This window comes from Streptomyces sp. NBC_01197 (genome assembly GCF_036010505.1).
GTDB lineage: Bacteria > Actinomycetota > Actinomycetes > Streptomycetales > Streptomycetaceae > Streptomyces.
Genome location: NZ_CP108569.1, coordinates 7,451,375 through 7,627,830, shown reverse-complemented (window position 1 = coordinate 7,627,830; position 176,456 = coordinate 7,451,375). Strand labels below are relative to the sequence as shown.

Below are 176,456 nucleotides of genomic sequence, written 5' to 3'. Positions count from 1 at the left end.
ACTCGTAACAGGACATGAACAATATCTGCTCGCCTGAAATGTTGCTAGTCACCTGTCGAGGCCGGTGACACGGCCGGCCCGGCCTTCCGTCGCCCCGCTGCCCACTCCGATGAGCGGACGCGTCAGGCCGGGCAGGGGTCCTTCACGGGGCGTCGGTCTCGCTACCTGACAGGAAATCAGCCTAAAAATGCGGCGTGAGAGCCCCGACGTAGGCATGAGGTCATGCCGATGGCGGCCGAGCCCTCACGGGCGAGCAGCTGCGCCCTGGGACAACACGTCAGGCCGCAGACAGAGCGGAAAAGCCGCATGGACCGACGCACGCCCGCCGCTCACCGGGGATGCCGACCCCGCCGCCCCACCCGCGCCCTGCTGCCTGCCGACGCCGACCGCAACACTAACGCGCCGAAGTACCGTCCAGGAACGAGTCGAGGAGGTGGCCGCCCGCCATCGCGGTCCCAAGACGAGGCACGTCGCCCAGCAGCGTCGATGAACACCGGGAGCCCTCGCCCCCACAACAACTCGGCAGCACGGCAAAGGCGACGACCGAACGGGAATGGTGCCCACGTTCCCGGGACATGAACGGCCTACTGAGCGATTGAGGCCGACTACGCTGGCGTCCACGTCACCCCGCCGCGGAACGTCGGAAGAACCGTCACGTCTGCTCTACTGCGCTGAAACTCGGTTGCTGCCAGTGACTGTCCATTTAAACGAGGCAGACACACCTAGGGCGATGCAAAACGTCATTTGTTATCTCAGAGTACGAAATCAATGGAGCCCTGTCAGGCCATGGGGAAAGCAAAGGCAACTGGGAACGATTTGAATGGGATGCACATACTGTCGGGGCCAACGTGTCTGAAAGCAGCAGAAAGACTGGGGCTTGAGCACGGATACCAACTGATTAGGTCCCACAGGCTGAGGTAACGGGCACCGGGTGCCTGGAGGTGTCGCACCGTCCCAAGGGTCAAAGGAAGAACACCACACGGCTGCAGGTACCCATGCCTGAGCCACTGACGGAGGCGCAGCAGCAGAAGACGAAAACAAGGCATCAGCGGTTCAGGCATCTGCAAGAGCCTGTCCATCGCCCCAGAGAGCAAGATTGCTCGCCTGTAATAAATTCACCCGCCTGCGCTGCTCCGCACGAAGTTTTGAGAAGCACGGGCCCCGACCCCAATTGCTTACTGTCAACCTGGCCTATCAGGAACGCCGCCGCCTCGTCTGCCGAGCGGCTTCGTGGCCGCAGGGCCTCGCCTGTGGATTGCCGACCGAACGTTGCGCTACGCCCAACGACATGACTTTTTTCCGTACGGACATTCCGACGACCGACACCTCGACTTCACCGGCAAGAAGGCGGCATGTCGGCCCCATCGGGTCGGCGCATCGGCGGATCGGCTTGCTCCACCAGTGACCACGCCATACACGGTGTCCTGGAAACAAGGCTCTTCTCTGCGTTCCGGGCACAACGGCAGTTCCCTGCTGTTCCGCCCGCCGCAGGGCGCACCATCACGGCGATTCAGAGTGGTCTATCTCTGGGTCGCCAGATTTCAGCGGTCTAATTTTAATACCATGCGGTTTCTGATAGGCTCTCAGCTCGATTAACCGGTCAAAGAGGATCATTTATTTAAATAACGCGCGGAGCGGATTTTCATACAATCGCGGATTGCGAAAAGCCGCAGCCAACGAAGTTGGCTGCTGGTGGCGAAGCGCGCGGAGCGCGGGGTCACCGCCGCGGCGGCGGCGCGTCGTGTCTGTGGAGTAGAGCGCGCGCGCGCGTGCGCGTGTGTGTGCGCGCGCGCGTGCGCGCGCGCGCGCGCGCGCGCGCGCGCCCACCTTCCGCAGACATGACGCGCCGCCGCTACGCGGCGGTGACCCTGCCGCGCTCCGCGTGGCTAGCCGCATGGCTTCGCCACCGGTACAGCCAACTTCGTTGGCTGCGGCACGAATTGCTCCGCAATTTCGGCCTTCCGGAAATCGCTCCGCGATTTCCGGTATGAAATCCGCTCCGCGCATTTCATGGCTGGCTACAAGATAGAGAGGTGTCCTCTTTTGACCGGTTGTCAACCCTTGCTCTCCAAAGGAGATTTGAGAGCCTATCAGAATTTTCACATGGCAACAAATTAGACCGCTGGGAGTCTATCTCTGCTAGGACGACCTAGCAGAGATAGACCACTCCTGAATCACTGCGTATTAAGCCCAGGAAGGCGGAGATTAGCGCCCACTACATCTCCATAAGGGTTCTGGGCGGGCAGACGCTTCAGCAGCCCGTAAGTGCCGTTGATTTGAACGGAACACATGGTCAGAGAGGGCCTTGCGGTTGGCCGTTGGTTCGCCTTCCAGGACACCGTGTATGGCGTGTCCTTCGTGGAGCAGATAGTCGGCCGATCAAAAATCGATACTAGTCGTTTCCGGATTCATGCGCCGATTCCAATGGAACCGACGTATGCGTATGCCGCATAGTCAGAGTCGAGGTCGGTAATGATGTCATCCCAGATTTCGTCCAGGGTGTCCGTGTCGTTCTGGGCCCAGGCATCGATCATGTCGTCCCAGACGTACCGTGCCTGCACCGAGCGCTCACTGACGTTCGGTCGGCGATACCGCTCATCCACAGCCGTCTGGTCGACGGGGTAGATCTCGATCCTGCGGCCGCGGCTTCCGTTGTCCAGTAGGCGCTTCAGTGCGCCCGAACGGACGAGGTTGTCACGGCGGCGTTCCTGATAGGCCAGGTTGATGGCTTCCAACTTGGGTCGGCTGGGGCGTGTCCCGCGCTCCCAGGAGCGCAGCAGGCGGGTCGAGATTCCGTGCTCTCGCAAGACTTCGCGGCCGGGGCGGGTGTTGAGGTAGCGCAGGCGGGCGGAGAGCCCTCGGTGGGTTGTTACGGGCGAAGCAATGCTGCTCTCCCGGGCGATGCGGTCGAGCTCGCCCGCGAGTGCCTGGGCGCCGCTGATGCCTTGGGCGCCGTGTTTCTGCCACTCGCCCCATAGGTCGGTAGCTCCGCCGGCCATGGTCTACTCCCCCAGCGTGTAGGTGGTCTTCGCCTTGACCTGGGACAGATCACGGCCCTCCAGGAACACCGATTGCCAGTCCCCTGTGACGTGCAGTTCGTCGGTTCCCGACATCTGCACGACTGTCAAACCTGAGGTGTGTGCTTTATGCGCTTTCAGCCACAGGTTGGCGAAAGCTTGCGAGCGAATAGTGTGCATCCAGTCAGGGCGTCGGATTTCCCGGTTCGCGCTGCTTTCCCCGATAGTTGACACGAACTTAGAATACATTGATTTCACGTACTCTAGGGTCACTTCGTCATTTTTTGAAATGGCGTTTTTGCGTACTTCGGCGAGAGTGCGGCGCATTTTTTCCAGTAGCCCTTCGGAGGCTCCGGATGTCCATGATTCGTGGATGACGGGTGCCTGGCAGTAGCCGAGTTTCGCGCAGCGCAGTAGAAGGCGGAGCGTGGGTTCGGTGACCCACAAGTCTCCCGGTTCTTTCCGTGCGCCGAGCGGCGAGGGGAGGTCTGGTTCCTCCCAGATGGCCGGGGTGACACGGTGGACGCCGGAGCGCTTGGCGTCGTGGTAGTCGCCCTCGGAGTGGACCAATTTCCCGATCGGGAGCCATGTCTTCAGTGCGCTGAGGTAGGCCGCGTTCATGTCCAGGGCGGTTACGTTGAGGGTGACGTGTCCGGCGCGGGCGGCGCGGTGCAATTCTTCGGAGCGCCATTTCGGGCGGCCTTCCCAGATCTGGTCGGCGCCTTTCTGTGATGCTTTCTTGAGGATGGCAGCTGTGGGCGGGAACTCCGAGTGTTCGTATCGGCCGCCGACCCTGGAGGCGGCGAACAGTGCCATCACGTCTGGGACCGCGGTCTTGATGAGCGCGGCCCGCGCGGTCGCCAAGTCCCCTTTGTGCGCTGCTAGTTCCTCCTCGACTCGTTCCTGGACCAGGTCTGCGAGCGGGCCCGTGGGCGCGGCCGCCTGCTTCGAGGCTGGCGGCGCGGCGTTCTCCGGCTCCGAGGGGGCCGGGGTGGGTGTTGCGGCCGGTTTGGGGAGGTCGAGGGGGGCGGGGGTTCGTTGCCCGGCGTTCGCGATGCGGTCGGCGGGCAGCTTCGCCAGGGCGTGGGTGGGACCGGCGAGGAGGTCCAGTACGGGCATCCCCCAGTGAGCGGCGAGGCGGTCGCAGTCCGTGAGAGTCCATGCGGCTTTTCCGCTCTGTCTGCGGCTGACCTGACTTTGTGTCAGTCCCAGGGCGGCTGCCAGTGCGGACTGCTGCTCGCCGGTGCGGTGCGCGAGTGCGGTCACCGTCACCCTGAGGGTTTCCTCGGTACTCATCAGCATGACCTCATACTACGTCAGGAATGCGCTTTCCGCATACACAATCCAGTATTTACATTTTTTAGGCTGGTTTCCTGTCAGACGCCCTAGCGGGACAAGGCTCGGCCTGTTGCCCGGGCCACCGTGAGGACCCCCCTGCCCGGCCTGACGTCCGCTCATCGGGTGGGCAGCGGGGCGACGGAAGGCCGGACCGGCCGTGTCGGTCCGAGCGGTCATCGGTGGCCCTGACTGGGCGATGATCGGTGCGAAGCGACGGGCAGAGCGAGATGTGATTCGCGCCGCCATGATCGCACCACCAGCAGGCCCACTGAGGCCGCGAAGCCTGGCGGGCCGGCTACCCCGTCGAGGTACGTATCAAATCCCGGAGCCGCGCACACGAGGCCGCCCCCACCACGCCCTTCGCCCGCTCAACCCGGACAAGTCCGGTGGCGTCTCTTGGTCGCCAAGCGAGGGCACGCCCCGCCTGCCGGGCTCGGCGGCCTGCGAGACCGCAGAGTTCGACGAGGGCATCACCGCCGGGGGGGGGCCACGCCCCCCGGCTTGGCATCCCGGGCCCCGTCCGACCGCACTCATTTGACCGGATGCACCCTCCGCTTTACTCTCGAATGAGTACGGAGGCAGCATCCGTTTTGATGCGGCCGCAAGATCACCTGACCGGGGAGGGCGCATGAGCGCCAGTGAACAGCGGGGCCGCAAGCCCCGTGCGGACGTCCAGCGCAACCGCGCCGCCCTCCTGGAGACCGCGCAGCGTCACTTCCTGCAGCACGGGGTCGGCACCTCGCTCGAGGCGGTGGCCAAAGATGCGGGGGTTGGGCCCGGCACTCTGTACCGGCACTTCCCCACGCGGGAGGCGCTGCTTGCGGCCGTGCTGCAGACGCGCTCCGAGGAGTTGGTGGCCCGCCAGGCGGACATCGAGCAACTCGGCGACCCGACCGAGGCATTGGAGCAGTGGCTGCGGGCGATGGAAGACTATTTCAGCGCCTTCAGCGGGCTGCCGGAACCGCTCATGGCTGCGGCCCGGGCACAGGAGCCGGACAATCCGCTCACGATTCCCTGCGGCATTCTCATCACCGCCACCGACGAGCACGTGAAAGCCGCGCAGAGCGCAGGGTACGTGCGCGCGGGCGTGAGGGGCTACGACCTGTTCCTCGCAGCCTGTTCCACTGCCTGGATCAAGGGAAACGGCATCGACGAGGAATCACTCGACCGCCTCCGCACACTCATCGCGAGCGGCTACCGCCGGAGGAACAATCAGCCGTAGACCGCCGCAAGCCCCGCTCCCACCACCCAACCATCACACCCCGCTGCCCTGGGGCAGCACAACCTCCCAAGGGACAAATTATGAAAATTACTGTTATAGGCGCTGGCGCCATCGGCGGAAACCTCGCTGCCAAGCTCAGCACGGTCGGTCACGACGTCCAGATCGCCGATGCTCGCGGCCCCGAGGCCGTCCGGGCCGAGGTCCTGGAGTCCGGGGCCCGCGCAGCGGACCTCGCCGACGCCGTCCAGGGCCGCGACGTCATCATCCTGGCCATCCCCTTCGGGGTGGCGGGGAAGCTGGCCGACCTGTTCGCCACGGTCCAGGACGAGACGGTCGTCATCGACACCTCGAACTACTACCCGGGCACACTCAGTGAGCCGATCGAGGCTGTCGACAACGGCCAGGTCGAGAGCGTGTGGAACGCCGAGCAGCTGGGCCGCCCCGTGGTCAAGGCGTGGAACGCCGCCCTGGCCGGGACCCAGCAGGCCAAGGGTGTCCCGGCAGGCACCCCGGGCCGCATCGCCATCCCCGTCGCCGGCGACTCCGAGGAGGCGCGGCGTGTGGCCATGCAGCTCGTGGACGACACCGGCTTCGACCCCTACGACGCCGGCACGCTGGCCGATTCCTGGCGCCAGCAGCCGAACAGCCCCGCCTACTGCACCGAACTGACCCTCGACACCCTGCCGGCAGCCCTGGCCGCGGCCGACCGCGCCAAGGACGTCCGCGTCCGCAACAGCCTGCCGGAGCGCTTCGCCGCCCTCCCCGCCAACCCCACCGTCGATGATGTCGTCGAGATGAACCGCGCCGCCCACCGCTGACCCGCCCGGCGCCGCCGCCTACGTATTCGGGCCAATACGCAGGCGGCGGCGTCACGGACGCAAAGAACACACACCCCCTGTTGCGGCGTACAGCTCCGGCACGACCCGCTTGCCAAGCGCCCCGATTGGAGAGGGCGGTGGCACGTCCTGTGCCGTCTTCATGCCGACCGCCTCGTTCCACGCCACACCCCTGTCGCCACCCCGCTCGGCAGACCCGAACCGCTACGGCGGGGAGTAAGTACCGCAGAGAGGAATACCGCGCTCGGACCGGCAGGGCAGGAAGGCCGCAGCCCGCGAGAACCTGGTATTCCGCTCCCCACATCGCCCTCCTGTTCATGCCGACATTCGGCGACGGGGTACGGCCGGCCGGTGACATCGGGATGTACGCGCAGAACTTCCTGCTCGCGCTGGCGACCCGGGGGTTGGACGGCATCCCCCAGACCGCGCTCGGGTTCTACGCCGACACCATCCGCGAGCACCTGGGTGTTTCGAAGGAGCTCAAGCTGCTGTTCGGCATCTCCTTCGGCACAGCCGACGTGACCGCACCGGCAAACAGCTTCCGCATGGGGCGCGTCCCGCTCGAGCAGAGCGTGGTCGTGCACGGCACCCCTGGCGTCCTGGCCGGGCAGTAGCTCTTCCTCTCGCACTGAACTGACGTCACGGCCACATCACCACGCAGTTCCCCCACCCGGGCAGCCCTTGCTTTCCGCCGCGCCTCGCGCAGTGGGGGAGCTGCGTGGTTCCTGGTGTTTCCGCCGCGGGTTCGCGCCCGCCGTCTCAGGCGCCCGCGCCCCCTCCCCTCCCTCCGGACCCGACCCATTTGCAATACGGAGGTAGCCTCCGTATTGTCGAGAGAGTAAACGGATGTACTCTCCGTTTTTTTCGCCTCGTCTGGAGAGACGGCTATGACAACCCCTCAGATGCTGCTGGCCATGCAGTTCACCAGCGGCTACGGATCCGAGCCCGGGGCATGGCGGCTGCCCGGGGCCAACCTGTCCAGCTACACGGACATGGACCAGTTCGTGCGTTACGCGCAGGCCGCCGAGCGCGGCAAGGTCCAGCTGCTCTTCATCGCGGACACCCCGGTCCTGGACGTGGACCTGGAGAACGAGCACCCACACCACCCCATCGACCCCCTCCTCGTCCTCACCGTCATCGCCCGTGAGACCGAGCGGATCGGCCTGGTGGCCACCGGCTCCACCACTTTCAGCGAGCCCTTCAATCTCGCCCGCCAGTTCAAGGCCCTGGATGTGATCAGCCACGGCCGGGCCGGATGGAACGCGGTCACCACCTCCCACCCGGCGGCTGCGGCGAACTTCGGCTCTCCGGTCCCGCCCCGTGCGGAGAAGTACGAGCGGGCCCACGAGTTCGTTCAGATCGTGCAGGCACTGTGGGGCAGCTGGGAGAAGGACGCCTGGGTCCTCGACGTCGAGGGCAAGCGGTTCGCCGACATGGGCAAGATCCAGCCGGTCAACCTGCAGGGCCGCCACGTCGCCTCCCGCGGTCCGCTGCCCATCCCACCGTCCGAGCAGGGCCAGCCGGTCATCTTCCAGGCGGGCGGCGGCAGTTACGGCCTGGAGCTCGCGGGCCGGTACGCCGGCGGCGTGTACGCCAACCCGATGACGATCGACGACGCCATCGCCCAGCGGGGGGCCCTGCGGGACGCAGCCAAGCGGGCCGGGCGCGACCCGGACGAGGTGAAGATGTTCGCCGGCTTCATGCCGACCATCGCCTCCTCCCGCGCCGCCGCCCTGGACCGGCGGCGCTTCCTGGACGAGTCCGTCGACCTGCGCCAGCGCGTGCGTTATCTCGGCGCCATGATCGGCCTGCCGCTGAGCCACGAGCAGCTCGGCGAGCCGCTGACCGCAAGCCAGTTGGCCGACGCCGTACCCAGTCCGCAGGACGCACGCTCCGCCCGCGCCCTCGAAGTGGCACGGGAGGGCTGGAGTCTGCGGGACGTCCTGGCGCACGGCGTCATCGACTACCACCCGGTCGTCGCCGGCACCGCCGCCGACGTGGCCGACCACATGCAGGAATGGTTCGAGGCGGGCGCCTGCGACGGCTTCTCGCTGGCTATCGACGGCTACCACGACGGCGTCGACGCCTTCGTCGACCAGGTCGTGCCGCTCCTGCAGGAACGCGGCCTGTTCCACCACGACTACGAGGGCGGCACCCTGCGCGAGAACCTCGGGGCCCGCGCCCAGTACGGCCTCGATCCCCGCGTCGCGGAAACACCCCGGTCATGACCGCCATCCACGTCCCCGACAGCGTCACCTTCCAGGCGTTCCGTGACGCCATGGCCACCGTCGCCTCCCCCGTCGCCGTGGTCACCGCCATGGACGGCCACCGCCCGCACGGCACCACGGTCGGCGCCTTCGCCTCACTGTCCCTGACGCCCCCGATGATGCTGACGTCCCTGGACAACCGCTCCCAGCTGCTAACGATCATCCGCCGCACCGGCCGCTTCGGCCTCAACGTCCTGGGCGCCCACCAGGCCGACCTCGCCGGCGTCTTTGCCCGCTCAGGACCGGACAAGTTCGACGGCGTGACCTGGTCACCGAGCCAGGAACTGCCCCGCCTGCTGGGCTCGGCGGCATGGATCGCCGCCGAGGTCGACGACTACGTCGGTGCCGGAGACCACACCGTCCTGCTCGCCCACGTCCACGCCGCCGAACAGGGTGAGGGCGACCTGGGAATTCTCAGGCCTCTCACCTACCACCAACGCTCCTTCGGCACCCACACACCGCTCGCTTCCTGACGCTGCGGCCACTTCCCCTCGGGCCACTCCCCCGGCCCCGTTCCCCAACCCACCGGCGGGCCACCGCAGTCACCAGCCCCTGCCTGCTTGCCTGCCACAGCGCGAAAGAGATCACGCACGTGTCCCTCAACGAAACGTCTACGCACGCCGCTCCGGACGCCGTCAGCCCACCGCCCTCCCACCGCGCCGGTGACAAGCTGCCAGCTCGGGACTCCCTCATCATCTGGGTACTGACCCTCTCCACGTTCATCGCCCTGCTGAACGAACTGCTGGTGGGCGTGGCGCTGCCCACGCTGATCGACGAGCTCGACATCACGCCGAGCACGGGACAGTGGCTCACGACGGGCTATCTCCTGACACTGGCCGTCCTCATCCCCGCCACCGGCTTCGTCATGCGTCGGTTCAACCTCCGCACGATCTTCATCACCTCGATGTCGCTGTTCACCGCCGGTACCGTGATCGCCGCCGTCGCTCCGGGGTTCGGCGTGCTGTTCACCGGTCGCATTATCCAGGCAGTGGGCACGGCCTCCCTGATGCCGCTCCTCATGGCCACAGTGATGCGCCTGGTTCCCCAAGGCCGCCGGGGCCGGATGATGGCGCTGGTCACCGCCGTGGGCGCGGTGGCGCCCGCGGTCGGACCCGCGCTCTCCGGAATCATCGTCTCCCAGCTCAGCTGGCGGTGGCTGTTCATCCTCGTCCTGCCCGTCGCCCTGGCCGGACTGGTACTGGGAGCCGCCAAGCTGCGCAACATCACCACGCCCGAACCGACCACGCTGGATGTGCTGTCGCTCATCCTGTCCGCCGTCGGGTTCGGCGCGCTCATCTACGGTCTGGCCACGATCGGTGAGTCGGCCTCCGGCCACGCGCCCATCCCGCCTTACCTCCCCATGGTGGCCGGGGTCCTCTTCATCGCGGCGTTCGTCCGCCGGCAGATCGTCCTGCAGCGCACCGATGCCGCGTTCCTCGACATGAGGATCTTCCGAACCAGCTCGTTCACCGTGCCGCAGCTGGTCATGGTCGTCGTCCCGCTGATCGGGTTCGGCGTGCCGATGGTCCTGCCGCTGATCCTCGCCCACGTGTCCGGACTGAGCACCATGGAGATCGGCTTCTTCATGCTCCCCGGCGGAGTGGTGGTCTCCGTGGTCTCAGCCCTCGGCGGGCGGCTCTACGACCGCGTCGGGCCGCGTCCCCTGGCGATTCCCGGAGCAATCATCTGGACGGCCGCCCTGTGGTTCCTAAGCCGAGTCGACGCGGGCACCAGTACCACGACACTCCTGATCGCCTACCTCATCATGATCGTCGGCCAGGCCCTCATGTGGGCGCCGATGACGACGTCCGCACTGGCCTCGCTGCGTACCGAGCTCTACCCGCACGGCAGCGCGGCGTTCAACACCGTCCAGCAGTTGGCAGGCGCCGCGGGCGGCGCGATCCTGGTCTCGGCCTACACCATCGGGTCGCACGCACAGGACGCCGGAACGCTGAACCTGGCCCAGTCCGTCTCGGCAGCGCAGGCCGCCTTCACGACGGCGGCGGTCGTCGCCTGCCTCGCCATCATCGGAACCGTCTTTGTCGGCAAGGCCAAGCAGCCCGCTCGACGGGACTGAGCCGGGGATGCCCACCGGACCACCGGCGCCCAGGTATCGCTCGATCCTGGCGCCGGTGTTCCGGTGGTCCGCAATCAGCAGCGTCCGGTCGAGCACCGCCACCGGTGCGCCGCGCTGCCCGAACCCCTCACGCACCCTTCAACCTTCCCCGAACACGTCTCCCGCCGGCCCTCCAGCAGAGCCGGCAGCAGGGATCGAAAGACCATGAAACTCTCTCTCGTCGAGCTCTCCACCGTCACTCCCGGCAGCGACAAGACCCAAGCCCTCAAGGACTCGGTCAAGGCCGCGCAGCAGGCGGAGGACCTCGGTTACCACCGCATCTGGTACGCCGAGCACCACGACTCAGCCAGCACCGCCTCCACCGCGCCCGAGATCCTCATCGCCCTTGCGGGCAGCGCGACTTCACGCATCCGGGTCGGCTCCGGCGCGGTCCTGCTCAACCACTACAGCCCCTACAAGGTCACCGAGACCTTCCTCCAGCTCGAAGCCGTCGCCCCGGGCCGCATCGACCTCGGCCTCGGCCGCGCCACCGCGGGACCCGTCGTCGACCTCGCCCTGTGCCGCGACCGCGACGCACCGCCCGCCGACGACTTCGCCGAACAGGTCCAGGAGGTCCTCGCCCACCTGCACGGCGGCTTCCCCGCCGACCACCCCTTCGCGCGCCTGAACCCAGCCGCAGGCACAGTCACCCGGCCGGAGGTGTGGATCCTCGGCTCCTCGGGCAGCAGCGCCCGCATGGCCGGTGAACTCGGACTCGGCTACGCCTTCGCGGGCTTCATCAACCCTGCCGGCGCCGAACGCGCTCTGCTCCGCCACGGCGCGTTCACCGCGCCTGCGGCCCACGGGCCGACCAGCGGGCACGGAATCCTGTCGGTCAGCGCCGTGGTGGCCGACACCGACGCCGAGGCGCGGCGGCTCAACTGGACCAGGACCGCCCTCATGGCACGCCTGGGCCGCCAGGGCGCCGCCGCCCAGGTCCCCACCGTTAAGGAGGCCGAACGGGAACTCACCCAGACGCAGAAGGACGCCCCCACCGTCATCACGGACGGCCGCTGGCCCCTGCAGCTCGCCGGCAGCCCGGGGACCGTGCGGGACCAGCTGGAGCAGATGGCCAAGGCCACCGGCGTCGACGAAGTCATGGTCCAGGACATCATCGCGGACCCCGCAGCCCGGACACACGCTCGGACCCTGCTCGCCGAGGCCCTCGATCTCACCCCCGCCCGCAACTGACGGGCCATCGTTCCGCATCCCAGTAGTCCCGTACGTTTCTGGCGGCACTGAACCATGATCACCTTCGTGGTCCGCGTCGAAATTCACGTCGCCGCGGGTAACGGGGGCCACGGCTGTGCCTCCGTTCACCGGGAGAAGTTCAAGCCGCTCAGCGGCCAGGACGGTGGCAACGGCGGCTCGGCTACCTCGCCAATCGGCTCAGCCGTCTCGGTGTCGAGGACGAGCTGATGAAGACGGGTGCCAGGCACGGTGACGGCGTCGCGATCGGTCCCGAGGACAACGCGGTCGTCTTCGACTGGGAGCCGACGATGATGGCGGGGGCCGAGATGCTCGGTCGGCGTGGCGAGGACCACCGTATGGAGGCGCCGCGACCGGCGGCGCAGCGGCGCCGGGACCGGCAGGCGGAGCGGGACGAGTCGCAGCAGGAGTACGACGACTTCGAGCCGTTCTAGCGTCTGGCCTCCGGCGATCGGGACATCTGGGACACCACGGCGAGGCTTCATTCCTGCGGACCACATGCCGGCAGACGTCGCCCTCACAGAGCCGGAGGTCCGGCTCGCTCTCGCGCAGCCAGCAGGACATGCACAGCCCGCTCTGACCGGTAGTCGTCTCACGCGTCAGTGCGGGGGACGGCCAGGCGGATGGTGATGCCAGTCAAACCATGATCTTGGACAGCAGAGGACCCCGGCCATGTGACGGCCGGGGTCTCTCTGTCTCGTGCAGGTGTCGACTCAGCCGCAGCAGTCGCAGCCGAGCGGGCAGCCGCCGACGCCCGTCTCCCCGCTGCAGGCCCGAACCACCGCGGCGGGTCGGTGTCCTGACCTGGTCAGAATTCCGGTTCCACCTCTTCTTCCGCGATGCTCTGCACTCAGACCCAGGCGTCGACCGAGAAGCTGCCGCCCGCGGGACCCCGAACAACCGTGGCGGTCAGTTCCCTCACGCGGTCGGCAGGCATCGGAACGCCCGGGGTCCGAAAGATCCATCCCATCGCCTTGTCCCCGCTCATACCCTTGGGCACTTCCCCGTAGTAGGGCTTGCAGTAGACGAGCGTGCCAGGTTCGCTGCGCCAGCTGTCGGCGAGCGCGCCGATGTCCACCGCGTCGTAGCCGAGGATGTCGAGCAACTCCACAACCTCCGCCTTGGCGGCGGCATCATCGCCGGCGATCGGCATGGCACTGCCTCCGGCGCACCCGAGGAGCGGGCAAGGCTGAACAGCTGACTGTAGACGATGTTGCTGGCCGCCTTGACGACACGGGAGTCGACCAGGTGGCGCTGCACCAGCTCGCTGCTCGTCAGCTCGTTCGCGTCCAGCTCGGCGATGCGGCCGTCGCGCTCCGGGTAGTAGTTCAGCGTATCGATCACGATCTTGCCCGCCAGCGGCCCTGCCGGGATCTTCTCGTAGGCGCTCAGCGGGATGGACACCACCAGGTCCCCGGCCTCGGCGGCCTCGGCGGGAGTGGCAGCCCGGGCGCGGGGGCCGAGTTCGGCGACGAGATCCGCGAGGGACTCGGGGCCGCGGGAGTTGCTTACTGAGATTGAACGCGTGGTGTCGTAGGGGGTGACGGCTGGCCGGTGGCTGCGGTATCACCGAAGGCATGCGGTATCCACAAGGGGGCGGGCTGACCGCCGAACGGCAGCATTTTCGCGAAGAGTTACGGCTTCAGGCGGCTGAGCGGTTCGCCCGGGGCGAGGGCAGTACGGCGATCGCCAGAGATCTGCGGGTCAGTGTCCGCTCGGTCCAGCGATGGCGTCACGCGTGGGCCGAGGGCGGCCCGCGATCCCTGCGGTCTCAGGGGCCTGCGTCGCTGCCAAGACTGAGTGATCAGCAGTTCGCTCAGCTGGAGGCGGAGCTGGCCAAAGGGCCGGCCGCGCATGGCTGGGAGGACCAGCGTTGGACGCTGAGCCGCGTGAAGACGTTGATCGGCCGGCGCTTCCACCTGACGTACACGATCCAGGGCATACGCAAGCTGCTGGTGCGTAACGGCTGGTCCTGCCAGGTCCCGGCCCGCAGAGCGATGGAGCGGGACGATGATGCGGTCGCGGGGTGGGTCAAGGAGGTGTGGCCCCGCGCGGAAGGTTAGCGGCGGCCCGTGGAGCCTGGCTGGTCTTCGAGGACGAAGCCGGCTTCTCCATGACGCCGCCGCACGCCAAGACGTGGTCACCACGAGGCCGCACCCCGGTGGTCCGGGTCCGCGGCCGTTCCCGCAGAAGGCTCTCCATTGCCGCGCTGACCTGCTACAAGCCCGGCCACCGGTCGAGGCTGATCTACCGACCCCGCCGCGATGACGGCAACCGTGACGGGCGCAAAAGCTTCTCCTGGCGCGACTACCGGGACCTGCTGATCGCCGCCCACCAACAGCTCGACGGCCCCATCGTCCTCGTCTGGGACAACCTCAACGTCCACAAAGCCGCAGGTCTGCGGGAGTTCGCCGAATCCCGCGACTGGCTGACCATCCACTACCTGCCGCCCTATGCCCCCGACCTCAATCCCGTCGAAGGCATCTGGTCACTTCTACGGCGTGGATGGCTCTCGAACGTCGCCTTCAGCACCCCGAACACCTCGTCCAGACCGTCCGGCGCGGCCTGCGACACATCCAGTACCACAGCCACCTCATCGACGGCTGCCTCACCGAGACCGGCCTGACCATCCGACCCGCCTGACCAGCAGCACGACATCCCGAGTTCAACCTCAGTAGGACGACGTCCAGGCCCTGCGGCGACAGCAAGGCGGGCCAAGGTGCCGCCGATATTGCCACTGCCGATGATGCCGAGTGTCTTGCTCATGGTGCTCTGTTCTCCAATGGGATGAGGAAATGCCGGACCGACCACAGCCACGAACCGTAACCGGACCGACTGGTCACTTTAAATACCGTACCACCTAACCGGACCGCTCGGTCATGTTGCGTAGAATGGGCCCATGAGCACTGAAGAAGAAGCTGTTGCAGTGCCGCCTGCGCGACGGATGAGGGCCGACGCGGTGCGGACGCGTAAGGCGCTGTTGAAGGCTGCCGCGGAGGTGTTCGCCGAGCACGGCGCGGAAGGGTCCATCGCGCAGATCGCGGCACGGGCGGGTATCGGGAAGGGAACCGTCTTCCGGCATTTCCCCACAAAGGAGGACCTGTTCGCCGCGATCATCAGCGAGGAAATCGACGGGCTGGTGACAGTGGGCCGCCAGCAGGCCGAGCAGGCCGACGCCGACACCGCCCTGCTGCAGTTCATGAGCGCGGGCGTCGATCTCTACGCAAACAACCGGGCACTCGCGGAGGCCCTACGTATGGTGTCGGATGTCCGGCACCCGGAGATACAGGCCGGACAGGAGCAACTGATCGCAACAGCCGAGTCACTGGCGCGGCGGGCGCAACGCGACGGCTCACTCCGCGCGGACCTGAACGGGCAGGACGTGATGCTACTGATCTGCGGCGTGTACTACACCGCCGCACCCTTGCTGGCTGCCGATCCGGCGGCCTGGCGGCGCTACCTGCGGCTCACCTTCGACGGCATGTGCGCCACCGGCACCGGCACCGGCCCCCTACCCTCGGCACTCGCCCACAACCCCTTGCTGCCGACGATCCGGTAGGGGCGACGCGACCCGAACCGCGGCGCGGCCCCGTCGGCGTGCCGCATCACCTTCAGGGCCCCGTACTTGGGCCGTTCCGAGGCGGCGGCCCGGCGCGAGTTCCCGCATGGAGAACGGCTTGGTCATGTAGTCGTCGGCGCCGACGCCCCCGCCAGCGCATCCTGCTCAACTGACAATCCAGCGGACCCTGCGATCACCGGCTACGAAGATCTTGGGAGACCCGGCGAGCGCCAGAGCCATCGGAGAGTGTCGGGGAGGATCGCGGCGCCATGCATGGGTGTGTGCCCTCCCTGGCCGACTTCCAGCTTGTAGTCATAGCCGCGATACTGGAGGGCTTCGGCCATGTCACGGTTGGCGAGCTCCCAGTCGCCAAACACGATGTTGAGGTCTTTGTGTCCGGTCTGAAGGAACACCCGCAACGGCTTCTTTTCGCCTCGCCGGATCAGGGACGGGTAGGCGTTACCGCCTCGGATGTTCGTGAAACTGCCGCAGTGGCTGATGACATTGCCGAACGCGTCGGGGCGCTCCCATGCCACAGTGAATGCGCAGATCCCGCCCGAGCTGATCCCGCAGATCCCGCGGCGCGTGGGCTCGGCGGTGACGCGGTAGCTCTGCTCGATGCCGGGGAGCAGGGAGGAAGCTCGCGTAATCGCCACCGAGCGAGTCGTACTCCATGCTCCTGTTGTCGGATCCGCCGTACACCGGCATGCCGGGCCCGTTGGGGCCCGGATCGACGAAGACGGCGATCGTGACGGGTACGTCGCCGGCTGCGATGAGGTTGTCCAGCACGGCTGGTGTGTTGACTGTCGGGCTGAGGTAGATCTGACCACCGTCCAGGAAGACCAGCAGCGAGGCGTCGGCGGTGCCGTCGTACTGGCCGGGAACGTAGACCCAGTAGCGGTGTGGGACTCCGGCGTAGACGGTGGAATCGCGGAGCCGGTGCTCGTGAATCTTCCCTCGAGGGATTCCCGGCTGATGCTGGGAATCCTCGCCTAGTTCATAGGGTTCATCACCTGAGCAGCTATGGGCGAAGGCAAGACGGTCCCGCTCCGATATCCCGGTCCAATCTGCGGGGGGAAACTGCGGGTCGGTCGATTCGGTGGGCTCCAAGGCGGTGCAACTCCTTGCTGGACGAGCGCGTGGTGGACACAAGCGGCGAGCTGGGCGCTGCTGACATCGCCTCGAGATGGTCTCGCTTCGACGTGGCCACGAAGCGGGGGTGATCGGCAGGGTTGTCCGCCACGGATGCGTGCCGTCGCGGAAACCTGGCCGAATGGTCATCAGTGCCAGCGCGCCACTGTCTTTGCCCACCTTCGCCACGGCTCAGGTTACGAGCCGTCCGCATCGGACCGGCACAGCATTCGAGGCCAACAAGGCCGGAAAGAGCGTCGAACGCCTCCCACTGCCTCTGCCTTGTCGGTCACCGCTGACGCCTGCGGCGACGGTGTCTTCCGACCCGCCGGCGGACGGACTCTAGGTAGCCCCGGACGCGGAAGCTTCCCGTTCGCTTCCCTGTCCGGGCCGGCCGTACCACCACCCGGGCAGGGAATTCAGCAGCGCGACGGCACCCGCTTCGACGCTGATCGGAGATGGGCTTCGGAGCCAGGCCGAAATGGCGCCGACCGCACCGCGGGACACGAAAGCGACATGGATCTCGGCGGCGAGAGCCAGCGCATCGGGGTCGTCGGCGAGGTCCTCGTACTCGGGCATGAGCTCCGGGTGCCGGGTGATGTACACGTGCATCCCCTTGGCGCACTGCTGCCCCAGAAGATCACTCATGACCGGAGCCGTCGCGCCGGCGAAGGCCTGTTCGTAGATCGTCGCGTACTGGGCGACATGGCGCAGTAGAGCCTCGATGTCCGAGTAGAGGGCTGCGCGAACGTCCACTGCGGAAGTGCTCTCGACCTTGTCGAGGAAGACGTTCGAGAGATCGTCGATCTCTTTGCCCAGGAACTGGCAGAGCAGTGCCGTGGGGGTGGGGGCATGGTTGTAGACGGTGTTGCGCGTCACCCCGGCGCGGCGTGCCACGTCGGCCACGGTGATCTCTCCGATGGCGCGCTCGGCGGCGAGGCCCGTCACCGCCTCGCGCAACTTGTCACGCGTTCTACGTGCTCGTGGATCCACTCGCGCCTCCATGCCCTTGTGCTGCCCGGAAGCCTATCCGAGCACTATTACGCACGTGCTCAATAGTGGGAGTACCGTGGCGTCAGATCGGTTGGCACACAGGAGTCCGACCGCGCCAGGGGTCTTGAGCCCCGCACGAAGGAGTGAGCAGCCATGGGACGTCTGACGGGCAAGGTCGCCATCGTCACTGGTGGGGCACGCGGCATGGGTGCCGCGCATGCCCGGCGTTTCATACGGGAAGGCGCGTCCGTGGTGATCACGGACCTGCTTGAGGACGAGGGCGCGGTCCTCGCCACCGAGCTGGGCGACAAGGCGCGCTTCCTGGCCCACGACGTCACCGACGCCGCCACCTGGGACCGCGTCGTCGCGGCCGCAGAGGAGGCCTTCGGGCCGGTCGACATCCTCGTCAACAACGCCGGCATAGGCCATGTCACCCCGCTGGTGGAGATGTCAGAGGCGGAGTACCGCAAGGTCATCGACATCAACCAGGTCAGCGTGTTCCTGGGGATGAAGGCAGTCGTTCCCTCCATGCGGCGGGCGGGTGGCGGCTCGATCGTCAACATCTCGTCGCTGGCCGGAATCATCGCGGCTTCCGGCGGACTCGCGTACAGCGCTTCGAAGTTCGCCGTGCGAGGCATGACCAAGGCCGGAGCCATCGAGCTGGCTCCCGACAGAATCCGCGTCAACTCCGTCCACCCGGGCGTTATCGCGACCCCGATGACCCAAGGCTTCGGCTTCGAGGACGACCACCCGATGATCCTGGGCACCCCGATGCACCGCGCGGCACAGCCCGAGGAGGTCACGTCGATGGTGCTCTACCTGGCCTCGGACGAATCCAGCTTCTCGACCGGTGCCGAGTTCATCGTGGACGGTGGCTTCACCGCCGCGTGACAGCGCGGGTCGATGCCCGTGGGCCGGATGGCCCCCAGAAATGGCGATGGTCCGGCAGACCTGTGCGCCGCATCCGGCCCGGCTCACGGGCTGACGCACCCGCACCCACGCCTGGGCGCTCCGCCGCTTCTCAGCGGACGTGCAGGCCATGACACCGAGATGTTCTCCAGCCACGGGAATCTTGCCGCGGCCACTCAGAAACGAGTACGCGAGCAGGTGGCGCAATTTCCGGCTCTGATGGCGCTTTTGACCGTGACTGGGTGCCCATGGACTGCGCCTACCGTCGTGCCAAGAAGGGCCAGGCGTGGCCGTCAGTCCCGCCTTTCCTGCCAGGACACCACGACGGAGTGGAGAGAAGGATGACTGCTATCGATCCCTGGGGACGAAGCACACCGTCCAGCGTGACATGCGCCCCATCCTGAGGGAAGCCGCCCTGTGTGCAGGCGCCCACCTCGCGTGCCAGGCAAAGGCGACGGAGAGCGCGCCGTACGCCGGCAGCGGATCTGCGTGAAGGACGACGCCCGCAACCGGATCAGGACATCTGCAAGCAGAGCAACGGCCCGGCCGGACAGGTCCGTACACATCCACCAGGGCCCCTGCCTGCCCCCGCTGGGCGGCGCCCCGAGGTGATCGCAGAAGTCCTGCAGACACTCTGCGACACCGTCCCCCTGATGCGAGGGACCGGCCTGCACGCCTGACACCTCCCCTTGGCTCGGCGCCGAGACACCACGCCCGGCCCATCCCTTCCCCGTCCTTCAACAGAGGAGCGCAGAGACATGAGCACGTTCCCCGACCCCAAGAAGTTCCGCCTGGTCGTCGCCGGCCAGAACGAGGCCGGCGAGGCGGACTTCCTCGACCCGGGCCCCGCCACCGAGTTCGACTTCCCCGGTGTGTCCTCCGGGGCCTTCTACTGGGCCATCGAGGGCGGACACAGCAAGACCTCCTTCGGCGCACCTCCTACAAAGGTCGCCCTGGCCGGGCCGAACGGGTCCACGTTCGGCATCAGCAGCTTCCCCGCACACTCGTCGGGCGAGGTCGACGCCTCGACCCTCGACGAGAGCATGTCCGCGACCGGCGACGACAGCGACGCCGGCATGCATGCCAGTGACACCATCGACTACGAGGTCGTCATCTCCGGCAAGGTCGACCTGGTGCTCCCCGGCGGCAAGAAGCGCACCCTCGTGCCCGGCGACCTCCTCGTCATGGCCGGCGTGCCCCATGCCTGGAAGAACCCCTACGACGAGGACTGTGTCTACGTCGTCGTCACCGTCGGCTTCAACACCGCCGAGGGGGCCGCAGCATGAGCCTGACCTCTCCCGGCAAGGCGCTGCGCGCGGTCTTCGAGTGCGAGAAGACCGAGCTGCTGCCGCTCGGTTCGGTCCCGATCCACGCACAGATGGCGCAGCACGCGGGCTTCGGAGCGTTCCAGCTCTCCGGCGGTGCGTCGGCCTGGTGGCAGGGTGTCTCGGACGTCGGCTGGCTCACCATGACCGAGGTCGTCGACCTCGCACGCCGCACTGCGCGGGCTGCCGACATCCCCATCTACTGCGACGGCGACACCGGCTACGGCGCGCCCCTCAACGTGCAGCGCACAGTGCGGGAGTTCATCGACGCCGGTGTCGCGGGCATCCACATCGAGGACCAGCGCGAACCGAAGAAGTCCGGCGGTGTCGCCGGCGTCGAACTCGTCTCCGACGTCGAGGCGATCGGTCGGCTGAACGCGGCGTGCGACGCGCGTGACAAGTCCGACGAGGACTTCGTCGTCGTCGCGCGCACCGACGCCTACGGTGCGGCCGGCGGTGGCCTCGATGAGGCAATCCGCCGCGCACAGCTCTACAAGGCCGAGACGGGTGCCGACGTCATCTTCTACGAGGGCTTCCACACGTGGGAGCAGGCCGAGATCGCCCTCAAGGAGACACCCGGCCCCGCGTACGTCGTCGGTGTCCCGCTCATCGGGACCCGGACGGTCGCCGAGATGACGGCGATGGGGCAGGCGGTGCAGTCGCTGCCCGTCTTCCTGCCCGGGGTCCGCGAGGTCTACCACTTCATGGTCGACGCCATCGAGAGCGGCGAGGCCACGGGCTTCCCCGAGTACCTCCAGAAGGTGACCGGTGACGCCGGGACGAAGTACGACATCGGCTGGGGAGCCATGTTCGGCCGTCCCTCCTCCGACGAGGTGCGACGCATCGAGGAGAAGTACCTCCCGCAGGACGCGCAGCGCGACTACGAGAGAAGCCCGCACGCAGGAGAAACGTACTGACCATCCCCCCGGCGTCGCACCCGCGTCGCCGCAGCCCATCCGAAAAGGAAATCTGAGTCATGACGAGTTCGATGAGTGGCAAGGCCGGCCTGGTGACCGGCGCGGGGTCCGGAATCGGACAGGCGGCCGCGGTCGCCCTGGCCCGGGCCGGGGCCTCCGTAATGGTCTCGGACATCGACGAGAAGGCCGGTGCCGAGACGGTCGCGATGATCGAGAAGGAGGGTGGCACCGCGGCGTTCCTGCGCTGCGACGTCAGCGACGAGGCGCAGGTCGAGGCGCTCGTCGGCGCGACGGTGTCCACCTTCGAGAAGCTGGACTTCGCGTTCAACAACGCGGGTACCAATGGTGTCTTCGCACCGATCGGTGACATAGACAGTGCCGTCTGGGACCGCGTGATGAAGGTCAGCCTCTACAGCCTCTTCTACTGTCTGAAGCACGAGGTGCGCGCGATGGAGGAGAACGGGGGCGGGGCGATCGTGAACACCGCCTCCGGTGCCGGACTGATCGGCATCGCCTACAACGCGCCGTACACCGCGGCCAAGTTCGGCGTCGTCGGCATCACTCGGAACGTCGCCATGGACTACGGCTCCAAGGGCATCCGGGTCAACGCACTCGCCCCCGGCTCCACGGCCACCCCGATGATGATGAACGCCTTCGAGCAGAACCCCGGCGACGAATTCAGGAACAGCATCCTGGCGGGCATCCCGATGGGAGTGCTGGCCGAGCCGGAGGACCAGGCCAACGCCGTCGTGTGGCTCTGCTCCGACCATGCGCGGATGGTCACGGGCGTGACGCTGCCGGTCGACGGCGGATACCTCGCGGGCAAGTAGACGACCCGCCCCGGGGCCGCGGGAGCGGCCCCGCACAGACAACGGCTGAACTCCACAGGAGGAGTAGGGACATGCCTGCACAGAACCTCGACTTCGGCGGCCGCATCGCGATCGTCACCGGCGCGGGCCAGGGCATGGGGCGCGCTCACGCCAAGATGCTCGCCTCGCGCGGTGCGCGCGTCGTCGTGAACGACCTCAATGCGGACAACGCCGCCTCGGTCGTTGCCGAGATCATCGACCACGGCGGTACCGCCGTGGTCGACGTCAACAACGTCGTCACCGGCGCGGAGTCCATCGTGCGCACCGCGATCGACGCGTACGGCGGGCTCGATGTCGTCGTGAACAACGCGGGCATCAACGCGTTCGGCACGTTCTGGGAGATGGACCGCGACACGTGGTGGCGCGTCTTCGACGTCGCGATCAAGGGCGTCGTCGAGGTGTCGCGCGCCGCGATGCCGCACCTCATCGCCTCGGGCACGGGGCGTCTGATCAACATCTCCTCGAACGGCCTCATGGGTGTGCCGCTCGACTCGGCCTACTCCGCGGCCAAGGCCGCGGTGTGGGGCCTGAGCATCGGTCTCGCGGCCGAGGCGCGCGAGGTCGGTGTGCAGGTGACGACGCTCATGCCCGTGGCGTGGACGCCGATGACGCACGACGCGTTCCCGAACCCCGTGGTGCAGGAGGCCATGAAGAAGAACGTCCCGCCGGAGGCGGTGTCGGCCTTCGTGACCTACCTCGCCCACCAGGACACCACGACGTACGCCGACACGTTCGAGATCGCGGGTGTCGCGGCGGGCCGTGTCGCCATCGCGGGCATGAAGCGCGTCGATGCCGCGGCGGCCACGCCCGAGGCGTGGGTCGAGCAGGCCCAGGCCCTGACAAAGGACGGCGAGCTGCGCGTGTTCCACAACGCGAGCGAGTCGTTCCGCGACCAGATGGTGCACCTCGCTCCCGAGCTGGACTCGGTGCTGCCGGAGGACGCCGCGAACGTGGAGAGGGTGTGAGCCCGGTGGCCGGCATCCTGGACGGCAAGGTTGCCATCATCACCGGCGGGGCGAAGGGAATGGGCGAGGCACACGTCCGGAAGTTCGTCGAGGAGGGGGCGAAGGTTGTCGTCGCCGACCTGGACGTCGAGAGCGGCAAGAAACTCGCGGACGAACTGGGCGGTGACGCCCTCTTCCTCGAACTCGACGTCACCGACCCGGGCAGTTGGGAGGAGGCGGTCCAGGAGACGAAAGCGGTGTTCGGCACCGTCGACGTCCTGGTCAACAACGCCGGGATCGCCGGCCCGATCACCGGTCTCCTCGAGGTCAGTGAGTACCTCTACCGCAGCATCATGGACATCAACCTGGCCGGGACCTTCTTCGGCATGCAAGCGGTGCTGCCCACCATGGTCGAGAACGGCAGGGGCTCCATCGTCAACATCTCGTCCCTGGCCGGCATGCGCTACGACACGACGGTGAACCCTGCGTACTCGGCATCCAAGTTCGCCATCCGAGGCTTCACCAAGCAGGCGGCCTTCGAGTTCGGCAAGCACGCGATCCGAGTCAACGCTGTGCTGCCGGGCGCCATCATGACACCGATGGCCCGGGACGCGCTGTCCGACGAGGCGATCGCATCCGTGACGAAGCACATCCCGGCGAGGCGCTTCGCGGACGCGAGCGAGGTGTCCGAGGCCGTCGTCTTCCTCGCCTCCGACAAGGCCGGCTACGTCAACGGCGTCGACCTCGTGGTCGACGGTGGCAAGGGCGCAATCAACCAGGACGTCCTCGGGTCCGAGTAGGGCGGCCCGAGTGCCGCCCGGCCACGGGCGTGTCCGCGCGTGCGGGCTGCTCAACATCCGTAACTCCCAGCAGGGAGACGTTCTTGGTCTCCCTGATCTGCAGCACGGCGACCAGGGAGATGACGGCGATGATCGTCATGTAGAGCGCGACCGCGATCCCGCTTCCGGTCTGCGATACGAGCAAGGTCGCCACGAAGGGCGCGGTCCCCCCGAAGAGCATGTACGCAAGGTTGTAGCTCACCGCGGCCGACGTATAGCGCACCCGTGTCGGGAACATCTCCACGAGCAGCAGGCTGTTCACCGCAGAGGTGCCTGCCTCCGCGGTGGCAAGCATCGCCTGGGCCCCCAGGAGTGCCCCGACCGACCCCTGCTGTGCCAGAAGGAAGGCCGGGATGGTGAGCAGGACGAACGCGAGGCAGGAGCCGAGCATGATCGGCTTGCGTCCCACGCGATCCGCCATGACCGCGAAGACTCCGATCAGCACCACGTGCAGAAGCAGAGCGGCCATGTTCGTGAAAAGCGCGGTGTCGCTGCCGAGCTTGATCCGTTCCTGGAAGTACGAGGGCAGGTACGTGGCAAGCATGTAGAACCCGACGCTGTTCGTCATCAGGAAGCCGAGCAGCAACAGGATCGGCTTGCCCTGAGTCCGGAGGCTCTCCTTCAGCGGTGCCGTGGCCACCCTTCCTTCCTTTTGCACTTTGCGGAACGCGGGGGTGTCCTCCACGCTGCGCCGGATGTAGAGGCCGATCAGCCCGAGCGGTCCGGCGATCAGGAAGGGAAGACGCCAGCCCCAGGAGCTGAAGTCCGACGCGGAGAGCGAGGCCGAGAGAAGAGCCGTGAGGCCCGCGGCAGCGACGAACGCGAGCGAGCTGCTCATCGGCAGCACACTCGCGTAGGTGGCGCGCTTGCCGGCGGGAGCGTGTTCGACCGTGAACGAGGCAGCTCCCGCAACCTCGCCACCTGCTGAGAAGCCCTGGATGCAACGCACCAGAACGAGGAGTGCCGGCGCGAGGACGCCGGTCTGATGGTGAGTGGGCAGCAGGCCGATCACGAATGTCGACGCGGACATCATGACGATGATCGTGGCCAGTGTGCGCTGTCGGCCGACCCTGTCGCCGAGCTTGCCGAATATCAATCCGCCCAGCGGTCTCAGCAGGAACGAGATACCGAAAGCCGCGAACGTCGCCAGCAGGGACAGATCCCGGTTGTGCGACGGGAAGAACACCGTCGCGATGGTGGTGGCGAGGTACCCGTAGAGCGCGTAGTCGAACCATTCGACGAAGTTGCCGATTCCACCTGCAGCGGCAACTCGCCTCAGCATGGAGCGGTCCGGCTGGGAGGTCACCTCAGGAACAATGTTCATACCTGCGCCGTCCTTCACTCTGGTTGCTTCGCCAACTCAGTTGCGTGGCCGGTCACTTCCTCGCTCGCGCGGTCGCACTCGGCATGGAGTCTCGACTGCTCGCGCGAGCTTGCGTTGAGCGTGGATGTCCCGCTCTGACGGCGATGCACACGTCACCGGGCGAAGAGCACCCTCGGTGCCCACCTCTTGCAGAAGCCGGATCCAGGGCCGGAGTCGAGGAAGGTGTCGTCGACGGGAGGCTGCGTCACTTCTTGGTGGCCGAGGTGCCTCGAGGACCTCGCCTCTCCGCGATCGACACGGCGCACCTGTGAAAGTACGCCGTCGTGACCGTCGTTGGTGCGAGCTCCCCGTCAAGGCAACTCGCACATGGTGAAGGTAGTGGCCGCAATGCGAAATGAAAAGAGGCTTGCAGCGATGTCTCAGAAGGCCAACCTCACGCCCCCACCAGTAGCGCCGTCAACTACCGCACCCTGGAGGAGCTCGCCCTGTCCGACGACGCCCCGCGGGCGCCGCCACCGCGGCATGAACGACAGCTCCGAGTTATTTGGCGTGCAATCTTCGTGGGATGTCGTGTCTTCCCAGCACGCCCCCCGGCCGGCTCCTCCTACGTTTTTCCTGGCGAGGGTCAGCGACGACGCGGCCCTCGACTTCACAGGAGGGCGAGGTTCTCAATGTCTTTGACCGATGCTCAGCTGGTGGAACTGTGGGACAAGCAGGCTCTCCACGACAACCTGATGATGTACGTCCGCGGGGCCGACCGCCACGACCGCGACCTCATTTTGTCGGCCTACTGGCCCGACTCCTGGGACAACCACGGAGCGTACGTCGGTGACGGGCCGGGCTGGGCGGATGCCGCACTCGCCTGGGAGGACCAGATCCTCAGCTGCAGCCACCACGTCACCAACGTCCTGTCCGAGATCGACGGCAACCGCGCCAAGCGCGAGTCGATGTTCCTCTGCGTCGTGCCCTTCAAGGAGACCGGCATGACGATGTATCAGGCGGGCCGCTACCGCGACCTGTGCGAGAAGCGCGACGGAGAGTGGAAGATCCTCCATCGCACCTGCGTCTGGGACTGGATCGACGTGAGGGAGACCAACACCGACTGGGGCATCGTGGGTGTCCCCCGGGTCTCGCACTGGGGCGCCTGGCGCGAGGACGATCCGATCTACAAGGACTGGATCAAGAGCGCCCCCACCGAATTCGCCCAATGAGCAGGTTCAGCCCATCGACGCGTCCAGCTCCCGCACCTTGCGCAGGGCCTTGACGTACAGCTCGCGGTGCTCAGGGTCCTCGTAGCGATGCAGGGGCGTCGTGATGGACAGGGCCGTCTGCGGCCACCGCGCGCCCTCGAAGATCGGGACCGCGAGCCCGCACGCACCGGTCACGTACTCCTGCTCGTCGATCGCGTACCCGCGCTCGCGCGTCCTCTCGAGTTCGGCGACGAGTGCCTCGCGGGATGTCACCGTGTTCTCGGTGCGTGCCGACAGCTTCCCGTCGGCGTCCCCCAGCCTGTCGACTGCTGCGGGCATGCCGTACGCGAGGAGTGCCTTGCCCGACGCGCGCGCATGGATGTCTCCCGACACCCCCACGCGCAGGTCGGCCACGCGCACCGAATGCGACCCCTCCTGGATCGCCACGATGGTCACGTCTCCGTCGTGCCACGCCGACAGGTAGGCCGTCTCTCCGGTCGTGCTGACGACGGTTTCCAGCATGTCGTAGGCCTGCCGGCTGGGCCGCCAGTCCGCCTCGACGCGTGAGCTCAGGGAGAGGATCTTGCCGCCCCCCAGGCTGTACTCGCGCTCATGACGCTGCAGATAGCCGGTGTACACGAGGGTGGACAAAAGGTGCGACAGCGTGGCCAGGTGCAGGCCCGCGCGCTGCGCGATGACCTGCGCACGCAGCGGCGTGTCGCTCTCGGCGACGATGTCGACGATGTCGAGGGCCCGGACGACCGACTGGACCAGGTCGCGAGGTGCCGCAGGGTCAGATTCAGAGTTCCTGGCCGTCACCCCACCAGGATATCACTCGCATGGTGAAAGTTTGGGCGACATCGATTCGCAATGCGGTTGTCTCATCCATTGACGTCACGCCCTGCCGCCCACTAGAAATACCTCATCGCGAAAGCCTCTATCGCATGACGATAGTTTTCCACGGCGGAACTGGAGACACCATGACGGCTACGCCGCCGCTGGCAGTCCCTCCCATCGCATCGACGCCGATCGGTGACGTCGGGCAGATCGGGATCCTCGTCAACGACTTCGACGCCGCGCTCGACCTCTACGGCCGCATGTTCGGGATCGAGGAGTGGACCTGCTACCACTACACACCTGAGTTCTTGCGCTGGTCCCGCTACGGCGATGCCGAGGGCAGGTTCGAGATGCTGCTCGCCATGGGCGGCTCCAGCCCGCAGGTCGAGCTCATCCAGCCGCTCACCGGCCCGAGCATCTACCAGGACTTCCTCGATGAGGGCCACGTCGGCCTGCACCACCTCGGCGTCTTCGTGGACGACCTGGACGGAGCGGTCGCCCGCATGGCCGAGTCGGGGTACCGCGTGACGCAGACGGCCCGGGGCTACGGCCTGAACGGAGACGGCGGGTTCGCCTACTTCGACACCGAGAAGGACCTCGGTGCCGTGATCGAGGCGATCGAGGTTCCCGACGTGCGCCGCCCCGGCGAGGTCCGCCGGACCGCCGGGGCCACGGAGCCCGACCCGGCCAGCCCGCAGACACCCCGGATCGACAACCCCCTTCGGGCCGAGAGTGTGGCCGTCGTCGGCCCCTCCCGCGACCCGTGGAAGACGTCGGGCCGCACGCTCGACTACCTGTCCCGGCTCCGGTTCGACGGGCGGTACTACGCGGTCAGCCCCCTCCACGACGAGGTGCTCGGGGTACCCACGTACCAATCGCTTTCCGCCCTGCCCGAGGTCCCGGACGTCGCCGTGCTCGTCGGCCCCGCAGACCGCGTGATCGAGGACCTGCGCGAGGCCGTGGCCATGGGCGTCCCCTTCGCCGTCGCCTTCGCCAGCGGGTTCGGCGAGACCGGCCGGCACGACCGCGACGAGAAGATTCGCGCGGTGCTCGCCGGGAGCAGCACACGCCTGATCGGCCCCAACTGCATCGGCTTCATGCACGTCGGCCGGTCCCTGACCGCGACGTTCTCGTCAGTCCTGCAGCGCACCCCTCTTCCGGTCGGGCACGTGGCGCTGTTCAGCCAGAGCGGCGGGCTGGGCAACGCGCTCATGCAGTCCCTGGTCGCGCGCGGCGTCAGCGGGCTGAGCGCCTGGAGCAGCTCCGGCAACGAGATCTCGCTGGGTTTCACCGACTGGGTCGGCTGGCTCACCGCCGAGGAGGACACGCGTGTCCTGGCCTCCATCGTCGAGAGCTTCCGCCCGGGCGACGACCTCGAGGCCGCGGCTGCGGCAGCCGGCGAGCGCGGGGTCCCCGTAGCGGTGCTCAAGCTCGGGCGCTCCGCCCGCGGTGCGCTCGGCGCGCGGTCGCACACCGGGAAGCTCGCGGGCAGCGGCCGGGTCGCCCAGAGCGTCCTGCGCCATCGCTTCGGGACGGTGTGCACCTCGCCCGAGCAGCTCCTCGATCTGACGGAGACGTTCGATGTCTTCGCCGGCAGGCTCGCCGGTGACGACCACGAGCTCACAGTCGTCACCACCTCCGGCGCACAGGCTGTCCTCTGGAACGACCTGGCGGAGGACCGCGACCTCACCTTCCGCGACCTCGGTACCGAGGCAGCCGCCAGGATCGCCGCGGCCGTGGGCAGCGACCACGTGGGCAACCCCGTCGACGTCGGCGTGCAGCTGACCACCGCCGACTACGTACGCATCGTCGACAGCGTGGTCACGACCTCGACGGGCGGGTGGGTCATCGTCACCGCGACGCGCCTGGCACACGACTTCGACGAACTCGCCGCCGGTATCGCGGCGATGGACGCCCCGGAGGGTGTACGGGTCGTCGTCGTCCCGCTGTCCGAGGACGACCGCGTCACGACCGAGCAGGCTCAGGTGTTGCGCGCCGCAGGAGCGATCGCACTGCCGACCGCCACCCGCGCCCTCGACGCGATCGCGTCCGCTGCCTCTTGGTCGAAGGTCCAGCGCACGCGCGCCGCGCGCGGTCAGCTCGTCGGCACGTCCCTGCGCTCAGCGGCCGCTGCCGGCGGAACCGAGTACCTCACGTTCCGGGAGATCGCCGAGGAGCTCGCCGCAGCTGGCGTCCCCGTACCCGCCAGCCGTGCCGAACGCGACGTCGAGTCCGTCGTCCGCGCCGCCGAGGAGATCGGCTTCCCCGTCGCCATCAAGATCGACGACCCCGACATCCTCCACAAGGCCGATGCAGGGGGCGTTTTCATCGGCGTCGACAACCCCGAGGCCGCGCGCCATGCGGCGGTCCGCCTTACCGCCATCCAGTCCGAGAACGCCACGATCTCCGTACAGACCATGGCCCCCGGCAAGACCGAGGTGCTCGTGGGCCTGCGCCGCGACCCCGAGTTCGGCCCCGTGTTGGTCCTGGGCGCCGGCGGCAGCATGACGGAGGCGATCGACGACATCAGCATCCTGCCGCTGCCCACCTCACGCCCCGAGGTACGCGACGCGATCGCCGCAGTGCGCGTCGTCACCGCCGGGCTGCGCAAAGACCCCGGCGCGCAGACCCTCGACGCCCTGACCGACGCGGTGATGGACCTCATCGCGTGGGCGGAGCAGCGCGGGGAGGTCCACGAGTTCGAGTTCAACCCGATCCTGGCAGACCCCGAGACGGCGACCGTCACGGTCGTCGACGCCGTCGTGTCTGTCCACCTCACTCTGGAAGGACCCAACTGATGACCACCACCACCGCCCCCACCGGCAAGGCCGTCCCCAGCAAGCAGATCAGCGACGAGGACGTCGCCTACATGAAGAGCTTCATCGGCCAGTCGGCCGTGGTCGTCCAGTGGAACGAGGAGGCGAGCGCCGACACGATCCGCCACTACGCGTGGGGTATCGGTGACGAGAACCCCCTGTGGCTCGACGAGACGTACGCGAGGAACACTCGCTTCGCCACCCGCGTCGCCCCGCCGACCTTCCTGTACTCGGTCTGCGACGCCGAGCTCGCGATGGGTATGTCCGAGGGTCTGCAGGCGCTCCACCTCGGCGCCGACGTCGAGTTCCACCGCCCGATCCGCCTGGGCGAGCGCATCAGGGCCCGCTCCTTCGTCGAGGATGTGCGCGAGCGTGAGGGCCGCCGCTCCGGCCGCCTGGTCGAACAGGTCGGCCGCACCGACTACTTCGTCGGCGAGGAGCTCGTCGGCACCGTGCGCAACACGATCGTCTGCGTCGCTCGCAGCACCGAGAGCACGCGCATGCACGAGCCCCGCGACCCGCACCTGTACACCGACGAGGAGATGGCCAAGATCCGTACCGAGATCCTCGCCGAAGAGGTCCGCGGACCGCGTGCCCGCTTCGCCGGCACCGTGCACGTCGGTGACGTGATCCCCAAGGTCGTCAAGGGTCCCCTGGACCTGATCACCATGACCGCCTACTACGCGGGTGCCATCGGCACCGCCGGCTACCGCGGCGTCGAGACGCGCGTGCGCCAGCAGGAGCGTGTGCGCAACGGCGACCCGATGGCGCCGACCAACCTCGGTCCCGAGCACTTCCTGTCCGAGCCGTTCCCGAGCCTGGGTCACCAGGACGCCGCGATGGCCCGCGCCATCGGAATGCCTGGCGCCTACGACAACGGCAACCAGCGCGTGTCCTGGATGACGCACTGCGTGACCAACTGGATGGGCGACGACGCCGGCCTCCTGAAGATCTCGGTGCGCATCAAGCAGCCCGGCGTCTTCGGCGACACCCAGTGGATCGGCGGTGAGGTCACCCGCGTATTCGAGGACGAGACGCACGGCGCCTGCGCCGAGCTCACGCTCAAGGCCGTCAACCAACTGGGCGTCGAGACCACGACCGCCGTCGCGACCGTCTCTCTGCCCGAGGCCTGAGCGGCCGGTACCCCCAGTGCCCGAGGACGTGCACTGAAGAAGGAGTGTCCAGTGAACGGTCAGGTTGAAGAGTATTCGGTCGTCGTGGTCGGCGCGGGGATGGGCGGCATCTACGCCCTGCACCGCTTCGCCGAGCTGGGGCACTCCGTGCACGGCTTCGAGGGGGCGCCCGGTGTGGGCGGCGTCTGGTACCACAACGCCTACCCGGGCGCCCGCGTCGACCTCGAGAGCGACAGCTACTCGTACATGTTCGACGAGGAGCTCTACGCCGGCTGGGACTGGAGCGAGCGGTACGCCGCCCAGCCCGAGATCCTGCGCTACCTGAACTATGTCGCCGACCGGCTCGACGTGCGCCGCAACCTCTCGCTCAGCACCCGGGTGACGTCGGCGGAGTGGAATCCGGAGGAGAACAGGTACCTGATCACGACCGACACCGGCCGCACGGTGCGGGCGCGCTACCTGGTCATGGCGACGGGCAATCTGTCCCGTCCCAAAGACCCCGAGTTCAAGGGCCTGGGCGACTTCGAGGGCGAGTGGTACCAGACGTCCCACTGGCCGCAGACGCCCGTCGACTACGCGGGCAAGCGGGTCGCCGTCGTCGGCACGGGTTCCTCGGGCGTCCAAGCGGCGACCGAGATCGCCAAGACCGCCGGGCACCTCTACGTCATGCAGCGCACTCCGCACTACGTCGTCCCGGCGCACAACCGCCCGGCCGATCCGGTCAAGAAGGAGCGTCTGTCGCACAAGGTCCTGGAGTTCCGCGACGAGAGCTACGCGACGCCGGTCGGGTATGTGCTGCCGCCACCCGCGGGCCGCGGCGTCGACTACTCGCCCGAGCAGCGCCTGCAGATCCTGGAGACCCGGTGGGCGTTCGGCGGGCAGTGCCTGCTCAGCACGTTCACCGACCAGGGAACGAACATCGAGATCAACGACGTGGTCTCGCAGTTCGTGCGCAGCAAGGTCGCCCAGCAGGTTGATGACCCGCAGACCGTGGCAAAGCTGATGCCGACGTCGTACCCCCTCGGCACCCGACGACTGGTCATCGACACCGGCTACTACCCGATCTTCAAGCAGGACAACGTCTCACTCGTCGACGTGCGCGACGACCCGATCGAGCGCATTACGGCGACCGGCATCAAGACCGGGGAGGCCGAGTACGAGGTCGACGTCATCGTGTTCGCCCTCGGGTTCGAGGCGTTCACCGGCGCCCTGGACCAAGCCAACGTCCGCAACGAGCACGGGCAGCAGCCCAGCGCCCGGTGGACGTACAAGCCGCAGACCTACCTGGGGCTCATGTCGAACGCCTTCCCCAACCTGTTCACCCTCACGGGGATCCAGAGCCCCAGCGTGCTGGCGAACTTCTTCACGCTGAACAACTACCACGTCGACCTCGTCGGCAAGATCATCGGCCACGCCCAGGAGGCGAGGGCCGAGCGCGTCGAGCCGACCCTCGAGGCCGAGAAGAAGTGGGGCGACCACTGCAACGAGATCGCCGAGCCGATGCTCCGCCGGGCCGTGGACAACTACATGGTGCAGGTCAACCGGTACGACGGATCGCGCTTCTTTTTGCCGTACGCGGGCGGGTTCGACCGCTACGTCGCTGACGTCGATGAGTACCTCGGCGAGAAGTACGAGGGGTTCGAGTTCACCAGCTGACCCGGACCTGCCGGTCGGCAGGCCGGCCTGCTGGTCCGCCGACCCGCATCAGAGGCACCACGAGGAGGTGGTCATGAGTCTCGTCGTCGACAAGCACGTTCCCGTCACCATGCGCGACGGCACGGTCCTCGCGGCCGATATCTACCGGCCCGAGGGGGCGGAGCCCCGCTCCACCGTGCTGATCCGCACCCCCTACAGCAAGGACGACCCCGCACACGCCAACACCTGGATCAACGTGCTGCGCGCCGCCGAGAGCGGGTGGACCGTCGTCGTCCAGGACGTGCGCGGCCGGTTCCGCAGCGGCGGAACCTTCGTCCCCTTCGCGCACGAGGCCGACGACGGAGCCGACACGATCGCGTGGGTCCGCGAACAGCCGTGGTCCGACGGGCACGTCGGCATGGTCGGCGGCTCGTACGTGGGCATCACTCAGTGGCTGGCCGCCACCCGGGCGCCCGAGGGGCTCCTGGGCATCGTGCCGGGAAGCACCGCGGACGACGTCACCACCGGCTGGACACACGAGGAGCAGAACCTGACATTCGGGTTCCTGGCGCACTGGGTGTCCGTGCTGGCGGCCAGCAGTAAAGACCTCTCCCCCGAGGACCGCGCCCGTGCCGCCGCCCTCATCCAGGGCGTAACGGACGGCTGTTACCGCACATTCGATGACCTCATCAAGGCCGCGGGCGACCTCGCCCCGTACCTACCGGACTGGCGGGACCGGAGCGGGGAGATCGTGGGCCCAGAGGCGGCCGGGCGCGTCCGCGTGCCCGCGCTCGTGATCGCCGGGTGGTTCGACATCTTCGGCCCGGGATCCGTCGCCAGTTACACCCGCCGCGATGCCGCCGGCACCCGGCAGCCGCACGACCGGCTGCTCGTCGGTCCCTGGGCGCACGGCGTGATGGGTGGCTGGTTCCCCGGGCACACCTACGGCCCGGCGGCGTCGTTCGACGCGCTGGACCCAACCGGGCTCCAGCTCCGTTGGTTCGAGACGCTGCGTGACGGCGGCCCGCCGCCCGCCGACCCCGTCACCGCGTTCGTCATGGGTGCCAATGAGTGGCGGTCCTTCTCGACCTGGCCTCCGCAGGAGGCCCAGCCGGTCGAGGTCCCGCTGCGCGTGGTCGGTTCCCCGCACGCTCTCGTGTCGGCCGAGCCCGTCCCGACGATCGGCGGGCGCACGTTCCTCCCCGGGTACAAAGTCGCCGCGAACGCCGGCCCCCGCCCCCAAGGACGCCTGAGCGAGCGCGACGACGTCGTCGCGCTCCTCTGCGACCCGTTGCCCGAGGACACAGACGTCCTCGGGAGCATCACCTGCACGCTCGCCGTGGCGAGCGATGCACCCACGGCGGTCGTCGTCAAGCTGTCGACGACCGACCAGGACGGCGAGTCGGTGCTGCTGGCCGAGGGCTCCAGCCGCACCACCGCGAGCGCCAGGCAGGGCGAGACGATCGGCGTGGATCTCGGGCCGACCGCCGTGCGACTCGACCGGGGAACGCGCCTGTCGCTGACCGTCGCCGCATCGGACTTCCCACGTCTCGAGGACGGGCCCCGCGCGGGCTTCTCCGTGCTCGAGCGGACCCCAGCCCTGCACCTCGACGTCGTCTGGCCTCCCCCAGAGCAGGACCCCACCTTCAAGGAGAAGACACCATGGCTGTGACTCGCTTCGCCGACTACAAGGACAAGTACAAGCACCTCAAGCTGGATCGTGACGAGGACGGCATCCTCCTCGTCACAGTCCACACCGACGGTGCCGAGGTCTACTGGGGCACGGACGTCCACGACAACCTGTCGTCGGTCTGGGGCGACATCGGCAAGGACCCGGAGAACAAGGCCGTCATCCTCACCGGCGGCGGCGAGACCTTCATCGACCGGGAGGTCCCGATCCCGGACAAGGGCTGGGTCACCCCGGAGATCTGGATCAAGCTCCATGCCGACGCGAAGCGTCTCGTGCTCGACCACCTCGAGATCGAGGTGCCCATGATCGCGGCGATCAACGGCCCCGCACGCGTCCACAGTGAGCAGGCGCTGCTGTGTGACATCTCGATCGCGTCGGAGGACACCGTGTTCGGCGACCACCCGCACTTCTCGGTGGGCGTCGTCCCCGGTGACGGCATGCAGGTCATCTGGCCGGCCGTGATCGGCCTCAACCGCGCGCGCTACATGCTTCTCACCGGCACGGAGATCGACGCGCAGAAGGCCCTCGAGTGGGGTGCTGTCAACGAGATCGTCCCCAAGGACCAGGTGGTGACGCGCGCCTACGAGCTGGCCCGCCAGATCGTCAAGCAACCCCAGCTGACCCTGCGCAGCACGCGCATGCTCATGCTCGCCGAGCTCAAGAAGGTCATGCTCCAGGGCGTCAGCCACGGCATGATGACCGAGGGCCTCGTCGCCATCGGCACGGGCTGGCAGCCCACGAAGGTGGAGGAGTCGGCCTGAGCCGCCCCTGCCAGGACACCACAGCGTCCTCCCGTTGTCCCTGAAGGTGCCGATGGCCTGCCTTCCCAATGCAGCCCCGTTCCCGTCCGGCGTGTGTATGTCGCGCGGAGAAGTGCTCGTGCGAGGCCGGCCCGCGACCGCACCCGGAGAGCGCACGCCCCTGATTGCCCGGCCGGGGACCGGACCTGGCTCCGGGCCGCCCCGAAAGCACACACGCAAGGAGGCATCGAAGATGGCCGACACACCATCGACGAGCGCCACAGGCCCTCTGACGGGCACCGAGCGGGAGCAACTGCGCACCCTGCTCGCCAAGCAGGAGCTCTCGGAGAACATGGCGCGCTACTGCCGCGGCATGGACCGCAAGGAGCTCGGCCTCATGAAGTCGACCTACTGGCCCGAGTCGACCGAGAACCACGGCATGTTCGTGGGCACCTCACACGACTTCTGCGACTGGACGATGGAGCTCCAGGAGCAGCTCGGCCACCGGTCGAGCCACTACGTGACGAACATGCTGGTCGACCTGGACGGCGACCGCGCACGCCGGGAGACGGCGTTCATTTACCTGCGGGTGCGCCCGGACGGCGGCCCCTCGGACGTGCTCTGCGGGCGCTACCGGGACCTCTGCGATCACCGCCAGGGCGTGTGGAAGGTGCTGTCGCGCACCTGCGTGTGGGACTGGGCGCAGCGCCTGGGACCGGAGGCGGACTACACCGAGCTGTTCAAGATCCCGTCCACCTCGGCCTTCGGCGGCCTGTACCCGGACGACCCGATCTACGCCGCCGACTGGTGAACCCGTCGGACGGCTCAACTTCCCCAATGTGACGGCGAATTCGCGTGAGGACACCTTTATGACCCGCATCGATGTTGCGGTGGTAGGCGCCGGGCCCGTCGGGCTGAGCGCGACGATCGACCTGGCTCACCGGGGCATCAGCGTCATGCTGATCGACAAGCATGCCGAGCCCGCGCTCCACCCGAAGTCCCGCGCCGTGAACGTCCGCACCATGGAGATCTTCCGTTCGTGGGGCATCGAGGAGCGGGTGCGCGCTGCCGGGCTCGCAACTCCTCCCATCCGTTATCTCGGCAAGGACGTTGTCTCCCCCTGGAGCGACGTCGTCGAGTCCTCGGTGGTCGCCGGCGGTGGCGACAACGACCTCTCCCCGCTCCCTCTCGAGGTGTTCTTGTGCTCGCAGGACATCCTGGAGCCGGTCCTGCGCGAGGCCGCGCTGCGGCCTCCCATCGACGTCCGGCTGTCGACGGAGGTCCTGTCGGTGACCGAGATCGAGGACGGTGTGCGGCTCGAGCTGCGCTCCCGACTGGACGGCAGCACCGAGACGGTCGAGGCGGCCTATGTGATCGGCGCCGACGGTGCGCAGAGCGGAATCCGGGAGCAGCTCGGCATCGGGCGTGACGGCGAGCCCTCCCTGCAGCAGTCCGTGAGTGTGCTGTTCCGCTCCGATCTCATCAGGTCGCGCACGGACAGCGAGTCCGCCTTCATCTACATCGACAACCCCGACACCGTCGGCACGGTGGTGTTCGCACCGGTCGACACCGAAGGACGCGTGGCGATGCTCGGCCGGCCTCCGGTCCTCGACCGTCTGCCGGTCGACCAGGTCGACTGGCGGGAGCAACTCCGCCTGGCCACCGGGGACCCCGACCTGGACGTCGACATCATCGACTGTCGCGCGTGGGAGGTCGGCGCCTGGGTGGCGAGCGACTATCAGAAGGGCCGGGTCTTCCTCGCGGGCGACGCGGCACATGTCATGCCTCCTTACGGCGGGTTCAACCAGAACGCCGGCATCCAGGACGTCCACAACCTCGCCTGGAAGCTCGCCGCCGTCCTGCGGGGCTGGGCCGCCCCCGCGCTGCTCGACACCTACGGCCCTGAGCGCCGCCCGGTCGCGCTGTTCGACCGCGAGGAGGCGGTCCTGAACTTCCGCTCGCATGTGGGGGCGGAGCACGACGGCCCGCGCACCTTCCGCAGCGAGAACTTCCACCACCTGGGCCTGGACATCGGCTACCGCTACGACCAGGGGGCGGTCGTCCCGGAGCCGGGCCGGTCCCGCGGCCCGTGGCCGGTCAGCACGTACACCCCGAGCGCCGACCCCGGCGAGCGGGCCCCGCACGTGTGGCTCGACGAGGCCCGCACCACTTCGACCCTCGACGTGCTCGGCGCCGGGGTGACGGTCTTCGCCGCCACCGGGGCACGCGCCGCGGACGAGGCGATCCGTGCGGCCGCCGACCACGGCGTGCCCGCCACGTCCGTCGCCCTGACCCCAGGGGCTCTGGCCACCTACGGGATCGATACCGACGGCGCCGTACTCGTCCGCCCGGACGGCCACGTCCTGGCCCGGGTCACCGACAACACCCCCGCCACAGTCGCAAAAGCGCTGGCCGCGATCACCGGTACGCCGGTGGTCCAGCCCGCCTGAGAGAGGAGAACAGTCATGCTCTTCCTGGTGGACATCCAAGTCCGCAAGCCCGAGACGCTCGACGCCGAAGCGTGGGAGGCACTGACGCAGGCCGAGAGCAACTACGGAATGAAGGCCCGGCGCGCCGGCAAGCAGCTGCACGTCTGGCGCAAGGCCGGGGCATACGCCACGCTCGCGGTCTGGGACGTCGAGGACAACGACGAGCTGCACACACTGATCAGCGGCCTGCCGCTCTTCCCGTACCTCGACATCACGGTGACGCCGCTGGTCGTCCACCCGTCCACCGTCCGTTGGGAGCAGATCCAGGCGGGGGGCGAGTGATGGGCGCGCCCACCCGCGGCCTCTTGGAGGCACTGCACTCGCCCCTGGACGTCCGGTCGCTCCACCTGCGCAACCGGTTCGCGCTCGCCCCGATGACCCGCGAAATGTCGCCAAGCGGGATACCCGCGGCCGAGAACGCCGAGCACTACCGGGCCCGTGCTGCGGGCGGAGTGGCGCTGATCATCACCGAGGGCACGTACGTCGGCGGGGAGGCGTCGGGGCACAAAGTGACGGTGCCGCACCTCAGCGAACCCGCGGCCGACGGCTGGCGGAAGGTCGTCGACGCCGTGCACGCCGAGGGCTCGGCGATCGTCCCGCAGCTGTGGCACGTGGGTGCGCTGCGTGGCACCGCCTCCCCGCTCAACCCGGGCGTGCCACCGCAGTCGCCGTCCGGCCTCGACCTCGACGGGAGACCGCTCGGCGAGCCCCTGACGACCACCGAAATCGACGCGGTCGTCGCGAGCTTCGCAGAGGCGGCCGCGCTCTCCCGCAGGATCGGGTTCGACGGGGTCGAACTGCACGGTGCGCACGGCTACCTGCTCGACGAGTTCCTCTGGCACCGCACGAACCAGCGCGAGGACCGCTACGGCAACAGCACCGTCCTGCCGACGGAGGTCGTGAAGGCCGTGCGGGGCGCCGTGGGCGACGACCTCGCGATCGTCTTCCGCTTCTCGCAATGGAAGGCCGACCACTACACGGAACGCATCGCCGAGACTCCCCGCGACCTCGAGAGACTCCTCGTGCCGCTGGTCGATGCCGGGTTGGACGTCCTCCACGCCTCCACCCGGCGCCACTGGCTGCCCGAGTTCCCCGAGGACGACCCGACGCTCAGCCTGGCCGGGTGGGCGAAGCGCCTCACGGGGGCGCACGTCATCACCGTCGGGTCCGTCGGGGTCGACACCGAGTTCCGCGGCGCCGGGGCCGCTGCCGAGAAGGTACCCGTCGTGATCCGCGAGTCGCTCGAGGAACGCCTGGAGCTGCTCGCCGAGCAGTTCGACGCCGGCGAGTTCGACGTGGTCGCCCTCGGCCGTGCCCTGATCGCAGACCCTGCGTGGGTTGAGAAGGTCCGCGACGGCGGGCTCGAGCGGGTCGTCCCGTTCGACCGGACCCGGCACACGCTCAGCGGCGCCTGAGCCCGCCTTGCCGCCCCGCGGTCCCAGTACGCGAAGAAAGGCACCCCGATGCACCCTCGACACCACCAGAAGCTGCACTTCGGCCCTGTCCGCTCCGAGCTCCACGTCGGCGTGGACGTCGACCGGATGCGCCGCGAGCGCGCAGACCGGATGCGCGCGCTCATGCGCGCGCAGGGTGTGCCGGCGCTTCTGCTGGCCGGCGCCGACAACGTCCGCTACCTCACGGGATTCCACTGGGGGGAATTCCAGCTGCAGACCGGATACGCCCTGTTCTTCGCCGAGGGCGACCCGGTCGTGTTCTCCCCCGCGGGCTCCCTGCAGCAGATGCCCGACCAGGCGCCGTGGGTGCCCGGGTGGCGTCCGGCCATCTCCTGGCTGGGCGGGGTGGCCCCTGCTTCGGCGATCGCGGAACTGTCCATCGCTTTCGCCGCGCAGATCCGTGACGAGCTCGCCGAGCGGTCCCTCACGGGCGAGCAGCTCGCCGTGAGCGAGATCGACGAGGCGGGGATGCGTGCTCTCCACGCCGCAGGCATCGACACGGTCCCCGGCCTGCCACTGCTGCTCGAGTGCGGGACCGTCAAAACGGCCGACGAGATCGCCTGCATCTCCATGGCCGCCAGCCTGGCGGCCGCCGGCTACGAGACGGTCCGTGCGAACCTGCGCCCCGGCGTCCGCCAGGCACAGCTCTCGACCGCAGCCCGGCGCGCCATCGAGGACGCGGGCGCCGAGGCCGGCGCGGCCCGTCTGCTGTCGGGCCCGCTGTCCTTCCCGCGGGGGATCAGCGGCGGCGACCGCATCGTCGAGTACGGCGACCTCGCCTACCTGTTGACCTGCGGGACGTCCTACATGGGCTACACCGCGTGCCTGTACCGCCAGTTCATTGTCGGCCGCGCGCCGACCGCGACGGAGAGTTCGTCGTACACGAAGCTCACCGACCGCCTCGACCACGCGATCTCCCTGATGCGCCCCGGCGCGAGCACCGCGGACGTCGCGGCCGTGCTCGCCCCCGCCGAGGAGCTGGGCTTCGGGTCGGAGACCGAGTGCTTCAGCCTTGAGCTCGGACACGGGGTCGGCCTGGTCAACGCCGGTTCGCGCGCCATCCACTACAACCCGCCGGTGATCACCCGCGAGTGGTCCTTCGACCACCCCGAGGAGATCAAGGAAGGCATGGTCATCGCGATCGAGGGCATCGAAGGGCAGCACCGCGTGGGCGGCGTCCGGCTCGAGAACCTCGTCGTGATCACCGCCAACGGCGCCGAGCTGCTCGACCACTACAAGCGCGACGAGATGATCCAGACCGCCGCCTGACACCGGTGGGGCACCTTCTTCCATCCCGCGCCCCACACCACTTCCACGAGGACGACGCGCACGCCGGCGTGTGCTGAAGGGACGACCATGCCGAAGCATCGGCGACTGGACACGCAGACCCCGTGGGTCGAGCTGAGTACCACCCCCGCGGACTGGAAGCGTGCCGACCCCGCGCTCCTCGCGGGCATGCTGGCCCAGCTGCACCTGATCCGCTCCTTCGAGGAGACCGTGCTCGAACTCGCCGGCGAGGGGCTCGTCCACGGGCCTGCCCACTCGAGCATCGGCCAGGAGGGCGGCGCGGTCGGCTCGATCATCGGCCTGCGCTCGACGGACGCCGTCAACGGGTCCCACCGCGGGCACCACCAGTTCCTCGCGAAGGCGCTGACCCACGTGGGCGGTGTCCGCTCCGACCTCACCGCCCTCGTCACGCCCGAGATCCGTGACGTCCTGCAGAAGGCCCTCGCCGAGATCCTCGGTCTCGCGCAGGGGTACTGCCGTGGCCGCGGTGGGTCGATGCACCTGCAGTGGTTCGAGGCAGGGGCGCTCGGCACCAACGCGATCGTAGGCGGCGGCGCCCCGATGGCCACCGGCAACGCGTGGGCGCAGAAGCATGCGGGCACCACCGACCTGACGATCAACTACTTCGGCGACGGAGCAGCCCAGATCGGCTCCGTGCTCGAGAGCATGAACCTCGCGGCCGTGTGGAAGCTCCCCAGCGGGTTCTTCATCGAGAACAACCTCTACGGCGTCTCCACGCACGTCTCCGAGATCACCGCCGACACCCGCCTGTCGGTGCGCGGACAAGGGTTCGGCGTGCCGGGCTGGCGCGTCGACGGCATGGATCCCCTCGCCGTGCACCTCGCGACGACCGAGGCCGGCGAGCGGATGCGTGCGGGCGAGGGCCCGGCTGTCATCGAGGCCGAGGTGTACCGCTTCTTCCACCAGAACGGGCCTTATCCCGGCAGTGCCTTCGGCTACCGTACGAAGAAAGAGGAGGCGGCGTGGCGCGAGCGCGACCCGCTGCTGCGCGTCGCCACGGAGATGCAAGGGCTGGGCCTGGTGAGCCAGACCCAGGTCGACTCGGTGCGCGATCAGGCGCGGCAGGCGATGCGCGAAGTCACCGCACAGCTGCTCGAGACCGACCCCCATGCCGACGGCAAGCGGCGCATCCGCCCCGAGCTGTGGCCCCAGCCGGAGTTCGTCGACGTGGGCCTGCGCGGTGACACCAGCGAGCTGGACGGCGCGCGCACGCTCGACCCGGCGACCACTCCGGTCGTCGGCAAGCGCGGCAAGTTCATCGATGCCGTCTCGGCCGTGATGGGCCGCCGCATGGAGCAGGATGACCGGATCGTCGTCATTGGTGAGGACGTGCACCGCCTCGGTGGTGGCACCAACGGAGCCACCAAAGGCCTGGCCAAGCGCTTCCCCGGACGCGTCCTCCCCACCCCGATCAGCGAGAACGCCTTCGTCGGTCTCGGGGGCGGCCTTGCCCTCGACGGCCGCTTCCGCCCCGTGGTCGAGTTCATGTACCCCGACTTCATGTGGGTCGCCGCCGACCAGGTTTTCAACCAGATCGGCAAGGCCCGCCACATGTTCGGCGGCGTCAACCCCGTGCCGCTCGTGCTGCGCACCAAGGTCGCGATGGGCTCCGGGTACGGCTCCCAGCACCTCATGGACCCCGCAGGCGTCTTCGCGACCAGCCCCGGCTGGCGGATCGTCGCACCGTCGACGGCCGCCGACTACGTCGGCCTGATGAACGCCGCGCTCGCTCTGGAGGACCCGGTGCTCGTGATCGAACACGTCGACCTGTACGCCCGGGCCGACGAGATCCCCGAAGACCTCGACTACCAACTGCCGTTCGGCAAGGCCGCGCTGCGGCACGAGGGCTCCGACGTCACGATCATCAGCTACCTGTCGATGGTCCACCACGTCCTGGAGTCGGTCGAGGAGACCGGTCTCGACGCCGACGTCATCGACCTGCGCTGGCTCGACCGCGCCTCAGTCGACTGGGAGACCATCGAGACGTCGGTGAGGAAGACCAACGCCGTGCTGATCGTCGAGCAAGGTGCCAAGGGCACCTCGTACGGCGGGTGGCTCGCCGACGAACTCCACCGCCGCCTGTTCGACTGGCTCGACCAGCCCGTCCAGCGGGTCACCGGCTCGGAGGCCAGCCCCAGCATCTCCAAGGTGCTCGAGCGCGCCGCCATAGCCCGCACCGAAGAGGTCGTCGTGGGAATCGGGCAGGTCCGCGCCGGGATGGGGGGTGTCTGATGGCCACTATCGTGCGCATGCCCGAGGTACTCGCCGACACCACTGAGGCCGCGATCACCACCTGGCTGGTCGCACTCGGCCAGGAGATCGCCGTCGGCACCGCCCTCGCCGAGATCGAGACCGACAAAGCGGTCGTCGAGTACGCCTCCGAGGTTGAGGGCACCGTACTGCACCTCTTCGCCGACGAGGGCGCCACGGTCACGGTCGGAGACCCGATCGTCGCGGTCGGCGCGCCGGGCGAGGCCGTGGAGGGGGTGGAGGGGGTGGAGGGGGCGACCGGCGGGGCGACACCGGCCTCCTCCCCTGCAGCCACTGCGCCTGCGCCCGCCGCCTCCTCGGCGGGGGCCTCGAGCGCCGTGCCCCAGTCCTGCTCCGTCACACGTGGGCCGGCCGAGCCCTCTGGCCGACGCTTCACCAGCCCGCTCGTGCGCAGGCTGGCGAAGGAGCACGGCATCGACCTCGCCACGATCACGGGGACAGGACCGAGCGGCCGTGTCGTGCGCCGTGACATCGAGGGCGCGGTCCGTGAGGGACGCGATGTTCCCATGTCCCCGGCGGCGTCCGGCGCCGAGCCTGCAGCGACTGCATCGCCCGCCGCGGCATCGGCACCCGCCGCGCCTGCGGCGCCAGCCTCTGGCGCCTCCGCCCCGGACGGCGTGGAGGAGGTCCCGCTGACCTCCATGCGGCGCGCGATCGCCCGCCGTCTCACCGAGAGCAAGACCTCGGTGCCGCACTTCTACCTCGTCGCGGACGCACGGGTCGACGAGCTGCTTGCCCTGCGTAAGCAGGTCAACGCGGTCGCCGACGTCAAGGTGTCGGTCAACGACTTCGTACTCAAGGCCGTCGCGGGAGTCCTGCGTGCGATCCCGGAGGCGAACGCCACCTGGGGCGAGACCGTCCTGCACCGCCACCTCACTGTCGACGTCGCGGTGGCCGTCGCGATCGAGGGCGGGCTCGTCACGCCCGTCGTACGCAACGTGGACCGGCTGGCCGTCAGCGAGATAGCGCTCACCGTGCGGGACCTCGCCGAGCGCGCCCGGGCCGGGCGCCTCAGGCAGCACGAGCTCGAGGGCGGCTCCTTCTCCGTGTCGAACCTCGGCATGTACGGAAGCCAGGAGTTCTCAGCGATCATCAACCCGCCGCAGGCGGGGATCCTGGCGGTCGGCGCGGTTCGACAAGTGCCCGTCGTGGACGACGGAGAGCTGGCCGTGGGCACGGTGATGACGGTGACGCTCTCGGCCGACCACCGCGTGATCGACGGCGCGCTCGCCGCACAGTGGCTCACGGCGTTCGTCGAGCGGATCGAAAACCCGATGCTGCTGCTGGTCTGACACCGAGTTCGGTCGCACACGACACCCAGCTCAGACCAGCACAGCCCCTCAGACAAGGGAGTTTGAATCATGCCCAGTACGGGAGTCCTCCGGGGCAAGCATGTCCTGATAACCGGCGCAGGCCGCGGTCTCGGCGAGGCGTACGCACGCGCTGCCGTCACCGAGGGCGCGCGCGTCGTCATCTCGGACATCAACGCGGAGTCTGTCGAGGCAGTCGCCGCGTCGATCAACGGCGCGGGTGGCGAGGCGCTCGCGGTCGTTTCCGACGTCACCGACTGGGACAGCTGCGAGAAGCTCGTCGCGGCAGCCGTGGAACGCTTTGGCAAACTCGACGGCCTGGTGAACAACGCCGGTTACCTGAACCCCACCGTCGCGGGCACCGAGACCGAGGCCGATATCCGCCGGCACATCGACATCGGCGTCTACGGGACCTACTTCATGTCGGTTCACGGTCTCGCCGCGATGCAGGGCAGCGGGTCCATCGTCAACGTAACCTCGGGCGCGCAGGTCGGTCTGCGGATGATGAGCGCGTACGCGGCGGCCAAGGGTGCGGTCGCCTCGCTCACGTACGCCTGGGCAAACGAGTTCGGCGGCCAGGACGGGGACATCCGGGTCAATGCCATGGCCCCGCATGCCTCCACGCCCATGATGGACGCCGGCACGGCCGCTTATACGAAGTACTTCGGCGGGCAGGCGGTCGCGCCGCCACCCGCGACGAACGCACCCGTCGTTCTCTACTTGCTGTCCGACCTGAGCAAGGGCGTGAACGGCCAGGTCGTACGCCTCGCGAACGGGCGCGAACTGCACCTGATGACCCACCCCCAGGTCCTGGACCGGCCACTGACCCGCGACTCGTGGACCGTACAGGATGTCGAGCGGGCCTTCGACGACATGTTCCGGGACCGCCTTCAGCCTTACGGCACCCTGACCAACACCGACGCGCGGCTTGTCGAGCCCGGAGTCGTCGTGTTCGACCCTGCAACCACGTGATCGCACTGAACAGGCCAACGACAAGCTCAGTGCGGCAAGTTGGACCATACGGTTCGCCGACGATCCACGGGCGGTGGGCGATGTGCCGACCGTGCGTATCTCCCGCAGCAAAGGAGAAGTAGGACCGATCAAGCCATGGCGATTCCACGGAACCGGCCGGCCGCTGACTCTGGAAGAGGTACCGGCCCCGGAATGGAGGGCTGGAAGGTCGGCGACCGGGTCGGGCCGCAGCCGTGATGGCCGACGGCGACGCCATCGGCTACGGCGCCTGGGACGGCTACGGCCCCAAGATCCGGGCCGCCAGTGCGCGCGATGGCGACCGACGCGGGCATCACCTCGTACCACGCCATGGTCACCGTCGGCGGCCTGAAGAAGGGCATGCGGGTCGGCGTGATCGGCCTGGGTGGGCTCGGCTACATCGGCGCGCGTGTCGCCGTCCTCAAGGGAGCCGAGGTCTACGCCGCCGACATCTCCCCGTCCTCACGGGAGCTCGCCGCCGAGATCGGGCTGGCGGGCGTCGCCGAGTCAATCACCGAGTTCGCCGACAAGGATCTGCCGCTGATCGTGGACTACGCGGGCTTCGGAACCACCACCGCTCAAGCGGTTGAAACGCTGGGCAAGTCCGGGACGCTCGTGCAGGTCGGCCTCGGCCGCTTACAGGCCACGGTGAACACCCAGGCCCTCATCTTCAAGCAGCTGCGTACCTTCGGCTCCTCTCGGGCACACAACAGGACCTCGCCGAGCTCTACGAACTCAAGCGCAGCGGAGCTGCCCAACCCGCCGATCAACCGAATCGCACCGCACGAAATCCCGGAAGGCCTGGACCGCCTCCGCAAGGGCGGAGCCGTCGGCCGCATCGTTGCTGCCTACGATCACTGAGGCTCCGTCCCCCGGAAGAAGCTGCCGGGGGCCGAGCGAGCGGACACACCAACGGTCACGGTCACCGCTTCCGTCAGGAATTCTTGGCGCTGTACCGAGCAGCCTCCCTGAACGCCGTCGGAGGCATCCCCCTCCACCGTTTGAAGGCCATGGTGAAGCTGGCCGGATCCGTATAGCCCAGCTTGCGGGATATTTCCGATACGGAGTGATCTGTATTCGAGAGCAGATCGCAGGCCAGTTCACTCAAAGTCTCGTCCCGCACCCGGCCGAAGTCCTTGCCCGTGAGTTCAAGCTTGCGTTGCAGGGTACGTGGGGAGACTTGCAGCGCCGCGGCCGCATTTGCCAATGTGCGGTAGAGATTGGGCGCGGCCCTTATGGCTTTCGCGACGGTGTGGGGCCAGTCACCAGTCGCCCTGAACGAGTCGATGATCTGGGTATCCGCTCTGACCCACGCCTCGTGCTGGAAGGCGTTACCGAAGGGCAGTTCCATCTTCGATGTCGCAGGGCTCCACCGCAGCCGCAACGCCTCTGCGCCGCATTCGATTCCGCAGGAAACGTACGCCAAAGCCTCGGGCGATATTTCCGCGATAGGCACCTCGACCCGAGTGAAAGGGAAGGTGTCCCCGTACAGCCACGCGAGTGATCGGGTGCTGGCAAATAGATCACGGTACACGCTGAACGGGATCAACTCGTCCGGGGCGTCAGGGTAGGCGTATTCAATTCCCACCACTGTCCCATCCGGTGCTCGGAGAGGCATGATTTCGAGGAGCCCAGGGGCATTGTCGGTTGCGCTGGCAACTTCCACCCACGCCTCAACGGTCGGGGCGGTCGCCAGGGCCATTCCGCGAACGCCGTAGGTGCTTGTCGTGTAGGCGCGCATTGCCCGCACCCAAAGATCCACGCGATCTCTTGTGAGAGCAACGAACTGAAGCTGGAATGCCAGCTCCTTCTTTGCAGGAATGGTACTTCCCGGTCGATTCAGCGCGCCGGGGTCGATCTCTGCATTCGCGAGCGCGGTTCGCCAGTCGAGATCCGCTTCCTCGAGCAGCTGACACAACGTGTGCACACTAAAATTCGGCACGCGCAAGTTCTGGTACGAGTTCAGCTTCATCGCTTGGCACTTTCGCCGCGCTGGGGAACCGGCCGGCCAAGGGGGGCCGACGAAGCCGACACGGGTGTCGCTCCACTGCATGGCATGTTCGCTGGAATGCCGGGGGGAACGGTCGGAGAATCCATCTCTCTCTCCTCTTCGTTGAGGCGACGGGGTGCCGCTCCGGAAGCGCCGCGGCGACAGGAGAACCGCCTGGCGTCGGAAGTAACGCCAGAAGCCTTACATCTCACGCCACCAACCGGCAAGTGGTGACACCTTGGCGCGTTTTCCTGCGTTGATGGCGTCCCTTGCCATGGTGGTCCGGTGCCGGCGCTCCTAGCGTCATTCATCAGCGGGACAGAGAAGCCGACACAGCGACACCACAACAGATCGGTGAGTACTCCCACCGTTCGAAGTCACCCCTAGCGACAGGGTCGACATCGCCGCTCGTGATCGCAGCAGTCGCCTTCCTCTTCGCAGGAACCGATATGGGCCGGACGCCCTTCGGTATCCAGAGTCGCAACAGTACGGAGAAAACCCATGACGCAAAATATCGCACCACGCGACTTCGTAGCCGATCACACCGTCGCACGTTCTCAGCGCCCCATGATTGGCGGCCCGAACAAGTTCAAGGTCGCAGTTTTCGGCGCGAACGTAACGACCGGCCAGGGCGGTCTCAACCTCGCCGAGAACACGATCAAGCTCGGCAACTGGGACGAGATCCAGGGGCTCGCCCAGAAGGCCGATCGCTACGGTGTCGACGGGTTCATCCCCATCGCCCGCTGGCAGGGGCTCTCGGGCCCCGACCGCCCGTGGGGCCGACAGTACGAGACGTTCACCTGGGCAGCAGGCCTGGCAGCAGCGACGCAGAACATGCAGATCTTCGCCACTTGCCTCGTTCCTTTCATCCACCCGGTGATGGCGGCGAAGATGATGGCCACCGTCGACCACATCAGCGGCGGCCGCATGGGCCTGAACGCCACAGCTGGCTACTTCAAGCCCGAGTACCATATGTTCGGCGTCGAGGTGCCCGAGCACGACAAGCGCTATGAGCTGGCCGACGAGTGGATGACCATCGTCGAGCGACTCTGGGCGGTCGAGGACGACTACCAGTTCGACTTCGACGGGGACTTCTTCCACCTCCAGGGTGCCCAGTCGTGGCCCAAGCCCGTTCAGACGCCCGGGCCGATGGTGATGAGCGCGGGATCCAGCCCTGCCGGCCAGCAGTTCGCGTTCAAGCACGCCAACATCTTGTTCGCGGCGATCGGCAGCGTCGAGCACAGCCAGTCGGTGACACCCAAGCTGCGCGAGAACGCCGACGCGGCCGGGCGTGAGGACCTCGGCCTGTGGTCCGGTGTGCACATCATCTGCAAGGACACGGAGAAGGAAGCCAAGGAGTACCTCGAGTACATCGAGGAGAAGGGCGATTACGAGAGCGCCCTCCGCTACAAGCACATCATCCAGAACGGCGATGCCCGCGGGTGGAGCTGGGATCACTACAAGAAGTCCGAAGACCCGAAGCAGGACGAGACCATCAGGACGTTCTTCCGGGCCGGTCTCGTTCCGCTCGTCGGCACACCCGAGATGATCGTCGACGGGCTCCAGAAGCTGCACGACTCGGGCATCACGGGCATCTGCACCGGACTCGTCGATTACGACGAGGGTCTCGACCGGATGAACGAGCAGATCTTCCCGCTCATGCGCGACGCGGGTCTGCGCGCCTGACGTCCGACCATTCATGAAGGAATGAAGGCAGATGGCCTTCCCTGACCCTCAACAGCTCAGGCTCGCCGTCACGGGACCAACCGAATCCGGCGATACCGGCGGGATGTCGGCTTGGGGGCAGGCTGTTTCGGATGCGGGGTGGCTCACCCCGCCCGAGGTCGTCCATCACGCGAAGTGCCCGGCGCGCGCTGCAGACACCCCGATCCACTGCCGTGCCGACACCGGTCTTGGGGCGCCGATCAATGCACAAAGGCCGGGTGGTGTCACCGGCAGGCCCAGCGTGACTACGACAACAACGCCCTCGTCGCAGAGCACTACTGACGACACGGCTCGTGAACTGATGTGGCCCCCGACCGCAGCGAGGAGGATCCTAGTGCGGCAGATGACTCGGCAGAGCCGTGCCCAGTACCTGGCCGCGAGCCGGCCGTTCGCAATCGAAAGCGTTCAGTCCCGAGACCAGGTTGTCACCGGCGTCGTCCAACACGGCGATGCCCGCGGCCGATTGCTGGGTTTTCCCACCGCCAACCTGACCATGGAGACCAGCGCTCACCTGGACGGTGTCTGGTCCGCCGCAGTCGTCACGCAGGATGACGGCCGACACTGGCCCGCTGCGGTCTCCGTCGGCCGGAGGACCACCTTCTACGGCCGCCACGGCCAACGACTCCTCGAAGCCCATCTTCTCGACGTGGAGATCGATCTGTACGACCGGCAAATATCGGTTCATCTCGTGACCCGCCTCCGCCCCCAGCGACGGTTTCGTGACGTCGAGGACCTTGTGGAGCAGCTGGCGAAAGATGTTGAGGACGTCCGCAAGTGGGCGACATCAACTTCACCCGAAGCGGGCGCGCGATGACCGCGCGTCGGCCGCCGCCTCGGTGGGCGATTCTGCGCGTTGTGGACGCCGTTGAGGCACAGCGTCGCGCAGGGCGCGCACGGATCGACGTCGGCCTGCTCGCACGACGCGTCGGACTCAGCCGAAGCATGACGTCCGCTTGCCTCTTCGCGGCAGATTCACGGCTCTCCGCGCCGACGTCTCCGCATCGCGGGGTCGGCGTGACGAAGCCGAGCTGACGACGCCTTCGGCCCACTCGACTTCGACAGACGAGTTCCCGTCGGCACCGGAGCAGGACCAGGCATGGGCCGCGGCCACGCCACGACGCCGGCGTCCCGCGGCGCGGTACCGACGGGTCGGCAATACCCGTAATCACAACGGAAGTTTTTTCAGCTCTGGCTCACCCAGAGCGTTGCAGTGTTCCCATCGCGGTCACCTTGACGTGATCAGGCAAGCGACGGGGCGGACAGTGGGGTCCGTGCATGTGCCCCGCGAAAGGAGGAGGACTTATGACCCGGTCCAAAGTGCGCACGTCCAGCGACGACCCGATGATCGTCCGAAACGCGTTCGCGCAGTTCCCGTCCGGCGTGGCGGTGCTCGCGGTCGACATCGGCGGCGAGAAGCACGCGCTCGTCGCGTCGTCTTTCATGGTGGGCGCGTCGCTCGAACCGTGCCTCGTCGCGGTCGCGGTGCAGAAGTCTTCTGAGACATGGGGCCTGATCAAGGCTGCCGACTCGCTCGGCGTATCCATATTCGGCAAAGGCCAGGGCGATCTGCTGCGCAAGCTCGCAGGCAAGGACCGCGCTGCCCGCTTCGAGCAGGTTGCGGTCGAAGTCGGCGACGAAGGCGCCATCTTCATCGAAGACGCAGCGCTGTGGCTCGAGTGCTCGATCCATGAGGTTTCCGAGGCAGGTGACCACTGGATGGCCCTGCTCGAGGTGAAACAGCTCGGCGTCGGCCAGAACGAGCCGCTCGTTTGGCATGGCGCGAAGTTCCGGGAACTCATCGACGCGTAGGCGATCGACGCCAAGCACGCGATGAGGTTGCTCCTCCTGTGAAGACCGTTACCGCCGTACAACACCATGGTGTGGTCTCGCAGCCCACCACGACCAACCCTCCATCGTCTACCCGCAGCGCCGACCAAGCGCATGCTGGAGACGATCAATGGGCCGTCACGGCTTGCCCCGTCATCTCATCCGGTAGACCGGAGGTTCAGGGCGGCGCGACGAGTTTGACCGGAGGCTGCATCCGTTTTAGGCTCGACTCCATGCGGAGACAGGCTCCGTTTTGCTGTGGCCGCGGAAACACAAGCAACGGGAGGGTGCATGAGCGCCGAGGGACGACAGAGGCGCAAGCTCGTGCAGCCGTCCAGCGCAACCATGCAGTCCCCTGAAAGCGGCGCAGCGCCACTTCCCGAGGGAAGGGCTCGACACCTCCGTAGCAGCGGTGGCCAAGGAGGCCGGCGTCCGCCCCCATAGGGGCACCCCCCCGGGCGGACATCGCGCGGCTCGGGGACGCCTCCGAGGAACCGCTCGGCCGCCTGCGTGCACTCACTGAGAGCGGACGCCGCGAACAGGACAACGAGGGGTAGGCCACCGGCCGCCCTATTCACAGACATCGTTAGGCGCCCGCGGGGGTGCCGGGAATTCTCTCCGCGCAGCCGTCCATAACGAATCGCCCACCTCCCCAGGGGCTGGCGCAACCTTGAAAGGGATAATTCGTGAAAATTGGGGTTATTGGAACTGGGCCGATCGGGACGACACTGGCGCGCAGGTTCAGCGCCGGCGGACACGACGTCGCGGTCGCCAACTCTCGGGGACCCGAGACGATCGATGCCGAGACACTGGAATTCGGGGCGCATGCGGTGACCGCGGCCAACGCCGCTCAGGGCAAGGACGTCATCGTTCTGTCCATCCCGTTCGGGCGAATCCCGGCGGTGGCTCCGCTGTTCGCCTCCGTACCCGACCAGACCGTAGTCATCGACACCTCCAACTACTTTCCCCACCGGGATGGCGCCATCGAGGCGGTGGACAACGGCCAAGTGGAAAGCCTGTGGGTCACCGAGCAGCTGGGGCGGCCCGTGGTCAAGGCGTGGAACGCCGTACTGTCACAAACGCTCGAGGTCATGGACGCTCCCGCGGGCACCCCGGACCGCATCGCACTGCCGGTCGCGGCAGACTCCGAAGAGGCGCGGCGTGTGGGCATGCGCCTGGTGGACGAATCCGGATTCGACCCCTTCGACGCCGGTACTCTGGCCGACTCCTGGCGCCAGCAGCCGATGATGCCCGTCTACTGCACCGAACTGGACTTGAAGGACCTGGAGAAGGCCCTCAACGCGGCCGACCGGGACGCGGCCCCGCACGTCCGGGACCGCATGCTGGAGCGCGTCCTCGAGTTCACCTCCACGCCCACGCGGGAGCAGCTCCTCGAGCTGAACCGCTCCGTCCACCGTTGAGCACACGGGCCACGGCCCCACAACAGGGCCGCAGTTGAACTATCACAATCACCTTCTTCGTAGCCCCGAACGCCAGCGCAAGGCCCACTCCTCACGCCGCATTCGCGTCGAGCACGGCATTGGGCACCTCAAGAACTGGCGGGCCCTCGCCCGCCACCACGGCCGCCGCAAGCACATGAGTGACATCATCCAAGCCGTCGCCGGACTGCTCTCCCACCAGCAGACCGCCACCATCGCCAGCAGCGTGCGCATGTGAACACGACGGCCAAACCTCGGCCCTCGACGTGCCACCGCCAACCATGCACGACCTCGTTAGGGTGCAGAAGATGCGCTCGACCAAGAGCGGCGATGGTTCGACCCTGCGGCCTCATCGCATCGGAAACCTCACATACCGGCTCAACCATGCATACTGAACGTAATGGTCATTGGCTGGAGGTGCGCATGATGCGGTCCTCACCCTGGCGCGGAGACGCCTGGCCGTCCGTGTTCGGCGAGATCGCGACGGTCGTGATCGACGCTCAAGGCACTGTGCTGTGCTGGTCCCGCGCGGCCGAGGAACTGCTGGAACGGACGGCGGCGGAAGTCTGCGGGAAGCCGGCCGAGGACCTGCTCGCCGACACCTCCGAGTGGTGTTGCCGGGATGAGGCCGAGGAGACCGGGATTCCGCACGCGGGGCGGGCACTGCTGCGGCACCGCTCCGGTGACGTAGTCGAGGTCGCCTTCCAGGTATCGCCGCTGCCGGCCTCCTCGCTTCTCGTCCTGGCCGCCCCCGCCCGCCGCGTGATCGACTGGGAGCAGGGTGCAGCCTTGCTGCGTGCGCTATTCGCTCAGGACCAAATCGGGATCGGCATCCATGACTCGGACCTGACCGTCGTGCGGACCAACATCACACCCGACATGTTCGGCGGCATCGGTCTGTCCATCGGCGGCCGTCTGGCGGACGTGATGTCCCCGCAGGACGCCGAGGGCGCCGAGGCGGCACTGCGCCGGGTACTCGATACGGGTGTGCCGCTGGTCAGGCACGAGCAGTGGATGGGCTCGCCGCAGATTCCCGGGGGGCGGTGGTCCGCGCTGTCCGCATTCCGGCTGGATGATGCCCAGGGACGCGCTAGTGGGGTGGCCGCGCTCTGCACAGATGTCACCGGGCAGCAGCGGCCCCGCCGCGAGCTGGAGCTGCGATATCAGGCCTCGGTCCAGATCGGCGCTTCCCTCGACGTCAAGCACACGGCCCAGGACCTAGTGGATGTCCTCGTTCCGGCCTTCGGGGACTTGGCCTATGCGGCTCTGGCAGAGGCCGTGCTCGAAGGCGAGGAGCCCCCCAAGATCCGTGGCGGAGGAGAATTGCACCTGCGCATGGCCTCGGTGGCTTCGGCCTCCGGTCCCTGGCCGGCCGCGCTCATTCAGCCCGGTGAGGTATTTCCCCCATGGCCGGACCACCCTGTGGTGCGCGGCTACCAGCGCGGCGAGGCCGTCATCCTTGACCGGGCGAGCTATGTCGATGCATTCGGTACCCCGGAAATTCTCGGCAGGTTCGTCCCCGAGGGTGGGCACTCGGTTGTTTGCGCCGCTCTGTTCACGCGCGGCCTGCTGCTCGGCTCCATCGACGTCTGGCGCACCGAGCAGCGCGAACCCTTCGACCAGCAGGACGCGGAGCTGCTGGCCGAGATCGCCTCCCGGGCGGCGCTGAGCGTGGACAACGCCCGCCGCTACACCCGCGAACACCGAGCGGCCGTCGCCCTCCAGCAGCGCCTGCTCCCGCAGGCCACCACCGACTCCCTGGCGGCGGACACCGCGGGGGTGTACCTGCCCGCCGGGGGCGGCGCCGAGATCGGCGGCGACTGGTTCGACGTGATCTCGCTGCCCTCATTGAGATGCGCCTTCGTCGTCGGCGACGTTATCGGCCACGGCCTGCCCTCCACTGCCACCATGGGCCGGCTGCGTGCCGCTATTCAGACCCTGGCCGATCTGGAGCTCGATCCCACCGAACTACTCACCCACCTGGACGACCTTGTCAGCCGACTTGCCACCGAGGCCGGCCCCGAACAGCAGGACACGATCGGGGCTACGTGTCTGTATGCCCTATACGACCCCGTCACCGGCTGCTGCACCCTGGCCTCCGCCGGTCACCCGCCGCCCATTCTTCTCCGGCCGGACGGCACCGCCCGCGTCCTTGAGGAGCTCTCCCCGGGGCCACCGCTGGGAGTTGGTGGCATGCCCTTCGAAACCACCACGATCGACTTGGCCCCCGGCAGCATCCTCGCCCTGTACACAGACGGGCTGATCGCACGAGCCGATCACGACGTGGACGCCGGTCAGCGGTACCTGACCGAACGCCTGGCAGCGCACTACCGCCCAGACGGCCCCCTGCAGGAGACCGGCCGCGCTCTGCTCGCCGAAGCCGCCGACAGTCCGTCACGCGACGACATCGCCCTGCTCCTGGCCCGCACCCGCGTCCTGCCGCCGCAGGCCACCGCCGCCTGGGAGTTCCAGGCCGACCCCGCCGTCGTCACCGATGCCCGCGAGGCCACCCTCCAGCAGCTCGCCGCCTGGGGGATGGACGACCTGGCCTTCACCACCGAACTGGTGGTCAGTGAACTGGTCACCAACGCCATCCGTTACGCCGGCGGCCCCATCGGCCTGCGCCTGATCCACGACGTCACCACGCTCATCTGCGAGGTCACTGACCCCAGCAATACCCAGCCCCGCCTGCGCCGGGCCCGCTGGGCCGACGAGAGTGGCCGTGGCCTGTTCCTCATCGCCCAACTCACCTCGCGTTGGGGCAGCCGCTACGACCAATCCGGCAAGACCATCTGGGCGGAGCAGCTCTTGCCGCTCGCCACCGCGACGTAGCACGGCGGATCTCGCGCGCGCCGGGGGCCGTTGGAAACGGATTTGCTGAGCAGGCCCCTCGCCGACAGCTTGACATACAGCCGTACTTCTGTGTTTCTGCTGGTCAACTCCCTGGCGGTGGAGAGTCTAGTGCCGGATCAGGCAACGTTTGCCCTGTCGACGACGGCGCGTAGACGCTGGTCGTCGGCGTGGCGGTTTCGCCAGATGATGTAGCGGCGGATCATGCTGCCCTGTTCCTTGTGGTCGACGTGCTCCGTGCCGTCGAGGGTGAAGTAGCGCAGGGCCGTGAACTGGGCCTCGATGCGGTTGAGCCAGGAGCTGTTGGTCGGGGTGTAGGCCATCTCGACGTTGTTCGCCGCAGCCCAGGTGCCGACCCGCTGGCACTTCTTCGTGGTCAGGTGCGGGGAGAAGTTGTCTAATGATCGCGAGCCGCACCTCGGGCGGGTAGAGGCTGCGCAGGTAGCGGCAGAACTCCAGGAACTGCGTCCGCCTCTTGATCGGCTTGATGTGGCCATAGAGCTTGTCCTTGCCCAGGTCCAGGGCCGCGAACAGGTGGCACACCCCGCCGTAGCAGTTGTAGGTCGCCCGCCGCCTGCGGCGCGGTTCACGGTCGGGGTCCTTATGCTTGCCACCGCGTTCGGCCCACTGCCGACCCGGATGCGGCATCAGATTGAGGGGCCCGAACTCGTCTATGCAGAAGAAGGCTTCGGGCTCGCCGTCCTCTGGTATGACCTCCTTGTCGGCGACGGCGTAGAGGTGCTCGACGCGTGCCTTCTTGGCCGCGTAGTCGGGGTCGCGGGAGGTCTTCCAGGTCTTCAGGCGTTGAAAGGAGACGCCTTCCTCGCGGAGCAGGATGCGCAGGCCCTCGTGGCTGATGTCGTCGACCACCCCCTCGGCAACCAGGAAGTCCGCCAGCTTGGTCAGACTCCAGGTCGAGAACGGCAGGTCGTGCTCAGTCGGCTTGGACTTGGTGTCGGCGTACAGGTGATCGTGCACCATCTCGTACGGATGAGAGTGCACCAAAGTTGATGCGGTGGCGGGTGGGTCCCGCGAGTGTTCTGTCATCGGTCACGGGGTGGTAGAGGGGAGGCTGAGGTGGTCTTGGACCCGCATCGCTGGCTGGAGTTGAGGCGGTTTCGCGGTCTGTACGAGTCCGGTGCGATGAGCCTGCGGGAGATCGCGAAGGAGACCGGGCTGAACCGTCGCACGGTCACGAAATACTTGTCGGGCGAGGCTCCCGTCGCGCCGCCGAAGCGCACGGCCGAGGGCCGACAGCAGCGACGGGCGGTCGACGAGGTGGCGCCGCTGATCGACGCGATGCTCAGGTCAGAGATCCTTTTGAAGGCATCGGTGATCCACGAGCGTCTGGCGTCGGAGTACGGGGTCACCATCAATTACCAGCGGGTCAAGATCTATCTTCAGGAGGCCCGGCCCCGGATTGCCGAGGATCTCGGTATTAGTCCGGGTGAACTGGCGGGTCTGCATCGCCGGTTCGAGGTAGTCCCGGGCGCCCAGGCCCAGTGCGACTGGGGCGATGAGGGCAAGATCCTCGCCCACGTGGGGATCCCGAAGGTCTACTCGTTCCATATGACTCTGTCGTACTCGCGTGATCCGTTCTGCTGCTTCACCACCAGCCAGGATCTGGCGAGCTTCTTCGATTGCCATCGGCAGGCGTTCGCGCACTTCGGCGGGGTGCCGATGACGATCGTCTACGACCGCACCAAGACCGTCGTGCGCCGGCACGTCGCACCGGGCGAGGCGGTCCCGCTGCACCCGGAAGCGGTCGCGTTCGCCGGGCACTACGACTTCGATATCGATGTCCTGGCCGCCTATCGGCCGACAGGGAAGGGCCGGGTCGAACGGCAAGTGCTGATCGTCCGAGACCACGTGCTGTCCGGACGGGCCTTCTCCTCGATCCAGGAGATGAATGCCGCCTTCGCCGCCTGGGTGCCGCTGCGGAGGGCGAAGGTGCACGGCACCCACGGCGAGGTCATCGGGCACCGGGCCGTGCGCGATCATGTGGCCCTGCGGCCGCCGCCGCCGACTCCGTATGTGGTCGCCCAGCGGCATCTGCGGCACGTCGGCAAGGACTGCCTGGTCGCCTTCGACGCGAACCTCTACTCGGTGCCAGCCCGCAAGGTCCGCCCCCGTCAACTGGTCGAGGTCCGGGCCACGAAGTCGCAGATCAGCCTGCACTCCACCGTCCCCGACGCCAGCGGCGGGACCCTCTTGGCTGTCCATCCGCGGGCAGTCGGCCGCGGCGCGCGTGTCGTCGACGAGAAGCACTGGGACGGCCTGCCCAAGGGCGACAACCGGCGCGTCACCACCGGCGACGTGGTCCCCCGGCCTCGCCATGACCAGCCACTGGGCCTCGAAGCCGGCCCGCTGCAAGCCCTGTTGAACCGGGCCGCAGCCGCCAGCGTCGAAGTTGGCCGCCGCCCGCTGTCCGTCTATGACGAACTGACCGGCACCCGCCCCTTCTCCACCCACCGCGCGACGAAGGAACGCTCTTGAGCCAGCTGACCGGCAACCGCATCCGCACCACGGCCGGCAAGCTCGGCCTGCCCCATCTCGCGGAGACAATCAACGAGTTCACCCGCCGGGCCGACGAGGCGAAGATGGGTTACCTCGACTTCCTCGACCTGGTCCTCTCCGAGGAACTCGCGGTCCGCGACGACCGTCGCTTCCGCCAAGGGCTGCGGACCTCGAAGCTGCCGCACCACAAGACGCTCGATGAGTACGACTTCTCCTTCCAGCCCGACCTCGACCCCCGCAAGGTCAAAGACCTCGCCACCCTCTCGTTCGTCGAGGCCAAGGCCAACGCGGCCCTGCTGGGCCCGCCGGGAGTCGGCAAGACGCACATCGCCGTCGCCCTGGCCGTCGCGGCCTGCCGGGCCGGCTACTCGATCTACTTCACGACCCTCGACGACATGGTCCGTCACCTCAAGACCGCCGAGGCCGCCGGACGGCTGGTCAATAAGCTCGGCACCTACCTGCGGCCCAGCGTCCTCGTGGTCGACGAAGTCGGCTACCAACCCCTCGAACGCGCGGAAGCGAACCTGGTCTTCCAGGTGATCTCCAAGCGCTACGAGAAGGGCTCGGTCATCCTGACCTCGAACAAGACCTTCAGCGAGTGGGGTCAGGTCTTCGGCGACGAGGTCCTCGCCACCGCCATCCTCGACCGCCTCCTCCACCACTGCGAAGTCGTCTCTATCAACGGCAACAGCTACCGGCTCAAGAACCGGCTCCAGGCCATCGAGCGGGACACAGACGTGGCCTGAGCGACCAGGAGGCCAATCGCAGAAGGTGAGCGAACGTGCCGACCACATCACAAATAGGACCCAGCTTGTCCTAGATCCCTAATACCGTCCCGCCCATGAGCCATGAAGACACGTCAGCATCCACGTTCCGCTACTCGGCTGTCACCTTCGACTGCCCTGACCCCGCTGAGCTGGCCCACTTCTACGGAAAGGCCCTCGGCCTGCCTGTGGTCCTCTCCACCGAGGATTTCATCCTGCTCGGCCGAGAGGGAGCTGCAGGACTGGGATTCAACCGGCTCACCGACTACCGCCGCCCCACTTGGCCGGATCCCTCCCAGGAGAAGCAGGCCCATATAGAACTAGGCGTCGACGACTTGGACGCCGCTCAGGCTCGCCTGCTCGCTCTGGGAGCCGTCAAGCCCGAATTCCAGCCGGACCCCGACCGGTGGCGGGTCCTGCTGGATCCCGCAGGCCACCCGTTCTGCATCTCCACCCTGGTCTGAGCACGACCGTCCCTCTGAGACTGGTGCACATTTCTCCGTACTTGGTGGAGCACTCAGAACAGTACGGGGACACTTGGCAATCTTCTTGATCTCGCAGCGCTCGGGCAGCGTGAAGATCTTCGGCCGTCCGCCCTTGTACTTCGGGTAGAGCGAGTGGAAGCCGTCGGTGTTGAAGTTGTGGATCACATCGCGGACCCGGTCGTCGCTGGTGAACGACACCTCAGCGATCCTCGCCACTGGCATGCCCTGCGCGGACAGCAGCACCATCTGAGCCCGCCGCCAGGTCACCACCGACCCAGTGCCCCTGCGGATGATCCGCAGCAGACGCCGCCCCTCGTCATCATCGCTCTCACGGACCCGCACACGTTCAGCCACACGACCATTTTGGCCAACCGATACCGCTCGGCGCAGCAACCAGACGACACGTCACAACGAGGCGAACGTTGCCTGACGCGGCACTAAACACTACACCACACCGGAGGTCTTCGCCTTCGATCAAGACCCCCGTGTCAACAACGTCCGTGATCAATACATCTAGTCCGTGTCCGTGTTTCCCGCCGGGTGGTGGTCGATCCAGGACAGGCTGCCTCGTTCGAGGCGGTGGCGGGCGCGGGTGACTGCTACGTAGGCGAGGCGGGCTTCGGTGTCGTCGATGGGCCCTGGCAGCGGCCTGCCCTGGTCGTCCTTTTCCTCGCTGTCTTTGGGCGGGTGGAAGTCGTCGGCGATGCGTACGTTCGGCCATTCGCGCCCTTTGGCTTTGTGGGCGGTGGTCACGGTGACCTGGGCATGGTGTTCGTCGACGAGGTGGCCGATGGCGGTGAGGATCGCGTCTGCCCCGTGCTGGTCGATGAGATCGACCAGGGGTTTCAGGTCGCCGCCGGTGGGGTCGCGGTCGGCGTAGTCCTGGAGCTCTCCCCAGGAGCGGAAGAGGATGAGTTCGGGGTGGCGGGTAGGGCGGCCATCTTTGAGGGCGCGGGCGGCGTGGGCGAGGGCTTGCAGGGATTTTCCGCCGCCGGCGAGGGCGACGCGGTGGCCGGTGTCGAGGAGGTTCATGACGTGGGTGATGGTGCCCACGTTGGTCCGGCACAAGATGGCGTCAGGCTGGGGCACGTCGGTGAGTTCGGTGGGGACGGTGTCGGAGCCCTGAAGTCGGATGGGGGCGTCGGCGATGGTGAGCCACCGGTTGGCTTCGGCTGCCAGGCGGGGGCCGAAGCGGAAGGACCGGGAGAGAGTCAGGGGGGTGCCGTTGAAGCCGGTCATGACGTCCTTGGCGCCGCGCCAGCCGTAGATGGCCTGGGCGGAGTCGCCGACCATGACGAGCTGGGCGTGGGCACGCTGGGCGTTGAAGGCCTGCTCGACAACGGGGTTGGTGTCCTGGGCTTCGTCGAGGAGGAGGTAGTCCGCGTCGATCTTGGGTTCGGTGAGGGCCCAGATCTTGAGGTAGTGGTCGTGTCCGAAGCTCACGGCGCCGTGTTCAGGGTGCTGGAGATCGGCCCATGCCTTGTGTGCGAAGGGCAGGACAGCGTCCGCCAGTTGGGTATAGCCCTGTCCTTCGAGGCCGCGGAGTTGGGGGATGTGGCGGCGGGTGATGACGGGGTCGGCTGAGTGGCAGAAGCGGGTCACGGCGTGCAGGGCGGCGTAGGACAGGGCTGCGGGGGTGATGTCGTGGTCCCCGATGCGCAGGGGCTGGGTGATGCCCAGGGCCCGGCCGGCTCTCCAGCCGCTTTGGCGGGGGCCGTTGAGGCGGGGCAGGTAGCGGTGGCCGGTGGCGGCGAAGGCCAGCGCGTGGGTGGTCTTACACGTGACGGTACGCGGGAATCGGGAGGTTGCGGCGGTGGCGATGTCCTTGCTGAAGGCGAGGTAGCGGCCGCGGCGAGGGGTGGCGGCAGCGAGCAGGGCCAGGGTGGAGGTCTTTCCGGTACCGGCGCCTGCCTGAAGGGCAAGGTGCTGGCCGGCACGGAAGGCGTCAGCGGCTGCGACCTGTTCGTCGGTGGGCTTCAGCACGGGCACTCCATGAAACGGATCGGTTCAAGGACGCGAACCGCGGCCGCCGGAATCGGCCGTGGCTGACGGCCCGGCTCGCTCGGGCCCGGCGAAGCAGAACCGATCCTGTGCGGGGACATGTCCTGGTCGGGGCGAGCGGAAGCTCGTGGGGTGGTGCGGGTCATGAACCGTTCCTGGGCCGACGGGAGGTGGTGGGCAGGCGAGGGTGCATGTGCTGATGGTGCAGGAGCGGGTCGAAAATCTCCCAGTCCGCGAGGGCGAGGTCGGCCGCGCCGGGGGCCGTGGCGTGGCTGGGGCAACGCTGGGTGCGCCAGCGCAGGTGCTCTGGGTACGGGAGCGAAGTGAGGTCGTAGACGGCCATCAGCGTTTCGGGCAGAGCCAGTTGTCCATGGCCGACGGGTGCTGGCATCAGGGTCCAAACGCCGGCCGGGCCTTGGGGGTCGAGGACGGGGCGGGGGCAGCGGTGGCGTCGGCGGGTCTGGGCCACGCACCGGATGTCCTCGATGGGGTGGCGGGCAAGGTAGCGGCTTTGGAGGAGCTGCACGACGGGCCGTGCCGGCTGGCACGGGGCCCCTGGAGACGGCGTGGGTTGTTCGGGCGGTGGGGAGAGGAAGCCATGGTCGAGAAGACGGCGGGTGCGCAGGGCGAGGCCGCGGCGTAGCTCGGTGAGCTGGGGGGTGAGCTGGGCGGGCGGGTCTTCGGCAGGGCAGAGGTCGGTGTGCGGGATGGAGCACCAGGGTGTGCCGTCGGCGTGGGGGTGAGCGGTGCCGGCGTAGACGTGCCAGCGGCTGGTTGCGGGGCCGGTACGGGTGGGTAGTTCGTGGGGGTGCAGGGCGATGAGGTGGTGGCCCGTGCGCGGGTACCAGTGGATGCGGTTGCCGCAGTGGCGGCAGGTGCCGGGCTGGGCGGTGCGCAGCAGGCGGGTGGGGCTGGTCTCGGCGACGCGCAGGACCCGTGGGCGGTGGGGGCGGAGGGAGCTGCCGTCCCAGTGGTGACCGGACGCGGTGGTGGGGTGCATGGCGGTGAAGGTGGCAGGCGCCGCGCCGTGCGGGAGGTGTCCGGGCGGTGGATGTCCCGCGTTTGGCCCAATCCATGGGAACGGGCGTGCGGTTGTCCGGCCTGATGTTCGGCCTGGTGAATGGATCGGGTGATTCCGCTCGGGGCTGGGCGGTGTCAGTCGGTGGGCTCGGCGGGAGGCTCGTGGTCCTCGCAGAGGGCGCCGAGTAGCTGATCGACAGGAACGCCGAGGGCGTGGGCCAGGGCGTGCCAGGAGGGGAGGGATCCGGTGGTGCGGCCCTGCTCGATTTCGATGAGGGTACGCCGGGAGAGGCCGCTGCGGCGGGCCAGTTCGTCGTAGGTCCATCCGCGCGCGCCCCGGAGCCGGGCCAGCTGCAGGCGCAGGGCGGCGAGGTTGGGGTCGGGCGGGAAGATCGTCACTCCACCATCCGACGGTGCAGACACCTGCCCTGTCAGTGCAGACCTCTGCCCTATTTGTGCAGGTGAGGGCCGAGGTGCGCAGGGCAGAGGTCTGCACTAAGGTGCGGGCCCGTCCCCCACTCCCGCGCCGCACGGCGGGAGCACACGCGCAGCGATGCGGAACACAGAGAAAGGTCCCGCCCGATGAGGCCCCGCACCCCCGAACCCCTGCGGTGCCGCACCTGGACCGTGGAACTGCGTCCGCACCAGGGCGACTGCGTACTCGTCTGCCCCCAGTGCACACCGGACGGTGGATCGTTCACCCTGCCCTCGGCGCGCGCCGCAGTCCTGGCGCACCTCGCCCGTCACGCGCGGCGTGATGCGCTCGCGCCGTATCTGCGGACCTGTCAGTGCCACGAGCGGGGCTGCCGCTGGCACCCCCGCCACCGCGGCTGCTCCGGCCCCGTCATTCTGGTCCTCGCCCGCGAACACAGCGGCCGCACTTGGCGCCTGGCAGACACCTGCACCGCCTGTGCCGCCGCCACCCAGCACGCCGCCATCGTCCCCGAGACCGACCCGGGCCCGAAGGCCGAGCCGCCCGCACCGGCCAGGCCCGCCGGCCCGGGCGGCCAGCCAGGGCCCCATGAGCAGGCGTGGGCGCTGGTGGGAAACATGCTGTCCTACCTGGCCGCCGCTCTCCCTGAGACCGTCACGCCACAAGCGCGCCTGCTCGCTGTGCAGGGCGCGCTGAGATCCGGCCGTACCGGACTCGTCCGTCTCCCCGGCGGTCTTCTTCGCAGCATGCGGATGAGCCGCCCGCCCGCCCTGGCGGAGGAGCTGCGGGAGGTGGGCTGGCTGGAGCTCGAGGGGCCCTGGCGGGGTGCCGCGATCACCGCACAACTGCTGGACGTCACCCTGCTGTTCCCGGAGCCGGCGCGGTCCGAGCGGCTGCGGGCCTGCGACTGGGCGCTACGGGTCGCGACGGTACCCGCGGTGCGCACTTTGCCGGTCTCAGAACGACTGGTTGCTCTGGCTCTGGCGGCTCACCGCTCCCCCGCAGGGCGCGCCGGACGAATCGATTCTGGGCAGCTTCACCGCGGGTGCGGGCTCGATCCCGTCGCCATGGAGGCTGCGCTCCGTCGTCTGGTGGACGCGTCCGTGATCGCAGCGTGGTGGTGGGACCTTGACGCGGATGAACTGTGCTGGATCAGGGCTGAGGTCAGGAGCGGGGCTGCGGCCATCCCACGACGCCTGGTGTAGCCATGCGGTCTTCCGGTGATGCCCACCAGGTGTCGTCCGTGGGCTGGTCGGTCGAGGTGGGCGGGGGAGGCTGGAAGAGCGGGTCCGGCTGGATACCGAGGGCGGTCACGGCGGCGATCTGCGATGCGGTCAACCTGGCTGTCTGTGTGCGGCATTTCTTGATCCAGCGGCCCAGGAGCACTTCGTCTCCCTGGAGGTCCTCGCGGTGAGCGAGGGGGACGTGGAGCTCCCCTTCGCGCTGGTGGAATTGCCGGGCGGCTCGTAGGCCTCGGTGGAAGGCGTACATACGGGGGCCGGAAGGAGGATGGAGCAGCATCGCGTGCGGGTGAGCGTGGGGGTGTTGGGCGGTGAGCTGGGCCAGGAGGCTGACCTGCTGGGGGTGCAGCTCAGGTTGGCAGGTGATCTGGTGGTCCAGCCAGGTGTCACCCAGCACAGAGCGGTCACGAGGGACGCGGTCCCGCGTGCCGCCGGGTATGTGGTCTGCGTCATGGCAGGGAGACTGCCGACATTTCCTCATAGTGGGATAGGTTTTTCTGCTATGAAGAACAAACCCGCCTACGCCATCGAGTCGGTCGACCACGCTCTGCATCTGGCGTCCCTGCTCCAGCAGGAGGGGCCGCTGCGAGTGACGGACGCGGCCGAACGCCTGGGGGTCTCGGCGTCCACAGCGCACCGCCTGCTGGCGATGCTGGTCTACCGGGACTTCGCGGAGCAGGGACCGGACCGGCTCTACCGAGCGGGAAAGGCGCTGCACCCCAGCGCGGTGTCGGAGGCTCCAGTCGCCCTCCTGCGGCAGACGGCCCTGCCCCATATGCACCAACTGGTGGATCGGGTGCAGGAGTCGACAAACCTGATGGTGATGGCCGGACCCGAGGTCCGTTTCATCGCCACGGTCGAATGCGAACAAATCCTGAGAGTCGGGGACCGGGCCGGCCGCTCCCTGCCTGCTCACCTCGCATCGGGCGGCAAGGCGATCCTGGCGACGTTTCCCGCCGATGAGCTGACTGCGTTGTATGACAGTGTCGACGGCGTTGACCTGCCCAAGCTTCGCCGCGAGCTCGGCTTGGTCCGCAAGCGCGGATTCGCGATCAACGACCAGCTCACCGAGACCGGACTCACCGCGCTCGGAGTGGTCGTTCGCGATCCGTCGGGCACCCCGGCAGCACTTTCCCTCGCTCTGCCGACCGCGAGGTTCGACCGTGAGCAGTTGCCCACCTGGATCGGCGCCCTGTCGGTAGCCATGGCGGCGATCGAACGCGACCTCACCATGATCTGAACCCGCCCGGCGACCAGCGCTTTTCAGCCAAAGGGGCCGAAATATGATCAAGACGCGGCCGGCCCACGGGAAAAGCGGCTTCCGCCTGGCGGTCAGTCCCCGTCGGAGAAAGCAACGCCGCCAACACTCGTTGAAACTTGGGATTGAACTCCCTGATGTGCCCCCGGTTCTCAGTACCTCCGGCCCCGCCGTCTCCCCCCTCGTATCAGGCCGTCGCAACCTGAAGCCTCATACTGGTGTGGTGAGCGTTTCGCATATCAAGCCCCATCTGCGATGTCTGTCCACCAGTGGCGCCGATCTCGGCCACGCGGTGGCGGAGCGGGCGATAGAGCCCGCTGCAGGGGTCTCGGACGTCGCACCGTTGCCGGTGGGCCCGCCGGTGCACGTACTCGTGGTCTATACCGGCCGGTCGGCTAATCTGCGCTGGTCGGCAGACGGGGCGGCTCGCCGGGAGCGGTTCCATACCGGAGAGGCGCTGGTCAATCCGGCTGGGTGGGCGTCGCGGCCTCGATGGCAGGACGAGGTTGAGCTGCTGCTGCTAGGGATCGATCCGGTGTGGCTGGAGAAGCTGGCAGCCGAAGGCGGGGCCAGAGGTCCGGTCGAGCTCGTCCCGCGGTTCCATTTCACCGATCCGCTGCTGAAGATGCTGGTGGAGCGGCTGGTGGCGGAGTATGCAGGCCCCGGCCCGGTGGACGCGCTGTATGCACAGTCGCTGGTCCAGGCCGCCGCGGCAGTGGTGCTGCGCGTCGCAGGTGAAGGCGGTACAGCGCCGGTCCGTGCGGGTGGGCTGTCACCGCGCCGTCTGGCCGAGGTCGTGGACTTCATCCACGCCAACCTCTCCCAGAAGGTCACATTGGCGGAACTGGCAGCCGTGGCGGGTGTGAGCGAGTCCCACTTCGCGCGGGTCTTCAAGGTGTCGACCGGACAGTCCCCCCACCAGTACGTGATGCAGCGACGCCTGGAGCACGCGCGGCGTGAGCTGACACGGTCCAGCAGGCCGATCGCAGAAATCGCGGCGGAGGCGGGATTCGCCGATCAGAGCCACCTGACGCGGATGATGCGGCGCCATGAGGGCACCACCCCGCAGGTGCTGCGGGACGGCAACGACGGGCTCTGACGATCCCGCGGGAGGTCAAGGGGCGGTTTGTTCCACCGGTGATCGGATCGTTCAAGATGCGCCACCCCTTCCGGTGTGAGTCTGTGGGACATGGCATGCCTTCGGTGTCCGCCAGGGCGTGCCCCGTCCCCATTCGGAACGCCGCAGGAGGGCCGTCATGGTCAACACCCCGGACAAGACGCTCAACGGCAAGGTCGCCTTCGTCGGCGGCGCATCCCGCAACCTCGGCGGGCTGATCAGCACCACGCTGGGCGCGGAGGGCGCTCTGGTCGCGGTGCACTACAACAGCGACTCCTCTCGGGCCAAAGCCGAGGATGTCGTCGCGCAGATCAACAAGGGGCCGGGCGAGGCGTTCGCAGTCCAGGCCGACCTGACCCAGGTCTCCGAGGTCGAGCGGGTCTTCGATGAGGTCGTGAACCGGTTCGGCCGGCTCGACTACAGCATCAACACCGCCGGCATGGTCCTGAAGAAGCCGCTCACCGAGATCACGGAGGAGGAGTACGACCGCATGTTCGCGGTCAACTCCAAGGCCGCGTTCTTCGTGATGCGAGAGGCCGCCCGCCGGATCGAGGACGGCGGGAAAATCATCACGATCGTCACCTCACTGCTGGCCGCCTACACAGGCCTGTACTCGTCGTACGCGGGCAGCAAGGCCCCGGTCGAGCACTTCACCCGGGCCCTGTCGAAGGAGCTGTTCGGCCGGAACATCTCGGTCAACACCATCGCCCCGGGACCGATGGACACCCCCTTCTTCTACCCGGCGGAGGATGACGACTCCGTCGCTTACCACAAGTCGTCCGCGATGAACGGCGACCTCACCAAGATCGAGAACATCGTGCCGTGGATCCGGCACCTGCTAACCGACGGCTGGTGGGCCAATGGCCAGACCCTCTTCCTCAACGGCGGCTACACCACCCGCTGACCGACGCCGGCCCGACGGGCGACGCGATCATCCGCCGCCTGCCGGGCCGGTCGTCCTTCTCCCGCACCGACCCCCGGAGGGACCCATGACCGCCCAGCTCACCGATCCCGCCGTGGCCGCGTTCGTCGACGCCCTCAACACCGGCGACCGCGACGCCTTCTTCGCCGCCCTCACCCCGGACGCCACCATGTCCGACGACGGCACCGACCGCGAACTGTCCTTGTGGACGGAGAAGGAGATCTTCACCTCGAACGGCCGCATGGACGTCGAGAGCGCCTCCTCCGACGGACGCACCCTCACCGCCGTCTACACCAACTCCACCTGGGGCAGCATGCGCACGCGATGGACCTTCACCGTCACCGGCGGCAAGATCAGCCGCTTCGAGACCGGCCAAGCCTGAGCCGGGCCAGCCCCTTGGGCCGACCCGTGACATCGCCCCCCCCCGCACCGCAGGGGTCGTACAGCCATCAGCGCGTGGCACCGGCCGATGGCCGCCCGTCTCGCCGATGAGGAACACCGCACCGCAACCGCACTATGTCCTGCGCCAGAGATCCGTTGGCAGAAGCGGGCGAGCGAGTCGAGGATCTCTTCGGCTGTTTTGGTCCAGGTGAACGGGGTCGGGCTTTCGTTCCACTGCTTGACCCATGCACGGATGTCCGCCTCCAGCGAGCGCACGCTTTTGTGGGCGCCACGACGGATCTTCTGGTCTGCGAGGAAGCCGAACCACCGCTCCACCTGGTTGATCCAGGAGGAGCCGGTGGGCGTGAAGTGCAGGTGGAACCGGGGGTGTTTGGCCAGCCATGCCCTGATCGCCGGTGTCTTGTGGGTGCCGTAGTTGTCCACGATGAGGTGGACCTGGAGGTGCCCGGGGACCTCTTTCTCGATCTTGACGAGGAACTTCTTGAACTCCGCTGCCCGGTGCCGACGATGAAGGCTGGTGATGACTTCACCGGTGGCGACGTCGAAAGCCGCGAACAAGGTGGTCAGGCCGTTGCGAACATAGTCATGGGTGCGGCGCTCGGGCATGCCCGGCATCATCGGCAGCACCGGCTGAGAGCGGTCCAGGGCCTGAATCTGGGACTTCTCGTCCACCGAAAGCACCACCGCGCCCTCGGGCGGGTTGAAGTACAGCCCCACCACGTCGTAGACCTTCTCCACGAACAACGGATCCGTCGAGAGCTTGAAAGTGTCGCTCAGGTGCGGCTTGAGCTGGAACTTCCGCCAGATCCGGCCCACGGTCGACTTCGACAGCCCACTGCAGTCGGCCATCGAGGCACGCGACCAGTGAGTGGCATTCTTCGGGATCTCCTCCAACGTGCTGACCACGACTGCCTCTACCTGATCGACACTGATGCTCGGCGGCCGGCCCGGCCGCGGCTCGTCCACCAACCCGTCCAGCCGGCCGGCCAGAAACCGGCGACGCCACTTGCGGACCGTGTCCGCCGCGATCCGTAACTCCCGTGCCACCACGACAATCGGCGGAACATCGGCGCCGACACATGCCAGCACGATGCGGGCCCGCAGGGCCACCGCCTGGGCAGACGACGCCCGCCGGGCCCAACGCTCCAACACCACACGCTCATCGGCGGACAACAACAACGGTTCCAACTTCGGGCCACGACGTGGCACCGGCACAGCCCCAGAGGCACTCATACACAAACTAACGACGGATCTCAGGCGCAGGACACTAGCGCTCTGACCGCATAGGTCCACCCGGTTGGCGCTGGCGAGCCCTTGGCCGGTTGGATGTCCTGAGACGTAAAGCTCGGAGGGGTGCGATGGCAGAGCCGGTCAGGGTCCGTAGGCTCACAGACCAGGAGGGCCAGCAGTTACAGCGGATCGTGCGGCGGGGCAGTACGAACACCGTCCGCTACCGGCGGGCGATGATGCTACCGGCCTCGGCCGGTGGAAACCGGGTCCCGGTGATCGCCCAGGGTCCAGGCCGATGAGGGCACGGTGCGCGATGTCATCCACCGGTTCAACGAGATCGGCCTGGCCGCTCTGGACCCTCGGTGGGCGGGAGGCCGTCCCCGCCTACTCAGTCCTGACGACGAGGACTTCGTCGTTCAGACGGCCACCACCCGCCCGACCACGCTCGGGCAGCCCTTCACCCACTGGTCCATCCGCAAGCTCGCCGCCTACGTGCCCCAGCAGCTTCAGGCCTGCGCAACTGCCAGTTCTGAGCCGGGACTCCTGCGCCGGCGTCTACAGCGAGCCCGGCGCTCCCTTCGACACCACGGGCAGGTTCTGCGCAGGCCCGGCCAACGGCGAGAAGGCTGTCTGTAACGGCGACGCGGGCGGCCCCGCAGTCCTGGGCGGCGTCGTCGTCGGCATCACCTCCGGCGGCGGTCCCGGGTGCGACAAGCCTTCCCTCTTCAGCAGCGCCTCGTACTTCAAACGGTGGCTCGAGTCGCAGTGAACCACCGTCAGACCCGTACGCGACACGCCTCGGACAGGCTGTGCCAGTCCGAGGCGTGTCCCCGGGCCCCGATGACGAACCTGTCGGTCGGCAGCAGCAGAAGGAAGTGTCAGGACTACTTCACGCACACAGCGAACACCTTGCCAGAGCCGCTTGGGCCGCCTGAACTCACTGTTCCGAGGCGTTCTCCGGGCCACCGAACCGGCCCGCGCCAGCACTTCAGCCCTCCAGGTTGTGTTGGTGACTGTCCGCGGCCACGGCGACGGACAGCCACCACATGCGTGCTGTGCTACCACTTCCACCAGCCGGTCATCACCGGAAGCAACATGGTCACGCACCTCCCTCCGTACCTCTCAGGCAGCAAAGCTGCTGACTACTCTCTGCGATGGACACTTCCATCCACAGCAACGACCAGCGGGCATTGCGGACACGAAGCGGACGGCCGCCTTCTCATACGTCGACGGCGCTCCGACACGCATGGCGCGCGAGCTTCCGCCGCGAGGCCCTTTCGCGTGTGCACGCGAAACCATCAAGTTCTCCATGATCTGGGTAAACAACCACCGGTGGCCACTCACGGTGACTAACAGATTTCGAAACGTAATGACCTCGATGGGGACCGGTCCGGTGGTTCCGGCCCCGGCCGATCTGGCTCTGCTGGACCGGCTCATGAATGTCGGCGACCCGGACTCTTTAGTCGGTTCCGAACAGGGGCAACCGCCTGCCCGGTGAGGCGGCCTCGCACCCCGTGCAGGAGCAGAACGGTGAATACGGCCCCTTGACCGGCAGAGACACCGGCCCCTGGCACCCGCCCACGTCCGCGCAGGACCGGCAAAGCTCCGGAGCTTCCGCGCGGAGCCAGGTCAGCGCGTACTGGGCGGTGCTGCGGGTTACACCGAGCATGTCCACCACGGCGGTCGCGGTGACGGTGGGATCGGCGTCCGAGAGCGGGGCCGTGCGCGGGAGCGGCTCTCGCGCGGGACCTGGTACCCCGAGCCTGTCGGACGTCCGGGCGACGGCACAGCCCCACTCGCACCACCACCCGCTCCTTTCAGGGCCGGGTCCTGCTCTCGCTGCACGGATCAGAACTCACGAAACTGAGGCAGCGTCACCCCGCACGCGATAGCGCTCCACGACAGCGATGCCCCGTGGATCTCTCACCTCCAGGACAGATACCTCTCAGCCCTGACACAGCCCATGACCAGCATCAACACCCTCAAGCCCGCTGTCTCTCACTCCACTGTCACCAAACCGAGAGATCGCACCGGTGCGAGACTGAGTAGTCCATGATTCCCGCGGAGCCCCAGATCGCTCCGCCCGCGAGCATGCACCCAAGGCCACCGGTGCCGGCGCACATGCCGGCCATCGCCGCGCCCGCCGCCACAAGTTTGGGGGCCCGGAGGTCCTGCGGATGCTGGATCTGCCCGAACCTCAGGCAGGCCCTGGTGAGGTCCGTGTCCGGGTGCACGCGGCCGCGGTGAGCCCCACGGACATCATGCTGCGTACGGGCGGGCACGCGGTGCGAATGCCCGGCCGACGGCCTCCGTTCGTACCGGGCATGGACGCCGCCGGAGTGATCGACCAACTCGGGCCCGGGGCCGACGGTCGACTCGAAGTGGGCCAACGGGTGGTAGTGCTCGTGCTGTTCACCGGTCCGCACGGGGGCGCCTACGCGGAACAGGTCGTCGTACCGGCCACGTCAGCGGGGCCGGTGGGGCAGCCGCTGTCCAATTTCCTGGAGATTCGGCAGCAGCGCGTCCGCGAGGCGGTCAGCCTCCCGTGGAGAGCGCCGGAGAAACAGGTCCGGTTCGATGAGTTCGAGCTCCATCACCACAGGCTCACCGGCAATGCGAACCAGGTCGACGCGGGCCGCGTGCACGGGTGCCGGTGAGCAGGCCAACGCACTCTGGGCCACTTCCAGCTCACGTGGGGTGGCCTCGTATCCTTCCAGCCGGCCTCCGTGACTTTCCTGTACGAGGAAGCCATCGGCCGCCGGTATTTTCCGCACCGCGTGCGACCACGTGTCGCCGATTTTCACGAGTGATATCTCTCCCTCGGCGGCGATGCTTTCCACAACCGGTTGAATGAGCACATCCCCCTGGGAAAGGAGGTCCGTCAGGGTTCCGTCAAGGTCGTGTCCCGGGCCGAGGTATGCCCCCCGTCCGCCTGCCGCGACTGCCGGTTTCATCACCACGGGGTCCGGACCCAGCGGATCGTGCGGGCCACCGGCGGGAATGAGCGTAGTGGGCACAACCGGTACTCCGGCACGGGCAAGCTCGACCAGGTAGCGCTTGTGCGAATTCCACTCCATCACCGCGAGAGGGTTCTGCAGCACGGTCACAGTGTCCACATGTTTCGCCCAGGCCAGGAACTCGTCACGTCGCCAGGTGTAATCCCAGGTGGTCCGGACCGTCACAAGATCCGCTGTGCTCCAGCCGGCTACCTGCTCCGGGGCATCCCATGCTTCGACACGTGCTTTCACGCCCCGTTCGGTCAGCGCAGCCAAAAGCAATAGATTCTCAGATTCGGCGCTTTCGGACCGTTCTTGAGTACTTGCAATAATTACAGTCGGCTTGATCACCAGGGCAGCATCTCCCAGGGCTCCTCCGCAAAGCAAGCCTGAGCAGTGGCGTTTGACCTCCTGGTCAGCCGCCCCCCGCCCCGCCCGGCGCTGGACCGGAGCGGCGGGCATGCACGAGCACCTGCCCGCGACCCCGGCCGCCGACCTTGAGCACGGCGACCGGGAGCCTCAGTTCCTCGTGCTCCATCAGGTGGGCGCGTTCGGATTCGTCGAGCTGCATCGGGGCGAGGGAGTCCAGGACGGCCTCGGAGGCACCTGCGAGGTTGCCCCGTTCCATGCGGGCGTAGTACTCGGCGCTGACTCCGGCGAGCATCGCGACCTCTTCGCGACGCAGCCCTTTCGCCCGGCGCTGGCCTGCGGCGGACAGGCCAGCCTGCCGGGGTGGCCGCCGGGCACTCCTTGAGCGCGCTCTTGCCGCGGGTCGGCGCAGTCCGCAACCTGGGCCCCACCTCGTGGCAGCTCGCCGACACGGCCGCCGGATGCATCGACGCGTTCTGGCAGGCCGGCCACGACGACGAGGGTGGCCCTCATGGCGGCTTCCTGCCGGACGACGTTGCGGACGAAGCGCAGTCGAAGGATCACTCCAGTTCTCCATCCGGTGGAGCTCCTGCCTCGCCCCTCTTGGGGGCTCGATACCGGAAGGACAACACCGGAATGTCGGCGACATCCGTCGTGACCTGAGCCGCCAGCTTGTCACCGGTGCTCACCCAAGGGCTCGTAGCTTGTGTCAGCCAGCGCTGTCCCGAGAATGCAGAAACTGGCAGGCAGGGGCAGACGACCTGGGAGAACTGACACGACGGACTGCAGGTGCCCGGCCTTGCCGGCTGGCGGCTTCGAGAGGCGGACGTGGGACGGATCGAGCAGGGTTTGGAGCGCGCGTTGCGCACCCGGCCCGTTCCCTCAAGCACCGAGGCCCGCCTGCGGTTTTTGCTGGCAGTGCACCGTGGTTCCACTCGGAGGGTAGCCGCCGTGCTGGGGGTGTCGCAGCGCACCGTGCAGCGGTGGGTGACGAAGAAGCCAGGAGCGCGTCGTCCCCCGGGGTCGACGCAGGTGCGGGCGATCGAGGAAGCGGTCCTGGCTCGGTGGCAGCCCCGAGTACGGGCCCGTCGGCGTGCCCAGGCAAAGGCGGAGGGGCTCGTCTCCCATACCCGTGCGCGATTCGGATTCGCGGCTCCTGCAGGCTCATCGGACGATCCGCGGGTGCGGTGGATCACCCAGGATCTGCCGGGAGAGGTAGCCCGGGAGTTGTTCGCTGCTCGGGATGCCGGCGCGGGTGAGCAGCAGCAGACGGTGATCCTGGCCCGGGCGCTGGGACACTCCTACTTTCGCGAGTGGGGCCGCCGGGCCCACGGGCTGCACATCGCTTTCAGCGACGTCGAGTTCGCCGAATGCTCGATCGGCTGAGCCTGCCTCATCGAGCGCCCGCGTCAGGGGTCAGCGTCGCGATGGCCTTGCGCGCCTGGCCGGCATCAGCCGCTCAACGATCCCCACCATGACGACAGCCTACCGACCGTGCCAAATGAGATGACCTCTTAGCCTCGCCACCTGCCTCATCACACACCGCCACGTCCAACGCCTTTGTTACTGAGGTTGAACTCGGGATGTCGTGCTGATGGTCAGGCGGGGCGGATGGTCAGGCCGGTCTCGGTGAGACAGCCGTCGATGAGGTGGCTGCGGTACTGGATGTGCCGCAGGCCGCGCCGGACGGTCTGGACGAGGTGTTCGGGGGTGCTGAAGGCGACGTTCGAGAGCCATCCGCGCCGTAGGAGTGACCAGATGCCCTCGACGGGGTTGAGGTCGGGTGCGTAGGGCGGCAGGTAGTAGATGGTCAGCCAGTCGCGGGTTTCGGCGAACTCTCTCAGGCCGGCTGCTTTGTGGACGTTGAGGTTGTCCCAGATGAGCACGATGGGGCCGTCGAGCTGCTGGTGGGCGGAGATCAGCAGGTCGCGGTAGTCGCGCATCGAGTCGATGAGCGCGAGGGCCTGGCCGGTCTCCCCCAACGACACCTTGATGCCGACCGCCTGAGCGCTCGCGGTGACGGGGCCGTGCAGGGTGCCGTATGCCCCGCGCTCGCGGCCCATCCGGGCGCCGGTCGCATGGGACTGGGAGAGGTAGTCGCCGGCCCGGTCACTGTTGCCCATCCGGCTCGCCACCACTGCGGCGAAGTTGATGTGAGAGCCGTAGACGGTGAGTTCCGCGGGGGTCGCGGTCGAGAACCGGGGCTCGATGTCCACAGCGGCCTTCTCCGCGAGCGCGAGAGCATCGGCAAGGCGCGAGTCACGCAGGTAGACCCAGGCGCGGCCGGAGTCCACCAGCGCCGCACGCAGCGGGTCAACGGCTTTCTCGGCGGCGTGGCGAGCATGTCCGATCGCCGCGTACGCCAGATCCCGCGCACCGAGCAGGTTGGCGACGTAGGCGGACACCCGGTAAGCGTCGGACAGCACCGACCACGCCTCCGCCCGCTCGCCGTCCGCCTGGACGTGAAGGCGGGCGGCCGCATCCCGCAGGAACGGCGCGGCGATCGTGCCGACCTGGTCGTACTGGCCCTGCCAATACAGATCCCACGCCCGATCGGTCACCCGGCGCAGCTCGTCAAGAGCGGGCGACCCCTCCATCGCGGTCGGCAGGATTCCGGCTGCGGTGTCGTGCACGGCCGCCGACAAGGCGCGCATCATCACACGGTCGCCGTGGGTGGCCGACCTGCGGGGCGCGGCCTGCCCGACAATCACCGCAACATCGGCATGCAGCGCGGCACTGATGGACAGGAGGGTGGGCAGCGTCAGCGCGATGTCGCGTTCTGCGGCGCTGATCGTCTCGGCAGACAGCCGGCACGCCTCGGCGAGATCGTTCTGGGTCATGGCCCGGCCGCGCAGGATCTTGATTCGCTGGCCCGTGCTGTATTCACTCCACGCTGGCATGATGGACGTCAACTCCGTTCCCGCAATGTGGTGTTGCTAGGACGGTACCCCCGCAAGACCGGGGGTGATATGCAAAGCGGCCCGCCCCGGGTTTCCCCGGGACGGGCCGCTGGCCGTCCGCGTCCAACCCTCAACGCAGGCATGAGACCGGCACCTCGTTCACGGACCCGCGATCAGCCACAGGATCAGCACCGCGTCCAGGTCCTGGACGTACCGGTAGACCACCGAGACCCCCCCGGCCGCCGGTCACCTCCGGCAACACCTCGATGACGTACGACTCCGAGTGCGGGTCGGCGTCCGGCAGGCCGCGCGCGTGATCGGGATCCGGGACCCGCTCCAGAGCACGGCGCACAGACTCCACTGCGGCCCGCTCACCCCGGGCCAGCTCACCACGGATTTTCTCTACGGCATCGCTGTAGAACGCGGCGCTCACCGCTCAGCCGAAGCCATCTTGCGGCGGAGCTCCGCCGTGACATCCGCCGTGGACCGCGTGAGCGCCGCCGCGCCCTCGATGTCGAACCGCAGGAGCACACGGTGCCGGTAGGCCTGGACAACCTCCCGCACCCGGGACAGGTCATCGAGGTCTGTCGCGTCCAGCTCACGCTCGAACTCCGCCAGATCGCCAGGGAATTCCCACGTCGCCAACGCGGTCCGCAGCTCAGCCAACGTGCCCATGGCCGGGCGCGACGCGGCGCGATGGTCGTGGTGGTCAGGCTGTGCGGTCACGACATCCTCCTCCTGGACGCGGGCGGCCCGCCCCACCACCGTAGCCCCGGAAGTGTCCCTTCAAGGGACACTTTTGCGGACGGGGCTCCTACTTCGCGGAACCTTCTATCTCATCTATGGCTTGCTGTCCCGCAGCGATGATGAGGCGCATCAAGTCAGGGCGCTCACGTGCGAAGGCGCGTACCTCGTCGGCGTTGAACCGGTCGGCAGACAGTCGCTGGGTGGGCGGCTTCGGCCGCGAGACCTTGATCGCCTTCTCGGGGCCCGGTGGCTCGTCGTCCTCGGGGACTGTGCCGAATCCGAGCTTGTCACGGACGGCAGCAAGCGCCCTGGCATCGGGGGTATCGCCCGCGAGCTCGGTAGCGCTTGACCACACATCCTCAGTCGCCTTCGCACCGTGCTGTCGGAGCAGGGGAGCCAGGATCTCAATCTGAGATGAGTCAAGATGGCCCCGGTATGCCTTGCGGAGCGCGAGCGCCACGGGCTTCTCGTCCAGCATCCGGTAGGCGTGCGACCGCGAGACCCCCTGATCCGCACACCACTTCCGGAAGGACCGATAGGTCTGGCCCGGTGCGTCGGGATCCTCGATGTCCTTGAACGCCTTGCTTTGGTGCATGAGCTGAACGGCGGGTCCGGCCCACCTGAAATAGATCTCCCGCGCGGGGCCCTTCGTCTTCTCGTACACCCGCCGCGCCTCGAAGATGCGCCGTTGGCACGCTTCGATGATTTCGGCATGCGGGGCATCACTCTGGACGAGCCGAAGAGGATCAGAAAGCGCGCTTCGACTGCACCAGTGACCGCCGATCCCGGCTGGTGCTGTTGGCGGTCTGGGGACGGCGTTGCACTCGGAGCGGCCGGGTTCAGAGGGCGGCCGCGCGGCGGCGCACGACCACGGCCTGGATGCCGAGGGTGACGGCCAGGTAGAGATAGATCGTGGAGAATCCGAGCACACCGGCCTTGGCCGAGTGGTCGATCCACGCGTCCATGCCGAAGTGCACGGCCATCGAGACCAGCCACAGAACCACGGTGATCATCGTGCCCTTGCAGAAGGCCTCCCCGGCCGGGCCACGCCACACCTGCATGGTCAGCGCCCGCACGGCTCCGAAGGCGGCGGCGACCACGAAGCTCAGGCAGACGATGGTCAGGGTGCCGGCGGACAGCGGGTGATGGGTCGTCACCGACTTCACTCCGAACACCATGGCGGCCACGCCGAGCACCACGAGCACTCCGAGGAGGACAAGCGGCACGGACCTGCCCATCGGACGCGCGCGCAGTTGTCGGGTTATGAGCAGCGCCAGGATGACGAGACCGATCAGAGCGCTGGTGGTGTTGTTCACGCGCGGAACCTCCTAGGTTTTTTCTTCGCGTCCGGCCGCGGACCCGCTGTGCGCAAAGCCGCGACGGTGAGGAGCAGGTTATCCAATAAGGCAGCGATCTCGCCTGCCCTTCCTTGCCACACAGCGTTTTTTCCAACCCTGGTTCCAGATCTTCTCCACCCCGGGGTGGAGAAGATCTTCTCCACCCCGGGGTGGAGGCGCGCCCATGCCGCCCTCCCCTAACCTCGAAGGGCCGCGGTTCACGTGGTGAGGGGCCGAAAAGGAGCGTCCGAAAAGTAGCGCACCATCAGAGGACGAATGAGTGCGTCGGCCGCTTCCTGCCCTCGGAACCGGGTCGCCCGCCCCCCGTCGGGCGGCCCGGCTACGGGCCGGCAACCTCAGACAGCACTGCCGGAAGGTAAATCTGTCGACAAGCCTGTGGCAATGTCACGCAAAGCCAAGGCGGTCGACTGGCTAGGTGCAGGCCGCGACAAAAGTGGACCTGACCTGGAGAAGGCTCTTTCCTGTCACCCCACGTAATCGAACGACTACACTAATCTCCTTGCTTTGCGATCAAAGTGAGCCTTAGCGTGGGCCCTGGTCCGGTTCCGGCGTCGGGCGATCCCCGCGCCGCCAATGACTAACTGGGGGAAACAATGCGCGCGACCGGTTTTTTTGCGACCTTTTGCGGACGGCCTGGCCGCACTACCGAGCACTTGCTGCTCTTCTGATCGTCGGTCCTTCACGCAGACATAGGCGACAGGGCCGGAAATCGGAACCGCCCAGTCCTCGGCGGTTCACTGAATCCATGGCCCATACCGTGTAACGGACATCTACACCCCAAGCCGCCGAAATCACCCCGTCAGTTTGCCGTCGGGGGATGAATTTCCGCCGTACGGGACACATTGGTGGCGTCGCCTGCTCCTCCAGAAAGAAACGTTGTGTTGAACCGGGAAACCGCAAATTCCGGCTAGACCACGAAACGGGGAATAGCAGATGGAAATAAATAGACTCCATGTTGTCATCGCGACAGCCCGCAGAGCCGCAGGCTGGAGTCAAGAGGCACTGGCGGAGCGCTCCGGAGTCAGTGTCAGAACCATTCGCAACCTGGAGTTACTGAGGCTGAACTCGTGGTGTCGTAAGGGGTGACGACTGGTCGGTGGCTGCGGTATCACCGGAGTCATGCGGTATCCACAAGGGGGCGGGCTGACCGCCGAACGACAGCAGTTTCGCGAAGAGTTACGGCTCAAGGCGGCCGAGCGGTTCGCCCTGGGCGAGGGTAGTACAGCGATCGCCAGAGATCTGCGGGTCAGTGTCCGCTCGGTCCAGCGATGGCGTCACGCGTGGGCCGAGGGCGGCCCGCGATCCTTGCGGTCGCAGGGGCCAGCGTCGCTGCCGAAACTGAGCGATCAGCAGTTCACGCAGCTTGAAGCGGAGCTGGCCAAAGGCCCGGCCGCGCATGGCTGGCAGGACCAGCGCTGGACGCTTGCCCGGGTCACGACGGTGATCGGCCGACGCTTTCACCTGACATACACGATCCAGGGCGTGCGCAAGCTGCTGGTGCGCAACGGCTGGTCTTGCCAGGTACCGGCCCGCAGAGCGATGGAGCGGGACGACGACGCGGTCGCGGGGTGGGTCAAGGAGGTGTGGCCCTGCGCGGAAGGCTCGCGGCGGCCCATGGAGCCTGGCTCGTCTTCGAAGACGAAGCCGGCTTCTCCATGACGCCGCCGCACGCAAAGACATGGTCGCCACGCGGCCGCACCCCGGTGGTCCGCGTCCGCGGCCGTTCCCGCAGGCGCATATCCATCGCAGCGCTGACCTGCTACAAACCCGGCCACCGGTCGAGGCTGGTCTACCGGCCCCGCCGCGACGACGGCAACCGTGACGGGCGCAAGAGCTTCTCCTGGCGCGACTACCGCGACCTGCTGATCTCCGCCCACCAGCAGCTCGACGGCCCCATCGTGCTCATCTGGGACAACCTCAACGTCCACAAAGCAGCCGGCCTGAGAGAGTTCGCCGAAACCCGCGACTGGCTGACCATCTACTACCTGCCGCCCTACGCACCCGACCTCAACCCCGTCGAGGGCATCTGGTCACTCCTACGGCGCGGATGGCTCTCGAACGTCGCCTTCAGCACCCCCGAACACCTCGTCCAGACCGTCCGGCGCGGCCTGCGGCACATCCAGTACCGCAGCCACCTCATCGACGGCTGTCTCACCGAGACCGGCCTGACCATCCGCCCCGCCTGACCATCAGCACGACATCCCGAGTTCAACCTCAGTAGCTACCAACAGAAACCCGCGAAGAGCCACCGTCGAACTGATTCTCAAGGCCCTGCAGACAGCCCCCCGGCCGCTGTCGTCACTGCCTCTCCCTCTCCCTTCCGAGGCCGCCATGGCGGCGCACCATACCGTCCTCAACGGCGCCGACGTCCCTGCCGGAGAGTTAGACAGCCCCTCCAGTACCGTTCCGTGGCTGGGTATCCGCCCGCAAACTGACGTCCTGGTGGGCCGGCAGGACGATCTGCGGCACATGTGCGCCGCGGTGAAGAGCAGTCGCCTGCTCGTGCTGACCGGGTCCGGCGGTGTGGGCAAGACCCGCCTGGCCCTTGCCTCGGCAGCCCAGTTACAGCGGATGTACCGCGACGGCGTCGCCGTGGTCGAACTGGGCTCGCTGCTGCCGGAACGGGACCGGGAGCGCGAGGCGTTGACGGCGGTGACCGAGGCGGTGAAGACCCGTATGTCGTGCTCGCCGGCCTGGCAGACGACGGAGTTTCGCATGCTCCTCGTCATCGACAATGCCGAGCATGTCCTCAAGGCCGTGACCGAGGTGTCACAGCGACTGCTGCATGAGCATCCGGGCCTGGACATCATCGTGACCTCCCGCCGGCCGCTCGCATTGATGTCCGCGACCTCCTGGGAGGTGGCACCGCTCCCCGTGGACAGCCCGTCCGGCACAGGGCACTCGCCCGCGGTGGAACTCTTCCTGATCCGGGCGCACACCAGCGTCCCCACCCTCGACATCACCGACCGCCTCCCCGCCGTGACAACGTTGTGTACGCGGCTGGACGCGATGCCGCTGGCCATAGAGGTGGCCGCGCACCGCTTGAGGTCGGTGTCGCTGAACACGCTGCTCCAAGAGGCTCCCCTCCTGCCGATCCTCGACCAGATCAGCCTGGGCAGCCTCTCCCGTCATCGCCCCCTGTCGAGCGCCGCCAAGTGGAGCTACGACCTGCTGAACCTCTCCCAACGCACCCTGCTGCACCATCTGGCCGCCATCCAGAACCCGTTCACCATCGAGGACGTGACGGGTTTCGACTCCGGCGCCGACGACAGCCCGGCCGACAACATCAAGGTGCTGGCCGAACTCGTCGACAACTCCGTCGTCCAGGTGCGCCGCGGCCACGAGTACGTCTATCGCGTACCCACGTTGATCCGTGAGTATGTCAACGAGTACGTCAGCGATCTCGCCGCCAGGCCCGTCGCGGTACCGGTCTGAGCACAGCGCGCCGTCCCACGGACCTGCGGCACATGAACCTGCCGTTCAGTTGCCGCTCCGCTGCCTGGAGAGAGGGCCCTCGGCGGCCCGAGCATGAGGTTCCACTCCTACTGGACCGCCGAATGGAACACACGATGAGCCCACAGGACGACGTCCGTGCCGCCGTGCTCGAACACCCTGCGGTGAGGGGGGCTGCGGTCCGCGTCGACGACACGGGCCCCCGGCCCCGCACCGTCTGCTACGTGGTGCCCAGCGAGTCCGGACCCCGCTCCTTCGCCCTGGACCAGGTCCAGGGCGTCAACCAGCACGAAACCCAGTACCTGTACGACGAGATCTTCGTCCAACGCTCCTACATGCGGGGCGGGGTGACATTGCGCGAGGACGCCGTCGTGTTCGACGTCGGTGCCAACATCGGCATGTTCTCACTTTTCGTGCGCGAGAACTGCCCGAGCGCCACGCTCTACGCCTTCGAGCCGCTGGCCCCGGTGCACCGCCTGCTGGAGCGCAACGCCGCGCTGGCGGGCGACCGCGTCCACGTCTTCCGGCACGGTCTGGCCGACCGGGAGGCCGAGGTCAGCTTCGCGTTCTATCCCGGCAACTCCTGGATGTCGGGCCTGCAGGACTACTCCGACCCGCAGGCCGAGGCGGACGTCATGAAGACGTACCTGCTCAACGAGCGCAACCAGGGACTCGCCAAGGCCCGGGACGAACTCATCGACCACTTCGACGAGTACGCCCCCGCCCTCTTCCGGACCACCGAGGAGCCGGCCCGGCTCAGGCGGCTGTCCGAGGTCATCGACGAGCAGGGCGTCGAGCGGATCGACCTGCTGAAGGTCGACGTCCAGCGGGCCGAGCTGGACGTCCTGCACGGCCTGGACGAGCAGCACTGGCCGCTCGTGCGGCAGATCGCCATGGAGGTCCACGACAGCACGGGCTCGGAGACCGAGGGGCGTCTGACGGAAGTGGTCTCGCTCCTGGAGAAGCACGGGTTCACGACCTGGGCGGTGCAGGACGAACTCCTCACTGGAACGGACCGGCACACCCTGACGGCGATCCGGCCCGAGTACGCCGACGATCCGCGTCCGGTGGTCGCCGATCACCTGCGCAACGGGGGCACCGCGCACCAGGAGGCGGAGCTGCTCGACTGGCTGCGCGGGCGGCTGCCCGGGCACCCGCTGCCGGACGCGCTCGTGATGGTCGACAGCCTGCCGCTGTAGGACCGCGGGAGAGAGCGGCGACGGCCGGCCGGACGGGGCGACCTGGCCGGCCGGCCGTCGGCATGTGCGCGGCCGGCTCGGCACACGGGAGCTCGCGTCAGAACACCCCCGGTCGCGCACCGGGATACGCCAAGGCGCGGTGGTGCGGACGGCGGAGGCCACCGGCACCACCGCGCCGAGGTCTTCGGACCGGCCCTGGCACGGACCGGATCCGGCTAGATGTCCGAGGCGAGGTGCAGGTAGTCGGGCACCTGGGGAACCGTGTCGGAGCGGTACTCGAAGACGGTACGGTCCGCGGACTCGGAGACGACGTCGAAGCCCGCGAACCGGTAGGTGATCAGCATGGCCCGGTTGCGGCCGCTCGGGACGAACTCCCCCCGCAGTGTCACGCCCTTGTCCTTGGCGCGGGCGGCCAGCCGGCCCAGGAGCACCGCGCCGACTCCGCGGGACATCACGCGGCAGGAGATCAGCAGCAGCTTCAGGGTCCACACCTGTGCGGCCCGCTCGACCAGCATCACGCCGATGGTGCCGTAGTCACCGAAGCGGTCGGACAGCTCGGCCACCAGCAGGTCGTGATCGGGCGAGGTGCGAAACGCCTCCAGCTCGGAGGCGTCGTAGGTGTAACCCGTCGCATTGAGCTGGTTGGTGCGCACGGTCAGCTCCTCGGCCCGGCGCAGGTCGCCCGGCCCCGCGTGACGCAGCACCAGGCGCAGGTCGAGCGTGGCGAGGAAGCTCTCGGCGGGGCCGGCGAACGACTCCTCCGCCTGGGCCCGCCGCAACTGAGCCTGATACATCGAGCGCCGGCGCCCGGCCTCCGGGGTCAGGTCCCGCGGCGTCAGGTCGGCCCGCTCCGCGAGCGCCGCGGCCTCCACCGCGTCGACGGTGCGCACCTGGGGCAGCACATCACCGACCTCCGCGCGTTCGAACGCGTCGTCGTCGACGAACAGGAACGTGTCCAGGCCGATGTTGAGTTCCTCGGCGATCCGGGAGACCGACGCCGACTTGGCGTTCCAGCCGATCTGCGGCGCGAGGAAGTACTCGTCGAGGCCGGCCTCCTTCAGGCGGCCCATGGCCACCGTCTCGTCGTTGCGGCTGGCGATCGACTGGAGGATGCCGCGGGAGTCGAGCACTCTGATCACCTCCGCCACGTCCTCGCGCAGCACGACCTGGGGGTCCTCCAGGAGCACCCCCTTCCACAGTGTGTTGTCCAGGTCCCAGACCACGCACTTGACCATGGGGCGCTCTGCCACGTCCTCATCGGCGTTCCGCATTGCTCCGCCCTTTCCTCAGTACGTCTTCGGCGAGGCCGCGCCGTACGACTCGACATCCGCGTGTCCGAAACGGCCGATGAGGCCTTCGCACACCTCGGTGCTGCCTTCGATGATTTCCATGACCTTGGCATCCCGGTAATACCGGTTCACCGGGTGGTTGGGCGTGCATCCGGCGGCCCCGTGCACCTGCACCGCGTCGTGTGCCGCCTCCGCGGCGTTCGTCGCCGCGAGGTACTTGGCCTTGATCGCCGCCATGGACGCGTCCGCGTGGCGCTCCCAGATCAGCTCGCCGGCCTGGAACGTCAACAGCCGCCCGGCCTCGTAGTGCACGGTCATGCGCGTGAGCAGGCGCTGGACGAGCTGGTGCTCCATGAGTCCGCGTTCGGCGACGTGGTCCCGGCTTTCGGCCAGGCAGCCGCCCGCGATGCCGATGCTGCCGCTGGCCACGCTGTAGCGTCCCAGGGTCAGTGCCTCCGTGACGATGAACGGATGGGCGCGTCCGGGTCCGGCGAGCAGGTTCGCCCTCGGCACGCGGCATCCCGTGAGGCGCAGCTCGGCGAGCATCGCGCCGCGGGTGCCGAGCATGCCCGCCAGTGGTACGACCTCCAGGCCCGGGGTGTCCCGTTCGACGAGGAAAGCGGTGAGTCCCTCGTCGGCGCGGGCGAACACGAGGAAGACATCGGCGATGGCACCGAAGCTGATCCAGCACTTGGTGCCGTCGAGCCGGTATGCGTCGCCGTCGGCGGTGGCGCGCGTGGCGAGCGCGGCCACGTCGCTGCCGGCGTCGGGCTCGCTCAGGGCGAACGCGCCGATCGCCGTGCCCGCGGTCAGCCGGGGCAGCCAGGTGCGACGCTGGGTGTCGTCGCCCCACCGCTCCACGGTGTGCGCCACCATGTCATGCACCGTCAGCAGGCTGCGGGTGCTGGAGCACGCCCGGCCCATCTCCTCGTGCAGCAACCCGTAACCGAGGTGGTCCAGGCCGCGCCCGCCGTGGGCCGGGGAGATCAGCGAGGCCAGGAAACCAACTTCCGCGAGGCGGTCGATCAGGGCGCGCCCCACCCGCTCCTCGCAGTCGTGCCGGGCGGCCTCCGGTGCGACCTCCGACTTCGCGAACGCGTGGAACTCCGCACGCAGCGCGCGCTGTTCCGTGGTGAATGTCAGTCGCACTGCTGCCTCATCCGACCGCGGAGGCGGTCTTGCCGGCGACGTAGCCGGTGACGGCGTCGACGGAGCAGAAGTTGCGGAGGTCGAGCTCGTCCGTCTCGACCACGACGCCGAACTGCCGCTCCACATAGGTCACCAGCTGCACCGCGAACAGCGAGTTGACCAGCCCCACGGCGAAGATGTTCTCGTCGTCGGGCACCTGCCGGCCGAGGTGTCCGGCCAGGTACTGTCGGACCTCTTCACGGATGCCGTCCGGCTGCTCGGTAGTCACAATCGTCCGTCCTTAAGTCGATCTCGGTCGCTACTGCTCGTAGGTGTGGAAGCCACGCCCGGATTTGCGCCCCAGGTATCCGGCGTCGACCAGCTGCCGCAGCAGCGGGCACGGCCGGTACTTGCTGTCGCCGAACCTCTCGTGGAGGACCTCGACGCTGCGCAGGATGGTGTCCAGACCGATGAGGTCGGCCGTTTCGAGCATCCCCATCCGGTGGCCGAAGCAGGTGGTGAAGATCCGGTCCACCGAGGCCGCGTCGGCGACTCCCTCGTACACCAGGTACGCCGCCTCGTTGACGGCGAGCATCATGACCCGGTTGGAGACGAAGCCCGGGGAGTCGTTGACGACGATGCCCTCCTTGCCCATGCCGGACAGCAGGCGCAGCGCCGTCTCCACGGTGGCGTCGGAGGTGTGCACCGCCCGGATCACCTCGACCACGGGCTTGAGGGGAACCGGGTTCATGAAGTGCATGCCCAGGATGCGGTCGGGCCGACGGGTCTGGGCGCCGATCCGGGTGATGGGTACGCAGGAGGTGTTCGCCGCGAACACCGTCTCCTCGGGGCACACGGAGTCGAGGATCCGGTACACCTCGCTCTTGACGTCCCAGTCCTCGACCACGTTCTCCACCACGAACTCCGCCGCCTTCAGCTCGGCGTGGTCGGTCGTGGGGCGGAGCCGCTCCAGGACGGTGTCGACGGGTTCGTGCGCGCCGGCCGACTGCGCCCCGAGCATGCGGGCGAACCGCAGGTCGCGTCTGATCTGCGCCAGGGCGTCATCGAGGGCTTCCTCGGCGATGTCGACCAGGACGACCTCGTGCCCGGTCATGGCCAGACTCTGCGCGAGCCCGCGTCCGATGGTCCCCGCGCCGACCACACCGACGGTCCTCATGTCTCTTCACACTCCTCGTGGATCCCGGCCCCCGGAGAGGGAGGTGGGGAGGGCCGACCCGGCTTCGGGCGTCATACGCGGGGCGATCCGGACCACCGGTCGGTGGGCCGGTGTGGGGCCCCGGACAATCGGGGCCCCACGCTCCCGCGCCAGTGCCTCGCTGTCGGCCGCAGGGCCCCGAGGCACTCTCACGCCGGAATCCTGTCAGCGGGCCCCGTGTCGCTCCAGGCAACAATGCGGCAACTGGACCGGCGCCCGATCCCGTCGGTGATGCCGGTTCGTTGCCTGGCCCGCATGATCCGGGCCGGGCAGCATCGCCGGCATGGCACAGCTGGAGCACCGACCGTCCTCGGACAGCCCCCCGTCGCTGTGGCAGAACCGCGACTACATGGTCTGGTGGGCCGGAACCGGACTGTCGACGCTCGGCAGCAGCGTCTCCTCCATCGCCTTTCCGCTCTACGCCCTCTACGCCACCGGCTCCGCGGCCCAGGCGGGAAGCATCAGTGCCGCCAACCTGCTCGGCTCCGTCACGATGACGCTGGTCGGGGGCGCGCTCACCGACCGGATGTCGCGCCGGGCCATCATGATCTGCGGGCCACTGGTCCAGGCGGTCGCGCTGGCGGTGGCGGCGTGGCTGGTGCACCGCGGCGGCGCCCCGCTGCTCTCGTTGGTGGCCTGCGCCCTGTTCAGCGGCCTGGCCTCCGGCCTGACCATGGGAGCGGCGACTCCGGCCCTGCGCCGTATCGTCCCCAGGGAGCAGGTGGGAGCGGCCACCGCGCAGGGCATGGGACGGGACTTGGTCGCCCAGCTCATCGGGTCGCCGCTGGGCGGGCTGCTGTTCGCCACGGCCCGCTGGCTGCCGTTCCTCGCGGACGCGGTGTCGTACGTGTGCGCCGCGGTGGGCGTCGCCCTCATCCGCAGGCCGCTGGGTCCGGACCCCTCCGAAACCGGCCGCCAGGGCCTGTTCGGCGGTCTGGCCGCAGGCGGACGGATGGTGTGGCACCACCCCTACCTGCGCTTCACCGTCGTGTGGGGCGCCTTCCTCAACGCGGTCACGCAGGGCTTTCTGCTGCTGCTCATCGCTCTGGTCAAGTACCGCGGCGGCGGTCCGACCGCAGTGGGGTCGGTGAACGCGGCGGCACTCGTGGGCGGCGTCGTCGGCGCGGTCGTCACACCGCGGATCATGAGGAGGCTGCGGGCGAAGACCGTCGTCGTCATCGCCATGTGGCTCTTCGTCGAGTCCTTCGCCGCCGTCGCCGCGGTACCCCGCCCCTGGCAGATCGGCGCCGTCCTGCTGATCGCCATGGTGGCGACCGTCCCCCTCAACGTCGTGCTGGAGTCCTACGAAGCCCGGCTGGTACCGGACGAGTTCAGCGGGCGGGTGGCGGCCGTGACCCGCTTCGGGATGCAATGCCTGCAGTGGACGGGTCCGCTGGTCGCCGGCTTGTGCGCCGACCTGTTCGGCGTGCCCGGCGCCGTCCTGACGCTGATGATTGCGATGCTAGCCTTGGCGGTGGTCCTTCACAGGAGCCGGTCGCTCGGCGTGCTGGACATTCCGCTCGAGGACGTCGTGGAACTCACAGGGCCTGCCGATGGCGAGGCCCGCGGCGCCGGGACCGCGTCCAGCGGGACGCACGGGTAGGCATCCTGCCCCTCGAGAAGGACGGCATGACGGCGTCTGTCGTCGGCTGCCAGAGGGAAGGACGACGGAGAGATGCCGGACATGCCCGCGACGCGACGACATGTATGGACGGACTGGCCCGCGGCCGACGCGGTCCACCGGTCCGCCAGCGCCCATGTCCGGCGGGTCGGGGGCTGGGTGCGGGCGGTGCTGCTGGCGCTCGTCCTGGTGGTGGCCATCGTCAAGGTCCCTGGTGGGTCCGCTGCCCCCCTGCGCCGGGTGGCGTTGTCCGGGCTGATCGTGCTGATACTGGCCACGTCCGTGGCCGCCCGCCAAATGGCCCTGAAACGGCGGCTGTTGCCGGTCGCGAGCGCGCTGGCCGTACTGGCGGCGTGCGTGGCCGTAGCCCAGCTGCTGGGTTCGGAGTTGCTGGCGGTGGGGCTGCTGTGTGTGCCCATCGTGTCCATGACGCACCTGGCGCCCGTATGGCTGGCCGTCGCCTACACGGGTGCCGCCGATGCCGCGCTGGTGCTCGCCGAGGCAGGCCGGGGCTGGCATGTCTTCTCGCTGCTCGCCGGGGCGTGTCTGCTCGTCGGTTGCCTGAGCCGACAGGACCGAGAGGCGCGGGCTGCCGTGTGGCGTCTGCTCGCCCAGGAGCGGGCGGCGCGGGCGGCCGAGCAGATCGCGCGCGACGCGCAGGCGGAGTCCGCGGCGCTGAACGAACGCGCGCGGATCGCCCGCGAGATCCACGACGTGCTGGCGCACAGCCTGTCCGCTCAGTTGATGCATCTGGAGACGGCTCGGCTGCTGCTGGAGCGCGGGGCCGACGCCGGCGAGGTGACGGAGCTCGTGGTGAACGCGCGCCGGATGGCGCAGGAGGGGCTGGTCGAATCCCGGCAGGCGCTGTCCGCCCTGCGCGGCGAACAGCTGCCGATCGCCTCGACGCTGGCCGATATGGGCGGCGAACTCGGGGCCGAGGTCTGTGTGGAGGGCGAACCCCGTCCGCTCGGCGGGGAGGCGTCGCACGCCGTACGGCGGGTGGCCCAGGAGGCGCTCACCAACATCCGCAAGTACGCCCGGGGACACGGCGTGACGATCCGCCTGGAGTACGAGCGGGACACCGTTCGGCTGGAGGTCGTGGACCGCGCGCCCGGAGACGACCGGGCCCGCGACGCCGGGTCCGGCATCTCGACGCCGCCGGCCGAGGCCGCGGTGAGCGGCCCCGGTTACGGCCTCCGGGGCATGCGCGAGCGGGCCGAGATCCTCGGCGGCACGCTCGACGCCGGTCCCACCGGGGAGGGGTTCCGGGTCCTGCTGGAACTGCCCGTGTGACGGACGGGATCAGACGGAGGGGTCGCTCCCCACGCTGACGATCCCGTTCTCGCCGTTGACGAACACCACGCGCGGCTCCAGCTTGGCCGCTTCCTCGTCCTCGACGGACGCGTAGGCGATGATGATGACGATGTCCCCGGGCTGGATCAGCCGGGCGGCGGCCCCGTTGATGCAGACGACGCCCGAGCCGCGCTCGCCCTCGATGACGTAGGTCTCCAGCCGTGCGCCGTTGTTGACGTCCACGATGTGGACCAGTTCGCCGACGAGGAGGTCCGCCTCCTCCATGAGAACCGGGTCCAGCGTGAGCGAGCCCACGTAGTTGAGGTCGGCCTGGGTGACCGTGGCCCGGTGGATCTTGGACTTCATCATGGTCCGGCGCATCGTCTTCCTCGTTTTTCGGTAGGTCGGAACTCTTGCAAGGGGGAAGGGGAACAGGAAAGGCTGGGGACCGGGATCATGAGGCGGTGCGGAAGGCCAGGACGACGTTGTGCCCGCCGAATCCCGAGGAGTTGCTCACGGCGGCGACCTGTCCGGCGGGCAGTGCGCGGGGCACGTCCCGGACGACGTCCAGTTCCACGGCGTCGTCCGGATCCTCCACGTTGATCGTCGGAGGGGCGAGGCGGTGGTGCACTGTCAGGACGCTGGAGACCGCGGCCAGCGCGCCGGAGGCTCCGATCAGGTGGCCGGTCATGGACTTGATCGCGGACACCGGGGTGGCCCGCGGGCCGAACACCGACGAGATGGCCCGGCTCTCCACCAGGTCCCCGCCCGGCGTGGAGGTGGCGTGCGCGTTCACGTGCGCCACGTCCGGCGTGCCCAGGCCGGCGTCGTCGAGCGCGCTGCGCAGGGCGCGGGCCATCGACCGCCCGCTGGGCTCCTGGCGGGCGATGTGATGGGCGTCGGCGCTCACGCCCGCTCCGGCCAGCTCACCGTAGACACGGGCGCCGCGTGCTCGCGCGTGCGGCATCGACTCCAGGACCAGCATGGCCGCGCCCTCGGCGATCACGAAGCCGTCGCGCTTCTTGTCGAACGGCCTGGAGGCGCGGTGCGGCTCCTCGTTGTGGCACGACAGGGCGGTCATGCTGGCGAAGCCCGCGATGGTCAGCGGGTTGATGATCGCCTCGGCTCCTCCGACGACGACCACGTCGGCCCGTCCGAGGCGGATCAGGTCCAGACCGGCCGCCACCGCCTCCGCGCCGGCGGCACACGCGCTGGTCGGCGCGTGCACGGCGGCCTGCGCCCCGATCTCCATACTGACCTGCGCCGCCGGGCTGTTGGCCATCAGCATGGGCAGGGCGAACGGCGAGACGCCGCGCGCGCCACGGCTGTTGAGGACGTCGTAGTTGTGCAGCAGGGTGGACAACCCGCCCAGCCCGCTGCCCACGACGACGCCGACCCGGTCACCGGGAGGTGCCCCGTGGGTGCCGGCGGGGCCGGTGAACCCGGCGTCCGCCCATGCCTCGCGCAGGGCGATGAGCGCGAACTGGCTGGAGCGGTCGAGCCGCCTGGCGTCGACCCGGCTGAACATCCCGGCCGGCTCCACCGCGGCCCTGGCCGCGATGCGCACCGGCAGTGCGGCGGCCCAGTCGTCGTCCAGCGCCCGTACGGCGCTACGTCCGTCCAGCAGACCGGACCAGGTGGTGCCCACATCCCCGCCGAGTGGGCTGATGGCACCCAGACCGGTGATGGCGACACTCTCGGAGGGCGTGGGCATGAACGTGTCCCTTTCGCGTCAGGTGGCCCGAGCGGGGAAGAAGGCCGGCGTTCGTCGGATCGACGCATGGCGGCTGATGTCCGGCCGGTGCCGACTGCGGCCCGGTGGGGCGGACCTCGGTGGCGGCGCGGTCGCATCATGCCTGGGGCCGGTTGCCGCACTCCAGGCAAGTGCCCGGCAACTCGCACCGGTCCGCAGGAAGTGCCGGAGACGGCCCGCGCCCGGCACCGCTCACCCGGGTACGACGACGGCCGCCAGCAGGTAGCTCCCCTGTACCGTCCAGCGGCCGTCGCAGCGGGCGATCGGGTCGCCGCCCCGCACGGGAAGGGGATCGCCGAGGCCTGCGGTGAAGGTGCCGTCCGTGCGCAGCGTGATGTCGCTGTCGGTGAACCCGACCGAGTGCCCGGTCAGCACGTGGAGTGCCTTGAAGACGCTCTCCTTGGCACAGAACATCAGCCGGTCCCAGTGCACGTGGGGTGACTGGTCCCGCAGCAGCCGCGCCCGGTTCCGCTCCGTCGGCGAGGTGATCCGGTCCGCGACGAGCGGCGGCAGCGCCTCGTGCGGCTCGGCGTCGATGCCCAGCGCCGAGGCGTCCCGCAGCCGGGCCACCACGCCGGCCCGGTAACCGGCGCAGTGCGTCATGCTGCCGGTCACCCCGGTCGGCCAGCGCGGTGCTCCCCCGGGTCCGGGCAGCAGCGGGACGGCGGGAACACCGAGCTCTGCCAGCGCGCGGCGGGCGCAGACGCGTACGGTGCTGAACTCGCGGCGGCGTTCGTCCACCACTCCGGCCACCGCTTCCCTCTCCTCGGGAAAGAGCCCGGTGCCGTCGTCGAGGTCCTCGTACGTCTCCTGGACCGCCACCCGGGCGGGCACCAGGCCGCGCAGTCCCCCGGCCCGGCCCGCGGGCGCCCCGGTGTCAGGCACCGGTGAAGGAGGGGTCCGGGGTGAAGGACACCGGAAGGGTGGCGAATCCGCTGAGGAAGTTGGCGTAGATCCGTCGCGGCTCGCCGGTCAGCCACATGTCGGCGGCCATGGCGCGCAACCCGCCGAACACGGCGTTCAGTTCCGCCCGGGCCAGGTAGGCACCGATGCAGAAGTGAGGGCCGTAGGCGAACGTCAGATGCTTGTTCGGCGTCCTCGCCAGGTCGAACCGGTCGGGGTCGGGGAACTGCCGCTCGTCACGGTTGGCCGACGCGTTCCAGACGGTGACGATGTCGCCGGCCTCGATGAACTCGCCGCCCAGGAAGCAGTCCTCGGTCGAGGTGCGGCCCGAGTGCAGGCTGGGCGTGGTGTAGCGCAGTATCTCCTCGATGGCGGTCTCCAGGCTGACCTGCCCGCTCTTGAGCGCCTGCCACTGCTCGGGGTTGCGCATGAGTTCGAGCAGACCGCCGATCATGGCGAACCTGGTCGTCTCGTTGCCCCCCATGATGATGCTGTAGCAGTTGAAGATGATCTCCTCGTGGCTCAGTGGGCGCTCGCCAACCTCACTGGTGACCAGCAGGCTCACCACGTCGTCGTAGGGCTTGGCGCGGCGTGATGCGGCCAGTTCGGAGAAGTAGAGCAGCAGTTCGTTCTTCGCGCTCCAGGTGCCTTCCTCCGTGGGGGCGCCGTCGGAGGAGGCGAGGGCGGACGGAGTGAGCGACAGGATGTGGGCGCGGTCGGACTGCGGCACGCCCAGCAGGTCGCAGATGGCCGCCAGCGGGATGTTGGCGGCGACGTCGGCGGCGAAGTCGCCCTCGCCCTTGGCGACGGCGTCCTCAATGAGCTTCCAGGTGGCCGTGCGAAGGCTGTCGACGATGACCTCCAGCGCACGGGGGGTGAAGTGCTTGTTGAGTACGGAGCGCAGCGCCGTGTGATGGGCTCCGTCGGTGACGGCCAGCATCCGGCCGCCGGCGGAGTCACCGCCCGCCAGCAGGGTGTCGAGGACGTTGCCCCGCTCGGACGAGAACAGCCGGCCGTCCTTGTAGACGGTCGCCACGTCGTCGTAGCGGGTGATCACCCAGAAGCCGTCGCCGCGCCGGGTCGCGGGGTGGCGGTGGACGGGCGCGGTGTCGCGCAGGTGCCGCCACACCTCGGTGAGGTCGTATTCGGCGTGCAGTCGCGGATCGGCGAGATCGACGCCCTCCAGGGCGCCGGGGTCGAGCAGCGGACGGTTGATCATGTTCAGCTCCTGGTGTCGGGGAAGAAGGCCGTGGTCGCACCGGCCGTCTCGCCCCCGTCGATCACGAACTCCTGGCCGGTCACGAACGCCGCCGCGTCCGAGGCCAGGAAGAAGAAGGCCTCGGCGATCTCCTCGGGAGCGGCATGGCGGCGGGCCGGGATCCGCGCGTTCACCTCCGCCAGCATCTCGTCGGTGTACTCGGCCCGTTGCATGGGCGTGAGCACCGCTCCCGGCGTCACGCACGCGGTGCGCACCCGCGGGCTCAGTTCCATGGCGAACGTCTGGCACAGCGACACGACACCCGCCTTGGTCGCGTTGTAGTCGGCGTACAGCGGGTATCCCCGCGAGCCGTTGACCGACGCCGTGGCCAGCAGGACCCCGTGGCCCTGGCGGACCATGTACTCGGCGGCGTGGCGCCACAGGGCGAGCACCCCGAGGAGGTTCACGTCGACGATCCGCCGCACGTCCTCCTCGGCGAGGTCCAGCACCCCGCGCCGCTTGCTGATGCCGGCGTTGGCCACGACGACGTCCAGCCGTCCACGCTCGTCGTGCACCCGCGCCAGGGCGTCACGCACCGCGCCCCAGTCGGCCACGTCGGTCTCGATCCACCGCCGGTCCAGGCCGCCGGCCTCCTCCGGCGGGACCGCGTCCAGGTTCACGACGTAGTCGCCGGAGCCGAGGAACCGCTCGGCCGTCGCTTTCCCGATGCCGCTGGACGCACCGGAGACAACGATTGTTCGCATGTCGGGAACTCCCCCTCAGAGCAGGACGCGGTGGCTGTCGCTCTCACGGCTGACGAGCCCCCGGCGCAGATTGCGGGTGACCGTGAGGCGCTTCAGCCAGCGGTCCGTACCGTCGTACCGCGCGCGGAAGGCCCTGCGGCCGTGCACCGCCCGGTAGTTGTCGAGCACCAGCAGCGTGCCGGGGCCGACCACCACGTCCTGCTGCACGCTCTCCAGTGCGGCCATGAGCCGGTCCAGGGCGTGCTCGGCCGCGCGGTCCTCCCCGGCGATGCGCATGAACGGCCGGTCGATGCGCAGGTAGGGGTTGAGCCGGTCGCCGAACAGCACGGCGGTGGCCTCCGGTTGCTGCTGCATCCGGCGCATCTTCGCCAGCGCCCGGTGGTTCGGGTCGCGTGCCTCCAGCTGCCTCAGGTGTTCGTTGTCGGGCAGGATGTAGAACCGCGGCTCGGCCAGGATCCGCCGGTCCTCGTCGCTCAGCTCCAGATCACGCACCGACGCCATGATCGTGGGCACCCGGTCGTCGTTGCGCAGCCCGAACAGGAGCAGGTAGTCGCACCGGTCGGGGTGGAACCCGTCCTCGGTGTGGAACTCCAGCAGCGCCTCGCTGCCGTACCCGCTCTGGCACTCCTCGTCGCCCTGGATGGGCAGGAGGTTCTGGACGATCCGCCCCGACTGTAGGGTCGCCCAGGCGAACGGCTCGCCCAGCGCCATGCCGCACAGCGCCACGAAGATCTCCTGGTCCCGTGTCGACTTGGCGCCGATGGCGGCCTCCCAGTGCGACGGCGTGGGCCCGATGGCGGTCTCGTCGATCGGGAAGCCGTGCACCAGGGCGCACGCCGAGCGCTCGGAACGCCGGAAGCCGTCCAGGAACGAGCGCATGCCCGGCGGCAGTCGGTGGCCGGAGTCCCAGAACCGGTCGTAGAACTCCGGGCTGGCTGGGTCTCCACCGGAATCCCTCAGCCGCTCGACGCATTCCATCAGCGCGGCGACGTCGTCACCGTCGAGCGAGTACTCGACGGGTATGTCGAGTCTGGGCATCTTTCACACACCTCATAGCGATCGGAGGGGATACGGCGGCCCGTTCAGCGGGACGCGACCGCGTCCGCCTGCTCCTGTTCCATGGCCCGCACCAGGCTCTTGGGCCTCATGTCGGTCCAGTGATCGTTGACGTAGTCGAGGCAGGCCTGCCGGTCGGCCTCGGGGTGCACGACCTCCCAGCCGGCGGGCACCTCCACGAAGGCGGGCCACAGCGAGTGCTGGCCCTCGTCGTTGGCCAGGACCAGGTAGGTGCCGTCTGCGCGCTCGAAGGGGTTTTCCATGGCTGTGCTCTCCTGTCGGTGGGAACCGGTTCGTGTGCAAGGGAAAGGTGGTCGTGAGGGGGGTGGGGTCACCGCGGCGTCCGGTACGGCGCCGGTCCGCTCAGCGGGCGTCGGGTCCGGCGGACCGCGGCCCGGTGAGGGCCGTCAGGTGCCGGGCGAGCCGGCTTATGGCGCGGTGCTGGAAGATCGCCCGTACGGCGACCTCGACTCCGAACTCCGCGCGGATACGGCCCGCGAGACGCAGCGCGGTGAGCGAGTCGGCGCCGGCCGCGAAGAGGTCGTCGTCGGCTTCGAGGTGCTCCAGGCCGAGGACCTGGGCCGCGATCGAGCAGAGCCGCTCGACGGCAGGGAGCCGCGGTTCGAGGAAGCGCCCGGTCAGGGCCGTCCGATCGGCAGCCAGCTCCTTCAGCAGGGCGCTGAGCCGCCCCGCGATCCACTCGGCGGTGGCCACGTCCACTGCTTCCGGACGGTGGCTGATCTCCAGGTACAGCCGGTCCCCCGGAACCGCCATCAGCTTCAGCGGGTAGTGGTAGGCGTCCCTTCCGGTGAAGCCCGTCAGACGCAGTCGGGCACCCGGTACCGTGGGGAGCACGGCATCGGCCGGGTAGTTCTCGAAGACCAGGGACGTGTCGAACAGGGCGTCCACGCCGACCAGCCGGTGGATGTCGGCGAGTCCCAGGTGGTGGTGACCGCTCAGTTCCGTCTGCTCCTGCTGGATCCTGGCCAGCAGCGCGCCCACCGGCTCACGCGGGTCCAGCCGGACCCGGACGGGGACGGTGTTGATGAGCAGCCCGACCATGTCCTCGATGTCGGGTAGTTCGGGCGGCCGTACGGAGACGGTGGCGCCGAAGACCACGTCGTCCCGGCCGGTCAGGGTGCTCAGCAGCAGTGCCCAGGCGCCCTGGACCAGGGTGTTGAGGGTGACACCGTGGGCGCCGGCGGTGGCCGTGAGGAGCCCGGTCAGCTCTTCCGGCAGCTCCGTGACCACGCGGTGCGGCAGGTCGGGCACGGCCGCCGCCTCCGTGCCGGGCACGACGAGTGTGGGCTCCTTCAGGTCCGCGAGCGCCCCACGCCAGGCGGCCTCGGTCGCGTCGCGGTCCTGTTCCGCGAGCCACCGCAGGTAGCCGTGCACCTCGGGGACGGGGGCTAGTCGGCCGAGGTCGCCGTGGTGGGCGTAGAGCGTGAAGAGGTCACGCATGATCAGAGGGGTCGACCAGCCGTCGGTGAGGATGTGGTGGCTGGTGAAGACCAGCCGGTAGTGGGTGTCCTGGAGCCTGACCAGGGTGAAGCGCAGCAGGGGCGCGGTCGCCAGGTCGAAGCGCCGGGCCCGGTCCTCGGCCAGCAGCCGGTCCAGTCCGGCCTGGCTCTCCGCCGGGTTCGGTCCCCGCAGGTCCACCTCGGTGAAGGGGACGGTGACCGAGCGGGCGATCAGCTGGACCGGCTCCCCGCCGTCCCGCTGCACGAACGCGGCGCGCAGCACCGGGTGGCGCTCGACGAGTTGCTGGCAGACGGTGCGCAGCAGGTCGAGCTTGACCTCGCCCTCCAGCTCGAAGACCAGTTGGACGTTGTACACGTCGACGCCCTGGGTGTCGTAGCAGGCGTGGAAGAGCAGCCCTTCCTGCAGCGGGGTTAGCGGCAGCACGTCGGCCAGTCCCTGGTCGCCTTGGCGTGCGTGGAGACGGTCCAGCTCGGCCTGGTCGAGGTCGACCAGCGCCACGTCGGACGGGGCGAGCGCGCCCGCCACCGGGTGGGTGGAGTGCTCCACGAGCGCGCGCAGTGTGGCGAACCAGGCCTGCGCGAGCGCGTCGACCTCCTGGGGCGTGAGCAGTTTGGCCGCCCATGTCCAGGTGGCGACCAGGCAGGGACCACCGGGGCGGTCCTCGGTCGCCGCGTTGACCTCCACGGTGTGCGCGAGCGGCATGCTCTCCTCGGCGGCGGGCACCGACGCGTCGGGATCCATCACCACGGCCCAGTCGTCGTCGCCGGAGGCGGCGAAACGGCCCAGGTAGTTGAAGCCGATCTGCGGCCCGCGGAAGCCGGCCAGCTCGGCGGCGGTCCGCTCGTTGAGGTGGCGGAGCATGCCGTACCCGATGCCGTGGTCCGGGATGGCACGCAGGTGTTCCTTGACGCGGCGCAGCGCCCGGGCGAGCAGCGGTGCCGGATCGGCGGCCGCGGTCCAGTCGTCGGTTCCCGGGTCGAGGTACGCCGGGAACAGCGTGGTCAGCCAGCCGACGGTGCGGGACAGGTCCGGGCCGGGGCCGATCTCCTCGCGGCCGTGCCCCTCCAGGTCCACCAGGACTCCGGAGGCCGCGGACACGCCCCGGTCCCGGCGCCAGGAGGAGACGGCGAGGGCCAGCGCGGTCAGCAGCACCTCGTTGATGTCGGCTCGGTAGGCCGCCGGCACGCTCGTCAGCAGCTGCTCGGTGCACTCGGGCGGCAGGAACAGGGTGAGGCTGCGGCTGGTGCCGTGCTGGTCGTGTGACGGATCCAGCGGGCGCCGCGTCAGCAGCGGGTCCTCGCCGCCGAGTACCTGCCGCCACAGCGGCAGTTCCGCCGTGCGCTCCGGTCGGGCGGATTCCTCGGCCAGTCGTGCGCCCCAGGTGCGCAGCGGGGTGGGCACCTGGTCGAGGGCGGGCTTCTCGCCGCGTGCGAGGGCCGCCCAGGCGGCCTCCAGGTCCGGCAGGAGTATTCGCCAGGACACCCCGTCCACGGCGAGATGGTGGATGACGAGCAGCAGACGGCCCTGGCGTTCGGGTCCGGCGTCGAACCAGACCACGCGCATCATGTCGCCGGTTCGGGGGTTGAGGGCGTCGCGCGCGTCGGCCGAGTGCTGGCTGAGGCCCTCGCGCATCCGGGTGTCGTCGAGCGAGGAGACGTCGACGCGGTAGACGAAGTCGTCCGCCGAGGTCGTCGCCGTCGGTCCGACCTCCTGCCGCCAGCGGCCCGAGTCGTCGACCAGCAGGCGCGTGCGCAGTGCGCTGTGCCGGTCCAGCAGCGCCTGGACGGCCCCCTTCAACCGGTCGAGGCCGAGTCCGGCGGGCACCCGCAGCAGCACCGCCTGGTTGAACCGGTCGACGGGGCCGCCGAGTTCCCGCAGCCAGTGGGTGATCGGTGTGGGGAGCACCTCGTCGGCTCCGGAGTCCTCGGCCGGCGCAGGTGCCGCCAGCTGCTCGGCACCGGCCACCCGGGCCAGCGCGGAGACGGTCTTGTGCCGGAACACGTCCTTGGGCGTGAGCACGAGCCCCGCCTTGCGCGCCCGGGCCACCAGCTGGATGGACATGATGGAGTCGCCGCCGAGGTCGAAGAAGCCGTCGTCGACGCCGAGGTCCTCGGCACCGAGGACCTCGGCGAACAGTGCGTGCAGAACGCGTTCCCGTTCGTCGCGGGGTCCGCGCACGGCGGACCTGGCGACGGCCGTCCCCGGTGCCGGCAGGGCTCGGCGGTCCAGCTTGCCGTGGGGCGTCAGCGGCAGTTCCGACAGGACGACGAAGTCCGAGGGGACCATGTACGCGGGCAGTTCCGTGGCGGCGCGGGCCCGCAGTTCCGCCACGTCGACGCTGCCCGCGGCGACGGGCAGCACGTAGGCGACGAGCCGCCGGGCCCCGGGGACGTCCTCGCGAACCACCACGGCGGCGTGCGCGACCGAGGGATGGGCGCCGAGGACGGCCTCGATCTCGCCCGGCTCGATGCGGTGGCCGCGGACCTTCGCCTGGTCGTCGGTCCGCCCCCCGTAGACCAGGTCACCGCTCAGCGTCCACCAGGCGATGTCACCGGTGCGGTACATACGGGTGCCGGGCGCGCCGAACGGGTCGGCCACGAAACGCTGCGCCGACAGTCCCGGGCGGCTCAGATAGCCGCGCGCCAGTTGCGGTCCGGCCAGGTACAGCTCGCCGGGGACCCCGCAGGGCACGGGGCGCAGCCAGGCGTCCAGCACGTAGGCGCGCGCGTTGGGCACCGGACGGCCGATGGGCACCGCCCCCGGTGCGAGGACGTCACCGGGGCGCACCCGGAACTCCACGCATCCCACGGTGGCCTCGGTCGGGCCGTACTCGTTGACCACGGTGGTCCCGGGATGGCGGGCACGCCACTCGGTGAGCATCTCCGCCGTCAACTGCTCACCGCCGACGACGAGTTCACCGGTGGGCGAGTACCAGTCGGCGACGCTGGTGAGCACGGACAGATGACTCGGCGTGGCCTTGACGAAGGTGGGCCGTCCGGTGCTCAGCAGACCGTCCGGCGCCGGGGAGCCGTCGAGGTCGGCCAGGCGCAGCCGGCCTCCCCGGGTGAGCGGCCCGAACAGAGCGGTGACGGTCAGGTCGAAGGAGGCCGGCGAGTGCAGCAGCGCCCGCCCGCCGAGGCTCGGGTAGGCCTCGTGCGCGAAGGCCAGGTAGGCGAGGACCGAGCGGTGCTCCACCATGACGCCCTTCGGCCGCCCGGTGGAGCCGGAGGTGTAGATGACATAGGCCGGGTGGGACGGGCTCAGGGGTGCCGTACGTTCCGTGTCGTCCAGGTCGTGACCGGGAAGCTCGGATAGGGTGGCACGGACCTCCGGGTCGTCCAGCACGACGGCTCCGGGCGGCGGGGCGACGTCCGAACGGCTCACCACCGCCACGGGGGCGCTGTCCTCGACCATGAAGGCGATCCGGTCTGCGGGATAGGTCGGATCGACGGGCACGTAGGAGGCCCCGGTCTTCACCACGGCGAGCAGGGCCACCAGCAGGTCGGCCGAACGCGGCAGCACTACGGCCACCGTCCGCTCGGGCCCGGCACCGCTGCGGCGCAGATGGCGGGCCAGCCTGTTCGCCTGTTCGTTGAGTTCGGCGTAGCCGAGTTCCCGGGCGTCCCACTCGACCGCGACGGCGTCGGGGGTGCGGCGCACCTGGGCCTCGAACAGCTCGGGCAGGGTGGCGGCGGACACCTCAAGCGCGGTGTCGTTCCACTTCTCGACGATGCGGGCGCGCTCCTCACCGGAGAGCAGCTCGATGCGTCCCACCGGCGTGGCGGGCGCCTCGACCACCGTCCGCAGCAGCGTCCGCAACTGCTCGCCGAAGTCCCGCACCGTGTCCCGGTCGAACACGTCCGCGCGGTAGTTGAGCTCCAGCCGCAGCCGCTCACCCGGGACGGCGACCAGGCTCAGCGGGTAGTGGGTCGATCCGGTGGTGTCGCCGCCGCCGCTCTCGTCGAGGACGGTGATCTGCAGGCCGGGCACCGGCCGCTGCACGGACCCGCGGTCGAGCGGGGCGTTCTCGAAGCCGGTGGAGGTGTCGAAGAGTTCACCCAGGCCGGCCAGCCGCTGGATCTCGGCGAGCCCAAGGTAGTGGTGGTCACCCAGCGCCGACTGCTCGTCCTGGATGCGGGCCAGCAGCGTCTCCAGCGATTCCGCGGGGTCGAGCCGGATGCGCACGGGGACGGCGTTCATCAGCAGCCCGACCATGCCCTCGATGCCGGGCAGCTGGGGCGGACGTCCGGAGACCGTCGTACCGAACACCACATCGTCACGGCGAGTGATCACGTTCAGCAGCAGCGCCCAGGCGCCCTGCACGACCGTGTTGAGGGTCAGTCCCCGGCTGCGGGCCGCCGTGTGCAGGGCCGCGGTGAGTTCCTCGGTCAGCTCCAGGGTCACCAGCGCCGGCATCGCGGCGGTGCCGGCGGAGTCGGCTCCCGGTGCGACGAGGGTGGGCTCGCCGAGGCCGGCGAGCGCGGTGCTCCAGGCCAGCTCGGCCTGTTCGCGGTCCTGCCGGGCGAGCCAGGCGAGGTAGCCGCGGTAGGGCACTACGACGGGAAGCGCCGATCCGTCGCCGTCGTTGGCATACAGCTGGAACAGGTCGCGCAGCACGAGGGGCAACGACCATCCGTCCAACAGGATGTGATGGTACGTCAGCACCAGGACGTGCTGGTCGGTCTCCTGCTTGACCAGGGTGACGCGCAGCAGCGGGGGCCTGATCATGTCGAAGCGGTCGGCGCGGTCCTCGGCCAGCAAACGGTTCAGTTCGGCGCGCCGCTGCGCGGGCTCCAGCGGGCTGAGGTCGGTCTCGGTCCACGGCAGTTCGACGCCGCGGTGGACCAGTTGCACCGACTCGCCGGACGCGCGGCGCTGCTGGAAGCCGACCCGAAGCACGGCGTAGCGGTCCAGCAGGGCCTGGAAGGCGGTGCGCAGCCGGTCGGCGGAGAGTTCTCCCGTCAGTCCGAACGCGGTCTGGACGTTGTAGACGTCGACGCCCTGGTGGTCGTAGACGGCGTGGAAGAGCATGCCCTCCTGCAGCGGTGACAGCGGCAGAACGGCTTCGATCGGCGATTCCTTCACTTGCTGGTCCCCCATTGCCTCTCGAATTCGTTCAGTTCGTCCTGATCCACGTGGACCAGTTCCTCGTCCGGCGCGTCCCCGAGCCAGGGGGCGGCCTCGGCTTCCACCGCGGTGGCCAGTTCGGCGAGTGCGGCGACGGTCTTGTGGCGGAACACGTCACGCGGTGAGATCACCACTCCCGCGGCACGGGCGCGGGAGACGAGCTGGATGGAGATGATCGAGTCGCCACCCAGGTCGAAGAAGCTGTCGTCGATACCGACCCGCTCCACACCCAGCACCTCGGCGAACAACCCGCACAGCAACCGCTCCCGCTCACTGCGCGGTTCACGACTGTCCGCCCCACCACCGAACTCCGGAACCGGCAACACCCGCCGGTCCACCTTCCCGTTCGGCGTCAACGGCAACGCGTCCAACACCACGAACGCCGCAGGCACCATGTACTCCGGAAGCCGCCCACCCACATGAGCACGCAACCCCACCACATCAACACCACCACCGTCAGGAACCACATAAGCCACCAGCCGCCGCACCCCCGGCCGATCCTCACGCGCCACCACCACCGCCTGACGCACCCCAGCAGCACCCTCCAGCACCGCCTCCACCTCACCCAGCTCAATACGGAAACCCCGCACCTTCACCTGGTGATCAACACGCCCCACAAACTCCAGACACCCATCCCCACCCCACCGCACCACATCACCCGTGCGATACATACGCCCACCCGGCGCACCAAACGGATCCGCCACAAAACGCTCCGCCGACAGATCAGCCCGCCCCACATACCCACGAGCCAAACCCACACCCGACACATACAACTCACCCACCACACCCACCGGCACCGGACGCAAACCACCATCCAGCACATACACACACGTATTCGCCACAGGCCGGCCGATGGGCGGCACGCGTCGGCCGGACAGCGGGTCACTCATGGTGGCGATGACGGTCGACTCCGTGGGTCCGTAGGCGTTGACCATCCGGCGGCCCGCCGACCACCTCTCCACCAGCTCGGGTGGGCAGGCCTCACCACCGACCACCAGGGTGACCCCGGGCGGCAGTCCGTCCTCCGGTACCACGGCGAGCGCGGACGGTGGCAGCAGCAGCAGCGAGACTCCGTGCTCCGCCACGAGGTCGACCAGCGGCCGGCCCGGGGCGAGCTGGTCCTGTGTGGCGACGACCGCGCAGCCGCCGTTCAGCAGCGCCGTGCACAGTTCCCACACCGCCGCGTCGAAGCCCGGCGAGGCGAAGAGCAGCACCCGCTCGCCGGACGAGAGGGCGAGCTTCTCACGCTGTGTCGCGAGCATGCTGGCCACACCGCTGTGCGAGACGAGGACGCCCTTGGGCTGTCCCGTCGAACCGGACGTGAAGATCACGTAGGCGGTGTTCAGCGGCCGGACGGTCCGCGCGAGCACCACGGAGACCGCCTCCGCGGCGGCCTGCGTCTCGGTCCCCGCCTCGGCCTGTGTCTCGGCCTGTGTCTCGGTTAGGGGGAGGCCCTCGCCGTCGAGCAGGAGGTGGTCGCACCCCTCCACCCGGGGCAGCTCGGAGGCGATGTCGGCGTGGGTCAGGACGAGTTCGGGGCGGGCGGTGCGCAGCATGAACGCGATGCGCACCGCCGGGTAGCCGATGTCCACGGGCAGGTAGGCGGCCCCGGACTTGAGCACCGCGACGATGGCGATCACCATCTCCGCCGAGCGCGGCAGGGCCACGGCCACGAACTGCTCGGGGCCCGCGCCGCGGGCCCGCAGGACGGCCGCCAGTCGTTCGGCGCGTGCGTCGACTTCCGCGTAGGTGAGCGTCGTGTCGCCGAAGACCACCGCGGGGGCGTCCGGCGTGCGGCGCACCTGCGCGGCGAAGAGTTCGGGCACCGTCGTGTCCGCCAAGTCGTGCCCGTTTTGGTTCCACTCCTCCACGATCCGCTCGCGCTCCTGGGTGGCGAGCAGGTCGATGCGGCCGACGGGAGTCGTGGGAGCGGCGACGAACGCCTCCAGCACCTTCTGCAGCCGGCCCAGGACGGCTTCCGTCTCCGCACGGGTGAACGCGTCGGCCTGGTAGTTGAGTTCCAGTCGCAGCCGCCTGCCCGGGGTGGCAACGAGGCTGAGCGGATAGTGCGTGGCTCCCGGCGCGGCACTGTCGTCGACGCCGATGTGCAGGCCGCGGGCCGCGCTGCGGACGGAGTCCCGGTCCAGCGGGGCGTTCTCGAAGCCGATGGCGGTGTCGAAGAGTTCACCCAGGCCGACCAGCCGCTGGATCTCGGCAAGGCCGAGGTGGTGGTGCTCGCCCAGCGCGGTCTGCTCGTCCTGGATGCGGGCCAGAAGGGCGTCGAGCGGTTCAGCGAGGTCGAGCCGGACCCGTACCGGGACCGTGTTCATCAGCAGTCCGACCATGTCCTCCACACCGGGCAGCTCCGGTGGGCGCCCGGAGACCGTCGCGCCGAACACCAGGTCGCGTTCCCCGGTCAGCAGATGCAGCACCAGGGCCCACGCACCCTCGACGACCGTGCTCAGCGTCAGTCCACGGCTGCGCGCGGTCGCGTCGAGTTGGGCGGTGAACGTCTCCGGTAGTTGCCCGGCCACCAGTTCCGGCACCGTGTGGGGACCGTCGCTCCTGGCTCCGGCGGCCATGGTCGGCCCTTCGAGGCCGGCCAGCGCCGACCGCCAGGCGCTCTCGGCCGCCTGCCGGTCCTGTGCGGCGATCCATCCGAGGTAGTCCCGGAACGGCACCACGGCGGGCAGTGCCGTCGGGTCGCCGTCCTGCGCGTACAGCTCCAAGAGGTCGCGCACCAGCAGCGGCCAGGACCAGCCGTCGACCACGATGTGGTGGTTGGCCATGAGCAGCACGTGCCGCTCGGCGGCGAGCCAGATCAGCGTGAAGCGCAGCAGGGGCGGCCGGGCCATGTCGAACCGGCGGGTGCGCTCCTCTTCGAGGACCTGAGCCAGCAGGTGCTGCTGCTCGTCCTCGGGGGAACCGTCCAGGGTCACTTCCCGCCAGGGTGTGGCGACCTCGCGGTGGATCAGTTGCAGCAACCGGTCGGCCGCGCTCTGCACGAAGCCCGCCCGCAGGTTCGCGTGCCGTGTCAGCAGGGCGTCGCACGCCCGGCGCAGCCGGGGCACGTCCAGGCCGCCCGTCAGTTCCAGTGGGGTCAGCACGGTGTAGACGTCCACCCCGTCCCCGGCGTAGAGGGCGTGGAAGAACATGCCCTCCTGCAGCGGTGAGAGCGGGAGTACGTCCTCCAGGCCCGGGAGGTCTGCTTCCAGGGCGGTCCGCTCCGCGTGGTCGAGGGTCACCAGCGGAAGGGCGCTGCGGGCGGGGGCGGCCTCGGCTTCCACCGCGGTGGCCAGTTCGGCGAGTGCGGCGACGGTCTTGTGGCGGAACACGTCACGCGGTGAGATCACCACTCCCGCGGCACGGGCGCGGGAGACGAGCTGGATGGAGATGATCGAGTCGCCACCCAGGTCGAAGAAGCTGTCGTCGATACCGACCCGCTCCACACCCAGCACCTCGGCGAACAACCCGCACAGCAACCGCTCCCGCTCACTGCGCGGTTCACGACTGTCCGCCCCACCACCGAACTCCGGAACCGGCAACACCCGCCGGTCCACCTTCCCGTTCGGCGTCAACGGCAACGCGTCCAACACCACGAACGCCGCAGGCACCATGTACTCCGGAAGCCGCCCACCCACATGAGCACGCAACCCCACCACATCAACACCACCACCGTCAGGAACCACATAAGCCACCAGCCGCCGCACCCCCGGCCGATCCTCACGCGCCACCACCACCGCCTGACGCACCCCAGCAGCACCCTCCAGCACCGCCTCCACCTCACCCAGCTCAATACGGAAACCCCGCACCTTCACCTGGTGATCAACACGCCCCACAAACTCCAGACACCCATCCCCACCCCACCGCACCACATCACCCGTGCGATACATACGCCCACCCGGCGCACCAAACGGATCCGCCACAAAACGCTCCGCCGACAGATCAGCCCGCCCCACATACCCACGAGCCAAACCCACACCCGACACATACAACTCACCCACCACACCCACCGGCACCGGACGCAAACCACCATCCAGCACATACACACACGTATTCGCCACAGGCCGGCCGATGACGGGGGTCTCGGCGTCCCTGACGCGTGCCAGCATGGCGTCGACGGTGCACTCGGCGGGTCCGTAGAGGTTGTAGACGGAGAGCCCTGGGACGGCGCCCAGCTCCCGCCACATCGCCTCGCCGACCGCCTCGCCGCCGAGGGCGAGGGTCCGCAGCCCTGGGCCGTCGGTGTCGAGCAGCCCGGCGGACATCAGCTGCCGGGCGAAGCCCGGGGTGGTGTCCACGAGGTCGAGCGCGCGCTCGGAGCAGTACCGCACCAGTGCGTCGGCGTCCCGGCGCACCTCGTCGTCGACGAGGTGCAGTTCGTGGCCGGCGACCATCGCCAGCAGCTCGGTCCACGAGGCGTCGAACACCAGGGTGTTGGTCAGGGCGACCCGCAGCGGGCGGCCGCCGGCCGCTGCTGCCTCCGGTGCGAAGAAGGCTGCCTCATGGCTGTGGAACATGTTCGCCAGGCTGCGGTGCGACACGGCCACCCCCTTGGGGCGGCCCGTCGAGCCGGAGGTGTGGATGACATAGGCCAGGTTCTCCGGGCGCAGCACTCCCCCACGGTCGGCGTCGGTGAGGTCGCTCCCGTCGCGCTTCGGCAGTGCGTCGGCCTCGTCGAGGAGAATCCGCGCGGGGCCTTCGTCCGGCCAATAGGCGGACAGGGCGCGGGTGGTCAGGGCGAGGACCGGGCGGGTCTGCGCGAACACCTGGGCGACGCGGTCGGCCGGGTACTCGGGGTCGATCGGCACGTGGACCGCGCCCGACTTCAGGATCGCCAGGACGGCGACCACACTCTCGGCGGTACGAGGCAGCGCCAGAGCGACGTGCCGCTCCGGGCCGGCGCCGTGCTCCACGAGGAGGCGCGCCACACGGTTGGCACGCTCGTTGAGTTCGGCGAAGGTCAGGCGCTCGTCCCGGAACACCAGCGCGACGGCGTCGGGGGTGCGGCGGACCTGGGCCTCGAACAGTTCGGGCAGCGTGGCGTCCGGAAGATCGCGTACGGGGCCGTGGGCGGCCCCGACGAGCGCGGCGCGCTCAGCGGCGACGAGCCAGTCGACACGGCCCACGAGGGTGTCCGGGACCTCGGCGAAGGTCTCCAGGAGCCTGCGCAGCCGGGTCGCGAGCCCGTCGACGGTCTCATGGTCGAACGCGTCGGCCCGGTAGACCAGTTCGAGGCGCATCGTGGCGCCCGGGAACACCGCGAGGCTCAGGGGGTAGTGCGCCCCTTCGGGGGTCTCGGTGATCCCGTCGTCGAGCAGGGAGATCCCGAGGCCGGGTATGGCCCTGCGTGCCGTCGCCGGGTCGATGGGGTAGTTCTCGAAGACGACGGAGGTGTCGAACAGCTCACCGGCACCGGTCAGCTTCCGGATGTCGGCGAGTCCCAGGTGCTGGTACGGCAGCAGTGCCGACTGCTCCTCCTGGACGCGGGCCAGCAGGGCGTCGAACGGTTCGGCGAGGTCGAGCCGCACGCGCACCGGCACGGTGTTGATCAGCAGTCCGACCATGCGCTCCACACCGGGCAGCTCCGGTGAGCGCCCGGCCACCGTGGCGCCGAAGACGACGTCCTGACGGCCCGTCAGCAGACTGAGTAGCAGCGCCCAGGCCCCCTGGACCACCGTGTTGGTGGTCAGACCGCGCCGGCGGGCGGTCCGGGTGAGAGCGGACGTCAGCTGCTCGGGCAGTTCCAGGGCGACGCGGCGCAGCAGCCCGTCGGCCGTGTCGGGGACCGCGGGTGCCACCAGTGTCGGCTCGTCGAGCCCGGCCAGCTCGGTGCGCCAGGCGTGCTCGGCCTCGGCGCGGTCCTGGCGGCCCAGCCACTCTAGGTAGTTGCCGTACGGCACCACCTCAGGCAGCGTCGAGGCGTCGCCCTCGCGCACGTACAGCTGGAACAGCTCGCGGAAGACGATGGGGAGCGACCAACCGTCCAGCAGGATGTGGTGGTTGGTGAACACCAGGACGTGCTGGTCCTCGGCCAGCCGGACCAGGGTGAAGCGGACCAGCGGCCCGGTGGCCATCGTGAACCGGCGCAGCCGGTCCTCGGTCAGGAGTTCACCCAGCCGGGCGCGCTGCCGCTCGCCGTCCAGGTGGCTGAGGTCGACCTCCATCCAGGGCGTCTCGACGGACCGCGGGATCGCCTGGATGGGTTCGCCCGAGCGGCGCCGCAGAAAGCCGGCCCTCAGGTTGGGGTGGCGTTGGAGCAGGGCGTCCAGCGCGAGCAGCAGCCTCTTGGCGGAGAGTTCACCCGTCAGTTCCAGGGCGGCCTGCATGTTGTAGACGTCGACGCCGTCCTCGTCGTAGAGGGCGTGGAAGAGCATGCCCTCCTGCAGGGGGGACAGCGGCAGAACCGCCTCAAGCGAGGTTTGCTTCACTTCGAATTCTCCCATTGGGCTTCAAGCTCTGCCAGTTCGTCCTGCTCAAGCGAGATCAGCGGGGCCTGGGGCTGTGGGGTCGTGTGCGGCTCGGGGCCGCTGTCCGTGGCCAGTTCGGCGAGTGCGGCGACGGTCTTGTGGCGGAACACGTCACGCGGTGAGATCACCACTCCCGCGGCACGGGCGCGGGAGACGAGCTGGATGGAGATGATCGAGTCGCCACCCAGGTCGAAGAAGCTGTCGTCGATACCGACCCGCTCCACACCCAGCACCTCGGCGAACAACCCGCACAGCAACCGCTCCCGCTCACTGCGCGGTTCACGACTGTCCGCCCCACCACCGAACTCCGGAACCGGCAACACCCGCCGGTCCACCTTCCCGTTCGGCGTCAACGGCAACGCGTCCAACACCACGAACGCCGCAGGCACCATGTACTCCGGAAGCCGCCCACCCACATGAGCACGCAACCCCACCACATCAACACCACCACCGTCAGGAACCACATAAGCCACCAGCCGCCGCACCCCCGGCCGATCCTCACGCGCCACCACCACCGCCTGACGCACCCCAGCAGCACCCTCCAGCACCGCCTCCACCTCACCCAGCTCAATACGGTGACCGCGGATCTTCACCTGGGAGTCGATGCGGCTGACGTATTCCAGATCGCCGTCGGCACGCCACCGGACGAGGTCACCGGTGCGGTACATACGGGTGCCGGGGGCCCCGAACGGGTCCGGCACGAAGCGCTGCGCGGACTCCGCGGGGCGCCTGACGTATCCGCGCGTCACTCCTGCCCCGGCGATGTAGATCTCTCCCACCCAGCCGACGGGAACCGGCCGCAGGGCGCTGTCCAGGACATAGACCCGCAGGTTCGCGGCGGGCCGACCGACCGGGACGGCCGCTCCCTCGACATCGGTGCCGAACCGGCGGCTAGTGGAGTAGACCGACACTTCCGTGGGGCCGTACAGGTTGATCAGTTCCGCGTTCAGCAGGGTCTGGAAGCGCCACGCCAGCGCGGTGCTCAGAACCTCTCCGCCGCAGAAGACCTGGCGCAGTGAGGTGCAGCCCGCCGTGGCCGGAGCGCTCACAAACAGTTCCAGAGTGGACGGGACGAACTGCGCGGTGGTCACGCTCTCCCGCTGAATCAGTCCCGCCAGGTAGTCGGGGTCCTCATGCCCGTGCGGTTCGGCCACCACGATCGCGGCGCCGACCATGAGGGGCCAGAACAGCTCCCAGACCGAGGGGTCGAAGCTGGTCGACGTCTTGTGCAGGACCCGTTCGCCGGGCCTCAACGGGAACCGGTCCTGCATCCAGCACAGGTAGTTCACGATCCCCCGGTGCTCGACCACGATGCCCTTGGGGCGGCCGGTGGATCCGGAGGTGTAGACGACGTACGCGGGATCGGACGTCCGGGGTCGCCGGGTCACCGCCGACAGGGACGCCGAGGCGGCGTTGGCCAGCAGCGCGGGAAGGGTCAGCGCCGTGATGCGCAGGGCGGGTTCCGCGTCCGCCAGCATGTGCCGGACCCGGTCCTCCGGGTAGTCGGGGTCGACGGGGAGGTAGGCGGCCCCGCTCTTGTGGACCGCGTACAGCGACACCACCAGGTCCAGGGAGCGCGGCAGCGACACGGCGACGGTCTTGCCCGGTGCCGCACCCGCCGCGGCCAGGACCGAGGCGAGCTCGGTGGCGCGTTCGTCCAGCTCGCGGTAGGTCAGCCGCTCGGCGCCGCAAATGACCGCGACGGCGTCGGGGGTGCGGCGCACCTGGGCCTCGAACAGCTGTGGCAGTGTCGCCGCGGGCACCGGAAGCGCGGTGTCGTTCCACTTCCCGACGATGCGGGCGCGCTCCTCACCGGAGAGCAGCTCGATGCGTCCCACCGGCGTGGCGGGCGCCTCGACCACCGTCCGCAGCAGCGTCCGCAACTGCTCGCCGAAGTCCCGCACCGTGTCCCGGTCGAACACGTCCGCGCGATAGTTGATTTCCAGCCGCAGCCGCTCACCGGGGTAGGTGATCAGGCTCAGCGGGTAGTGGGTCGTGCCGCTGGTGTCGCCGTTCTCGACGGTGATCCGCAGGCCCGGGACGGCCTGGCGTATCGCCGCCCGGTCCAGCGGGTAGTTCTCGAAGACGGTCGTGGTGTCAAAGAGCTCACCCAGGCCGGCCAACCGCTGGATCTCGGTGAGCCCGAGGTGGTGGTGCTCGCCCAGCGCCGACTGCTCGCGCTGCACCCTGTCCAGCAGATCGCCGATGGGTTCGGCGGGGTCGATCCGGATCCGGGCCGGCACGGTGTTGATCAGCAGGCCGACGATCTCCTCGACGCCCGGCAGTTGGGGCGGACGCCCCGAGACCGTCGTGCCGAACACCACGTCCGACCGCTGTGTCAGCTCACCGACCAGCAGCGCCCAAGCGCCCTGGACGACGGCGTTCAGGGTCAGTTGGCGGCGGCGCGCTGCCACGCCCAGCGCGGTGGTGAGGTCCTCGTCCAGCTCCACGGTCTGCCGGGCGGGCATCGTCGCGGTGTCGGCGGTGGTGCTGCCCGGGGCCACGAGCGTCGGGGCGTCGAGACCCTCCAGCGCCGTACGCCATGCCTGTGCGGCGACATCCCTGTCCTGCCGTACCAGCCACCGCAGGTAGTCGGAGTAGGGGACGACGGCCGGCAGTTGCGAGGCGTCGCCGCCACGGGCATACAGCTCGAACAGGTCGCGCAGCACCAACGGCATCGACCAGCCGTCTAGGGCGATGTGGTGGACGGTGAGGACCAGGACGTGCCGGTCCGCGGCCAGCCGCACGAGGGTGAAGCGCACCAGCGGCGGGCACTCCAGATCGAACCGGCGGGGCTTGTCCTCGGCCAGGATCCGGTTCAGCTCGACGTGCTGCTCGGCCGTCGGCAGGTCGCCGAGGTCCACGTCGGTCCAGGGCACCTCGACGTCGCGGGCGAGGACCTGGGCGACGTCACCGCCGGCCGTCCTGAAGAAGCCGGCCCGCAGACTGGCGTGCCGGTTCACGAGTTCCTGGCAGGCCGTGTGCAGGTGCTGCGCCGAGAGGGCTCCCTCAAGGCCGAAGACGGCCTGCACGTTGTAGACGTCGATGGTGTCCTCGTCGTAGAGGGCGTGGAAGAGCATGCCCTCCTGCAGCGGTGACAGCGGCAGGACGGCCTCGACGCCGTACGGCGCCCACTGCGACTCCAGGCGGGTCTGCTCGTCCGGGTCGAGGGTGACCAGCGGGGTGCCGGGCTCCTGCGGACGTGACGCCTCGGGGCCGAGGTCGCGGGCTGCCTCGGCCAGCTCGGCGACCGTCCGGTGCTGGAAGACCGCCTGCGGTGTCAGTTCGAGCCCCGCCCGGCCCGCTCGGGAGACGAGCTGGATGGAGGTGATCGAGTCGCCGCCGAGGTCGAAGAAGCTGTCGTCGATACCGACCCGCTCCACACCCAGCACCTCGGCGAACAACCCGCACAGCAACCGCTCCCGCTCACTGCGCGGTTCACGACTGTCCGCCCCACCACCGAACTCCGGAACCGGCAACACCCGCCGGTCCACCTTCCCGTTCGGCGTCAACGGCAACGCGTCCAACACCACGAACGCCGCAGGCACCATGTACTCCGGAAGCCGCCCACCCACATGAGCACGCAACCCCACCACATCAACAACACCAACACCATCAACAGCACCGTCAGGGACCACATAAGCCACCAGCCGCCGCACCCCCGGCCGATCCTCACGCGCCACCACCACCGCCTGACGCACCCCAGCAGCACCCTCCAGCACCGCCTCCACCTCACCCAGCTCAATACGGAAACCCCGCACCTTCACCTGGTGATCAACACGCCCCACAAACTCCAGACACCCATCCCCACCCCACCGCACCACATCACCCGTGCGATACATACGCCCACCCGGCGCACCAAACGGATCCGCCACAAAACGCTCCGCCGACAGATCAGCCCGCCCCACATACCCACGAGCCAAACCCACACCCGACACATACAACTCACCCACCACACCCACCGGCACCGGACGCAAACCACCATCCAGCACATACACACACGTATTCGCCACAGGCCGGCCGATGGAGTTGTTCCAGCCCTCCTCGACGGGGCCGACAGCGGACCAAATCGTGGTCTCGGTGGGGCCGTATTCGTTGGTGACCCGGCTGCCTGCTTCGCGCATGGTCTCGGCCAGAGACGTCGCCAGCGCCTCGCCGCCGACCAGCATGCGCAGTCCACGCAGTCCCTGCCGGTCCGCTTCGAGCAGCGCCCGCCACAGTGACGGCGTCGCCTGCAGTGTGGTCACGCCGTGGGCCGCGACCAGGCGACCGAGCATGGTGGGGTCGCCCATCTCCTCATCGGTGGCCATCACGATGCCGGCGCCGGTGACGAGCGGCAGCAGCACCTCCAGCGCGGCGATGTCGAAGGCAATGGTCGTGACCGCCAGGACCCTGTCGTCGGGCGTCATCGCGGTCTCGGTGCAGAAGAAGTCGATGATGTTCGCGAGCCCGGCCCGCGTCACGATGACGCCCTTGGGTGTGCCGGTGGAACCCGAGGTGTAGATGACGTAGGCCGGGTGGTCGGGGTGCGGCGTGGCGAGCAGTTCGTCCGGCCGGAGTCCGGTGGCCGACAGGGCGGCCAACTCCCGTACGGTCCGGGGGCTGTCCAGGGCCAGCCGGTGGACGTCGGCGGCTGCGGCGGCGAGGTGGGTCGTGGCGATGGATTCGGTGGTGACCACGCAGACCGCCCGCGACTGCCGGAGCACGAACTCGATTCGCTCGGCCGGGTGTTCGGGGTCGAGGGGCAGATAGGCCGCACCCGTCCTGACGATCGCGAGCAGCGCCACCACGAGGTCCGTCGAGCGCGGCAGGGCGAGCGCGACCAGCCGCTCCGGGCCGGCGCCGAGCGCGATCAGCCGCCGCGCCAGCCCGTTGGCGCGACTTTCCAGGTCGGCGTAGGACAGGGGGATTCCCGCGCAGATCACCGCGACGGCTTCGGGGGCGAGAGCGGCCCTGCGCGAGACCAGGGCCGCGATGCCGGCGTCGGGCGTCGGCCGCTCGGTCCGGTTCCATGTGTCGAGGACCGTCGTCCGCTCGTCGTCGGTGAGCATCGGAACCCGGCCGACCGGTGTGTCGGGCGCCGCGGTGGTCAGGTTCCGCAAGAAGCGCAGGAAGCGCAGCCGGTGGGCGCCGATCTCGTCCTCGGTGTAGCGGGCGGGGTTGGCGTCGAAGTCGATCTGCAGCCCGCTGCCCGCTGTGCCGGGGTAGAGGGTCAGCGCCAGGTCGTGCACCGGTCCGGTGGACAGCGTGCGGGTGGTCGTGGTGTGCCCGGCGAAACGCAGGTCCTCGCCGAACGGAAGGATGTTGACCGAGACGTTGAACAGGTGGCGGTTGTCCCCGACGAGCTTCAGCTCGCGCCGCAGGTCCTCGTAGGGGTAACGCTGGTGCACCAGCAGTTCGCCCAGCCGCGTGGCCACGTGCCGGACCAGCTCCGACACGGTCATCCCCGGCTGGATGGAAAGCCGCAGCGGAAGCTGGTTGGAGACCATGCCCGGCACGCTCTGCGCCACGGCGCTGCGCCGTGCGCTGACCGGCACGCCCAGGACGATGTCCGAGCTGCCCGTCATGCCGTGCAGGTACGCGGCGACCGCCGCGATGACGGGGACCGTCCAAGAGGTGCGCGAGCGCCGGGCCAGGTCCCTGACCAGCTGCAGTTCCGGCTCCTCCAGCAGGCTGTGCTGCCGCGAGAACGCCTGCCGCGCAACCGCGGATTCGCCCGCGCCGAGGATCACCGCGTCCGGCAGGTCGGAGAACCGGTCCACCCAGTAGGCCCGGTCGCCGTCGAAGTCCGGCGAGGTCCGGTAGGCGAGTTCATTGCCGAGCAGGTCGCCCAGCTCGCCCAGCGGGCTGCCGCTCGGTGCGGTGCCGCTCAGCAGTCCGGTGTAGACCTCCGCGACGCGGTTGGTGAAGAGGGCGCCGCCGTAGCCGTCGACCAGGAGGTGGTGGCAGCGGTTGTACCAGACGTAGTGGTCCTCACCGAGCTTGAAGAGGGCGTCCACGGAGAGGAAGCCGTGCAGGACGTCGACGGGCGCGGACTGGTCCTGCGCCATCCGCGTCCGGGCTTCGGCCAGCGGATCGGGCCGGCCGCTCAGGTCGATCACCTGCAGTCCGGGGCTCGCCCGGTCGACGGGCACCTGGCACGGTCCGTCGGGCTCCTCGCGCAGTCGGACGTCGAAGGTGCCGCATTCCAGTTCCGCCTGCCGGATGGCCTGCTTGAGCGCTTCCGCGTCCACCGGGCCGTGGATCTCTATGTAGTTGGCCAGGTTGTACGTGGCGGCCTTCGGGTCCAGCTGGTGGGCGAACCACACGCCGAGCTGAGCTGCCGACAGCGGAAGTGACATGGCTTCAGCGGTGAATGTGCTCATGCGGGCTTCGATCACCTTTCCTGGCGCACTGGCCGCGACTCGATGGATGCGCTGGGTGCGGTTGGGTGCGACGATGCTGACCCGTGCGGCATCGGCGCCACCAGGCAATGAACCGGCACCTGATCCGGTCGTTCCATTACCTGCGAGTTGCCGGAGCCTTGCCTGGCCGCGATGCCCGGGCGCTGGGCAGGATGCCGCTGCGTGACGTCGGCCGATGCGCCGTGCCCAGGCAAACACGCGTGGACGAGGAGCACCCGTTGGTGAGCATTCCGGACAGAGGACTACTGCAATGGCTCGAAGAACGGTCTGCCGACCGGGGACTGCACTTCGCGGGCCCCGGCGACAGCTGGGACCACTGGTCCTACGCCCGTCTCGCCGACCTCACCTGCCGTACCGCGGCGGCACTGGCCGCCCACGGAGTGCGCAACGGTGACACGGTCGTGGTCGTCCAGCGCTCCAGCCCGGGCTTCGTCGCCGGGCTGTTCGGCACCATGGCCGCCGGCGCGACCGCGTGTTCCATCGCGCCGCCGTTCGCCTTCCAGCGGACCGACGCCTACGAGAGCCACGTGACCCCGCTGTTCGAGACGGCCGGGCCCGCACTGATCATCTCGGACGAGGACTCGCTGCCCCAGGTCAGCCGGGTCGCCGAGCGGCTGGGTCTGAAGCCGCCGGTCCTCTTCGACCAGCTCGTCGAGGGCGTCGCTCCGCTCCCCGCGCCGCTGCCGCCCGCCAGGTTCGCGCTGCTGCAGTTCACCTCCGGGTCAAGCGGCAACGCCAAGGGCGTGCGGGTCACCCACGAGGCGCTGCGGGCGAACGTGACCGCCATGCGCCGGTGGCTGCGGTGGACGCCGGACCTGCCGGGTATCACCTGGCTGCCGGTCCACCACGACATGGGCCTGATCGGCTGCCTGATGAACATCGTGACCACGGGATGCGACGGCTGGATGATGCAGCCGGAGGACTTCATCCGCTCCCCCTCGCGCTATCTGCGCTGCATCAGTGACCAGCGGGTCGGGCTGGCCGCCATGCCGAATTTCGGCCTCGCCTACCTGCTGCGCCGCGTCAAGACCGCCGATCTGGAGGGTCTGCGGTTCGACTCGCTGCGTTCGGTCATCCTCGGCGCCGAACGGATCGACCCGCGGGCGCTGACGGGTGTGGAGGACCTCCTCGGCCCGAACGGTTTCGACCGGCGCGCGTTCCTGCCGGCCTACGGCGGGGCCGAGGCCACGCTCGCCGTCACCGGGTTGCCTCTCGACGAGGACTGGACCGCGCTGGCGCCGAGCGGTTCGGAGGGCACCGCCGCGCCCATCGTGGGCTGCGGATGCCCGCTGGAAGGCGTCGAGGTGGAGGTCATCGACGACGACGGTGCCGTGGTGGCGGACGGAACCGTCGGCGAGATCGTCGTCAGGGGAGCGTCGGTGGCCACCGACTACGTGGGCCGGGCGAGCGCCGTGTCCGGGACCACCCTGGCCGACGGCACGCTGCGCACCGGCGACGCGGGATTCCTGCGGGACGGACAGCTCTTCGTCGTCGGCCGACTCGGCGACGGCCTGAAGGTGCGGGGCCGCATGGTCTTCGCGGAGAGCCTTGAGGCGCTGCTGCACCAAAAGGGCATCCCCGAGCGCCGGGTGGCCGTACTCCTCGGGGTGCGGGACGGCGTGAACACGGCGGCCGTGGTGTTCGAGACCCCGAAGCCCGAGTGGTTCGAGGTGGCGGTGGCCGTGCTGCGGGAATGGCTCGTCGACACCGAGCTGCTGCGCGTCGAGGTGGGCCGGGGCGGCCTGGCCGTCACCTCCAGCGGCAAGCCGCGCCGACGCGTGATGTGGCAGGCGCTGACCGCCGGCACCCTGACCGGCCAGGTCGGCGCACTCACCGAGCAGGCGCAGTCGAGCGCCCCACCACCGGAAGGCACCCGATGAACAGCACCGCACCATCCGCCGTCGGCGCCCAGGACGTCCACGACGCGCACCGCGCACGGATACGGGAGGTCTTCGACCCGTTCCGCGGGGAGACCGACGCGTGGGAGCGCGACGGGCACCTGCCCCGGGAGCTGTTCGCCGCGTTCGGGTCCGCGGGCGTCTTCCGCGACCGGTGGGCCGTGGGCCCCGCGGCCGGGCTCCCCCTGGCCCGCGCCCTGGTCGAGGAGGTCTCGCCGGTCAACGCCGGGGCCGCGCTCGCCCTGTCCATCCACAGCGAGCTGTTCGTGCACGCGCTGCACCGCTACGGGACCGCGCGGACGGCGAGCACGCTTCAGGACGCGCTGGCGGGGCGGGCCATCGGCTGCGCGGCGTTCACCGAGCCGACCGGCGGCTCGGATCTCTACGCGATGCGGACCAGCGCGCGACGGGTGCCGGACGGTGGCTGGCACCTGACGGGAGAGAAGCGCTTCACCACCAACGTCGGCCGTGCCACCCATGTCATGGTGCTCGCCCGGACGGGTCCCGGGGAGAACGCCTTCACCCTGTTCGTGGTTCCGCTGGAGCGTCCCGGCGTCCGCGTCACGCGCTTCTTTGACACGCTCGGCGTGCGCTCGGCCGACACCGGCGGTGTCGAGTTCGACGTGCGGCTGACCGAGGACGAGGTGGTGGGCCGCGTCGACGCCGGTCTGATGTACGCGCTGAAACTGCTGGACTACGAGCGACTCGCGGCGACGGTGGGCCTGGTGGCCGTCGGCCGGGCCGCCCTGGGCATGGCCGCCGTACACCTGCGTGAGCGCACGCAGTTCGGCAAGCGCCTCTTCGACCACCAGGCGCTCGCGCACCGCCTCGCGGACCGCTGGGCCGAGGTGGAGTCCGCGGCGGCGCTCCTCGACACCGCCTGCCGCACGGCCAGGGGCGACCACCTTCCGCACCATCTGGTCGCGGCGGCCAAGCTCGTGGCCGCCCGCGCCGGCAGCGCCGCCGTGGACGAGACGCTCCAGTTCCTCGGCGCGCGCGGCTACACCACCGACTACCCCCTTGAGCGCATGTACCGCGACGCCCGGCTGACCCGTATCGGCGGTGGAACGGACGAGATGCTGCGGCAGATCATCTGCCTGCATCTCGACGTGCCCGACGCCGCCGCGGCGGCCGTCCTCCAAGAGCACGAGAACCGTGTCCACGGCACACCGTCCGTCGCCGCGCACTGACGTCCCGTTCCCACAGGAAGAGAGCAACAGACATGGCCCAGAACGCGACCGTCCTGCAGGCGGATCTGGTCCCCGCCGTGGTGCACCAGGTGATCCGCCTGGTGGCACCGCAGGCCCCCCAGCACCTCCGGAGCGACCATCAGCTCATCGGTGACCTGGGTTTCCACTCGCTGTCCCTGGCCGAACTCGGCTTCACGCTGGAGGACCTGTTCCGTCTGGACTCCATCACCCCCGAGCGGGCCATGGCCCTGCGCACCGTCGAGGACATCGTGGACCTCATCCTGAACGCGCTGGCCCAGGACGCCGCGGAGCTGCCGGCCACCTCCGAGGTGGAGACCGTCTGCGCCCAGTACGGCACCACCTGGAACCCCGCCGCCTGACCGGGCGCCCACCACCACCCCGCCAGGTCGGGAAGCGAAAGGTTCTTCTCCCATGACCACCCGCACGGTCGATCTCCTCGACGAGACGATCCCCGAGGTCGTCGCCACGGTTCTCGGGCTCCGGGCTCCGGACGTCCGGCAGGACATCTCGTTCACCGAGCTCGGTTGCACGTCGCTGCAGCTGGGCGTGGTGTGCGCGCGGCTCGGCGACAGGCTGGGCCGCCCGGTTCCGTTGTCGCAGGTGTACCGCACAGGAACCGTGGAGTCCCTCGCGGCCTGGCTGCGGGCCGGTGACGGGGCGAGCGCACCCGCCGCACCCGCCGCACCCGCGGCGGCCCCGGCCGGCGCCGGGTACGAGGGGCCCACGCCGCTGTCGCGCATGCAATCGTACATGTTCCTCAAACACATGTTCAGTCCGGACGACCTCTCGTTGCACGTGGTGCGCAGCTGGCGGCTGACCGGGCGGCCGGACCGGGCGGCGCTGCGCGAGGCGGTCGCCACCGTGCACCACAGGCATCGCTTCCTGAGTTCGGAGTACCTGTTCAAGGAGGCCCCCTACATCCAGCCGGCCGACGTCCCGCCCCCGGTGATGAGCGAGCTGATCGCCGACACCGAGCAGGAGGCCGGGGAGGTGCTGGCGCGGGAACTCGCCCGGCCCTTCCGGCTGGCGAAGGGGGAGATCTGGCGTCCGGTCTACGTCGCCGTACGGCAGGAACACCTGACGCTCTTCGGCTTCTCCGTGCACCACATCGCGCTGGACGGCGGAGCCGCCGGGTTGATGTCCGGCGAGCTGGCGCGGGCCTACAACGCCGCCGTGAACGGCAGCACGCCCGAACTGCCCCCCGCCGCCGACCCGGTGGACGTCGCGGCGGCACACGACGCGCACCTGCCGTACGTCGACCTTGACGCCCAGCGCGCGTACTGGACCGAGACGGTGAGGGGGCTGACACCGCTGACCTACCCCGGCGGCCCCGAGGCCCCCCACGGTACCGCCTGCCGCATGGTGGAGACGGCTCTGCCCCCGGGCACCGTGGAAGGCGTACGGCGGCTCGCCTCGTCGAGGGCCGTCACTCCCTTCGCCGTGTACCTCGGCGCCTACGCGCAGGCGTTGGGCGAACTGACAGGCACGTCGGACTTCACCGTGGGCACACCGGTCAACCGGCGCGCGCACAGCGTGCTGAACACCACGGTCTCCAGCCAGATGGACATCTCCGTCCTGCGGCCGTCCATCGGCCCGCACAGCACGCCTCCGGAGGCGATCGCGTCGGCGGCCCGCGCCGCCAGGGATGCCTTCCGCCATCTCGACCTCTCCGTCCCGGAGATCGCCGACCTGCAGAGCGACCCGCCGCCGGGCCCGCGCAACCCGCTGTTCCAGAACGTCTTCGTCCTGCAGGACAACGACCCGGGCGGGCTGCCGCTCCAGGGACTGCCCTCGCAGTTCTTCCGTCCCCGCTACCCGGGTGTGTCCAGCGAGATCTACGCGGAGATCTGGCCGTCCGTGGATGACGGCGGGCTCCTGGTCATCGGATACCAGCCCGACGCCGTCTCCGGGGCGTTCTGCCGCCGGCTGACCGACGGCCTGCTGGCCCGCCTCGCCGGATACCTGGCCGCGCCCCCGCACCCGACCACCGATCCGCAGAAGCAGGTGGCCCCATGAACTCCCCCGTATTCGAGCCGGACACCACGGCACACAACCCCTGGGTCTCCGGACGCTTCCTCAGCGCCTATCCCGGGCTGCGGCTCATCTGTCTTCCGCAGTCGGGCGGCGGCGCCGGCGCGTTCTCCGGCTGGCGGCCGCACCTGCCGCCCGGCGTGGAGCTGGTCTCGGTCGAACTGCCGGGACGCGGCGGCCGGGGTGACGAACCGTTGCCGGACGACTTCGACAAGCTGGCCGACCAGCTCCTGGACGGCATCAGCGCCGAACTGTGCGCCCCGTACGCGCTCTTCGGGCACAGCTTCGGGGCGCTGCTCGCTTACGAGCTGACCCGCCGTATCGAACGGGCGGCGCTGCCGACGCCCCAGGCCCTGCTGGTCTCGGCCTCCCGCGCCCCGCACGTCCCGCCGGTCAAGAAGGTCTCGGAGCGCAGTGACGAGGCGTTGCTCGAATGGCTGCTCAAGAATGACGGAATGCCGCGGGAACTGCTGAAGTACGCGGCGTTCGTCACCTATGCCATGCGTGCGATCCGCGCGGACCTGGTGCTGGCCGAGACCTATGCCGTCGAGCGGCCCGACCCGGTCGGCTGCCCGCTGCACGCATTCGGCGGTTCCCACGATCCCGTCGTCCCGCCCACGGACCTCGACGCCTGGCGGGGCTACACCACCGCGGACTTCTCGGTCACGGTGCTGCCCGGCGGGCACGCCTACCCGCACACGGACCCGCGGGCCATGTTCTCGGCGATGGCGGCCGCCCTGCCCGGGCAGATGCCGGCAGCCGCCGCCTCCAGCCCTGTTTCGATCAACCCGCCGCAGAGGTGACGCAGTCGTGAGCGACCCGACAAGCATGTACACGCTCCATTCACGCGGAGAGGAGCTGACCGTCTTCTTCGACACGTTCCGCGGCGAGATCGCGGACCGGCTCGACGAGCACGGCGCGGTCCTGGTCAGGGACTGTACGGCGGATGACGTGGGGCACTTCCAACAGACCCTGGACCACCTGGGTTTCGCCCCGCTGCAGTACACGGAGCGGTCCACCCCCCGCAGTGAGGTGGCCGACGGGGTGTTCACCTCCACCGAGTACCCGGCCCGCGAAGTGATCCCGCAGCACTGCGAGTCGTCTTACTCCGACCTGTGGCCCGGCCGGCTGGCGTTCTTCTGCGTGACCCCGCCGGAGACGGGGGGCGCCACCCCCATCGCCGACGTGTCCGCGGTCCTCGCCGACACTCCGGACGCCGTGGTGACCGCGATGCACGAGCGTGGTCTGCGATACGTCCGCAACTACGGCGGCGGCGTTGGGCTCGACTGGCGTACGGCCTTCCAGACCTCCGACCGCGGCGAGGTCGAGCGGTTCTGCCGCGAGCACGCGCTCCAGTGGCAGTGGCTCGACGACGACTGCCTGCGCACGGTGCGCCAGGCCCCCGCGCTGGCCGTGCACCCGCGGACCGGGGTCCCCGTCTGGTTCAACCACCTCGTCCTCTTCCACCAGTCGGCGCTGGCGCCGGAGGTACGGGCCGGCCTGGTGGAGGTCCTGGGCGCCGAACGGCTGCCCAACGACGTCCTCTACGGCGACGGGGAGACGATCCCCGACGCGGACGTGGACGCGGTGCGCGCTGCCTTCGCGCGTCACACCCGGCGGTTCGACTGGGAGCGCAACGACGTCATGGTCATCGACAACATGCGCTGGTCGCACGGCCGCGAGGCGTTCACGGGCACCCGCAGGATCGTTGTCTCGATGTCTGACGCCCTCTCGCGCGCCGAGCAGCCCGACTTCGCCGTGCCCCTGCGGGGCTGACCGGCACGAACACCCGGACGGCTCAAAGGGAGGGGCGGCTGCCTCGGAGGACGTGTCGGGTCCTCCGAGGCAGCCGCCCCTCACAACGTGTCGGGTCAGCCGGCGAGGTACTCGGGGCGGGCCAGCGCCTCGTCCAGGAGCAGGTCCCGGATCTTCGGGCTGAGCAGGTCGATCTGCCGGAGAACCTGGATGACCTTGCGGAACAGCAACTGCCGGAAGCCGACCATCATCGGGTCCGTGCGGGCGAAGCGGACCCCCTGCTCCACGTCCAGGTCCATCTTCTCCCAGACCTCGCGCAGCAGGAACCGCTGGGACATCAGATGGATCGCCTCCAGCAGGAACTGCTCGCGCTCGTCCCGCTCCGCGGCCGACATCTCCTCGTAGAGCCCGTTGAGGGCGATGACGCCGAAGGAGATGTGACGCGCCTCGTCACGCGCGATCATCTTGGTGATGGAGGTGATGATGGGGTCACCGAAACCCGCGCTCGCGACCCGGGTCGCGGCGAGGGCGAGACCCTCCACGATGACCTGCATGCCCAGGTACACGACGTCCCACCGGGAATCGCCGAGCAGGTCCCGCAGCAGCGCCTTCAGGCCGCGGTTGATCGGATAGGTGACACCGAGCTTCTCGTCGATGTAACGGGCGTACGCCTCGACGTGCCGGGCCTCGTCGGCGACCTGAGCGGCGGCATACACCTTCGAGGCCATGTCGGGGACCGTCTCGACCAGCCGCGCCGTGGTGAGCAGAGCGCCCTGCTCACCGTGGAGGAACTGGTTGACCATCCAGGCCTGGTACTCCCAGCGGAAGGCGTCCCACAGCTCCCTGGGCACCGGGCTCTCCGGTGACGCGGCAAAGGGGGCGACCGCCTTGCCGAACTCCTCGTCGAGGGGGGCGCCGAACCGGACGTCGTAACTCCAGTCGATGTCCGTCGCAACGTTCCACTGGGAGACCTTGCTCTTCTCGTACAGGCCCCACAGCCGACTCGTCGTGGCGGTGTAGTCCCAGTTCATGATCGCGCGTATGTGCGCGTCGACCTCCATGAGCGCCGGCGCTGCACCCCCGAGCGTGAACAGTTCGTCCGCGCGGTTCTCCGCTTCACTGTCGGTCACCGAGCTGGCCATCCTTCCCAGGCTGTGAACCGGTCTCCACCATGACCGCAAGCCATCCGGCCCGCGGCTCGACCAGGCTCCTTCGACACACATCTACGCCGCCCATCCTCACGAGCGCCCGCTCACGCCTCCAGGCATCCGAGAGGCAACTGCCGGGCAGCCAAGTTGCCGACGCCTTACCTGGCAGGAACCGCGGCGGCCCCGGTTACTTGGAGACGGTATTCACAGGCGATCCCGAGGAGCCCCCGCATGACCGCACACCTGGACGGCGCACCGACGGTCCTGGACAGCGCGCGTCACCACCTCGTGCCGGGTGTGGCCGAACGCCACCGGATCATCGGGGCAGGAGCGGTCGAGGCCACGGCGAACGGCGCGGAGGTACTGCTGTCCAACGGCCGGAATGTGCTGGACTTCGGCAGCTACGCGGTACCGCTGTTCGGCCACCGGCCGCCCGCCGTGGTGGAGGCGGTGCACCGGGCACTCGACGAGATGCCGACGTCGACGCGGCTGCTCGCCAACCCCTACGCCGCACGGCTCGCGTCTCGGCTGGTGCGGGCCCTCGCGCCCGACCGGCTCACCAGGGTCTGGCTCGGCCTGAACGGCGCGGACGCGGTGGAGGCGGCCCTGAAGCTGGCCATCGCCCGGACGGGACACGCCTCCGCGCTCGCCGTCGAGGGCGGCTTTCACGGCAAGAGCATGGGGGCCCTGGCCCTCACCTCGGACCCCGAGCGCCGCAAACCCGTGCAGGGCTTCCTCGGTGACGTGCGCCATCTCCCCCTGGAGCCGTACGCGGTGGCCCGCGCGCTCGCCGAACGGCCCGCCGCCGCCCTGGTCTTCGAACCGGTGCAGGGCGAGGGCGGCGGTCGCATCCTGCCGCCGGAGCTGCTGCGCCGGTGGAGCGCCGACGCCCGTGCCGCGGGTGCCTTCGTCATTTCCGACGAGATCCAGTGCGGGCTGCGCCGCTGCGGGCCGATGTCCCTCGCCGTAGAGGAGGGGCTGGAACCCGACGCCGTACTGCTGGGCAAGCCTCTGGGCGGCGGGGTGATGCCGCTGTCCGCGATGGTGAGCACCGAGGACCTGTACGCCCCGCTCGTCGCCGACCCCTATTTCCACACCGCGACCTTCGGGGGCCATCCGGCCTCGTGCGCGGCGGGGCTGGCCGCTCTGGACCTGCTCGACACGAGGGCCGACCTCTTCGCCGCACACGAAGCCCCGCTCCGCCAGTGGCTCGGGGCTCTGCACGAGGAATTCCCCGACGTGGTCGTCGAGACCCGCGCCGTCGGCCTGTTCGGGGTTCTGCGGTTCGCCACCGAGGCCCAGGCGGGCCTGACGATCCTGGAAGCCGGCCGACGCGGACTGCTCCTCGCCCAGTGCCTCACCGCACCCACCGTCCTGCGCGTCCTGCCCCCGGTCGTCACCACTCACGACCAGATGGCGTCGGCCGCACACAGCCTGCACGCGGCCTGCCGGGCTGTGGCCCGCCGAACCTCGGCCTGAGCAGCCCTCATCATGCGCACAGCGCAGGTCTGAAGGCGCCCAGGGGGTGATGCAGGGGGTCATGCCGCGGGACAAGGGAGTCGCCCGCGCGGGCCTGGCGTAGTTCCAGCACGACCGGAACGCTCCCTGCCGGCTCACCGTCACAGGCGGGCCGCATCGGCTTGGTCCCGAGGGCTGCTGGCGCTTTACCGAGCCGCTGAGGAAGCGCTGACGGACATCGGCGAGCATGCCGAACCGGAGTGGGTCGAGGTGCGCCTGGCATACGAGACGTCCGCCACCCGTATGACCATCGAGGATTTCACCACCAAGGGCAGGCCACTGCCGACCCCCACTCGCGTCAGCGGCGGCCATGGCTTCATGACCATACGTGAACGGGCCGATCAGCTCGGCGGTACGCTTTCCGTAGACCAACGACCCCAGGTTTCCTGTCGAGTTGGAGGTATCCGCATGGAGCAGGCGATCCGCATCCTCATCGCTGACGACCAGCGAGCCGTCCGGGAGGGGCTGGCCATGATGCTCGGGCTGTTGCATGATGTCGATGTCGTGGGCGTCGCCTCCGACGGCGCCGAGGCCGTCGCGCTTGCCGAGGACCTCTGTCCCGACGTCGTCCTCATGGATCTGCGGATGCCCCGCTGTGACGGTGTCGAGGCCACACGTCTGCTGCGCGAACGCCGCCCCGAGATAAAAGTTGTCATCCTCACGACCTACTCGGACGACAGATCTGTGATCGACGCGCTGCGGGCCGGTGCCCGCGGCTACCTCACCAAGGAGACGGGCGGAGCGGAGATCCGGGAAGCTCTGAAACGTGTCCTGGACGACCACGCCGCCATCGACCCTGCCGTGCAACGTCATCTCATTGATGCCATCGTCAGTGCGCCTGCAACTCGGCGGCCGTTCTCGCGCCCCGGTCTTCCCGACGCTCTCACCCCCAGGGAGGCTGAAGTACTGACTCTCATCGCCGCCGGCCTGTCCAACACCGAGATAGCCGAGCACCTCGTCATCAGCGAGGTCACGGTCAAGAGCCATATCAATCGCCTGTTCGCCAAGATCAACGCCCGTGACCGTGCCCAGGCCGTCGCCTACGCATACCTGCACCGGCTCGTCGAACAAGCGCACAGCTGAGACACCGTGTTGTAGGCGCCGCGGGATGCTGAGGCAGGATGCCGAGCTCTTGCGCCAGGATGATCGAGTCATCAACGGGAGGCAAGTCCTACCACGTGATCGACCCCACGAATGGCCATCCAGAAACTTAGTGGTCGGCTCCGTAAATCCTTCGGGGGTTGATCACGCTGCCACCGTGGCGGAGCATTCTTCGTGGTGATCGGCGGTGTGCCGGTCGAGCCTAGCCAGCAGTTCGTCCAGGTCGGAGGTGGTGAACTTCCACTAGAACGGCTGTGCTGCGGCTTTGTAACGGTCTTCGAAGGCTCGGAGCCGGCGCAAGCCCCAGCCGCCGTCCGATGGGGTTACGGTCGGCCACGGCTCCCTGCCTGTCACGTGGTGACGGACTTGAATACGCTGCGAACTCAGCCGCCCCCTGCCCGCCTTCGACGTGGCGCTGTGCCAGTACTGGGAAGGACAGCTCGACTGGACCGGCCTCACCGCCTGGCCCGGCCTTGCCGACGGACCGGGCAGCTCCCAGCATCTGATCGGTGACCTCTCCCTCGAGGACTGCGACGACTACCTCGCCCGCCGCCTGGTCCAAGACCGCCGGCCCCTCATCAGCCCCGACATCCGGGCCGCGAGCACCGCCCGCTCCTACGGACTCCCCCTGCACCTGGACCTCGCCGTCGGCCGCTTCCTGGAAATCCGCCGCACCCGCGAACCCCTCCCCCAGGACTTCGACCACGCCTTCCCCGCCCTCCTGGCCCGCGTCCTGTCCGACCTCACCCCCGAGGAGCGGCACCTGCTGCGCTCCATATCGCTCCTCGACGCCTTCGACCTGGACCTGGCCACCCAAGCCGCCGGCCTCACCCACCAGGCCCCGCCCGCCGCCTGGTGGAACGCCCCCTCGTCACCGAGAACCCCTACGCCCTGTGGCCCTATCACCTGCACCGCGCCATCCGCGCGGATGTCCGTACCGACGACCACGGCGACGACCGATGGACCGACGCCGACTGGCAGCAGGCCGCCACCCGCGCCCTGGCCGCCCTCGGCCACCAGTGGGCCACCGCCAACGCGGGCCCCGGCATCAGCCGCCCCCTCCTGGTCGCGTGCCTGCGCCAAGGCCTGCGCCTGGCCCGCGAACACCGCCTAGAGCGACCTGGGCTGGCTCACCGACGCCGCCTTCGCCTACACCGACGACTCCCTGTGGGAACCCCTCTCCCCACCCGCCCCCGACCCGTCGCAGAACGTTGGTGATCCCGGACTGGACACGCCCGCCGACGCCCTGGCCGAGCTCCTGTCCGCGATCACCCGCCGCCAGCACGAGCACCGTCAGCGCACCGCCGACCGCCTCACCGCCGTCCTCGACACCCGCCTGCTGCCCGCCGAACTCACCGAACTGGCCTGGTACTACCGGGCCAAGGCGCATAAGGATCTTGCCCGCAACGACGACGCCCGCACCGGCATGCAGCACGTCGCCGACATGGGCGGGCGCCTCGCGCCCAAGGCCCTGCGGGGCCTGGCCAACCTGGCCCGTCTCGCCGGCGACTTCCCCACCGCCTTGGCCGCAGTGCCCTCACTGGGCTGGGAAGGCCGCCACCACCGCGTCCTGGGCGACATCCACTGGTCCCACGCCGACACCGGCCAGGCCGTCGCCGCGTTCGAAGCCAGCCGCATCGAAGCCGAGCAGCGCGGAGCTGTCGGGGAACGCGCCATGCTCCAGGTCCGCACCGCCCTGGCCCTCTCCTTCGCCGACCCGCAGCGCGCCGACGACGAACTCGCCCTCGCCCACCAGCTCCTGGACGGCGTCGACCAGCGCGCCAACCGCCTCCTGGCCCACATCACCGCCCTGCTCAAGGACGCCGGAACCCCCACGGTCACCGGCCGTGCCGAGCAGCTGCGCGCCGACGTCGAGGCAGCCGGACTTCCCTACCTCCACCGGTTCCTGGAACTGGCCCTCGCCTTCCACCACGCCGTCGACAACGACACCCAGGCCCAGGCCGCCACCATCGACCGGCTCCACGCCCTCACAGACAGCGGCGACTTCGCCCACTTCAACGACATCGCGCACTTCATGGCTAACCTGCCCCGCTCGCCCGGCTCCACCGTCCGCTGGCTCGACGGACCCGACGCCGCCCGCACCAACTGGCGGTGGCTCGTGGGTCCGTACCGTCAACGGTGGATCTTCGAACAGGAAGTAACACCTGATGACAGACGTGATCGTCTCGGCTGAGGCCGTCGAGGAAGTGCAGCCTGCCGGGGCACCGGATGCTCTGGATGACCAGTTGATCAGTCAGCTGGTGGACCGGGCGAAGGCCGACGGGATCAAGCTGACTGGCCAGGGCGGGCTGCTGCAGCAGCTGACGAAGAAGATCCTCGAGTCGGCCCTCGAAGGTGAGATCACCGACCACCTCGGCCACTAGAAGCACGAGAAGACAGCCAGCGGCAACACCCGCAACGGCATCCGGTCCAAGACCGTGATCACCGAGGTCGGACCGGTCGCCATCGACGTCCCGCGCGACCGCGAGGGCAGCTTCGAGCCGCAGATCGTGAAAAAGCGGCAGCGCCGGCTGACCGGCGTCGACGAGATGGTGCTCTCACTGTCCGCCCGAGGGCTCACCCACGGAGAGATATCCGCCCATCTCGCCGAGGTCTACGGTGCCGAGGTCTCCAAGACCACGATCTCCACGATCACCGACAAGGTGCTCGACGGCATGCACGAATGGCAGAACCGGCCGCTCGACTCGGTCTACCCGGTCCTGTTCATCGACTGCGTGCACGTGAAGCTGAGGGATGGTCAGGTCGCGAACCGGCCGATCTACGTAGTGCTGGCGGTCACGGTCGAGGGCACCCGCGAGATCTTGGGCCTGTGCGCCGGCGACGGCGGCGAGCGCCAAGTACTGGCTCCAGGTCCTGACCGAGATCAAGAACAGGGGCGTTGACGACGTCTGCATGGTCGTCTGCGACGGCTTGAAGGGCCTGCCGGACGCGATCGGGACGGTCTGGCCCCAGGCCATCACGCAGACCTGCGTGGTTCACCTCCTGCGGGCGTCGTTCCGTTACGCGGCCCGGCAGGACTGGGACAAGATCTCGAAGGCGCTCAAGCCCGTCTACACCGCCCCGACCCAGGACGTCGCGGAGGAGCGGTTCCTGGAGTTCTGCGAGATGTGGGGCAAGAAGTACCCCGCGATCGTGAGGCTGTGGGAGAACGCGTGGGCCGAGTACGTACCCTTCCTCCAATTCGACAGTGAAGTAAGGCGAGTTGTGTGCACCACCAACGCCATCGAGAGCGTGAACGCACGGATCCGCAAGGCCGTCCGCTCCCGCGGGCACTTCCCGAACGAGCAGGCAGCGATCAAGTGCGTCTACATGGCCGTCATGAGCCTGGACCCCACCGGGCAGGGACGCAAACGCTGGTCACAACGCTGGAAGGCCGCCCTGAACGCCTTCGAGATCACCTTCGACGGCCGACTCTCCGCCGCCCGCCGCTGACCCACTAACAACTCCAGAACCACCGTTAACTTTACGGACCCGCGCAAGCAGGAGTGACCCGGTGCGTTTCTTCTCCGAGTCGGTGCCGTGGTCGAGAAATCCGCAGGAGCGGGAGTAGCCCGTGCCGTTGCCATCCGGCCGACCAGCGCAGTTCAGGGAGCCCGCGGAAGCGGGAATGACACGGCGTTGTTCTCTAACTGAGTTACACCGCTGGGTAGAGCCCGCACGAGCGGGAATGACTCGATCCGTGACCCCAGCATCGGCTCACGCATGAGGTAGAAGACCCCGCGAGCGAGAGTGACTCGGCGATGACTCCCAGTTCATCTCGAGGACGTGGTAGAGCCTGCCCGAGCAGGAGTGACCCTCCGTCCCGCCGGAAAGCCTGCCGGCTTACGCGAAGTGCTCCACCAGCGGGAGTGACGCGTCGGTCTTGTCCCGATCGACGCCGACACTGTCGGCCTTGAGCCTGCTCAAGCGGGAGTGACCCATGCCGTTGCCACTCGACCGGCCACGGCAGGTTGCATAGCCCGCGCGAGCGGGAGTGACCCCGACCGGCGCTCACGGGTGAACGTGAGGCCTTCGTGAAGCCCGCGCGAGCGGGAATGACCCGTGGCTCCAGACGATGCCCAGCTACTCCAGTTGGTAGCGCCCGCGCAAGCGGGAGAAACCCGGCCCATCTGCAGTCCGTGCCCCAGAGTGAGGAGAAAGCACGCGCGATCGGGAGTGACCCGTCGGCGGGGATACGGGTGTTGGCACAGACAGCGCAGAGCCCGTGCAAGCGGGAGTGGCTCGATCCGTGACGCCAGCACCGGTGCACCCTCAAGGTAGGCAGAGGATCGGGAGTGACCCGACCTTGCCACGGTCAACTACGATCGTCTCGGCCGAGCCCGCACGAGCAGGAGTGAGCCGCCGGTGAGCCAGTCCTCGAAGTCAGGCGCGGGAAGGGCCCGCGAGCGGGAGTGACCCGACCCTCGTCGCCCTCAACACCGTTCCAGGAGACTCAGCGCCCGCGTGAGTGGGAGTGCCCCGTGCACCGCGACGGTTGCTGGCAGAATCGGACCGTGGAGTCCGCGCGAGCGGGAGTGACCCGACGGATGTGTTCCCTTCCCATGCTTTGAGTGCGCAGAGCCCGCGCGAGCGGGAGTGACCCTCCGTCCCGACGGTAGAGCCTGCCAGCCGACGCGTAGAGCTCTTCCCAGCGGAAGTGACACACCCCCATATGTGATTCCGGCGCGAAGGGATGCGCAAAGCCCGCGCACGCGGGAGTGGCCCGTCCTCGCCGGCGTCGCGCAGAAAGGGGTCGATGTGGGGGCCCCGCAAGTGGGAGTGCCTCAACCGCCCTGACCGAACGGCCCCCGCTCCTCTCTGGCGTGCTCATCTTCACCGGCGACTTCGACGAGCGTGACCTGGAGACGGCAAAGCGCACGTACCCAAGCCGCCGCCCGGTACTGAACACCGATGGCGGCATCGAGGTACACCCGGCCGGGTCGTCGCCGAGGTAGGGCAGAACGTCGTGCAGCAGGACCGCGAGTCGAGTTGGGCGATCGCTGGGGCGGCCCTCGCGCGCCCCGACTGCTCCGCACCGCATCAGGCCACCTCGACGGCGAGCGACGGATGGCATGGGAAGCACAGCTCCCCCCCCCCCCCCGGCACATCAAACTGACGACCCCCGCTGGCCCCGCCGAACTCGGCCAGTTCTTCCTGCTGGGGCAAGCAGAGAAGTTCAACATCCAGCTCACCGACGGCCGCCCGCCGCTGGGGCCACCAGAACGGACAGCGCCCGGATCTACTCCGCCACCCCGTGGACATCCGGCCGCTCAACGCCTGACCCCACCAAAAGAGCGGCAGCAACAGATCTCGCAGTGACGGCTCTATTCGGGGCCCGCGATCCGGACCTGATCGCGCGGTTCGTGGAGCACTGGACCCGTCTCATCATCCTGTGACCCGCCCGAGCCCTCTGCCCTCCCGCCCGTTCCCACCGCCTGTGAAGGAGCCTCCGAGCGTGCCGACCGTCACCGCACCGAGCCGGTTCCCGGACACAACAACGCCCACCCGCTCCGGGGGCGAGCCCGCTGAGGACGCCTTTGCGGGGGCCAGATCGACCAGACCGTCCGGGGTGCACGACACGAAAGGGTTCGAGTCGAGCGCCAGCGGGTCGATCGTGATCTCCTGCGACGCAGCGGCCAGGGCCAGCAGGTCTTGCCACGCGGCCGATGAACTGGGCGCAGCAACGCCCCGGTCGTCCGGCTACGGCCCCGCGGCGGCGGCCCCAGAAGCCAGCAGTCAGCGGCTGCGGCCTCGAGCTCGACGAACCAGCCGTCGGCGCCCCGAGTCTGAGTCCTACCGGAGACAGCGACGGCAGGGGCCAGTGATTCTCTCCGGCCCTACCCGGACCGTCGGTGAGGTGGAATTGTCCTCATCAGAAGTGGGGTCGGTCGGCGCCGTCGGCTGTGGAGTCGTAGGCGTTGACGTACGCGAGCCGGAACTTTGGACCGCATCTGCCAGTGGAGCCGAAGAGCGCTTCATCACCGAGCACCTGGTTCGCGGCCAGCGAGAAGATCCCATATGCCGAGCCGATGACTTGGCCGCTTTCGTCGAGAAACTCATAACGAATGTCGTAAGCCATCCCGTGCGCGGCGTGGTCGTGCAGCCAGAAAGTGATCCTCGCCGAGGAAGACTCGCCAGACTGGCAGGTATTCTTCACCCAGTACACATCGTTGACCGGATGCAGATAGCTCCGGCTCGGAGAAGCACTGATCGTCACGTGCTTGCCATCCGATGACACCGCTGAGGAACAGCCGCCGAGCGTCGCGGACATGAGAGCCAGAGCGACAATTACGGAATGGAATCTCACCCACTCGTCGTTCCAGGCTCCAGGCCACGGTGCTGGGCTTTCAGCAAGGCAGGGACCGCAAGGTGGCTGACCGTGCCGGGACGCGGCGCTTGCTGCGAGCACGATCGACCGACGGCACGCCCGTGCAACGGTCCCCTGTGCCGCACCCATCGGACAGCCACAACAGCGGTCGACACGGCCCACCTGCTGAGGTCGGCTATGAACTACTCCATAGCAGCGGCGCAGGTCAAGGGCACCTTCGTATTGCGTTTCTCACTGAACCGAACAGGCCGTTCTCACGTGTGTGCACCAGGAGTTCTCACCTCGCGCCTGAAGCAGACCCGTAACTCCCCTGACTCCAACGAGCCATACAGCCACCTTGAATGGCAACGGGATGAGAACTGCCCCCGACAGTGAGGTGATAGTCACCAGCCGAGACCGAGCAGAAAACCCGCCGCCGCAGAGCTCCACGCTCCGGAAGCACGGCGGCACAGTTGCCCGATCTGCCAGGCCAGCGGCGCCCACTCGACGCAGAGACCGCGCCGACCCCGGCACCGGACTGGAGCGAGAGCCTGGACGACCTCATCAGCGTCGACACCCCGGCCCAGACCGGCACGAGCGAGCCGGAGGGCGCGGGCGGGCTGCCGGGAGCGGCAGGCGGGTACGGGCTGTGGGACGCCGAAGCGGAAGCCGAGCAATGGTGAACACCTCACCGCGTACGAACGATGCGCCGGCCGGCAAGCCGCCGACGGCAGGCTGGTCTCCCGGTGACACAGCGAACGCCGACGGCGACGCCCCTGACCTGCAGCCGCAGGCGGTGACCACCTGGGACGGCTTCCAGGCCTTCGCCACCACCCCCGTAGCAACTCCTCCCCCGCCCGGGGCGCCACCCCGCGATCTCGAGGAACGGCTGGCCTATCACTCGCGGTTCGTTACCGTGCGCACTCCCGCTATCGACGCGCTCGCCAAGAACGTGCGCACCCTGATGATCCTCGGCCGCCACCAGGCCGTCACCGCACGGCCGTCCCTCATCGTCACCGGCCCCGCCGGCGCCGGGAAAACCACCGCCCTGCTCCAGGTCGGACGCGCCTGCCAGCTCGCCCACACCCGCCGCCACGGCCCCACAGCAACAGCCGGTCAGGCCCCGGTCGCCTACGTCCTGGTCCCGCCCGCAGCCAGCGCCAAGACCCTCGCCATCGAATTCGCCCGCTACCTCGGCATCCCCGTCACCGCCGGCATGTCCCAGGTCCAGATCACCAACGCCGTCTGCCACACCTACACCTCTGCCGGCGTCCAGCTGGTCCTGATCGACGAGATCCACCGCCTCAACCCCCGCACCACCACCGGCGCCCAGAGCGCCGACCTGATCAAAGACCTCACCGAACGCATCGGCGCCACCTTCGTCTACGCCGGCATCGACGTCACCACCACACCCCTGTTCACCGGCGTACGCGGCGCCCAACTCGCCGGCCGCGCCTCCCTCATCGACTGCGCCCCCTTCCCCGCACGCCTCGGCAATCAAGAGCCCTTCCGCGACCTCATCATCGCCATGGAAAGCGCCCTCGACCTGCGCCACCACCGGCCCGGAACCCTCCCCAAACTGGCCCCCTACCTGCACGAGCGCACCGCCGTCCGCATCGGAAGCCTCGCCCGCCTCATCCGCCAAGCAGCCATCACCGCCCTGATCGACGGCACCGAACGCATCACCAAAACCACCCTCGACGCCATCCGCCTCGACCACCTCGCCGAACAGCACCACCGCCCCCGCACACCGCCACGAAGCCGCAGCACCGGCACGTCGTGAGCCGGACAGACGCCACCACCCGCACCGCGGTCACAGTCGCCCCCGCGCCTGCCGTCCTCACCGCAGAGGCATGGTTGCGGACCCCTCCAGCAGCACCGGGCGTGCTCCGCGTAAGGCCACTGCCCTTTGAGGCGACCGCCTCATACGCCCAACGCCTCGCTATCGCCTACCAGTTGACGCTTCCCCAGCTCCTGGACGGGGCCGGTATCACCCTCCACCGCCACGGCACCCTGCCCACGGCCGAACTCCACCTCAACCACAACGCGGCCCGGCACCTCGCCGCCCTCACCCGCATCCCGCTCCCCCACCTCACACGCGCCCTGCCCCACCTCCCGCTCAGCGACGCCGCCCACGCCACCGGAGCAGCCGCCTACTGGAAGCGGCTCAATGCCGAGCAGCAGCCTGTGCGCGCCTGCACCCTGTGCACCCGCCACCGCACCCACGACACCACCGACACCGCCTGGGTTCACCGGCCGCCGCACCGACTGATCTGCCCGCGCCACCACCAAGCCGCCCCCGACCCATGACTCACCACCACCATCCACACCCGGGCCGTGCCGGAGCTTGCCGCCGCGCACTACACACACCAGCGACTCCTGCACCACCCCCGAGCTGTTACCGCCTGGACCGCGGCGCGCGCCATCACCACCCGCTGGTACGACCACCAGCAACACCTCACCCACCGCTGGCACACCCGCCTCACCCAACTGATCACTGACAGCCCCCGTCTGGCCACCACCAGCAACGCCTCCCCCGCCCTCCTGGCACGCGACCTCGTGACCTACCCAGAGACTGTCGCACTGGCCCGCACACTCGCCGTGCTGCCGAACCAGACACGCCACACCACCAACGACGCCCTCAGACTCATCGCCCACCGACTCAGGCTGCCCCGCCTCGCCCCCAACACGAACGATCCCCTCCATGCCTTCCTCACCCACACACGCCACTGACCAGCACAAGTCCCCATCCAGCCAGGCGCATTGATGCCACCCCCTACAGGTGTGCCACCACACCTACGAAAAATCCAAGATCAATCCCACACAACTACCGGACCACAGACCAAGCACCCGAACAACCAAACCGAACACCCCAACAAGCCACACCCACCACACCCGAAACCGACCGCTCAGACCATTCCGAATCCCACCCCGAAAGACGGAACACCAGACCAGAACAGCTCAACCCACTGAAGACCAATGGCCCGTCACATCTGACGGCCGATCTCACCGTGCCGGAGGAGCTAGCCACGGTCACCGCGCGGCTGACCGACCCTGACCGTCCGATCGACCTGCTGGTCAACAACGCCGGCTCAGGCTCCCGTCCACCCCGGCCGCTCGCCCGCCAGCCGCTGGAGTACGAGCTGGCAAAGGTGGGACTCAACGTACTGGTACCGCTGCAGCTGACCCATGCGGCGCTGTCCATAATGACTCCCCGTCGGCACGGCGGCATCCTCAATGTTTCGTCCATTGCCGGCTTCCTCCCTCAGCCCCAGGGCGCGACCTACGCCGCGACCAAGGCATTCCTCACATCGATGACAGAGTCGTTGTACTGCGAGGCACGCAAGTCCGGGATCCACGCCACAGTGCTCTGTCCCGGTTTCGTCCGACGCGGCGAGGGCGGGGCGCACGGCGGAATGCGCAGCAGGCGCCTGCCGGAGTTCGTCTGGCTCGATCGGGACGAGGTGGCCCGCGAGGCGATCGCAGCCGTGCGGTCCGGGGAGCCGGTCTGCATTCCCGGGTGGCGCTACCGGGCGACCATCAAACTGAGCAAGATCCTGCCGCGCTCGGTGTCCTATCGCGTCTTCGAACGTCTGTGGGGGCGTTAGGGCCCACGAAGCACGGCTGCTGATCGCGGAGGCCTGGGACCGTCAGAGTCCTGGCCAGATCGATGCATCCGGTGCTTACCCCCACTGCCGGGGTCTGTCAAACGAGCGGTGTAACTCGGGTTGTTGAGGGTTACTGGCGGGCTGCGGAGAGTCGGCCGTCGAAGGTGATGTCGAAGGCGTTCAAGGCTGTCTTCCAGCGCATGGTCCAGCGGGCTTGGCCCTTGCCGGTCGGGTCGAGCGACATGATTGCCATGTAGACGCATTTCAGTGCGGCCTGCTCGTTGGGGAAGTGGCCGCGGGCTTTCACCGCCCGTGGGATCCGCGCGTTCACGGACTCGATCGCGTTCGTCGTGCAGACGATGCGGCGGATTTCGGTGTCGAAGCGGAGGAAGGGAGTGAACTCCTCCCACGCGTTCTCCCAGAGCCGCACGATCGCCGGATACTTCTTGCCCCACGCGTCGGCGAACTCCGCGAACCGCTCGAGTGCGGCGTCTTCGGTCGACGCGGTGTAGACGGGCTTGAGGAGTTTCGCGATCTTGTCCCAGTCCTGGCGGGCGGCATAGCGGAAGGAGTTCCGCAGCAGGTGGACCACACAGGTCTGCACGACCGTCTGCGGCCAGACGGTCTCGACCGCGTCGGGCAGGCCCTTGAGTCCGTCGCAGACGAGCATAAGGACGTCGTTCACGCCGCGGTTCTTGATCTCGGTGAGGATGTGCATCCAGTGCTTGGCGCCCTCGCCGCCGTCGCCGGCCCACAGCCCGAGAATGTCGCGCCGACCCTCGGTCGTGACCGCCAAGGCCACGTAGATGGGCCGGTTGGCGACCGCGCCGTCGCGGATCTTCACGTGGATGGCGTCGATGAAGACCACCGGGTAGACGGCGTCGAGCGGCCGGTTCTGCCATTCGGCCATGCCCTCGAGAACCTTGTCGGTGATCGTGGAGATCGTCTGACGGGACACGTCGGCGCCGTAGACCTCGGCAAGGTGGGCCTGGACCTCGCCGGTGGTCAGGCCCTTCGCCGCGAGCGAGATGACCATCTCGTCCACGCCGGACAGACGCTTCTGCCGCTTCTTGACGATCTTCGGCTCGAAGGAACCCTCACGGTCGCGGGGCACAGTTATCTCCACCGGGCCGACATCCGTCAGCACGGTCTTGGATCGGGTGCCGTTGCGGGAGTTGCCACCGTTCTTCCCGGCGGGATCGTGTTTGTCATAGCCGAGGTGGTCGGTGATCTCGCCCTCGAGAGCCGACTCCAGGAGCCGCTTGGTCAGCTGCTGGAGCAGCCCGCCCTCGCCGGTCAGCTGAAGGCCCTCGGCCTGAGCCCGGCCCACCAGCTCGTCAATCAACCGGTCGTCCACAGGCTTCGACGGAACCGCCTCAGACGGCTCGGCAGGATCGGCCTCGGTCACGTTGTCGCTGGTCATCGATGCATCTTCCATGATCGGGAGTTACACCGAACGTTTTACAGTCCCGCACCGGGTACTGCTGGCGGGGCACCTCAGCGTAGACGGTGTGGGAGACGACCCCGTCGCGTTCCAGGTGGCGCAGGGCGAGGGCGAGCACGCGCTGGAAGACGCCTGGAACCCCCTGGTGCAGGGCACAAGGACCGCAAGGGACCGTGGCCACCGATGACCAGGACCGACCACTTGTCGCCGATCCGGTCGAGGTCTCCCGGAATCTTCGGCCGTTGTCCGGCCAGGTCTCGCGCGGGCAGGGGCATCGGCAGGTCAGGCGTCGCCGGGTGCGGGGCGGCGGCACAGTCAGGGTCAGTCGTGTGCGCTGCGTACATCAATGTTCCTTTTGTGAGGCTCTCGTTGCATCCCTATGGTGGGGCTACTCACTAATCGTAAGTATGTGAAGGAGTGACATGCCGGTCCAGCGTCTCAACCACGCCGTGCTCTACGTCCGCGACGTCGAACGCAGCGTCGCCTTCTACACCGATCTGCTGAGCTTCCGCACCGTGTTCCGCGTCCACGCCGACGGCGACAAGGTGCGCGAGGGCGCGTTCCTGCAGGCCGAGAATTCGACCAACGACCACGACTTGGCCTTCCTCCAGATCGAGGGCCCGACTTCCCCGCAGGGCCCGGGCCGACGTCCCGGGTTAGCACACCTGGCGTGGGAGGTGGACACCCTGGCCGAGTTCCAGCAGATCCGCGGCAAGCTGCTGCAGGCAGGCGCACTGTCCTACGAGTTGGACCACGGCACCACCAAGTCGCTGTACGCCGGCGACCCGGACGGCCTGGAGTTCGAAGTGTGCTGGCTGGTGCCCGCCGAAAGGATCAACGAGGTGGCTCCCGTGGCCTTCGCACCGCTCGACCTGGACGCGGTCATCGCACAATTCGGCGCCGACCTCCCGGGCGGGACCGGCATCTCCGCGCCGGCCCCCGTCTGAATCAGCAAACGCCGTCCTTCGGTCTGACCGACACCCCGCAGTGCAATGCTGACCTGGGGACGCTGCTCACCCGGAACTCCTAGCGAAATGCCCTTCATTGCGCTCGGAGCATGCCGAGACCGGTGAGCCGAAGACGCGCTGTCTCGTACGACCAGTCTTTCTGGCGCCGGGCGATGACGGCGCGGCCGGGGCGAGCACCACGACGCGGGGTGCCCCTATGGGTTTGGTCAAGGTGATGTGGCGGGTTGGGGTTCGTAGAAGGTGCCGTCGCGGAGCCTGGCGAAGAGGACGTCTGCTCGTCGTCGGGCGAGGCGGAGGAGGGCTTTGGTGTTTGTGTCCTGAACGCGAAAGGAGGTGGGCTACCCGGACCCCGCCTACTTCACCCGGGTCTTCACCCGGCACTTGGGGACCACCCCGACCGCCTTCCGGCGCCAGCAGCAACAGCGGACAGTCTGACGCTCGGGGCCAAGGCTCAGGCTCGGGATGGGGTTTGCGGAGCGGGGGTTGCGACTGCCACCCAAACCGACCTGCTCCCGGGCACGGGGCCGATCCCCGTGCCCACCCCATCCTCTTCGGCGTCGTCGTACTCACGTTTGTCGCCGGCTTCGGATACACCTGCTGGCAGGCGGTTCGGTGTCCTGAGAAGTAGGTCGCATCGGGCGGGAACGACGAACTGATCGGTGCGCTCCCGGTTACTTGTGGCCGGGGCTTCGACGTCTCGGGTGCGGGCTCGTCAGTGGTCTGAGCGATCCGCTTCCCGGTGCGGTCCGGTGCGGGCGATCCGTCGCCGGCGAACGGTCGAAGGCCCAGGGAAGTGGTGGGATGGAGTGCGGGATCGCGATCCGCATACCGAGTGGCAATGTCCGGGGGACCGATCTGGAGGGCGTTCTTCAGGACGGTGTGGCGTCCGGGAAATGCGTGGTCAACCGGGCTCATGCTGGGCACCGGATCCCTCTGTGCACCCCCACGACGCACAACGGGGGGACCCCTCGGAAGGGGCCCCACCGGGGGGGGACGAAGGAGGTGGTCCGGCCCCGTCCTCAACGGGTCACGCGGCAACGAGCGGTGCGACCGGGCTCAGAAACGGTCCGGTGCACGCTCCGGGAGCGGAGACCCGGGCAGCAGGTCCCGCTTCTGTTTCTTGCGTCCCTCCGGGACCGAGCCAGCCGTCACCTCGCAGGTCACGTCCTTCGCCGGGAGCTTGCCCGAGCGCAGATAGTCGGCGACCGCGTCGTCCGTGCACGCGTTGCCGTTCGGGTAGACGCCGTGGCCCTCGCCGCCGAGGACGGTGACCATTTTCGAGCCCTTCAGGTCGGCGTGCATGGCCCGGCCACTGGGCAGCGGGGTCTGCGGGTCCCACTCGTTCTGGACGATCAGGGAACCGACGCTGTTGTTCACCTTGGTCGCCGGTTCCACGGACTCGCCCCAGAACGCACAAGGCTTGACGCTGGACGCGAAGTCCCCGAATAGCGGGTACCGGCCCTTGTCCTGGACGGCGTCGCGCCGGTAGCTCTCAGGGTCGCGGGACCAGGCGGCCGAGTTGTCGCCGCACACGATGGCCAGAAGGCTCGCCGTCTCATTGTCGGACGGCACCTCGGCGGCACCAGCGGCGGCGCCTCCCGTACCAGCGGCGTCGGCAGCGGCTCCTGCCGGACCGGCCCCTTCGGCTCCGGCGAACGCCGCGAGCTTCTTCGTGGACGCGGACTTGCCGGCTGCGGCCTTCTTCAGCTCCACGACCCCCTCGGTGGCGTACTCCGGGGTAAAGACCGCCGAGCGGAAACCGCTCCGGAGGTCATCACCCGTGTTCAGCTGCCCGTCCACCTCGATGGGCTTCTCGTCGGCCTGCGCGACCAGGTCCCAGAAGGTCCGGCCGACCTTCTTCGGTGTCTCACCGAGGCCGTACTTCTCCGACCGGTCGGCGGCCCACTCGGTCCACCGGTCGAACGCCGGCTCGGCGCCCTTCGCCCACCACTGGATCATCCCTCGCCAGGCGCGCGCCGGATCGACCGCGCTGTCCAGCACGAAACGGTCGGCCCGGCCCGGGAAGAGCTGGGTGTAGACGGCGCCCAGGTAGGTGCCGTACGAAGTGCCCAGGTACGAGATCTTCCTCTCGCCGAGGACAGCCCGGAGCAGATTCATGTCGCGCGCGGTATTGCGCGTGGTGATGTACGGGAGCGTGTCGCTCGCCTTTTCCCCGCACTTGTTCGCGACGCCACGTGCCCAGGCGACGTCCTTGTCGAACTTCTCCTCCTTGTACGGCCGCAGCCAGTCCTCCTCCTCCGGCTTCAGGTCACAGGAGACCGGGCTGCTCTCTCCCACACCGCGCGGGTCGAAGCCGATGAGGTCGTACTTCTGCCGCACGGACTCGGGCAGCCTGTCCTGCAACTCCATCGGCATGTAGCGCCCCTGCATTCCCGGGCCGCCGGGGTTGGAGAACAGGACACCGTGCCGCTTACCGGGCGCGGTGCTCTTGATCCGGGATATGGCCAAGTCGATCCGCTTGCCCCCGGGAGCCCGGTAGTCCAGCGGAACCTTGATCGTGGCGCACTCGAACTCCGCCGGAGAGTCGGCGTCGCACCGCTTCCACTGCGGCCTCTGCTTCACATAGCGGCCCAGCGCGCCCCTGGTGGCGGACGGCTTGGAGGCCAGGGCAGCGGTCGGCGAAGCGGCAGTGGCCGGAGCAGCGGTGGCCGTCGAGGTGGCGAACGCGGGGGCCAGCATCGCCGTGACACCGACAGCCAACAGGGGCACGAGACATCTTCCACGCATGTAATCGATCCTTCTGGTCGCATGTTCGGACAGGAATGATCATGCAGGGGGAGTACGCCGGAATCGTCAGCCGAGCGGCCCCAACTCCCTTCCGACCTGGGCGTGACGCACCGCCGCACCTCGTCCCTGGGTCGTAGTACCGGATATGGAGCACACCCTGCACGCGGCGGCCGTCGGAAACCAGACGGGCGTGAGGTACCACTGCCGTGCGTCGTTCATGTTGTCGCGCAGTGCCGGCCCTCGATCACGTCCTGGCTCCGCGCACAACGTTGCCCCACAGGACGCGCTGGTCGCCATTGGCCACCTTCAGCGGCGCTCGGCGAGCGCGCAAACGTCCCGGCGTGACCCGAGGTGGCTGTGGGCCCGCCACCTGGAGCGGCAGGGAACCCGGCATCACCGCCTGCGGCTGTGCCCACGTCACGAACGGTCCTCCTGGACGATCCGACTTCAGGTCGAGCCACTCGGCCTTTAGGGGTTCTTGCAGAGTGATCTTCCTGTGGCACGGTGGAGAGGTTGTTGATGCCGTTGTTCAGAGGTGTGGATGTCGCTGCGGAAGCCGTGGGAGATCGGTGACGAGTCGTGGTCGGTGGTCGAGCCGTTGCCACCGAAACAGGAACGGCGGTACTGGCACCCGGGACGCAAGCGGATCGAGGACCGCAAGACGCTCCAGGGTTGTGCTGTTCGTTCTCTACACGGGTATCCAATGGGAGTCCCTGCCACAGGAGTTGGGCTTCGGCCCGGTCCGACGTGCTGGCGGCGGCTGGCGGAGTGGCAGGCAGCCGGTGTGCTGCTCGCTCACGCGAGGCCGCGTCGGGCACCGCCCTCTATGGCGATGATGGTTTTGGCGGCTCGGCAGCGTATGCGTCGGTCGGGGCCGGCCCAGCAGTTGATTCAGACCGGGTCATCCGCCAAGCGGACGATCGCCTTTCCTGTGTTTGCGCCGGTGAGCATGCCCGTCAGCGCCGCAGGAACGGCCTCGATTCCCTGACTGGCCGTCTCTCGGTACGTCAATCGGCCGCTCTCCAGCCACGCTCCCACCTGAGGAGCGAATTCCTCCCGAAGGTCCTCGTGATCGAACGCGATGAACCCCTGCAGACGGAGCCGCTTGGCCACGATCTTGAACGCATCTACCGGCACTGCGTCATGCTCGGGCGCGTTGTAGGTCGAGATGGTTCCACACATCGCCACCCGCCCGAATTCATTGAGTACGTCGATCGCCGCGGCAAGGTGATCGGACCCCACATTGTCGAAGAAGACGTCAAATCCGTCGGGAAACGCGTTCCGCAGTTGATTCAGAACCGGACCATCCTTGTAGTTGAATGCCGCGTCGTATCCCAGCTCGTCGACCAGGTATCTCACCTTTTCGATGCTCCCTGCACTCCCCACGACCCCCCTGGCGCCGGCCAGCGAGGCGAACTGCCCCACCATGCTGCCTACGGCACCTGCTGCGCCGGACACGAAGACAGAGTCCCCAGGCTGGAAGCCTGCGCTACGGAAGAGTCCGACGAAGGCCGCGAAGCCAGGCCCCCCGAGGACGCCAAGATAGTAAGAGCTCGGGTAGCGCCCCTTGTCGACGATGCGACCCGCCGTGGCGTCGACTACTGAGTGCTCTCGCCACCCGGCCTGATGCACGAGCCAAGATCCCAGAGGGACATCACCGCTTCGTGTCTCGATGACCTCACCTACGGCTCCGCCAGTCAGGGCCTCCCCGAGCTTGTAAGGGGGGGGCGTAGGACGGCACATCGTCCATCCGTGACCGCATGTAAGGGTCGACCGAGAGGACAAGATTCCGCACCAGACACTGGCCTGGCTGCAGGGCCGGGAGATCACGCTCGACCAGCCTGTACGTCTCGGGGGCAGGGAGCCCTACAGGTCGTTGCACGAAGTGCCACTCCCGTGTCATCTGAGACATCTTCAGCCCTTCATTCTTGGAGTCTGAGTGTGAGGCTGTGGAGACCCAGTGCACACAGGCCTCCATCACCACTGCATGCAGCACCTAACCGGCCCGGCGCCGTGGCCGCGGGATCAGACGGTGAGGACGAGCTTGCCCCGGAGGTGACCGGCGTCGAGCAGCCGGTGCGCATCGGCGACGCGCTCGAACGGGAACGTCTCCTGCACGTGGACCCGGAGCCTGCCCTGTTCGACGAGTTCGATCAGACCCCGCAGGGCGACCGGATCGGGGTCGACCGCGATGCCGCTGAAGCGCATGCCCGCCGCCTCGTACGCGGCGAGGAGCTCCGCATCCTGTTCGGCGGCCGCCGTCACCAGGTGACCGCCCGGGCGGAGCACTTCAAGGGACCGCTCGGCGGTGTCACCGCCGATCGTGTCGAGCACGACGTCGATGTCGCGGACCGCTTCGGTGAAGTCGACCGCCGTGTAGTCGATCACCTCGTCGGCGCCGAACCCTTCGACGAACTTCCGCTTGCTCCCGCTCGCGGTCGCGATCACGTGCGCGCCGAGCGCTTTCGCGATCTGGATCGCGACGTGGCCGACCCCACCGCCACCGCCGTGGATCAGGACGCGGTCGCCCTCGGTCACGCCGCCGAGGTCGACGAGGCCCTGCCACGCCGTCAGCCCGACGACCGGCAGGGCCGACGCCTCGATGTGCGAGAGCGACGCCGGCTTGCGTGCCAGGTGCAGCGCCGGCGCCGACACGACCTCGGCGTACGCGCTCGCCGCCCGCGGGAACAGTGGCATCCCGAACACCTCGTCGCCGGGCCTGAACCGCCACGTCTGCGGCGCCTGTTCGACCACACCGCTGATGTCCCAGCCGAGGATGAACGGCGGCTTGCCGATCAGCGGGAACTCGCCGGCGCGCAGGCGCGCCTCCAGCGGGTTCAGCCCGATCGCCTTGACGCGGACGAGAACCTCGGTCGGCAGGGGCTGGGGCTCGGGCGCGTCCACGAGGGTGAGCACGTCGGGACGGCCGAACGTCTGCTGGGTGATGACTCGCATGTCTCTCCTGGTTTTCGCTGTGAGAACGAGGCTAGGTATGGACGACGCAGGCGCACCACCGGTCTTACGCCAGGAAATTCCGAAAACCCGCCAGCGCTGGATGGTGCGCGGCCTGCGGCCGCCGGGGTCTGCTGCCGAGGTCACCTGTCCTGGCGTGAACGGCATGAGATCCGATCCGCTGGCGACGCTCGTGAAATGACCTCGATTCCGGGCGGCCATGTCAGGAGACTTGCGAAGGCGGGCTAGAGTAAAAGCCGATGACCGAACTTGCGCACGAGCCAGTGTTCTTTTCGATCGCCGATGCTCCGGCCTGCGAGCCCATGGCACATGGCGAGGCCATCGCCGCGCACTTCCACGACTACGGTCAGCTTAGATACGCCGCCTCCGGAGCACTGGTCACGACGACCCAGGCGGGCACGTGGGCGGCGCCGGCGAACCGGATTATGTGGATGCCTCCCTTCTGCGTGCACAGCAGCCGGTCGTACGGCGAGACCGATGTCCGGATACTTCAGGTGCCGACGGCGCTTGCCGAGCAGTTGCCACCCCAGCCGTCGGTGTTCACGGCCAGTGCGCTGATGCGCGAGGCCTACCTGGCGATGATCAACGACCGCGAACCAGAGGGCAGCCCCCGCGCCCGCCTGCTGCTTGAGGTCGTCATCACTGAGCTCGCCCGTGCCCCGCAGGAGTCACTGCGCCTCCCGGAACCGAACGACGCTCGCCTCAAGGCCGTTACCGACCTGCTGCACGCCGACTCGGCCAGCCCGGCGACGCTGGCCGAGCTGGGGCACAGAACAGGCTCGAGCGAGCGAACCCTCAGCCGCCTGTTCAGCAGCGAACTGTCGATGAGCTTTCATCAGTGGCGCACGCTGCTGCGTATCCAGCGGGCACTGCTCGAACTCTGCGAAGGCGCCTCGGTCACCGACACCGCCATGCGACTGGGCTGGGCGAACCCGAGCAGCTTCATCGACGCTTTCACCGAACTCGTCGGCCAGACACCCGGCCGCTACCGCTCAACACGGCGTGCACTCCACGACTAACTTGACTCTGTCGGGGATCTTGGAGCTGGCGAGGTCAGGTGCCCAGGGTTCGCGGGACTGCAAAACGTTCGACTCTGGCCTTTGCGTCCGGGCGGGTGGAGGGACCAGCCGCAGTGGAATGATCTTGCTGTGGCTGGTGTGATCTCGGCGTCGGAGCCGTCTTGGATACTCCCGTTCACCGGGCTGAGCCCGCGACGGTTCACGAAGTTGGTGACGGCACTGCGTCGCGCGGGGGTCGGCGCCACTCGCCGGGGCAGGCCGTGGAGCCTGCCGCTGGAAGACAGAACACTGCTGGTCACGGCGTACTGGCGCTCCAACTTGACGATGCGCCAACTCGCCGTGTTGTTCGGCATCTCCAAGTCTGCTGCCGGCCGCATCATCGACCACCTCGGTCCGCTCCTGGCGCTTCAGCCCCGGCGCCGCTTCGCCAGAGATGCCGTACTCATTGTCGACGGCACCTTGGTCCCGCGACCACACGATCGCCGAACAGTCCAGGAATTACAGGTACTCCACCAACCACCAGGTCGTCATCGACGCCGACACCCGCAGAGTCGTCGTGGTCGGCCGGCCCCTGCCGGGCCACCGAAACGACTGCAAGGCGTGGGAGCAATCCGGCGCCAAAGCCGCCGTCGGGAAGACGATGACGATCGCCCATGGCGGCTAATCCGGGCACCGGACTCGTCATGCCCCACCGCCGCCCCAAGGGCGAGGAACTCCCCGACTGGAAACAGGAGCACAACCGCTCCCACAAGCAGGTCCGCGCCCGCGTCGAGCACACCTTCGCCCGCATGAAGACCTGGAAGATCCTCCGGGACTGCCGCCTCAAGGGCGACGGCGTCCACCACGCCATGCTCGGCATCGCCCGCCTCCACAACCTCAACCTCGCCGGATGAACGAGCAGACTCTCAGCGGCCGACCCCATCCAACTCGACTCGAAGATCTTTTGCGGGACAAGCCTTATAGGCATCCCGCTGGCGAAGGCTGCCCGGCTGATGGATAAGTTCCAGCATGCCTGCGACGTCCTGCAACACCGCATCGACTGTGCGGCAGAACAGCAGTCCTCGTACTGAGAACAGAAACGAAAAAATGGGTGCATTATTGACTTAGGAAGTGGGGCGATCCGTGATCGGAGGTTCGTCGTGATCATTCTCGGAGTCATCCTCCTCATCGTCGGTCTGGTGACCGGGCTGGGAATTCTATGGACCATCGGAATCATCCTGGCGGTTATCGGGGCGGCCCTGTGGGTTCTGGGTGCGGTGGGCCGTGCGGTCGGAGGTCGCAGGCACTACTGGTAAACGAGGTCGAATCAACGGCGCGGACGAGGTTCCAACACGAGGTGGGCCCGCGTTGGAACACGTGATGACCGAACCGGACTTTCTGCTCAGTCGCTGGAGTTCTCCGTCTGTCGTCCACCGACTTGCGCGTAGCTCGGGTGGAGGGCCACGCCTATGTGCGCCCCATGGTTGTCAGCTCCAAGGCGGACACGGTATGACGACCTACCAAGTGCGGGCACCGTCACTGCCGAAGCAGAAGGCGATCTCGAAAAGCTGATCGGTGGAGTTGTGCGCCCGGATTCCCAGCTTGGGAGGAAGCAGCGCTACGCCGCTGACCACGACGGCCCGAACGTTTCCGGAGTCTGCCGCCCGGTGCAGCCGGAGGTGGCCACGAACAGAATGGCGGCCAGCACGTCCCGGTCTCCGTGGCGCCGCCTGCCGCCGCCTTGTGGGCGCACTGGAGCCACGGGTACTACCCGCTGGAACAGTTGCCACAGTCCCTCGGGAACGAGACGTTCCTGGGCCGTCCTGTCCGCACACTACCGATCACGCCAAATGCAACGACGTCTCATCCGGCTGGTCCTCACAGGTGCCTCTGAGGTCGAAGGCCATCCAGGAGGATGTCCAGGAGGCGATCAGCTGTGACCGCGTGGCCAGGCTGGTGCGCGACGGTGAAGATCCCGATCAGGCTGGCTGCGATCTCTTCGGCCGTGACGTCGGGCCGCAGGTCTCCGGCTGCGCGGCCTGCGTCGAGGATCGTCGATATCGCGTCCAGGAGCTCGTCCCTGGTCTGGGCGTGGCCGACCGCGCCGGACTCGATCAGGGTCAGCAAGGTGTCGAGCATGCCGTTCTTCGTCGCGATCCAGTTGCCGAAGAGGTCCATCCAGCGTCGCATCGCAACGGCCGGGGCCTCGTTGGCGAGCAAGTCCTGGGCGCCGTTCGTGAGGCGGACGACTTGGTCGCTGTAGACGGCCTCGACGAGGGACTCACGCGTCGGGAAGTGGCGGTAGAGCGTCGCGATACCGACACCGGCCTCGCGGGCGATAGCGCGCATGGACGTCTCGGCGTCGGGCGAGGCGAGCACGCGTGTCGCGACGTCAAGCAACTGATCGCGGTTGCGGGCGGCGTCGGCCCGTGTTGCCCGCGGCTTCGAACTCGTCAAACGGATCACGCTCCGGTTATGCTGGATTCCATAAGTGGAGCGTAGTCCGTTTGGGGTGGCTCCACGAACACGAGGAAACGGGTAAGACATGCAGCAACACGGCGACGCACTCCGAGACGGCGCGAGCAGGGCTGTCCTGCTCGACTCGTTCGGCGGCCCGGAGGCCCTGGCCCTCAAGGACGTGCCTGAACCTCTGGCGGGCGACGGGCAGATCCGCGTCCGCGTATCAGCAGCCGGGCTGAACCCGATGGACTGGCTCATGACCGCCGACGCCGAGACCGCGGCACGGTTCGGTCTGAGCCTGCCCTGCGGGTTCGGGACCGACTACGCCGGAGTCGTGGACCATGTCGGTGCCGGCGCGAGCGGCTACGCATCCGGTGACCGCGTATTCGGGGCGGCCCTGTCCCGAGCGGTCGCCGACTACGTCGTCCTCGACGCGAACGGGAACATCGCCAGCGGTATCGCCCACCACACCCCGGACGGCGTCGACGACCGCACCGCCGCCACGCTTGCGATCGCGGGCAGCACCGCGTCCGCTGCTCTCGACATCCTTGACCTCGGTCCAGGCGACACGGCGCTGGTCGGCGGCGCGGGCGGCGGGGTCGGCGTGTTCGCAGTCCAGTTGGCCCGGATCGCGGGCGCGCGCGTCATCGGGACCGGCTCGCCGTCGTCAGCGGAGTATCTGCGAAGCCTCGGCGCCGAACCGGTCCCGTACGGCGAGGGCCTGGCCGACAGGGTCCGCGACCTCGGTGCGGGCACCGTCACCGCAGTCCTGGACCTGCACGGCACGGACACGGTGCACGTCGCACGCGAGCTGAAAGTCCCGGATGACCGCATCTGCACTATCGCGGGCCAGGTCGACGGCGTTCCCACTGCCAACGGCGCCAACGCGGCGCCCGACGCCGTCGAGAACATCGCGCGCCTTGTCGCGGCAGGCCGCTTGCGTGTACCCCTCGCGGCGACCTACCCCGTCGAGGACATCCGCGCGGCTGTCGAGCTCCAGGCGGCGCGACACGTCCGCGGCAAGGTCGTCATCGACCTCTAGACCAGCCCTGACAGCGCGTGCCGGACTCAGCAGCGGCCGACGCGGCAGGCAGACGCCCCCTGCATACCTGTCCCTGTCGCCGGGCCGCACAGCAGCGCAGGGAACCGACGAATGGCCCGACTGCAGGTAGATGGCGTGATCTTGAACGTTCCCTGCATGCTCTGCCTGCCGGGTAGCCGAGTCCCGTATTGCCGGCGTCGTGGGAGCACGCCGACTGCTCCCTCGTGAGAGGAATCGAACTCCTCAGCCTTCCACGTCTCCCGCTCCCCCTCGTGCCCAACACACCCTCCAGCAGCTCTCGCCCCGCCCCCGGCACTTCCGGAACTGGGGGCGCTCCGCACGATGCTGTACCCGGAGCAGGTCGTGCCCCCGAAATCACCGCAGAGGTGACGTACGGTCGCCGGCCGGGGTTCGCCGCTTGCGGGGTCGGTGATGTCCGCGGGCAAGTCACCTTGCGGGCGATGGAACACGGCCCACCAGCTTCTCGGCCGGGGCGTCGGACGGCTCGGCTGCTCCCGCCGGTTCGGTTCGGGCCGGCCCTGTACACCGCCGGGCGCTATGCCCGCATCGCCCTCTCGCTCGTCGTCCGGCAACGCGGCGACGGACTAGCCCATTACCGCTGACACACCCTCACCGGCAAACCAGGGCGCGGCGTGCGGGTAGCGGTGAGGCCGGGCAGGTGGTGTCCTGCCCGGCCTCACCGAGTGTCTTCGGACCCGCCGCGTCCCGCAAGCTGCTCAACGGCTGTCCCCGGGGCGCAGGCGGGTATCCGGGCGCAGGCCGTGGTCAGCCGGTGGTGTGCGGGCGTCGCAGACGCCCCAGCCTCGGCAGGACGGCGAGCAGGAGCAGGCTGTAGTACTGCAGGACGGGTACGGCGAGCGCGAGGGCGAAGGCGATGGCCAGGGCGAGGACGTTGAGGTAGCTCTCGGTGTACAGGTCCTGGGTTCTCTGACGGGCGGTCCGGCTGTCTTCCTCAAGGAGTGCCGGGGTGGTTTTCAGGATCCTCAGCATCGCGAACCGGCAGACCATGCCGGCCAGGAGGGTCGAGTAGTAGAACGCCGCCACGAATCGGTCGCGGCCGAAGGTGCCGATCATCTCCGTCGGCAGAGGAAGCACGACGACGGAGAGCAGCCACCCCATGTTCCAGACCGTCAGGGGGCGGGTGAGCCTCGTGACCGATGAGAAGGTCCGGTGGTGCTCCCGCCAGATGTTCGCGATGACCGCGAAGCTGAGCAGGAAGCTCCAGATCTGGTCGAGGTGACCGGTGATCACCTTGCTGGCGCCCTCGTGGGCGGAGGCGGTTTCCGGGACGAGGTCCACCAGCGGCAGGATCAGCAGGGTGATGGAGATCGCGGTCACCGCGTCGGTGAAGAGCACCAGGCGCTCCGCCGAGATGCCCCCCTCGATCCTGTCCGCCGCGGGAACCGACGGCTCTGCCGGGTCGGCCCCTCCCGTCTCGGTCTCGTCTATGACGCCACTGGCACCCATGCGTTTGCACCTTTCTTTTGTTGTGCCCGCGCCTGCCGTCGCTACCGGGCTCTGCTGGTTGTGTGCGTTCCAACGAACCGCGCGGATTGTACCCACGGTGTCAGCAGGAGGTTGGCGGGGTAGGCAGCCGCTGGTCCGGATGAAGTACTAGTGTCCTGCGCCTGAGATCCGTCGTTAGTTTGTGTATGAGTGCCTCTGGGGCTGTGCCGGTGCCACGTCGTGGCCCGAAGTTGGAACCGTTGTTGTTGTCCGCCGATGAGCGTGTGGTGTTGGAGCGTTGGGCCCGGCGGGCGTCGTCTGCCCAGGCGGTGGCCCTGCGGGCCCGCATCGTGCTGGCATGTGTCGGCGCCGATGTTCCGCCGATTGTCGTGGTGGCACGGGAGTTACGGATCGCGGCGGACACGGTCCGCAAGTGGCGTCGCCGGTTCCTGGCCGGCCGGCTGGACGGGTTGGTGGACGAGCCGCGGCCGGGCCGGCCGCCCAGTATCAGTGTCGATCAGGTAGAGGCAGTCGTGGTCAGCACGTTGGAGGAGATCCCGAAGAATGCCACTCACTGGTCGCGTGCCTCGATGGCCGACCGCAGTGGGCTGTCGAAGTCGACCGTGGGCCGGATCTGGCGGAAGTTCCAGCTCAAGCCGCACCTGAGCGACACTTTCAAGCTCTCGACGGATCCGTTGTTCGTGGAGAAGGTCTACGACGTGGTGGGGCTGTACTTCAACCCGCCCGAGGGCGCGGTGGTGCTTTCGGTGGACGAGAAGTCCCAGATTCAGGCCCTGGACCGCTCTCAGCCGGTGCTGCCGATGATGCCGGGCATGCCCGAGCGCCGCACCCATGACTATGTTCGCAACGGCCTGACCACCTTGTTCGCGGCTTTCGACGTCGCCACCGGTGAAGTCATCACCAGCCTTCATCGTCGGCACCGGGCAGCGGAGTTCAAGAAGTTCCTCGTCAAGATCGAGAAAGAGGTCCCCGGGCACCTCCAGGTCCACCTCATCGTGGACAACTACGGCACCCACAAGACACCGGCGATCAGGGCATGGCTGGCCAAACACCCCCGGTTCCACCTGCACTTCACGCCCACCGGCTCCTCCTGGATCAACCAGGTGGAGCGGTGGTTCGGCTTCCTCGCAGACCAGAAGATCCGTCGTGGCGCCCACAAAAGCGTGCGCTCCCTGGAGGCGGACATCCGTGCATGGGTCAAGCAGTGGAACGAAAGCCCGACCCCGTTCACCTGGACCAAAACAGCCGAAGAGATCCTCGACTCGCTCGCCCGCTTCTGCCAACGGATCTCTGGCGCAGGACACTAGGTTAGTGGCTTGCGTTCGGGCCACGACCGCTGGACGGCCTCCACGGTTGTCGACGGGCTCACGTTGAAACAGAGCTTCGCACCGGGTGCCAGTTCGTGGGTGGTGTCGACCAAGACCTCGAAGAGCGGGGTCAGTGCCGGGTCCAGCCGGACACCGGCGCCGATCACCACGATGTCGTAGTCCTTCCCGGACAGCGCGGCGCGGTAGACCGCTTCGGCCGTGCGGCCGTAGTCGAGCAGGCAGACGTCGACAGTGAAGCCGAGCTCCTCCAGCCGGGCCCGCCCGGCGGCCACGCCGGCCCGTACCGCTTCGGCGTCGATCTCAGGGAACGCTGCCCGTGACGAGGGCGCGTCGTCCACCAGCGCGGGATCGAGCCCGACGGTGAGCATGGACGGGGACATGCCGCGATACCTCCTGTGCCTTTGCCTTCGGTTTTCCGGACTGAGGGTAGAGATCGGGGCAGCCGTGGGGCCATCCCATACTTCTGGGATACGGTTCGGCGAGTGAGTTCCCCGAGGTGCCGGACGGCACGGTGTGGGTGCACTGCGCCGGCGGGATGCGCGCGGCGACCGCCGCTTCCCTCCTGGACGCGACCGGACGAAAGGGTCATCGCCATCGATGACGGCTTCGGGGCCGCCGCCGACACAGCCCTGAACGTCACCCGGCCCTGAACGTCTTGCTCCACCTGCACAGAAGGCACGCGATGTTCCTCTCCCGCCACAATCCTGGCCACCTCGCCCCCCGAACAGGCCCACCCAAGCGTCGCTGACGGCGACACCGTGCTGCTGGTCGTGCACCGAGCCCCCGGGCGCCGGGCCGGACACTTCCCCGGTGTCGTCCACCTGTCGCAGGACGCCGATAGCGTCCGTGATTGACGTACGTGAATACGTCGTCGAAGCCCTGCATGACGATGCTGCGGTCCTGGTTGCCGACGAGACCGGCGACGTGAAGATGGGCAACCACACTGTCGGGGGCCCAGCGCCGTACACCGGAACGGCCGGGCGGATCGACAATTCCCAGGTCGTGGTCTACTCGTCCAGCCTCGACCTTTCGTGACGGCTCTTCAGTTGAACTGGTGGTCAGTTTGGGGTTGTTGGGCTGCTGTTCTGCAGGGTGAGGGCCCGCTGTCGCGTCGGGCGGGCGCCGGGTCCACGGCTCCGGTCGACGTGATGCTGTTCGTCGGGATGGGATCGCTGCTGGTCAGCCAGGGTTCAAGAGCGCATCCAGGCGGGCGATCGCTGCGGTGATCATGTCGGTCCGGGGCCAGGTCCGGGCGAGGCGGAGGTAGCGTCGGCGGCCGGTGGTGACGAGCTGGGCGCCGGCGGCGTGGACGGTCTGGTCGACTCCGCCGTGGTGATCGGCCTGCCCCAGGGGTTGTCGGAGGCACGGGCGTTGTTGAGCACGCTGATCGCAGCGTCGGTGCCTTCCGGGGCCATGCGGAGGTCGTCGATGTTCGCAGGCTTGCCCTTGATCAGTTCGACGTCGGCCGGAGCCTGGACCGCCTCTGGGCGGGCACGAGGCACGGACGCGGTGGCCGCGGGGGTGGCCTCCCGCAGTGCGTGGATTCCGGTGCGGCCGCTGCCGCCGAGAACAAGCAGGTTGGACGGGGGATCATCGGGAGAGATGCGTCAGGCGGCACGCGGCGTGCCGAAGGTCGTGGCGAGCGTGCGAGCCTTGTCGTGGGCGGCCGTCATGGACGCCTCGTGCAGAGGAAGTAGCGGGGCCAGGGCGGGAGCCACGGGGGCCATGGTCAGCTCGGGTATCACGGTGGTGACGTCCAGGCCGAGGAGGTTGTCGTGGCCCAGTACGGCCTCAAGGGTGGGCACCACGTAGTCGAGGCCCTCGTTGGGGGTGCCGGGGCCGTAGCCGCCGCCCCGGGCGGAGATCAGCACGGCCGGACGGCCCGCGACCGGGGAGGGGCCGTTGAAGATCAAGGTGCGGTCCGTGACGATGATCTGGTCCAGCCATGCCTTGAACACCGACGGCATCGAGAGGTTGTACATCGGCACCGTGAACAGGTACGCGCCGGCGCCCAGGAACTCCTCGATCAGCTCGTCCTGAAGCGCGGCGGCCTTGGCCTGCTCGGGCGTGTGCTGGGCCGGGTCGGTGACGCGGGCCGTGATGCCCGCGGCGCTCAGGTGCGGCACCGGCGAGGCGGCGAGGTCGCGATGGACGACCGGGCCCTGCCACTGGTCACGGAACGACTGGGCAACCTGACGGGAAACGGATACCTCGCCGAGCGAGGAAGAGTCGATGTGCAGCAGGTACGACATGGTGGTTGGTGCCTTTCACAGAGATGGGGATGGGGTGACGGGTCAGGGACAGGCCGGGACAGCGCAGCGGAAGGAGCGGTGGCACACCCCGACCTGGTCGCTGCGCTCGAACCGCCCCACGGCCCCGTCCGCGCGGTGGCTGCCGAGCCCGCAACAGAGGCAGACAATCTCGGCCCAGATCTCTACCTTCGTGGCCTGACCTCAAATTCCTCTTATTTGTTCGTAACGCCATGATGCGCCAGTATGGAAGGCGTTACAAAAGGCACATCGGTGTGCGCGACGGAGAGGAATGGACGCCATGCAGGACAGCACTGGTATGGACATGGCAGCGGCGATCGGGCCGTGCGCGAGCATCCCCGCCGACCACATGGCCTTCATCCGGCAGATCCTGGACCGGGTCGGCGACAAGTGGAGCATGCTGATCATCGCCGTCCTCCAGGACGGCCCCCTGCGCTACACCGCCCTGCAGCACCAGATCCCCGGCATCTCCCAGCGCATGCTCACCCACACCCTGCGTCAGCTCCAAGAAGACGGCCTGATCACGCGCACCGCCTACGCCGAGGTGCCGCCCCGCGTGGAGTACGCGCTCGCCCCGCTCGGCCGCGGCCTGCACGAGATCGTCATGGAGCTGATCGGCTGGGCCGCCGACCATCACGACGAAATCAGGAAGAGCCGCGCCCGCGCCGCGGAGGACACCGCGGGCGCGGCGCGCTGAGGGCCAGGAACGGCTACGTGAGGTGCGGGGGCCACAGGTCCGGGGCTTTCGGTGGCCAAATCCCCCTGGCGCGGGCGGCAGGGCCCCGGCCACCGCGGCAGCGACCGGGGCTCCGAAAATGTGCGCATGATGGTGGTCCGACGATGCCCGTCAGGCATGTCGGCTATCCGCTGCCCGGTGAGAGCTCACTCGGATGGCGCGCCATGCCCGCAGGGTCGAGGCAGGCGTCGATCAGCATGGCGTCCACGCTGCTAGCGCCCGGGCGGCGCCGCCGCAGGAAGCGAGCGAGGCGGTTGCTCACCGGGCTCGATGCCTTGTTCGCGCAGGAGGGCCAGGAGCAGAGAGGATTCCAGCACACGGCTGCCACACCGGTCGTCCCATGCCCGGGCCGCATCCACGGCGACTGCCAGGTACTGCGCGAGGGCCGGCAGGCCCCATTCGTGATCGTCGGCGGTGAAGCCGCCTCCTGCCCTGTTGCGGTGAGTCTCCCGTTGCCAGGCGAGCGAGCCGTCCCGCACCTGGCGGACGGGAGCGGCACGGTTGCCGTGTGCGGCCCGGTCGAAGTCGTCCATGCGGTCAGCGAGCATTCCATGAGCGCGGGCCGCGGCCTGGGACAGGCTCCAACCGTGGTGGCGGGCGAGCACGCCGACGAGGTTGTCGGTGCCCTCATCCACTTCGCGTGGCGCGGACCGCAGGTCGTTGACCCAAGCGACGACGTCGGCAGCCGCGTGCCGTAGCCCGTCGAGATCGACCGCCGTGGGCAGAGACCGCTCCACCACGGCAAGGCGTGGCATCCGCTTCGCATCCCACCCTCCGCTCCGCCGCATCACGGCACTTACCGCTCGCCCCAGCACACTCTGTCCAGGCACGACAGAGGCCGGCCGCAGCGGTAAACCATCCTTCTGTGCGAACCGAGTGGCGATCGGCGACGCAGTCAGCTGTGTTGCCGTTGCTCCATGCCTGAGAACGCGACTGGAGACCTGACCGAAGATTCGCGATCCGCACGAACCCGGCGCCTGCGCCGCGCCACGTACCAGGGTCCAGTCCCCTCACGACGTACACGAGCAGCGGCCCTGCCGCAGACGGGCTGCAGGCAAGGGGCTCGACTCCGACCTGCCGTACCTCAAAGAGGGCCAGTTCGGCCTCATCCAGCTGTCGCTCGTACAAAACGGGTGCGAGCAGAAAAGGATGGCCGACTTGGCAGCTGAGGGGTTGGGGAGACAGTATTTTTTAGCCAGAACTGCCGGATGGTTCGGGTCCGGCAAGCGTGGTGGAGAGGGAGTAACCAGAGGAACCAGCGTCTAGGTCTCTCTCCCCGGGGCTCCGCTCGGAGGGCAGCAGATCCCGCTCCTCGTAAAACCGCAGGGCCCGCACGCTTACCCCGGCCTCCCGGGACACCCCACCGATACGCACGAGCCCTCCGCTCCGCGTGGCCGACTGCCCGACTTGCATCTCACGTCAACGTCAGGTTTTAGCCTAGTCAACGTCAAGGCATACCGAGCCAACCGGACAATAGGCAGGACATCATGCGAGCAGCCCGCTATCACGAGTACGGCGGTACGGGGACCCTCACGGTCGAGGAGACCCCGGACCCGCTTCCCGGCCCCGGCGAGATCCGCATCCGCGTCGCGGCAGCCGGTGTGAACCCCGTTGACTGGAAGGTGCGCAGCGGCGCGGTCCGCGAGGTGCTCCCCGTGGACCTGCCCGCGATTCCCGGCCGCGACGCCGTCGGTGTGGTGGACCGGATCGGCGAGGGCGTCGACGGCGTGAGCCTCGGGGACCGCTTCTTCGGGCTGGGTGGCGTCACGGGCGCGACGGCGGAACTGGCTTTGCTCTCGGCCTGGGCCCCGGCTCCCGCGAACTGGACCGACGAGCAGGCGGCCGGGGCCGGCCTTGCGTCCGTGACCGCGCTCAGCGGACTGAAGGCTCTCGGCCCGCTGGCCGGGCGCACCCTGCTCGTCGAGGGCGCCGCTGGAGGGGTCGGTGGCGCCGCGGTCGAGATCGCCGTCGCCCAAGGGGCCACGGTCATCGGGACCGCCGGCGAACGCAACCACGCCTTCCTCACCTCCCTCGGCGCCATTCCCACCACCTACGGCGCGGGCCTCGCAAAGCGGCTCACCGACCTGGCCCCGAACGGGGTCGACCTCGTACTCGACGCGGCCGCCTCCGGCTCCCTCGCCGACCTCATCAAAATCGTCGGCGACCCCGCCAGGGTCGTCACGGTCGCCGACCACCAGAACGCGGAACGCCTGGGCGTGCACATGGCCAACGCGGTCAACGACTCCACGTTCCTCGCCGAAGCGGGCGCCCTCGGCGAACGGGGCCGCTACACCCCGCGGATCGAGCAGACCTACCGGCTGGACGAGATCGCGCAGGCGCACGCCCACTCCGAGCGCGGGCACGTGCGGGGAAAGATCGTAATCCTCATCTGACTTCCCATCAGGTGGCCCTTCCTCTTCGTGCTGGAACGTGTTCTGCACTGCGCGTGACGGGGCACCCACGAGGGCCGTGAACTGGCCGATGACCCGCGGCTGGACGCATGGCGACGTCCCGCCCGAGGGGTGCGCAGGCTGCTCGACGCCCCCAGCAGCGGGGCAGCCCGCGTCTGCTCCGGTCCACGGCCCGCGTGATGTCGGCTTCCTGAGCCCGGACTGCGAGATCATTCAGGTTTTTCTGCAGTGCGGCCACCGGGTCGTTCTTGAGGTCCTCGAAGGTCGTCACGGTGGTTCGCTGAAAGTGCGGGAGAGCACTGCCCCATGCTTCGTAGAAAGATGACCAGTCATCGAGCCGGTTGATTCCGGTAGGCCCTGGCTGCTCCAGCCATTCCTCGAATGTGCGAGACCTGAGGTCCAGGGGGTCTTTTGCAAAATCGGTGCGGAACTTGTACCAGGAGTAAAGGGAGTCGCGCGGGTCCCTGATGAGGATCCAGGCACCCAGCAGAGGGCGTGGTGTCAAAAATTCCGGGGCGAGGTGCGTCTTGACGAAGCGGGGCCACCGTGGCCGCTCTTGGTCGCTTTCGAGCCAGGTGTTCTGGTCGGTGGCGGACAGCCTGCTGCGGTAGTCGGCGTAGGCCGGCACGGGATGGCTTGTACCGTCGGCGCTCAAGGCATCGATGTAGGGGTCCGCATAATTAAGCCCCAGTTCGAGGAGGATGTTCCCGAGGAGCGACTGGCCTGAGCCACCGATACTGGCGACTACGATGTCCTGCTCGCCCAACTCCGCTATGTTTTCCTGGTAGAGGGCATTGTAGCGGTCCTGAATTCCGTGCAGAAGGTAATGTATTTTCTCGCTCATCGCTTTCCCTTTCTGGTGTTCCCGGGAGCATGTGCCGACGGCCCCTGGTTGTCGGCGGAGCCTTCCACAGCGGAGTGATTCGGTGGGCTTCGTTTCAGGCCCGGGGACTCCCCGAGCAGCGTGACCAGGGCTCCGCCGAGGAAGGCGATGATCGCGGCCACGGCGAAGGCCAGTTGATATCCGGCGGTGAGCGCCGAGACGTGGTCGGCTGTACCTGCGGAGTTGGCTCGGGCCGCTGCGATGCTGCCCAGCCCTGCGACGGCGAAGACACCCGCGACGTATTTGGCGGTCTCGAAGACGCCGTAGCCCACGCCCTTGTCCTTTGCGGAGACGTCCTTGCCTGCGGTGACGTTGAAGGCAACAGCCCCCACCACGGTGCCGAGGCCCAGGATGAGCAGGCTCGGAAGGATGTGCGGAAGGTAGGCGCTTTCCGGGCCTGCGATGGCCAGGAGACCCAGTCCTGCGGCACTGACGAACTGGGCACCGGCGGCGATCACCGTCCAGCGGTATCGGTGGAGCAGCCGGTTGGCCACGGACGATCCGAGCAGCACAACGAGTCCCAGGGGGCTGAATGCGAGTCCCGCGCCCAGCGGGCTGTAGCCGAGGGCCTGCTGGAAGAAGAGCAGGCCGATGAAGACGCTGCCCTGGTAGGCGAACTCATTGGCCGGCATGGCGAGCGCCGCAGTACGGAACGAGGACAAGCGAAGGATGCTGATCCGCAGCAGGGGTGCTTCGGTTCTGCGTTCATGGAGGAAGAAGGCGGCAAACGCGATGGCGGACAGTGCCAGGGGGCCGAATGTGCTCACGGAGACGAGGCCCGCGCTCTCCGTGTTCGTAACGGCGAAGACAAGCAGCATGAGGCCAGTCATGGAGAGAGCGGCGCCCGGCAGATCCAGCCTGCCGCTCCGGGCCGGCGCCGGCTCGGCGTCCAAGAGCCTGGGTGTCATCAGAGCGGCGAGCAGGGCGACGGGGACGGAGAGCAGGAAGACGTAGCGCCAGCCCAGGCCTTGCGTGACGATGCCGCCGATGACGGCGCCGCAGGCGGCCCCCAGGCCACCGGCCACCGCGACGGCGGCGAACAGGCGGTTGCGGTCGGATGCCGTTTTCCTGGCACTGATGATCGCGAAGGACGTCGGAACTGCGAGTGCGGCGCCCCCGCCCTGGAGCGTTCGACCCGCCAGCAGCAACGACGTGTTCGGGGCCAGCCCTGCCAGCAACAGCCCTGCGACGAACAGCCCGAGGCCGGTGATGAGGACCGGGCGGCGTCCGTAGCGGTCACTACATCGGCCGCCCAGCAACAGCACGCCTCCCAGCGGAAGGGTGTAGGCCGTCATGACCCACTGCGTGCCTGCCTGGCCCAGGTCGAAACTGCGCTGCACCGCGGGAAGTGCCACGGTGACCACCAAGCCGTCGAAGACGACGAGGAAATTCGTGGTGGTGAGCAACGCGGTGAGAGGTACGGCCCGGTGACGGGCCATCCACTCGGTGTTCAAAGAGCCAGTCATGATCCTCACCTGCCCGGCCCCGCAGGGGCTGTCACGGTCGTCTGCCAGCTGATGCTCCGGTGGGGGATCAGTTTCAGGCGGTGGCGCGCCGGGCTGCCCATGCGCGGGTCAAGTAGGTCGTCTTCACGGTTGCTGCGTCGCCGATGCGTCGTCGCGCATAGGCGAGAAAGTGTTCGAACTTTTCTTCGCCGAGTTGTACCCGGACGTCGTTCACCGACCGCCACACCCCGATGTACTGGTCGACGGACTGCTCCACCTCGTGGCAGCCCTCGAGGAGGATGACGTCGTCGAACTCGGGGCAGGCCGCCAGCCGGTCGGAGAGTTCGTCCATTAGGCCCTGCCGGGCAGACGACACCCCTCGTCATGTGGGGCTTCAGCCGGCCGGCCCAGTTCGTCCTCAAAGTCCGTGAGCAGAGGGCTGGCCTGTATGTACCGCGGATTCCACAGAGCGACGAACCATCCGCCGGGGCGCAGGACGCGGCCGAACTCCCTTGTCCCCTGGTGGAAGTCCACCCAGTGAAACGAGGAGGCCATCGTCACGAGGTCTGCCGACCCTGCAGAAAGGCCGGTGTCCTCGCCGCTGCCCGCACGCCACGTGATGCTGTGGTGCGTGGAGTCCCTCTCCCCTGTCGCCCGCATCGTGTCATTGGGGTCGGCCGCGGTCACGGACCGGAACCCGGCTTCCGCGAGGATCCGGCTCCAGATTCCGGTGCGGGCCCCCACATCGAAGTCGACGGCTCACCGCAGGTTCCTGATCTGGCCCAGAGCCGGTGTGTGGGGCCGGCTACACGAGGAGATCCTGCACCGCTTGGACGACGCCGGGCTCCTCCACCTCTCCCGCGCCGTTCTTGACTCCGCCCACGTGACAGCTAAAAAGGGGGCGCACTGACAGGTCCGAGCCCCGTGGACCGAGGCAAGCCGGGTCTGGCGGCGCCGAGTCCAAGACCGCGACCGGTGTCCATTCAAGCTATGAGCAGGCGGAGGCCGAGATGAGTTCTTCCGTCACGAGTTGTATCCGACGTTCTCGTAGGTTCGGCAGCACCTGCTGGCACACCTGCCACGGCTCAGTTTCCCGCAGGGAAGATTTACTCCGGAAGGGTGTTGACTGCCAACTGCCCCGGGGGCCAACGTCCTGCCGTGGTCGACTCAGGCCGGCTTGCGCCACACGGAGATGTGGCTTGCCGAATCCTGGGTGAACGGTGCCCCATCCCAGTCCGCGACGCGACGTTCCAGTTCGAGCCCGGCGATACGTGCCATCAGATCGAGCTCTGCCGGCCAGGCATACCGGTGCCGGGAGTGGCCGCGACGGTAGCGGCCGTCGTCGCCATCGCGGGTGACATGGTGCGAGACAAGAGTCTGCTCGACCAGGTCGAAGGTGTCGAAGCCGAGATGCTGTTCAGAGACGTCGAACGGCACCGCGACCTGGCCGGGCGGCAGGAACCGCAGCGGCGGCACCCCCAGCTCGATGACGAACCGGCCACCGGGCTCCAGATGACGTGCGGCGTTGCGGAAACACGTGACCTGCTCGTCCTGCGTGAGCAAGTTCGTGATGGTGTTGTAGACGAGATAGACCAGGGTGAACTCACCGGGGACGACGGTGGTCGCCATGTCCCCGATGGTTACCGGGAGCGTGCTCTCGTCGATCTTGCCCCGCAGCACCGCTGCCATGTGCTCGGACAGTTCGATGCCCACTACCGGTACGCCGCGTTTCCGGAGCGGGACGCCAACTCGTCCAGTACCGATGGCGAACTCCAGTGCCCGGCCATCTCCGGCGAGCTCTGCCAGGAAGGCGAGAGTCGGTTCGAGAACGGCAGCCGAGGAGTTTCCCTTCTCTTCGGCGTCGTAGCGGTCGGCAGTCGCACGGGTCCACAGTTCACTGCTCGTCACGGGCGACTACTTTGCCGGGTGCCGGTGTCCTCTGTCGACGCATTTACCTCCCACCGGCTCCGGTCACACAGTTCGGGGCAAGCCAGTACGGACTTCCTTGGCAGCCTCCAACTCGGAGCAGTGGCCTTATCGACGAGATCTGCTGGGACGCCACAAAGGACATGGCACGCGGCACGGAGTGGACTGCGAGCAACTGCGCGGGGTCGAGGCGCGCTCGGGCGTCCGAGGCGGCACGGATCCGCAAGTCAGCCGACAGCTTTTGCGTGGCGTGCGACAGGGCGCTGCCATACGCCGGGGCCACACCTTCCCTTCCCAGTTCCGCTCCGCCGAGTGCTCGCACCCGGCACCACCGCGCAACGCCGGTCCGCGTCGGCCACCTCCAACCTGGCTCATGTCTCGTGTGGCCGACGTGGTCAGGCGGCGTGCGCCGAGGTGTAGGGCGTGGCTTGGGCAATGAGAAGGGCGACGTCGTCGTGGTCGTCGGGATGTCGCAGGGCGTGCAGGAGCCGCTGGCAGGTGTCCTGAAGAGCCTGGTGTGGTTGATCGATGGCGTGGAGCAGGGCGTCCAGGCGTTCGTCGATGGGGTGTTGGCGGGTTTCGACGAGGCCGTCGGTATAGAGGTGGAGCCGGTCGCCGGGATTCAGGTCGAATGTGGTGGTGTCGAAAGGAATGCCGCCGACACCCAGGGGTGCGCCGGTGGGCAGGTCGAGCAGTTCGGGCGGCTGCCCGGGGTGGAGGAGAGCTGGCGGGAGGTGGCCGGCGTTCGCGATGTGGCACTGGTGGGTGTGCGGGTCGTAGACGGCGTAGATACAGGTGGCGATGTAGTGCTCCAGGCCGCGGGTGATCTTGTCGAGGTGCTGGAGGATCTCGTCGGGAGCCAGGTCCAGGTCGGCGAAGGCGCAAGTGGCGGTGCGCAGACGCCCCATGGCGGCCGCGGCGGCGATGCCGTTGCCCATGACGTCCCCGACCACCAGGGCGGTCTTGTCGCCCGTGAGGGGGATGACGTCGTACCAGTCTCCTCCGACCTCGTTGGCCGCCTCGGCCGGCTGGTAGAGCGAGGCGACCTCCAGGCCCGCGAGTTCGGGCGGGCTGCCCGGCAGGAGGCTGCGCTGGAGGGTTATAGCGGTGTTGCGGATGCTCTGGTGCCAGCGGGCGTTGTCGATGGCCACGGCGGCGCGGGCGGCGAGTTCCCCGGCGAGGATCACGTCGTCCTCGTCGAAGGGCAGCGGGTTGCGGGTACGCAGCAGGTCGAAGGCGCCGAGGACTTCGTTGTGCGCGATCAACGGGACGGCCAGGTAGGAATGCACCCCCGCCCGCACGAACCGTGCCGCGGCGGCGGGATCGCGGGCGATGTGCAGGAGATCTTCCCGATCGGTGTGGGCGACGATGACGGGTTGGCCGGTGTGGACGCACTGGGTGATCAGGCGGTCGGCGCCGTAGGCCGCCAGGTCCCCGACCTGGTCCGCGGCGGCGGTGGCTTCGGTGGGATAGGCGGCTGCTATGGCGAGGGCGCGGAACAGCTCGGTGCCCTCATGAGAGACCGGGGCACGGCGGAAGGCCAGCACGGCGTCGAGGACGTCGACCGCGGCCACGTCAGCGAGTTCAGGGACGGCGACGTCCGCCAGTTCCTGGGCGGTCTTCTCGACCTCCAGGGTGGTGCCGACGCGGGCGGAGGCGTCGGCAATCAGCGTCAGACGGCGCCGGGCCCGGTCCGCCTCGGCGGTGGCCCGGTGACGTTCGCTGACGTCGACGACCGAGAGCGCCACCCCGATCACCCGCCCGCTGGAGCTCTCCAGCCGGTAGTAGGAGACCGACCATGCGTGATCGTGATCCGGATCTGCCGGAGTGCGGCCGACAGCGTACTGATCGATCAGAGGCGTGCCCGTCGTCAGGACCTGCCGGAGCGCGGATTCGATGGTGTCGACATCGATGAACGGCAGGATGTCGTGTGGGCGGCGGCCGATATGGTCGGCGGCGCTCACGCCGTTGATCCGTTCCAGGGCGCCATTGACCAGGATGTAGCGCAGACCGGTGTCCAGGAGAGCGACGCCGATGGGGGCCTGGGAGACGAGGCGCTGGGACAGCGCCAGATCGGTCTCCATCCGCCGCAGTCTCCTCTGATCAGCCGCGATGCCCAGGGCGTAGACGTCGCCGAGGTCGTCAAGCAGCCGCATATTACGGAACTCCACCAGGCGCGTACTGCCGTCCTTGTGCCGGATCGGGAAGGCACCGGCCCAGCTGGCGCCGGTCGCCATCACCTCGGCGAACAACTTCGTCACCAGGTCGCGGTGCTCCTCGCGGACCAGCAGCCGTGATGCGTACTGCCCCAGGGCCTCCTTCGCGCTGTAGCCGAACACCTCATCCGCCTGCGGGCTCCAGAACACGATCCGCCCCTTCGCGTCCAGGACGACCGCCGCCACACTCAGCAGATCGAGCAGCCCGCCCGGCGGCGACGGCCCCTCGACCGGCCGCTCCCACTCCCCACCCGGCGGCGGCTCGTCGGCACCCATACCGGACAGCTCCCTCCTGACACGGCCCAGACGGCTACGGCCGCGAGGGCCTTCCCTTCCATCCTGCGCCCGAGCAGGGCGGAGCACGACCAGGGAGAGGCCCCCGCCTCCCAGCGGCCGAGCCGCAGCACGCAAGACGAGCGGCCCCAAGTCCAGGCCCACCCGTTCATGGCGGCTCAGAAGACGCGTGTCGCGCAGGGCAGGGGTCGTACACGGATCGAGGTCCCCGGCCACGGTCGCCTGGCAGCTGCCGGGCCGGTGGCGGCCCTGGACGGTGCAGCTGACAGATGGACCCTCCGGTCAGGGGCTTGGCCCGAGCTCCCGGTGATCGCGTACCGCGGCCGGCACCAGCCGGGGCCTCCCCAGCTTCAGCCTGCATACCGAACCGTCGACAGGAATCTTCTACCAGGGACGGACCGGCTGTCCGTGGCTCCCACCCGGCGGTGGTCGCGTCCTGGGTCATTGCGGGTCCGGGTGAGTCCCCGAGGCGGAGACCTGCGCACCGCCGTCGAGGACAACCCTGTGGGTCCGGTGCCCCCACAGGGTTGTCCTGGTCACCTGCGCTGCGCACACAGGTGACCGGCCGACCGCACTCCCGGCCCGGCACCGGTCAGCGTTTGACGCCTACGCCTGCCAACAGGCCGATCTGGGCGTCCGCGGGCTCCGTCCCGTCGGCGGGTCCGGCCGGCCGCCAGCGGTGGCAACAGCAGATGCCGGGGTCGATCACGTCGAGCCCGTCGAAGAAACGACGGACGTCGCTGTGTGAACGGAACTGCACCGGAGTCCCGGAGGCGGTGTAGATCTCCGCGACCTTGTTCCAGGTGACCGGGTCGAAGTCGGGGGTGCAGTGGTTCATGGCGAGGGCGCTGCCGACCGGGAGGGAGTCGAGCAGCCGGCGGACGATGGCGTATGGGTCGTGCGGGTCGGTGATGAAGTGCATGAGTGCGTTGAGGTTGAGTGCGATGGGCTGGTCGAAGTCCAGCACCCCCGAGGCGTCCACGGCGCTCATCAGGGCATCGGGATCGGTGACGTCGGCCTCGATGTAGGCCGTGCGTCCCTGCGTCGTGCTGCGCATGAGGCGTTCGGCGTACTTGAGGACGAGGGGGTCGTTGTCGGCGTACACGACGCGGGCATCGACCGCGACGGACTGGGCGACCTGGTGCAGGTTGGGCTCGGTCGGGATGCCCGTGCCGATGTCGAGCCACTGGCGGATGCCGTGCTCCTGCGCCAGGGCCCGGGTGGCCCGGTGCATGAAAGCCCGGTTCTCGCGGGCGGTTACGAAGATGCCCGGGTGAGCGTCGGCGGCGACCAGAGCCGCCTCCTTGTCGATCTCGAAGTGGTCCTTGCCGCCGAGGAAGTAGTCGTACATCCGGGCCGAGTGCGGCCTGCTCGTGTCGAGGTCCCGGCCAGCCTGCCTGGTGGTCATGTTCTCCCCTTCATGCGTGTGTCTGTCGGCCCGCAGGCCAGGATCGGGACCGGTGTCGTCGTCCCTTCTGCCCGCCGTCGGCTCACCCGGCGGCCAAGTGATCGGCCAGGCCCTCTTTGACTCCGCGGACGAACGCGGCGATCTCCTCCGGCGCGTAGATCAGCGCCGGCCCGGCCGGGTCGGTCGACTGCCGTACGGCCACGCGGCCGTCGGCGAGTTTCTTCGTCTCAACGCACTGACCGCCGTTCGGCCCGCTCCAGGGGCGCTCCCAGCCCTGTTCGCCGAGATCGCGGGCCGACATCCCGTTGTAGACGCCCTTGTCGGTGATCGTCACGAGTACTCCTTGCGCATGCGGTTCAAAAGCGCCCTGCTGTCCTCGGACGACGTCAGCAGCGCCATACGGGAATGCGCCTCGAGATGGGCGACGACGTCCGCGCGCTGGTCCAGATAGACGGAGGCGGACAGCAGTTCGCTGTAGACGATGTCGGGCAACTCGGGTTCCTCGAACCGGAAATACGTGAACGGGGCACACGCACCGACATGCGCCCCCGCCGCGAAGGGCACGATGTCGATGCTGACATGCGCGAGCTCGGACATGTCCAGGAGCCGCTCGATCTGCTCCCGCATCACGTCGGGACTGCCTACCGCCCGGTGCAGGACGGCTTCCTCCATGACCACCCACAACGTGGGGGCGTCCTCCCGCTCCAGAAGGCTCTGGCGGTGCAGCCGCAGCTCCACGCGGCGCGCGAGATCCTCCTCGCTGCCGTTCGGCAGCCCGCCGAGCAGCACGGCGCGGGCGTAGTCGGGGGTCTGCAGGAGGCCGGTGACGTACTGGGGCTCATAGGTACGCAGGGTCTTGGCGCCGGTCTCCAGGCTGACGTAGGCGGTGAACCAGCTGGGGACGGCGTCGCGGTAGGAGTGCCACCAGCCGGGCTCGTTGGCCTGTTCGGCCAGCTCCACGAACTCGTCTATCTCCTGGCGTTCCGCGCCGAAGGTCTCCAGGAGCTTCTCCACGTAGAGAGGCTTCAGTGCGACCTCGGCCTTTTCCAGCCGTCGGATCGTCAGGGTCTTCACGCGCAGTGCTTTTGCCGCGTCCTCCAGCGAGGCACCGGCGCCGAGCCGCATGTCCTGCAGCCGACGGCCGAGGATCATGCGCAGGACTGTCGGCGCGCTGGCGCTGGAACGGGCTTCACTCACGCCCAACCTCCTGAGGGTTCATCAACAACGCCATTCTTACAGTGCCTTGGGGACGACGCCAGTCTGATACCCGCTCTGCTGAAATTATCAGGGAGTCGGTTGCAGCGTGAATGGATCACGCGCATAGTTGACATGTGAGCGGTCACTTCACAGCTCTGACGCAGCATCCGCCCCGGACGGGACACGTGATGCTGATGCCGTCCTGGGCACCCCATCGCAGGCGCCTGCCTCGGTACACGCCTCTCACCCCCGGGCTGCGGCCCGCATCCCCACACCGCGGCTGCCCCGCGGAAGGCACTGGAAGGCGACATCCGTGACTCTGCCCACGCCCTCAGCCCCGGCCCCCGCTTTAGCCACGACCGTGCCGCGTCGGGAGTACTGGATCGGCCTGCCCGCCCTGCGCACCAGCGCGAAATCCGCCCGCGACACCGTGCGCGATCGGCTCCGTGCCTGGAAGGTACCCGGCGACACATGCTGCGACGCGGTGCTGCTGGTCTCCGAGCTGACCACGAACGCTGTGCTGCACACCGGCAGTGGTCATGTCCTGTGCGGCCTCACGCTGACCGGCGACGAGCGGCGCCTGCGTATCGAGCTCCATGACGACGGCCGCACCCCGCTCCGCCCACCCCAGCACCTCGCCGGCCCCGACGCGGAGAGCGGACGCGGCCTCTTGCTCGTCCAGCAACTCGCCGACCGCTGGGGCTCCGCACGCTCGACACGGGCCGAAGGAAAGGTCGTATGGGCAGAGTTGACGGCCTACCCCTGACCCCATAGGCACCCGGCGGGCGTCGAAGTTGACGCCCGCCCCGGCAGCGACAGTCCGGATGCGGCCTGGGCAGGGATCCGACCTGCTGCGCACCGGACCAATTCCCGTCGAACGGCAGTGGCGCCACAGTCGGCACCGCACGGCCCCGCTACGTCCCCTTCACGCGGCGAGGAACCCCTTCTCCTCGATCCACCTACAGAAGGCGCCCATGACCCCCCACGATGAAACCGCTTCTCCCGTCGTGCTGTACGTATGCGCCGATCGAGCCCCGGGCGCGCCCGGGGCAGCAACACAACGCGCACAGACAGAGGGCCATGCCTTCGCCCAGGAGCGCGGGCTGACGATCGCCGAAGTCGTCACCGACACGTACGGTGAGCCCGACCCGGCCCAGCGCAGAGGGTGGCGGCGGGTGAGACAGCTGGCACAGACAGGCCACGTCACCGCCGTACTCGTCCGCTGGCCCAGCGCCATCGCCCCGGAGTCCGCACAGGAACTCCGGCACCGCGAGACCGCCTGGCTCCACAACCGCGGCGTGCGCGTCCGGTACACCTGGGCGCCCTTGTCATCGAAGAGCGACGGGGCCTGATGATCCTGCGGGGCGATGCCGGGGTCTCTGAGTCAGCTGGGACCTCACCTGGCCAGTGACGGCAGACGCCGCCCACTGGCGGTTCGTTTAAACGGGCCCACCGTGTCGCCGGGCGGCCGGACGCAAGAAACCGCCGACGACTGCGCCCGCGTACACAGACGTGTGGAAAGGGTGCCTGCCTCACAAGTGTGTGCGTTCACGGGCGCGCAAGGCGTCCGTGTCGACCCAGGGGGCGAATCAGTTCCCGTCGGCTTCGAAAACGAGCAGAAGATCCGCGGCGACACTTACGGCAATCGTCGCGGGCTCCTTACCGGTGATGTCTGCCAGTCCTATCGGGGTCTTGATCCGATCGATGGCGGCGTCGTCGTGACCGCCCTCGGTCCGTAGACGGTTGCGGAACCGCGCCCACTTGGCCGCCGACCCGATCAGCCCGATCGAGCCGAGGTGAGGGGCGCGCAGGGCGGAATCGCACAGAGCGGCGTCCTCTGCGTGATCATGAGTCATGATCAGGATGTGGGTCCCGCGCGGCAGTTCCTCCAGCACCTGCTCGGGCAGCAGCGGCGTGTGATGCACATGCACCTGCGCCACTGCGTCCGCCAGCACGTCCAGCCGCTCCTTGGTGAGCATCTCGGAGCGGGTGTCGATCAGATGGAGGTCGAGGTCCTGGCGTGCCAGGATGCGCGCCAGTTCCAGCCCGACGTGTCCCAGGCCGAAGACCGCCACCGCCCGCACCACGGGCAGAGGTTCGAGCAGCACCGAGACCGAGCCGCCACAGCACTGCACGCCGTGTCGATTGGTCACTTTGTCGTTCAGGGCGAAATCAATGAGCTCCAGCTCGGACTTGGACGCGGCGATCATCTCCCGGGCCCGGTCGATCGCGACGGCCTCGACATTGCCGCCTCCGATCGAACCCCACGCCTTGCTCTGCCCGACCACCAGTTTCGCACCGGCGTCGCGCGGGGCGTGGCCGCGCACGGTCGCGACGGTCACCAGCACGCCGGACTCCCGGCGTGCCCGCAACCGCGCGACCGCGGCGACCCAGGCCATGTCAGGCACCGCTCAACGCTGCTGCGTCAGTACGGACCTTGCCGTTGGAGGCGTGGCCGTCTCCGGCGTGGCCCCCGGCGGCGAAGCCGTCCCGGACGTGACCGTTCTGGGAAGCGGCGCCCCGGCGGGCCTCCTCGATCGCCCAGTACACCGCTTCCGGCGTCGCGGGCGAGGCCAGTTCGACGCTTATCCCGCCCGGCCCGAACGCCGCGGCTGCCTGCCGCAGCGCCTCTCGCACCGAGAACGCCAGCATCAGCGGAGGCTCACCCACCGCCTTGGACCCGTAGACCGAGCCCTCTTCGGTGGCGTCCTCCAGAAGGGTGACGTTGAACTCCTCGGGCATTTCCGAGAAGCTCGGCAGCTTGTAGGTGCTCGCGGCCTGAGTCAGGAGCCGGCCGCGGTTCGGCCCGTCAGTGGCGTCCCAGCGCATGTCCTCAAGGGTCAGCCAGCCCGCTCCCTGCACGAAACCACCCTCGACCTGTCCGATGTCGATCAACGGGGAGAGGCTGTCGCCGACATCGTGCACGATGTCCACCCGCCGAATGCGGTACGCGCCGGTGAAGCCGTCCACCTCCACCTCGGCCGCGGCGGCCCCGTGGGCGAAGTACTTGAACGGCGAGCCCTGGAACGTCTTGGCGTCCCAGTGCAGACCCTCGGTCCGGTAGAAACCCGCAGCCGACAGCTGAACCCGCTGGAAGTACGCGGAGCGCACCAGGTCGTCCCAGGCCACCTCCTTGTCGCTGCCCAGGCTGCGCGCGATGCCCTCGACGATGCGTATGTCCGAGGCGTTCGAGCCCAGCTGGGTGGCGGCGACCTGGAGCAGTCGCTCGCGCAACTGCTCGCAGGCGTTCTTCACCGCCGCGCCGTTGAGGTCCGCACCAGAACTGGCCGCGGTCGCCGAGGTGTTGGGGACCTTGTCGGTGCGCGTCGGAGCCAGACGCACCTTGTGCAGCGGGATGCCGAGCGTGGTCGCGGCGACCTGCAGCATCTTGGTGTGCAGCCCCTGGCCCATCTCGGTGCCGCCGTGGTTGATCAGGACGGAGCCGTCCTTGTAGATCAGCACCAGCGCACCGCCCTGGTTGAAGGCGGTGAGGTTGAACGAGATCCCGAACTTGATGCCGGTGAGCGCCAGTGCCCGCTTCGTGTGCGGATGCGCGGCGTTGAAAGCAGCGATCTCGCGCTTGCGATCGGCGACGCCGCCGTCGTCCAGAGTCTTCCGCCAGACAGCAGCGATCCGTTCGGGCTGGTCGACCGGCTGTCCGTACGGCGTCGCCTGTCCCTGCTGGTAGAAGTTACGCTCCCGCAACTCCATCGGGTCCAGGCCGAGCAGTGGCGCGCACCGCCCCATGATGTCCTCGATGACCAGCATGCCCTGGGGTCCGCCGAAGCCGCGGAAGGCGGTGTTGGAGGCCTTGTTGGTCTTGGCGATGCGGCCGGCGATACGTGCGTTGGGAAGCCAGTAGATGTTGTCGATGTGGCACAGGGCACGGGCCACCACTGGTTCGGACAGGTCCAGGCTCCAGCCGCCGTCGGCGGTCAGAGTGGCGTCCAGAGCCCGGATACGGCCGTCGGCGTCGTAGCCGACCTTCCAAGTGGCGTGGAAACCGTGCCGCTTGCCGGACATGGTCAGGTCCTGAGTCCGGTTGAGCCGCAGCCGCACCGGCCGGCCGGTCAGCTTGGCGCCGAGTGCGGCGACGGCGGCGAACCCGTGTGGCTGCATCTCCTTGCCGCCGAAGCCACCGCCCATGCGCAGACACTGCACGGTCACCTCATGGCTGTGCAGACCGAGCACGTGCGCGACGATTTCCTGGGTCTCCGAGGGATGCTGGGTGCTGCTCTGGATGAACACCTGCCCGGCCTCGTCGATGTGGGCCAGTGCCGCGTGCGTCTCCAGGTAGAAGTGCTCCTGATCGGAGAACTGGAACTCGCCGGTGAACACGTGCGCGGAGTCGGCGAAGCCCGCGTCGACGTCGCCGGTCAGCATCACGGGCTGAGAGCCGTGGAAACTGTTGGCCCCGATCGCGTCCTGCAGCGTGACTATGGAGGGCAGTTCGTCGAGTTCCACCTCGACGGCCTCCGCACCCAGCCGGGCCGCCTCCAGGGTCTCGCCGAGCACCCAGGCGACCGCGTGGCCGTAGAACATGACGTGGTCGGAGAAGAGCGGCTCGTCGTGCTTCATCCCGGCATCGTTGACACCGGGCACGTCGGCACCGGTCAGCACCCGGACCACGCCGGGCACGGCGAGCGCGGGACCGGTGCGCAGCGCGGTGATCCTGCCGTGGGCCTTCATGACCTGGACCGGATAGGCGTGCAGCACGTCCTTGGTGCGGTAGACGAGGTCATCGGTGTACAGCGCGGCGCCGGTGACGTGCAGGGTCGCACTCTCGTGCGGCATCGAAACACCGACGACGGGCTTCTCGGGGCGTTCGGACAGATGACTCATGACGACACCGCTTCAGTGGTTTGCGCGTACAGCTTCAGCAGGCTCTGGCCCAGCATCGCGGAACGGTAGAGGGAACTGGCGCGATGATCGCTCATCGGTGTGCCCTCGCCCCGCAGTTCCCGGGCAGCGGCCTCGACGGTCTCCGCCACCCAGGGCTTCCCCTCCAGGACCGCCTCGGTGGCGAGGGAGCGGATGGGGGTGGCGGCCACGCCGCCAAGGCCGATGCGTGCCTTGCGGACGATCCCGTCCTCGATGTCGAGCGCGAACGCGGCCGCCACACTGGAGATGTCATCGAAGCGCCGCTTGGCGATCTTGTGGAAGGCCACGACCGGCGAAAGCGGCAACGGGATGCGCACAGCGCGGATCAGCTCGCCGGGACGCCGAACGCTCTGCCGGTAGCCGGTGAAGTAGTCAGCCAGTGGGACCTCGCGCTCACCGTCGGCGTCGGCGAGTACCACCGAGGCCTCCAGCGCGAGCAGTACCGGCGGGCTGTCACCGATGGGAGAGCCGGTCCCCAGGTTGCCGCCGAGGGTCGCGCTGTTGCGGATCAGCCGGGACGCGAACTGCGGGAACAGCTCTGCCAGCAGCGGGACGTCGCCGTCGAGGCGGCGTTCGATCTCGGTGAGTGTGAGCGCCGCCCCGATCACGATGGAGTCGGATTCGACCCGCAGCTCCCGCAGTTCGGCCAGCCGGTCGATGCCGACCACGCAATCCGCGCGGCGGGACCGGATGTTCACCTCGACACCGAAGTCGGTGGAACCGGCGACCACCACCGCGTCGGGCCGCTCGCGCAGCAACTGCAGTGTCTCGGGAAGGCTGTTCGTCCGCAGGAACGCGCTACCGTCCTGGACGTATTCGGTGGCGACCGGCGCTGGCGGGGACTGCTCGCGACGCTGTGCCAGTGGGTCCCCATCGGTGGGCGTACCGACGGCGAACGCGGCATCGCGAATCGGGCGATAGCCGGTGCACCGGCACAGGTTTCCACTCAGCGCGTGCAGATCGAAGCCGTTCGGACCGTGCTCGGCGTCGGCGCTGTCGGCCGAGTCGGTGCTGTGGTCCGGCTCCGCATGCGCGCAACGGTTGGGACGGTAGTACTCGGAGGCCATGCTGCAGACGAATCCCGGGGTGCAGTAGCCGCACTGGGAGCCGCCGCGGACCGCCATCTCCTGCTGCACCGGGTGAAGGGTGGCCGGTTCGCCGGGTTCGCCCACGGTGGCGAGGCCTTCGGAGGTGATGACCTCCTGACCATCGAGGGCCGCGGCCGGGATCAGGCAGGCGTTGACCGCCACCCAGTCGGTGGGCTTGTTCACCCCGGGGCGGGCCACCAGGACCGAACAGGCGCCGCATTCACCCTCGGCGCAGCCCTCCTTGGTGCCGGTGAGGCCACGCTCGCGCAGGAAATCCAGCGCTGTGGTGTGAGGCGCAGCCGGTGAAATCGGTGCTTCTTTCCCGTTGACCGTAATGCGCGCCGCTACCATGACAGGCCTTCGTTCCGGTACACGATCGGTCGATTCATCATGTTCGCCAATTTTCAGGCAGCTTTCTGTGTTCAGACGCGCCACATAAGAGAAACGTGCGCGGAAAAGCACGCAACAGCGGCGTGCTGGAAGTTGGTGGTGGGGCAACCTGAAATGTGCCGGACGTGGCACATCAGAACGGCGTGATCAGCAGCCGTGCGCGATCCGGCCCGGCACCCAGACGGTGCGCTGGGCGAGGCGACCGAGATCAGAGCTGGTGTACATCCGCTGGTCGCCTCCTTCCAAGGGTTATAGATCGAAGATGACTGCAAAATAGCGGCTCAGAGCCACAGAGGTCAAGGCGTTGACCTTGACCTCTGGGCAAGCGGTCGGGCGACCTCATGTCCCCGCCGCACATGACAAAGATTCAGGCTCGTGCCGCATCGAGCAACTTTGGCGCTGTCGACGACAACTGCGGCCGTCGTGACGGCTCCGCTCCGTAACGGCCGACGGAACGGAGCCTGCTTCATCAAAGCGCGAAGTCAGTGAGCGGCGTCTTCCTCGCAGCGTGAACGACCGCTCCGCTGCCCGGCGGTGAGAAGGCCGGTGACGAGCAGGTCGACCAAGCGGCCGGCGTCGTAGCGGGCGTCGTTGCCGGCGCCGATGCAGAGGTTACCGATGCCGCGCATGAGCATGAACCCGGAGATCCGTTCCGTGCCGGTGTCGCCGAGCGCCGCAAGCAGGAGGGTGTCGCAGACAGGTACCAGTTGGTCGAGGAAGTACCGGTGCAGGGCGTCCGCGCCGCCGGCATCGGCCCCCATGGCGCCGGCCAGCCCGTGCTTGGTGACGAGGAAGTCCACGAACCCGGCCACCCACCGCCGCAACGCCGCGCTCGGTTCCGCTGCCTCCTGCAGCAAGGTCGGCCCTGCCTCGGCCAGCGCTTCGACCTGGTGACGATAGACCGCCGCGATCAGAGCGGGACGGGTCGGAAAGTGCCGGTAGATCGTCCCCATCCCCACACCGGCCTCCGCCGCGATCAACCGCACCGGCGCGTCGACCCCGTGCGTGACAAATACGGCTGCCGCCGCATCGAGAAGGACCCGCTCGTTGCGGCGGGCGTCGGTCCGCTTGCCGCGCGGCGCAGCGGCAGGGGTGTTCGGGTCGGTCATCGAAGGCACTTTCGTTGCGGTGTTTGTCAACCGGAGCAGCGCTCCGTATGATGTGGAGCGTCGCTCCGATTTCAGTGTGGGCGACGGCAACCCAAAACGCAAAGGACAGATGGCTTCCATGAGCAGCACTCCCGCAACAACCGGTACTTCAATCGTGCACGCCCTGGACTCGGTCGTCGGCGCCGGCGACCGAGTCGTGTCCGTCGCCCCTGTCGCGCTGGATGCCCCCGGCCGGGCCGTTCCGCTCGCTGTGCGGGTCTCCGCACCGGTGGCCGGTGAGGGCCTTCCGGTACTGCTGTTCTCGCACGGCAACGGCTGGTCACTGGACGGATATGCTCCGCTGACAGCGTTCTGGGCATCGCAGGGTTTCGTCGTGGTGCAGCCGACCCACCTGGATTCCCGTCGGAACGGCATCGGATTCGACGACCCGGCGTTCGAACAGATCTGGACCGAACGGTACGCGGACCTGGAACGCGTTCTCGACCAGTTCGACACCGTGGAAGCGGCCGTACCGGGGCTTGCCGGGCGGGTGGACCGGAACCAGGTCGTCGTCGCCGGCCACTCCTGGGGCGGGCAGACGGTTCAGATGCTGCTCGGCGCCCGCATACTTGACGGCTCCGGGCACGTGGGCAGGGACTACGCGGACCGGCGGGTCAAGGCCGGTGTGCTGCTGGCCGCGACCGGGATCGGTGGCGAGGAACTGCACCCGTTCGCCAAGGAGCACTTCCCGTTCATGAACCCGTCCTTCGCCGAGCTGACCACTCCGGCGCTCGTGGTCGCCGGCGACCGCGACCAGTCCAAGATGTCCAGCCGCGGCCCGGACTGGTTCACCGACGCCTACACGCACAGCCCCGGAGCCACCGACCTGCTCACCCTGTTCGGCGCGGAACACTCCCTGGGCGGTATCCCGAACTGGGAAGCCGCGGAAACCACCGACGAGAACCCGGAGCGCGTCGCTGTCCTCCAGCGCTTGACCACCGCCTATCTGCGCAGCGCGCTGAACCCGTCCGACACCAGCTGGGACAAGGCAGCCTCCGCCCTCGCCGAGGTCGGAACGGCGATCGGCCGCATCGACAGCAAGTAACTCCCCCGCCAGTGCCCCCGCTGCGAGACCCGTACTTCTCCTCCGCACTCCTCGCCCGTTCGCGGGAACAGATAGCCCGTGTCCTCCCCCATCCGTCCCATTGATCGGAGCGACAGATGCCCGACACATCCCGGTGGGGTGCTGACGACGAGCACGGCACACTGCACTACATCACCGACTCCGTCCGGACTCGCGCCCTCGCTGCAGCCCGCACCGGCCGAACGGTCTCCCTCGCCCGCGCCGTGCACCCCAGGCCCGCGCCGGTCGGACCCGGTGCCGCCACCGACGGCGAAGCCGCCTGGCAGCAGTCCATGCTCTACACCGGCACCCCACCGGCAGCGATCGCCGAACAGTGGGTGATCACCCCGCACCATCCCGCCATCACGCACCTCGACGCGCTCTCCCACGTCGTCGTCGACGGCACCGTCTACCCAGGCGTCCCCGTCGAAGACCGGGTCACCCCCGCAGGTGTCACCATCGGATCCACCGCTGTATTCGGTGCCGGCATCCTGACACGAGGTGTGTTCCTGGACCTCGCCCCCGGTGCCCGGCTTGCCGACGGGTACCCGATCACCGCACGCACCCTTGACACGGCAACACGGGCCGCAGGCAGCACTGTTCAATCCGGAGACGCGATCGTCGTCCGGACCGGCTGCGATCCCGTCAACCCGAACAGAGCGGCAGTGCCAGGACTTGACCGGTCAGCGGTCGCCTGGCTCGATGAACGCCGGATCAGCGTCTGGGTCGGGGACACCGGCGATGCCTGGCCATCACTCGATCCCACCGATCCCATGCCCCTTCACCGGCGCGGCCTCCACGACCTGGGACTGCCCCTCGTCGACGGCGCCGACCTTGAAGATCTCGCGAGCACCTGTGCCGAGACCGGCCACGACAGCTTCCTGCTCCTCCTGGCCCCGCCCCGCATCCACGGGGCCAGCGGGACACCGGTCAACCCCATCGCCGTGTTCTAGAGTCCGCCTTCAGAGATCGTTTCACGGCCGGGCCCCTGCGTTTGCCGGAGCGATCGGCCCACTGCCGGCCCGGGTGGGGCAGCAGGCCGAGCGGTCCGAACTCGTCCATGCAGAAGACGACTTCGGGTTCGTCCGCCTCGCGTACGACCTCGCCGTCGGCGATCTCGTAGAGGTGTTCGACGCGGGCCTTCTTGGCCGCGTAGTCAGGCTCCAAGTCGAAAAAGGCAGGTCGTGTTCGGCCGGCTTGGACTTCGCGGTTTTCTTCCCCCGCGGTCCGGGACCGCGCTCAGGTGGTGGGCGGGGTGGTGATCAACCAATGGGTGAAGGCGGCGTAGCGCTCGGCGGACTCGGCAGCCCCGTTGGCGTGCTCGACCGCCGCTGAATGCTCGCGCACCTGCTCGAACCGGAGGCGGCGGGCGCTCTCGTAGCGGGCGAGGGCAGCGGCTGCGGTGGGCCCGTCCGCCAGTTCGGCGCGCAGTACTCCGGCGTCCTCGATGCCCAGGGTGCCGCCCGCCGCGATGTGCGGGGACAGGCCGTGCGCCGCGTCCCCGATCAGTGCGACCCGGTCCGTGGTCCAGCGCGGCAGCTCGGGGACGAGCATGATCTGATTCTCCAGAATGGACTCCTCCGGCGTCGCGGCGATCATCTTCAGAAGCTCGTCGTGCCAGCCGGACTCGGCCACGTTGCGGGCCCGCCGCAGCGCCCGGTCCCTCTTGCTGCCGAGCAGTTCGCCGGCGTCGAACTGGCCGATCCACCACATGGTCCGGTCCTGCGCGACTCGCGTGTAGCCGCCTCGGGTCCGCGCCCGGCCGATGGTGACGAACGTGCCCTCCGGCCGCTCGTCCCCGGAGGGCAGCACCGCCCGCCATACGCGGTGTCCGGCATGCTCCACCGCCGCGCTGCCGGGCACCAGGGCGGCGCGCACGTCGGAGTACACACCGTCCGCTCCGATCAGCAGATCCGCCCGCAGTGGCGCACCGTCGGCGAGGTGCACTGCCACATGCGTGTCGTGCTCGGTGAAGCCGGTGACGTGTGTTCCCAGACGGATCCGGTCCCTGCCGACGGTGTCGGCGAGGAGGTTGTTCAGTTCCGGCCTCGGCACCATCAGGAACCGGTGGGCGGCCGGGTCGTAGCCGGCCGCGCGCATCGGGTGTCCCGCGGCGTCGAAGAACCGGGTGTCGACGGTCTTGCCCAGGCGCCGGACGTCGACGCCGAGGGTGTCCAACTCCCGCAGCGCGTTGGGCCACAGGCCGATGCCGGCTCCGGCCGCCCGCACCTGCGGCGCGTGCTCCAGCACGGTCACCTCGTGCCCGATCAGCCGCAGCGAAGCCGCCGCTGTGAGTCCGACCAGACCCGCTCCCACGATCACGGTGCGCATCGTTTCCTCCCCTTGCAGTCCGGTGTGGCGGTGAGATCAGCCGACGACGGGCGACGCGGTCCCGGGGTCGGGGCGTCGGAATCGACGAAGCTCACGCGCTTCATGCGGCGAACAGTAACACTAACGGTTAGCCTTATGCATTCGTTCCGGTTTTGAATCCGTTAGTGCTGTGACGGCGGCGCACGTCGTGCGAGCCCCTTCGCGATGGCCCAGCCCTCTCGATCCCGGCCTCCACGCCGCCCGTCGCCGATCAGGCGGACCCGGTACGACCACCTCACGCTCAAACCGCCTGGGCCGGGGGGGGAACGTGAAAGCCGGCGCCCCAGTGATGCCGACCATCAGGGACGGGCTCCGCCAACTACGTTGAACAGCCGGCCAGCCAGACACCGACTCGCACCGATGCCTCAAGACATCCACCGACCATCGGGAACAGCCACAGACCGCCAGTGGGAGTTGCTTGCCCCGTGATCCCGCGGGCTCGGACCGGTCGGCCACGAGCGGAGCACCGGCGGATCATCAACGGCATTGTCTACAAGATCCGGGCCGGGATCTCCTGGCGTGGCCTGCCGAACGCTATGGACCGTGGAAGACGGTGTACACCCGCTTCCGCCGCTACGCGCTCGACGGCGTCTTCACCCGGGCGCTGCAGCAGGTCCAGGCCCAGGCGGACGCCGACCGCCGCGGTTCCACCGGGACATCTACCGCAGGCGCAACATCGTCGAGCGCCGCTTCAACCGGCTCGAAGGTTTCCATGGCCTCGCGACCACCAGGTATGACAAGACCGCCACCTCCTAACGAAGCAGCGGTCTGTCTGGCCTCATTCCTGCTCTGGCAAGATCCCTTTGAAGACGGACCCTAGTGTTCTGAGTCAGGAATTCTGTTCAGATAGCTGGCGAGGCGTTCGAGGATTTCGTCTGCGGTCTTCGTCCAGATGTAGGGCTTTGGGTCGGTGTTCCAGGCGGCGATCCAGTTGCGGATGTCCTTCTCAAGGGCGTGGACGGATTTGTGGACGCCTCGCCGTATCTGCTTGTTGGTGAGTTCGGCGAACCATCGCTCGACGAGGTTGAGCCAGGACGAGCCGGTTGGTGTGAAGTGCAGGTGGAACCGGGGGTGGGCCAGCAGCCACTTCTTGATGGCGGGTGTCTTGTGGGTGGCGTAGTTGTCACAGACGAGGTGGACTTCCAGGTCGCCAGGCACCTCTTTGTCGAGCTTGACTAGGAACTTCTTGAATTCCTCGGCCCGGTGCCTGCGGTGCAGGGAGCTGATCACCTTGCCGGTGGCCACCTCGAGTACGGCGAACAGCGTGGTGGTGCCGGCGCGGACGTAGTCATGGGTCGCCCGCTCGGGAACACCGGGCATCATCGGCAGCACCGGCTGCGACCGATCCAGGGCCTGGATCTGCGACTTCTCATCCACGCAGAACACCAACGCCCGTTCGGGCGGGTCCAAGTAGAGACCGACGACGTCGTGGACCTTGTCGACGAAGTACGGATCGGTTGACAGTTTGAAGGTCTCCGAGCGATGTGGCTGCAGGCCGAACGCCCGCCAGATCCGGGACACCGACGACTGAGACAGACCCATCTCTTTCGCCATCGACCGCGTCGACCAGTGTGTCGCGTTCTTCGGGGTGGATTCCAGCGTCCTGGTGACGACCGCGGCGACCTGGTCGTCCGTCACTGTCCTGGGGCCACCCGGACGTGGCATGTCACCCAGACCTGCGATTCGATATTGCACGAATCGGGCCCGCCAGCGGCCCACCGCCTGTGGTGTGGAACCGAGTTGAGTAGCCACGTCCTTGTTGGAGGTGCCTTCGGCGCAGGCCAGGATGATCCGGCACCGCAATGCCCACGCCTGCGGCGTGGAACGGCGCCGCACCCACTCCTCAAGTGCGGCCCGTTCCTCATCCGACAGAGTCAACTCGGCCTTCGGCCGCCCCATCCGCGCCATATAACAAGCCTACACATATACGCGGAATTCCTGACTCGGAACACTAGTAGCTCTGGCGCATCACGTACAGACGGTTGCCCTCCGGGCCGGTCCACTCCAGGCGTACGACGCCGGCCACCGCGGCATCACCTGTGCGGGACGGGTCGGCCCAGTAGCCGACGGCCGGGTTAC

At 68.5% G+C, this 176,456-nt stretch carries 142 protein-coding genes and 19 pseudogenes (1 of these 161 cut by a window edge); 92 read left to right on the top strand and 69 right to left on the bottom strand.

All coding sequences use genetic code 11. The features are described 5' to 3' along the window. Positions 1-2,408 precede the first annotated feature (2,408 nt). Positions 2,409-2,999 (bottom strand): hypothetical protein, encoded by a 591-nt coding sequence (locus OG452_RS34865; protein ID WP_327293503.1) that lies wholly within the window; start codon positions 2,997-2,999, stop codon positions 2,409-2,411. Positions 3,000-3,002: 3 nt separating this feature from the next. After that, positions 3,003-4,319, bottom strand: a complete 1,317-nt coding sequence (locus OG452_RS34860; protein ID WP_327293504.1) for a helix-turn-helix domain-containing protein — start codon at positions 4,317-4,319, stop codon at positions 3,003-3,005. A gap of 664 nt (positions 4,320-4,983) precedes the next feature. Between OG452_RS34860 and OG452_RS34855 the strand changes: the two genes are divergently transcribed. From OG452_RS34855 to cgtA, 9 genes and pseudogenes are all read left to right on the top strand, one after another. Continuing rightward, on the top strand, positions 4,984-5,577 hold the full coding sequence (locus tag OG452_RS34855) for a TetR/AcrR family transcriptional regulator (RefSeq protein ID WP_327293505.1): 594 nt from the start codon (positions 4,984-4,986) through the stop codon (positions 5,575-5,577). An 80-nt stretch (positions 5,578-5,657) separates the two neighbouring features. Further along, on the top strand, positions 5,658-6,395 hold the full coding sequence (locus OG452_RS34850; protein ID WP_327293506.1) for an NADPH-dependent F420 reductase: 738 nt from the start codon (positions 5,658-5,660) through the stop codon (positions 6,393-6,395). Between the two features lie 335 nt (positions 6,396-6,730). Next, positions 6,731-7,027 carry a nitroreductase family protein gene (locus OG452_RS34845; protein ID WP_327293507.1) on the top strand — a complete coding sequence of 99 codons (297 nt, stop codon included), beginning with the start codon at positions 6,731-6,733 and terminating at the stop codon, positions 7,025-7,027. 273 nt (positions 7,028-7,300) lie between these two features. After that, positions 7,301-8,641, top strand: coding sequence for an NtaA/DmoA family FMN-dependent monooxygenase (locus OG452_RS34840; protein ID WP_327293508.1), 1,341 nt, complete (start codon positions 7,301-7,303; stop codon positions 8,639-8,641). Then, a complete protein-coding gene (locus OG452_RS34835; RefSeq protein ID WP_327293509.1) occupies positions 8,638-9,153 on the top strand; it encodes a flavin reductase family protein in 516 nt (171 codons plus the stop codon). Before OG452_RS34840 ends, OG452_RS34835 begins: the two co-directional genes overlap by 4 nt. A gap of 119 nt (positions 9,154-9,272) precedes the next feature. After that, complete coding sequence (locus OG452_RS34830; RefSeq protein ID WP_327293510.1) at positions 9,273-10,757, top strand: DHA2 family efflux MFS transporter permease subunit; 1,485 nt, start codon at positions 9,273-9,275, stop codon at positions 10,755-10,757. Between the two features lie 204 nt (positions 10,758-10,961). Continuing rightward, positions 10,962-11,987, top strand: coding sequence for an MsnO8 family LLM class oxidoreductase (locus OG452_RS34825; RefSeq protein WP_327293511.1), 1,026 nt, complete (start codon positions 10,962-10,964; stop codon positions 11,985-11,987). Between the two features lie 54 nt (positions 11,988-12,041). Beyond that, positions 12,042-12,215 carry a hypothetical protein gene (locus OG452_RS35580; protein ID WP_405559456.1) on the top strand — a complete coding sequence of 58 codons (174 nt, stop codon included), beginning with the start codon at positions 12,042-12,044 and terminating at the stop codon, positions 12,213-12,215. Then, positions 12,137-12,439, top strand: a pseudogene (cgtA, locus tag OG452_RS34820) (Obg family GTPase CgtA); the annotation flags it as partial. The gene OG452_RS35580 and the pseudogene cgtA, both read left to right, overlap by 79 nt. A 416-nt stretch (positions 12,440-12,855) precedes the next feature. On the opposite strand, the gene OG452_RS34815 reads toward cgtA, so the two are convergent. Together OG452_RS34815 and OG452_RS34810 are read right to left on the bottom strand one after the other, a co-directional pair. After that, the gene (locus tag OG452_RS34815) at positions 12,856-13,158 is read right to left on the bottom strand and encodes a hypothetical protein (protein WP_327293512.1); all 303 of its coding nucleotides are present in this window, start codon (positions 13,156-13,158) and stop codon (positions 12,856-12,858) included. Positions 13,159-13,388: 230 nt separating this feature from the next. Continuing rightward, positions 13,389-13,523, bottom strand: a pseudogene (locus OG452_RS34810) (NAD(P)-binding domain-containing protein); the annotation flags it as partial. Between the two features lie 59 nt (positions 13,524-13,582). On the opposite strand from OG452_RS34810, the pseudogene OG452_RS35575 reads away from it, so the two are divergent. Together OG452_RS35575 and OG452_RS34795 are read left to right on the top strand one after the other, a co-directional pair. Further along, positions 13,583-14,648 (top strand): annotated as a pseudogene (locus OG452_RS35575) (IS630 family transposase). A gap of 256 nt (positions 14,649-14,904) precedes the next feature. Next, a pseudogene (locus OG452_RS34795) lies at positions 14,905-15,477 on the top strand (TetR/AcrR family transcriptional regulator); the annotation flags it as partial. On the opposite strand, the gene OG452_RS35570 reads toward OG452_RS34795, so the two are convergent. From OG452_RS35570 to OG452_RS34780, 3 genes are all read right to left on the bottom strand, one after another. Next, positions 15,462-15,620, bottom strand: a complete 159-nt coding sequence (locus OG452_RS35570) for a hypothetical protein (RefSeq protein ID WP_405565175.1) — start codon at positions 15,618-15,620, stop codon at positions 15,462-15,464. The pseudogene OG452_RS34795 and the gene OG452_RS35570 overlap by 16 nt on opposite strands. A gap of 144 nt (positions 15,621-15,764) precedes the next feature. Further along, on the bottom strand, positions 15,765-16,220 hold the full coding sequence (locus OG452_RS34785) for an alpha/beta hydrolase (protein WP_327293515.1): 456 nt from the start codon (positions 16,218-16,220) through the stop codon (positions 15,765-15,767). 817 nt (positions 16,221-17,037) lie between these two features. Next, complete coding sequence (locus tag OG452_RS34780) at positions 17,038-17,688, bottom strand: TetR/AcrR family transcriptional regulator (protein WP_327293516.1); 651 nt, start codon at positions 17,686-17,688, stop codon at positions 17,038-17,040. A gap of 153 nt (positions 17,689-17,841) precedes the next feature. On the opposite strand from OG452_RS34780, the gene OG452_RS34775 reads away from it, so the two are divergent. The 6 genes from OG452_RS34775 (at position 17,842) to OG452_RS34750 (ending at position 23,452) form a co-directional block, all read left to right on the top strand. After that, positions 17,842-18,579, top strand: coding sequence for a glucose 1-dehydrogenase (locus OG452_RS34775; protein WP_327293517.1), 738 nt, complete (start codon positions 17,842-17,844; stop codon positions 18,577-18,579). A gap of 776 nt (positions 18,580-19,355) precedes the next feature. Next, on the top strand, positions 19,356-19,883 hold the full coding sequence (locus OG452_RS34770; RefSeq protein ID WP_327293518.1) for a cupin domain-containing protein: 528 nt from the start codon (positions 19,356-19,358) through the stop codon (positions 19,881-19,883). Further along, positions 19,880-20,839 carry an isocitrate lyase/PEP mutase family protein gene (locus OG452_RS34765; RefSeq protein ID WP_327293519.1) on the top strand — a complete coding sequence of 320 codons (960 nt, stop codon included), beginning with the start codon at positions 19,880-19,882 and terminating at the stop codon, positions 20,837-20,839. Before OG452_RS34770 ends, OG452_RS34765 begins: the two co-directional genes overlap by 4 nt. 59 nt (positions 20,840-20,898) lie before the next feature. After that, positions 20,899-21,669, top strand: a complete 771-nt coding sequence (locus OG452_RS34760) for an SDR family NAD(P)-dependent oxidoreductase (RefSeq protein WP_327293520.1) — start codon at positions 20,899-20,901, stop codon at positions 21,667-21,669. Between the two features lie 71 nt (positions 21,670-21,740). Then, complete coding sequence (locus tag OG452_RS34755; RefSeq protein WP_327293521.1) at positions 21,741-22,673, top strand: SDR family NAD(P)-dependent oxidoreductase; 933 nt, start codon at positions 21,741-21,743, stop codon at positions 22,671-22,673. Continuing rightward, positions 22,670-23,452, top strand: coding sequence for an SDR family NAD(P)-dependent oxidoreductase (locus tag OG452_RS34750; RefSeq protein ID WP_327293522.1), 783 nt, complete (start codon positions 22,670-22,672; stop codon positions 23,450-23,452). Before OG452_RS34755 ends, OG452_RS34750 begins: the two co-directional genes overlap by 4 nt. Here the strand turns inward: OG452_RS34750 and OG452_RS34745 are convergent. Beyond that, positions 23,424-24,815, bottom strand: a complete 1,392-nt coding sequence (locus tag OG452_RS34745; RefSeq protein WP_327293523.1) for an MFS transporter — start codon at positions 24,813-24,815, stop codon at positions 23,424-23,426. The genes OG452_RS34750 and OG452_RS34745 overlap by 29 nt on opposite strands. Before the next feature lie 671 nt (positions 24,816-25,486). Between OG452_RS34745 and OG452_RS34740 the strand changes: the two genes are divergently transcribed. Further along, positions 25,487-26,026 carry a nuclear transport factor 2 family protein gene (locus OG452_RS34740; protein ID WP_327293524.1) on the top strand — a complete coding sequence of 180 codons (540 nt, stop codon included), beginning with the start codon at positions 25,487-25,489 and terminating at the stop codon, positions 26,024-26,026. A gap of 6 nt (positions 26,027-26,032) precedes the next feature. Here the strand turns inward: OG452_RS34740 and OG452_RS34735 are convergent, their stop codons facing one another. Further along, complete coding sequence (locus OG452_RS34735) at positions 26,033-26,824, bottom strand: IclR family transcriptional regulator (RefSeq protein WP_327293525.1); 792 nt, start codon at positions 26,822-26,824, stop codon at positions 26,033-26,035. 161 nt (positions 26,825-26,985) lie between these two features. On the opposite strand from OG452_RS34735, the gene OG452_RS34730 reads away from it, so the two are divergent. The 14 genes from OG452_RS34730 to OG452_RS34665 all read left to right on the top strand — a co-directional run bounded on the left by OG452_RS34730 (position 26,986) and on the right by OG452_RS34665 (position 45,539). Further along, positions 26,986-29,640 (top strand): acetate--CoA ligase family protein, encoded by a 2,655-nt coding sequence (locus OG452_RS34730; protein ID WP_327293526.1) that lies wholly within the window; start codon positions 26,986-26,988, stop codon positions 29,638-29,640. Continuing rightward, entirely contained in the window at positions 29,640-30,791 is a 1,152-nt protein-coding gene (locus OG452_RS34725; RefSeq protein WP_327293527.1) for an FAS1-like dehydratase domain-containing protein, read from the top strand. Before OG452_RS34730 ends, OG452_RS34725 begins: the two co-directional genes overlap by 1 nt. A gap of 51 nt (positions 30,792-30,842) precedes the next feature. Next, the gene (locus OG452_RS34720) at positions 30,843-32,447 is read left to right on the top strand and encodes a flavin-containing monooxygenase (RefSeq protein WP_327293528.1); all 1,605 of its coding nucleotides are present in this window, start codon (positions 30,843-30,845) and stop codon (positions 32,445-32,447) included. A 73-nt stretch (positions 32,448-32,520) separates the two neighbouring features. Further along, a complete protein-coding gene (locus OG452_RS34715; RefSeq protein ID WP_327293529.1) occupies positions 32,521-34,098 on the top strand; it encodes a CocE/NonD family hydrolase in 1,578 nt (525 codons plus the stop codon). After that, positions 34,089-34,877, top strand: a complete 789-nt coding sequence (locus OG452_RS34710) for an enoyl-CoA hydratase/isomerase family protein (protein WP_327293530.1) — start codon at positions 34,089-34,091, stop codon at positions 34,875-34,877. The genes OG452_RS34715 and OG452_RS34710 overlap by 10 nt, the downstream gene beginning before the upstream one ends. 232 nt (positions 34,878-35,109) lie before the next feature. Next, positions 35,110-35,667, top strand: a complete 558-nt coding sequence (locus tag OG452_RS34705; protein WP_327293531.1) for a nuclear transport factor 2 family protein — start codon at positions 35,110-35,112, stop codon at positions 35,665-35,667. 58 nt (positions 35,668-35,725) lie between these two features. Beyond that, positions 35,726-37,306, top strand: a complete 1,581-nt coding sequence (locus tag OG452_RS34700) for an FAD-dependent oxidoreductase (protein ID WP_327293532.1) — start codon at positions 35,726-35,728, stop codon at positions 37,304-37,306. Between the two features lie 15 nt (positions 37,307-37,321). After that, positions 37,322-37,627 (top strand): muconolactone Delta-isomerase family protein, encoded by a 306-nt coding sequence (locus OG452_RS34695; protein ID WP_327293533.1) that lies wholly within the window; start codon positions 37,322-37,324, stop codon positions 37,625-37,627. Beyond that, complete coding sequence (locus OG452_RS34690; protein WP_327293534.1) at positions 37,627-38,760, top strand: oxidoreductase; 1,134 nt, start codon at positions 37,627-37,629, stop codon at positions 38,758-38,760. Before OG452_RS34695 ends, OG452_RS34690 begins: the two co-directional genes overlap by 1 nt. Before the next feature lie 48 nt (positions 38,761-38,808). Beyond that, on the top strand, positions 38,809-40,068 hold the full coding sequence (locus tag OG452_RS34685) for a M24 family metallopeptidase (RefSeq protein WP_327293535.1): 1,260 nt from the start codon (positions 38,809-38,811) through the stop codon (positions 40,066-40,068). Positions 40,069-40,155: 87 nt separating this feature from the next. After that, entirely contained in the window at positions 40,156-42,339 is a 2,184-nt protein-coding gene (locus tag OG452_RS34680; RefSeq protein WP_327293536.1) for an alpha-ketoacid dehydrogenase subunit alpha/beta, read from the top strand. A gap of 17 nt (positions 42,340-42,356) precedes the next feature. Next, on the top strand, positions 42,357-43,670 hold the full coding sequence (locus OG452_RS34675; RefSeq protein WP_327293537.1) for a dihydrolipoamide acetyltransferase family protein: 1,314 nt from the start codon (positions 42,357-42,359) through the stop codon (positions 43,668-43,670). A 69-nt stretch (positions 43,671-43,739) separates the two neighbouring features. Next, complete coding sequence (locus OG452_RS34670; protein WP_327293538.1) at positions 43,740-44,660, top strand: SDR family NAD(P)-dependent oxidoreductase; 921 nt, start codon at positions 43,740-43,742, stop codon at positions 44,658-44,660. A 312-nt stretch (positions 44,661-44,972) separates the two neighbouring features. Beyond that, the gene (locus tag OG452_RS34665; protein WP_327293539.1) at positions 44,973-45,539 is read left to right on the top strand and encodes a zinc-binding dehydrogenase; all 567 of its coding nucleotides are present in this window, start codon (positions 44,973-44,975) and stop codon (positions 45,537-45,539) included. 73 nt (positions 45,540-45,612) lie between these two features. Here the strand turns inward: OG452_RS34665 and OG452_RS34660 are convergent, their stop codons facing one another. Then, on the bottom strand, positions 45,613-46,650 hold the full coding sequence (locus tag OG452_RS34660; RefSeq protein WP_327293540.1) for a helix-turn-helix domain-containing protein: 1,038 nt from the start codon (positions 46,648-46,650) through the stop codon (positions 45,613-45,615). 519 nt (positions 46,651-47,169) lie between these two features. On the opposite strand from OG452_RS34660, the gene OG452_RS34655 reads away from it, so the two are divergent. The 6 genes from OG452_RS34655 (at position 47,170) to OG452_RS34630 (ending at position 54,491) form a co-directional block, all read left to right on the top strand. After that, the gene (locus OG452_RS34655) at positions 47,170-48,354 is read left to right on the top strand and encodes an LLM class flavin-dependent oxidoreductase (protein WP_327293541.1); all 1,185 of its coding nucleotides are present in this window, start codon (positions 47,170-47,172) and stop codon (positions 48,352-48,354) included. A 382-nt stretch (positions 48,355-48,736) separates the two neighbouring features. Beyond that, on the top strand, positions 48,737-49,207 hold the full coding sequence (locus OG452_RS34650) for a riboflavin kinase (protein ID WP_327299464.1): 471 nt from the start codon (positions 48,737-48,739) through the stop codon (positions 49,205-49,207). Positions 49,208-49,695: 488 nt separating this feature from the next. Continuing rightward, entirely contained in the window at positions 49,696-50,202 is a 507-nt protein-coding gene (locus OG452_RS34645) for a flavin reductase family protein (protein ID WP_327293542.1), read from the top strand. A 704-nt stretch (positions 50,203-50,906) separates the two neighbouring features. After that, positions 50,907-51,641 (top strand): NADPH-dependent F420 reductase, encoded by a 735-nt coding sequence (locus OG452_RS34640; protein ID WP_327293543.1) that lies wholly within the window; start codon positions 50,907-50,909, stop codon positions 51,639-51,641. A gap of 34 nt (positions 51,642-51,675) precedes the next feature. Beyond that, a complete protein-coding gene (locus OG452_RS34635) occupies positions 51,676-51,897 on the top strand; it encodes a hypothetical protein (RefSeq protein WP_327293544.1) in 222 nt (73 codons plus the stop codon). 188 nt (positions 51,898-52,085) lie between these two features. After that, positions 52,086-54,491 (top strand): SpoIIE family protein phosphatase, encoded by a 2,406-nt coding sequence (locus tag OG452_RS34630; protein ID WP_442810145.1) that lies wholly within the window; start codon positions 52,086-52,088, stop codon positions 54,489-54,491. A gap of 137 nt (positions 54,492-54,628) precedes the next feature. Here the strand turns inward: OG452_RS34630 and OG452_RS34625 are convergent. Next, a pseudogene (locus tag OG452_RS34625) lies at positions 54,629-55,463 on the bottom strand (IS630 family transposase); the annotation flags it as partial. Between the two features lie 123 nt (positions 55,464-55,586). On the opposite strand from OG452_RS34625, the gene istA reads away from it, so the two are divergent. The 3 genes from istA to OG452_RS34610 all read left to right on the top strand — a co-directional run bounded on the left by istA (position 55,587) and on the right by OG452_RS34610 (position 58,254). Next, positions 55,587-57,005 (top strand): IS21 family transposase, encoded by a 1,419-nt coding sequence (gene istA, locus OG452_RS34620; RefSeq protein WP_327293546.1) that lies wholly within the window; start codon positions 55,587-55,589, stop codon positions 57,003-57,005. Then, positions 57,002-57,772 (top strand): IS21-like element helper ATPase IstB, encoded by a 771-nt coding sequence (gene istB, locus OG452_RS34615; RefSeq protein ID WP_327293547.1) that lies wholly within the window; start codon positions 57,002-57,004, stop codon positions 57,770-57,772. The genes istA and istB overlap by 4 nt, the downstream gene beginning before the upstream one ends. 95 nt (positions 57,773-57,867) lie before the next feature. Continuing rightward, positions 57,868-58,254: a VOC family protein gene (locus OG452_RS34610; protein WP_327293548.1), complete on the top strand. Its 387-nt coding sequence runs from the start codon at positions 57,868-57,870 to the stop codon at positions 58,252-58,254. Positions 58,255-58,290: 36 nt separating this feature from the next. Here OG452_RS34610 and OG452_RS34605 read toward each other — a convergent pair. From OG452_RS34605 to OG452_RS34590, 4 genes and pseudogenes are all read right to left on the bottom strand, one after another. Further along, a pseudogene (locus OG452_RS34605) lies at positions 58,291-58,629 on the bottom strand (helix-turn-helix domain-containing protein); the annotation flags it as partial. Positions 58,630-58,788: 159 nt separating this feature from the next. Beyond that, on the bottom strand, positions 58,789-60,255 hold the full coding sequence (locus OG452_RS34600) for a UvrD-helicase domain-containing protein (protein ID WP_327299465.1): 1,467 nt from the start codon (positions 60,253-60,255) through the stop codon (positions 58,789-58,791). A gap of 163 nt (positions 60,256-60,418) precedes the next feature. Beyond that, entirely contained in the window at positions 60,419-61,276 is an 858-nt protein-coding gene (locus OG452_RS34595; protein WP_327293549.1) for a DUF6083 domain-containing protein, read from the bottom strand. A gap of 155 nt (positions 61,277-61,431) precedes the next feature. Beyond that, a complete protein-coding gene (locus OG452_RS34590) occupies positions 61,432-61,695 on the bottom strand; it encodes a helix-turn-helix transcriptional regulator (protein ID WP_327293550.1) in 264 nt (87 codons plus the stop codon). 183 nt (positions 61,696-61,878) lie between these two features. Between OG452_RS34590 and OG452_RS34585 the strand changes: the two genes are divergently transcribed. Beyond that, positions 61,879-62,934 (top strand): hypothetical protein, encoded by a 1,056-nt coding sequence (locus tag OG452_RS34585; RefSeq protein ID WP_327293551.1) that lies wholly within the window; start codon positions 61,879-61,881, stop codon positions 62,932-62,934. On the opposite strand, the gene OG452_RS34580 is transcribed toward OG452_RS34585, so the two are convergent. Beyond that, positions 62,894-63,367 (bottom strand): helicase associated domain-containing protein, encoded by a 474-nt coding sequence (locus tag OG452_RS34580; protein ID WP_327293552.1) that lies wholly within the window; start codon positions 63,365-63,367, stop codon positions 62,894-62,896. The two genes, OG452_RS34585 and OG452_RS34580, sit on opposite strands and share 41 nt — an antisense overlap. Before the next feature lie 105 nt (positions 63,368-63,472). Between OG452_RS34580 and OG452_RS34575 the strand changes: the two genes are divergently transcribed. The 4 genes from OG452_RS34575 to OG452_RS34560 all read left to right on the top strand — a co-directional run bounded on the left by OG452_RS34575 (position 63,473) and on the right by OG452_RS34560 (position 66,649). Beyond that, complete coding sequence (locus OG452_RS34575; RefSeq protein ID WP_327293553.1) at positions 63,473-64,210, top strand: IclR family transcriptional regulator; 738 nt, start codon at positions 63,473-63,475, stop codon at positions 64,208-64,210. 241 nt (positions 64,211-64,451) lie between these two features. Continuing rightward, the gene (locus OG452_RS34570; protein ID WP_327293554.1) at positions 64,452-65,327 is read left to right on the top strand and encodes an AraC family transcriptional regulator; all 876 of its coding nucleotides are present in this window, start codon (positions 64,452-64,454) and stop codon (positions 65,325-65,327) included. A gap of 157 nt (positions 65,328-65,484) precedes the next feature. Beyond that, positions 65,485-66,249: an SDR family oxidoreductase gene (locus OG452_RS34565; protein ID WP_327293555.1), complete on the top strand. Its 765-nt coding sequence runs from the start codon at positions 65,485-65,487 to the stop codon at positions 66,247-66,249. A gap of 85 nt (positions 66,250-66,334) precedes the next feature. Further along, positions 66,335-66,649 (top strand): nuclear transport factor 2 family protein, encoded by a 315-nt coding sequence (locus OG452_RS34560; RefSeq protein ID WP_327293556.1) that lies wholly within the window; start codon positions 66,335-66,337, stop codon positions 66,647-66,649. A 140-nt stretch (positions 66,650-66,789) separates the two neighbouring features. Here the strand turns inward: OG452_RS34560 and OG452_RS34555 are convergent. Then, a pseudogene (locus OG452_RS34555) lies at positions 66,790-67,902 on the bottom strand (IS630 family transposase); the annotation flags it as partial. Between the two features lie 125 nt (positions 67,903-68,027). Here OG452_RS34555 and OG452_RS34550 point away from each other — a divergent pair. The 3 genes and pseudogenes from OG452_RS34550 to OG452_RS34545 all read left to right on the top strand — a co-directional run. Next, positions 68,028-68,394, top strand: a pseudogene (locus tag OG452_RS34550) (helix-turn-helix domain-containing protein); the annotation flags it as partial. Next, positions 68,294-68,668 carry a trypsin-like serine protease gene (locus OG452_RS35565; protein WP_405565743.1) on the top strand — a complete coding sequence of 125 codons (375 nt, stop codon included), beginning with the start codon at positions 68,294-68,296 and terminating at the stop codon, positions 68,666-68,668. The pseudogene OG452_RS34550 and the gene OG452_RS35565, both read left to right, overlap by 101 nt. A gap of 1,408 nt (positions 68,669-70,076) precedes the next feature. Further along, positions 70,077-70,316, top strand: a pseudogene (locus tag OG452_RS34545) (alcohol dehydrogenase catalytic domain-containing protein); the annotation flags it as partial. A gap of 48 nt (positions 70,317-70,364) precedes the next feature. Here the strand turns inward: OG452_RS34545 and OG452_RS34540 are convergent. Next, entirely contained in the window at positions 70,365-71,246 is an 882-nt protein-coding gene (locus tag OG452_RS34540) for an ATP-grasp domain-containing protein (RefSeq protein WP_327299885.1), read from the bottom strand. A gap of 181 nt (positions 71,247-71,427) precedes the next feature. Then, a pseudogene (locus OG452_RS34535) lies at positions 71,428-71,676 on the bottom strand (helix-turn-helix domain-containing protein); the annotation flags it as partial. Positions 71,677-72,053: 377 nt separating this feature from the next. Between OG452_RS34535 and tpg the strand changes: the two are divergent. Next, complete coding sequence (gene tpg / locus OG452_RS35560) at positions 72,054-72,650, top strand: telomere-protecting terminal protein Tpg (RefSeq protein ID WP_405565169.1); 597 nt, start codon at positions 72,054-72,056, stop codon at positions 72,648-72,650. A gap of 212 nt (positions 72,651-72,862) precedes the next feature. On the opposite strand, the gene OG452_RS35555 is transcribed toward tpg, so the two are convergent. The 4 genes from OG452_RS35555 to OG452_RS34505 form a co-directional block, all read right to left on the bottom strand. Then, positions 72,863-74,104, bottom strand: coding sequence for a transposase (locus tag OG452_RS35555; protein WP_442810144.1), 1,242 nt, complete (start codon positions 74,102-74,104; stop codon positions 72,863-72,865). Positions 74,105-74,593: 489 nt separating this feature from the next. Beyond that, a complete protein-coding gene (locus OG452_RS34515; protein WP_327299463.1) occupies positions 74,594-74,890 on the bottom strand; it encodes a hypothetical protein in 297 nt (98 codons plus the stop codon). Between the two features lie 88 nt (positions 74,891-74,978). Further along, entirely contained in the window at positions 74,979-75,575 is a 597-nt protein-coding gene (locus OG452_RS34510) for a hypothetical protein (protein WP_327299462.1), read from the bottom strand. Between the two features lie 175 nt (positions 75,576-75,750). Next, positions 75,751-76,227, bottom strand: a complete 477-nt coding sequence (locus OG452_RS34505) for a hypothetical protein (RefSeq protein WP_266644833.1) — start codon at positions 76,225-76,227, stop codon at positions 75,751-75,753. Between the two features lie 975 nt (positions 76,228-77,202). Here OG452_RS34505 and OG452_RS34500 point away from each other — a divergent pair. The 4 genes from OG452_RS34500 (at position 77,203) to OG452_RS34480 (ending at position 80,921) form a co-directional block, all read left to right on the top strand. Continuing rightward, a complete protein-coding gene (locus tag OG452_RS34500) occupies positions 77,203-77,355 on the top strand; it encodes a helix-turn-helix domain-containing protein (protein ID WP_327299461.1) in 153 nt (50 codons plus the stop codon). 33 nt (positions 77,356-77,388) lie between these two features. Further along, positions 77,389-78,455, top strand: a protein-coding gene (locus tag OG452_RS35550) for an IS630 family transposase (protein WP_442809945.1) whose coding sequence is annotated in 2 segments (ribosomal slippage) — positions 77,389-77,835 and positions 77,838-78,455 — 1,065 coding nt in all. Because the reading frame shifts where the segments join, the coding sequence is not laid out codon by codon here. A 145-nt stretch (positions 78,456-78,600) separates the two neighbouring features. Further along, positions 78,601-79,704, top strand: coding sequence for an ATP-binding protein (locus tag OG452_RS34485; protein ID WP_327299460.1), 1,104 nt, complete (start codon positions 78,601-78,603; stop codon positions 79,702-79,704). A 134-nt stretch (positions 79,705-79,838) separates the two neighbouring features. After that, a complete protein-coding gene (locus OG452_RS34480) occupies positions 79,839-80,921 on the top strand; it encodes an FkbM family methyltransferase (protein WP_327299459.1) in 1,083 nt (360 codons plus the stop codon). A gap of 215 nt (positions 80,922-81,136) precedes the next feature. On the opposite strand, the gene OG452_RS34475 is transcribed toward OG452_RS34480, so the two are convergent. The 4 genes from OG452_RS34475 to OG452_RS34460 are packed head-to-tail and all read right to left on the bottom strand — an operon-like array spanning position 81,137 to position 84,515. Then, positions 81,137-82,192 (bottom strand): HAD-IIIC family phosphatase, encoded by a 1,056-nt coding sequence (locus tag OG452_RS34475; protein WP_327299458.1) that lies wholly within the window; start codon positions 82,190-82,192, stop codon positions 81,137-81,139. A 15-nt stretch (positions 82,193-82,207) separates the two neighbouring features. Further along, on the bottom strand, positions 82,208-83,359 hold the full coding sequence (locus OG452_RS34470) for an acyl-CoA dehydrogenase family protein (protein ID WP_327299457.1): 1,152 nt from the start codon (positions 83,357-83,359) through the stop codon (positions 82,208-82,210). A gap of 7 nt (positions 83,360-83,366) precedes the next feature. Continuing rightward, positions 83,367-83,627, bottom strand: a complete 261-nt coding sequence (locus tag OG452_RS34465; RefSeq protein ID WP_327299456.1) for an acyl carrier protein — start codon at positions 83,625-83,627, stop codon at positions 83,367-83,369. A 30-nt stretch (positions 83,628-83,657) separates the two neighbouring features. Then, the gene (locus tag OG452_RS34460; RefSeq protein ID WP_327299455.1) at positions 83,658-84,515 is read right to left on the bottom strand and encodes a 3-hydroxyacyl-CoA dehydrogenase family protein; all 858 of its coding nucleotides are present in this window, start codon (positions 84,513-84,515) and stop codon (positions 83,658-83,660) included. 322 nt (positions 84,516-84,837) lie between these two features. On the opposite strand from OG452_RS34460, the gene OG452_RS34455 reads away from it, so the two are divergent. Both OG452_RS34455 and OG452_RS34450 read left to right on the top strand, forming a co-directional pair. Continuing rightward, positions 84,838-86,157: an MFS transporter gene (locus OG452_RS34455; RefSeq protein WP_327299454.1), complete on the top strand. Its 1,320-nt coding sequence runs from the start codon at positions 84,838-84,840 to the stop codon at positions 86,155-86,157. A 72-nt stretch (positions 86,158-86,229) separates the two neighbouring features. Further along, positions 86,230-87,468 carry a sensor histidine kinase gene (locus OG452_RS34450; RefSeq protein ID WP_327299453.1) on the top strand — a complete coding sequence of 413 codons (1,239 nt, stop codon included), beginning with the start codon at positions 86,230-86,232 and terminating at the stop codon, positions 87,466-87,468. 9 nt (positions 87,469-87,477) lie between these two features. Here the strand turns inward: OG452_RS34450 and panD are convergent, their stop codons facing one another. From panD to OG452_RS34400, 10 genes are all read right to left on the bottom strand, one after another. Beyond that, a complete protein-coding gene (gene panD, locus OG452_RS34445) occupies positions 87,478-87,849 on the bottom strand; it encodes an aspartate 1-decarboxylase (RefSeq protein ID WP_327299452.1) in 372 nt (123 codons plus the stop codon). A gap of 73 nt (positions 87,850-87,922) precedes the next feature. Beyond that, positions 87,923-89,182, bottom strand: coding sequence for a beta-ketoacyl-[acyl-carrier-protein] synthase family protein (locus OG452_RS34440; protein WP_327299451.1), 1,260 nt, complete (start codon positions 89,180-89,182; stop codon positions 87,923-87,925). 231 nt (positions 89,183-89,413) lie between these two features. Next, positions 89,414-90,106, bottom strand: coding sequence for a 4'-phosphopantetheinyl transferase family protein (locus OG452_RS34435; RefSeq protein ID WP_327299450.1), 693 nt, complete (start codon positions 90,104-90,106; stop codon positions 89,414-89,416). Continuing rightward, on the bottom strand, positions 90,099-91,343 hold the full coding sequence (locus OG452_RS34430; RefSeq protein WP_327299449.1) for a cytochrome P450: 1,245 nt from the start codon (positions 91,341-91,343) through the stop codon (positions 90,099-90,101). Before OG452_RS34430 ends, OG452_RS34435 begins: the two co-directional genes overlap by 8 nt. Positions 91,344-91,345: 2 nt before the next feature. Further along, entirely contained in the window at positions 91,346-92,086 is a 741-nt protein-coding gene (locus OG452_RS34425; RefSeq protein WP_327299448.1) for an SDR family NAD(P)-dependent oxidoreductase, read from the bottom strand. A 15-nt stretch (positions 92,087-92,101) separates the two neighbouring features. Further along, positions 92,102-93,124, bottom strand: a complete 1,023-nt coding sequence (gntD, locus tag OG452_RS34420; RefSeq protein WP_327299447.1) for a guanitoxin biosynthesis L-enduracididine beta-hydroxylase GntD — start codon at positions 93,122-93,124, stop codon at positions 92,102-92,104. 44 nt (positions 93,125-93,168) lie between these two features. Beyond that, a complete protein-coding gene (locus tag OG452_RS34415) occupies positions 93,169-93,405 on the bottom strand; it encodes an MbtH family protein (RefSeq protein ID WP_327299446.1) in 237 nt (78 codons plus the stop codon). A gap of 100 nt (positions 93,406-93,505) precedes the next feature. After that, positions 93,506-99,709: a non-ribosomal peptide synthetase gene (locus tag OG452_RS34410; protein ID WP_327299445.1), complete on the bottom strand. Its 6,204-nt coding sequence runs from the start codon at positions 99,707-99,709 to the stop codon at positions 93,506-93,508. Continuing rightward, positions 99,706-106,182 carry a non-ribosomal peptide synthetase gene (locus OG452_RS34405; RefSeq protein ID WP_327299444.1) on the bottom strand — a complete coding sequence of 2,159 codons (6,477 nt, stop codon included), beginning with the start codon at positions 106,180-106,182 and terminating at the stop codon, positions 99,706-99,708. Before OG452_RS34405 ends, OG452_RS34410 begins: the two co-directional genes overlap by 4 nt. Continuing rightward, a complete protein-coding gene (locus OG452_RS34400; protein WP_327299443.1) occupies positions 106,179-112,586 on the bottom strand; it encodes a non-ribosomal peptide synthetase in 6,408 nt (2,135 codons plus the stop codon). Before OG452_RS34400 ends, OG452_RS34405 begins: the two co-directional genes overlap by 4 nt. Before the next feature lie 260 nt (positions 112,587-112,846). On the opposite strand from OG452_RS34400, the gene OG452_RS34395 reads away from it, so the two are divergent. The 6 genes from OG452_RS34395 to OG452_RS34370 are packed head-to-tail and all read left to right on the top strand — an operon-like array spanning position 112,847 to position 119,541. Next, positions 112,847-114,505 (top strand): AMP-binding protein, encoded by a 1,659-nt coding sequence (locus tag OG452_RS34395; RefSeq protein ID WP_327299442.1) that lies wholly within the window; start codon positions 112,847-112,849, stop codon positions 114,503-114,505. Further along, the gene (locus OG452_RS34390) at positions 114,502-115,713 is read left to right on the top strand and encodes an acyl-CoA dehydrogenase family protein (protein WP_327299441.1); all 1,212 of its coding nucleotides are present in this window, start codon (positions 114,502-114,504) and stop codon (positions 115,711-115,713) included. Before OG452_RS34395 ends, OG452_RS34390 begins: the two co-directional genes overlap by 4 nt. A gap of 32 nt (positions 115,714-115,745) precedes the next feature. Then, positions 115,746-116,093: an acyl carrier protein gene (locus tag OG452_RS34385; protein ID WP_327299440.1), complete on the top strand. Its 348-nt coding sequence runs from the start codon at positions 115,746-115,748 to the stop codon at positions 116,091-116,093. A gap of 52 nt (positions 116,094-116,145) precedes the next feature. Next, complete coding sequence (locus tag OG452_RS34380) at positions 116,146-117,750, top strand: condensation domain-containing protein (RefSeq protein ID WP_327299439.1); 1,605 nt, start codon at positions 116,146-116,148, stop codon at positions 117,748-117,750. Continuing rightward, positions 117,747-118,568, top strand: coding sequence for a thioesterase II family protein (locus OG452_RS34375; RefSeq protein ID WP_327299438.1), 822 nt, complete (start codon positions 117,747-117,749; stop codon positions 118,566-118,568). Before OG452_RS34380 ends, OG452_RS34375 begins: the two co-directional genes overlap by 4 nt. Before the next feature lie 7 nt (positions 118,569-118,575). After that, positions 118,576-119,541: a TauD/TfdA family dioxygenase gene (locus OG452_RS34370; RefSeq protein ID WP_327299437.1), complete on the top strand. Its 966-nt coding sequence runs from the start codon at positions 118,576-118,578 to the stop codon at positions 119,539-119,541. Positions 119,542-119,636: 95 nt separating this feature from the next. Here OG452_RS34370 and OG452_RS34365 read toward each other — a convergent pair whose 3' ends face one another. After that, positions 119,637-120,650, bottom strand: coding sequence for a ferritin-like domain-containing protein (locus OG452_RS34365; RefSeq protein WP_327299436.1), 1,014 nt, complete (start codon positions 120,648-120,650; stop codon positions 119,637-119,639). A 249-nt stretch (positions 120,651-120,899) separates the two neighbouring features. On the opposite strand from OG452_RS34365, the gene OG452_RS34360 reads away from it, so the two are divergent. The 6 genes and pseudogenes from OG452_RS34360 to OG452_RS34335 all read left to right on the top strand — a co-directional run bounded on the left by OG452_RS34360 (position 120,900) and on the right by OG452_RS34335 (position 128,242). Continuing rightward, positions 120,900-122,147, top strand: a complete 1,248-nt coding sequence (locus OG452_RS34360) for an aminotransferase class III-fold pyridoxal phosphate-dependent enzyme (protein WP_327299435.1) — start codon at positions 120,900-120,902, stop codon at positions 122,145-122,147. Positions 122,148-122,594: 447 nt separating this feature from the next. Beyond that, the gene (locus OG452_RS34355) at positions 122,595-123,269 is read left to right on the top strand and encodes a response regulator transcription factor (protein WP_327299884.1); all 675 of its coding nucleotides are present in this window, start codon (positions 122,595-122,597) and stop codon (positions 123,267-123,269) included. Between the two features lie 427 nt (positions 123,270-123,696). Next, entirely contained in the window at positions 123,697-124,401 is a 705-nt protein-coding gene (locus OG452_RS34350) for a hypothetical protein (RefSeq protein WP_327299434.1), read from the top strand. A 312-nt stretch (positions 124,402-124,713) separates the two neighbouring features. Next, the gene (locus OG452_RS34345) at positions 124,714-125,481 is read left to right on the top strand and encodes a hypothetical protein (RefSeq protein WP_327299433.1); all 768 of its coding nucleotides are present in this window, start codon (positions 124,714-124,716) and stop codon (positions 125,479-125,481) included. Next, positions 125,456-126,740, top strand: a pseudogene (locus tag OG452_RS34340) (IS256 family transposase). Before OG452_RS34345 ends, OG452_RS34340 begins: the two are co-directional and overlap by 26 nt. 1,370 nt (positions 126,741-128,110) lie before the next feature. Beyond that, positions 128,111-128,242 carry a hypothetical protein gene (locus OG452_RS34335; RefSeq protein WP_327299432.1) on the top strand — a complete coding sequence of 44 codons (132 nt, stop codon included), beginning with the start codon at positions 128,111-128,113 and terminating at the stop codon, positions 128,240-128,242. A 917-nt stretch (positions 128,243-129,159) separates the two neighbouring features. On the opposite strand, the gene OG452_RS34330 is transcribed toward OG452_RS34335, so the two are convergent. Further along, positions 129,160-129,558 carry a hypothetical protein gene (locus OG452_RS34330; RefSeq protein ID WP_327299431.1) on the bottom strand — a complete coding sequence of 133 codons (399 nt, stop codon included), beginning with the start codon at positions 129,556-129,558 and terminating at the stop codon, positions 129,160-129,162. Between the two features lie 509 nt (positions 129,559-130,067). Here OG452_RS34330 and OG452_RS34325 point away from each other — a divergent pair. From OG452_RS34325 to OG452_RS34305, 5 genes are all read left to right on the top strand, one after another. Next, positions 130,068-130,277: a hypothetical protein gene (locus OG452_RS34325; protein ID WP_327299430.1), complete on the top strand. Its 210-nt coding sequence runs from the start codon at positions 130,068-130,070 to the stop codon at positions 130,275-130,277. Between the two features lie 113 nt (positions 130,278-130,390). Further along, complete coding sequence (locus tag OG452_RS34320; RefSeq protein WP_327299883.1) at positions 130,391-131,377, top strand: ATP-binding protein; 987 nt, start codon at positions 130,391-130,393, stop codon at positions 131,375-131,377. Beyond that, a complete protein-coding gene (locus OG452_RS34315; RefSeq protein ID WP_327299429.1) occupies positions 131,374-131,904 on the top strand; it encodes a TniQ family protein in 531 nt (176 codons plus the stop codon). The genes OG452_RS34320 and OG452_RS34315 overlap by 4 nt, the downstream gene beginning before the upstream one ends. Before the next feature lie 27 nt (positions 131,905-131,931). After that, positions 131,932-132,327, top strand: a complete 396-nt coding sequence (locus OG452_RS34310; RefSeq protein WP_327299428.1) for a hypothetical protein — start codon at positions 131,932-131,934, stop codon at positions 132,325-132,327. Beyond that, positions 132,324-133,202, top strand: coding sequence for an SDR family NAD(P)-dependent oxidoreductase (locus OG452_RS34305; protein WP_327299882.1), 879 nt, complete (start codon positions 132,324-132,326; stop codon positions 133,200-133,202). Before OG452_RS34310 ends, OG452_RS34305 begins: the two co-directional genes overlap by 4 nt. A gap of 130 nt (positions 133,203-133,332) precedes the next feature. Here OG452_RS34305 and OG452_RS34300 read toward each other — a convergent pair whose 3' ends face one another. Both OG452_RS34300 and OG452_RS34295 read right to left on the bottom strand, forming a co-directional pair. Beyond that, on the bottom strand, positions 133,333-134,625 hold the full coding sequence (locus OG452_RS34300) for an IS256 family transposase (RefSeq protein WP_327299427.1): 1,293 nt from the start codon (positions 134,623-134,625) through the stop codon (positions 133,333-133,335). After that, positions 134,579-134,764 (bottom strand): hypothetical protein, encoded by a 186-nt coding sequence (locus OG452_RS34295; RefSeq protein WP_327299426.1) that lies wholly within the window; start codon positions 134,762-134,764, stop codon positions 134,579-134,581. The genes OG452_RS34300 and OG452_RS34295 overlap by 47 nt, the downstream gene beginning before the upstream one ends. A 304-nt stretch (positions 134,765-135,068) precedes the next feature. On the opposite strand from OG452_RS34295, the gene OG452_RS34290 reads away from it, so the two are divergent. Then, on the top strand, positions 135,069-135,593 hold the full coding sequence (locus OG452_RS34290; protein ID WP_327299425.1) for a VOC family protein: 525 nt from the start codon (positions 135,069-135,071) through the stop codon (positions 135,591-135,593). A gap of 354 nt (positions 135,594-135,947) precedes the next feature. Then, positions 135,948-136,049, top strand: coding sequence for an AraC family transcriptional regulator (locus tag OG452_RS34285; RefSeq protein ID WP_327299424.1), 102 nt, complete (start codon positions 135,948-135,950; stop codon positions 136,047-136,049). 621 nt (positions 136,050-136,670) lie between these two features. Here OG452_RS34285 and OG452_RS34280 read toward each other — a convergent pair. Further along, positions 136,671-138,362 (bottom strand): alpha/beta hydrolase, encoded by a 1,692-nt coding sequence (locus OG452_RS34280; RefSeq protein WP_327299423.1) that lies wholly within the window; start codon positions 138,360-138,362, stop codon positions 136,671-136,673. Positions 138,363-138,903: 541 nt separating this feature from the next. Between OG452_RS34280 and OG452_RS35545 the strand changes: the two genes are divergently transcribed. Beyond that, positions 138,904-139,350 (top strand): transposase, encoded by a 447-nt coding sequence (locus tag OG452_RS35545; RefSeq protein ID WP_405559521.1) that lies wholly within the window; start codon positions 138,904-138,906, stop codon positions 139,348-139,350. Here the strand turns inward: OG452_RS35545 and OG452_RS34270 are convergent. Beyond that, positions 139,254-140,274 (bottom strand): annotated as a pseudogene (locus OG452_RS34270) (NADP-dependent oxidoreductase). The gene OG452_RS35545 and the pseudogene OG452_RS34270 sit on opposite strands and share 97 nt — an antisense overlap. A 113-nt stretch (positions 140,275-140,387) precedes the next feature. Then, positions 140,388-141,317, bottom strand: a complete 930-nt coding sequence (locus OG452_RS34265) for an NADP-dependent oxidoreductase (protein ID WP_327299422.1) — start codon at positions 141,315-141,317, stop codon at positions 140,388-140,390. 37 nt (positions 141,318-141,354) lie between these two features. On the opposite strand from OG452_RS34265, the gene OG452_RS34260 reads away from it, so the two are divergent. The 4 genes and pseudogenes from OG452_RS34260 (at position 141,355) to OG452_RS34245 (ending at position 143,649) form a co-directional block, all read left to right on the top strand. Then, positions 141,355-141,516, top strand: coding sequence for a hypothetical protein (locus OG452_RS34260; RefSeq protein ID WP_327299421.1), 162 nt, complete (start codon positions 141,355-141,357; stop codon positions 141,514-141,516). A gap of 58 nt (positions 141,517-141,574) precedes the next feature. After that, positions 141,575-142,354: a helix-turn-helix transcriptional regulator gene (locus tag OG452_RS34255; RefSeq protein ID WP_327299420.1), complete on the top strand. Its 780-nt coding sequence runs from the start codon at positions 141,575-141,577 to the stop codon at positions 142,352-142,354. Between the two features lie 129 nt (positions 142,355-142,483). Further along, positions 142,484-143,247, top strand: a pseudogene (locus tag OG452_RS34250) (transposase). A gap of 246 nt (positions 143,248-143,493) precedes the next feature. Beyond that, complete coding sequence (locus tag OG452_RS34245; RefSeq protein WP_327299419.1) at positions 143,494-143,649, top strand: hypothetical protein; 156 nt, start codon at positions 143,494-143,496, stop codon at positions 143,647-143,649. A gap of 317 nt (positions 143,650-143,966) precedes the next feature. Here the strand turns inward: OG452_RS34245 and OG452_RS35540 are convergent. Both OG452_RS35540 and OG452_RS34240 read right to left on the bottom strand, forming a co-directional pair. Then, positions 143,967-144,125: pseudogene (locus OG452_RS35540) on the bottom strand (transposase); the annotation flags it as partial. An 86-nt stretch (positions 144,126-144,211) separates the two neighbouring features. After that, complete coding sequence (locus tag OG452_RS34240; RefSeq protein WP_442810142.1) at positions 144,212-144,799, bottom strand: TetR/AcrR family transcriptional regulator; 588 nt, start codon at positions 144,797-144,799, stop codon at positions 144,212-144,214. Between the two features lie 79 nt (positions 144,800-144,878). Between OG452_RS34240 and OG452_RS34235 the strand changes: the two genes are divergently transcribed. Next, complete coding sequence (locus OG452_RS34235) at positions 144,879-145,835, top strand: NADP-dependent oxidoreductase (RefSeq protein ID WP_327299417.1); 957 nt, start codon at positions 144,879-144,881, stop codon at positions 145,833-145,835. Between the two features lie 786 nt (positions 145,836-146,621). Here OG452_RS34235 and OG452_RS34230 read toward each other — a convergent pair. Continuing rightward, a complete protein-coding gene (locus OG452_RS34230) occupies positions 146,622-147,323 on the bottom strand; it encodes a TMEM175 family protein (protein WP_327299416.1) in 702 nt (233 codons plus the stop codon). Between the two features lie 185 nt (positions 147,324-147,508). On the opposite strand from OG452_RS34230, the gene OG452_RS34225 reads away from it, so the two are divergent. Next, a complete protein-coding gene (locus OG452_RS34225; protein WP_327294726.1) occupies positions 147,509-148,630 on the top strand; it encodes an IS630 family transposase in 1,122 nt (373 codons plus the stop codon). Here OG452_RS34225 and OG452_RS34220 read toward each other — a convergent pair. Beyond that, on the bottom strand, positions 148,627-149,031 hold the full coding sequence (locus OG452_RS34220; RefSeq protein ID WP_327299415.1) for a hypothetical protein: 405 nt from the start codon (positions 149,029-149,031) through the stop codon (positions 148,627-148,629). The two genes, OG452_RS34225 and OG452_RS34220, sit on opposite strands and share 4 nt — an antisense overlap. 113 nt (positions 149,032-149,144) lie before the next feature. Between OG452_RS34220 and OG452_RS34215 the strand changes: the two are divergent. Next, a pseudogene (locus OG452_RS34215) lies at positions 149,145-149,301 on the top strand (rhodanese-like domain-containing protein); the annotation flags it as partial. A gap of 180 nt (positions 149,302-149,481) precedes the next feature. Beyond that, positions 149,482-149,662: pseudogene (locus OG452_RS34210) on the top strand (transposase); the annotation flags it as partial. A 215-nt stretch (positions 149,663-149,877) separates the two neighbouring features. Here the strand turns inward: OG452_RS34210 and OG452_RS34205 are convergent. Both OG452_RS34205 and OG452_RS34200 read right to left on the bottom strand, forming a co-directional pair. Continuing rightward, complete coding sequence (locus OG452_RS34205) at positions 149,878-150,153, bottom strand: hypothetical protein (protein WP_327299414.1); 276 nt, start codon at positions 150,151-150,153, stop codon at positions 149,878-149,880. A 105-nt stretch (positions 150,154-150,258) separates the two neighbouring features. Next, on the bottom strand, positions 150,259-150,903 hold the full coding sequence (locus OG452_RS34200) for an FMN-dependent NADH-azoreductase (protein WP_327299413.1): 645 nt from the start codon (positions 150,901-150,903) through the stop codon (positions 150,259-150,261). 289 nt (positions 150,904-151,192) lie between these two features. Here OG452_RS34200 and OG452_RS34195 point away from each other — a divergent pair, with 289 nt between their 5' ends. Next, positions 151,193-151,618 carry a winged helix-turn-helix transcriptional regulator gene (locus OG452_RS34195; protein ID WP_327299412.1) on the top strand — a complete coding sequence of 142 codons (426 nt, stop codon included), beginning with the start codon at positions 151,193-151,195 and terminating at the stop codon, positions 151,616-151,618. A 251-nt stretch (positions 151,619-151,869) separates the two neighbouring features. Here the strand turns inward: OG452_RS34195 and OG452_RS34190 are convergent, their stop codons facing one another. Together OG452_RS34190 and OG452_RS34185 are read right to left on the bottom strand one after the other, a co-directional pair. Continuing rightward, a complete protein-coding gene (locus tag OG452_RS34190) occupies positions 151,870-152,412 on the bottom strand; it encodes a terpene synthase family protein (protein WP_327299411.1) in 543 nt (180 codons plus the stop codon). 520 nt (positions 152,413-152,932) lie between these two features. Then, a pseudogene (locus OG452_RS34185) lies at positions 152,933-153,031 on the bottom strand (MerR family DNA-binding transcriptional regulator); the annotation flags it as partial. A 113-nt stretch (positions 153,032-153,144) separates the two neighbouring features. Between OG452_RS34185 and OG452_RS34180 the strand changes: the two are divergent. Then, complete coding sequence (locus tag OG452_RS34180; RefSeq protein ID WP_327299410.1) at positions 153,145-154,050, top strand: NADP-dependent oxidoreductase; 906 nt, start codon at positions 153,145-153,147, stop codon at positions 154,048-154,050. 7 nt (positions 154,051-154,057) lie between these two features. On the opposite strand, the gene OG452_RS34175 is transcribed toward OG452_RS34180, so the two are convergent. The 4 genes from OG452_RS34175 to OG452_RS35535 form a co-directional block, all read right to left on the bottom strand. Next, a complete protein-coding gene (locus OG452_RS34175; protein WP_327299409.1) occupies positions 154,058-154,912 on the bottom strand; it encodes a sulfotransferase domain-containing protein in 855 nt (284 codons plus the stop codon). Then, positions 154,909-156,417 carry an MFS transporter gene (locus tag OG452_RS34170; protein WP_327299408.1) on the bottom strand — a complete coding sequence of 503 codons (1,509 nt, stop codon included), beginning with the start codon at positions 156,415-156,417 and terminating at the stop codon, positions 154,909-154,911. Before OG452_RS34170 ends, OG452_RS34175 begins: the two co-directional genes overlap by 4 nt. Positions 156,418-156,490: 73 nt before the next feature. Continuing rightward, on the bottom strand, positions 156,491-156,748 hold the full coding sequence (locus tag OG452_RS34165; protein WP_327299407.1) for a hypothetical protein: 258 nt from the start codon (positions 156,746-156,748) through the stop codon (positions 156,491-156,493). Beyond that, positions 156,748-157,083 (bottom strand): class I SAM-dependent methyltransferase, encoded by a 336-nt coding sequence (locus OG452_RS35535; protein WP_442810140.1) that lies wholly within the window; start codon positions 157,081-157,083, stop codon positions 156,748-156,750. The genes OG452_RS34165 and OG452_RS35535 overlap by 1 nt, the downstream gene beginning before the upstream one ends. 58 nt (positions 157,084-157,141) lie before the next feature. Here OG452_RS35535 and OG452_RS34160 point away from each other — a divergent pair. Continuing rightward, positions 157,142-157,341 (top strand): annotated as a pseudogene (locus OG452_RS34160) (IS5/IS1182 family transposase); the annotation flags it as partial. Positions 157,342-157,563: 222 nt separating this feature from the next. On the opposite strand, the gene OG452_RS34155 reads toward OG452_RS34160, so the two are convergent. The 5 genes from OG452_RS34155 to OG452_RS34135 all read right to left on the bottom strand — a co-directional run bounded on the left by OG452_RS34155 (position 157,564) and on the right by OG452_RS34135 (position 163,437). After that, the gene (locus OG452_RS34155) at positions 157,564-158,304 is read right to left on the bottom strand and encodes a class I SAM-dependent DNA methyltransferase (RefSeq protein ID WP_327299406.1); all 741 of its coding nucleotides are present in this window, start codon (positions 158,302-158,304) and stop codon (positions 157,564-157,566) included. Positions 158,305-158,717: 413 nt separating this feature from the next. Further along, positions 158,718-160,814, bottom strand: a complete 2,097-nt coding sequence (locus OG452_RS34150) for a SpoIIE family protein phosphatase (RefSeq protein ID WP_327299405.1) — start codon at positions 160,812-160,814, stop codon at positions 158,718-158,720. A 610-nt stretch (positions 160,815-161,424) separates the two neighbouring features. Next, positions 161,425-162,240, bottom strand: coding sequence for an SAM-dependent methyltransferase (locus OG452_RS34145; RefSeq protein WP_327299404.1), 816 nt, complete (start codon positions 162,238-162,240; stop codon positions 161,425-161,427). Between the two features lie 82 nt (positions 162,241-162,322). Next, a complete protein-coding gene (locus OG452_RS34140; protein WP_405565185.1) occupies positions 162,323-162,541 on the bottom strand; it encodes a DUF397 domain-containing protein in 219 nt (72 codons plus the stop codon). A gap of 29 nt (positions 162,542-162,570) precedes the next feature. Beyond that, positions 162,571-163,437, bottom strand: coding sequence for a helix-turn-helix domain-containing protein (locus OG452_RS34135; RefSeq protein ID WP_327299402.1), 867 nt, complete (start codon positions 163,435-163,437; stop codon positions 162,571-162,573). A 361-nt stretch (positions 163,438-163,798) separates the two neighbouring features. On the opposite strand from OG452_RS34135, the gene OG452_RS34130 reads away from it, so the two are divergent. Together OG452_RS34130 and OG452_RS34125 are read left to right on the top strand one after the other, a co-directional pair. Continuing rightward, positions 163,799-164,203 carry an ATP-binding protein gene (locus OG452_RS34130; protein ID WP_327299401.1) on the top strand — a complete coding sequence of 135 codons (405 nt, stop codon included), beginning with the start codon at positions 163,799-163,801 and terminating at the stop codon, positions 164,201-164,203. A gap of 208 nt (positions 164,204-164,411) precedes the next feature. Then, complete coding sequence (locus OG452_RS34125) at positions 164,412-164,789, top strand: hypothetical protein (RefSeq protein ID WP_327299400.1); 378 nt, start codon at positions 164,412-164,414, stop codon at positions 164,787-164,789. Between the two features lie 237 nt (positions 164,790-165,026). Here the strand turns inward: OG452_RS34125 and xdhC are convergent, their stop codons facing one another. From xdhC to OG452_RS34105, 4 genes are all read right to left on the bottom strand, one after another. Next, a complete protein-coding gene (gene xdhC / locus OG452_RS34120; RefSeq protein WP_327299881.1) occupies positions 165,027-165,836 on the bottom strand; it encodes a xanthine dehydrogenase accessory protein XdhC in 810 nt (269 codons plus the stop codon). Between the two features lies 1 nt (position 165,837). Next, positions 165,838-168,279, bottom strand: coding sequence for a xanthine dehydrogenase molybdopterin binding subunit (gene xdhB, locus OG452_RS34115; RefSeq protein WP_327299399.1), 2,442 nt, complete (start codon positions 168,277-168,279; stop codon positions 165,838-165,840). Then, positions 168,276-169,757, bottom strand: a complete 1,482-nt coding sequence (locus OG452_RS34110; RefSeq protein WP_327299880.1) for a xanthine dehydrogenase small subunit — start codon at positions 169,755-169,757, stop codon at positions 168,276-168,278. Before OG452_RS34110 ends, xdhB begins: the two co-directional genes overlap by 4 nt. A gap of 521 nt (positions 169,758-170,278) precedes the next feature. Further along, positions 170,279-170,905 (bottom strand): TetR/AcrR family transcriptional regulator, encoded by a 627-nt coding sequence (locus OG452_RS34105; RefSeq protein ID WP_327299398.1) that lies wholly within the window; start codon positions 170,903-170,905, stop codon positions 170,279-170,281. 118 nt (positions 170,906-171,023) lie between these two features. On the opposite strand from OG452_RS34105, the gene OG452_RS34100 reads away from it, so the two are divergent. Together OG452_RS34100 and OG452_RS34095 are read left to right on the top strand one after the other, a co-directional pair. Next, a complete protein-coding gene (locus OG452_RS34100) occupies positions 171,024-171,989 on the top strand; it encodes an alpha/beta hydrolase family protein (protein WP_327299397.1) in 966 nt (321 codons plus the stop codon). 116 nt (positions 171,990-172,105) lie between these two features. Further along, positions 172,106-172,960, top strand: coding sequence for a cyclase family protein (locus tag OG452_RS34095; RefSeq protein WP_327299396.1), 855 nt, complete (start codon positions 172,106-172,108; stop codon positions 172,958-172,960). A gap of 28 nt (positions 172,961-172,988) precedes the next feature. Here the strand turns inward: OG452_RS34095 and OG452_RS34090 are convergent. Both OG452_RS34090 and OG452_RS34085 read right to left on the bottom strand, forming a co-directional pair. Beyond that, positions 172,989-173,224: pseudogene (locus OG452_RS34090) on the bottom strand (IS630 family transposase); the annotation flags it as partial. A gap of 22 nt (positions 173,225-173,246) precedes the next feature. After that, positions 173,247-174,338: an FAD-dependent monooxygenase gene (locus OG452_RS34085; RefSeq protein WP_327299395.1), complete on the bottom strand. Its 1,092-nt coding sequence runs from the start codon at positions 174,336-174,338 to the stop codon at positions 173,247-173,249. Positions 174,339-174,784: 446 nt separating this feature from the next. Here OG452_RS34085 and OG452_RS35530 point away from each other — a divergent pair, with 446 nt between their 5' ends. Then, positions 174,785-175,114 carry a transposase gene (locus OG452_RS35530; protein ID WP_442810139.1) on the top strand — a complete coding sequence of 110 codons (330 nt, stop codon included), beginning with the start codon at positions 174,785-174,787 and terminating at the stop codon, positions 175,112-175,114. A gap of 79 nt (positions 175,115-175,193) precedes the next feature. Here the strand turns inward: OG452_RS35530 and OG452_RS34075 are convergent, their stop codons facing one another. After that, a complete protein-coding gene (locus OG452_RS34075) occupies positions 175,194-176,276 on the bottom strand; it encodes an IS630 family transposase (RefSeq protein WP_327299879.1) in 1,083 nt (360 codons plus the stop codon). Positions 176,277-176,328: 52 nt separating this feature from the next. Beyond that, positions 176,329-176,456 carry the 3' end of a family 43 glycosylhydrolase gene (locus OG452_RS34070; RefSeq protein ID WP_327299394.1) on the bottom strand. 1,201 nt of this gene lie beyond the right edge of the window, so 128 of the gene's 1,329 nt are visible here — the last part of the coding sequence; its start codon lies off the right edge, out of view; it ends in the stop codon at positions 176,329-176,331.

Coding starts and splice junctions, on each gene's coding strand:
- OG452_RS34610 (WP_327293548.1), top strand. CDS start 57,868: ATGAGCCATGAAGACACGTCAGCATCCACGTTCCGCTACTCGGCTGTC.
- OG452_RS34195 (WP_327299412.1), top strand. CDS start 151,193: ATGGACGCCATGCAGGACAGCACTGGTATGGACATGGCAGCGGCGATC.
- OG452_RS34450 (WP_327299453.1), top strand. CDS start 86,230: ATGCCGGACATGCCCGCGACGCGACGACATGTATGGACGGACTGGCCC.
- xdhB (WP_327299399.1), bottom strand. CDS start 168,279: ATGAGTCATCTGTCCGAACGCCCCGAGAAGCCCGTCGTCGGTGTTTCG.
- OG452_RS34105 (WP_327299398.1), bottom strand. CDS start 170,905: ATGACCGACCCGAACACCCCTGCCGCTGCGCCGCGCGGCAAGCGGACC.
- OG452_RS34355 (WP_327299884.1), top strand. CDS start 122,595: ATGGAGCAGGCGATCCGCATCCTCATCGCTGACGACCAGCGAGCCGTC.
- xdhC (WP_327299881.1), bottom strand. CDS start 165,836: ATGGCCTGGGTCGCCGCGGTCGCGCGGTTGCGGGCACGCCGGGAGTCC.
- OG452_RS34865 (WP_327293503.1), bottom strand. CDS start 2,999: ATGGCCGGCGGAGCTACCGACCTATGGGGCGAGTGGCAGAAACACGGC.
- OG452_RS34660 (WP_327293540.1), bottom strand. CDS start 46,650: ATGAAGCTGAACTCGTACCAGAACTTGCGCGTGCCGAATTTTAGTGTG.
- OG452_RS34085 (WP_327299395.1), bottom strand. CDS start 174,338: ATGCGCACCGTGATCGTGGGAGCGGGTCTGGTCGGACTCACAGCGGCG.
- OG452_RS34100 (WP_327299397.1), top strand. CDS start 171,024: ATGAGCAGCACTCCCGCAACAACCGGTACTTCAATCGTGCACGCCCTG.
- OG452_RS34460 (WP_327299455.1), bottom strand. CDS start 84,515: ATGAGGACCGTCGGTGTGGTCGGCGCGGGGACCATCGGACGCGGGCTC.
- OG452_RS34170 (WP_327299408.1), bottom strand. CDS start 156,417: ATGACTGGCTCTTTGAACACCGAGTGGATGGCCCGTCACCGGGCCGTA.
- OG452_RS34345 (WP_327299433.1), top strand. CDS start 124,714: ATGCAGCACGTCGCCGACATGGGCGGGCGCCTCGCGCCCAAGGCCCTG.
- OG452_RS34860 (WP_327293504.1), bottom strand. CDS start 4,319: ATGCTGATGAGTACCGAGGAAACCCTCAGGGTGACGGTGACCGCACTC.
- OG452_RS34670 (WP_327293538.1), top strand. CDS start 43,740: ATGCCCAGTACGGGAGTCCTCCGGGGCAAGCATGTCCTGATAACCGGC.
- OG452_RS34850 (WP_327293506.1), top strand. CDS start 5,658: ATGAAAATTACTGTTATAGGCGCTGGCGCCATCGGCGGAAACCTCGCT.
- OG452_RS34675 (WP_327293537.1), top strand. CDS start 42,357: ATGCCCGAGGTACTCGCCGACACCACTGAGGCCGCGATCACCACCTGG.
- OG452_RS34760 (WP_327293520.1), top strand. CDS start 20,899: ATGACGAGTTCGATGAGTGGCAAGGCCGGCCTGGTGACCGGCGCGGGG.
- OG452_RS34265 (WP_327299422.1), bottom strand. CDS start 141,317: ATGCGAGTCATCACCCAGCAGACGTTCGGCCGTCCCGACGTGCTCACC.
- OG452_RS34765 (WP_327293519.1), top strand. CDS start 19,880: ATGAGCCTGACCTCTCCCGGCAAGGCGCTGCGCGCGGTCTTCGAGTGC.
- OG452_RS34145 (WP_327299404.1), bottom strand. CDS start 162,240: ATGACCACCAGGCAGGCTGGCCGGGACCTCGACACGAGCAGGCCGCAC.
- OG452_RS34655 (WP_327293541.1), top strand. CDS start 47,170: ATGACGCAAAATATCGCACCACGCGACTTCGTAGCCGATCACACCGTC.
- OG452_RS34730 (WP_327293526.1), top strand. CDS start 26,986: ATGACGGCTACGCCGCCGCTGGCAGTCCCTCCCATCGCATCGACGCCG.
- OG452_RS34645 (WP_327293542.1), top strand. CDS start 49,696: ATGACCCGGTCCAAAGTGCGCACGTCCAGCGACGACCCGATGATCGTC.
- OG452_RS34290 (WP_327299425.1), top strand. CDS start 135,069: ATGCCGGTCCAGCGTCTCAACCACGCCGTGCTCTACGTCCGCGACGTC.
- OG452_RS34075 (WP_327299879.1), bottom strand. CDS start 176,276: ATGGGGCGGCCGAAGGCCGAGTTGACTCTGTCGGATGAGGAACGGGCC.
- OG452_RS34840 (WP_327293508.1), top strand. CDS start 7,301: ATGACAACCCCTCAGATGCTGCTGGCCATGCAGTTCACCAGCGGCTAC.
- OG452_RS35545 (WP_405559521.1), top strand. CDS start 138,904: ATGTCGCTGCGGAAGCCGTGGGAGATCGGTGACGAGTCGTGGTCGGTG.
- OG452_RS34775 (WP_327293517.1), top strand. CDS start 17,842: ATGGGACGTCTGACGGGCAAGGTCGCCATCGTCACTGGTGGGGCACGC.
- OG452_RS34175 (WP_327299409.1), bottom strand. CDS start 154,912: ATGAGCGAGAAAATACATTACCTTCTGCACGGAATTCAGGACCGCTAC.
- OG452_RS34180 (WP_327299410.1), top strand. CDS start 153,145: ATGCGAGCAGCCCGCTATCACGAGTACGGCGGTACGGGGACCCTCACG.
- OG452_RS34565 (WP_327293555.1), top strand. CDS start 65,485: ATGGTCAACACCCCGGACAAGACGCTCAACGGCAAGGTCGCCTTCGTC.
- OG452_RS34480 (WP_327299459.1), top strand. CDS start 79,839: ATGAGCCCACAGGACGACGTCCGTGCCGCCGTGCTCGAACACCCTGCG.
- OG452_RS34425 (WP_327299448.1), bottom strand. CDS start 92,086: ATGCGAACAATCGTTGTCTCCGGTGCGTCCAGCGGCATCGGGAAAGCG.
- OG452_RS34225 (WP_327294726.1), top strand. CDS start 147,509: ATGAGTGCCTCTGGGGCTGTGCCGGTGCCACGTCGTGGCCCGAAGTTG.
- OG452_RS34430 (WP_327299449.1), bottom strand. CDS start 91,343: ATGATCAACCGTCCGCTGCTCGACCCCGGCGCCCTGGAGGGCGTCGAT.
- OG452_RS34700 (WP_327293532.1), top strand. CDS start 35,726: ATGACCCGCATCGATGTTGCGGTGGTAGGCGCCGGGCCCGTCGGGCTG.
- OG452_RS34110 (WP_327299880.1), bottom strand. CDS start 169,757: ATGGTAGCGGCGCGCATTACGGTCAACGGGAAAGAAGCACCGATTTCA.
- OG452_RS34815 (WP_327293512.1), bottom strand. CDS start 13,158: ATGCCGATCGCCGGCGATGATGCCGCCGCCAAGGCGGAGGTTGTGGAG.
- OG452_RS34630 (WP_442810145.1), top strand. CDS start 52,086: ATGCGGTCCTCACCCTGGCGCGGAGACGCCTGGCCGTCCGTGTTCGGC.
- OG452_RS34575 (WP_327293553.1), top strand. CDS start 63,473: ATGAAGAACAAACCCGCCTACGCCATCGAGTCGGTCGACCACGCTCTG.
- OG452_RS34725 (WP_327293527.1), top strand. CDS start 29,640: ATGACCACCACCACCGCCCCCACCGGCAAGGCCGTCCCCAGCAAGCAG.
- OG452_RS34230 (WP_327299416.1), bottom strand. CDS start 147,323: ATGGGTGCCAGTGGCGTCATAGACGAGACCGAGACGGGAGGGGCCGAC.
- OG452_RS34415 (WP_327299446.1), bottom strand. CDS start 93,405: ATGGAAAACCCCTTCGAGCGCGCAGACGGCACCTACCTGGTCCTGGCC.
- OG452_RS34680 (WP_327293536.1), top strand. CDS start 40,156: ATGCCGAAGCATCGGCGACTGGACACGCAGACCCCGTGGGTCGAGCTG.
- OG452_RS34595 (WP_327293549.1), bottom strand. CDS start 61,276: ATGCACCCCACCACCGCGTCCGGTCACCACTGGGACGGCAGCTCCCTC.
- OG452_RS34835 (WP_327293509.1), top strand. CDS start 8,638: ATGACCGCCATCCACGTCCCCGACAGCGTCACCTTCCAGGCGTTCCGT.
- OG452_RS34455 (WP_327299454.1), top strand. CDS start 84,838: ATGGCACAGCTGGAGCACCGACCGTCCTCGGACAGCCCCCCGTCGCTG.
- OG452_RS34705 (WP_327293531.1), top strand. CDS start 35,110: ATGGCCGACACACCATCGACGAGCGCCACAGGCCCTCTGACGGGCACC.
- OG452_RS34845 (WP_327293507.1), top strand. CDS start 6,731: ATGCCGACATTCGGCGACGGGGTACGGCCGGCCGGTGACATCGGGATG.
- OG452_RS34380 (WP_327299439.1), top strand. CDS start 116,146: ATGACCACCCGCACGGTCGATCTCCTCGACGAGACGATCCCCGAGGTC.
- OG452_RS34650 (WP_327299464.1), top strand. CDS start 48,737: ATGACTCGGCAGAGCCGTGCCCAGTACCTGGCCGCGAGCCGGCCGTTC.
- OG452_RS34560 (WP_327293556.1), top strand. CDS start 66,335: ATGACCGCCCAGCTCACCGATCCCGCCGTGGCCGCGTTCGTCGACGCC.
- OG452_RS34500 (WP_327299461.1), top strand. CDS start 77,203: ATGGAAATAAATAGACTCCATGTTGTCATCGCGACAGCCCGCAGAGCC.
- OG452_RS34360 (WP_327299435.1), top strand. CDS start 120,900: ATGACCGCACACCTGGACGGCGCACCGACGGTCCTGGACAGCGCGCGT.
- OG452_RS34255 (WP_327299420.1), top strand. CDS start 141,575: ATGACCGAACTTGCGCACGAGCCAGTGTTCTTTTCGATCGCCGATGCT.
- OG452_RS35580 (WP_405559456.1), top strand. CDS start 12,042: ATGATCACCTTCGTGGTCCGCGTCGAAATTCACGTCGCCGCGGGTAAC.
- OG452_RS34300 (WP_327299427.1), bottom strand. CDS start 134,625: ATGACCAGCGACAACGTGACCGAGGCCGATCCTGCCGAGCCGTCTGAG.
- OG452_RS34715 (WP_327293529.1), top strand. CDS start 32,521: ATGAGTCTCGTCGTCGACAAGCACGTTCCCGTCACCATGCGCGACGGC.
- OG452_RS34855 (WP_327293505.1), top strand. CDS start 4,984: ATGAGCGCCAGTGAACAGCGGGGCCGCAAGCCCCGTGCGGACGTCCAG.
- OG452_RS34125 (WP_327299400.1), top strand. CDS start 164,412: ATGACCCCCCACGATGAAACCGCTTCTCCCGTCGTGCTGTACGTATGC.
- OG452_RS34755 (WP_327293521.1), top strand. CDS start 21,741: ATGCCTGCACAGAACCTCGACTTCGGCGGCCGCATCGCGATCGTCACC.
- OG452_RS34330 (WP_327299431.1), bottom strand. CDS start 129,558: ATGTCCGCGACGCTCGGCGGCTGTTCCTCAGCGGTGTCATCGGATGGC.
- OG452_RS34475 (WP_327299458.1), bottom strand. CDS start 82,192: ATGCGGAACGCCGATGAGGACGTGGCAGAGCGCCCCATGGTCAAGTGC.
- OG452_RS34385 (WP_327299440.1), top strand. CDS start 115,746: ATGGCCCAGAACGCGACCGTCCTGCAGGCGGATCTGGTCCCCGCCGTG.
- OG452_RS34375 (WP_327299438.1), top strand. CDS start 117,747: ATGAACTCCCCCGTATTCGAGCCGGACACCACGGCACACAACCCCTGG.
- OG452_RS34685 (WP_327293535.1), top strand. CDS start 38,809: ATGCACCCTCGACACCACCAGAAGCTGCACTTCGGCCCTGTCCGCTCC.
- OG452_RS34585 (WP_327293551.1), top strand. CDS start 61,879: ATGAGGCCCCGCACCCCCGAACCCCTGCGGTGCCGCACCTGGACCGTG.
- OG452_RS34440 (WP_327299451.1), bottom strand. CDS start 89,182: ATGCCCACGCCCTCCGAGAGTGTCGCCATCACCGGTCTGGGTGCCATC.
- OG452_RS34690 (WP_327293534.1), top strand. CDS start 37,627: ATGGGCGCGCCCACCCGCGGCCTCTTGGAGGCACTGCACTCGCCCCTG.
- OG452_RS34280 (WP_327299423.1), bottom strand. CDS start 138,362: ATGCGTGGAAGATGTCTCGTGCCCCTGTTGGCTGTCGGTGTCACGGCG.
- gntD (WP_327299447.1), bottom strand. CDS start 93,124: ATGCCCAGACTCGACATACCCGTCGAGTACTCGCTCGACGGTGACGAC.
- panD (WP_327299452.1), bottom strand. CDS start 87,849: ATGCGCCGGACCATGATGAAGTCCAAGATCCACCGGGCCACGGTCACC.
- OG452_RS34665 (WP_327293539.1), top strand. CDS start 44,973: ATGGCGACCGACGCGGGCATCACCTCGTACCACGCCATGGTCACCGTC.
- OG452_RS34485 (WP_327299460.1), top strand. CDS start 78,601: ATGGCGGCGCACCATACCGTCCTCAACGGCGCCGACGTCCCTGCCGGA.
- OG452_RS35555 (WP_442810144.1), bottom strand. CDS start 74,104: ATGACCCAGAACGATCTCGCCGAGGCGTGCCGGCTGTCTGCCGAGACG.
- OG452_RS34745 (WP_327293523.1), bottom strand. CDS start 24,815: ATGAACATTGTTCCTGAGGTGACCTCCCAGCCGGACCGCTCCATGCTG.
- OG452_RS34165 (WP_327299407.1), bottom strand. CDS start 156,748: ATGGACGAACTCTCCGACCGGCTGGCGGCCTGCCCCGAGTTCGACGAC.
- OG452_RS34710 (WP_327293530.1), top strand. CDS start 34,089: ATGGCTGTGACTCGCTTCGCCGACTACAAGGACAAGTACAAGCACCTC.
- OG452_RS34400 (WP_327299443.1), bottom strand. CDS start 112,586: ATGAGCACATTCACCGCTGAAGCCATGTCACTTCCGCTGTCGGCAGCT.
- OG452_RS34740 (WP_327293524.1), top strand. CDS start 25,487: ATGTCTTTGACCGATGCTCAGCTGGTGGAACTGTGGGACAAGCAGGCT.
- OG452_RS34220 (WP_327299415.1), bottom strand. CDS start 149,031: ATGTCCCCGTCCATGCTCACCGTCGGGCTCGATCCCGCGCTGGTGGAC.
- OG452_RS34390 (WP_327299441.1), top strand. CDS start 114,502: ATGAACAGCACCGCACCATCCGCCGTCGGCGCCCAGGACGTCCACGAC.
- OG452_RS34140 (WP_405565185.1), bottom strand. CDS start 162,541: ATGTCGGCCCGCGATCTCGGCGAACAGGGCTGGGAGCGCCCCTGGAGC.
- OG452_RS34200 (WP_327299413.1), bottom strand. CDS start 150,903: ATGTCGTACCTGCTGCACATCGACTCTTCCTCGCTCGGCGAGGTATCC.
- OG452_RS34770 (WP_327293518.1), top strand. CDS start 19,356: ATGAGCACGTTCCCCGACCCCAAGAAGTTCCGCCTGGTCGTCGCCGGC.
- OG452_RS34825 (WP_327293511.1), top strand. CDS start 10,962: ATGAAACTCTCTCTCGTCGAGCTCTCCACCGTCACTCCCGGCAGCGAC.
- OG452_RS34260 (WP_327299421.1), top strand. CDS start 141,355: ATGGACGACGCAGGCGCACCACCGGTCTTACGCCAGGAAATTCCGAAA.
- OG452_RS34095 (WP_327299396.1), top strand. CDS start 172,106: ATGCCCGACACATCCCGGTGGGGTGCTGACGACGAGCACGGCACACTG.
- OG452_RS34150 (WP_327299405.1), bottom strand. CDS start 160,814: ATGGGTGCCGACGAGCCGCCGCCGGGTGGGGAGTGGGAGCGGCCGGTC.
- OG452_RS34695 (WP_327293533.1), top strand. CDS start 37,322: ATGCTCTTCCTGGTGGACATCCAAGTCCGCAAGCCCGAGACGCTCGAC.
- OG452_RS34235 (WP_327299417.1), top strand. CDS start 144,879: ATGCAGCAACACGGCGACGCACTCCGAGACGGCGCGAGCAGGGCTGTC.
- OG452_RS34190 (WP_327299411.1), bottom strand. CDS start 152,412: ATGCCACGCCTTGCCGTGGTGGAGCGGTCTCTGCCCACGGCGGTCGAT.